Consider the following 230686-nt stretch of genomic DNA (forward strand, 5'->3'; position numbering starts at 1 on the left):
TAAAAAAGCTTATTCACTATATGGAAGAACTATATGTTACAAAGGGTTCTGTTAAATTAGAAGATTTAGAGAGACTGTCAAATGAGGAAATTAAGGAAAAGTATATAGATATAGCACAAGATATATACTCACGTAAAGAAGAAGAATTTGGCGAAGAACAAATGAGGGAAATAGAAAGAGTTATTCTTCTAAGAGTAGTAGATACAAAATGGATGGATCATATAGATGATATGGAACATTTAAAGAGAGGAATAGGACTTAGAGCATACAGACAACAAGATCCAGCTCAAGCTTATCAGTTTGAGGGAAGTGAAATGTTTGAAGAAATGATATATAACATTAAGGTAGATACTATTAAGTATTTATTACATGTTGAAATACAAAAGGCTCCAGAAAGAGAGAGAGTAGTTAAAGAAATTCGTACAAATCAAGCAGAAGATGATTCAATAAAGAAGCAGCCGGTTAAAAAAGAAAAAACAGTTGGAAGAAATGACCCATGTCCATGTGGTAGTGGTAAGAAATATAAAAACTGTTGTGGAAGATTTGAGTAGTGTAGATTGTATTCTAGAAAAACTTTTTGCAAACGCAAAAAGTTTTTCTTATATTTATATAAAAGGAAGTGTGATTAAGTGGTAATTCAATTAGAAGAAGTATTAAGTTCTTTGAATAATTTAAATGAAATCATAAAAGAAATTAGGGATTCACTTTGACATAGAGAGCACTAAAAATAAAATAGAAGAATTACAAAGAAAAATGCAGGAACCTAACTTTTGGAATGATACAGATAAAGCACAAGAAATAACAAGTGAAGAAAGATTCCTTAAATCTAGATTAGATAAGTATAAAGAACTTGAAACTAAAATTCAGGATGCTGAATTTTTAACTAAGCTTGCAATAGAGGAAAATGACCTTTCTTCATCAAAGGATATAATAAGAGAAGTAGAAGAGATTGACAATGAAACAGAAAGATTTAGGATTGAAATATTACTTTCTGGAGAATATGATAAGAATAATGCTATAATGGATATTCATGTAGGTGTTGGAGGCACTGATGCTCAGGATTGGACAGAAATGCTTCTCAGAATGTATACAAGATGGGCAGAGAAGAAAGGGTTTAAAATAGAAACTGTAGATATTTTACCAGCAGAGGATGCAGGAATTAAAAGTGCCACTTTGAGAATAATTGGAGAATTTGCCTATGGATATTTAAAGGCAGAAAAGGGAATTCATAGATTGGTTAGAATATCACCTTTTAATGCTAATGGAAAAAGACAGACTTCATTTGCATCTATCGAAGTATTGCCAGAGTTAACTAATAATCAAGATATAGATATAAAGCCGGATGATATAAAAGTTGACACTTATAGGTCTAGTGGCGCAGGAGGACAACATGTAAATAAGACAGAATCAGCCATTAGAATAACTCATATTCCTACAGGAATTGTAGTACAGTGCCAAAATCAAAGAAGTCAGCATCATAATAGAGAAGAAGCAATGAGAATGTTAAAAGCTAAGCTTGCAGAGCTTAAAGAAAGGGCTCATAAAGAAAAAATAGAAGATTTAACTGGAGAACTTAAAGACATGGGATGGGGAAGTCAAATAAGATCCTATGTATTCCAACCTTATACTATGGTAAAAGATCATAGAACATCTGTAGAATGCGGAAATATTAATGCAGTAATGGATGGAGATATAGATCAATTTATAAATGAATATTTAAAACAATATAATTAAAGTGTTTGAACATCATAAGCATATTTATGATGTACTTATGACATGACTTATGAAAACTCATAAACTTGTTTTATTTGCACATGCAAGAGAAACAAAGTTATGGGTTTTTATTATTTGATTTATTGGCTACGATTACATTGCTTGACAAATATAAATGATTAACATATTATTAGTATAACAATTATTTTTATAACAAATATTAGCGTGCCATATAAAGGAGGAGAAAATGATTACATCTCTAGATAAATCCATTGGAATGTCCATAAATTATGTCAATAAAAAAATACAAAGATATTTATCTATAAACCTTGAAAAATATGATATTACTACAGAACAATGGGCAGTATTATTAAAATTAGTTGAGAAAGAAGGAATTAATCAGAAATTATTATCTAAGGAAGTAGAAAAAGATCAGGCAACATTAACAAGAATATTAGATATTTTAGAAAGAAAAAGTTTGATTATAAGAAAAAAGTCGCCTGAAGATAGAAGAGCTTTTTTAATTTACACTACTGATAAAGGTAAAGAAGTTAAGGAAGAAGTGTATCCTTTTATTGAAAAATTATTTAAAAATATGATATGTGGTATTCCAAAAGATGAATTGGATCTGTTTGTAGGTGTTCTTAGTAAAATTAATGAAAATATGTGTACTGAGGAACAAAAAATAAAACAATGTAATAAAAAGTAATTGAAAAATATTTTAATAGGAGATCGATATAATGGAAGAAAGAATAGAGAAAATTGAATATGAACAAAAAGTTTTTAAAGTAGTGCCAATTAGTATAGCACTAATAACTGCTGGATTTCTTTGCATGTTAAATGAAACAGTATTAAACATGGCATTAAAAAACCTAATGGTGCAGTTTAGTGTAACTGCAAATACTGTTCAGTGGTTAAGCACAGGGTATATGCTTATTATGGGTATTTCTATACCTATTTCAGCTTTTCTTACTCAGAAATTTACGACAAGGCAATTATTTTTAGCTTCTGTAGTTATATTTATACTTGGAACAATTATATGTGGAGTTTCTACTGCTTTTTCAATTTTGTTAGTAGGACGATTAATTCAAGCTGTAGGAACAGGTGTTTTAATACCTAATATAATAAATACCTTAATAATTATTAATCCTATAGAAAAACGTGGAAAGGCACTTGGAATATTTAATCTTGTTATGTTTTGTGCGCCTGCTATTGGTCCAACTCTTTCGGGATTAATCATACAATCTCTTAATTGGAGATGGTTATTTTTTGCCATAGCACCTTTCTCTGTTATTGCACTTATACTTGGGTATATTTATATAGAGAATGTAACAGAGTTATCAAATCCAACTCTTGATGTTGTATCGGTTGTATTATCAACTATTGGCTTTGGTGGATTTATATATGGAGTTAGTAACATAGGAGGAGCATCTAATACTACAATGGTTGTTCCTATGATTGTTGGATGTATTGCACTAGCAATATTTGTATTACGTCAATTGCATATGAAACAACCTATGTTAGATATGCGTACATTCAAGTATCCAATGTTCACCTTGGGAACTATACTTATTATAATTATGCATATGGTTAACTTTGCAACTATGCTTCTTTTGCCAATGTTTCTTGAAGGAGCGTTGGGATTAGCAGCTTTTACAGCAGGGCTTGTCATGTTACCAGGTGGACTTATTAATGGAATTGTATCACCTATTTCAGGACATCTTTATGATAAGTTTGGTCCTAAAGTATTGATTCTTCCAGGATATATTATTTCAACTATTGTATTTTTTATATTTTCTAGAAGTTTGTCACTTAGCATAACTATTCCAACAATAATTATTTTGCATTGTCTTTCATTAGTAGCTGTTGGATTGATAAATACGCCAACTCAAACTAATAGTTTAAATCAGTTACCACCAGAATATTATCCTCATGGTACTGCTATAATGAACACATTACAACAAATAGCAGGGGCATTTGGAACATCTTTATTCGTTGCTATTATGTCTGCTTATCAAAGAAATTATTTAATGACTGCAAGTAATCCTAATGATTCTAAGCAGCAAGCTTTAGCATTAGTTTTAGGAGTACGACATACTTTTGCAATTGAAGTAGGAGTACTTATTGTTGCTGTAATAATATGTTTATTTATTAAAAATAATAAAAAGGCAGTAACACAGTAGATTTAAGAAACTACTAGAGTTTAATATTATTTGAAGTTGTTAACTTATATTAATTTGCCAAATACCATGTTGGTGGTGTAATATATTATTAGTTATTTTTAAAATAAAATGAAAATTGCTACTTATAGTAGCTTAATGTTTGTAGTAAGCACCCTTATTTATTACTGTTTTAGGGTGCTTAAATTAAGATAATAAGGTTGGAGGCAAGTATAAGTAATATGAAAAATATAGTAGATAGATTGGTAGAAGAACTTAATTTAAATAAGAAAGATGTTGAAAGTGTAATAGATCTTTTGGATGGAGGAAATACTGTACCATTTATAGCTAGATATAGAAAAGAAGCAACTGGTAATATGGATGATGTAACTCTTAGAAATCTATTTGAAAGACTTACATATTTGAGAAACTTAGAGAGTAGAAAAGAAGATGTTATAAGGCTTATAGATGAACAGGGTAAGCTTACAGATGAATTAAAAACAGTTATAATGAAATGCGATACCTTAACCGAAATAGAGGATATATATAGACCATATAAACCTAAAAAAAGAACAAGAGCCATAATAGCAGCAGAAAAGGGTTTAAAACCATTAGCAGAAGCTATATGGAATGGTGAGTTTAAAGATGACATAAAAGAATATGCCAGTGAATTTATAAATGAAGAAAAGGAAGTAAAATCAGAAGAGGAAGCACTGCAAGGTGCAATGGATATAATAAGTGAAATTATATCTGATACTGCTGAATATAGAAAATGGATTAGAAACTTAGTTAAAAATGAGGGACTTATAGAAACAACTGGAGAAAATAAGGAAAATGAAACTACTCCTTATGAAATGTATTATGATTATAAGGAAGCTGTAAAAAGTATTCCAGCTCATAGAATACTTGCGATAAACAGAGGAGAAAAGGAAAAGATACTTTCAGTTAAAGTAACTGCAGACATGGAAAAAATAATTGTCTATTTAAAATCTCAGTGCTTGAAAGGAAATAATAATACAGATATTTATATAGAAGAAAGTATAAAGGACTCGTTAAAAAGACTTATATATCCATCTATTGAAAGGGAAATAAGAACTGAACTTACGGATATAGGAGAAGAAGGAGCTATAAAGATATTTAAGGCTAATTTAAAAGCATTATTAATGCAGGCTCCTATTAAAGGAAAAGCAGTATTGGGCTATGACCCTGGATTTAGAACAGGATGTAAAATAGCTGTACTAGATGATACAGGTAAACTGCTGGATACATCTACAGTATATGCTACAGTGCCTAAAAATGATGTAGAAGGAGCTATAAAGACACTTAAAGAATTGGTTTATAAATATGATGTAGGTGTTGTATCTTTGGGAAATGGTACTGCTAGTAGAGAGTCTGAGGAAGTTATTGTAAGATTAATAAAAGAAGTTAAAGAAGAAAAAAACAAAGAGCTTTATTATGTTATTGTGTCAGAAGCTGGAGCTTCAGTATATTCAGCATCTGAGTTGGCAGCTAAAGAGTATCCAGATATAAATGTATCCTTGAGAGGAGCTATATCCATAGGAAGAAGACTTCAAGACCCACTAGCTGAACTTGTAAAAATAGATACTAAATCTATAGGTGTAGGACAATATCAACATGATGTTGCACCTAAAAAATTAGATGAATCTTTGAAAGGTATTGTAGAGGATTGTGTAAATAGTGTAGGAGTAGACTTAAATATAGCGACTCCATCACTTTTAAGTTATATTTCAGGAGTAAATGCAACAATAGCACAGAATATTGTAAGCTATAGAGAAGAAAATGGTAAGTTCAAAGGTAGAAAGGAACTTTTAAAGGTTAAAAGATTAGGAGCTAAGGCTTTTGAGCAATGCGCAGGATTTTTAAGAGTTATGGAAAGCAAAGAACCTTTAGACAATACATCAGTTCATCCTGAATCATATGAAGCTGCTAAGGCTTTATTAACTACATTAGGATATACAATAGAAGATTTGAAAAATGTAAAATTATCAGATATAGATCAAAGAGTAGATAATATAGGTATTGAAGGATTAGCAAAAAAATTGGAAATAGGTGTTCCTACGCTTAAAGATATAATAAAGGAAATGAAAAAACCAGGAAGAGATCCGAGAGAAGAAATGCCAAAGCCTGTATTGAAAACTGGGATTATAGATATGGCTCAATTGAAACCAGGTATGCAGCTTACAGGAACAGTAAGAAATGTAGCGGATTTTGGAGCTTTTGTTGATATAGGTGTGCATCAAGATGGACTTGTACACATAAGTCAGTTATCGGATAAATTTGTAAAGCATCCTTTAGATGTAGTTCAAGTTGGAGATATAGTTGAAGTAACTGTGATTGAAGTGGATGAAAAAAGGAAAAGAATAGCTTTAACTATGAAAAAGTAATTATTAGTAAATAATGAATTTAGATTATTTTAGTATATTACTTGAATTTTAAAAAAACTTGTACTATAATATAAACATAAAAGTTAATAAAATTAGTCTTCAGGGCGGGGTGAAATTCCCCACCGGCGGTTATAGCCCGCGAGCCTTAAATAGGTATGATTCGGTGTAATTCCGAAGCCGACAGTAAAGTCTGGATGGAAGAAGATAAAGTATAATGTTTATTCGCCCTGGTATTTTATATCAGGGTTTTATTTATGCCATTATACATCTAAAAATCAAATCCCAAAGAAGATGAATTTATTTTAAGTTTTTAAATTTAATTGGAGGATGGTAAAAATGAAAAACGAAAAATTAAACAGATTGGTTAAGGTGTCTTTACTTGGGGTAATCGGATTTATACTTATGTTTATAGAGGTAGCTACACCATTATTTCCAAGTTTTTTGAAAATCGATATAAGTGATTTACCAGCTTTAGTAGGAGCTTTTGCATTAGGACCTGTAGCAGGTATATCTATAGAATTTTTGAAGAATTTGCTTCATGGTTTATTTGTTGGAGGAACAGCTTTTATAGGAGAATTAGCAAACTTTGCAGTAGGATCAATTTTGGTAGTAGTAGCTGGATATATTTATAATAAAAATAAAAGTAGAAGAACAGCTATATTTGGTTTAGCTGTAGGAACAGTTGCAATGTCATTGGCAGCTAGTGTTTTAAATTACTTTATATTATTGCCTTTATATGAAACGGTGCTTCATTTCCCTATAAGTGCTATAGTAGCAATGGGAAATAAGATAAATCCAAATATAAAAGACCTAAATAGTTTTGTAGTTTTAGCAATTATGCCTTTTAACTTGATTAAAGGAATAATATTATCTTGTTTAACATTTGTTATGTATAAAAGTGTATCGCCAATTCTTCATGAAGAAAAAAGAAGTAAAACACAACTTGCAAAGAATAATTAATATAAAAAATCCAGGTAACTCTGGATTTTTTTTTACTTACATACGATAATAAAAAAGAGGTGAATACTATGGCAGGTATATGGAATATAAATAGTACCTATAATGTTAATACCAAGAGAATGTTTAGCAAATTATCCTTTGAAGTTGGACAGAATTTTGCAGCTAGAATTATGAATTTAGATAAATTAACAGGAGAAGTTTTGTTAAAGCTTTTAGATGGATGGCAATTTTCAGCAAAGCTTCAAAGTGGTGTAGATATATTACCACAAGGATTGATGAGATTTCAAGTAGAAGGTTTTGAAGATGGAAAGCTTCAATTAAAAATACTAAATACTGATAATAAAAAAAGCAACACAGAAGAGGATTCTATAGATTTTTTATTGAAAAGTAAAAGTATTAATGTAGATAAAGAAGACTATCCTCTTTTAAATAAAATGATAAAGCATGAGATGCCTTTAACAAAAGAAAATATATCAAATATGAAAACTATAGTAGATTTTATGGGTAAGATAAAGCAGAATCCAGAAGAGGAAAATGCATTTATAGGTAAGTATATGCAGAGCAAAAATGTACTTCCAGATAGTCCTAAAGGCCAAGAAATTAAAGATACATTAAAAAGTTTTTTTAATGAATTAAAGAATCTTTCAGAAGAGGATATACTTATTTTTGCAGAGAATAACATTGATTTAACAGAAGATAACATTAAAAGTTTTAATGATATGTTTAAGGGAAAAGGAAATTTATATAAGGAAATTAAAAATATAGAACAGCAGGTTTTAAAGGATAATATGCAAAAGCAGCCTGATGGAAATGTAAAAAGTGAAAAAATTTATATTAATGCTGAACAAGAAAAACAAGTAGTAGGGGATAACGCTGAAAACATAAAATACAAAGAAGGTAATAATTATACAAATACAATTGAAAATCAAGGCGGAAACGTAAATAGTGAAAAAAGTATAAGTGATAATAAAAATATAGCTAATAGTAATGCAAAAAATGAAATGAAGAACTTAGAGAACAGTAATGCTGCAGTTAAAATAGAAAATAAAGTTAAAGAACAAAGTAAAAATGAAATTAAGGAGACTATAACAAACAAAGAAATAGAGACAGGTGAAACCATTGAAAAGGAAATTAAGAATTATGTAAGTAAAAATAATATTATTGATAAAGAAAAAATTGTGGATAATATTGCAAAAGCTATAAAAGATCAAATAAGCGAAAAAACTCAGGAAATGAAAAATATAATACAAAAAGTGTTAGAAAAGAATGGTGATACAAAACCTGAAACATTTAGTAATATTGCACAAGTTTTAGATAAGAATATGAATGATTTTAAAGTTTTTAATACTATATCAAATTCATATTATTACATGGATTTACCTTTAAATGTAGATAATTCTGAGTATCAGTGCAAGCTTATGATAAAAGATGAAAGAAAAAAAGGTAAGAAAATAGACTCTACTAATGTAAAAATAGCAGCATCTGTTAACACCAATAATATGGGTGTGGTGGATGCCTATATAAAGGTAAATAATTATAATATGGATATAAATATAAAGTGCGATAGTCCTTGGATTAAGATATTGGATAATGGAAAAGATCGTGTTTTTAATGGATTAATGGATATAGGGTATAATTTAAATATATATGTAAATGAAAGAAAACAAGAAGTTAATATTGTAAATTGCAGAGAATTTTTTGAAGATGATAATTTAGGGTTGATAGATAAGAGAGTTTAAGCTTAAAGTATTAAGTTAATTTACAATGTAGGTTTAACACTTTATAATATATAGTATAATATTTCAAATCCCCTTATTAATTGAGAGGTGGTTATTATGGATAAAAGGAAAAAAGCGGCAGCCTTAAGATATGAACAGGGGTATGAAGCGCCTGTTGTAACTGCAGCAGGGATGGGATATGTTGCAGATAAGATAATAGAAAATGCAGAAAAGGCTAATGTACCAATAGTATATGATAAAGAGCTGACAGATCTTTTAAGCAGTGTAGATGTAGGAGATTCCATTCCTTTTGAGTTATATGATGCAGTGGCGAAAGTAATAGCTTATGTAATGGATGTAGATAAAAATATAGAAAAATAGAAGGTGGTTGGGTGGCATTATTTGCAATATCTGATTTGCATTTAGATTTGAATGGTGATAAGCCAATGGACATATTTGGTGAAAATTGGTTTCAACATGATGAGAAAATTAAAACTAATTGGATTGAAAAGATAAAGGAAGAAGATGTAGTACTTATATCAGGTGATATATCTTGGTCTATGAAAATAGAAAATGGAATACAAGATTTAGAATGGATTCATAAATTGCCAGGTACGAAAGTTATGGTAAAAGGCAATCATGATTATTGGTGGGTAAGTATTACAAAATTAAATGAAATGTATGAAGATATGAAGTTTATACAAAATAATTTTTTTGTATATGGAGATTATGCTATATGCGGTACTAGAGGATGGGTATGCCCAGGAGGAGATAATTTTTCAGATCATGATGAGAAAATATATAAAAGAGAGCTTGGACGATTAAAGCTATCTTTGGACAGCGCTTCAAAAGCTGGATTTAGTAATTTTATTGTTATGCTTCATTATCCTCCTGTATATGATAAAAACATGGACTCTGGATTTGTTAGTATATTTAAGGAATATAATGTAAAGTTTGTTGTATATGGACATTTGCATGGAGCATCTTTATCAAAAGCTGTAAGAGGAGAAGTTGATGGAATTCAATATGTTGTTACATCAGCAGATTACTTAAATTTTAATCCCATAAGAATTTTGCAAGAGAAAGTGTTATAGCTTTGTATAAATTTATTTATGTTTTTATGAAATGAAATATTAGCTCTAATAGTTCTTTTGAGGATATGTTAGAGCTAATATTTTTTAGTAAATCTATTAACCAAAAAATTTCGAAAAAAATCCTTTTTTTGGTTTTGATTCTTCTTTTACAGGAGTTTCATCATTATTTAACTTATCAGCACTTTTTTCCAAATCTTCGGCTTCTTTTATTAAGTCTCTTTGGTCTCTGCTTCGGTCTTTAAGCTTTGAAGGAGCGCCTTGAGCAGTTATTATTTGACTGAACCACTTTAAACTTTCATCATTATTTCCTAATCGCCTATTTAATTCTCCTATGATGTACATGGAAGTAAACTTATCCATATTATATAAAGGAAAGCCTTCGTTAAAATAGGCAGAATTAAAGCCTTCTAAAGCCTGTTTTAAAAATAAAGTTTCATTTCCCGAATCTTCTAACAATCTGTACATCCAGGCTATTTTTAAGCAGTTCATGGCCTTTTTGCTAGCTTTTGCATCTATTACATAATAATTCAGTAAAGAAAGTTTAAATCTTTCTATAGCTACGTTTACATCATATACATCTGGATAAGCTTTAGGATGCCATTTGGGTTTGATTTTTTCTTTTACTAGTTCAATTTCAGAATTTCTGATTTTATTAAAGTCTCTTTTCATTGCAGCATATCCGCATTTGTTACAAATCCATACATCATAAAAATAAGGATTTATAACATCAAATATAATGAATGAATCAGAATCCTTTCTTAAAATTCTAGCAGCGGAGGTTTTAACTGCTTTAGTTTTAAACTCATTACCACAGACGGGACATGTAACTTCACGATTATATAACAAATTTTTTTGCTTTTCTTCATCAGTTAAATGAAGTATTTCTTCATTTTTTGCTTCTTCTTTTTTAGTATGGTATAAATCTATTTCATCTATATCATCAAACCCTAAATCTTCCAAACCGGAAAATATATTTTCTGACATTAGAACATCTCCTTCATTATTTAAAAGATTTTATATAGATTATTATATCAAAAAAACTAATTAAATTATATTATTTTAGTTATAAATAACGAAAGTAGTAGTATAATATAAGAAATGATTACATCAAATCTACTGTATAGGGGTGAGCGCATATGGCTATAGGGGAATGGAAGGCATTTTTAATACCTTATGAGCAAGCAGTTGAAGAGCTAAAAGTTAAATTTAGGAGTATAAGAAAGGAATATAGAAGGAAGAATGAGTATTCGCCTATAGAATTTGTTACGGGAAGGGTAAAGGAAATATCCAGTATATTGGAAAAAGCTAATAAGTTTAATATACCTTTAGATAGAATCGATTATGAAATAGAAGACATAGCAGGCATAAGGGTTATGTGCCAATTTGTTGATGACATTGAGAAGGTTGTTGAAATAATAAGAGGAAGAAAGGATATGCAAATATTATATGAAAAGGACTATATAACCAATGTAAAAGAAAGTGGTTATAGAAGTTATCATGTTATTATAAAATATCCTGTAAATATGGCAGATGGTGAAAAAGATATTTTAGCAGAATTTCAAATAAGAACCTTAGCAATGAATTTTTGGGCAACTATAGAACATTCTCTTAATTATAAATATAAGCACGAAATACCGGATAATATAAAATTAAAATTAAAAAATGCAGGGGATGCTGCCTTTCAATTAGATGGACAAATGCTTGAAATAAAAGATGAAATAAAGGATGCTCAAAAGTTGTTCGAAGTAAAGTCAAGCCTTGTTTCAGATATAATGAATAATATATTGACACTATCGTCTATGGGTAAATTTTCCGAAGCTAAAAGATATCAAGCTCAATTAAATAAGCTCATAGAGGAAGGGGAAGTATTTGAACTTACTAATTTACTAAGAAATATAGAAAAGGTTCTTGAAATGTACAAATAGAGGGCTATAAGCCCTCTATTACAGGCTGTTGATAAACATATTTTGTCAGCAGCCTTTTAAATTTTTAGCCCGATAGGGCTTTTTTTAAATTCAAAAAGGATTTTAAGATTTTGTGTAGAATTAATATAATATCAGATTTTTTAAGGAGTTAACTATTATGATTAAAGAAAATAATTCTGCACAGCAACAATTAGAGTTAGTATATATAGAAAATTTAGTTCCCAAAGATCATATCTTAAGGAAAATTGATAAATATATAGATTTTTCATTTATAAGAGATTTAACTAAGGACTTCTATTGTCCTGATAATGGACGACCAGCAATTCAGCCAGTAGTTTTATTCAAAATGTTATTTATAGGTTACTTATTTGCAATAAGATCAGAGCGACAGCTCGTGAAAGAAATTGAAGTAAATGTAGCTTATCGCTGGTTTTTAGGATTTTCATTAACAGATAAAATCCCAAGTCATTCTACTATAAGCCAAAATAGAATAACAAGATTTAAGGATACAAATATATACCAAGAAATCTTCGATAATATTGTATTTCAAGCAATAAATAAAAAATTGGTAGATGGTAAAATTCTATATACAGATTCTACACATTTGAAAGCTAACGCTAATAAAAACAAGTTTACAAAAGAACAAATTACACAATCAACCAAAGACTATTTTAATGAGTTAGAAGAAGACATTAATAAGGATAGAGTAGCTCATGGAAAACAACCTCTAAAAAAAAAGATAAAATAGAAAAAACTAAAGAAATTAAGACCAGTACTACAGACCCTGATAGTGGCTATATGCATAGGGATGGAAAACCAAAAGGATTTTTTTATTTAGATCATAGAACTGTAGATGGAAAGTATAACATAATAACAGATGTTTATGTAACGCCTGGTAACATAAATGATGTAGATCCTTATATAGAAAGACTAGATGTTCAAATTAAAAAGTTTAATTTGCAAACTAAATATGTTGGAGCCGATGCTGGTTATTCTACTAATAATATTTGTAAACAAATATTTGAACGAGAACTAAAAGCAGTTATGGGCTATAGACGTAGTCCTCATGTAAAAGGTAAATTTACTAAATTTAGATTCCAATATGTTAAAGAACAAGATGTATATTATTGTCCAGATTTAAGAGCATTAGAATATAGAACTACTAACCGTGATGGTTATAGAGAATATGTATGTAAAATCGAGTACTGCAGCCAATGCAATAAAAAAGAAAATTGCTTATCAGATAAAAGCAAAAGAAAAGTTGTTTATCGCCATGTCTGGGAAGATTACAAGGATGAAGTAATCAAATTTACTAAGACTGATAAAGGAAAATGGCTATATAAAAGAAGAAAAGAAACTATCGAGCGTAGCTTTGCAGATTCAAAAAATCTCCATGGTCTGCGCTATTGTCGCATGCGTGGAATTAAAAAAGTTTCTGAACAATGTTTGTTAACAGCAGCAGTTCAGAATATGAAAAAGATAGCCAGGGTGCTATCGCACCTATTTTTGCAATTTTTAAAGAATTCACTAACCAATTTATGGATAACATTCTCTTTTTATATGCTACCGCATAAATATTTAAGACAAAATTAAACCCAGCACTTTAAAAATGCTGGGTTTATGAACAATCTGAAATAGAGGGCTATAAGCCCTCTATTATTATTTTGCAACTATGTTTACAAGTCTACCTTTAACAACTATAATCTTTTTTAATTCCTTATCTTTAATCAAGGATTTGACTTCATCGTCATTAAGCACAATTTCTTTTATTTCATCATCAGATAGTCCTGTAGCTATATTTATTTTAGCTCTTACTTTTCCGTTAACTTGAATTGCAATTTCTACTTCATCTTTTATTAATGCATTAGAATCAAACTCAGGCCATTTTTCATTAAATATAGAAAAATTCATACCTGTAAGATTCCATTGTTCTTCTGCAAAATGAGGAGCAAAAGGTGCAAGAAGTTTTATAAAATCAACTATAACATCCTTTAAGAAAGCAGCATTTTTTACATCCTCTGATAAATATTTAGAAAGAGCATTTGTATATTCCATAAGTCTTGCTATAGAAGTATTAAACTGGAATTTACTAGCATCTTCTGATATAGATTTTATAGAAAAATGTCTTACATAGTTTAATGCTTTTTCTGCTTTATCTAATGAAGTTTTATCATTTTCAGAGTTATTAATTACCTCTCTACAAGAAGTCAGGATTCTTTCGATTCTATCTACAAATCTTCCTATGGATTTTATGCCATCATCACTCCATGCTCCACCTTCTGAATAGTCAAATCCAAACATAAGATACATTCTAAATACATCTGAACCAAATTCTTTAATGTAATCATCTGGTGATATAGTATTTCCCTTTGATTTACTCATTTTTAATCCATCTGGTCCAAGGATTAATCCTTGATGTCTTAATGATAGGAAAGGTTCATCAAAGTTTAAATATCCCATATCCCTTAATGCTTTAGTTATAAATCTAGCATATAAAAGGTGCATACATGCATGTTCTGGTCCGCCTACATACATATCTACAGGAAGAAGTCTATTTATTTTTTCAGTATCAAAAGCTTTTTCTGAATTTTTGTTATCAGGATATCTTAAGTAATACCATGAAGAACATACAAAAGTATCTAAAGTATCAGCTTCTCTTTTAGCAGGTCCACCGCACTTAGGGCAAGTTGTATTTACAAATTCAGGTGATTTTGATAAAGGAGATTTTCCATCAGGTGAAAATTCAACATCATATGGAAGTTCAACTGGTAGATTTTCTTCAGGTACAGCTACTGTTCCACATTTTTCGCAATATACTATAGGAATAGGAGCTCCCCAATATCTTTGTCTTGAAACTAACCAATCTCTTAATCTGTAGTTAACTTTCCATCCGCCAAGATTTATGCTTTGAAGCTTTTTTACTACAGCTTCTTTACCCTCGTTGGTAGAAAGACCGTTAAATTCTGAGCTGTTAATCATTTTGCCATGTTCAATATATGGAAGAGAATCTCCTCCTTCAATAACTCGTTCTATTGGAAGGTTGTATTTTGTAGCAAATGCAAAATCCCTTTCATCATGAGCAGGAACTGCCATAACTGCTCCTGTACCGTATGTGTTTAAAACATAATCAGCAACCCAAATAGGAACCTTTCTTCCATTTATAGGGTTAATGGCATAAGAGCCTGTAAATACTCCAGTTTTTTCTCTTGTGATAGACTGTCTTTCTATATCTGATTGTTTTTTAGCATCATCTTTATATTTAGCTACTGCCTCTTTATATTCATCAGTTGTAAGTCCATCAACTAGATCATTTTCAGGAGCTAAAACTACATAAGTGACACCAAATAGAGTATCTACTCTAGTTGTAAATACTTTAAATTCAATAGAAGATTTATCTACTTTAAAAATAGCTTCAGCACCTTTTGATTTACCAATCCAATGTCTTTGCATAGCCTTAGTTTTTTCAGGCCAATCTAATTTATCTAAATCTTGAAGTAATTCGTCAGCATAATCTGTGATTTTAAGGAACCATTGAGTTAAATTTTTCTTTATAACTTCAGTACTGCATCTTTCACAAGTACCATCAACTACCTGTTCGTTAGCAAGAACTGTATTACAACTAGGACACCAATTTACAGGCGCTTCACTTCTATAAGCTAAGCCTTTTTCATAAAGTTTTAAAAATACCCATTGGGTCCATTTGTAGTAATCTGGTAAACATGTAATTACTTCATTTTCCCAATTAAACATGGCTCCCATGGCTCTTAATTGTTTTTCCATAGTTTCAATGTTTTTTAAAGTAGAATCTTTTGGATGTATTCCTGTTTTTATTGCATAGTTCTCAGCAGGAAGTCCAAAGGCATCAAAACCCATAGGTTGGAATACGTTAAATCCTTGCATTCTCTTCATTCTAGCCCAAGAATCTACAGGTCCATAGTTAAACCAATGTCCTGCATGAAGTTTACTTCCTGATGGGTAAGAGAACATTTCAAGAGTATAAAGTTTTTCACCTGGATTATTTTCATCGAATTTATAAATTCCGGACTCTTCCCAATTTTTTTGCCATTTTTCATCAATGTTAGTACCATAGTTCCCCATGTTATCGCTCCTTTTCATACTTTTATCTGTTAGCTTTACTAATTCATAGTATTATTCTTGACAATATTTAAATAAAATAAAAGGCCTTCGTCTATTTTTAAGAGACGAAAGGCCAAAATTCCGCGGTACCACTCTAATTAAACCTTATAAAGGTTTCACTCAAAAATATAACGGTTTTAACCGTATCTATCTTTTCAATAGATAAGCTCTAAGGTGAGTTCATATTTTATCAACGCTGCTTTACACCGATTTAACAGCTCTCTTCTGAAGATATAAATATTACTAGTCCTCTTCAAAGCTTTATAATTAACTTATTGTAAATTTTATAATAATAGAAACATTTTGTCAAGGATTATTATTTAAAATCATAAATAAAGAAGAATCCTTAAAATTAAGGATTCTTTAATGGCTGCCCATGCTGGATTCGAACCAACACAATGCCTGCTCCAGAGGCAGGTGCCTTACCATTTGGCTAATGGGCAATATTTTTATCAACATTAAATATTATATCAGATATGATAAATATGTCAACAACATTGAAAAAGTTTTTTAAAAATTAAACTTTTTGTTTATTACATCTATAAATAGCGTTAAGACATAATCATATATTAAAAATGCAAATTGAGCACCTATGATTATAAAATATATAGATATATTTAATTTTAGTATATTAGGAAAGAAAAGCTTATAAATAATAAACATAGAGAACATAACAATATTAAAGAAAACTAATTTTAATAAAAGTTCCAGATACATTTTTCTTATTTTTTCAACGTAATACTTTATAGTACCATATAAGCCAAAGAATATTATATAAAGTATAACTGGAATTTTAAAACCACATATAAGCAGTGAAAGAGCTGAAGTGGCAGCGTATATAATTAGTGCATTTTTAATATTCGTTGTAATTACGGACAGTGGGATAATACAAGAAGCTATTGCTAGTAAATAAAGTTTATTTACAGGTAATAATGTACTTAAATATATACAAATAACTCCAAAGGCTGTAAAAAGGCCTCCTTTAGATATATAAGAAGCTTTAGTATTTTTACTATCCATACAAATACACTCCTAACTTTAGCAGCAGCTTATAAGATCTCCACCACTACATTCACAGCAGCAGTCAAGGCAATACAAGGTAGCACATATATCACACAAACCTGTATCTTTTCTTCTATTATTATAATAAGGTTCCCTATAAGAATTATTCATATTATTTAATCTATTAAAAGCTTCTCTATACTTCATATTTCCAGGATTTAAATTACAGGCCATGCTTAAATTATTGTAAGCATCATTATACCAGCCTCTTTGAAGGTTAAGTAAACCCATTAAATAATTCCATTCAGCATCTCTTGTAGTAATACCATTCAGTTTTCGTTCTGCTGAAGAAAAATTACCATTTCTAATGTCCATTTCAATTGATTGATATGAAGGATTATTATTATAACCTCCTTGGTTATTGTTAGAATAAGAAGCATCAGGAGTATTTTTCATTAAATAATCATAAGCTTCATTTAATTCTCTCATTTTGTCTTCAGCCAAATCTTTTAAAGGATTATTACCATATTGATCAGGATGATATTTTTTGGCTAATTCTCTATAAGCTTTTTTTATTTCATCTTTTGTGGCAGTTTCCTTTACTCCTAACACTTCATAGGGATTTCTCATTTTTATCAGCACTCCTTTTAAACACTTTATCCATTTTTTCTAAAAGTCCATATTGCAAAATATTATATAACAAGTCTTCATTTTTTTTTAGCTTCAGCTTATTTAGAAAAGAAATACATTGAGAAGCACAGGTGCCTAAAATGAAGTCTATTCTTTGTTCCACTTGTTTAGAAAACTCATTAAATGAAAGATTATCATTATTAAAACAAGCATTTATAGCATTAAACTTGTTTTTACTCATGTCAGCTTCTAAATCGTCAAAGGCATCTATAATATAAATCCATTTTCCAAGGTTATAGCCTAACCAATATAATGTATCTTTATTATCATCATTTTTATAAGAACTTAAAATAAATCCTGTAAGTTCTGCAAAATGGTGTGCCAAAGAATCTATTGAGGCATTCTTAGCATTAGATTCATAATTATATAACTCAGTTAATATATTCTCTATATATTTAATATGATCCTCTAAAATTACAGGAGTTTTTTTTAAATACCTTTTGAAGAGAATTGAAAAAATCTTTCCTTTAATAGAGTTATCATCGTTTACGTTATCTAAAAATTTATAATAACTCAAAATTGTATTACAAAAAGCAGCATAATGTAAACAAGGGTTGTTTTTAATAACAGCTTTACCTTTAAAGGCATGAACACTGCACTTTTCTTTTACATAAATAGGAGTTGTATCATTTAATGAATCTAAAAGTATAGCTAAGAAAGTCATATCATAATTAAGTGCCATTCTTGGAATATTACCTATATTATTTTTTATCGATTTACACAAACCACAATAATAAGCCTTAAACTTTTCATAGTCTTTAATTTTAAGCTCCATTTTACATGGAGTAACGTAACCAAACATATTAAAAATTCTCCAATTCTAAGATTGATATTAAAGTCCTCTTTCTTCTAATATTTTAAATATAGTTTTTGAGGTAGTATCTTTCATAGTATAACCAAGTAATATAACTACTTCTTCTAATTCTTTATCATCAGATGTTTCTATTTCTATATAAGGAAAAGGACAGAAACTTTTGTCGTTTATATCAATTTCTACTAGAGTATTTTTATATTTATAACTTTCTCTATATTTTTTTATTGATTGAATAAGTTCTAAACCTAGTGACTTAAATATTTTTTCACCAGAATCAGCATATAGTATTTCAGTTTCATTTTCTTCCATTATTTTATATGTTCCTTGGCTTAATAACTTTTTTGTAGTCATGTAATAATGATTTGAGTTATCAAGCAAATTGTGAACTATTCTTATTCTTGCATATCCCTTGTTATTTATCAATATTTTATCATGAAAATCATATATGTTATTTATTTGATTTTCTTCTTTTACTTTAACAGCATTCATATTTTGAAGTTTTTCTCTTATATTTTCAACATCTATATCAATTATTCTTGTTTCAAATTCGTTCATATAAAAACTCCTTGTAAAATAATACTTTTAATTTGAATTATAACATAAAACTATATTATGTGTATAAAGGTATTTATATAAATGTTTAAATTATCAAAAATTTAAATATTTATATATTATTGAGGAATAATAGTAGAGTCTTGTGAAATCTATCCGCTGCTACATTTAATTAGTGAAAATTATATACATTTATTATTTCTATTTGGAGGTGCTTTTAATGAGTAAAGAAGTAAATATTGATTGGGCAAGCTTGGGGTTTAATTATATTAAAACAGATTTACGATATATATCAAGATGGAAGGATGGAAAATGGGATGAAGGACAGTTAGTTCAAGATAATATGCTTAGTATAAATGAATCTTCTACAGCTATTCACTATGGACAGCAATGTTTTGAAGGATTAAAGGCTTATCGTACAAAAAATGGGAAAATACAATTATTTAGACCAGATAGGAATGCGAAACGTATGCAAGATAGTTGTAGACGTATTTTAATGCCAGAGGTATCTATAGAAAAATTTATAGATGCATGTATTAAAGTTGTTAAAGCAAATGAACAGTATGTACCACCATATGAAACTGGTGCAACTCTTTATCTCAGACCTTTTGTAATAGGGGTAGGAGATAATATTGGAGTTAAACCAGCACCAGAATTTATATTCTCTGTATTTTGTATACCTGTAGGGCCTTATTTTAAAGGAGGAATGGTTCCTGTAAACTTTAATGTATCAGAATATGATAGAGCTGCACCATATGGTACAGGTGCAGCAAAGGTTGGAGGAAACTATGCAGGGAGTCTCTATCCACATGAATTAGCAGTGAAAGAAGGTTTTGCAGACTGTATTTATCTTGATCCAGCAACTCATACTAAGATAGAAGAAGTTGGAGCAGCTAATTTTTTTGGAATAACGAAGGATAATAAGTTTGTTACTCCAAAATCTCCATCAATTCTTCCAAGTATAACTAAGTATTCATTATTGCATATTGCAAAAGAATATTTAAATATGGAAGTAGAAGAAAGGGATGTTTTAATTGATAACTTAGATGAATTTAAAGAAGCTGGTGCCTGTGGAACTGCTGCAGTAATAACTCCAATTGGTGGAATAGAGTATAAAGGAAATTTGCATGTATTTCATAGTGAAAAAGAAGTAGGACCTGTAACTAAAAAACTTTATGATACGCTTTATGAAATTCAATTTGGGGATATAGAGGCTCCAGAAGGTTGGATTGTAGAAGTTAAATAATATTGCAAATATTGCTTAAGCCATTCTTTGATGATACTTTAATCTTTTAGAAAAAGATATTATATATCAAAGCGATGGCTTAATATACTGTAAAAATCAATCTTTATTTGATATTCCTGTATTAGAAGATAAAAAATTAGAACTAATGTTATTTTGTAAAATCTTTTTTAGTATTTTTTCAGTTATGGAATTAATACTGTTTTTAAAATCATTTTCTATAATAATATCAGCATTATGTATTACTTCACTTGCAGACTTCTTTATAATATTGTTTTGTGAGTTTTTCATCATTATAAAGATTCCAGGGTTAACAACGGTACGCAGGCTATTGGATTCACAAATTATTAAGGTATTCTTAGGCACTTGTGACATAAATTCTTCAATAGCAGGTTTAATGTGTGTTTTTAAACATTTAAGCCAATAGACTTTTTCAGCGCCTGACGATAATAAGAGAGAAGTATCTTTGTTAGCACTTATGTTAGTTTCTTCTAACAGTTCAAAGTTTCCTTTCATATTAGAACAAGTTCCGCAACCTTCCCCACCTCTAGGACATTTGCTGTTTTTTTGTTGTATGGTGGTTATCTTTAATCCGATAATGGGAGATCTATTTTTTAATTGTTTAATTAGTTCAGTCGCAATAGCAGTTTTACCACTGTTGCGACTTGATGATCCAATTAAAATCATTTGTGGTATGTTTAATAATTTTATATCCATTTTAACTCACTCCCTAAAATATATGGTGTAGTTCAGATATTTAAGTAAACTTATTATACAATAGTTATTGATAATTTATCAAATATCATCGAATAAATAAAGTTATATATTATTGAGAAAAGTTTTGGAGGCCAGTGTAATTAAATACCTTAGCAGAATAAATTGTGATACAATAATAACAGGGAATTATTATGTAATGGTCAGGGGAGGAGAATAAATGAATAATTATAAGCAATTAGTTACTACTTATAAAACAGTTCAATATAAATCCTTATCATCAGTTACATTTGTAGGACTTATATTAGCATTAATTATGGTTGTAACATATCAGATGATTCCAGCAGTGGTGTTAGTAGTAGTATCCTTTGGAACTGCATATTTTAAAAGGTATTTATATGTTGAATATGAATATGAATTTAATAAAGAAGAAATAAGTATACATAAAATAATCGGCAGGGTTAAGAGAAAAAAATGCATAAATTTTAATGTAAAAGATATAGAAATTTTAGCAGCACAAAATAGCAAGTCTTTAAAGGCTATTAATAATTTACCTAAAAAGAAGATGAAGCTTTATCCTTCTACTTCTAGAGAATTAATTTATTCAGCAATATTGAAATACAATGAGGAAAGAATTCAAGTAAGATTTGTGCCAGATAATAAGTTCATAGATCTATGCTATAAGCACAATCCTAATTGTGTTAAAAAGAATTAGCAAGTTTTGGTAATATAAAAATTCCTTAAAGAAGGGTTTAATCCTTCTTTAAGGAATTTTTAAATATTATTTTAAAGAATCACTTGAACCAAGCACATCTTCAATTTTGCCTTCAACAACTTTTTGAATGTAATCTCTTCCGGCTCCACAATATTTTCTTGGATCGAATTCCTTTGGATTATCTCCAAAAGTTTTTCTTATAGCAGCAGTCATTGCTAATCTTAAGTCAGTGTCCATATTAATTTTACATACGGCCATAGAAGATGCTTTTCTAAGCATGTCTACAGGAATACCTTTAGCACCAGCTATATTTCCACCATATTTATTACAAGTTGCAACAGCTTCTGGATCAACAGCTGAAGCTCCATGAAGAACTATTGGGAAATTTGGTAATTTTTCTTGTATTTTTTCTAATATATCAAATCTTAGTTTAGGTTTAAAATCTAGTGGGAATTTGAAAGCACCATGTGAAGTTCCAATAGCTATAGCTAAAGAATCAACACCTGTTCTGTTAACAAAATCTACAGCTTGATCTGGATCAGTATATATATGTTCAGCAGCAACAACATCATCTTCTACTCCTGCTAAAACTCCAAGTTCAGCTTCTACAACAACACCTTTAGAATGTGCGTAGTCAACAACTTCTTTTGTTTTTGCTACATTTTCTTCATATTCATAGTGTGAACCATCAAACATAACTGAAGTAAATCCAGCATCAATAACTTCTTTTACAGTTTTAAAATCTGGACCATGATCTAGATGTAAAGCAATATCGATTCCAGTTTCTTCTATAGCAGCATCTACCATAGCTTTTAAACATCTTGCACCAGCGTATTTTATTGCTCCTGCAGAGCATTGAAGAATAACAGCTGAGTTTTTAGCCTTTGCACCTCTAACAACACCTTGGATTATTTCCATATTGTTAATGTTGAAAGCACCTATTGCGTATTTGCCTTCATAAGCTTTTTTGAACATCTCCTTAGTAGTAACTAATGCCATTTTGTATTCCACCTTCCAAACTTTTAATATTTTAATGATATATGAATGAAAAAACATTCATATTCTTTAATAGCTAAATCTTGAAAAAATAGGGACGATTTGAGACCCAGTGGGACTCGATTGTTATGTATACATTATAATCGATTGAGTTTATATTTTCCATAGTTTAATTATAAATTATTTTGCGAGATTTTTAAAATATATTTTGTATATTTACTTTTTCCATGTTAAGTATATGTTTAAGCAAAAATTTTATTACGTGGTTAGAAGCTAAAGCTTCGTCTTTTGTATGGCATTTAGTATATTGGGTAAGTTTCCATATTTCATTATTAATATTGTCTATTTCAGCATGGTTTACAAAAATAGAAATTTTACGAGTACAATTATCCCAGTTATCTAAGAGCTTTAAGGATTTATTATAAGCTTCATCCCAAGAGTTAGATTCTATAGATTTTTCTATTTGGATGTTAAGAGTATCTAATTTACCACAAGTTTGACTTAAATAATTTATGGAGAATACTAAGGATAAAAACATAGCAATAAAAATTATCAAAGCAGCAAATAAATTTCGCATTTAACCACATCCCTTTTATACCTTTTTTTGATAATAAAAACTACCTTGAGAATCTATAAGAGCTATAAAAACTTCTTTAGGAGAATCTATATTAAATCTCTTTAGTTTCTCATTAAGCCAATTTTCATCTTTATTTAGTATTTTTAAATTGTCATGATTTATGCTTCCATCTAAAATTAAAGTAACAGGAATTGTATCTTGTTTAAATGGTACTTTTAAATCACCTTTGGTAGCGGGAGCAAGGTTAGTTTTAGGTATAATAGATAGTTGGCCGCTGGTTTCAAGAATGGCGAAGTGTATATCATCCAAATTAAAATGACCTTGAAGTCTAAGTTCTTCCATTAGATCATTTATATTAAATTGTTGACGTCTTAACTCCTTAATATCTATTTTTCCGTTATTTATTAAAATACTTGGCTTACCATTCAGAAGAAGCCTAACTTTTTCGCTTTTAAGTTCAAGTACAGATAAAATTGTTTGAATTAGTAATAATGTAATAATCGCTATAACTCCATGTATAATTGGGATTCTAGTATCTTGCATAGGAAAAGAAGCTAATTCGGAAATCATTATAGTAATAGCAAGTTCAAAAGGCTGCAATTCTCCTATTTGCTTTTTACCCATTAAACGCATAGATATAATAACCAAAAAATACAATATAGCTGTTCTGATAAGTACAGTAAACATTTAAATACCTCCGTTAGAGTTAGATTTTGTTTAATTTTAAAGTTAAAATTAAAATTTTTCAGCTCATAATATATTTTCTGTATAATATAAAAAAATATAACTGAATTTGAACATTTTTAGTAAAATGACGTATAATAATAGTACACAAAAAAATGGGGGGGCATGTAATATGTCTAAGTTAAAAGTTAAAATAAATAACAAAGAATTATTTATAGAAAAAGGAACAACTTTATATGATGTGATTAAAAAAAGTAGTTGTGAACAAAATATTCCTATAGTGCTTGGAAAAATAAATGGAGAATATTGTGAGCTTACATCAACCATAGAAGAAAATTCGGAAATAGAAGCTGTGAATATTACTGACAAGTTGGGAAGCAAAACTTTTATAAGGACTTTGCAGTTTATTCTTATTAAATCTGTTTTCGATTTATTTCCTGAAGCTCAAATAACTATAGAACATTCTTTGAGTAAAGGTTTATTTGGAGAAATTCATAAAAATACCCCATTGACTGAAGAGGATATTCAGAAAATAAAGATAAGAATGAATGAAACAATACAAAAAAATATTCAGATAAAAAAGGTAAGTATGGATAGAAAAAAAGCTATAGAAATATTTTCTACGTACAGAATGGAAGATAAGGTAAGATTACTTAATCATGTAAATACAGCTACGGTTAAACTTTATGAACTAGATGGGAGATATGACTACTTTTATGGGTCTATGGCTTACTCTACAGGTATAATAAATGTATTTGATTTAAAATATTATGAGCCAGGTTTTTTGCTTAAGTATCCAATAGAGACAGATCCTTTTAATATACCTAAATCAGCTGTATATAAAAAATTAAGTAAAATATTTCGTGAAACAGAACAATGGGGAAATATATTAGGTGTAGGTGATGTTGGATCTTTAAATGACAAAGTTGAAGACAATGAAATTATAGACATAATAAGGGTAGCAGAAGCACTTCATGAAAAAAAGATAGCTTATATAGCAGACATGATAAGTGAGAGAAAAAATGTAAAAATAGTATTAATAGCAGGTCCATCTTCTTCTGGTAAAACTACATTTGCTAGAAGGCTTGGAATACAACTTAGAGTTAATGGGCTTATACCGATTCCTATATCACTAGATGATTATTTTGTGGATAGAGAACATACTCCTAAAGATGAAAATGGAGAGTATGATTTTGAATCTATATATGCCTTAGATTTAGAATTATTTAATAAAAATCTAGAGCAGTTGCTTAATTATGAAGAAATAGAGATACCTTCTTTTAATTTTAAAACAGGAAGTAGAGAATGGACAAATCAGAAAATTAAACTTCCTAGCAATGGAGTGTTAATAATAGAAGGAATACATGGTTTAAATGAAATGCTTACTAGTGTTATACCTAAAGAAAACAAATTTAAAATATATATAAGTGCACTTACACAATTAAATGTAGATAATCACAATAGAATAGCAACTACAGATGTGAGAATTATAAGAAGAATAGTAAGAGATTACCTTTCAAGAGGATATGGTGGAGAAGATACTTTAAAAATGTGGCCTTCAATAAAGCGTGGAGAAGAAAAAAATATATTTGTATTTCAGGAGAATGCAGATGTTATGTTTAATTCTACTTTAGTGTATGAACTATGTGTGTTGAAGCAATATGCGTTAAAGGAATTGGAAAAAATAAGTGATAAGAGTCCTGTTTATTATGAAGCTTTAAGATTAAAAAGTTTCCTTCACTTTTTCAAGAGTGTGGATGTGGAATTGGTTCCAGATAACTCCATACTAAGAGAGTTTATAGGGGGAAGTTGTTTTTATAAATATTAGTGTGAGAGTTTAATAACTAATAATTAATATATTTAAATTGCTATTAAAACAATTTTTATTGTTTTAGTGTATGAAGAGAGAACTTTAAAAGAGTTCTCTTTTTGTGTACAGCGAATCTTAAAATTTATATAAGAATGGAAAAAATAGAATAATTTCATTCAATGATTAACTTTTAACAAAGCAGTAAAGAACTTTTTTATTTAAATTTTATTAATTTATACAAAAAACTTTCAAAATATATATAAAAAAAATCAAAGTTATTGTATAATTAAGTTGTGATAAATTTATTATCGCTGTGATAAATTTATTATTACTGTGATAAATTTACTATTGATGTGATAAATTTATTATTATAGTTAGTTTTATGATTTTATAGAAATAATTAAATGGAAGGTTGTGCTATAAAATGAGAGAATACAGTGCTTTTGATATTTTAGGACCTATAATGATAGGACCATCAAGTTCCCATACTGCAGGAGCAGCAAGATTAGGAAAGGTTGCAAAGACTATAGCTGATGGTAAGATTAAGAAAGTTAAATTTTTCCTGCATGGATCTTTTGCAAGCACATATAAAGGACATGGTACTGATAAAGCTTTAGTAGCAGGAATATTAGGAATGAATCCATGGGATGAAGGATTAAAAACTTCTATGGATAAAGCAAAAGAAAAAGGTATAGAAATAGAATTCATACCAACAGACCTTGGAGATGTACATCCTAATACAGTTAAATTTGAAATAACAAGAACCGATGGTAAGGTAGTAGAGGTAATAGGTTCATCAATAGGTGGAGGAAATATAATAATAACAGGAATAGATGGAGAAAATATAGAGTTCACAGGAGCTTACCCTACTATATTAATAAATCATGTAGATTTACCAGGAATGGTGGCTAGAGTAAGTGCCGTATTATATTATTACAGAATAAATATTGCTTTTATGAGAGTTTACAGAAGTGGTAAAGGATCAGCTGCAGCAATGGTATTTGAAGTAGATGATATTATATCTCAAGAGCTAATAGATGAAATAAGAAAAATACCTAATATAAAAAATGCAAGAGCTATAAATCCTGTGAAGGAGGATAAATAAGGTTATGGTTAATTATGGATATGAACTTGTAGAAGTATGTAAAGAAAAAAAATTAAGTATATGGGAATACACTGCTCAAGAAGAAGCAAAAGCTACAAATCTTACTGTTGAAGAAGTTTTTGAAAAAATGAGAAAAAATTTGGTTGTAATGCAGCATTCAGCGGAATATGGATTAAAAAATGAAGTAAAATCAGTAAGTGGTCTTATAGGTGGAGATGCCTGTAAATTAGATAAGTATTCGAAATCTGGGAAAACGTTAACAGGGGATTTTATGGTTAAGGCAATGGCAAGAGCTCTTTCTTGTTCAGAAGTAAATGCGGCTATGGGAAAAATAGTAGCAGCACCTACAGCAGGTTCTTGTGGAATAATGCCAGCAGTTATAATAAGTGCTGGAGAAAAGTTAAATAAGACTGAAGATGAATTAGTTAAAGCATTATTTACAGCTACAGGAGTTGGCATAATAATAGCTAAAAATGCTACTATGGCAGGCGCAGAAGGTGGATGTCAAGCAGAATGTGGATCAGCAGCGGCTATGGCTTCAGCAGCAGTAGTAGAAATGATGGGTGGAACTCCAGAACAGGCATTAAATGCATCAGCTATAGTAATAAAAAATATATTAGGATTAGTATGTGACCCTATAGCTGGACTAGTAGAAGTACCTTGTGCAAAAAGAAATGCTTCAGGTACAGTTAGTGCATTGACTACAGCAGATATGGTTATGGGAGGAGTTTCTAGTAAAATACCTTTTGATGATACAGTATCAGCTATGTATAAGGTGGGAAAACAGCTTCCTTGTGAATTAAGAGAAACAGCACTTGGAGGATTAGCAGTTACAGAAACAGGCTTAAAGTTGAAAAAACAAGTGCTTGGGGAATAACATTAAATTGGTTTAATTTTAAGAGAATTAGATTTTAAGTCTAATTCTCTTTTTAATTTTGTATTTTATAGATATTAAGTTTTAATAGTTTGAATTAATTTAAGAAAAGTGCAATATATTAATATTGGTATCAAATTTTACGTGGTGGAGTATTTATGACGTGTAGAAAAATTATGGAAGATTATTATAACGATATAAATAACTTATCTGATTTTTTGGCCAAATTAGTTAATTCATACAGACTTATAGTAGGAGGAGCGGGAGAACTAAATGGCATAGCACTAGCACATAAGAAGGATGTAAAAAAGGCTATAAAAACATCCAATGATCTTCTAAAAGTAATAAATGAAGTTATATGTATGTTAGAAAAGACAAGTTGTGGATATATAGATTATTGTCAATTAAGAGCACAAATAGTGGAATCTAGAATGCAGGCTCAGTATATACAAACAGAAATTGATAATGAATTAAAATTGCAAAATTCTCAAGGTGATACTCCAAATAGTGAAAAAGATACTATCATTAATGAAAGAGATCTTTCTCATGATGAGAAAGATGATTCTAATAATGAAAAGGAGGATAGTAATAAAGAAAAAGATATACAAGATAGTAAAAAAGATATTGATAATAACGAAGAAGATTCTAGTAATAATGAAAATAATGATAATGGAAAAGAGGTGTGAAAATCACACCTCTTAAAATTTCTTAAATCTGTGTTTACATACCATAAGGTAAGATAAAGCTATCATCAATATAATTGTAACTCCAACTGGTGCCATATAATTCATTGTAATTAAACAATAAATAGCCATAAACATACCTGCAAAAGTTATAGGTATACCGAAAAATTGTCCATCAAAATCAGTAACGTTAAATCTAGCAAGTCTATAAGCACCAGCTATAGGCAATAGTAATACTAAAGAATATCCTAAAAGTCCAAAGTTAGTTAAACCATAAAGGTTAAATGCAAGGATAGAAGGTGCTACTCCAAAAGAAACTAAGTCTGCAAGAGAATCTAGTTCTTTTCCCAAGGTGCTAGATACATTTAGAAATCTTGCTACTCTTCCGTCATATCTATCAGCTAGACATGCAAGTAGTACAAAAATACCAGCCCACTTGAAATTTTCTTGGAAAGTCATCATTAAGGACATTACACCGCAACCTAAGTTAGCAAATGTAAAAATGTTAGGTAACGCACTTTTAGCTATTTTAGCCATTATAATCACTCCTAATAATATAATAATATTAAATTGAATATAAAATCAAATTACATATTAGAACTATTATAACTCATTTTTCTAAAATATTTAAGTGCATATTTAAGATTTTTGGTGGAAAAATTATAAATTTTTTGTTAAAATAGACTTACAAAAGAATTAAAAGTAGAGAGTTGAGGATCTTAATGAAAGAAAATAAAAAAAAGATATTGCAGTATTTCATTGGAGCACTATTAATTATTGTATTTGTGTATTTTATGATGAAGTATGGAAAAAGATTGACTCACTTAAGGATAAAACATGTTAGACATTATATTTTAAGCTATGGTAAATTTGCTTCTATAGCTTTTGTAATACTATATTCCTTAAAACCTGTAGCTTTAATTGTTCCAGTCTCACTTTTATCCATTGTAGCAGGAAATGTTTTTGGGCCTTACAAAGCACTTTTACTCAGCATGGTAGGTTGTTTTACATCAGGTACTTTAGCTTTTTTCCTAGCAAGGTTTTTAGGTAGATCTTTTGTAGATAAACTTTTAAAAGGTAAAGCCATGAAATTAGATTCAAGTATTGAAAAACATGGAACTGCAATAATGTGCATAATGAGATTATCATTCATATTTCCATATGATCCATTAAGTTATGCAGCAGGACTTACTAAAATGAAATATAGAAGTTTTATTATAGGAACTATGATAGGTGTTTTTCCGGAAATGGTTTCTTATTCATTTATAGGGAAGAGTTTGGAACAGCCTTTTTCAATTAAGTTTTTTATTCCGATAATATTCATAGTAGTTGTGGCAGTAACTGCATTAGGCATATATAAGTCGTCAAAAAAGACAAAAAGTTTATAAAAGCATTTTTTCTATAAATTTACGCTTATATTCAAGGAAATATAGGGACACAATAGTTTTACAGTGTAAATTTTGAAGAGAGGTGTTTTTGATGAAAGTTCAAGACATTATGACTAAATGTGTTGTTAGCTTAAATGCCGAAGATAATGTTGAAAGAGCGGCACAACTTATGAGAAAACATAATATAGGCGCAATTCCTGTATGTAATGGAGACAAAGTTATAGGAATAGTTACAGACAGGGATATAGCTATAAGGTCTGCAGCTGAAGGACAGAATTCTCAAAAGCAAACAGTTAGGGAAATCATGTCGTCAAATCCAGTTGTAGGTGATCCTAGTATGGATATTGAAGATGCATCTAGAATTATGAGTGAAAGACAAATAAGAAGATTGCCTATAATAGAATCTAATAATCTAGTTGGAGTAGTATCCTTAGGAGATATAGCTGTTCAGCCTAATCTTCAAGAAGAAGCAGAAGAAGCACTTAGTAATATTTCTGAACATACTTCACCAGAAATTTAAAATTTAATAATTTATGAATAAATCCACAAGATTCTTTCATAATCTTGTGGATTTATTATATAAGGTGTTATAATGTAGTAGATAATCATAAAATTAGGATTTTTTAATGAATATATTACATTTTATAATTTAAATATTAGTTTAAGTAATAAGGCTTATTAAAAATAGGAGAGTTTTTGTATGAAGAAAGTAAAGTTTATATATAATCCGTATTCAGGAGAAAATACTATAGTAAGTGGTATTGACAAGGTTATAAAAGTGCATCAAAAATATGGATATGAGGTTGTACCTTTCAGAATTAGTTTTGAATATAGTATAAGCGAAGCTTTTAAAGGTATAAATAAAACTTATAAATATATTTTAATAGCTGGTGGAGATGGAACCATTGATGAAGCTGTAAATGTGATGAAAAAGCTAGACTTGAATATTCCTATAGCAATACTTCCAGTGGGTACTGCTAATGATTTTGCAAAATTCATTGGGGCTCCTGAGGATATAGAAGCAGCTTGTGAACAAATATTGAACAGTAAACCTAAAAAGTTGGATTTAGGAAAGATAAATGACAAATATTTTTTGAATGTGGCAAGCACGGGACTTTTTACAGATGTATCGCAAAGAACAGACGTGAATTTAAAAAACACAATAGGCAAACTTGCTTATTATATTAAGGCATTAGAGCAATTACCTAGTCTTAGAAAACTTAAAATAAAAGTATCCTCTGAAAATGATGTGTTTGATGATTATATGTATTTGATGTTAATATTTAACGGACAGACTGCTGGAAATTTAAAGTTTGCATATAAAGCAGAAGTGGACGATGGAATGTTAGATGTAATAATAATAAAAGCAGGAATGATAAAGGATATGATATCGCTTTTTATAAAAATGTTTAAGGGTGAACATTTAGAAGGTACAGAAGGACTTGTGTATTTTAAATCTAATAGAATAGAGATAGAATGTTATGAAGATATAGTAACGGATATAGATGGAGAAAGAGGACCAGACTTTCCATTAGTTATAGAATGTATAAAAGGTGGAATAGAAGTTTTAGGGACAAATATACCTGAGAAAATGCTTTTAAGTTAAATATATGGAATCATATATTTTGCTTAAAAGCATTTTTTTAGTAATATAAATTTAAATTTTATAATAAATATAAGATAGTAGTAATGTATCAGGAGGTAGTATGTTAAAATTCTATATCTATATTTCTTTGCTACTTATTATAATAATACTTTTATTTAAATGCTTTTATTTAGATTTATATTCACCTAAAAAGGTTAAAACAATAGCATTAATCACCATATTGGTTATGGGTTTAAGATATGCTGCACTTTTAATATTATTTTTGGTTAGTAACATAAAATATCTTTATTTACTAAAACCTTTATTTTTTATGAATCTAATTGGTGTGCCCTTAATAATTTTGATTGTACTGTATATATTCATGAAGGGACATATTATAAATTTTTCTTATATTTTTATAACAGCAGGAGTGATAATAGCATTGTATATTTCTATGATGCTAAAATGTACATGCTTTCTTCAAAATTCAAGTAATGTTGGGTATACTATGGTATTTGCGCAAGATACTTATATATATTGGGTATATATTGGAATAAACACTATAGCATTATTTTTGTCTATAAGTTTTATTAATAAAACTTATACAAACAGAATAGGGATTAGTATAGTAATTTTAGCCTCAATTGCAACTATAATAGAATATATAGTATGGATAGCTGGAATTATTTTGATTGCGGAGAATGTTATAGGAGATACGCTATGGATAATAGCGTTAATGTATGCTTTAAATAGGATAAAAAAGAAAGCTTAAAAATAATATGGAGTATTATTTTTAGAGGACAATTGTCATCTGTCCTCTAAAAAAGGTTGGTGAAAACTAAAATAACATCAGTTTATTTTTTTAACTTATTTTTAAATGATTTTTTAGATGCTTTATTTAAATTTCCAATTTTACTTTTATGCTTATGAGAACTTTCATTTTTTGATTTAACCGCAGTGGATGAATTATTATGAAAAGTTCTCTTTTTAGGTGCTGTTTCGTGAATAAGGCAGTTGGAACCATTTCCAATTAAATCTTCACGATGGGCTTTAATTAAAGCTTCTTTCACAAGATTATAGTTTTCAGGAACAGAAAATTGGAGTAAGGCTCGCTGCATATTTTTTTCCTTTTGTTCCTTAGGAACATAAACTTTTTCGTTGGTTAAAGGATTAATACCTGTATAATACATTGTAGTTGATAGACTTCCTGGTGTAGGATAAAAATCTTGAACTTGTTCAGGAATATATCCCATATTTTTAATATATAAAGCCAATTCTATAGCAGCATTTAAATCACTACCAGGATGACTAGACATAAGATAAGGTACTAAATATTGTTTTTTATTTAATTTTTTATTTATTTCAAAATATTTTTTAGAAAATCTATCATATACTTTACTGCTAGGTTTCCCCATTTGTTTAAGAACTTTATCGCTTATATGTTCTGGTGCTACCTTAAGCTGACCACTTATATGATGTTTGCAAAGTTCTTCAAAAAAAGAGGTGTTCTTATCATAAATAAGGTAATCATATCTTATTCCAGAACGTATAAAAACTTTTTTAATTCCAGGAATTTCCCTCATTTGTTTTAAAAGATTTAAATATTCCCTATGATCGACTATTAGATTTTTACAAGGAGTAGGTGAAAGACATAATCTGTTTTTACAAACTCCTCGAGTTTCTTGAACTTTACATGCTTTATGTCTAAAGTTTGCAGTAGGTCCACCTACATCATGTATATAGCCTTTAAAATCATCTAATGTAGTTAAAAGTTTTGCTTCATCTAAAACAGAGGTTTGGCTTCTAGCTTGAATAGTCCTTCCTTGATGGAAAGTAAGAGCACAGAAGGAACAAGCTCCAAAACAACCTCTATGGCTAGTAATAGAAAACTTAACTTCCTTTATAGCAGGGATACCACCTTCAGACTCATATATAGGGTGATATGTTCTAGTATAAGGAAGGTTATATACTATATCCATTTCCTCTTCAGTTAAAGTGAATTGAGGAGGATTTTGAACAATATAGTGATCCCCATGCTTTTGAACTAAGGTTTTTCCGCTTATAGCATCTTGTTCATAGTATTCTGTTTTATAAGCTTCTGCATAGCTTTTTTTATCATTAGATACTTCTTCAAAAGAAGGAAGCTCTATAAAATCATTTAAATTATCTATTTCTTTGCATGAATATAATGTACCTCTTACATTTGTTAGCTTGTTAATTTCCATACCATATTTAAGAAGATTAGCTATTTGAACTACGGTTTTTTCACCCATTCCGTACATTAAAAGATCTGCTTTAGAATCAACTAATATACTTCTTCTTACTTTATTATCCCAGTAATCATAGTGAGCAAATCTTCTTAAACTTGCCTCGATGCCGCCAATCATAATTGGTACATTTTTATAAGCTTCTCTAGCTTTGTTACAATATACAATAAGAGATCTATCAGGTCTGTGACCACTTTTCCCACCTGGAGAATATAAGTCATCATGACGTTTTTTCTTTGAGGCGGTATAATGATTTACCATTGAGTCTATATTACCGGAGTTTACAATAAAGGCCAGCTTAGGTTTTCCAAGACGTCTAAAAGCCTCAACATTGTTCCAATCAGGTTGAGCTATGATTCCAACAGTGAAACCCTCACTTTCTAAAACTCTAGATATTATAGCAGTACCAAAAGAAGGGTGATCTACATAAGCATCACCTGTAATTATTATAAAATCTAGTTGGTCTATATTACGCTTTTTCATATCTTCTTTACTAATAGGTAAAAATTCTTTATTTATTATCATTTAAATGCTCCATTCAGTTACAATTTTCTAAATCCTATATTAGCATAACCAGAATAAAATATGAATATGAAATTAAAAATACTTCTATTGATTTTTATACAAATGAATGTTTTTACGGATTAATGTTTCAATAATTTGTTTATGAAAAATATTAATTTTACATAAAATTTACTTTAACTTAAGGGCAACTTAATGCATATAATATAATGTAATGATATATTATGTATATTTATGAACCGATAATTCTTTAGAAAATAGTAAAAATTCTTTAAAAAACATAGAAAAACGAATTAACAGAGAACTAAAATAATTAAACACTTAAATTTAAATAAATTCACTGTTTAATGGTTGCATTTTTATAAATTTGTACTATAATTAATAATGTAAAATGAAATTATAAGTTTACTTATGTTAGGTGAGGCTCCTATATAGATATACGCTACTGCCCGGAAACATCGAGAGATGCCAATGGGTCAACAGGTATTACCGAATCAAGGTTTTACTTAATGTAGCTGGACTTAATAAAAGTCTAAAGCTATATAGTGCTAAAACTCGTACGAAGAAGTTTTAGTTTATTGGAGGAGTCTTTCTAGACTCCTTTATTTTATTTTAAGGTGGTGCGATACATGGAAAGTGGCCCTTATGGTGGTCGGTCAAACTTGAAAGTAAAACTAAATATAGTTATGTATAGAGGGACATTTATATTAAAATCATAATAAAATTAGATTTTTTTCATTTCTAAAATTCTTATGACTTTTCCATAAATATCTTTCTATATAAGTAAGGAGGAATATTTATGAAAAAGTTATCTGCATTCTTTCTAAGTAAGGTTCTTCATAAAAAAATTTATGATGAATTTAACGATTCAATAGGAAAACTTTGTGACATTTATGTAACTACAGAAGATGGACTTCCAAGAGCAATAGGTTACAAAATAAAAAAAGATGGAGAAGTTCTAAACTGCGAATTCAAGAATATTACATTTTATGAGGATGATGATAGGATAATAATAAAAGGTGAAGGTGTAAGAGAAATAATATTGCAGAAGTACTCATACCTTCTATCTAAACATTTATTGGATAGACAAATTGTAGATATTAATGGAAAAAAGCTTGTAAGAGTTAATGATTTAAGAATTGCTGAGATAGCAGGAGAACTTAGAGTAGTAGCTGTAGATACCGGAGTTTTAGCTTTAGGCAGAAGACTTGGAATGGAAGATATGGTTAAAGGCTGTTATAAGTTATTTAATAAAAAACCAGCAGATAGTCTTATTATTTGGGATAATGTTGAGTCGTTAGAGATGGTCAATAACAATTTAAAGTTATCTGTTACCTATAAAAAATTATCAAAACTCCATCCTGCAGATTTAGCGGATATTTTTGAGGATATGGATATAAATTATAGAAAAAAGGTTTTTGAGAGCTTGGATCAAAATCTTGCAGCGGATATTTTAGAGGAAATTGAACCAGATGTTCAAGCAGATATTATTGAAAACCTAAGTCAATCTAAGAGAGATGAAGTATTAGATAATATGCCAAATGATGAAATTGCAGATATATTAGATGAAGTTGATGAGGAGACTGCTGAAAAGATTCTTTTATCTATGGAGAAAGAAGATGCTGATGAAGTAAGAACACTTATGCAGTATGAAGATGAAACTGTAGGAAGCATAATGAATAAGGATTTCATAGACTTTAATATAAATATAACCGTTGAAGAAACTATAGAACTTTTAAGAGAAACAAATCCAGAGGATGAAGTGTCACATTATATATATATTACAGATCAGCAAGAAAGACTTCAAGGAGTAGTATCATTAAAAGCACTTATAATGTCAGATCCTAAAAATAAACTCAGAGAAATAATGTTAACTAATATAGTAAAAATAAATGATAATGAAAATATAGATGAAGCTATAGAAATGTGTTCAAAATATGATCTTCTCTCTTTACCTGTAGTAGACAGTAATGAAAAGTTATGTGGTGTAGTTATAATGAGTGATATAGTAGAAGATATACTAATCCCAACATGGAGAAAGAGATTTAAAAAGGTAGGATAGGGAGAAGGTGTTTAAATTTGAAAAATAGAAATAAATTTTTAATGATATTAGGAATAATAGGGCCAGGGCTTATTACAGCAAATGCAGGAAATGATGCAGGTGGAGTAGCCACTTACTCTGTAGTAGGAGCTCACTATGGTTACTCCATGCTTTGGGGAATGTTTGTAATAGCTATAGGTCTTGCAGTAATCCAAGAAATGAATGCAAGAATGGCTGTAGTTACAGGAAAAGGACTTTCGGATTTAATAAGAGAAAGATTTGGAGTGAAATGGGCTTTTTTTGCTATGATTGTACTTATAATTGCAAATTTAGGTGTATGTATAGGTGATTTTGCTGGAATTGCTGCTAGTTTAGAGTTGTTTAATATAAGTAAGTATATAACAATTCCAATACTTGCAGTAGTTATGTGGTTTATGTTAACTAAAGGAAGTTATTCAAAAGCTGAGAAGGTATTTTTACTTCTTACACTTACGTTTTTAGGATATGTTGTAACTGCATTTTTAGTGAAACCTGACTGGGGGCATGTTGTAACAAGTATTGTAAAACCACATGCTAAGCTTGATAAAGGGTATTTTTTAGTGCTTATAGGAATGATAGGAACTACTATAACACCTTATATGCAATTTTATTTACAATCATCCATAGTAGATAAAGGGATATCCTTAAAAGAGTATAAATATGAGAAAATGGATGTTTATGTTGGAACCATTTGGGCAATATTAACGGCACTTTTTATAACTGTATGTACTGCGGAAACTTTATTCAAAGTAGGTATAAGTATAGATAGCGCGCAGGATGCAGCATCAGCATTAAGACCATTAGCAGGAAATTATTCATTTATGCTATTTGCCATTGGACTTTTTGGTGCATCATTTTTAGCATGTTGCGTTATACCTTTATGTACAGCTTATGCTGTATGTGAGGCATTTGGATTTGAAAGTGGTATTGACAACAAAATAAAAGAAGCACCTGTATTTTTTGGTTTGTTTTTATTTATGATTATCGTAAGTGCAGTAATAGTTTTACTTCCTAATATTTCTTTGATTAATATAATATTAGTAACTCAGCAGTTGGCAGGAGTATTATGCCCTGTGGTACTTATATTTATGATAAAACTTGTAAATGATACTGAAGTAATGGGTAAGTATGTGAACAGTACAATACAAAACTTTATTGCAAAAGCTACAGTAATACTTATAATAGTACTTACAATACTAGCTTTTGGTGGAAACTTTATATAGATATGTTTTTACATAAATTAAGCATAATGCGAAGCAAAGCTTCGCATTATTTTTAAATATTATGCAAATTTAACTCCTAAAAAGTTGAGTGTATTTTTTATGGTTTAGTGAGCAAACTAAATTTATAAAACCATAAATTGTAGATTTATACTGAATCAAGGAGTGAGTTGGTATGACGAAAAAGATTTTAAAGGTTAGGCGAGAAGCAATTTGTGCACTTATGATTATAATTACATATGTTTCCACTACATTATATGTATCTCCTTATAACAATGCTGTAAATGCTGTAGCTTATTATTATGGATCTAAAGGTGGGGTAGTTTCGCAAATACAAAGCAAGCTTAAGGCATGGTATTATTATAGTGGTAGTGTTGATGGTGTATATGGTTACGGAACTTTTACAGCCGTTAAAAAGTTTCAAGCTAAAAATGGATTGAAAGTAGATGGTGTTGTAGGAGATTCTACGCTTCAAGCATTAGGCATATATAGTGCTAAAGCTTCATCAACGGGAAACAGTAATAGTTCAAGTAATCAGGATGTAACATTACTTTCTAGGTTGATAAATGGAGAAGCTAGAGGAGAACCTTATGAAGGCCAAGTGGCAGTAGGTGCAGTAATTTTGAATAGAACAAGAGATCCAAGATTTCCTTCTACAATAGCAGGAGTTATTTACCAGCCAGGTGCTTTTACAGCTATAGTAGATGGTCAAATACATGCCAATATGGAGCAAAATTCTATAAGGGCAGCTAGGGATGCTTTAAATGGATGGGATCCTTCAGGTGGAGCAATATATTATTTTAATCCATCTACGGCAACTAGTGCTTGGATATGGTCCAGACCATTAATTAAAGTTATAGGAAGTCATAGATTTTGTAAGTAGAAAAAAATTATATAATTTAACTAAAAAATATATTGACAAAATTTAAAATAATAATATAATAGAAATATAGAAATCATAGTAAAACACTCAGAAATACTTTGAAAAAGGAAAGTAACTTAAATGAAGTTTTAAAGAGAGGAAACCACAGCTGAAAGGTTTCTAAAGGAATTTTAAGTGAAGTGCCCTTTGGAGTAGTGCACCGAATTAAGTAGGCTGCACCGGGTTTGCCCGTTATAGTAATAGAGCATAGCGCTGTGCTTGAAAAAGGTGAGATTTTTGTTAATCTAATTAGAGTGGAACCGCGGAGTTAAACTTCGTCTCTTTTATATAGAGATGGAGTTTTTTTAATACTCAAAATAGGATTTAAACTTAAATTGTGAGACAGTGTATTACTTTAATGTAAATTTAGAACAGATAAGTAAAAAAATAAAAATAAAATTAGTGGGGGTAAAAAAATGATTTATAATAATGCAATAGAAATGATAGGTGGAACACCTTTATTTAAACTTAATAATATAATTGACGAAAATGCAGCAGAGGTATATGTAAAGCTTGAAAAATTCAATCCAGGAGCAAGCATTAAGGACAGAGCAGCATTAGGTATGATAGAAAAAGCAGAGAAAGAAGGGCTTATAAAAAAAGGGGACACTATAGTTGAACCTACCAGTGGAAATATGGGAATTGGACTTGCAATGATAGGTAAATTAAAAGGTTATAAGGTTATAATTGTAATGCCTGAAACTATGAGCGTAGAAAGAAGAAATACTATAAAGGCTTATGGGGCAGAGCTTGTTCTTACAGAAGGAGCTAAGGGAATGAAAGGTGCTATAGAAAAAGCATCAGAAATAGTTGAGGGAAAAGAAGGATATTATATACCTCAACAATTTATGAATGAAGCAAATCCATTAAAGCATTATGAAACTACTGCAGATGAAATAATTAAGGATTTAAATAGTGTAGATGTATTCACTGCTGGTGTAGGCACAGGTGGAACTTTAATAGGGGTAGGAAAAAGATTAAAGGAAATAGATAAAGCTATAAAAATAATTGCAGTAGAGCCTGAAAAATCACCTGTAATATCAGGAGGTCAAGCATCTCCACACAAGATACAAGGAATAGGAGCTGGCTTTGTTCCAGATATTTATAAAAAAGAATTTGTAGATGAGGTTATGACTATATCTGATGAGGAAGCCTTTGAATATGCAAGGCTTATGGCAAGAGAAGAGGGAATTTTAGTAGGTATATCTTCAGGAGCAAATATAGCAGCAGCTATAAAGCTTGCTAAGAAGTTAGGAAAAGGTAAGAAAGTAGTTACTGTTGCACCAGATGGAGGAGAAAAATATCTATCCATGGGGCTTTATTAAAAAAGGAGTGTGTTAAAAGTGAATCCATTTAAATCGCTAAAATATGATTTAGAAAGTGCCATGAAGAATGATCCGGCAGCAAGAAATCCAGTAGAAGTATTTATACTTTATCCATGTATTCATGCTTTTATACACCATAGGATGGCTCACTTTTTATATAAGAGGAAGTTTTTCTTCATGGCTAGACTAATATCACAGTTATCTAGGTTTTTTACTGGGATAGAAATACACCCTGGAGCTCAAATCGGAAAAGGAATGTTTATAGATCATGGAATGGGTGTAGTTATAGGAGAAACTGCTGAGGTAGGTGATAATGTTACCCTTTACCACGGAGTAACCTTAGGGGGAACAGGCAAAGATAAAGGGAAAAGACATCCTACAGTAGGAAGTAATGTTACAATAGGAGCAGGAGCTAAGATTTTGGGACCTATAACTATTGGAGATAATGTAAAAATAGGAGCTAACTCAGTGGTGCTAAAAAATGTTCCTTCAAATACAACAGCAGTTGGAATACCAGCTAGAGTCATATATAATAAGGTTAATCCTATAATAGAAATAAAAGACTACCAAGGACAAAGAAAAAAGATATATAATGAAATGGTAATATAATAATAGAGTACAGATTTATCTGTACTCTATTATATTGAGCAAAAAGGATGTGTTAATATTTGAATTATAAAAGCATGATTATAAACTATTGTAAGGATATAGGATTAGATACAGTAGGATTTACAAAATGTAGAGTTTTTGAAGAGCTAAAGCATTATTTTGAATATAGAGAAAGTATGTCATTAATTAATGAATTTGAAGAGAAAGATATAAATAAAAAGATTAATCCATTTATGTATATGGAAGATGGAAAAGCTATAATTTCTATTGCATTTCCATATCTTTTTAATGATAATTTTCAACAGGAAGTCAATTTCTCTAAATATACTCAGGGAAGGGATTACCATGTAGTAGTATCTGAGTATTTGAAAAAGATATGCAGCTTCATAGAAAGGGAAATGTCAGGTAAGGCTGTTTATTTTGTGGATAGCAATTCCTTACCAGAAAGGTATATAGCTAAACTTTGCGGTATAGGATTTGTAGGAAAAAATAATATGATTATTACAGAGAAATATGGGTCTTATGTATTTTTGGGAGAAATAATAACAAATATACCAATAGAAGAAGATAAACCTATGGAGTGCAAATGTGAAGGCTGTGATTTATGCCAAAAGTCATGTCCTACAGGAGCTATAAGAGAAGAAAATAATTGTAATATATGTCTTTCATATATTAGCCAGAAAAAAGAAATAGATGATCAGTGGTTTGATAAATTAAAAGGAAGAATTTTTGGATGTGATACTTGCCAGAGAATATGTCCTTTTAATAAAAAAGCTAGCTTTTCTAATATAGAAGAATTTAGACCCTATGATTTTATGGAGGTAATAAATTTAGAAGAATTGGCAAATATAGATAAAAGAATCTTTTTAAACAAGTATTCAAAAAGTTCCTGTGGATGGAGAGGGAAAAATGTACTGCAAAGGAATGCATTAATTAATATAATAGGTATGAAGAAGAATATAAATATAGAAGAAATTAATTCTCCTTATGTAAAGAATTATTATAATAGACTTTTATACCATTTCAAACTATAATTTATAGTATATAGATAATATGAAAGGTGGACTTTATTATGATTTCTCCTGGAATGGCTAAAATTATAAGCTATCTTCCTAAAGGACTTTTAGAATGTTTATGTAAAAAGCTGATATATGGCTATGTTGAAAAATATGCAAATGTTCAAATTAACGGCATGGAAAATTTGAAAGATGTAAAAAGACCTATATTATTTATATGTAATCATTTGAGTAATTCGGATGCACTAGTTATAAACAAATTCCTTAAAGAAGAGGATATAACTTTTGTAGCAGGCATAAAGCTTTCAAAAAATCCTTTAACGAATTTAGGAATGAGCATGACTAAAACTATACCTATAAAGCCTAATACAGCAGATAAAGATTCTATATCTAAAATCGTAAAGACTTTAAAAGCAGGTAATAATGTACTTATATTTCCTGAGGGAACCAGAAGCAGAACTTCTACTCTGATAGAAGCTAAGAGGGGTGTTTTTTTAGTACAAAAACTAAGTAAGGCATCTATAATACCTTTAGGAATCCACGGAACAGAAAAATTATTACCTATACAAAAAGATATGGGATCAGAGAAATTTAACTATGCTAAAGTTACATTAAATATAGGAAAAAAAATAGAAGTTCCAGAAAAGATGGAAAACGAAGATAAACATGCTTATGAAGAAAGATCTGTAAGTTTTATGATGAAGAAAATTGCAGAACTCCTTCCTGAGTCTTATAGGGGCGTCTATCGTTAAGATGAATAATCTATATCTTTAAGTTATTAAAGACATAGATTATTTTTTCACAAAATTCACTAAGTGTAGGTGATAGAGATGAATAAAAAAAATGTAAATAAAATTTTAGAAATATTAAGTAAAACATATCCTGATGCAAAGTGTGCACTTAATTTTAAATCACCATATGAATTACTTATTTCTACCATATTATCAGCACAATGTACTGATGTAAGAGTAAACATGGTAACAGAAAAATTATATGAAAAATATAATACTCCTGAAACAATGATAACTTTAACAGAAGAAGAATTATCAGAGAAAATTAGAAGCTGTGGTTTTTATAAGAATAAAAGTAAGAACATATTAGGTGCTACTAAAGCTATTTTAGAAAATGGGGGAAAAGTACCAGATACCATGGAAGAACTCTTAAAGCTTCCAGGAGTGGGGAGAAAAACTGCTAATGTAGTTTTATCTAATGCATTTGGAGTACCAGCCATAGCTGTAGATACTCATGTGTTTAGGGTATCTAACAGACTTGGAATTGCAAAGGGAGATACTCCAGAACAAGTAGAAAAGGGACTTATGAAAAATGTTCCAAGAGATATGTGGAGTGATACTCACCATTATCTGATATGGCACGGAAGACTTATTTGCAAATCTAGAAAACCAGATTGTGAAAAATGTCCGTTGGCACCTTACTGTGAGTATTTTAGTGGAGGAGACACAAGTGCTTAAGGGCAATAAAGCTATTTTTATAAATTTTAAATCTGAGAGGAGTAACATAAAATGAACATTAAAGAAAAAGCATTGGAAATGCACAAAGCAAACAGAGGAAAATTAGAAGTAAAGAGCAAGGTTCAGTTAAAAACTAAGGAGGATTTATCAATAGCATATACCCCAGGTGTTGCAGAACCTTGTCTTAAAATAGCTGAAAATGAAGATGCTGCCTATGATTATACTATGAAAGTTAATACTGTAGCTGTAGTAACTAATGGAAGTGCGGTGCTTGGTTTAGGTAACATAGGTGCAGCAGCAGGACTGCCTGTCATGGAAGGAAAGGCTTTATTATTTAAAGAATTCGGTGGTATAGATGCATTCCCTATATGCTTAGATAGTAAAGATCCAGATGAAATAGTGAATATTGTAAAAGCAATGGCACCTACTTTTGGAGGAATAAATCTTGAGGACATAAAAGCACCAGAGTGCTTTTACATAGAAGAAAAGTTGAAAAAAGAACTTGATATACCCGTTTTTCATGATGATCAACATGGAACTGCTATAATAGTTCTTGCAGGACTTTATAATGCCTTAAAACTTGTAGGAAAAAAGCTTGAAGAAGTTCAAATAGTAATAAATGGAGCAGGCTCAGCAGGTATTGCTATATGTAAGCTTCTTTTAAAAGCAGGAGCTCAAAATATAACTATGTGTGATAAAAATGGAGCATTAGTGGAAGGAAATTCTGAATTAAATCCAGCACAGCAAGCTATAGCTAAAGTTACAAATAGAAATAAGGAACAAGGTATTCTTGCAGAAGTAATAAAAGGAAAAGATGTATTTGTAGGTGTATCAGCAGCAGGAGCACTTACGATGGAAATGGCTCAATCAATGAATAAAGATGGTATAGTTTTTGCAATGGCTAATCCAACACCAGAAATAATGCCAGATGTTGCAAAAGAAGCTGGAATAAGAGTAATTGCTACAGGACGTTCAGATTTTCCAAATCAAATAAACAATGTTTTGGTATTCCCTGGAATATTTAAGGGAGCCTTAGAAGTAAGATCAAAGATTATAAATGATGAAATGAAACTAGCAGCAGCAAGAGGAATAGCTAATTTAATAAAAGATGAGGAATTAAGAGAAGATTATATAATTCCAGATGCTTTTGATAAGAGAGTATGTAAATCCGTAGCAGAAGAAGTAAAAAGAATAGCTAGAGAAATGAAAGTAGCAAGAATCTAATATAGTTAATTTGAATAAAGCTAGAAGGTAAATAAAAATACCTTCTAGCTTTATTTTTTATTGCTATAGCTTTATTAGTGTATCAATAGTTCTCTTCTTAGTAAATCTAGGGCTGTTATGGTAGCTTGTGTTCTAACCGTTTGCCTATCTCCATCACATAGGAGTTTTTTTACCTTAATTTTTCCATTTATATAAATTCCTATATAAACTAATCCCACAGGCTTTTCTTTTGTTCCACCTCCAGGACCTGCAATGCCCGTAGTAGACAATCCTATATTGGTGCCAGAAGTTTTTGCAATACCTTCTGCCATTTCCGCAGCTGTTTCTTTACTTACTGCACCAAATTTATCTAAAGTTTCTTTACTTACATTTATTCTATTCATTTTAGCTTCATTACTATAAGTTACTGCACCTTCCATAAATACGGAGGAGATGCCAGGATAGTTTACTAATTTAGAAGCTATTAGCCCTCCAGTACAAGATTCAGCAGTAGATACCGTAAGGTTTTTATCTATAAGTAATTTCCCAATTACATCTTCAAGATTGACTTCGCCTTCACTACATATGTTATCTCCAAGTTTTTTATGTATTTCATTTTCCATTTTTAAACCTCCAAACATGTATTTATTTTACGTTTTTATTCAGAAAGTCATAAACCTTTTGTGTATATTCTTTCTTATTATATAGGTATGATTGAGCATGTCCACTATAAGGCGCTATGTATATAGCCTTTTTCCCAGGTTTTATATAATACATATCATTACCCATTGAAAAAGGAATAAAGCTATCACTATCTCCATGTACAAACATTATGGGGGTTTTTACATCCTTAATGGAGTTTATAGGAGATACCTCAGAAAATGTAAATCCAGAACGTACATAAGCAATTATATTTGTATATGTAACAATTATTGATTCAAGATATTTGTTTTTTATTCCATAATCCTCTTTAAGTCTAAACATTAAAAGATTTCCTAGGTCAGAATAGGCACAATCAGATATATAGAAACTAACCAACTTGCTTTGTTCATTAAGTTTTGAATGAAGTAGTGCAGTTGCGCCACCCATAGATTCACCATGAACACCTATTATACCATTAGGATTTTTATTATGGACCCACTTTATCCATTCATTTAAATCATATTTTTCATAAAAACCAAAGCTTATGTCGCTTCCGCCACTTTCACCACTAAATCTAGAATCATAAACAACGGCATTAAATCCTTTGTTTAAATAAATATCAGCATATTTCAATGATTCCCATCGGCTGCCTCTTATACCATGTACAATTACTACTGTATTTTCTGTTTTTACAGGATTGTGTATATAAGTACCACTTAGTTTATATCCATATTTAGAATTTATAATTACCTCTTCCTTGGAAAGCTTCAAAAACCTATTGTCATCAAAGGTATTTTTATATATTTCATGTAAATTAGCTACACCTTTACTAGTTTGCTCACGACAGGCTTTAGTATAAATCAAGTTACCTATAAATAGGCCAGCTGAGTTAAATATAATAAAAGTAATAGATAATAAGATTATAGATATCATTTTTATTCTATTTGATTTAACTTTGATTTTAGTTTCATTTTGTATACTAGAAACTTCATGCATTTTTCAAAGGTTTCCTCCATTAAGATATAATTATTCAAATTTTAGAGTACTAAAATCATTACAAATATAAGATGATTAAGTAAAAAGAGTTAATAATTTATTATTAAATTATAACACTTTAATTTTATTATGTTAAATTGGAATTTTTGGTGGACTTATAAAAGTGAATAGTAAATTTTTTTATTATTTTAGCAATGTATTATCAATATTAAAAAATTTTGCTTTAATAATGAATTTATAAAAATACAAAAAGTAATAATTCTATAGTATAATAACAATGGGAAGTTGTGTGGGGGAGGATAACCGTGAGAAGAAATAGGAGAGGTAGAAAAAAAGCTAAGAAAAATAAACTTGTAGTGCCGTTTATGATATTTGCAATACTTTTATTATCTGCTGCTTGTGGATATGTAACCTATAATTACAATTACATTAAATATTGGAATGGTTTAATATATCCTGGAGTAACAGTAGGTGGAGTAAATCTTTCAGAAAAAACTAAGGATGAGGCCAAAGAGATACTAAAGCATGATTTTTCAGAGCAAATAGTGAAAAAGAATATAAACATAAATGTAGAAGGTAAAGTTTATACTTTAAATTATTCAAAAATATCTCCCAAGTATAGCATTGATGATGCGGTAAATACTGCATTTAATTATGGAAAAAGTTCAAATATATTTGCACAATTTATAATGTTGAAAATGAATAAAGATGAAAATTTTGATTTGAAATTTTCTTATGATGAAAAACCAGTAAAAGAGTTAGTTAGTAATATTCAATCAGAAGTTAATAAAGATCCTGTTAATGCATCATTAGGAATAGATAATGGCAATTTAAATGTAATTCCTGAAGTGAATGGAAAAAAGTTAGAAAAAGAAAAGTTAGAAAAAGAAACTTTAAGTAAAATAAGTGGAAGCATAGGGCAGAATGTTAATGTTAATGCACTTGTTAAACAAATACCTGCGAATATAAAAGGAGATTCCTTAAAAAGTATAAATTCGTTAATAGGGACATACTCTACTAATTTTGCATCATCTTCATCACAAAGAGCTAATAATATAGCATTAGCTACTAAGAGCATAAATGGAAAAATACTTATGCCAGGTGAAGTATTTAGCTTTAATGATACGGTTGGTGAAAGAACAGGAGAAAGAGGGTATGAACCAGCGCCTGTAATTATAGGAAATAAGCTAGAATCGGGATTAGGTGGAGGAATATGTCAGGTATCTACTACGTTATACAATGCGGTAAGTAGAGCTGGAATGACATCTATAGAAAGAGAACATCATACTATGCCGGTACACTATGTGCCACAGGGCATGGATGCTACAGTTGATTATGGAAATATAGATTATAAGTTTAAGAATATATATCAATATCCTGTATACATTCAAGCATACATATCCAATGGAAATATAATATTTAATTTATATTCTAATTCTTCTATGAAAAACTAATTTAAATTAAGTATTTTTTATAGTATAATTAAAATATGTGTGAATAAAACTTACTTAAGATAGGAAAGACTTCCGTAATATGGATTCTACCTTAAGATTAGTTAAAATTATTTAAAAGCTTAACTTACATTATTTTGATAAAATATTAGGGTAAGTTATATATCAGATTAAGAGGTGATTCCATGGTAAAAAGCAATGATGATATGAAAAAAAATAACATATTATCAAAAATGCTAATTGGTGCAGCAGTAGTGGTAGGGGTGATAGTATTTATAATATATCAGTATAATACTGCAAAGGCTTGGAGTGGTAGAATATATCCAGGAGTAAAAATTGAAAATCAGGATTTGTCAGGTAAAACAAAAGATGAGGCTAAGAACATTATAGAAAAAAAATATAAAGTTGGAGTTATAAAAAAGAAATTAAATATTAAGGCTGATGCCAGGACTTATACATTAGATTTTTCAAAGATAAATCCTAAATATGATATTGATGGTGCTGTAAATCAAGCTTTTAGTTATGGTAAGGATAGAAATTTATTAAAGAAATATCAACTTATAAAAATTTCATCTACTAAACAGTTTAATTTAAAGCTTGTATATGATGATAAACCTGTAAATGAATTTATAGATGGTATTGAAAAAGAAGTGAATAAAGCACCTATAGATGCAACTTTGAATACTAGTCAAGGAAATATTAAAGTAGTTCCAGATAAAAAGGGTGAAACACTTCAGAAGGATAAACTAAAAAAAGAACTTGCATCTAAAATAAATGGAGAAATTGATCATGATATTGATATAAAGGCTCCTATGCAAGCAGTAAATGCAAAAATAACAGCAGATAAAATTTCTAGTATAAACTACAAAATAGGCGAATTTAGTACAGAATATGGGAGTATATCTTCACCTGAAAGGGAAAATAACATAGTTTTAGCCACAAAAAGTATAAATGGAAAAATACTTATGCCAGGTGATACTTTTAGCTTTAATGACATAGTAGGAGAGAGAACTGCAGAAAGAGGGTATCAAGCTGCACCTGTAATCATAGGAGATAAGGTGGATTCGGGTCTTGGCGGAGGAATATGCCAAGTTTCCAGTACTTTATATAATGCGGTGATTAGAGCAAATATAAAATCAGTAGAGAGAACTCATCACTCATTACCATCTCATTATGTAAAATTAGGTATGGATGCTACAGTAGATTATGGCAGTCTAGATTATAAGTTTAAAAATACATTGAAATATCCTATATACATAGAAGGAGATTCTTCAGGAGGAGTTGTTGCATTTAACGTATATTCCAATAATTCTTTAGCAGGTATAGTAACAGAGATAACTTCAGATGTTTATCAAACAGTAGAACCAAATATCAAATATCAAGATGATTCTACTCTACCAGAAGGAAAAACGGAAGTGGAAAAACCTTCTTCAACAGGTTATAAGGTTAAAGTAACAAAAACTACAACACAAAATGGAAAATTAATTAGCCAAGAAACAATTGCAGATGATTATTATGAGCCAGTAGAAGGAATAATAAAAAGAGGAACTAAAAAACCAGAAACTCCACCAGCTGGTCAACCAGTAGTACCAGCACCAGCAACACCAGCTGCTGCTCAGCCAAGTACTGCACCAAGTGCTCCTAAAAATTAAAGGGTGTCACAAAATTATTTATGTAGCTATAAATAATTTTGTGGCATTTTTAATTTATGACATTTTGATAAGTGAAATACTTTTAACCTAGTAAATGTTTTTAAATTGACATAAAATATTCATATATGGTAAAATGAGGTTGTTATGTTAAACATGTGAGCGGGTATGGCGAAATGGCAGACGCGCTAGATTCAGGTTCTAGTGAGAAATCATGCAGGTTCGAATCCTGTTACCCGCACCATGAAACATGTGAAATTAATGGATGATTACATATTAAATATATATTTAAAAAATATAATAAAGGAATTTAGTGAAAAAAGATTATATTGGATTAATTATATGTCAAGTCTTACAGTAGCTACTAGCGACGTTAGTAAAATTAATAATGCTTCAGGAAACTATTTTGTTATATTCAGAAATGCTCAATAACTAAAGAAGTATATTTGAACTTTTATACATGACATGAAATTTTACTTTACAAAGCTGTGAAATTTAAGAATAATATCTTAATTTCACAGCTTTTTAATATAAATTTAAAATTCAATAAAACATTGGCAGAGTTTTGCTATGTAAAGTGTAACGTAAGAGGTGATTATAAAGGGTTTAAAAATTGCAAAAGATAACTGATATAGTATATATAAACAAGTAATTTATATGTTGGGGAGGATAATGAACAATGAAAATTAAAAAAATAGCGGTTTTAGGCACAGGAACTATGGGACATGGTATAGCATTACTTTCAGCAAGAGTAGGATTAAATGTAGTTATGTATGGTAGGTCTGATGCAAGTTTAGAAAGAGGATTTAATCACATAAAAGATAGTTTAAACCTTTTAAAGGCTGAAGTAAAAATGTCAAATGAAAAATATGAGGAAATTTTAAGTAAAATAAAAGGTGTTAAGACTATTCAAGAAGCTGTTAAAGATGTTGATTTTGTAATAGAATCTTTAGCTGAAAATCTAGAGCTAAAGCAGGATATATTTAGACAATTAGATGAAATTTGTCCCAAAGAGGTAGTTTTAGCTACTAATACTTCAGGACTTAGTCCAACAGCTATAGCTAAAAATACAAAATACCCTGAAAGAGTAGTAGTTGCTCACTTTTGGAATCCACCACAGTTAATTCCCTTAGTAGAAGTAGTACCTGGGGAAAAAACATCACAAGATACAATGAAAATGGCCATGGAATGGGTTGAATTTATAGGCAAAAAAGCTGTTCGTATGGAAAAGGAATGTTTAGGATTTATAGGAAACAGACTTCAGCTTGCACTTCTTAGAGAGGCTTTATATATAGTAGAACAGGGATGGGCAAAACCAGAAGAAGTAGATAAAGCTATGGAATATGGACATGGAAGAAGGTTGCCGGTTACAGGTCCATTGTGCAGCGCAGATTTAGGAGGCTTAGATATATTCCATAACGTATCTACATATTTATTTGAAGATTTATGTAATTATACAAAGCCTTCCAAATTAATGCAGCAAAAGATTGAAGCTGGAGACTTAGGAAGTAAGAGTGGACAAGGATTTTATAATTGGACACCAGACTTTTTGGAAAAGAAACAAAGAGAACGTACAGAAGTGCTTTTAAAGTTTTTAGAAAGAGATTCAAAACATAAATAATTTAAATGATGGTTTTTCATTACTATTTTAGGCTGCTGACAAAAGTATTTTGCCAGCAGTTTTTTAGAAAAATTTATAAGTAATAAGTTATTTTTATCCAATGCATAAATTTATTACTAAATTAATGGAATAATTTAACAATAGATGCTATAATATAAATACTTGATACCTAATTTATAATTATGAATTAAAAAGTATAAGGAGATTAAAACATGAGAATTGCAAATAGAAAAAGGTTCACATTTTCTTGTATTTTTTTTACTTTATTAATGTTATTATTTGGTAAAACTGTAATAAATGTGAATAAGGGCAAATTAGCACAAGTTCAACCTGTAGTAATGGCTGTAGACAAAGGTGAAACAAAAAAATCAACTGATACTAAGGTGAATCAGAATATAAGCAAAGATGTAATAGTGTTAGATGCAGGGCATGGTGGAATTGATAATGGTACAAGCTATAAAAATTTGTATGAAAAAAACTTAACTTTAAAAATGGTTAAATATGCAGAAGCATATTTGAAAAGCAAAGGATATACAGTAGTTCTTACAAGAAATAAGGATGAACTTATACCTTTAAAGGAAATTGGAAGAAGAGTAAATGCATCATCTGGAACTGTATTTGTATCTATCCATGTAAATTCCATTAGTGATGCAAATTTTAAAGGAATAACTACCTTGTATTATGATGTGCAAGGTTATGAAAAGGATGAAAGAATAAAATTGGCAAATACTTTAGAGAAAGAAGCTGTAAAAAGTGATAACTGGGAAAGCAAGGGTATAAAAAAGCAGAATGTTGCAATATTGAGATATAGTAAAATACCTTGTGCTTTAGTAGAATGTGGCTTTATAACTAACAATGAAGATAGGGACAAGCTATCTAAAGATGAGGTTTTAAAAAGGTTATCTGAAAACATATCTAACGGTATAATAAAATATTTAAAGCAAAGTTCAGATTCATAAAAAGCTTTTAGAAAATGTTAACATAAAATGAAGTATTATATTTACACCTTTTTGTTCTTGTGTTATTATGAGATAATATATTTATGTAATTTATAATTGTATAAGGCTATTAAGCTTTAATTATTTAAATAAATTATAAAGTAATTCGTAATTAATATTGGATAGTAGAGAAATTAATAAGTCTAGGATGACTTTTCTAACTATCCACTATTTGTTTTCAACTAAAAAATGTTATAACTTTAAAAGTGAAAGGTAGGTGTAAGCCCAATTTGCAGCTTAGAGTAAATGTAACTTAAATCATGCTGTATAAAGTTGGGTGATGTTTTGAATTTAAATATAGTACTATTTCAACCAGAAATACCACAAAATACAGGTAATATAGCAAGAACTTGTGTACTTACAAACTGTAAACTTCATTTAATAAAACCTTTAGGTTTTAGTTTAGATGAAAAACATTTAAAAAGAGCAGGATTGGATTATTGGAAATACCTAGATCTTGAAGTTTATGAATCATATGAAGAATTAAGAGAAAAATATAAGGATTCAACTTTCTATTTTTCTACTACACATGGTGATAATTTTTATCATGAAGTAGAATTTAAAGAAGGCGATTTTATTGTATTTGGCAGAGAATCTTGTGGGCTTCCAGATAGTGTAAGAGAAAGTGATCCTAAAAGATGTATAAGAGTACCTATGATAAATACTACAACTCGATCATTAAATTTATCTAATACAGTAGCTATTGTTGCATATGAGGCATTAAGACAAATGGATTTTCCAACCATGAAGTAGGAGGAAGTTAAGGTATGGAAAAAATAAAGATAATAACGGATAGTACATCAGATCTGCCATTAAATATAGTAGAAAAATATGATATTGAAGTACTTCCACTCCTTGTTAGTTTTGGTGAAGAAACTTATCAAGATGGTGTAGGCATAAATTTACATACACTGTTATCCAAAATGGATGGAAATAAAGATTTTCCAACAACAGCACAGGTAAATCCACAAAGATTTATGGAATGTTATAAAAAGTATCTTGATCAAGGATATAAGATAGTATCCATACATATCTCATCAAAGTTAAGTGGTACGTATCAATCAGCTTGTATAGCTAAAGATACATTAGAAACAGAAGATATAGTAGTAATAGATAGTTTTAATGTTACATCAGGTCTTGGAATTTTAGTTATGAAGTCAGCCGAATTAAAAGAAAAAGGTTTAGGAATATATGATATAGAAACAGAAATTAAAAATTTAATTCCCCATGTAAAAAGTGTATTGGCATTTGGGACAATGGACAATCTTATTAAAGGTGGTAGAATATCTAAAACTGCAGGGACCATAGCAAATATTTTAGGAATAAAACCCATAATTTCTATAGAAAATGGAGAATTAATTGTAATAGATAAAGTAAGAGGAAGTAAAAAAGCTATAAGATTTATACTAGATTATTTAGATAAAAAAGGTATAAAGCAGGGGGAAACCTCTGTACTTTTGCATGTAGAAAATAAAGATATTTTAGATAACCTAAGAGAAGATTTGAAAGAAAAAAATAATAAGTTTATTGAATGTGAAGTAGGATGTGTAGTTGGAGTATATGCAGGAGCAGGTGCTTGTGGTGTATTTTTCATAGAAGATTTTTAATTAAAAAACTAAACTTCAAATTTATAACAAATAAGTTAAAAGCTATTGAAAAAAGTACAGGTGTATAATATAATGTAATAGAAGTTATAAATTTTACTTATAATTAAATAAAGACAGATGAAAGTATAAAGAGATATCCTTAAGTGGGTAGCCGTCGGGGAAATATAAAAAAGAAGTATTTTTATAAAAACTCTCAGGCAAAGGGATTTATACTGGATGGAACTCTGAATAGTGAGTATATATTTTCCTAAGATTGTATTACATAACTAACAGTGTTAAACAGAGACATGATGATAGAAGTATCATTATGTCTTTTTTTATATATAATTCAAGGAGGGATTAATTATGGGGGATTTGAAAAAAACACCATTGTTTGATGTCTATCCAAGGTATGGAGGCAAAATTATAGATTTTGCAGGATGGGCACTTCCAGTTCAGTATCAAGGTATAATTGCTGAACATGAAGCAGTACGAAGTGCAGCAGGTATTTTTGATGTATCACACATGGGAGAAGTAGAAGTTAAGGGTAAAGATGCTTTAAAATTTGTACAAAACATAATCACTAATGATGCTTCTACATTGGAGAATAATCAGGCACTTTATAGTCCAATGTGTTATGAAAATGGGGGAACAGTAGATGACATACTTGTGTATAAATATGCTGATGATTATTTTTATTTAGTTATTAATGCAGGGAATATAGATAAAGATTTTAAATGGATGATGGATCATAAAGATAATTTAGATGTAGATATCATAAACATATCTCCAGATATTTGTGAATTTGCTATTCAAGGTCCAAAAGCGCAGATGATATTACAGAAGGTTGTAAATATAGATTTAGAAAATATAAAGTTTTTTTACTGTGAAAGAAATGTAAAAGTTAATAATGTTGATTGTATGATATCAAGAACAGGTTACACAGGTGAAGATGGTTTCGAAATATTTTGCAATGCTAAAGATGGGGAAAGCATATGGGTTAAACTTCTAGAGGTTGGAAAAGATGATGGTCTCATACCTGTAGGGCTTGGTTGTAGGGATACTTTAAGGTTTGAAGCATGTTTACCCTTGTATGGCAATGAGCTTACTGAAGATATAAGTCCTTTGGAAGCAGGAATTGGTTTTTTTGTAAAGTTAAATGAGGATGAATTTATAGGCAAGGAAGCATTGATGAAACAGAAATCCCAGGGTTTGAAAAGGAAAATTGCGGGATTTGAAATGAAGGATAGAGGAATTCCAAGGCATGGGTATAAGGTTCAAGTGAATGGTGAAGAAATTGGTTTTGTTACTACAGGATATAAATCGCCTTCTTTAAATAAAAATATAGGTCTTGCTCTTATAAAATCAGATTATGCAGCTTTGGGAAAAGAAATAGAAATTATTATTAGAAACAAAGGAGCTAAGGCTGAAATAATAGATAAAAAGTTTTATAAAAAAAATTATAAAAAATAGTTTAAAATATAAAATTTTTTTATATTTATTTAAATTAAGTAGGAAAATTTATGCTTTATCAAATAAAAAATAAAATTTTTATGAGGGGGAATAAAAATGAAATTGTTAGAGAACTTAAAGTACACTAAGGATCATGAGTGGGTAAAGGTTGAAGGAGATAAGGCTTATATAGGTATTACAGATTTTGCACAACATTCTTTAGGAGATATTGTATTTGTTGAACTTCCAGAGGTGGATTCTGAATTTAATGCAGAAGAAGCTTTTGGAGTAGTTGAATCTGTAAAGGCAGCATCAGACATATATATGCCTATAAGTGGAAAAATAGTTAAAGTAAATGAAGACTTGGTTGATTCACCTGAATTAGTAAATGAAGACCCTTATGAGAACTGGATAATAATGATTAGCATTTCAGATACAGCACAGCTAAATGATTTATTGGACAGCAAGACTTATGAAGATTTGTGTGGTAAGGAGGAATAATATGTTTCCATATATACCTGTAACTCCTGAAGATGAAAAGAAAATGTTAGATAGTATTGGCTTAAATTCATTAGATGACCTTTTTTCAGATATTCCAGAAAGTATAAAACTTAAAAGATCTTTAAATTTACCAGAGGGATTATCAGAATTAGAACTTTCAAAATATTTGGATACTTTAGCTAATAAAAACTTAAGCACAAGTGAACTTACCTGCTTTTTAGGTGCAGGTGCTTATGATCATTATATTCCAGCTTTAATTAAACATATAGTTTCCAAATCAGAATTTTATACTGCATATACACCTTATCAGGCAGAAATAAGCCAAGGAACATTACAATGTATATTTGAATATCAAAGTATGATTTGTGAACTTACAGGACTTGATGCTGCTAATGCTTCTATGTATGATGGAGCAACTGCTTGTACAGAGGCAGCTTTAATGGCAGTTGATAGCACAAGAAAGAGGAAAATATTAGTATCTAAGACTGTTCATCCAGAAACTAGAAAGGTATTAGAAACTTATACGAAATTTAAAGATATAGAATTAGTGGAAATAGGTATAGCAGATGGAGTTACTGATTTAGAAAAATTAACATCAGCTATTGACAATAAAACAGCAGGAGTTATATTACAAAATCCTAATTTCTTTGGAATAATAGAGGATGTTAAGGAAGTAGAAAAAGTTACTCACGACAATAAGGCATTACTTATTATGAGTGTGGACCCTATATCCCTTGGTATATTAAAATCTCCAGGAGAATTAGGTGCAGATATAGCAGTTGGTGAAGGACAAAGTTTAGGAAACAATATGAGTTTTGGAGGTCCGTATGTTGGCTTTATGGCAACTAAAGCAAAGCTTATGCGTAAAATGCCAGGAAGAATAGTAGGACAGACTCAGGACTTGGATGGAAAAAGAGGTTTTGTTTTAACACTACAAGCAAGGGAACAGCATATAAGAAGGGAAAAAGCAACTTCTAATATATGTTCAAATGAAGCTTTAAATGCCTTGACTGCGGCAATATATCTTACTACCATGGGTAAAAAAGGAATTAAGGAAGTAGCTTATCAAAGCACACAAAAAGCTCATTATGCTTTTAATAAAATCACTAAATCAGGAAAGTTTAAACCTTTATTTAATAAACCTTTCTTTAAGGAATTTGCAGTAGTAAGTGAAAAGGAACCAGCAATTATAAATGATGAATTATTAAAAAATAAAATACTTGGAGGTTATCCTTTAGGTAAAAATTATGCTCCCTATAAAAATGCACTGCTTTTCTGTGTAACAGAAAAAAGGACAGCTCAGGAGATTGATAAATTAGTAAGTGTAATGGAGGGAGTATAAATGAAAGAATATAATAAATTGATTTTTGAAGTTTCAAAGCCAGGAAGAGTGGCTTATACACTTCCTAAATGTGATGTAGAATGTGAAGCTGTTGAAAATTTAATTCCTAAAGATATGCTAAAGACTAGTGATGTGGAACTTCCAGAGGTTAGTGAACCAGATGTAATAAGACATTTTACACTTCTTGCAAATAAGAATTATGGAGTAGATAATGGTTTTTATCCTTTAGGCTCTTGTACCATGAAATACAATCCTAAAATAAATGAAGATATAGCTTCTAACCCACAGTATTTAAACATTCATCCATATCAAAGTGAAGATACTGTACAAGGAGCACTTGAAATAATGTATGATTTGAGCAGTAAACTTTCAGAAATATCTGGTATGGATTATGTTACACTTCAGCCAGCAGCAGGTGCTCATGGAGAACTTACAGGACTTATGATAATTAAATCTTATCATAGAAAAAGAGGAGATTTGAAAAGAACAAAAATCATAGTTCCTGATTCTGCACATGGAACAAATCCTGCCAGTGCCAATGTAGCTGGTTTCACTATAGTTGAAGTAAAATCTGATAAAAAAGGACTTGTAGATATAGAATCCTTAAAATCTGTATTAAATGATGAGATAGCAGGATTAATGTTAACAAATCCAAATACATTAGGTCTTTTTGATTCAAATATTAAATTAATATCAGATATGCTGCATGAAGCTGGAGGCCTTGTTTACTACGATGGTGCAAATTTAAATGCTATTATGGGAGAAGCAAGACCTGGAGATATGGGATTTGATGTAGTTCATATGAATCTTCATAAAACATTTTCAACACCCCATGGAGGTGGAGGTCCAGGAAGTGGCCCTGTAGGAGTAAAAGAGAGGTTAGCTGAATTTTTGCCTGTACCTGTTATAGAAAAGAAAGAGGAAAAATATACTTTGAATTATGAAAGGCCTTATTCTATTGGAAAAGTTAAAAGTTTTTATGGTAATTTTAATGTTATAGTAAAAGCTTATTCCTATGTACTTACAATGGGAGCAGAAGGACTTAAAAAAGCTAGTGACATAGCTGTATTAAATGCCAATTATATAAAAAGTAAATTAAAGGATTATTATAATCAGCCTATAGATAGTATATGTAAACATGAATTTGTAATGGCAGGTTTAAAGGATGCACCTGAAGGTGTTAGTACTCTTGATGTAGCTAAAAGGTTATTAGATTATGGATATCATCCACCAACAATATATTTTCCTTTAATTATCGATAGCGCATTGATGATAGAGCCTACAGAAACGGAAAGTAAGGAAACTTTGGATGGATTCATAGATTCCATGATAAAAATAGCTGAAGAAGCTAGAGAAAATCCTGAAATATTAATAAATGCACCACATAACACACCAGTTAAAAGATTGGATGAAGTAAAAGCTGCTAGAAATCCTGTGGTGAAATATAGTAAGAAAGATTAGATAATTTATTATAAATAATCTACATTAAAAAAGTTATAATACAAAATTGTTAAAAAAATAATTACTGTTAATACTTGATAACCCATAAATAACATTTATTTGTAAATAGTGTTGCAAATAAATGTTGTTTTTATATGTGATAAAATATATCAATTTATATAAAACTATGAAGTTACTTATTCATATATCTGAAAATAGATAAAATAATAGTCAGCAACTATAAAGAATTGCATAATATATGGATTAAAATGGATATTATGTATCCGAAAACAAAATGAATGCTATAAAAAAATACAATAGAAAATGTTTTCAAAAATTGTAGAAAAAAATATATCTATAATATATAATGATAATTGAAAAGAGAAGTATAGAAAAACTTAATATATTTAGGATGATGTTTTCGGGAGATTAAGTAGAAAACTTAACAAAGTTTTACTTTAAGAGTTTACTTAGCTATATATTTTAAATATATAGTATCCTTTAATGGATAGCCGAAGGAGTAAGTATTATTTTACCGTAATAATTATGAACCTCTCAGGCAAAAGGACCGAAAACGGACAAATCTCTGGGAAGCGTAAGCACCGAAGGAGTAAATCTCTCAGGTTAAAGGACAGAGGTATAAAACGGAAGTTTTATACCCCTGTTTTTATTTTTGTAAAGAAAGCTTTGCTTATATCCAATTATGGCAAAAGGAGAGTAAAAAGTGATGGAAGAGGTAATAATTATTACAAATAATCCTATGAGTAGAGATAAATTAAGTAATAAACACAAAGTAGATTTTATAGAAGGTGCTGCTATGGAGGTTTATACAAAAGTTAGAGATTACATTCATAAAGGGCATAAATTGTTAACTCATCCTTTAATGAGCAGTATAAAACCCAATGAAACTCCATATAGAACAATAGTTATATCTAAGGATAATGACAGCACAGTTGATATAAAATCTTTGGGTTATATAGAGGAAGCTGTACATACTACTGAAAAGTTTTTAAAAAATTATGGATTGCCCAATTGGTCTAAGCAAGTATTAGAAGATTTTCAGCTTATAGATTATGATTTGATATATCATGCATTAACATAATTTAGTGGTTAGAACTATTTTTAAAATTGAGAATTTTCTGTATTAAACTTTTGAAAGGTAGGAGGTAATTTTATGGCACAAATTTATGACACTATAATAATAGGAGGAGGACCAGCAGGATTATCAGCAGGACTTTATGCAGCAAGGTCAAGAATGAATACTTTAATTATTGAAAGAGCAAAATATGGAGGTCAGGCAACAACTACAGATGAATTGGAAAACTATCCAGGTTCCATAGAGGAATGTACAGGAACAACTTTAAGTAAGAGAATGAAAAAACAGGCAGAAGATTTTGGAACAAAATTTACTAAAGATGAAATAGTAGAAGTAAATTTAGAAGGTAACATAAAAGTTGTAAAAGGTAAAAAGGAAACTTATGAAGCTAAAACTATAATAATAGCTACAGGAGCAAATCCTAAACTTTCAGGCTTTAAAAATGAAACTGAGCTTAGAGGAAAAGGAATTTCTTACTGTGCAACTTGTGATGCTGACTTTTTTACAGATTTAGATGTGGCTGTTATAGGAGGAGGAGACTCTGCAATAACAGAAGCAATATACCTTACAAAATTTGCAGAAAAGGTTACAGTAATTCATAGAAGGGATGCATTAAGAGCAGCAAAATCATTACAAGAAAAAGCTTTTGATAATCCTAAAATAGACTTTATTTGGAATTCAACTATAGAAGAAGCTGTAGGTGATGAAATATTAGAAAAACTTATATTAAAAAATAAATTAACTGGTGAAACTAGTGAATTAAAAGTAGATGGATGCTTTGTATTTGTAGGATATGATCCAATATCATCTCTATTTGAAGGAAAATTAGACATGGAAAAAGGTTATATTATAACAGATGAAGATATGCAAACTAGTGTAGCTGGAGTTTTTGCAGCAGGAGATGTAAGAAAAAAATCATTAAGGCAGGTAATAACTGCAGCAGCAGATGGTGCTATAGCAGCAACTATCGCTGAGCGTTATTTAGAAGAACATAAATAAAATATTTAGGAGGTCAAAAAATGATTGAATTAAACAAGGAGAATTTTGAAGGTGAAGTTTTAACTTACACTGAAAAACCAGTATTTGTTGATTTTTGGGGAGATAAATGTGAAATATGTAAAGAACTTATGCCAGGAGTACATGGCTTAGAAGAAAAGTATGGAGACAAAATAAAGTTCTCAAGCTTAAATATAAGTACTGCAAGAAGGCTTGCCATAGGACAAAAAGTTTTAGGGCTGCCAACAATGATAATTTATAAAAATGGAGAAAAAGTAAACACAATTACTGCTGATAAAATTACTTCATTAGAAGATGTGGAAAGTTTTATAAAAACATATTATGACACATTATAATAAAAAGAGACAAGATTTAGATGAAAATCATCATCACCTTGTCAAAAATTAAGTAACGTTCATTAAAATCCTAATATATATAAATAAAAAATACAAGTAAATTTTAATACTATTAAAAATTAAAATAGTTAACATTTGTAACAATCAGTATTATTGATAACAATAGGCAATTTTGTACCTATTGAAATAAATTTGGAGGTGAATACTTTGCGTTTAGAAGTTGGAAAAATTTATGTAAAGGACATTCAATTTGGAGCTGAAACAAAAGTTGAAAGTGGAATTCTTTATATAAACAAAGAAGAACTATTAAAAGAAGTAGGTGGAGATGAAAGACTTAAAAGCATTGAGTTTGATATTGCAAAACCAGGTGAAGAAACAAGAATAATACCTGTAAAAGATGTTATTGAGCCAAGAGTTAAGGTAGAAGGCAAAGGTGGAATATTCCCAGGATTTATAAGCAAAGTAGATATGGTTGGTTCAGGAAGAACTCATGTACTAAAGGGTGCAGCTGTAGTAACTACTGGAAAAATAGTTGGATTCCAGGAAGGTATTATAGATATGAGTGGAGAGGGAGCAAAATATACTCCATTTTCAAAGACAAATAATTTAGTAATAACTTGTGAACCAAAAGAAGGGGTTAAACAGCATGAGCATGAAGAAGCAGTAAGAATGGTTGGATTTAAAGCTGCTACTTATATTGGAAAAGCTGGAAAAGATATAAAACCAGATGAAATTAAAACTTATGAAACATTACCATTATTAGAACAGGTTAAACAATATCCTAATCTTCCAAAGGTAATATATGTTTATATGCTCCAAAGCCAAGGACTTTTACATGACACATATGTTTATGGAGTAGATGCAAAGAAGATAATACCAACATTCATATATCCAACAGAAATGTTTGATGGAGCTATTGTAAGTGGAAACTGTGTATCTGCTTGTGATAAGAATCCAAGTTATGTTCATATGAATCATCCAGTAATTGAAGACTTATATGAGCATCATGGAAAAGATTATAATTTCTTAGGTTGTATTATAACAAATGAGAATGTTTATCTTGCAGATAAGGAAAGATCCTCAAACTATACTGCTAAGTTAGTAGAATATTTAGGAGCTGATGCAGTAATTATATCAGAAGAAGGATTTGGTAATCCAGATGCAGATTTAGTTATGAATTGCAACAAGATAAGCGATTTGGGTGTGAAAACTGTATTAATTACAGATGAATATGCAGGACAAGATGGAAGTTCACAATCATTAGCTGATTCAACACCAAAAGGTGATGCAGTAGTTACTGGAGGAAATGCTAATGAAGTTGTTGTATTACCACCAATGAAAAAGTTAATAGGACATCCAGAAGCAGCAAATGTAATAGCTGGAGGACATGTAGGAAGTTTAAGAGAAGATGGTTCTATAGAAGCTGAAATTCAAGTTATAACTGGAGCTACCAGTGAAGTTGGATTTAATAAATTAACAGCTAAAGGATTCTAAATTTTAAAAATTATTAATTTTAGTTACAGGCTTTATTATAAAATTTTTGAAAGAAGGGTGATTATATATGTTACAAGGAAAAAAAGTTATAGCAGTAGGAGATAGAGATGGAATACCAGGACCAGCTATTGAAGCTTGTGTTAAATCAGCTGGAGCAGAGGTTATTTTTGCATCAACAGAATGCTTTGTTTGAACAGCCGCAGGTGCTATGGATCTGGAGATCCAACAAAGAGTAAAAGATTTAACTGAAAAACATGGTGCAGAAAATGTAGTTGTAGTAATCGGGGGAGCAGAAGCAGAAGCTTCAGGACTTTCAGCAGAAACAGTAAGTGCTGGAGACCCAACATTTGCAGGCCCACTTGCTGGAGTAGAATTAGGTTTGGCAGTTTACCATATGGTTGAACCAGAAATAAAAGATGAATGTGATGCTGCTGTTTATGATGAGCAGTGCGGAATGATGGAGATGGTTCTTGATGTAGATGCTATTATTGGAGAAGTTAAAACCATAAGAGAACAGTATTCAAAATTTTAATTAATAGAAATGATTCATTTTTAATAAAAAAATAGTTTAAATATGTGAAAGTCCTAAAAAGGAGGGGAATATTAGATGCTTAAAGTTGTTCATTATATAAATCAGTTTTATGGCGGCATAGGTGGAGAAGAAAAAGCAGATGTAAAGCCAGAAATTAGGGAAGGTTTTGTAGGTCCTGGAATGGGGCTTAATGGATTGTTAAAAAAAGGTGATGCTGAAATTGTCGCTACAGTAGTGTGCGGTGATTCTTATTATAACGAAAATGAAAAAGAGGCTAAGGCTGCAGTATTAGATATGATTAAAAAGTACAATCCAGATTTGTTTATAGCAGGACCTGCATTTAATGCTGGAAGATATGGTGTTGCTTGTGGTTCTATAGCTAAAGAAGTTTCAGAAAAGTTGAATATACCAGTAATTTCAGCTATGTATATTGAAAACCCAGGGGTGGATCTATATAAAAAAGACATATATATAGTAGAAACTAAAAATAGTGCTGCTGGTATGAGAGATGCTCTTCCTAAAATAGTAAACTTGGCATTAAAACTTGCTAAAGGTGAAGAAATAGGATCACCTGAAGAAGAACATTTTATAGAAAGAGGAATAAGAAAAAATTATTTCCATGAAGAAAGAGGCTCAAAAAGAGCTGTTGATATGCTTATAAAGAAAATAAGTGGAGAAAAATTTGTTACAGAATTTAAAATGCCTGTATTTGATAGAGTAGATCCTGTTGCTCCAGTAGCAGATGTTGCAAAGGCAAAGATAGCTATAGTAACATCTGGTGGTATAGTTCCAAAAGGAAACCCAGATCATATCGAATCATCAAGTGCTTCAAAGTTTGGAAAGTATGACATAGAGGGAATTGAAAACTTAACAGATGAAACTAATGAAACAGCACATGGAGGATATGATCCAACTTATGCTAATGCTGATTCAGATAGAGTTCTACCAGTGGATGTTTTAAGAAAGATGGAGAAGGAAGGAAAAATAGGCTCTCTTCATAGATATTATTATTCCACCGTTGGAAATGGAACAGCTGTTGCTTCTGCCAAAAAGTTTGGGGAGAACATAGCTAAAGAATTAATAGCTGACGGAGTTGATGCAGTTATATTAACGTCTACTTGAGGAACTTGTACACGTTGCGGTGCAACAATGGTAAAAGAAATTGAGCGTGCTGGACTTCCAATAGTTCACATGTGTACAGTAGTTCCAATATCTTTAACAGTAGGAGCAAATAGAATAGTTCCTACAATAGCAATACCTCATCCACTTGGAAATCCATCATTAGATGCTAAGGATGAGTTTGAATTAAGATATCATTTGGTAGAGAGAGCATTAAAAGCTCTAGAAACACCAGTAGACAAACAAACAGTCTTTGAAAAATAAAAAAATTAAGAACTAATAATGAAGAGTTAATAGTGAAAGATGATTTTTAGCTGTCGCAAAAATACATATTAACTATTAACTCTTCATTCTTAACTATTAATTTTTTATATTCATAGGCTAATTTTATAGATTTCAATTAGAAATAAGGAGGGGTTTATAAATGAGTTTTCCAGTTGTAAAAAAGGCTTCTTATATTTTGGTAAATACACCAGATATGGTAATACACAATGGTACTACTCAAACATTAGAAAGGGAAACAAACCCAAATTCAGATTATTTGAAGGGATTAAAAAATCATTTAAGATCTTTTGAAGATGCAGTAGGTTATGCACCAAATCAAACATACATAGGAAATTTAACTCCAGAACAATTAAGTGAATTAAAAAGACCATGGCACACTAGTAATGTTGAGGATGCATCAAGGTTTGGAAAATTTGGTGAAATAATGCCTCAAGATGAGTTCTATGGACTTTTAAAGGTTTCAGATGTATTTGATTTAGTAATTCTTGAAAAGTCTTTTACTGAAATGGTTAAGGAAAAGTTTAAAGCACATCCGATTTTAAATGCAAAGGCAGAAGAATTAAAATCAGGAGAAGATGAAGCTGTTATAGAAAAGTTGGTAAATGACAAAGTAGCAGAGGGACTATATGAGAATGGTAAAGTTGTAGGATGTATTAAGAGAGCACATGAATTTGATACCAACCTTTCATCTCACGTAATGCTTGAAAATCTTGTAGTTAAGGCATCAGGAGTTTTAGCATTACTACATCTTGTAAAAAGTTCTGGAGTAGATGTAAATGAAGTAGGATACTTAATAGAATGTTCAGAAGAAGCTATTGGTGATATGAATCAAAGAGGCGGCGGAAATATAGCCAAAGCTTGTGGAGAAATAGCAGGAATAAAAGGTGCTACAGGAGTGGACATGAGAGGATTTTGTGCAGGCCCAACTCATGCTTTAATAACAGCCTCTGCTCTTGTAAAATCAGGAATATATAAAAATGTAATAATATTTGCAGGAGGATGTACTGCAAAACTTGGTATGAATGGTAAGGATCATATAAAGAAAGAAATACCAGTCCTTGAAGATTGTATAGGTGGATTTGCAGTACTTGTGTCAGAAAATGATGGTGTAAGTCCAGTACTTAGAACCGATATAATAGGAAGACATACTATAGGTCATGGTGCAGCACCTCAAGCTGTAATAGAAGCTTTAGTTTTAAATCCTTTAACAAGTAATGGAATGAAGATTACAGATGTAGATAAATATGCTCCAGAAATGCAAACACCTGATATAACTGAGCCAACAGGCGCAGGTGATGTTCCAACACAAAATTACAAAATGATAGGAGCTTTGGCAGTTAAGAGTGGACAGTTAGATAGAAAAGAATTGCCTAATTTTGTAAAACAACATGGATATCCAGGTTTTGCGCCTACTCAAGGACATATTCCATCTGGAGTTCCAATAATAGGCCATGGTATAGAGCATATAATGAATGGAACCTTAAAGAATTTCATGGTTATAGGAAAAGGAAGTCTTTTCTTAGGAAGAATGACAAATTTATTTGATGGAGTTTCAATACTTGTAGAAAAAAATACAGGATTAGTAGAAGAGAGTAGTAGTGCTTCTAAGGAAGAAATCAAAAAAATGATAGCAGAAGAAATGAAAAAATTTGCAGAACAGCTTATGAAATAAAAAGGGGGTGAGTACCTTGGATAGCACAAAAAAAATAATAGCTGAAGTCTTTAATGAAATAGCAGAAGGTATTGAAAGCGGAACTTTTTCAAAAAAAGTTAAAATAGGACTTACAACTTTTGGATCAGAACATGGCGTAGAGGAAATGGTGAAAGCAGCTGAAATGGCTAAGAGTAAGTACGGAGATTTTGATGTAGTGCTTATAGGGCCTAAAGTTGATTGTGACTTAGAAGTAGTAGAAGCTGAAGATGCAGAAGATGGACATAAAAAAATGGTAGAACTTTTAGAAAAAAAACAATTGGATGGTTGTGTAACTCAACATTTTGATTTTCCAATAGGAGTTTCTACGGTTGGAAAATTAGTGACGCCAGCTTTAGGAAAAGACCTTATTCTTGCAACAACTACAGGAACTACGTCTACTAATAGAGTAGAAGGTATGATAAAGAACGCTATATCCGGAATTGCAGTAGCAAAGTCGGTAGGTATAAAAGAGCCTACTGTAGGAATACTTAATGTGGATGGAGCAAGAACTGTTGAAAGATCCTTAAAAGAACTTCAGGAAAGTGGATATGATATTAAGTTTGCAGAATCTTTAAGAGCAGATGGTGGAGCAGTAATGAGAGGGAATGACATTTTAGCAGGAACACCAGATGTTATGGTATGTGATTCTTTAACAGGAAACCTTATGATTAAGATATTTTCATCATTTACAACAGGCGGAAATTATGAGACTTTAGGTTATGGATATGGACCAGGCATAGGTGAAAATTATGATAAACTTATAAATATAGTTTCTCGTGCTTCAGGAGCACCACTTATATGTGAAGCATTAAGATATTGTGCAACTTGTGCTAAGAACGATGTGCTTATAAAAGCATCAACTGAGTTTAAATTAGCAAATACATCAGGTTTAAAGGATATTATAGATAAATTATTAGCAAAGGATAAACAGGTAGTATCAGAAAAGGTGCAAATTCCACCTAAAAAGGTAGTTACCTTTGCTATACCTGGAATAGATATACTAGATCTTGATGATGCATGTAAGGCATTATGGAGAGAAGATATATATTCAGAAAGCGGCATGGGATGCACAGGACCTGTGATATTGGTAAATGAACAGGATGGAGATAAGTCTATAGAAGTATTGAAGAAAACAGGATATAAATAATTTGCAATTTTAAGGCTTTGTAGTAATAAAATTTCTATGAAGCCTTATTATTTAGGTTGTAAATTGGTATAATATACATGTGTGATTTATGGATTTTAGTATAAGCTATGCTAAATACTCATAAGATACTAATGTGTGCTATTATATTTATAAATAGTTACTTAAATTGCAAGGGTTGGATTTCGTTTTCCATTAATGTAATTTATTTGTTAAAAATTATATTATTAAAAAGCAGGGAAAGTTTAACCTTTTGTAGAATATTTTATCACATATAAAACAAATATATCTTAATTTAGGAGGAGTTTTTAAATGAATAAGAAAAAGTTAACAGCATTATGTGTAAGTGCTATAATGGCAGTTTCACTATTTGCAGGCTGCGGTTCAAGTCAACAACAAGGGGGATCATCATCAACAGCAAAAACAGTTAAAATAGGTCTTGCAACTGATGAAGGTGGATTAAATGATAAATCATTTAACCAAGCAGCTGATGAAGGAATAAAGAAGGCTAAAGATGAACTAAAAACTATAGACTATAAAGCTATTGAATCAAAGAAGAAGGATGAATACCAACCTAATCTTCAAGCTTTAGTAGATAATAAGTCTGATATAATATTTGGAGTTGGATATCAAATGGGGGATGCTATGACTGACATAGCTAAAAAATATCCAGATAAGAAGTTTGCTATAATAGATTCAGAAGTTAAGTTAAAAAATGTTGCTTCACTTACTTTTAAAGAAGAGGAAGGTTCTTTTTTAGTAGGTCTTATAGCTGGTAAAACAACAAAGGCAAATAAGATAGGATTTATTGGTGGAAAAGATTTTGAATTAATCAATAAATTTGCAGCTGGATATATGGCTGGAGCTAAAACTGTAAATCCAAATGTACAATTTGATATAAGATATGCAAATGATTATGCTAATCCAACTAAAGGAGAAGAACTTGCAACTAGCATGTACAATGGTGGATGCGACGTAATTTACCATGCAGCAGGTGGTACTGGTCTTGGATTATTTAAAGCTACTAAGAGCATGACTAAGCCAGATAAGAAACTTTGGGCTATAGGTGTTGACCAGGATCAAGCTGTTAAAGTACCAGAATATGCAGATGTTATACTTAGTAGTATGATGAAGAGAGTTGATACAGCAACTTATGATACAGTTAAGAGTCTTGCTAAAGATTCAAAATTTGCTGGTGGAACAACTAAAGTATATGGTTTAAAAGAAAATGGTGTTGATATAGCTCCAAGTTCAAACAAAAATGTACCAAAAGATATATTAGATTTAGTTCAAAAATATAAAACAGCTATAATAGATGGAAAAGTAAAAGTACCAACAACTAAAGATGAAGCAGCAAAATTTGTAGCACCAACAATATAGTAATGTAAACATAAATTTTTATTTAAATATTTGTAATATAAGGAGGGCTAAGTTGTATTGCTTAGCTCTTTTTGTATGTACATTATTTTTAATATTTAAAGTTATTTTTAACATTTAAACTTATTTTTATATCTTAATTTTTTCATGGTATAATAAGATTGACAAACTTAAAACATAAAAGAAATGGGGTGGATATATGAATATGGATTTCAGCTTGAATTTAACTCAGGAACAAAAATTAATAATGACTCAGGAAATGCAGTTATCAGTTAAATTACTTCAAATGTCTAGTTTTGAACTCCAAGAATATGTTGAAAAAGAAGTTCAGGAAAATCCGGTATTGGATGCTAAAGTTAGTACATCAAGCAATGAAGAACATAAAGAAATTGATTATAAACAATTGATTAAATATTTTGAATTTGATAACTACAGCCACCATAACTATGAAAAAAATGATGAAGAAGAAGTTTCTCCATTTAATTTTATATCGGAAAAAAAATCTCTTAAAGAATATTTGCAGGAACAGATAAGAGATTTAAATGAAAAGGATTACGTGAAAGCCGTTTGTTTGTATATAGTTGAGAATATAGATGCAAGAGGATATTTAGATATTTCAGATAAAGAAATAATAGAAGAACTTAAAATATCAAAGAAGCTTACAGATTATTGCATAAAAGCAATACAATCATTAGAGCCTGATGGTATAGGTGCAAAAGATTTAAAGGAATGTTTAAAGATACAAATAAATAAAAAGGGATTAGAAGATGAGAACATATATAAAATAGTTGATGAATATTTGGAACTTTTAGCAGAAAATAAATATAATGTTATAGCAAAACATTTAAATATAGATGTGAAAAAAGCACAAGAGTATGGTGATATAATAAAATCTTTAAGGCCAAGACCTTCTAGCGGTTTTTATACTGGAGAAGATGTAAAATACATAGTACCAGATGCTCAAATAAGAAAAATAGATAATGAATATTATATAATTATGAATGAAGATGCTGCACCTAAGCTTAGTATAAATTCAATGTATAAAGAAATTATTCAAAATGAAAATGATAAAAATGCAGTGGATTATGTGAAAGAAAAATTAAATAGTGCTATTTTTTTAATAAAAAGTATACAGCATAGAAAAAGCACTATATATAGAGTTTTGGAAAAAATATTAGAACTTCAAAAGGACTACTTTGAATATGGAAATAAATATTTAAAACCTATGACATTAAAAGAAATTTCAGAAAGCTTAGAGATGCATGAATCAACTGTTAGTAGAGCAATAAGGGATAAATATATATATACCAATAATGGTACTATAAAAATTAAAGATCTATTTACTACTGGATTATCTAAGTCTAGTACAGGTGAAGATGTATCTACAAAAATAATAAAAGATGCTATAAAAGATTTGATAGATAAAGAAAATAAGGAAAAACCTTTATCAGATCAAGCCATATGCGATATATTAACCGATAAAGGTATGAATATTTCAAGGAGAACTGTAGCAAAATATAGAGAGGAAATTGGAATAAAGTCATCGAAAGGGAGAAAAAGATTCTAAATTCTCCCTATTATTCACAAAATGTTCACACTTTTTTTGAAAATACTATTTAAAAAGTTATTTATTTATTTTATAATATTAGTGGGACATAAATCAAAGCACTGGGACGTAAGATGACCAGAGGGGTGTTTACATGGAACAATTATTAAAATTACAGCAAAAGATAGTACCAGAACTTATAGAATTACTTGAGAAAAGATATAACATACTTAGAACTATATATTATAATCAGCCTATTGGAAGAAGAGTATTAGCTAACAATTTAGGAATAGGAGAAAGAATAGTAAGGACAGAAATAAATTTCCTAAAAAATCAAGATTTTATTGAAATAAATACTCCAGGTATGAGCATAACAAAAAATGGTGAAGAAATAATTGATAAGCTTAAGGATTTCATTCATGAAATAAAAGGTTTATCAGATATCGAAAATGCTATAAAAGAAAGCTTAAAATTGAAGGATGTTGTAATTGTTCCAGGAGATGTGTATGAAGACAAAACTGTAATGAATGAACTTGGAAGGACAGCAGCTTTATATTTAAAAAATGCTATAAAGTCTGATAGCATAATTGGTGTTACTGGTGGGTGTACTATTAAAGAAGTAATAGATAATATGCCTAAAATGACACATGTAAAAAATGTAATGGTAGTTCCTGCTAGAGGGGGACTTGGAAGAAATGTGGAAATCCAAGCTAATACATTAGCAGCAAAACTTGCAGATAAGGTGGAAGGAAGTTATAAATTACTTCATGTTCCTGAGAATTTAAGCGATAAGGCTATGAATACTATGATGGAAGAAGAAGATATAAAAGATATACTTAATATTATACACAATGCCAATATGTTGATATATGGAATTGGAAGAGCTGATCAAATGGCTCGCAGAAGAGGACTATCTAGTGAAGAGATACAAAAAATAGAACAAGTTGGAGCTGTGGGAGAAGCTTTTGGATATTACTTTAATAAACAAGGTGATATTGTTTATGCTACTTCAAGTATAGGAGCTAGAATTGATGATATTTCCAATATTGAAAGTCGTATAGCTGTATCTGGTGGAAAAAACAAAGCGGAAGCTATAATTTCTACAGAAATAAACAATAATAATAGTGTACTCATCACTGATGAAGGCGCTGCAAGAGAAATATTAAGTATTATAAAATAGTCAACAAATTTTAACTTAATTATATATATAAAATAATTTATAAATTTAGGAGGAATTATTAATGATTAAAGTAGCTATTAATGGTTTTGGAAGAATAGGAAGACTAGCATTCAGACAAATGTTCGGTGCAGAAGGATATGATGTTGTTGCAATCAACGATTTAACAGATCCTAAAATGCTAGCACACTTATTAAAATATGATTCATCTCAAGGTAGATATCAAGGAACAGTAGAAGCTAAAGAATCTTCTATTGTTGTTAATGAAAAAGAAATCAAAATATATGCAGAAGCTGATGCTTCAAAACTTCCATGGGGAGAACTTGGAGTAGACGTAGTACTTGAATGTACTGGTTTCTATGTATCTAAAGCAAAATCTCAAGCACACATCAATGCAGGTGCTAAGAAAGTTGTTATTTCAGCTCCAGCTGGTAACGATCTTCCAACAGTTGTATACAATGTAAATCATGATATAGTAACTGCTGAAGATCACATAATTTCAGCTGCATCATGTACAACTAACTGTTTAGCTCCAATGGCTAAAGCACTTAATGATTATGCACCAATTCAATCTGGTATAATGTCAACAATTCATGCTTATACTGGAGACCAAATGGTATTAGACGGACCACATAGAAAAGGTGACTTTAGACGTGCTAGAGCAGCAGCTGTAAATATAGTTCCAAACTCAACAGGAGCTGCAAAAGCTATCGCATTAGTTATTCCAGAATTAAAAGGAAAATTAATCGGTTCTGCACAAAGAGTTCCAGTTCCAACTGGTTCAACAACAATCTTAGTTTCAGTTGTTAAAGGAAAAGACGTTACAGTTGAAGGAATCAACGCTGCTATGAAAGCTGCTTCAAATGAATCTTTCGGTTATACTGAAGAAGAATTAGTATCTTCTGATATTGTTGGAATCACTTATGGTTCTTTATTTGACGCAACTCAAACAATGGTTTCTAAAATAGGAGAAGATTTATACCAAGTTCAAACAGTTGCATGGTATGACAACGAAAATTCATACACTAGCCAAATGGTTAGAACTATAAAGCATTTTGCTAATTTCTTAAAGTAATCTAAGTATTTGAATGGTATAAACTTAATTTAGATTGAACTTTCATAGTCTAAATTTAGATAAATAGGTCTGGTTTTGTAGTTTGGGCTATAAGGCCAGATCTATTTTAATTAATAATGAAAAATTTATGTTTGACAGTTAAATAGATATTGTGAGAAAATTAAATGTTTATTATGTATACAAATCAAAAGAAAGAGGTGTATTAAATGGCTTTTAATAAAAAGACAATTGAAGATGTAGAAGTAAAGGGAAAAAGAGTATTAGCGAGATGTGACTTCAATGTACCACTAAAAGATGGAGTTATAACTGATGAAAATAGATTGGTTGGAGCAATGCCAACTATAAAGTATTTAGTAGAAAAAGGAGCTAAAGTTATACTTTGCTCACACCTTGGAAAAGCTAAAGGACCAGATCCAAAATTGACATTAGCTCCAGTAGCTAAGAGATTATCAGAAATGCTTGGAAAAGAAGTAGTTTTTGCTGCTGATGATACAGTTGTTGGTGAAAATGCTAAAAAAGCAGTAGCTGCAATGAAAGATGGAGATGTAGTTTTACTAGAAAATACAAGATTTAGAAAAGAAGAAGGAAAAAATGAAGAAGCATTTTCAAAAGATTTAGCTTCTCTTGCTGATATATATGTAAATGATGCTTTCGGTTCAGCTCATAGAGCACACTGTTCAGTAGTTGGAGTTACTCAATTTGTTGATACTGCTGTATGTGGATATTTAATTCAAAAAGAATTAAAGTTCTTAGGAGAAGCTGTAAATACCCCAGAAAGACCATTTGTTGCAATACTTGGTGGAGCTAAGGTATCAGATAAAATTAATGTTATAAACAATTTACTTGATAAAGTAAATACATTGATAATTGGTGGAGGAATGGCTTATACATTCTTAAAAGCTCAAGGATATACTATTGGAACTTCACTTCTTGAAGCAGATAAAGTAGATTATGCTAAAGAAATGATGGAAAAGGCTAAAGCTAAGGGAGTTAAATTATTACTTCCAATAGATAATGTAGTTGGAGAAAAGTTTGCAGCAGATACAACTCCAGTTACAACAGAAGATGCTAACATTCCTGAAGGATACATGGGATTAGATATTGGACCAAAAACTTCAAAAATTTATGCAGATGCTGTTAAAGATGCTAAAACAGTAGTTTGGAATGGACCAATGGGAGTTTTCGAATTTGAAAACTTTGCAAAAGGAACTATTGCAGTTGCTAAAGCTATGGCTGATGCAGATGCTACAACTGTTATAGGTGGGGGAGATAGTGCTGCAGCTGTAAATATATTAGGATTCGGAGACAAAATGACTCATATTTCAACTGGTGGTGGAGCTTCACTTGAATTCTTAGAAGGAAAAGCTTTACCAGGAATAGAAGCACTTAATGATAAATAATAAAATAAAAAAGGATAGGGGTAATTTGTAATGAGAAAAGCAATAATAGCAGGAAATTGGAAAATGAACAATACTGTAGAAGAAGGCTTAAAATTAGTTGAAGAATTGAAAGGTCTTGTAAAAGATGCGAAATGTGATGTAGTTGTATGTCCTAGTTTTGTATGCTTAGACGCAGTATTAAAAGCAGTTAAAGGAAGCAATATAAAAGTTGGAGCACAAAACATGTACTTTGAAGAAAAAGGAGCATTTACAGGAGAAGTATCACCTTCAATGCTTGAAAAAATGGGAGTAAATTATGTAATAATCGGACACAGCGAAAGAAGACAATACTTTAATGAAACAGATGAAACTGTAAATAAAAAAGTTAAAAAAGCATTTGAACACAATTTAATTCCAATAGTTTGCTGCGGAGAAACTTTAGAGGAAAGAGAAAAGAATGTAACTGAAGAAGTTTTAGGAAGACAAATAAAATTAGATTTAGAAGGACTTACAAATGATCAAGTTGAAACATTAGTTGTAGCTTATGAACCAATTTGGGCTATAGGAACTGGTAAAACAGCTACAGATGAGCAAGCTAATGAAACAATAGCTTATATCAGAAGTGTAATTGCTTCAATGTACGGAAAAGAATCAGCAGAAAAAACAAGAATTCAATACGGTGGATCAGTAAAACCAGCTACAATTAAAGCACAAATGGCAAAGTCTGATATAGATGGTGCTTTAGTTGGAGGAGCAAGCTTAAAAGCAGCAGACTTCGCAGCAATAGTAAACTATTAGAATTGAGAATTAATAATTAAGAACTCAACTTTTGCACATTGCGACAGAACCTTTTAGAGGACAGAGGACAATTGACAGAGTACAGTGAAGGTAAGTTTTCTTCCTTCCTCTGTCAGTTGTCCTCTCAAAAAAGTTCAGTTATTAATTTAATAAGTTTTGGAGGTAAATATGAATAAAAAACCAGTAATGTTAATGATACTTGATGGTTTTGGTCTTACAGATAGAGAAGATGGCAATGCTATTAAGGCAGCAAATAAACCAAATTTTGATAAATTATATAGCAATTATCCTCATACACAATTAGGAGCTAGTGGACTTAGTGTTGGACTTCCAGAAGGACAAATGGGAAACTCAGAAGTTGGACACCTAAATATAGGTGCAGGAAGAATAATATATCAAGCATTAACTAGAATAACTAAATCTATAAGTGATGGGGACTTTTTTGAAAATGAAGCATTAAATAAAGCTGTAGATAATGCACTAAAAAATAACTCAACTCTTCACTTAATGGGGCTTTTATCACCAGGTGGTGTTCATTCTCATACAGACCATTTAAAAGGAATTTTGCAACTTGCAAAGAAAAAAGGTGTACAAAAGGTATATCTTCATGCATTCCTTGATGGAAGAGATGTTCCTCCAGCTTCAGCAAAAGAGTATATAAAAGATATAGAAAATTACATGAAAGAACTTGGAGTAGGTAAAATAGCTACAATATCAGGAAGATATTATGCTATGGACAGGGATAAAAGATGGGAAAGAGTTCAACTTGCATATAATGCATTAGTGCTTGGTAAAGGTGAAGAAGCAGCTACTGCCTTGGAAGCTGTTGAAAAATCTTATAATGATAACAAGACAGATGAATTTGTACTTCCAACAGTTATTGAAAAGAGTTCAGAAGCTTCTATAAAGAATAAGGATTCAATAATATTCTTTAACTTTAGACCAGATAGAGCAAGAGAGATTACAAGAGCTATTAATGATAAAGTATTTGATGGATTTTCAAGAGAAACTTTAGATCTTACATTTGTAACTATGACTCAATATGATGTTACTTTAGAAGGTGTTGAAGTTGCTTTTTCAAATGAAACCTACAAAAACACTTTAGGTGAATATGTAAGCAATCTTGGTAAGAACCAGCTAAGAATAGCTGAAACTGAAAAATATGCTCATGTAACATTCTTCTTTAATGGAGGAGTGGAAGAAGAAAATAAGAATGAGGATAGGGCGCTTATACCATCACCAAAGGTTGCAACTTATGACTTACAGCCAGAAATGAGTGCATATAAAGTAACAGATGAGCTTTTAAATAGAATAGATGAAGATAAATATGATATGATAATATTAAACTTTGCAAATCCTGATATGGTAGGACATACAGGTATATTTGAAGCAGCTAAAAAAGCCGTAGAAGCTGTAGATGTATGTTTAGGAAAAGTTGTAGATAAAATATTAGAGAAGAATGGTACTGTATTTATAACTGCGGACCATGGCAATGCAGAGCAGATGATAGATTATTCTACAGGAAAACCTATGACAGCACATACAACTGATGCAGTTCCATTTTTATATGTAGCATCAGATGCTAAACCACTTAGAGATAGTGGCATATTAGCTGATATAGCACCAACTATGCTTCAAGTTATGGGCCTTGAAGTACCTAAAGAAATGACAGGGAAAAGTCTTATTAAATAATATATGTGAACAAAAGCTATGAATTAAGGGATTAAACCTATAGTTCATAGCTTTTTAAGTTATAAGTTCAATTTAAAAGTTGTGTCATATTATTTTTATGTTAAGTTAGAATTTCCTATATATAAAATGATATAATAAATATGTTATGTGGATATATTAATAAGGAAATATTATTAATTCTGGAGGTGTTTTTATGAAAAATTATATTGAAATTGTAGATGTAGTTGGAAGACAGATACTTGATTCTAGATGTATGCCTACAGTAGAGGTAGAGGTTGTGCTTGAAGATGGTATTATAGGGAGAGCAGCAGTACCATCAGGAGCTTCTACAGGCATGTTTGAAGCAGTAGAATTAAGAGATGAAGATAAGTCAAAATATCTTGGTAAAGGTGTTTTAAAAGCTGTAGATAATGTAAATACATATATAGCAGAAGAGCTTATAGGAATGAATGTATTTGATCAAGTACTAATAGATAAAGTTATGATAGAGTTGGATGGTACAAAGAATAAAAGTAAATTGGGAGCTAATGCAATGCTTGGAGTGTCTTTAGCTTGTGCCAGAGCTGCAGCTGAAAGCCTGGGATTAAATTTATATCAATATATTGGAGGAGTAAATGCAAAAGTTCTTCCAGTACCAATGATGAACATAATAAATGGAGGAAAGCATGCTGACAATAACGTAGACCTTCAAGAATTCATGGTAATGCCGGTAGGGGCACCTTCCTTTAGTGAAGCTTTGAGGATGAGTGCAGAAGTTTATCATTCTTTGAAATCTCTTTTAAAAGCTAAAGGTTATGATACTGGTGTAGGGGATGAAGGAGGATTTGCTCCAAATCTAAAGTCAAATGAAGAAGCAATACAGGTAATAGTAGAAGCCATACAAAAGGCAGGATATACTCCAGGAAAGGAAATGTTTATAGCATTGGACCCTGCATCTTCCGAAATATATGAAAATGGAAAGTATAACTTAGCAGGAGAAGGAAAGGTTTTATCACCAGCAGAAATGGTTGATTATTATGCTAACCTAGTTGAAAAGTACCCTATAATCTCAATAGAAGACGGTATGGCAGAAGAGGACTGGGAAGGTTGGAAGCTAATTACAGATAAGATTGGAAACAAAGTTCAATTAGTAGGCGATGATTTGTTTGTAACTAACACAGAGAGATTAAAAACTGGCATAGAGAAGAAGGTAGCAAATTCAATACTTATAAAATTAAATCAGATAGGAACATTAACAGAAACCTTAAATGCTATAGAAATGGCAGAAAGAGCAGGATATACTGCAGTAGTATCACATAGATCAGGTGAAACAGAAGATACAACTATAGCTGATTTAGTAGTAGCTGTAAATGCAGGACAGATAAAAACAGGAGCACCTGCAAGAAGTGAAAGAGTGGCAAAATACAATCAGCTTTTAAGAATAGAAGAAGAGCTGGGTGACGCTGGAGAGTTTAGAGGAATGAAAGCATTTTACAATATTAGAGGTTAAAAATGGAACATTGCCTCGAGAGCTTTTTCCTTGTAATAGATTAATTAGTATGTTAAAATATAGGATGTGTTAACATACCAGGAGGTGAAAAGCATGCGAAATGTTATAATGGTTTTACAGATTATAATAGCTATAGCGCTAATAGCTGTTGTTATGGTACAGCCTAGTAAAACTAATGGTTTAAGTGGATTGGTTGCAGGTGGAAGTTCTGCTGAATCGTTTTATTCAAAGAACAAAGGAAGAACATCAGAAGCAATGCTAATAAAAGTTACGTCTGTACTTGCTGCAATATTTGCAGGTTTATGCATTGCTCAGAATTTAGTTAAATAATATTAAAATTTATATATTTAGAGCAGGGTTAGTCTGCTCTATTTATTTTTTGAATAATCACCTCTTTTAATAAGATTAATAGTAGCTTTTATAGCTGATTCATCAGCTGAAATAGCACGACCTTTTAATGTATTTTCTGGTTGTCCTTCGCCTAATATTCTCCATACTGTGTTATGATCTGATACAATTTGAGAAAAGTCACAAGCTTTCCATCTATTAATAATGTTCATAAAATTTGTTTTCTCAGGTCCGTCTGGTAGGGTTTGGATTAGATTATATGTAGCATTTAATTGATCCATACTCATAGATTTAACTCCATTCTTTGCATTATCTTCTGCCACTATCAAACCATTGGCCATTAAATGCATACTTGCAGCTACCTCATATCGCGTATCTCCAACATTATTTCCGTTGGTTGCACAGCTAATTTTTACTTCATTTTTTGTATATGATTCTGGAGCAGTTAATAATCTTAGGCTAATCGTATAAGAACTTATTCCAACTAGCATTGTAATAGCCAAACCCCAAATTATATTTCTAACATTTTTTTTCATAATAAGTTCTCCTTTTAAAATCAAACTTTATACAATTATAACATAATATTACATTAAATGGAAGAAGCGTATCTACTTCAAAGCAATCATTGAATTTACGAGGGTAATGATATATATGATTATCTTTATCTATTGGATAAACAAATTTACCTCCAACTTGCTAAATATAAGGTTTAAATTTGTATATCATTGACTACTGGATAAGTTTACTATATTATAAAGCTACAAATATAAATATTACTATAATTGAATATTTTTAAGAATAAAGCAGAAATATAATTATATATGAAAAATTGATATGGCTATAATATATTATTAGATAGTCATAATAGAATGAGGTGAATTTATGAACATAAGGGAAACATTAATAAGTTTTATGACAGAACAAGCATATAAACCTATGAATATGAGAGAATTAGAAAGAGTATTTAGTATAAAAAAAAGTGAAAGGAAAGTCTTTGAAAAAGTACTTGAAGAAATGGAAAGTGATGGTGATGTAGTTAAAACTAGAACGGAATACTATGGTATTCCAGATAGAATGGGCTTGGTAGTGGGAAAGCTTCAAGGACATCCAAAAGGTTTTGGATTTGTAATTACTGATGATGACAGACCGGATATATTTATACCTTCCTCTTATATGAATGGAGCTATGAATGGAGATAAAGTAGTAGCAAAGATAACTAGAGAGGAAAACAGGGGCAAAAAGTGTGAAGGTGAAATAATAAGAATTCTTCAAAGATCAAATAAAACGGTTATAGGAGTATATGAAGATAGTAGAAATTTTGGGTTTGTAGTGCCAGAAGAAAAAAGAATATATCAGGACGTTTTTATTCCAAAGGGAAGTAGAAATGGAGCTAAAACAGGGGATATAGTTATAGCAGATATAACAAGCTGGCCGGATAAAAGAAGAAACCCTGAAGGTACAGTAGTAGAGATACTTGGTAAAAAGGGAGAAAAGGGAATAGATATTTTAACTATAATAAAGAAGAATAACTTACCAGAAGAATTTCCAGTAAAAGTACAAGGCTATGCAGAAGGTATACCAGATGAAATACCAGAAGAAGAGTATGAAAGAAGAAAAGATTTAAGAGATTTGACTATAGTAACTATAGATGGTGAAGATGCAAAGGATTTAGATGATGCAGTATCTCTTGAAAAACTTCCAAATGGTAACTATCATTTAGGAGTTCACATAGCAGATGTATCTAATTATGTAAAGGACAAAAATCCTTTAGATAAAGAAGCTTTAAAAAGAGCAACTTCAGTATATCTTATAGATAGGGTTATTCCAATGCTTCCAAAGAAGTTATCCAATGGAATATGCAGTTTGAATCCTAAGGTAGATAGATTAACTTTAAGTTGTTTTATGGAAATTGATAAAACAGGTAAAGTAGTAGATCATAATATTACAGAAAGTATAATAAAGACTAATGAGAGAATGACATATACAGATGTAACTAAAATACTTAGAGATACTGATGAAGATGTTATAAAGAGATATGATTATTTAGTAGATACTTTTAAACTTATGGAAGAGCTTTGTGGTATACTTTACAAAAAAAGAATTCAAAGAGGAGCTATAGACTTTGACTTTGAAGAGTGTAAGATAATTCTCAATGAATTGGGAAAACCAATAGAAATAAAACCTTATGAAAGAGCTATTGCTAATAGAATAATAGAAGAATTTATGCTAGTTTGTAATGAAACTATAGCTGAGCATATGTTCTGGGCTAATATGCCTTTTGTATATAGAATACATGAGGAACCAGATGAAGAAAAGCTTATGCATTTTAACGAATTTGTTCATAATTTAGGTTATGTAGTTAGAATGGGACAGGAAGTTCATCCAAAAGCCTTACAAGATATAGTAGAAAAAGTGAAAGGTAAAAAAGAAGAAACAGTAGTAAGTACGCTTTTACTTCGTTCCATGATGAAAGCTAGGTATGCTCCAGAATGTACAGGTCACTTTGGCCTGGCAGCGAGGTATTACTGTCATTTTACATCTCCTATAAGAAGATATCCTGATTTGATTATACACAGGATAATAAAAGAATTTATAAATGGACAGATAGATGATAAGAGAAACAAAATATTAACAGCAGATGTTGAATATGCATCAAAGCAGTCATCTGAAATGGAAAGAGTAGCTCAAGATGCTGAAAGAGAAGTAGAAGATCTTAAAAAGGCTGAATACATGAGTGAAAGAATAGGCCAGGAATTTGAAGGAATAATATCTTCTGTAACTAATTTTGGAATGTTTGTAGAGTTACCAAATACTATAGAAGGTCTTGTACACATCAGCAGTCTTGATGATGACTATTATGTATATGATGAAAAGCATTTAAGTCTTATAGGTGAAAGAACTAAAAACATATATAAACTAGGAGATGAAGCAAAGATAAAAGTCTCGAAAGTAGATATGTTTGCTCACGAAATTTATTTTGAACTAGTTAAGCCAGAAAAGGATGAAGAAGAACTTGAAGTTTCAAATGAAATAGCTAACAATGTTGATTAATCATCTGTGTTGGTTGTGGATAAACCTTAAAATAATAATAAGAACATTGCGAAGCAATGTTCTTATTATTATTTTCCTAATTGTTTTATTAAAGCATAAGTTCTCATATTTGATTTTAGTTTAGCTATGAATATATCCTCTTGAATAGGTTTTCTTATATAATCATTTGCCCCGGCATTTAACATACTGGCTACAGTTTTAGTATTAGTTAAGGATGAAGTCATTATAATTGAAGAGTTTATATTATCACGCCTAAGTCTTATAATAATGTTTTTTCCAAATTCATTTTCCAGTACAATATCCACAAGATATAAATCATAATGTTTTTGGCTTTCCATTAAGTCTTTTCCAGATGAATAGAAATCTACATTTTGTATGTCATTTTTAGCTAGAATATCTTTCATTATGGTGCAGTCAAAATGACTATCATCTACACAAGCTATTTCAGCTTCCTTTAGACAATTTAAAAGTTCATCTTCTTTAATTATGTATTTTACATGTTTAAGAAGTTCTTCACCTAGGTTATTTTTGGTGATATAATCAGAAACCCCTAAATTTAAAATTCTTTTTTGGGTATTTTCCAATTCATTACCAGTCACAACAAATACAGGTATACTTTTGTTTAAATTGTTGTTGTTAATAGTTTTCATGAATTCCTCAATGCTAGTATCTTCTAATAATAAAGAGGTTATTATTAGGTCAACCTTGCCGTTAAGGTTTTTCAAAGTTTCATAAGCTTCTTCTGCAGTATCCACAGAAACACAGTTAAAACCATTTTCAATTAAGATATTTTTTACTAGCTTTTTTATAAAACTACTTTGTTCAAGATGTAGTATAGTGTACATAATTTCCACATCCAATCTTTTTTATAATTTAAAAGTTTCAAAATGTTATCAAAATTTGTATTTTAAAAGAATTATATAACATTTTACTAATTTTGAAAAGTAGACAATAATGTAGAATTGCGTCCACATTTAACCTATTGTGTTGAAATGTACTAAAAAGTATGGTTAATGATAATTAATATTTTGGAGAAATTAATACAAAAAAGATTGAGATTAACCATTATAAGTTTATGAATAGCTATATATTGCATAATAGAGTATATTGATATAGACTTATATGTATAATATAATAAATAAAAACTATAAGGTAGGTGATTTTAATGGCTAAAAAAACATCAACAAATAAAACTCTTGCAGAAAATAGAAAAGCATGGCATGATTACTTTATAGAAGAAAGTATGGAAGCTGGTATAGAGTTAGTTGGAACAGAAGTGAAATCTATAAGAGCAGGTAGAGCAAATTTGAAAGACAGTTATGCAGAAATAAGAAATGGTGAAATATTTATTTGTAATGTTCATATAAGTCCTTATGAAAAAGGGAATATATTTAATAGAGATCCATTAAGAGCTAGAAAACTGCTACTTCATAAAAGTGAAATATCAAGATTGTTAGGATTTACTACTCAGCAGGGATACACCTTAGTACCATTATCTTTATATCTTAAAAATGGTAGAGTAAAAGTAAATATAGCAGTGGCAAAAGGTAAGAAGGATTACGATAAGAGAGATGCTATGCTTGAAAAAGCAGCGAAGAGGGATATAGATAGAGATATGAAAGAAAGAATAAAATACTAATCTAAAGGTATGAAACATTTTCTTTCTTTGGATTATAAAAAATGTGTAGATAAAAATTACTATTGATTAATAGATAAATTTGATGTAATATAATAGTTGCAAGTTGGAGATATTAATCACTAACTTATTGAAAATTAAATATTAAAACAATGGTTTGCGTAACAATATAAAACCTTAGAATTAGGTAAAACCCAATTATACATGGGGGCGTACTTGGTTTCGACGGGGGTATGTTGTATTTAGGAAGCGAGTCGAGGGAACCTGTGGGCCCGCGTTAAAAAACTATGGGATTAAATGTAAACGCAAACGATAATTTTGCATTAGCAGCTTAGTCTGCTACGTTCTACCTTTGAGTACCGCGGCTTAGGATAGAGCGTCGACAGCGGTGAAACGAGCCTGTGTAAGCTTTGCCACAGGAACGGAATTTATGAAGCTACTGAAGCTGAAAGCCTGTCCATGGGCGTTCAGTGGAGGGAATGTTAAAATGTGGACTGCACTCGGAGATGCCTAAGTATTACGACTTTCGGACATGGGTTCGACACCCATCGCCTCCACCATGAAACCCACGATACATAATGACCGTACTGGAATCCAGTACGGTTTTTTATATACAAGTTTATTGAATAAAGTAATTAGTGAGGAATAGTTTAAAAGCTATTCCTTTACTTATGAGGGAAGATGCACTGTAGAAAAATGACGGTTACCTATTATTGACACTTAGATAAATCTATGATATATTACATACATACCAACCGTATGTATGTAAGGAGGGATTCTGTGGCGCGTAACAAATATCCTGAAGAAACAGTAAAACAAATATTAGATGTTTCTTTAAAACTTTTTATGGAAAAGGGCTATGAGAAAACGACCATTCAAGATATTGTTAATAATTTAGGAATGTCTAAGGGTGCGATTTATCATCATTTTAAGTCCAAAGAAGAAATTATGGATACAATAAGTAAGAGGAGTTTTGAAGAAAATACTTATTTAAATAAAATATGTAGAAACCCTAATTTAAATGGTCTTGAAAAGATTCAAAAAATTCTTATTTATAATATATCAGATGCAAATAAGCAGATTAATGATAAGTTATCACTTCCTCTTACTAAAAATCATCGAATGATTGCTAAGCATCTTGAAGATACTATGCAATATGCAGCTCCTATGCTTGCCAAATTAATTGAAGAAGGTATAAATGATAAGTCAATAACTGCTGTTAATCCCAAAGCTACATCAGAAGTTATTATGCTATTATTTAATTTTTGGTTAAGTCCTGCTATATTTAGAATTTCAAAGAAAGAGTTTTTAGATAAATTAGATTTTCTAAAGAATTTAATTGATTTCATGGGAATTTCATTAATTAGTGATGAATTTATATATAACTGTACACAATACTATGAGAACATTTTTGAGAAAGAAGTGTAACACGGAAAAATAATCTACCCACATAAGGTAGTTTATTTTTTAGATATATACATACCGACGGTTTGTATTAAAAGTAAAAAACAATAAATTTAAATTGGAGGATACTTATATATGAGTGATAAATGGATTGTAGAAACTGATAAATTAAGAAAAGTTTTTGATGGGGTAGAAGTAATTAAAGACTGCTCTATGCATATAAAACAGGGTACAATTTATGGTTTTTTAGGTATGAATGGTGCTGGAAAAACTACTGTATTTAAGATGCTGTCAAGTTTACTCTCACCTACATCAGGAACAGCAAAAGTGTTAGGGATAGATATCACTTCTCATAGCAGTGAAGTTTTAAGAAATATAGGTAGTATTATAGAAGTACCTATTTTTTATGAACATTTATCTGCCGCTGAAAATTTACAAGTGCATCTTGGATATATGAATAAGAAAAATATAGATATAGATAAAACTCTAGAAACAGTTGGACTTCCTTCTAGAGATATGAAACCTGTATCAACCTTTTCTTTAGGAATGAGACAACGGCTAGGTATTGCACGGACAATTATTCATCAGCCAAAGCTCCTTATACTAGATGAACCTCTAAATGGACTTGACCCAATGGGCATCCTAGAAATGAGAGATTTATTTCTTAATCTTGTAAGAAATGAAGGTATGACTATTCTTATATCTAGTCATATTCTTAATGATATAGAACACATTGCAGATAGCATAGGTATCATTGCAAATGGCAAAATTATTGATGAAGTAGGTATGGCAAAAATTAAATCTAAAACTTTAAATTCCAGTCTTGAAGAATATTTTTTTGAAAAAATAAAGGAGAAATTAGAATATGATTAAGCTTATATCTTTAGAAATGCATAAGTTTAAAATTAAAACTTATGTATTAGCAAGTGTCGTTTCATGTATAGTTCTTTTAGGATTTACCTATCTTATTTCTGTAATTTCTAGAGTTGAAAAGGATCCTTTGTTTCAAAGTTACTCCAATATCTTTAAATTTATAGGTATTATGAGCATGATTATTTTCACTGTACTTTCTGCTGTTATGTATTCTAGACTTGTAATAGAAGACTATGTAGGAAAGAAACTAGTGCTATTATTCTCCTATCCTGTAAGTCGCAGCAAAATTTTTCTTGCTAAAGTATGTGTTGTTACCTTATTTACGGTTATAGCGCTTATGTTTAGTAATGTGGCTTGCTTATTTATTTTTAGTATAACTGAATTAATATGTCCAATTGTTAGGGACATGTTAACTCCATTTTGCTTCTTAGGTACTTTACAAAGCATTTTATTAATTGCTTTAACCGTTGGTGCTCTAGGTATTCTTTCTATGACAGTGGGTTTTATAAAAAAATCAATGCCTACTACAATTATTACATCATTTGCGTTGGCTGCCACTGTAGGAAATACGATCATGAATGGTAGTTTTAAAATAGGTTTAATTTTATTAGGAATTCTTATTGTATTAGATATTCTGGCAGTGAGGGAGACAATAAAAAAAATTAATCAAATGGATGCTGTATAAAAGGAGGAAGCAAGATGTTAATTGGTATTATTCTAGGGAGTATACTAGGAATAATTTTATTATTAATAGGCTTTGTTGGAATTATTGTTAATAAACAAAAAAGAAGGTCAAGCCACTGGCCGGATTGGGTCGTAATTGCTGGAGGATACGCCATTTTAACTGCAATCTTTAATATTATGAGATTACATTAGTTTTTTATTAAAACTAATACGCTATTTTAAAATGAAGAAATTGTTTAAATTAGTTGATTCTGGAAGTAGAGATTTGCCACTACCATTAAAACCCATGATACATATGACCGTACTGGAGAAATCCAGTATGTTTTTTTTATTTTATTAATTATCAGCATTATAAATTAAGTAGTTTTAGAGTAATAAGATTGGCCTAGAGGAAGGACATTTCTTATATGTAAAAACTAATAGCAACGTTTGGTTGACAAATTTTCAGCACTTTTTGGTAGACTGCAACCTTTCGTTTTCTATATAATGGAAGAAGATAGGGGGCGATTTAATGGGTATATCTGAAAGATTACAAAAATTAAGAAAAGATGAAAGATATTCTCAAGAACAGTTAGCAGAAAAATTAGGAGTAACAAGACAAGCAATATCAAAATGGGAAAGTAACCAAGGCAATCCAGATATCAATAATATTATTAAATTAAGTGAAATTTATAATGTTAGTACGGACTATTTATTAAAAGGTGAGGAGCAGATAAGTAAGCCAATAGAAATTGATTCTAAAGAAAATAAGGAGAATACTAAATCCAGAAAAATGTTTAGTATACTTTTATTTATTGCGGGTATTTCTGCTATTGCAATGCTGTTCCTTTTTACCTTTACTTTTTTAATAAAAACATTTTTAGGAGGTCATTAAAATGAAAAAAATTTTTTCTCTTTTAGTACTTGTTTTTGTATTTACAATTTCACTATCCGCTTGTGGAAATTTATCAGATGAGGGCAATAAAACGACTAGATTGTCATCAAAAACCTCTCCTAAACAAACTATACAAATTGCTTTTGAAGCATTAAAGAATGGGGATTTCAAGAAATTCAATCAGTTTATTCAATATAAAGAGCGACGGGAAGGTGTTCTCATATATAAGGATAATAAGCTTTTTGGCAATAATTTAAATGGCAAAGGGAAAGAGCTTATAGAGAGTGTTTTTTCCAATTTTTCTTATGATATAGGAGAAGTGAATGAAAATGGAAATGTTACAACAGTTCAAGTGAAAATCACTAACCGTGATTTATCAAATGTAGATAATGATATAGTACGTTATGCAGACGCAGATAATCCACTCATTGAAGCAATCAAAAATTCTGATAATAAAATGATTACAACTAACCTAAAAATCACTCTTAACAAAATAGATGGGATATGGAAAATTCAAATGGATGAGGCCTTGACTGATGCTCTCTGTGGAGGACTATTGCCTAAGTAGTAATAATAAAAACACCGTTTTTAAATTTTCATAGCAGGAACAACTTTATTACAGAATCATTTATGAACTAGATAAGTAATTAGAGATGAGGTTATAATTTGCTTATAACTTAATTAAAATCAAATAGAGGTATAAGCATATGAATACAAATTTTCATGCTATTGACATGGATACATGGCCAAGAGCACACACATACAATTACTTTACAAAAACAGTATCAACACTTATTTATTCTATTAGTGTTACAGTGGATGTTACAATTCTTAGAAATACATTAAAAAGCAAAGGCTTAAAATTCTTTCCTACATATCTTTATTTAGTAACTAGAGCTATTGGAAAACAGCAGGAATTTCTTATGGCAATTCGAGATGATGTGTTAGGATATTGGGATTATCGGACTCCTTTTTATCCAGTATTTCATGAAGATAATAAAACAATAACATTTCTTTGGACAGAATATGATGAGGATTTTGAGGTGTTTTATAAAAGCTATATTTCAGATATGAAACAGTATGGAAAGAGTCATAATATTATGTTATCAAAGGAAACGCCACCTTCTAACAACTATATCATATCTTGTGTTCCATGGTTTAGTTTTAATGGTTTATCAATGCAATTGCAAAATGCAAAAAATTATTATGCACCAATTTTTGAAGCTGGTGGATTTACTGAAACGAAGGGTAGAATTATAATGCCTTTATCTATTACGGTTAATCATGCTGTAGTAGATGGTTATCACATAAAGGTGCTTTTACAGGAATTACAATGGGAAATGAATCATCCAGAAGAGTGGATTAAAGTTACAGAATTGTAAAATTAAAAAATATAAATAACACCTATGTTACTTCATTGGTATAATATGTAATTCGAAAGAATTGTGCAAATATATTGACATTATAATCAATAAATGAAATAATAAAAATATAAGGAATAGTTATTATTAAATAATAAGACGTATTACAAAAATACTTTAATTATTTTTTAAATTAATAGAAGCAAAGTTATGAAAAAATTATTTAAATGTTCAGTTTGAAGATTAGTAAAATATTAGTAAAAGGGTGTGAAAAAATGATTTCTTCATTATTTATATGCCACGGTGCACCGACATTAGTATCAGAAAAAAACGAGTATACGGATTTTCTTAAAGACTTGGGAAGTAGACAGAAACCAAAAGCAATAGTGATATTTACAGCACATTGGGAAAGTGAAATTACAACCATTTCTTCTATGGATGATACATATAGTATGATTTATGATTTTTATGGTTTCCCAAAAGAACTGTATTCTATAAAATATCCAGCTAAAGGATCTGTAGAGGTAGCTTCAAAGCTGCAATCTATGTTAAGAAATCATGGTATTGAAAGTAAGCTTGATAAAAATAGAGGACTGGATCATGGTGCTTGGGATATCTTATATTTAATGTATCCAAAAGCAGATATACCTATTATTCAAGTATCAGTAAATCCATTTTTAGCTATGGAAAGGCAATATGAAATAGGAAGAGCCATCAGGGAATTAGGAAAAGAGGATATATTAGTAATTGGAAGTGGTTCAACTGTTCATAATCTTGCTACAGTTGACTGGAATTCAGAAAAAGTAGAAGAATGGGCATTAGAGTTTGATGATTGGTTTATTGAAAAGGTGGAAGATAATGATAAGGATACTCTGTTTAACTACAGAAAGTTAGCACCTTATGCAAAACATGCAGTACCACGTGAAGAGCACATAGTTCCTATGTTTATAGCAATGGGAAGCGGTAATAGAGATAAGCCGAAGCTTTTACACCAAAGCTATGCATATGGAACTCTAAGTTATATATGTTTTGAATTTTAAAATAAGAAAAGAAAGGAGAATAATATGGATACATTGAGAAAAGTAATTAAGATCACAAAAGGTCAACCAGCTGTTGACGGTGCAGGTGTAAAGTTAGTTCGAGTAATTGGGTATAATGACACTAAAGATTATGATCCATTTTTAATGTTAGATGCTTTTGATTCAGACAAATCTGAAGATTATATAAAGGGTTTTCCTTGGCACCCTCATAGAGGAATTGAAACAATAACTTATTTGATAAATGGAAACATCGAGCATGGGGATAGTCTTGGTAATAGCGGAAGTATTCTTGATGGAGAGTGCCAGTGGATGACAGCTGGTTCTGGTATTATCCATCAGGAAATGCCTAAGGCAAGTAGACGTATGCTAGGTGCTCAATTGTGGTTGAACTTGCCTGCCAAAGACAAAATGACTGAACCAAGTTATGGAGATATAAAGGCTGAAAATATACCAGTAATCAATGAAAATGGAACAAAGGTTCACATAATTGCTGGAGATTATCAAGGTCATAAAGGTGCTTTTGAAGGTAAATACATTAAAGCCACTTATTTGGATGTTGAATTACCTGCTAATCAGGAATGGAATTTCATAAATGATGCTGAAAACACTTTGTTTGTCTATATCTTTACTGGAAAAGCAATTTTTGATCCTGATAAAAGCATTGAGAATCCTAAAGATTTAGTTGATGAAAAACAAGCTGTATTGTTTAGTCATGATGATAAGTTTTGGATAAAGGCAGCAAATCAGGGTGTGCGCTTTATACTTTTATCTGCTAAACCATTGAAAGAATCAATTGCCTGGGGTGGTCCTATAGTTATGAATACAAAGGAAGAACTGAATTCAGCATTCTTGGAGCTGGATAATAATACTTTTATAAAAAAGAATAGTATAGAAAAATTATAAAAGTACGAGAATAATGGTATTTAAAATAATAAGGATTGTTGTTTTACAAGTTATTAGACAATGAAAATTATGATATATTATGACCGTATTAGAGATACTCTGATACGGTCATAATACATATTTTTGACTTGTTAAAAATATAGAAACAAAGTATAATTGTTGATAATATCAATTAACTTTGGAGGTGGCTATGAATAAGGAAGAAATAATTAGAAAAGAAATAAGATTAATTGTGAGAGAATTAGGTTTGCTTAATCACAATTGCTTAAATTCTGACTTGACACTTGCGCAGGCTCATATATTAAATTATCTAAAACAAAATGGAAAAACTCCTTTTAATGAATTGCTGATAAATTTAGGCATTGATAAGGCTTCACTAAGTAGAATAGTTAATAATTTACAATCTAAAAATTATTTAGAATTGAAGAAGTCTGAAATTGATAAAAGAATGAAGGATATTTGTATTCTTCCATCAGGTATGGAAGCTATAAATGATGGAGATTGTAAAGCAAACAAGTTTATTAGTGAAATTTTAAATTTGGGAGATAACGAAGATACAGAAAATATGGTAAAAGCATTTAGAACATTTCGCATCCTTGCATTAAAAAGTAATCTTAAAAAGAATGATTCCAGAATATTAATAGAAAGAATTTCAGAAAATTATATGGAGGAAGCAATTAAATTAGCAACAGATATATTTAGTGATGAGCAAAGTATTCCAGCAGAATTGATTCCAGTGAAGGATGATTTAAAGCCAATTTGGTGGTGTGCAAGAGTAGGAGAAGATATTATTGGAGTAGCAGCAGCATGGAAAGAAAAAGATAAATGGCATTGGGGCAGATTTGCTGTTGATAAAAGATTAAGAGGAATAGGAATTGGTCAGAAGATTGCTGTATTTTCATTAAAAGAAACTTTTAATTCCTATACTGAAGAAGTATATATTGAAGCAAGAGATATAACTGTAAATATATTAAAGAAATTTGGATGTGAAGTCATTGGAGAAGCAGAAGATTTTTATGGTGAACCTGTAACTCCGATAACATTAAGCAAGAGTAATTTTATGGAAAAGTGCAGCTAAAGAGGTTAAAAACAAATAAGTCCCATTTTGAATGGAACTTATTTGTTATTTTACAAAATTAAAATTCATATTATCACTTGTTTATTTAGCTTGATACAAATTAGTCTCCATCTTCCCCACCAGGGCCATCGCGTCTTGGACGTGAGGATTCTGGAAGAGGTTCAACATTTTTATATTTATTGGAGATGGAGGATTTATTGTCATGTACAGCATTTAGGGAACTATTTTGATTCTTAGGGTTTGAACAATTACACTGTTGATTAAAATTTGAATTGTTATTTTGGTTAGTCATTTTATGATCACCACCTTCTAAACTATTTTTTACAGATAATAAGTTTTTATGTTAGAAGTTTTTTGAAACAATTAACATTATCATAAAAATTAGTGAAGGTTGGAAAAACTATTCCTTATAACTAGGTATACATAACTTTATACTGCTGCCTTGTTCCCAATTCTCAAAATAAAACTTTCCACCATGGGCTGTAATTATTTGTTTCACAATATAAAGGCCAAGACCATGCGATTTGTTAGTAGGAAACTCAGTTGAGAAATTTAAAGTTTGTAAAATATCATCTTTAAAGCCGCTTCCAGTATCTTTGATTTCAATTACACAATTGCCTTCCTTTTGATCTAGTTCAATATAAATATTACAACCATCTTTATTATGTTTCATACTATTTCCTATAATATTATTAAGAGCACGCTCAAATAATCTCATGTCACCATTTATCATACAACTTTGGGCCTCAGAAGAAATGGAAAGCTCTAAGTTATATCTATTGTTAGATAAGTTGTTTAAATGATCTACAACTACTTTCCTTGCAAGTTCTGCAGCATAAAAAGGTTTTATATTTAAAGGTTGCATTTCATATTCCAGTTTTATTGTTAAATTTAAATCGTTAACTAATTGTTTTATCTTTTCACTTTGTAATCTTATGATGCTAAGTTTCTTTCTGTCATCTTCAGAAAAGTTTTCATTATCTTCTAAATCGCTGGAATAACCCATAATCATAGATAAAGGAGTCCTAATATCATGAGACACTCCAGTAATCCAGTTGTTTCTAGCAGTATCTCTCTTTTCTATTAAGGCTTGCTGTCTTAAGAGTTCCTTAGAAGTAATATTTATATTGTGGGCCAATTCCTCAAAAGCCCCTTTAGTGCCAAGGAAAACTTGCTTTTTCTTAGCCATATCTTCAACGCCTTCTATAATTTTACGCAGAGATAGGAAGAAACGAATTCCAAATAAAAAAGCTAAAAGCATAGCAACTATGAAATTCATAAGTAATCCAAGTGACAACCATTTTATACTATTACGTACAATGTTTTCTGGGATTTCAAGCTGGGATTTCCAAGTGCTATTTTTGATACCACCAACTACAAACAATCCATCTTTATGCTTCCAGGTATAAACTGGATACTCCTTTAAATACCACCTGGTAAAAGAAGCTATATCAGAAGAAGTATAACTTAATGGAATATCCTTTGGTAGATTCTTACTCCATACAACTTTTCCGGTATCATTTATGAGCATTGCCCATTGAAATTCCTTAGTAATTATAGAGGAAGCTTTGTTTGATAATACGAAGTTGTTATCTTCTTTTTTCAATCCTTTACTAATTTCAGATATTCTATGTGAAGTAGTAGGAGAATTGTTAGATGATAAGCATAAAGCAAATACAATAATATTAGTTATGAGTAATATTATTATAATTCCACCAGCTGAAAGGACATAACGCATAATTATTTTTGACATTCTTTTCATAGTTATGCCTCCAATACAAGCTTATATCCAAGCCCTCTTACTGTTAAGAGATATTTTGGATGGGAAGGATCTGGTTCTATCTTTGCTCTAAGTCGTCTAATATGAACCATTAGTGTATTTTCATATCGAAATAAGTCATCACCCCAGGCAGCTTTACATAAAGCATCAATAGTTACAATGTTTCCTTTATTGGTATATAGTTTATCTAGTAAGACGTATTCTTTAGCGGTTAAGGTTAATTCCTCACTTTGTGTTTTTACAGTGCCACTATTCATGTCCACGATTGTATTTCCTAAAGAAAAAGTTGGCTTTTTATTAGCTTGCCCTACTAATGGAAAATAAGTTCTTTTAAGTATAATACTCAGTCTCAGAATTAATTCTCTGGGTAGAAATGGTTTGGTAATATAGTCATCAGCACCAAGACCTAGTCCCAAAAGTCTGTCTTCATCTTGATCCTTAGCTGATAAGAAAAGTATAGGAACCATAGAGGTTTCACGAAATTTTTGCATAAGAGAAAACCCATCTCCATCAGGTAGCATTATGTCTAAAATTACTATATGAGGAGTTAGTTTTTTAAATTGAGTTATGGCTTCGTGACAGCTAGAAGCTGTAAAGATTTCATGAAATCCTTCTTTTAACATAATATCTTTAACCATTTCTGATAGAGAAAGTTCGTCATCTACAATTAATATTTTGCAATCTTTAATATCATTCATACTAAATATCTTATTCCTCCAGTCTTATGTAATAACTAAAAATATTATACATTAAATATTTTGTAAGGTAAATGTAAGGTAGATTTCATGGATATGTAAGGTAAATATTTTATATTTAAATAGTCGAAAGCAGTTGATGAAAATTTGGAGGAAAGTAACTATGAATATAATAGAAACTAAAAATTTAACTAAAGAATATAATGGAACGCTGTCAGTTAATAACTTAAATATATCAATCGAAGAAGGTCAAATTTATGGATTCCTTGGACCAAATGGAGCAGGAAAAACTACTTCAATACGAATGATTTTAGGTTTAATAAAACCTACAAAAGGAAGTGTTAGTGTATTTGGATATGATCAAAATAAGAAAAATAGAACTGACATATTGAAAAATGTTGGTGCACTTATTGAAAATGCAGCCAGTTATCCACATCTTACAGCATATGAAAATCTTAAGATAATGAGTACTTTAACTAATTCATCTAAAAGTGATATTGACGAAGTATTAAAAATTGTTAGATTAAATGATGTTAAAAATAAGATGGTTAAAGAATTTTCACTTGGTATGAGACAAAGACTAGGAATTGCGATGGCTATTCTTAGAAAACCTAAGCTTCTTATTCTAGATGAGCCTACTAATGGATTAGATCCTTCTGGAATTCATGAAATAAGAGAATTGATAAAAGAGATTCCTAAGCTGTATGGCAGCACAGTTTTAATTTCAAGCCACCTTTTATCGGAAATTGATCAAATTGCAACCCATGTAGGTATTATTACTAAAGGAAGTCTTGTATATCAAGGTACTATTGAAGAACTGAGAAGTAAAGGTCATGAAAAAATAAAAATACGCACAGATAACATGAATGGCACTATAAACATATTAAATCAAAAGGAGATTTTTCATAATGTACAGGATGGATATATTGAGATAGGTGGACTAAATGATGGGAAAATGGGACAAGTAATCGAGGATATAGTTTTTAAAGGTATAAAGGTATATAGAATAGAAGAAGAAAAAACTTCATTAGAAGATATTTTTCTTAACCTTACTGGAAAGGAGAATAGTTTATAAATGAAAGATATTGTTTGTGCAGAATTTATAAAAATGAAAAGAAAAAGGCTGTTTTTACTAGCTTTAATTGGTGAATTATTATCATTTTTAGTTGCTTATGTTTTTGAAAGCAGACCTGGATCAAAAAGTTGGATGAATTTATTATATAATTTTAGCGGATTTAATTTTATGATTATGATAATAGTATTTACAATTATTATTTCTAAAATAGTGGATATTGAACATAAATCGGATATGTGGAAAATTGAATTTATTTCTATAGAGGATAAGAAGTTGCTTTATATAGCCAAATTTATTTGCGTATTAATAATAATGTTTTTTTCTTCTTGTATAACCTTTAGTGGCTTAATCTTATTAGGAAATAGTATAGGAATAAAAGGTACTGCTTACGGTTTAATATTAAAGCAGAGTTTATGTCCTTTAATTGGCTACTTACCATTTATAGTTTTACAGCTTTCAATTTCTATAATGGTAAAGAATCAAGGTGTGTCAATAGCTTGTGGAGTAATAGGATGTTTTTTGGGAGTACTTGGTTTTGCACTTCCTTTTGGAAAGATTCTCATATGGATGTATCCATTTTTTACTGCACCTATGATTTCTGCGTCAAATATGAGCACAGTTATGAATGAAAGCAGTGTAATGTTTAGTTTTATAAGTATTATTGTAGCAGGGGGTATGGCTTTCATATCACTACGTTTGTACGATAAAAAGGAAGATCTTTAAGAAGGAGTGAGATATTTTGTATAGATTAATTAAGTGTGAATTACTAAAATTAAAAAGACAAAGAGCGTTTATAATTTCAATAATAATTACATTTATACCAATTATATTAGGATTATTTACTTTTAAGGCTAATTATAGTGTATTTAAGGAGCAAAATGTAAATGATTGGTTAAAAGGATGGGGACAGGTTGCGATGTTTTATTCACCTATTATATTTCCTATAATAGCAAGCATATATTGTGCAATGATCTTTAGAGTGGAATACATGAATAAAAATATGAAAATCATACTATCAACTCCCGTTTCTAGGAAGTCATTATATATATCAAAATACATAACAGCAGTTTTAATGGTTTTACTTTTACAAGTTGTGTTTGGACTTGCATACTTCATTGTTGGAAAATTGTATGGAATTACAGATCCTTTTCCAATTGGCAGGATAATTAATATTTTATTCTTTGGATGGATGGGGGCTTTACCACTAATTTCTGTACAGATGTATTTATCTTTAAAGTATGAGGAATTTACAAAATCGATTATGATAGCATCATGTTGTTCACTGCTTGGATTTTTTATATCAGCTGTAAAAGGTCTAAAATACATATGGCCCTGGGCAATTCAAAAAGTATCTATGGATATTTCGGCAGCTGCAGGTATACATGGAATAATGCCGCAATTATCATTTGTAATATATTGTTTAGTATTTATGGTAATAGTCAATGTAATAGGTATTAAAAAATTTGACGATGGAGAGTTTGTTTGATAAATGTTTTAAATAGTTTATAATCAAGGTAGAAAATTAAATAACTAAAGGAATGATAATATGAATTATATATTAAGTACTAGCTTAATAACCTTGATAAATACTGCATGGCTTTTTTCAATTATTATATTACTTATAAGTAGTTATATAATAGTGTTATTTCCTATTAAAGACTTTAGTATGTATAAATATTTATCAACCTTATTAAGAACTTTTATTGAATCTTTAATGATTCCTATAGTATATTTAAAATTTAGAAGTAACTATAAAGAATTACTAAGATGTATAACTAATAGAGTGATTAATATAATATCCTTTTACAGTATTATAATATTTATATTTTTAGCTAATTACTATGAATTCAATGCTAATAAGCTTATTAAATTTTATGGTATTTTTAATAGTTTGATGTTTGTAATTATAATTACTTTATCATATGCAATAATTTTTATTGCTATTTGGTCTGTAAATAAAAATGTAGAATTGGAATATAAATTAAAAAATATAGATACTCAAATAGAATTACAGAAACAAAATTATAAAACCTTAAATAAATCTATTGAAAATTATTATGCCTTTAAACATGACATACGACATCATCTTTTGGCTATGAAGTCAATGATAGACACTAAAAAGTACATAGCAGCATCAGAATATTTTACTAAGTTTAGTGAAACAGAAATATGTGAAAATATAGATATGTTGTGTAAAAATTTCACTGTAGATTTAATATTAAAACATTATATTAATATTGCTAAGGATAGTAATATTGAATTTAAGACGAAGCTGAATATACCAGAAGATATTAATATAGATGTCCTTGATTTATCAATTGTTATAGGTAATTGTGTTGAAAATGCTATTGAAGCATGCAATAAAGAAATTTTAACTACTTATTAAAATATACATAAAAATACAAAACATGCATGATAAAAGTATCATGTATGTTTTTTTTAGGAATTTTTACATTTTAAGCTTTGTTTTTTACATCAGCAGCATATATGTTGTAACTTATGATATATTATAGAAACAACAAAGAGATGATAGATATATGGACAACTTTGTAAGACTAACTTATCATGAGAAAAGGGGTGAAGTTTTATGATTAACAAAATTATTAGTGGTTTATCTGTGGAAAAAGTGGTTTCCATTTACAAATTTTTAAAAGTAGGTTTCAAATTTCATAATGGACAAGGAACTCCATTTATAGAAATTTAATATAATGTTATTCTTGCTTTTTGAATAAATAGATTCCTACAAAATTCATAGTTTCAAAATCAAAAATAAAGAGATATAGCAGGTATACATGGAATAATTTTCTCATTATTAGTTACATCATATTGTTTGGCATTTATGGTAATAGTTATTGTATGGGTATTAGAAAATTTTATAATAAAAATTTAAGTTGATAAATGCTATAAAAATTTGCATTTAACTTGAATTGAGCAAGTAGTTTAAAAATTAAAAAACTACTTGCTTTTTATGTTTAATAGAAACAATTTATTAAAAATAATATTACTTATTTTGCCCTTAGAAAAAGTCTTTTAAATAGATGCTATAAGCGGTTGTATTTTTCGCAAAAAGGTGGTATCTTTTTTATTGTATACTGTAAATAATATTTATAAATATACTTTTTATTTAAGATAAGTAGTTAGAATATAAAGTGCTAAATTAACTATATGAGTAATTTAATATCCGTTCTTTTAGTTCCTTTATTCTATTATTTTTGTAAAATAATAATTGTTTTAAGTATGAGTTTTATTACATAAAATACAATGTAGGTTTTATGTACATAAAATTGATTAATATTAAAATCATAAAGCATTAATTTTAAATTTTTATTGTAATCAAAAAGGGGATGGGTATTTTGGAAAAGGAAACAGAAAAGGATGCAGAAAAGGATGTAGAAAAGAGTAAAGAAAGTAGGAGACGCAGCAGTAAAAAAAATAATAAAAAATATAATAAAGTTATCATAAGCACTGCAAGTTCTTTTTGTGTTTTGCTTGCTGTATATTTAGGTGCATCAGCATATTTTAACAATCATTTTTATTTCGGATCTGAAATTAACTGCATCAATGTTTCTGGAAAAACTGTTGAAGAAGTGGACAAACAAATGGCATCTGAAATAAAATCGTATAAATTGAATTTAAAAGAACGTGAGGGTAAAAGTGAACAAATTAAAGCGGAGGATATTAAATTAAAATATAATTCAGATGATGAATTTAAAAAGCTTAAGAATAAGCAGGGTAGTTATAAATGGGCTTTAGCGTTTTTAAATACAAGTGATTCTAAAATGAAGGCTCAAGTTTCCTATGATAAAGATTTATTAGAACAGAAGATGAACAACCTTTCTTGCCTTGATAGTAAAAAGGTAGTTGAACCTAAAAATCCTAGTTTTAAATATACAGATAAGGGTTATGAAGTTGTAAGTGAGGTAAATGGAAATAAGATTAATAAAAATTCTTTAAAGGACAATGTGGTAAAGGCAATAGCTAATGGTGAAACTACCATAGATTTAGAAGCGCTTAATTGTTATGTAAAACCAAAGTACACTGTAAAATCTAAAGAAACTACTGAAAATAAAAATACGCTTAATAAATATGTATCTTCTAAAATTACTTATACTTTTGGTGACAAACAGGAAACTATAGATGGTTCTAAAATAAATAATTGGCTTACAGTTAATGATGACTTTAAAGCTGAAGTTGATGAAAAAAAAGTAAAAGAATATATGAATGAACTTGCTGGTACTTATGACACAATTGGCAAAACAAGAAGCTTTACTGCATCCTCAGGATCAACAATAAAAGTTGGTGGCGGTGATTATGGATGGTATACTGATGCTTCAAAAGAAACACAAAACTTAATTGCTGCAATTAAAGAAGGAAAGTCTATAAAAAAGGAACCAACATACACCCAAACTGCAGCATCTCACAGCAGTAATGATATTGGCAATACCTATGTAGAAGTAGATATGGGAAGACAACACTTATGGTATTATAAAAATGGTTCTTTAGTAGTGCAAGGTGACGTTGTTACAGGTAATGTAAGTCAGGGACATGCAACACCAGAAGGTATTTATAGTTTAAAATACAAAGAAAGACATGCTACTTTGAAAGGACAGGGATATGCTTCTCCTGTTGATTATTGGATGCCGTTTAATGGTGGTATTGGAATTCATGATGCACCATGGAGACCAGCATTTGGAGGTAGTATATATATGGGAGACGGTTCGCATGGTTGTGTAAACTCACCACATTATCTAGCACAGACAATATATGAAAATATTGAAGCAGGAACTCCAATTGTTTGTTATTATTAATAATTTTAGTAAGTGAAAAGTCTATAAAATAAATTATAAAAATATATGTTTATTTTTATATGAATTTTGATATAATATAATTAAGAAAAGCTTAGTGCGTTAACACTAAGCAATCCTTAGAACATTTATTTTGTTTTAGGGCTATTGGATTAGATTTATGTTATAAAATATGAATCTTAGAAAAAGTGCTAATCTTGTGAGGATGGGGCACTTTTTTCTTTGCTTTTAACTTCTATATCAAGACCAAGAAATTTAATCTTAATTTTTAAGTGATATATAAAAAGATTATGTTTTAAAACTAAGTTAACTACATAAACAATTGATACACACTTTATAAAAGTATCTAACATATCCAATACCACCTCCTTAGCTACAGCGAAATAATTCACCAATAGCCCAAAGGAGGATAAAATGTTCAAAACCTCCACAGCCATCCTTCTGTGGTTAACATGTTTTACTTGGATATTGTACCATAATTATGAATAGGTATATAGGGGTATTTATTGGAAGATAACATAGTAGAAAGGCATAGATATTATGAAAAAATAGAGTTAATATCACAAGGTATGGGTAATTATGTATGAGAAACGAGAAGATATGTGATAAAATTGTTTTATAAGTTAATAAGACTTGGTTTATTAATTATGGACTAAAATAGATTGGGGGATTATGTATGGCATATACAGTAAAAAATGCCAGTGTTCAAGGCTCCGTGCAAAGACTACATGAAAATATAGGACAATGTCTTGTTCGGAGCCGAATTTAAGTTAATTTTGGCTAAAATATTTTTGTGTGGACTTTGCTTCGTTATTTGCAAATTTAAAGCAGATAGGAGCGTAAGTATTATGAAATATGAAAAAGCACAAAATATATTGCCGCAGCATGTTATTGAATTAATTCAACAGTATGTAGATGGTGGCTATTTATATATACCTAGAAAGTTAAGCAGTAAAAAAGCTTGGGGGGAAAATAGTGGTATAAAAAGTAGCTTGAGAAAAAGAAATAGAGAAATTTTTAATAACTATAAAAAAGGTGTATCTGTTAAAGAACTTTCTAAGCAATTTTTTCTTACTGAAGATAGTATTAGAAGAATAATTAGAGAAGAAAAACAATTAATATAGCTGAAAAGGATATTTTTATATTATGTAGCTTATATGATATAAAAATATCCTTTTTAATTTGTTGATGGAAAATCAGGCAAGTTTATTACAGAATTATTTATGAGCTAGATAAAGTAAAAGAAATGAAGTTATAATTTTATTATAAGCTTTAGTTGAGAATGCTTAAGCAAAGGAGTCGAAAAGTATGAAACAAGAACCTAATCCTAATAAGATTTATCCTAGAACTAATGATTTTACTACTGTTTACTTAAAAAATGTAATAACTAATTCAAATATAATTGTTGATGATTTTACAATGTATAATGATTTTTATAATGATCCAAAAGATTTTGAAAAGAAAAATGTTTTGTATCATTATCCTATTAATAAAGACAAACTTATCATAGAAAAATTTTGTTCCATTGCTTGTGGAGCAAAGTTCATTTTTAACAGTGCCAATCATACACAAAAATCGCTGTCCACATACCCATTTCCCATTTTCTATGAAGAGTGGGATAATACCATGAAGGTTTGTGAAGCTTGGGATAACAAAGGTAATATTGTAATTGGAAATGACGTTTGGATTGGATTTGAAGCTGTAATTATGTCTGGAGTGCATATTGGTGATGGAGCTATTATTGGAACGAGAGCTTTAGTAACGAAAGATGTACCACCATATACTATAGTTGGTGGGATGCCAGCAAGGATTATAAGAAAGCGGTTTGAAGATTCAGTTATAGAAGACTTACTTAAAGTTCAGTGGTGGAATTGGAGTACTCAAAAGATATTTGAGAAGTTAGCTGCTATTAGAAATGGAGATATAAGAGCATTAAAAAGATAGTGAATATTTTTGAGAGGACATAGGACAATTGACAGAGGACAGTGAAGGAGGATTTTTCTCCATTGCATTACGAAAAATCTTTAATTAAATTTTCAATTACTCGTTTCACTAAAGTGAAACATTGCTAATTTATATAAATTTAAAGATTATTTTGCGTTAGCAAAAAATCAACCTTCACTGTCCTCTGTACTCTGTCAATTGTCCTCTAAAAATGAGTGGTATATGGAGGAAGAATTGTAATGATAAAACAAAGTTTAAAAATAGAAAATATACCTGCAATTTTGTGGGGGAATAAGTCAGATAAACTATTTATAGCCGTACATGGCAATATGTCAAATAAGTCAGATGATGTTATTGTTGCATTTGTAGAAGAAGCAGTAGCAAAAGGTTACCAGGTGCTAAGTTTCGATTTGCCTGAACATGGTGATCGTAAAAGTGAAAACTATGCTTGTAAAGTTCAAAATTGTGTTCATGATCTTAATATTATTATGCGTTATGCAAAATCGCTATCAAATAGCATAAGTTTGTTTGCCTGCAGTATGGGAGCATATTTTAGCTTACTTTCATATAAGAAGGATTCATTAAAACAGTGTTTGTTCCTATCACCTGTGGTAAATATGGAACGTATCATAAATAATATGATGACATGGTTTAATGTAAGTGAAAATAGATTGAAAGAAGAAAAAGAAATTTCTACACCTATTGGACAAAAACTTTACTGGGATTACTATTGTTATGTAAAAGAGCATCCTATTGTTAATTGGAATAAAGAAACATCAATTTTATATGGTTCAGAGGATGATATATGTGAGTTTGATGTGGTGTCTGATTTTGCTAAGGCTTTTCACTGTGATCTTCAGGTAATGGAACAGGGGGAACATTATTTTCACACCGAAGAGCAATTGCAGTATTTTAGACAGTGGGCGAAAAAATATATCTATGTATAGTTGATAAAAAGAAGAACCTAAAATAATCTTAATGGTTCTTCTTTATTTATTTTTTGTAAAAATATGAAAAAGTTCTTTTGATTCACTTGACAATGACAATTAACATATTGTATATTAAGGTTACGATATGTAACTTAAATATACAATGCGTTGACAAAATTATATAATGTTATTTTTATTGTTTATGAATAGAAAGTAGGCCATGATAGGTGTTTTTAGTTAAAGATGGGAGGAAATGAGGGAATGAAAAAAAATATTAAAATTGTTGGGGTGATAAGCAGTTCGAAAGTTAATGGTAATACTGCTGCACTTGTTAGAGAAGCACTTAAAGGTGCGGAAGAAGAGGGGGCGTCAATAAAAGAAATTTTTTTGGCTAAGCATAATCTTGGTTTTTGCACAGGATGTTTAGCATGTACAGCTAAGGGAAAATGCCCACTACCAGATGATTTTGAGGAAATTAGAAAGGTTATCTATGAAGCAGATGGAATTATTTTAGGTTCTCCAACCTACGCTGCAGAGTATAATGCAATAATGAAGTGCTTTATTGAGAGATTGGGACCATATACCCTGTATGCTTCTTTAATGGGAGACAAATATGGAGCAGGAATATCTACGGCTTATGGTGAGGGAATGGCAAAGAAGGTTGCTAAAAAGCTTACTGGTATGTTTCAATTTGGAATATTTAGAAGAAGTTATGTATCTGGATTTTTAGGGGTGGGTACTATGTTTAAGGGTACTGAGAAGAAGACTTTTGAAAATCAAGATGCAATGAGAAAGGCACATACTTTGGGAAGAAAAATAACAAGTGATATAAAAAATGATAATAAATATCCTTTTCAAAATTTAATTATGAGGTTAATTATATGGCTGTATTTAAAACCTGTATTCAAAAAGAAAATTTTAAAATGTAAAGATGGAGAAGAGTATGCTACATATAACAGTCTTTCAAAAAGGGGGTTAATTTAAATAAAAATTATTTAATAGGAGAAGTTTATAAAAAAATTTAGGAAGTGTAAATAAATGAAAATAACTGATAATGTGTATGCACTAGAATCTACAAAAGGATCTTATGCATATATAATACTTGGTAAGGAAACAATCCTTGTTGACACAGGACAGATGTGGCAAGGAAAAGGAATTTTAAAAGAACTTTCAGCTATGAATATAAAATTACAGGATATAAAACATATAGTATTAACTCATCATGATTTGGATCATGTGGGAAATGCTCATATGCTTCAAAAGGTGACTAATGCTAAGCTGTGGGCAGCTAAAGAAGATATTCCATATATTAAAGGATATAAAAATAGACCTGGAATAAAAAGAATTTTTTCATTTTTATTCAGGGTAAGAAAACCAGAAAATGTATATGCTTATAACAAGGATATAAGAATTGGAGATATAGAAATTATAGCAACTCCAGGTCATACACCTGGACATGTTTGTATACTTTATAAAGATGTATTATTTGCAGGAGATTTAGTAGATTCTAGAAAAGGACAATTAAGGCCATATCCTAATATGAACTGGAACAAAGATGAACTTATGAAATCCATTAAAAGCATATCTAACATTTCATTTAAATGGGTATGTCCAGCACATGGAATACCTATAAAAAGGGAACTACTATATTAAATTCTTAGTATAGTAGTTCTCATTTTATATTTTATGAATTTTTGCTACGAAAAGCATCACATAGTAAATTGATATTAAATTGTATAAATTGTTCTTCATTAAGTGAAAAGTGGTTTAGGAAGGTTTTTCCTGATACGGAAAGCATGTGAAAAAAACCAGTTATTGAAAATTCAGCGGAATAGGTTCCACTCATTGTATCAATATCTTTACGTATACTTCCATCTTCCTTACCTTCATTAATTATTTTTGCAATTTTTTGTGCTACTAATTCAGTAATTTTATTAAATTCTTCATGCTTAGGTGTAGGTTCTTTCTTGGATTTTATATACCCAACATAGTTCATCAATTCTAAAGTTTTGGGAAAATCTTTATAAAATTTATAATAAGCATATGATAAGTTTTTAAGCTTTTCAAAACCTGTTTTACCATTTTGGGTTTCTTCTTCAAAATAACATAGAAGCTTTTGAAAGCCTCTAATTATTACTGCAAAATACAAATCTTCTTTATCAGCAAAATATTGATATATAGTTTTCCTTGTGAATTGTGCATGTTTGGCTATTTCCTCCATTGAGGCTCCACTATAGCCTGTAGTACTAAATACTTGTTCTGCTGCATCTATTATATCGTCTTCTCTCATGCGTCGTTCTTTTTCTCTTCTAGATATTGTGGTATCCATTAAAATATTTCCTCCTATTTGATAATTATAATCTACAAGGTGTATATTTGGTTACAGTATGTAATCTTAGGATACAATATGTGCAAAATGAGTATATAATATAATTTTTTGCCTGTCAAGAAATGGAGCAATTAAATTGTTTTTATCCAAATTATTGAAAGTTATCTCTTTATCATTTAAACTTAAATTGTATATTAGGATGCAGAATTGGAGAAAAATCAATATGAAATATAAAATATATATTGTAGAAGATGATATTTCAATAAGTGCTGTGTTAAAAGAGTGCATTGATAAGTATGGTTTTCAAGTAGAAACAGTAGAAAACTTTGGAAAGGTAATGGAGGGCTTTAATGAATATAATCCAGATTTAGTATTATTGGATGTTAATTTACCTAAATTTGATGGATTTTACTGGTGCAGAAAGATAAGACAACAATCAAAGGTACCTATAATATTTATATCTGCAAGAGACAGTGGAATGGATCAGGTTATGGCTTTAGAAAGTGGGGCTGATGATTATATAACTAAACCTTTTTATTACGATTTGGTTATTGCAAAAATAAAAAGCCACTTAAGAAGAGCTTTTGGAGATTATGCACCTAAAATAGAAGAAAGAATAGTTGAAGTTGATGGCCTTAGATTTTATCCAGAAAGATTGGAATTAGAATTTAAGGAACAAAGGTTAATTATAACTAAAAGAGAAGGGATATTGATAGAATATCTTATGAAAAAATATCCTAAGGTAGTTAGTAGAGATTTTCTTTTAGAAAAAATATGGGATGACATTGAATTTGTAGAGGAAAACACTCTAAGCGTAAATATCAGCAGGATAAGAAAAAGACTTCAGAATTTAGGCATAGATGGAGGGATAGAGACTATAAGGGGAGCAGGTTATAGGTTAAATAAAACCTGGTAGATATGATATGAATTTATTTTTTAAACATAATAAAGGTTATATTTTTATATATTTAATGAGTTTAATTCTTACAATAATGTATTGCAATGTTATGGGATTTATAAAAGTTGGTGAGATTATTTATATATTCATGTTCAATACATTTATTTTGGTCTGTTTTTTAGTCTTTAAATATTATCAAAATAGACGGTTATATAAACTATTGAAGAATGGAATTACATCCTTAAATGGTGCTTTTGTAGAACTAGGCAGCTCAGAATTAGGTGAAAATATTTCCAATATATTAAAACAACAGCATAATTTATATGATGCTGAAATAAGGAAATCAAACAAGATTCACAATGAGCATTTAACTTTTATCAATCAATGGGTTCATCAAATGAAAACACCTTTGTCCGTAATACAACTTCAGCTTAAAGAATATGAAGGAGAAGAAGTAGCTTTAAGTATTGAAGAAGAGGTTAATAAATTAAATAAAGGTTTAAATATGGCAATGTATTATGCAAGAATAGATTCTTTTAAAAAGGATTTTTTAGTAGAGAAGGTTGATTTGAAGAGTTTAGTTCTTGACATAGTAAATGAAGAAAAAAGAATTTTTATAAAGAATAAAATAATTCCTAGATTGGAAATTGATAAAGATATTAGAGTTTATAGTGATAAAAAGTGGTTGAAGTTTATATTAGACCAGTTGATTATTAATGGTATTAAGTATTCAAAGGATAAAGGAAAAGAATTAATTATAAAATCCTGCGAATATGAAAAGAAAATTAAATTGAGCGTCATTGATAGTGGAATAGGAATTCCAAGTAAGGATATTAAAAAAGTATTTGATGCATTTTTTACTGGAGAAAATGGACGTAGGTTTGGAGAATCTACAGGTATGGGATTATATATAGTAAAAGAAGTATGCAAAAATTTGGGACATGAGGTGGAGATAAAGTCTAATATTAATGAAGGAACAAAAGTTACAATAATATTTGCATGTTTTCCATCACAATAGTCAAGTTTTATGCATTAATATTAAAATATAGATTGAAATCATAATGAAGAAGAATCTAAAATAATCTTAAGATTCTTCTTTATTTATTTTTTGAAAATAGTTGTATAAACAAAGCTTACATACATGTCACATTCACGTAAGCTTTGTAGATAGCACCTTACACATTATTATTATAGACTATATACAAGTAATGAATAGTTTGTAAGGAGTGTGTGTAGGCATGGATATAATATTTATATTAAAAGCAATTATAATAGCCATAGTAGAAGGAGTAACTGAGTTTATTCCAGTATCTTCTACAGGACATATGATATTAGTTGGATGGGCAATTGGATTCAAAGGAGAATTCACAAAGATGTTTGAAGTTGTAATTCAGCTTGGGGCAATAATGGCAGTAGTTGTTTTGTACTGGAAAAAAATCAAAGAAAGTATAGTAGAATTTTTAAAATTTATATTTACTAAAGGAAGAGAAGGAAAGACAGGTTTTAAATTTGGAATAAATGTTATTGCATCATCTATACCAATGGGAATTGCAGGAGTGTTGTTTTATAGTAAAATAAAATCAAGGTTTATACCAGAAGCTGTAATAATAGGATTTGTAGTTGGGGGATTATTGTTATTAATAGTTGAAAATAAGTTTAGAAATAGAAAGCATAAAATTGAAAGTATAGATAACATAACTCCTAAGCAAGCATTTAAAGTTGGTTTATTTCAGTTACTTTGTATGTGGCCTGGAATGTCCAGAAGTGCATCTACAATAATGGGTGGCTGGATTGCAGGATTATCCACCCCAATAGCAGCAGAATTTTCATTTTTTATGGCAATCCCAGCTATGATAGGATCTACAGGAAAAGATTTATTTGAATTTGATTATTCGATAATGACACCAACATTCTGGATTTCACTAATATTAGGATTTGTTGTAGCATTTATAGTAGCTTTGATTGTTATGAGAAAATTTATAGACTTTTTGAAAAAGAAACCAATGAAGGTATTTGCAATTTATAGAATTATAGCAGGTAGTTTGCTTGGAATATTAGTATTAACAAAGGTTATTACTTTAGCAGTATAGAAAGGGGTGGTGTAAATGAAGATTTTAGAAGTTATGAATTTGAGCAAGGTATATGGCAGAAAAGTGGTATTTAATGCATTAGATAATATAAGTTTTGATATAGAAAAAGGAGAATTTGTAGGGATAATGGGGCCCTCAGGTAGTGGAAAGACAACACTATTAAATATGATTTCAACAGTGGATAAACCCAGTTCAGGAGAAATAAAAATAAATGATAAAAATCCGTTAAACCTTAAAGGTGATGATTTGGCTTTGTTTAGAAGGAGAGAATTAGGATTTGTATTTCAAGATTTTAATTTGTTGGATACTTTAACTGTTGGGGAAAATATAGTACTTCCACTTACACTAGATGGAGTATCAGTTAAGAAACAGGATTGTGAGCTGAAAAGAATATCAAATATTCTGGGTATACACAACTTAATTAATAAGAGGACCTTTGAAATATCAGGAGGTCAGTCTCAAAGAACAGCTATTGCAAGAGCTTTAATACATAAACCTACTTTGCTGCTAGCAGATGAGCCTACTGGTAATTTGGATTCAAAGGCTGCTAAAACTGTAATGGAGTTATTTGAAAAAATCAATAGAGAAGAACAGGTAACTACAATGATGGTAACTCATGATCCATTATCAGCAAGTTATTGTAGTAGGATTCTATTTATAAAAGATGGAACTATATATAATGAAATTTATAAAGGAGATAGTAGACAACAATTTTATCAAGAAATTATTGATGTGCTTGCATTACTTGGAGGTGAAAATTAATGAATTTTATGGAGTTTGCCACTAGGAATGTGTATAGGAATGCAAAAGCATATTTTGCATACTTTTTAAGCAGCAGCATGTCAGCAGCCTTACTATTTTCCTTTACAATGATCATATTTCATCCTAAGTTTATAGTACTTAAGCTGCCTGATCATATGAGGAATGCACTCCACATCACAACGATTATTGCATACTTATTTTTATGCTTCTTTGTATTTTATTCAGTTAGTACTTTTTTAAAAGGAAGATATAAGGAGTTTGGAATACTCTATATTATAGGTTTATCAAAAAAGCAAATACAAAAAATGATAAGCATTGAAAATATAATTATTACTTCAGTATCAGGAATAGTAGGAATAGTACTTGGAATGGTTTTCTCAAAAATACTTTTAGCTGTGAGTGGAAAATTATTAGGATTTAATGCATTAGGATTTTATATTCCAGTTAAGGCTATGATTATTACTTTTGTTGGATTTTTAATCATGGGAATGTTGATTTCAATATTTTGTTCATTTGTCATAAAAGAAGATATGGTTTTAAAGCTGCTAAAAGGAACTAAAAAACCTAAAGCTGAACCAAAGTCATCTATTATTCTTGCCATTGTCTGTGTAATATTGCTTACAGCGGGATATTATATGTCACTTACATGCAGTGAAAAAACAATAGCATATAGGATAATACCTGTAACAATAATGGTAATTGTAGCAACTTATCTTTTATTTTCACAGCTAAGCACTTTTATAATTAAAGTTATGAAAAAGAATAGAAGTTTTTATATGAAAAAAACCACAGTATTATGGATATCAAATTTATTGTATAAGATAAAGGATAACACAAGGATGTTTTTCTTAATTACAATAACTACAACAATTGCACTTTGTGCAGTAGGGTCAGTATATGCTTACTGGCAGGATAAAGAGGCTCAAATAGATAGAAATTTTCCACAGGCATTTTTCTATTCAGATACTTATGAAAATAAAAGTAAAGTTAATCTAAAGGGTGATTTTATAGAAAGTTCACTTAAAAATAAAGCTGTGGATTATACTAAAGATAATGGTGAAATGAAGTTTATCTCTTCCAGAGGGGAGAAGGATAAGGTATTTGCAATTAGGGAAGAAAATTATAAAAAATTAGCATCAACAATAAACTTAAATATTGATTCTTTTAATAAAAATGAGACGATAATGTTAAGTTATTCAATAAACTATAAAAAAGAAAATGTTATCCTAGATAATATAAAATTGAAAATTGCTAAAAAAGATAATAAAGGAATAATGCCAGCATTTTATGGTGATATATATGTAGTTAAGGATGACGTTTATCAAAGAATAAATGGTACTAGAGTTTATTTTTCTGCAATTAATGTAAAAAATTACAAGGATACATCGGATATATGTAACAATTATATTAATAGATTTGGAAAGGACACAGGAGATAAAGTTTTTAAAAACTTTCTTAAAGCTAATATATTAGAAGTGACAAAAATAGCTTATGGTATAATTTTGTTTACTGCAATATTTATAGGACTTATTTTCTTTGTAACTACTGCAAGTTTTTTGTATAACAAATGTTATATGGATATTATACAAGATAAAGTTAAGTATAAGCAGTTAAATAAAATAGGATTAACCTATACTGAAATAAAAAAGGTGTTAAACATTGAAATAGGAGTGCTATTTTTATTACCATATATAATAGCTGTAATACATTTTATTTTTGCTATGAATGCATTAAATGCTTTTGAAATTAAAATAATTGTACCAGCACTTCAGCTAATAGTAGCTATGATGATTATTCAAATCATATATTTCTTAGTTATAAGGAAAAGTTATTTATTAGAAATTAAAAAAGGCTTGTTATAAAGTATAAATAAAAAAACAAGGGAAATTATGCGTTTTGAAGCAGTCCCTTGTTTTTTATCAAATTAGATTAAAGTTTTTCTTCATTAAGTAGGATTAGTGAAAGAATTAATATAACCACAGAACCCCATACTGCTTTAGATCCGATAGATAATGTCAAAAGTCCGCCTAAAAAAGCACCAAATAAAAATGAAAATATTACAATAAAGTAACGAGTGGCTTTTATAGCAGAATCTCTGTCCTTAGTTGTAAAAGCTATATAAGCTGCTTGTGAAGCAGAACGTAAATTACCAGTACACATAGTTGTAGCATATGGAGAATCAACCAATTTTCTAAAGGAAGAAGTTTGAATAGATGCTACAAAGGAAATTGTAACAGTTACAAAAACATTATAAACATTATTAGGTATAAATCCTATAATAAAAAGCAAAGCTATTTCAATGATTAATATAGCACGCTCTGAATTTTTTATAAAAGTAGCAGACGGATTCTTTTTAATGGTTTCGGCAACTACTACTCCTAATATAAAGGCTAAAATAGGTAGGGCTTGTACTAAAGTTTGCATCCAATTTTTATTTAAAGCAGCTATGCCTACAAGGACAATATTTCCTGTTTGAGCATTAGCAAAAACACCATCTCTTCCTATGAAGGTATAAGCATCTAAGAATCCACCAACTATTGCTAGAAGTATTCCTAAATGTAGTGATTCACAAGTTACATTAAATATAGAATTTTTTATTTTGTTCTTTCCTATTATATTTACATCTTTAGTAAGCAAGGTATAAGGACCCCTTTCAACGAAATGATAACTAATATTTATTATACTATTAATTTAAGCTGTATGCATAACACTTTCACAGCGTAATAGACGATATTTTTCAGTGTAATGCTATTCAATTGATTTTTCTTTAATAATTGTAACTTATATTTAATGTAGGATATAAGGATTGTAAAATGATATATAATATAGATAAAGATGATTTAGGTTATTTAGAATTAACTAATAACATTATAGAAATCCTGAGTTTAGGAGGAATATATATGAATTTAAATAAAAAGATAATAGCCTTATTAATAGTAGTTGGTATCATAGCACTTATTACATTAATTTTAATCATAATGTATTTTTTTGGATATAGAATGATCTAAATACATAATAAAGAATAGGAGTGAAACTTGTGGATAGTGAAAAACAACAATTAAGTGTTGAAGTAGCAAGGCTTTACTATCAGTCAGATTACAGTCAGCAGCAAATTGCAACACAGCTTGGTATATCAAGACCTACCATATCAAGACTTCTTCATTATGCTAAAGAAAAGGGATATGTTAAAATCGATATTATTGATCCATTTGCTGATTTGGATAAGTTGGCTTATCAATTAAAAGAAAAGTATCAATTAAATGATGTTCATGTTGTTTTTTCACCAAAGGATGATTATATTTCAATTAGGGAATATATTAGTAAGGAAGCAGCAGAATATTTAGAGAAAATCGTAAAAAATGGGGATATTATTGGAGTAAGCTGGGGAACAACAATGTATGAGGTTGCCAAAAGGCTTACCAAGAAAAACGTTAAAGGTGTAGAAATTGTCCAGTTGAAGGGGGGAATTAGTCATTCAAAAGTAAATACATATGCATCGGAAACAATTACCCTTTTTGCTGAGGCTTTTGAAACAGTGCCTAGGTATCTTCCACTTCCAGTAATTTTTGATAATGCAGTTGTAAAGCAAATGGTAGAAGAAGATCGTCATATTAGAAGTACTATGGAGATGGGGAGAAATGCTAATATAGCTATTTTTACAGTTGGTACTGTTCGAGATGAAGCGTTACTTTTCCATCTAGGTTATTTAAATGAAGCAGAAAAAAGCATATTAAAGAAAAAAAGTGTAGGTGACATTTGCTCTCGCTTTTTTGATGAAAATGGTGAGATTTGTGATGAACAAATTAATAATCGTACTATAGGAATATCCTTAGAAGATCTTAAGCAAAAGGAAAAGTCCATTCTAGTTGCAGGAGGTACACATAAAGTAAAAGCAATTAAGGGAGCATTAAAAGGCAGAAATGCTAATGTTTTGATTACAGATCAATACACAGCAAAAAAAATTTTAGACTAGTTTTAGAACAAAATTTCACTACTTTATTTACAAGTGTTCAAAGAAGTTTTATTATAAAACTATAATAGGAATGAAAAGGAGAATTAAAATGGATTATAAGATGTTAGTTTCTAAAGCTTTAGAAGGAAGAAAAAATGCTTATGCTCCTTATTCTAAATTTAAAGTTGGAGCAGCAGTGCTTACTGAAGATGGAAAAGTATATACAGGATGTAATATAGAAAATGCGTCTTATGGTGCAACTAATTGTGCAGAAAGAACTGCCATATTCAAAGCAGTATCAGAAGGATATACAACTATTAAAGCTATTGCAATAGTTGGAATAGAAAATGAATACACATATCCTTGTGGTATTTGCAGACAGGTAATAGCCGAATTTGGATCAGAGGACATTGAAATAATCTTAGGAAAAAATGAAAACGAGTATATAGTTAAAACATTAGATGAAATTTTACCAGGAGCATTTACTAAAAGAGATCTTATAAAGTAAAAACAATTATAAAATAATAACAGAAAGTGAAGGGGATTTACAATGAATATTTCTAAAATGATAGATCATACAGCCTTAAAACCAAATACAACAAAGGAACAGATTTTAAAATTAATAGATGAAGCAAAGGAAAACAAATTTGCATCTGTTTGTGTTAATCCAACATGGGTTAAGTTAGCAAGTGAAAAGTTAAAGGGTACTGAAGTTAAAGTATGTACTGTTATAGGATTCCCTCTTGGAGCTAACACAACAGAAACAAAAGCCTTCGAAGCTAGTGATGCCATTAAAAATGGAGCAACAGAAGTAGATATGGTTATTAATGTTGGAGAGCTAAAAGATAAAAATGATGTTTATGTAGAAAAAGACATAAAAGCTGTTGTTGAAGCAGCAAAGGGAAAAGCCTTGGTAAAGGTAATTATTGAGACTTGTCTTCTAACACAAGAAGAAAAAGTTAGAGCTTGTGAGTTATCTAAAAAAGCAGGTGCGGATTTTGTGAAAACATCAACTGGTTTTTCTACTGGAGGAGCCACAGCAGAGGATATTCAATTAATGCGTAAAACAGTAGGCAAAGATATGGGAGTTAAAGCTTCTGGTGGTATACATACTAGGGAAGAGGCTTTAAAAATGATTGAAGCTGGAGCAACTCGTATTGGAGCAAGTGCAAGTATAGCTATTATCTCTGAATAGTGAAGATACTTGTTTGGAAGTTGCTCAGATTTTGTATATGGAAAAGTTGACTTAATATAAAAATAATGATGCAACGGAACTTTTTTAGAGGACAGAGGACAATTGACAGAGGACAGTGAAGGAGGATTTTTCTCCGCTTTGCTACGAAAAATCTTTAATTAAATTTTGATGACTTGTTTCGCTAAAGCGAAACATTGCTGATTTGTATAAATTTAAAGCTTCTTTTGCATTAGCAAAAAAGCTTTAAAATAAATTAGTTTTCTGACGTAAGGAGGAAAACTTACCTTCACTGTCCTCTGTCCTCTGTCAATTGTCCTCTAAAAAATGCTTCGCATTTTTTTAAACAGGAAGGAGAAAAAATCATGAAACCATTTAAAAGAATACATATAATCGTTATGGATTCAGTTGGTATAGGAGAAGCACCAGATTCAAAAGAGTTTAATGATTTTGGAGTAAATACATTAGCGCATATTGCTGAGAAGAAAAATGGTTTAAAAATGCCTAATATGTCATCTCTAGGATTGTCCAATATTTATGAAATTAAAGGGGTAAGAAAAGCATTTCATCCCAAAGCTTACTTTGGAAAAATGCAGGAAGCTTCTCGTGGAAAGGATACAATGACAGGACATTGGGAAATGATGGGCTTGTATATTGATAAACCATTTCGTGTATTTCCAGAAGGTTTTCCAGATGAATTAATTAAGAAAATTGAAGATTTTTCTGGCAGAAAGGTTATTGCAAATAAACCTGCCAGTGGAACAGAAATTATAAAGGAACTTGGTGAAAGACAGCTTAAAACAGGAGAATTAATAGTATATACATCGGCAGATTCTGTACTTCAAATTGCTGCAAATGAAGAAATTATATCATTAGATGAATTATATAAAATTTGTAAGTACTGTCGTGAAATAACATTAGATGAGCCATATACTTTAGGAAGAATTATTGCCAGACCGTTTGTTGGTAAAACTGCGGATACATTTAAAAGAACGTCTAATCGTCATGATTATGCGTTAAAACCATTTGGTGAGACAGTAATGAACTATTTACAACAAACAAACTTAGAGTCTATTGCCATTGGAAAAATTTCAGATATATTTGATGGAGAAGGAGTTACTAGAGCAATCAGAACTGTATCTAATATGGATGGTATGGATAAGTTAATTTCATTACTAGATGAAGAGTTTCATGGCATTAGCTTCATTAATTTAGTGGATTTTGATGCTGCCTATGGACATCGTCGTAATCCAATTGGTTATGGTGATGCTCTAGAAGAATTTGATAAAAGATTGCCAGAAGTATTTGAGAAATTAAAAGAAGATGATTTATTATTGATTACAGCAGATCATGGAACTGATCCAACTTATATTGGAACAGATCATACAAGGGAATATGTTCCGCTAATTGCGTATTCCAAACGCTTCAAAGAAGGAAATGATTTAGGAATACGTAAAACCTATGCTGATTTAGGTGCCACAGTTGCTGAAAATTTTAATGTAAAAATGCCTAAGTATGGCGAAAGCTTTTTACAAAAATTAAAGTAAAAAAGGAGGGTAACTAAAATGAGAATGGTAGATATAATTTCAAAAAAGCGTGATGGAGAAGAATTGTCAACAGAAGAAATCAACTTTTTTGTAGAGGGTTATACTAAAGGAACAATTCCTGATTACCAAGCAAGTTCTTTAGCAATGGCTATTTATTTTCGGGATATGAACGATCGTGAAAGATCAGATTTGACTATGGCAATGGTTAATTCAGGAGAAACTATTGATTTATCAGCCATTGAGGGTATAAAAGTGGATAAACACTCAACTGGGGGTGTGGGTGATACAACAACGCTTGTATTAGCTCCTCTTGTTGCTGCATTAGGAGTACCAGTTGCCAAAATGTCTGGACGTGGGCTTGGACATACGGGAGGAACTATTGATAAATTAGAATCAATTAAAGGCTTCCATGTGGAGATTACAAAAGATCAATTTATTCAACTAGTTAACCGTGATAAAGTTGCTGTTATTGGTCAAACAGGTAATTTAACTCCAGCAGATAAAAAGTTGTATGCACTTCGTGATGTAACTGGAACTGTTAACTCAATTCCTCTAATTGCTAGTTCAATTATGAGTAAGAAAATTGCAGCAGGAGCAGATGCAATAGTACTAGATGTTAAAACAGGTGCAGGTGCTTTTATGAAAACAGATAAGGATGCAGAAAATTTAGCACATGCAATGGTTAAAATAGGTAATAGCGTAGGTAGAAATACTATGGCTATAATTTCTGATATGTCACAACCGCTAGGCTTTGCTATTGGTAATGCACTTGAAGTAAAGGAAGCTATTGATACTCTAAAGGGAGAAGGACCAGAAGATTTGACAGAACTTGTGTTAACTCTTGGAAGTCAAATGGTTGTTTTAGCTAAAAAAGCAAATACTTTAGAAGAAGCAAGAAAAAAACTTATTGAAGTAATAAAAAATGGTAAGGCATTAGATAAATTTAAACTATTCCTTAAAAATCAAGGTGGAGATTCATCAGTGGTGGATAACCCAGAAAAGTTACCACAAGCAAAATATAAAATTGACGTTCCTGCTAAAGAAAGTGGTTTTGTATCTAATATTGTAGCTGATGAAATAGGTATAGCAGCAATGCTTTTAGGCGCAGGTAGAGCTACAAAAGAGGATACAATAGATTTAGCTGTAGGTTTGATGCTTCATAAAAAAGTTGGTGATAAAGTAGAAAAGGGAGAAGCTCTTTTGACTATTTATTCAAATTGTGAAGATGTAGAGAATGTAAAAGCTAAAATTTATGAAAATATCTCAATTGCTAGTCATGCAGAAAAACCAATACTAATTCATAAAGTAATTACAGAATAAATTTGTGATTACTGGATTAGTTATATTTTGAGAGGACAGTGAAGGATGATTTTTCTCCGCTTTGCTACGAAAAATCTTTAATTAAGTTTTTTGATGATTTGTTTCGCTAAAGCGAAACATTGCTGACTAATATAACTCTAAAGATTATTTTGCTTTAGCAAAACAATCTTTAAAAATAAATTAGTTTTCTGACGTAAGGAAGAAAACTCACCTTCATTGTCTTCTGTCCTCTGTCAATTGTCCTCTCAAAAAAGGTTGCTTTGCATTTTTTATTATGTAAAATATAAGTGAAATATAGGTCACCCTCTGGACAACAGTGTTATAATAAAATTGAATGTTTAAATCACTAACGTTACCGCATAAGTAGAGAACACGTTTTAATTTAGTGCGAACCACTTACTCTTTCAATAAGAAAGAGGAGCTCAAAAACTCCTACGGATGCTAGCGATTGGATAAAATTAAGGATGGCTTAATATAGGCCAGAGGAGTGATTTATTTTGGAACAAATTATTTTAAATGCAGAGAAAAGAACAAAAGAGACTAAAAAATTTAGAGAAGAGGGATTTATACCAGCAGTAATTTATGGTGACTGTGTTGCTAAATCAGAACCAGTAAAATTTGAAAAGATGCCATTGATGAAAATTCTTGCTAAACATGGTTCAAACGTAAAGTTGTGGATTAAGCGTGGAGATGATAAGAAATTTGGATTTATAAAAGAAATTCAAAGACATCCAGTTTCAAATAAGATTATACACTTAGATGTACAACTTGTATCTAAAGATCATGAAGTAAAAGTACAAGTTCCAATTACATTTAATGGAGAAGAAGCTTTAGCCAAAAATCAATTACAACTTCAAATTCAAAAACCAGAAGTTGATGTTTTAGGAAAGATAGATTTAATACCAGAAGTGATACATATAAATGTATCAGGAAAAAATGCAGGAGACTCTATTACTTTAAAAGACTTAAATTTGGACAAGCAACTAAAGATACATGATAAAGAAAATGAAATATATGCAACTATAACTAAAATGCAAGATAAACCTGTGGAAGATAGCGATGAAGAAGCAGGAACAGAAGCTTAATATAATTTAATAATTAATGTTTGAGAATATAACTATTAATATAAAAAACGTATTAGGGTTGTGAAGAGATAATATCACAGCTTTAATGCGTTTTTTTTATAAAGCATGTAAACTCAGATATAATTTACAATTTAAGCATGATGCGACACGACCTTTTCAGAGGACAGTGATGGTTGCTTTTCCTCCGTTACACTACGGAAAACCTTTAATTATTTTTCATAATTAGGCGACTTTGTCGCAAGCCGTTAGGCTGTGTCAATTATTAATCCTATATGATTTTTAAATTTTTCCTTGTGGTTTTAACAATAGAATTTAAGATTTTATTTAGTTCTTTACATTTAGTAATCAATTTCTCTGATGCGTTAGCATCAATATATTTAGTCGCAATTAAAAGTTCTAACCAATACTCTGTTTCAGATGCTTCTTTAAGAGCTATATTCATCTTATTTAAAAAATCTCTCCTACTTTGACCTTCTAGCCCTTCTTTTACGTTTGCTCCTATACTTATTCCTGATCTAAGAATCTGTTTTGAAATAATATATTCCTTTTTTTCTTCAACTAAATATTTATATAAGTTAACAAATTCTTTTGCAAAAACAAAGGCTTTTTTATAAGTTAAGTTTTCTTTCAATCTTTAACCTCCTAAATTTATTAATTCATCTAAAATATTAGACTTATTCATATAAATTTATTCAGTTTTAAAAAAATGTGAAATTTAGATTTATAAATTAAAGATTTTTCGTAGTGCAGCGGAGAAAAATCATCCTTTAATGTCCTCTGTCCTCTGTCAATTGTCCTCTAAAAATAATACTTCGTATTATTTTTAAAGTTTGACATGGTTTATGCTGTAGAATATACTGAAATCAAAACGAAGGTTAATTTAATGATGAGTAAATTGTAAAAAAATGTTTAAAATTCACTTTTGTGTAAAAAGAGTGAGTACATTTGAAGAACAATAATTATAAACCGAATGAATTTGCAGAGTTAATAAATGTATCAGTTAGAACATTACAAAGATGGGATAATGAAGGAACATTAAAAGCATTCAGGACACCAACGAATAGAAGATATTACACTTATGAGCAATATAAAGAATTTAAAGGGATAAAATCTTCTTCAAAAAGAACAATTATATATACAAGGGTTTCAACTTCTAATGAAAAAGATGATTTAAAAAATTAAGTTGAGTTTCTTAAACAATATGTGAGTGTAAAAGGAATTATTGTAGATGAAATTATAGAGGATTATGGAAGTGGTTTAAATTATAATCGCAAGAAATGGAATAAACTTATAGACCAGTGTATGACTTCTGACATAAGCAATATAATAGTAACCCATAAAGATAGATTTATACGTTTTGGATTTGAATGGTTTGAAAGAGTTTTAGAGAAATTTAATTTAAAAATAATAGTAGTAAATAATGAAAGTCTATCACCGCCAGAAGAATTGGTTCAAGATATAATTTCTATACTTCATATTTTTAGTTGTAGAATTTATGGTTTAAGAAAATACAAGAAAAAGATAAAGGAAGATGAAGAAGTTGAAAAAAGCATACAAAATAGAAATTAAACCAACGGAAGAACAGATAACTAAAATTCATCAAACTATTGGTGTAAGTAGGTTTACATATAATTTTTATATTGCTCATAATAAAGAAGTTTATGAAAAAGAGAAAAAATTTATTAGTGGTATGGATTTTTCTAAATGGCTCAATAATGAATATATCCCTAATAATGAAAATAAATTATGGATTAAAGAGGTATCTTCTAAAGCAACCAAACAAGCTATTATGAATGGAGAAAAAGCATTCAAGAGGTTCTTCAAAGGAGAAACAGGATTTCCTAAATTTAAGAAAAAGAAGGACCAAGATGTTAAAGCTTACTTTCCAAAGAATAATAAAACAGATTGGACCATTGAAAGACATAGAGTTAAAGTGCCAACTTTAGGTTGGATTAAATTAAAAGAATTTGGATATATTCCAGTTAACTCTGTAGTTAAAAGTGGTACAGTAAGTCAAAAATCAAATAGATATTTTGTTTCAATTTTAGTTGAAGAGGATATTAAAGTAGACAAAAAAACTTATTCAGAAGGAATAGGTGTAGACCTTGGACTAAAGAATTTTGTAATCTGTAATAATGGCTTAACTAAAAAGAATATTAACAAAACTAAAAGAGTTAAAAAAGAAGAAAAGAAACTAAAACGTGAGCAAAGAAAGCTTTCAAGAAAATATGAAAGTTTAAAATTAAGAAATAAAAACGAGAAAGGAGAAGCTACTCGTCAAAATATCCAAAAACAAATAGTCAAGGTACAAAAACTTCATCAAAGACTTACAAATATTAGAACAGATTATATAAATAAAACAGTAAATGAGTTGGTAAAGCAAAAACCAAGCTTTATAACCATTGAAGATTTAAATGTAAAAGGAATGATGAAGAATAAACATCTGGCAAAGGCAGTTGCACAGCAAAAATTCTATGAGTTTAGAATTAAACTTATTTCAAAAGCTAAACAAAATGGCATTGAAATAAGAATAGCTGATAGATTTTATCCAAGTAGTAAAATGTGCAGCTCATGTGGAGCATATAAGAAAGATTTAAAATTAGCAGATAGAGTTTATAAATGCTCTTGTGGATTAAGTATGAACAGAGATTTAAATGCTTCAATAAATTTAGCCAATGCTAAGAAATATAAGATAGCTTAATTAAGAAAGCGCTTATATATGTACCCAAGGCTATTTGGGGAATTAACGACTGTGGAGTGCTAAGCAAACTGTAGTAGCTTCGGCAAGGCAGAGTACGTTGAAACAGTAACAATCTCAATATGGATACATTTGACCATATTTTGAGTAGCAGATGAAATTGATGAGTGTTAAGGTCAAAACTTTACTAATTTATTTCATAAATTTTTTATTTATTATAATTTTTACCTCTATCGCATTTAGATTCATCATTTTTAGATACATTAATAGAGTTGAGACTCAAAATTTAAATAATAATTTTAGAGCAGTGACAGCTATACTTGATAGGGAACAAATAGATATGCAAAGAACATGTCTTGATTGGGCTGTATGGGATGATACTTACAATTTTTTATTAGGGAAAAATAAGGAACTCTACATAAAAAACAATATTCAAGATAATACATTAAGTCAACTAAATTTGAATTTTATGTTTTTTGTAGATAAAAAAGGAAGCTTAGTTTTTAGTAAAACGGAAAGTCTAGAAGATAGAACAGAACGTATATTAATAGATGATATATTTAATAAAAAAAATAAGTTTACTCAGGAAATAGTTTTTAAGAATGATAGTGATAAACACTCTGGTGTTTTAATGGTTAACGGAAAGCTATTTATTATAAGTTATGCACCTGTTACAACAAGTGGTGAAAAGGTATCTAGTGATGGAGGCTTAATAATTGGAAGATATGTGGATGATTCCTTGTTAAATTACATAAATTCAATAATGGAATGTAAAGTTAGATTTATAGAAAATACATATACAGACAAAGAAAACAATGTAATGAGAAAAAGTGATTCTATTATGGCTTACAGGCAGATAAGGGATATAAATCAAAACGAATCCATAACTGTTTCCATATCTATGCTGCGTAATGAGTACAATTTGGGTAAATTTTATTTTAAACTTTATGTTGGTATTTTTTTAGTAGTATTGATTTTGGTTATATTTACATTTGTCAGTGTTTTTAATAAAGTTATATTGAAGCGTCTTAAACTTGTTAATGATTTTATTGACACTGTATCAAAAACAAAAGATACAAAGGCACGGTTAAGTATTTCTGGTAATGATGAAATAACCAATATTGCTAATTCAACTAACAAAATGCTATCCAAATTAGATTATGCTAATGATGAAATTTTGGCTTTAAGCTATTCTGATAAATTGACGGGCTTAAAAAACAGAGTATATATGGAAAAAAAGTTTTTCAAGCTAGACAATGAGGATGGTACAAAGTATTCTATAATAATGGGAGATTTGAATGGATTAAAGCTTACAAATGATACTTTCGGACATAAAATAGGTGACAGATTAATTTGTAAAATAGGAGATATATTGAAAAGTATATGTTCGCAGGATGATATTATTGCTAGATGGGGTGGAGATGAGTTTATAATACTTGTTATAAACAAGGAAGATATACATGTATCAAATTTAATTGAAAGTATTAAAAAAGAATGTGAAAAAATTACTGAATTTGGTTTTAAGATAAGCATAGCTCTAGGAAGTGCAAAAAAAGATGAGGCTCAAAGTACTGAGGCAGTAATGAATTTAGCTGAAGAAAGAATGTATAGAAGTAAGCTTACTGAAAGTAAGAGTTCTAGAAATGCAACTATAATGTCCTTGGAAAGAACTTTGTATGAAAAAAATAGTGAAACAGAAGAGCATACTCAAAGAGTTAAAGAGCTTAGTATGAAATTAGGTAAAAAAGTTAATTTGTCAAAAGATGAGCTGGAAGAATTAGAACTATTAAGTTTGCTGCATGATATAGGAAAGATGGGAATACCTGATAATATATTAATGAAACCAGGGAAGTTAACAAATGAAGAATGGGAAATAATGAAGAGGCACACTGAAATAGGATATAGAATAGCTAAAGCTACACCAGGTTTATCTCATGTTGCAAATGAAATACTTTGTCATCATGAAAAGTTTGATGGAACAGGATATCCTCAAGGTCTTAAAGGAGAATCAATACCAATTTTATCGAGAATAATTAACATAGTTGATTCTTTTGATGTAATGACACATAAAAGAGTATATAAGGATGCTTCTAATATTGAACATGCTGTTGAAGAATTAAAACGTTGTTCAGGAACTCAGTTTGATCCAGTTATAGTAAATGAATTTTTAAAACTCTTAGAAGAAGGAAGTATTTAAAGATAATAAACTGAACTTTCGCATATACAATTTTCAGGTAATATAAACATAATGCGACACAACTTTTTCAGAGGACAGAGGACAATTGACAGAGGACAGTGAAGGATGATTTTTCTCAGCTGCGCTGTGAAAAATCTTTAATTAAGTTTTTGATGGCTCGTTTCGCTAAAGCGAAACATTGCTGACTTATATAAATTCGAAGTTTGTTTTGCATTAGCAAAATAAGCTTAAAAATAAATTAGTTTTCTGACGTAAGGAGGAAAACTCACCTTCAATGTCATCTGTCCTCTGTCAATTGTCCTCTAAAAAATGCTTCGCATTTTTTTAAGCTGTGAAATTAAGATAGTAATCTTGTATTTCATAGCTTTTTTAGTTTAATAAATGAAATTAAAAAAATATTACGTTTACATCATACAAATAATTGAATAAATGGAAGTGTTGATTATTGAAAATATAAATCAATTGATATATAATGTTAGCAGACGAACAGTATATATAAGAATAATTCGTGCAAGGAGTGTTAAAATGAAAAAGATTACTTTACTTTGTTTGGTTTTGGCAGTAGTGTTAAGTGGATGCGGGTCTAGCGGCACAAACACAAGCAAAAGTATACAAAATACAAAAACAATTCAGCAATCATCTAGTAATCAATTTATAATGGCTGGGAAAATTCAAGCAAATGACGAAGCAAATATAACTTCAAAAATTTCAGCAAAAGTTACTCAAATATCAGTAGACGTAGGTTCGAAAGTAAATCAAGGAGACGTTATTATTAAGCTGGATGCTCAGGATTTACAAGCTCAAGTTGATAAAGCACAAGCAACGGTTAATACTGCTAGAGCAAATTTAGCAAATGCTTCAAGTGGGTCACGTCCTGAACAAATAGAACAAGAACAAGCTATTGTGGATGGTGCAGCTCAAGGTTATGAAACTGCTAAGAAAACTTATGATAGAATACAAGCTTTAGTTAGTTCAGGATCAGAAGCTCAGCAGCAGCTTGATTTAGCAAAGCAGCAGCTTGCCAGTGCAGAAGGACAATATAAAAGTGCACAGGCACAATTGGAGTTGTTAAAGAATGGACCTACAAGTTCAAGTATAGATGTTTTTAAAGCTCAGGTAAATGAAGCTGAAGCAGGACTAAAAATAGCACAAACTTCCTTAAACAATGCTACAATTACAGCACCTATATCAGGAACAGTAAATGCTAAAAATATAAATGTAGGAGAAACAGCATCCCCAGGAACAACTCTTGTTTCCATATCCAATTCTGGAGCTTTATGTGTAAATGCATATGCGCCTGTTGAAATTGTAAATGGATTAAAAGAAGGACAGGATGTAATGATTAAGGTATCAGAAATACCAGATAAAGAATTTCAAGGAAAAATAACGGTTATAAACTCAAAGCTAAGTTCTGAAAGCAGAAATATTTTGGTTAAAGTAAGTGTAGTAGATCCTAATTCACTATTAAAGCCTGGTATGTTTGCAGAAGTTGGATTGAAGAAATAAGCAAGGGGTGATATTAGTATGGAAAAGCGTAAAAAATTAATTTTTATAATATTAGCAGTGATTGTTATTGCCATAGGGAGTGTAGGAGCTTATTATTGGTATCAAAATACTTACTTTGTTTCTACTGATGATGCTAGAGTTAGTGCAGATTTGGTAAGTGTAACTCCACAAATTCAAGGAAAATTGTTGGAGTTAAATGTTGAAGAAGGAGACTCAGTTTCAAAAAATCAAATATTAGCTCGTCAAGATATGAATAATATTGCAGATTCAAATGTAGAACAAGCTTTAGTTAGAGCGCCTATTTCTGGAATAGTAGTAAAAAAACAAGGAACCATAGGAGAAATTTGGTCACAAGGTCAGACTTTATATACATTAATAGATCCAAATAAACTTTATGTAACAGCAGATGTAGAGGAAACAAAGCTTGGAAAAGTAAGAGTAGGTCAAAATGTTGATATTACAATAGATCAGTTTTCATCACAAAAATTTACCGGAAAAATTAAATCTGTAGGAGAAGCAGCAAATTCTGCATTATCCATATTGCCAACATCAACTAGTGGTACATTTACAAAAGTAGTTCAGAGAATACCTGTAAAAATTGAACTCAATAAGTTTAATGCCAAAATACTTCCAGGAACTAATGCTGTTGTTAAGATTCACATTAAATAACGAGGTGAGGTATAATGGAAGAGAAGGATAAGGTATCATTAAATAGTTGGTTATCATTAGGCGTAGTTGTAATTGGTACATTTATGTCAATACTGGATAGTACTATAGTTAATATTGCTCTTCCTAAGATGATGACTGTTTTTGGAATGCCCATGGATGATGCAAAATGGATACTTACAGCGTATTCATTGGCGCTTGGAGCAATTATACCACTTACAGGATATGTACAAGATATATTCGGATCTAAAAGGGTATATATGTTTGCTCTTACAATGTTTACCTTTGGATCGCTGCTCTGTGGATTTGCATGGAACAGTGCATCCATGATAGCATTCCGTGTAATTCAAGCTATTGGTGGCGGTATGATAATGCCAATAGGAATGAGCATAATATATGAGATATTTCCTAGAAAAAAAATAGGTTTAGCCTTAGGCGTTTGGGGAATAGCAGCAATGGCAGCACCTGCAATAGGACCAACCTTAGGTGGATATATTATTGAAAAGTTAGATTGGAGACTTATTTTTAATGTTAATGTTCCTATAGGAATAATAGGAGTAGTACTCGCAGGTATCCTATTAAAAGGAACAAAAATGCAAAAATTTAAACCCTTTGACATAGTAGGATTTTTATCTTCTACCATTGGTTTGGTAAGTGTATTGTATGTTTTTGGAGAAGGTTCTTCAATTGACTGGACTCAAATTCATAATCCTATTCTCATGACTTTGGGGTGTTTAAGTTTAGTATTATTTGTAGTAAATGAGCTTACTCATCCAGATCCTTTATTGGACTTGAGAGTGTTTAAATTATTTGATTTTAGTCTAAGCTTAATTATAACTAGTGTTTTATCTCTGGCAATGATGGGAGGAATGTATGTATTACCATTATTCCTTCAAAATATAAGGGGATATACAGCTATGGAAACGGGTATAATTATGTTCCCATCAGCCATTGTAGTTGGTATTTTGATGCCCATAAGTGGTAATTTGTTTGACAAATTTGGAGCAAAACCAATTGTTATACCTGGACTTGTAATATTGGCAATAAGTTCTATTGAGCTTTCAACTGCAATAAATATGAATTCAAGCAGGGAACATATAATACTCATTACTTGCTTAAGATCAGTAGGAATGGGGCTTGCAATGATGCCCATTAGTACAGCAGGAATGAATGTGATACCAACAAAATTAGTGGGAAGAGCATCGGCACTTAATAATACCATAAGGCAGGTGGCAAGTGCTCTTAGTATAACTATAATGTCAACCTTAATACAGAGCAAAACAAATTATAACTATCTAAAATTAGCTGAGCAAGTAAATAATTATAATCAAACAGCTATTAGTACCATAAGCACACTTACAAAATCATATATGCATGCAGGTTTATCACAAGGAGCAGCGAAAGTTTCTGCAGTAGCTTATTTAAGTAAAATGCTGCAGGGTCAGGCGACCTTAGATGCTATGGGATATGCTGTTGCTGTAACTGCTTTTGCGGTATTAGCAGCAATAACTTTAACTTTACTTATGAGAAGTAAGGATTCAAGTAAAAAACAAGATAAGGAAGGTGAACGTAATGATGCAAAAGGAGGAGCTGTCATGTCCGAATAATGAATTAGCATCAGAACAGTCTGATAAAATAATTGAAATAATTAGGAGCGTTCAAAAAACACTTAGATGTAAGTTTAATGAATGTGCAAAGAAATATGGATTTACAGCACCACAGCTTGCGGTTATAGTACATTTATACAAAATGCCAGGTATAACTCTTCATGAATTAAGTAATCATTTAATGCTTACTAAAAGCACAGTTTCAGGTATTGTAGATCGCTTATCAAAGCAAGGCGTAGTAGTTAGAGAAATACCTAAAGATAACCGTAGAACTGTGAAATTATCTATTGATGAAAACTTTAAAAACAATAATGATATAGAGAGCATGAAGAAAGAATTTATTTCACATATAATATCTGATGCAGTAAAAAATATGGATGCAGAAAAGGTAGATAAAATTATATATGGATTACAGGAGTTTAGTTTGCTATTAGAAAATAGTAAATGTGAATAATTTATTTTTTACCATTGATAATTATTAATTAGTGTGGTATATTAAATAAGTAGTGTCGATTAAGACAATTACAAAAACAAGATTTAATACGGTTAACAACATTTCCTCTTTTAAGGAACATAGTTTAGATCAGTTTTTAAATCTTAATATTAAAATTAAAAGGAGAGATGTTGAAATGGCAGATAAGACAATAGTTTGTAAAGATTGCGGAAAAGACTTCATATTCACTGAAGGAGAACAAGAATTCTACAAAGAAAAAGGATTCGAAAATGAACCACAAAGATGTCCTGATTGTAGAAGAGCAAGAAAACAACAAAGAGGATTCAGAAAGTAGTATAAAATTGTACTATACACCCTATAAGAATTAATTCTTATAGGGTTTTTGATTTTTCTAAAAAAATTTATACACTGCCAATAGGAATTATGTATGGTTTACCTGTTACAGGGTTTTTTATCATACACATGTTTATATCGTAAACTTTTTTAATATTTTCTTCTATAAGCACTTCTTCTGGAGTTCCTTGAAAAGCAATTGAACCCTTATTTACTAAAATTAAATAGTCACTATATTGTGCTGCTAGATTTAAATCATGAAGTACAGCTATAATGGTTACTTTTTTGCTTAAAGATTTAATAGTATCTAGGATTTCAATTTGATGGTGTATATCCAGATGAGATATAGGCTCATCTAATAGTATAATATCAGTATCCTGTGCTAGAGCTCTTGCAATAACAACTCTTTGCTGTTCTCCTCCACTCAACTGATTTATATATTTATCACGAAAGTGCCAAGTATTGGTTATTTTCATTGCATTTTCAACAATATCATAGTCTTCCTTTGATTCTTGTTGAAATCTAGAAATATGTGGAGATCTTCCCATAAGTACAATATCTAAAGCAGAAAAATCAAAATCTAAAATAGTATTTTGAGGTACTACAGCAAGCTTTTTGGCTAGAGCTTTATTTTTAAAGTCTATAACGTCCTTATTTTCTATAAAAATGGTTTTTTTCTCAGATTCTAAAGTTTTTCCAAGCTTTTTCAACAATGTTGTTTTTCCAGAGCCATTTGGTCCTAAAATACTATAAAATTTATTTTTTTCAAAATTTATGTTAATATTATGAAGCACTTCATTGCTTTCAAAACTGCAGCTTAAATTATGAACTTTAACTTCAGGAAAGTCTATGGCTTCCATTACATCACCTTCTTTTTTGATTTAATTAAAAGATATATAAAATAAGGAGCTCCAAATAAAGCAGTTATGGCACCTACAGGTATTTCAGCTGGAGCTGCTATTGTTCTTGCTAAAGTATCCGAAATCACCATAAAGGCAGCTCCAAAAACCAATGAAAAGGGAAGTAGAATTTTATTGTCTGGTCCCAAAAGTATTCTCACTACATGAGGTATAATAAGGCCAACAAAACCTATTATTCCACTTACAGATACACAAGCAGCAACAATCATAGAAGAAACAACTAATATTACTTTTTTTACTTTATCAACTTCTACACCTAAGCTTTTAGCAGTATCATCGCCTGTGAGTATTATATTCAAATCTTTTGAAAGAGCTATTATTATAAGAATGCCAACACACAAAAAACATAGCAGCAAAATGATTTCATTATAGTTTGCAGCAGAAACGCTTCCCATTGTCCAAAAAACAATTTTTTCAACTTCATTTCTGTTAAATACCATAATAACAGAAATAAGAGAGGATAAAAGAAAGCTTACAGATATACCGGCTAGAAGAAGGGTATTAGTAGGTATTTTGTTTCTTACTTTGGCAATGGTATATACAACTACAGTAGTTAAAATTGAGCCTATAAATGCTGTTATTGTAATTGAAGCTGATCCTAAAAAGGAGCTTTCCAATTTAAATACAAATCCAAGGGCAGCTCCAAGAGCTGCACCAGAGGATATACCAAGAATATAAGGATCTGCCATTGGATTTTTAAATATTGCTTGAAAAGAAGCACCAACTATGGAAAGTCCCATACCAATAAGGGCTGAAAGAAATATTCTAGGAAGTCTAATTTTTGATATTATTAGTATATGATTTTTAGGTATTTCAGATATTGAAATAAAATTATTTAAAAATGGTATTTTACTTAAAATTACACTTAAGGTTTCAGTAAAAGCTATATTTGCTGTTCCAAAAGTACTGGACAATAGCATTATACAAAATAACAAAATTATGCTTACTGGAAACATAAATCTTATCATTTTTTTCTTATCATCTAAATTCATAACTAAATCCCTTCTGTAAATATACTATTTAAAAGCATCAGGATGGATTATCTTGGCTAAAGCTTCTAAACCATCAGCTAATCTAGGACCTTGCCTATTAATAATATCCTCATCAATTTCAAAAAGTTTATCCTTTTTCACAGCATCTAGGTCCTTATATCCTTCTTGTACCTTAATTTCATTTTTTGAATTAAACTTATTTGAACATATAATTATATCTGGATTTTTTTCAATAAGTTTTTCTAAGCTATATTTCCATCCAGTTACATCAGAAGCAGCATTTTTTCCGCCAGCTGTAGTAATCATTGTGTCTACAAAAGTATCTTTACCGGCAGTGAAATCGCCACTTTTACCAAAGCTTACTATATAGTAAGTAGTTGGAGTACCTTTGCCTTTAACCTTTTCTTTTACATAATCTACTTTTTTTATCATATTAGAAACTATAGAATTAGCTTTATCATTAGCGTTAAGAATTTTACCAACATTTCTTATAATGTCATAGGTACTTTCAAAACTTTCAGGACCAGAAAGCACTATAACCTTTATGTTAAGCTCTTCTAATTTTTTTAAATCCTGTTCCCTGAAATGATTGGAAGCTATGACTATATCAGGTTTTAAATTAGTTATTTTTTCAATATTAGGATTTGTAAGTCCTCCGATAGATTGAATCTTACTAGCTTCCTTAGGATATGTACAAAAATCAGTTCTTCCTATCAAGGTATCTTCCTTGTTAAGAGCATAAATAGTTTCTGTAACATTAGGCGCTATAGATATAACCTTTTTAGGTTCCTTTTCTATAGTTACTTCTCTATTAAGCGAGTCTTTTATTTTAAGTGGATAAGTAGTGTTTTTTACTGATTCAACTTGCTTTTTATCTTCCTTTGAAGAAGTGGAGCTGTTTTGGGTACATCCAATTATTGAAAAAGAAAATAGGAAAATAATAAGTAAAATAAAAGATGCTTTTTTCAATTTATACATTTTTTCATTCCCCCTAATTTAATTTTTTTGTATATAAAATTTTGACTTAATATAAGCATATTATAAAAGTAAAGCAATTAAAAAAGCCATTATCCTAACAGATAATGGTTAAAAGCAAAAATATGCTAATATCCCCCATATCCGCGTAAGGTGAATCAGTATCTATAATTTTAGGCAGGTCTCCTGGCTAAGATTCATCATATATTAAGGCCTTCCCCATTACTGAGTGGCATAATGTTAATATACTCATCCTTACAGTGGCGGGACCGCATAGGCTTTTAACCTATTTCCCTTTTAAACTCATAAGTTGTTAAACTTAATAAGTACCTAAAACTTTTATTAAATTAATTATAACACTATTTTGATGTTATCGCTCTATTTAAATTGTATAATTTATATTATAAGAATAATGTGTTTAGTAAAAGAAGTTATATAAAAAACTATTGCATTTTACGAAAATATAGAGTAAAATTTTTTTGTAATAAGAACTTTTTTAAGAGAATATTGTTTAATGTTCACTTGTATAAATCTAGCAATATGGGCTGGATGTCTCTACCGAGCTACCTTAAATAGTTGTAGGCTATAAGTGCATATGCTTATTGAGGCTACAACTTTCATGCTTTTCTATATTAAATTTTCCTTCAAATAAATGTGTGAAAGATGTAAAATTAAAGATGATCCATTTGAAAAAAATATACATTGTTCGTTATGGTACGAACTAAATTGTTGACGAAAATATAATAATATTTTCTTTATTAAGGGAAAAATAATTAATGATTTTGTAATGGAGATGATTATTGTGAAGTATGATGTAATAATAGTAGGAGCTGGTCCATCAGGAATATTTACTGCATTGGAGCTAGTTAGACAAAAATCTAATAAGAAAGTTTTAATGGTTGAACAAGGAAGAAGTATAGATAAGAGATATTGTCCTAAAGAAAAAACAAAAAAATGCGTTTCATGCAAACCTTACTGTCATATAACAACTGGTTTTTCAGGAGCAGGTGCATTTTCAGATGGAAAGCTATCATTAAGCTATGAAGTTGGAGGAGATCTGCCAAGTTTAATAGGAACTGACAAAGCTCAAGAACTCATAGAATATACAGATAAAATTTATCTTGAATTTGGTGCAGACACAAAGGTAGAAGGACTAGAAAATACTGAAGCAGTTAAAGCAATTAGAATAAAAGCTATAGAAGCAGGACTTAAATTAGTAGATTGTCCTATAAGACATTTGGGAACAGAAAAGGCGCAGGAAATATATTTAAAAATACAAAAATATCTTTTAGATTCTGGAATAGAAATTAAGTTTGATACTGTAGTTGAAGATTTGATTATTGAAGATAGAATAGCAAAAGGTATAAAAATATCTGATTCACAAACTAAAACTAAAAAAGAAGACTTGTATGCTGATAAAGTAATAGTAGCAACAGGAAGAAAAGGAGCAGATTGGCTTAAAGATATGTGTATAAAACATGAAATAAATCATTCTGCTGGTACTGTAGATATAGGTGTTCGTGTTGAAATTAGAAATGAAGTTATGGAAAAGGTAAACAATGTTTTATATGAATCAAAGCTTATAGGATATCCAGCACCTTTTAAAAATAAAGTTAGAACCTTTTGCCAAAATCCTGGAGGCTTTGTAAGTCAGGAGAATTATGATAATAACTTGGCAATAGTCAATGGACATTCATATAAAGAAAGAAAATCTGATAACACTAATTTAGCTATATTGAGCTCACATAATTTTTCAGAGCCTTTTAATCAACCTATAGAGTATGGAAAAAAGGTAGCTGAGTTAGTTAATATGTTAGGCAATGGCAGAATACTAGTTCAAAGATATGGAGATATACTGGATGGAAAGAGAACCTGGCAGAAAGAATTAGACCAAACAAATATAAAGCATACTTTACCAGATGCTGTAGCTGGAGATTTAACTTCTGCTATTCCATACAGACCTATGATTAATATTTTAAACTTTATTAAAGCTATGAATATAGTTGTACCAGGTTTTGCAAGTGTTGAAACTTTATTATATGGTCCAGAAATAAAATTTTATAGCAACAAGATAAACTTAAATGACAAATTTGATACTAATATAAAAGGACTTCACTGCTTAGGAGACTCTAGTGGCTGGACTAGAGGATTAATGATGGCATCTATTATGGGAGTGCTTATGGGAAAAATGTTAGAGAGTTAATAAAGCAGCTTTTATGTATGTGAAATTTTGACTTAGTATAGGCACAATGCGATGCAACTTTTTTAGAGGACAGAGGACAGAGGACAATTGACAGAGGACAGTGAAGGATGATTTTTCTCCGCTTTGCTGCGAAAAATCTTTAATTAAGTTTTTGATGACTCGTTTTGCTAAAGCAAAACATTGCTGACTTATATAAATTTAAAGCTTGTTTTGATTTAGTAAAACAAGTTTTAAAATAAATTAGTTTTCCGACGTAAGGAGGAAAACTTACCTTCACTGTCCTCTGTCCTCTGTCAATTGTCCTCTGAAAAGTTTAATATATTTCTTCACAAATTCTATAAACTTTTCATATTATAGCAATGTACTAACTTATAGGAGGGTGCATTGCTATGCATTTGATATATACGATTTTTATTGCACTAGTAAACAACCTAGACAATATAAGTGTTAGAATTGCTTACAGTATTCGTGGAATAAAAATAACAACTCCAAAAAATTTATGGATTTCTGTGATTACTTTTTTTATATCTTCCATTGCTGCTTTTTCAGGAAATGCTGTGTCACAGGCATTTAATAATAAAGTGTCTTCTATATTAAGTATGACGATGCTTGTAATCATTGGTTTATGGATTATATTAGAACCTTACTTTAAAAAAGAAAATAAAGTTAAAGATAAAGAGAGTTCTATTCAAAATAGCAATATATATAATATTTTAAAAGAGCCGGAAACTGCAGATGCAGATAACTCTAAAGATATTGATTTTAAAGAAGCTACATTTCTTGGTATTGCACTATCCATTAATAATGTGGGTGGAAGCTTGAGTGCAGGTATGATTGGACTAAACTCCTTTTTCATAGGCTTTTTTTCTGCTGTAATAAGTTTTTTGGCATTGTGGGCTGGAAACTATATTACTGAGTTTTTTAATAAATGGAATTTAACTAAAAAGGCAAATATAATATCAGGAGTTATATTAATTTTGATAGGGATAAAACAGATATTGTAAGTAGAATTAGTAGAAGATAGAGGACAAAAGAGAGAGGACAGAGGACAATTGACAGAGGACAGTGAAGGAGGATTTTTCTCCGCTTTGCTGCGAAAAATCTTTAATTAAATTTTTAATGGCTTATTTCGCTAAAGCGAAATATTGCTGACTTATATAAATTCAAAGCCTGTTTTGCGTTAGCAAAACAGGCTTTAAAATAAATTAGTTTTCTGACGTAAGGAGGAAAACTCACCTTCATTGTCCTCTGTCCTCTGTCAATTGTCCTCTGAAAATATTAGCTTCTATTCTTCTTCAATTATATATGGCACAGTAACTATGGCTATATTTCTTTCCTTTAAAAGCATTCCTTTTATAAAAAGTGAAGTTTGATTGTGAAGTATATTACCCCACCATTTTGAAACAACAAATTGAGGTATAACTACAGTAACTGTATCATTAGGACCAGCAGCGTATTCTTCAGATTCGATAAATTTAACAAGTGGATGTATAACAGCTCTATAAGGGGACTCCCTAATAACAAGAGGTATACCTATATTATATTCCTCCCATTTTTTTATAAGTTTTTCTGTTGCTTCTTTATTTACGGATATGTGAAAAACTATAATATTATTAGAAATAGTTCTTGCATAATTTAGTGCTTTGAGAAAAGATTTATTTAGGGTATCAATAGGCACTATAGCATATCTTTTCTGTTCTTCAAAATTAATTACCTTTGGTCTTTGATTGATGTCCAATTTAAGCTGAGTTGCTACAGCAGTATAATGTTTCTTTATTCTTGTCATAATAAATACGAGAAAAGGAATCAAAATAAATATAATCCAGGCTCCAAGATGAAATTTAGTTATGCCTATTATTAGAACAGTTGCAAAAGTTACTAGAGCACCTAAACCATTAATAAAAGCCTTATGTCTCCAGTAAGGAGATTTTTGCTTTATCCATCTACAAAACATTCCTGTTTGAGAAAGAGTAAAGGAAATAAAAACTCCTACAGCATACAGTGGAATCAATAAGTGAGTTTCAGCGTGAAAAACTATGACAAGAATGCATGCCATTGAGCATAAGAATATTATTCCATTAGAAAAACTTAATCTATGTCCCCTTTTTGAAAATTGTCTTGGAGCAAAACCATCCTTTGATATTAAGGCTAATAAAAGTGGAAAACCTGCAAAAGCTGTATTTGCAGCCATAATTAATATTATTGCTGTAGTACATTGAATAATATAATACATAAAGCTGTGACCGAAAATTTGAGTGGCAATTTGTGATATAAGAGTATTTGATGAATTAGGTACTGCATGATAAAGTGTAGTCAAATAAGAAAGTCCTCCGAATATAAACAATACAACAATGCCTAAAAGCATTAAAACTATTTTTGCATTTTTTTGAGAAGGCTCCTTAAAACTAGGTATCCCATTACTAACAGCTTCTATACCTGTTAGTGCAGTACAGCCTGATGCAAAAGCTCTTAAAAACAGAATAATGGATATATCGGAAGTAGCCTTTGGTATTGGATATAGAGCTTGAGAAGAAGCGCCAAAAAAGTGAACCTTCACTATTCCTGTAACTATCATAAATCCTACGGAGAGAATAAATAAGTAAGTTGGAATTCCGAATAATCTTGAAGATTCCTTTACACCTCTTAAATTGCCTAAGGTCATGAAAATAATCAAAGCTACCGTTATAGGAACCTTGTATTTTAAAAGAGAAGGTACAGCAGATGTTATTGCAGCAGTTCCAGCACAAGTGCTTACTGCTACAGTTAAGGTATAATCTATAGAAAGTGCTGAGCCAGCAATGAGACCAGGAATAGTTCCTAAATTATCCTTTGCTACAATATATGAACCGCCGCCATTAGGATAGGTATCTATGGTTTGTCTATAAGAAAAGACCAGTAAAAACATTAAAAAGACAATACATAAGGCAGCATAAAACATATACTTGTAAGAAGCTAGTCCTACAACACCTATTAAAATCCACAGGATTTCTTCTCCTGCATAAGCTACAGAAGATATTGCATCACTAGAAAGTATGGGAAGTCCCCAAAAGATGTTATACTTTTCATTCTTTAAATCATCACTTTTTAAATTGCGACCAAGTATGAAGTTTACAAATTTAGATTCCATATCTTTTACCTCCCAAATATTTCACCATATACCAATGATGAAATGATTATACATCAACTAACAATTTATGTATAACCTTAATTATGTTGTTATAGAACTGAATTTAACTTAATTTTCAAAATTTTTAGGGAAAAATTTTGGTTTTTGCACGTTTAATTGAGGTAGGACACGCATGATTTCTGATCAAAGCTTAAGTTAGTGGTATAGGCATAATGCAAAGCATTTTTTGAGAGGACAGAGGACAATTGACAGAGGACAGTGAAGGAGGATTTTTCTCCGCTTTGCTACGAAAAATCTTTAATTAAATTCTTGATGACTCGTTTCGCTAAAAGCGAAACATTGCTGATTTATATAATTTAAAGATTCTTTTGCGTTAGCAAAAAATCAACATTCATTGTCCTCTGTCCTCTGTCAATTGTCCTCTGAAAAAATATTGCTTTGCAATATTTTTTCGTGGTTTACAATTTGCATTAAATGTGTAAAATTAAATATAGTAATTCAAAACGGAGGAAATGAAATGCTAAAAATATGGGGTAAGATTATAAAAAATAATAAAATTGTAATAGATGATGTAGTAACATCGGATATTGAGGGAAGCTATCAAGAAAATTTAAAGGTATGCATTACAGAATTATGTAATAAATTCGATATTTCCAAGCCTTATTGGCTGCCTGTAAATTTGGAGCAATATAATAAGATGAGTAAAACAAGCTTTAATCAAGATAACTTTATAGAAGAAATAGATTTTGATAAATTTATGATAGTTGAATTAGAAGATGAGGATAAACAAACATAGTCATTTAGATACCAAATGACTATGTTTATTGTAATTTAATATAGTCATAATGTAATAAACATATTCATTTAGATACTAAATGAATATGTTTATTTGATTTTGGGTATGTTTATGATAATATTAATTATAGGCACAACTTTTCAGAGGACAGAGGACAATTGACAGAGGACAGTGAAGGAGGATTTTTCTCCGCTTTGCTGCAAAAAATCTTTAATTAAATTTTGATGACTCGTTTCGCTAAGGCGAAACATTGCTGACTAATATAAATCTAAAGATTATTTTGCTTTAGCAAAACAATCTTTAAAAATAAATTAGTTTTCTGACATAAGGAGGAAAACTTACCTTCATTGTCCTCTGTCCTTTGTCAAATGTCCTCTCAAAAAAAGGTTGCTTCGCAATATTTTTAAACTGCGAAAGTTAGAATATAGGTAATTTATTTGCTATAAAAACATTTAGGTGGTGTATATATAAAATGATGTTTTTTGAAAATAATAGATTATATGATATAGCAGTACCTATGAAAATAGTTAGGCTTTTATCAGTTATAAATGAATATAAAGGAAAACAAGATTTGTATAAACAGCAATCTCCTCAGATATTAGAAACGTTAAATGAAGTTTCCATTATACAAAGTGCAGAATCTTCTAATAGGATTGAAGGAATATACACATCAGAGAAAAGATTAAAAGAAATATTACACAACAAAGTTACCCCTAAGAATAGAAGTGAAGGTGAGATTGCAGGTTATAGAGATGTTTTGGATACTATTCATAGTTCATGGGAAGGAGTACCTGTAAGCAGCAATGTCATTTTGCAGCTACATAGAGATTTATATAAATTTTCTCCAGGTAAAGGAGGAGTTTTTAAAAGTCAAGATAATGTCATTGAAGAAGTATTGCCTGATGGAAGAAGATTTATAAGATTTAATCCTGTAAAGGCATTTTATACTCCTAATTATGTAGAAAATTTATGTAGATATTATAATGAGGAGATAAAGAAAGAAGAAATAGAACCCTTAATATTAATAGGAGCTTTTATATTGGATTTTCTGTGTATACATCCATTTAATGATGGGAATGGAAGGATGGCTAGATTATTAACTTTATTATTGCTTTATAAAAGTGGTTTTGAAGTTGGAAAGTTTGTAAGTTTGGAGAAAATAATAGAAGATAGTAAAGAGTCTTATTATGAAACTTTAAATAAATCATCAATGTTGTGGCATGAAGGAAAGCATGATTTGTTTATATGGGTTGAATATTTATTGGGTACTTTATTAGCTGCTTATAGAGAATTTGAAAATAGAGTAGGAATTGTTAGTAATAAAAGAGGAAACAAAAGCGAAAGAATTGAAAAATCTATAGAAAAATTTTTAGGTAATTTTACTAAGGAAGATATAAGAAATGCCTGTCCAGAAGTAGGAGAATCAACTATAAATAGAGTATTAGAAAAACTTAAGCAAGAAGGTAAAATCCAGTCCATAGGTAAGGGGAGAAATGCTAAATGGAAAAGGCTTAAATAGTATAGATTTACTTGTGTATGGCTCAACCGTTCGCATATACAAAATTTTAACTTAATATAATAAGCACAATACAATGCGACACAACTTTTTCAGAGGACAGAGGACAATTGTCCTCTGAAAAGTTACTTGGGAATATTTTTAAACTGCGAAATTTGACTTATATGATAAGTAAAAAACACAAGGCCTCAAAAAAGTGTTATAATGTTTTGGTGAAAAAAGTGAGGTGCATATAATGAGTGATATAGCAGGAAGTGGCTGTGATATATTGGTTCCTTTTAATGAAAGGAAACCTTTAGAAGAAATAGAACGTAGTATTACTAAAACATATAAGAAGAAGATATGGTCAAAATTTGTAAAGGCAATAAAGAATTATAAATTAGTAGAAGAAGGAGATAAGATTGCAGTAGCTATCTCTGGAGGCAAGGACAGTATGTTAATGGCAAAACTGTTTCAAGAACTACACCGTCATAGACAGATGAATTTTCAGTTGGAATTTATTGCTATGGACCCAGGGTATCATAAGGATATTAAAAAGCTTCTAATTGATAACTGTGAATATTTAAATATACCAGTCCAAATTTTTGAATCAGGGATTTTTGAAGTAGCAGATAAAATAGCTCAAAAATACCCTTGTTATATGTGTGCGAGAATGCGTAGGGGTGCACTATACACAAAGGCTAAGGAATTAGGCTGTAATAAGCTTGCACTTGGTCATCATTTTAATGATGTTATAGAGACAACACTGCTTAATGTGTTGTATTCAGGAAACTTTAAGACCATGCTGCCAAAGCTTAAATCAACTAATTTTGAAGGAATAGAATTAATAAGACCTCTTTATTATATAGAAGAAGAAAATATTCAACGTTTCATTCAGAAAAGTGGAATCTGGCCTTTAAATTGTGCTTGTATGGTTTCAGCAGGAAAAATAGGTAATAAGCGATATGAAATTAAGGACTTGATTAAAGAATTAAAGAAAAACTTTCCTCAAGTTGATAAATCTATTTTCAAGTCAGCAGAAAATGTAAATATGGATTCTATTTTAGGATGGCAGAAAAATGGAGAAGACCACTCCTATTTGGAATTTTATAATGAGGAAGAGTAATTAATAGTTTTGGACTTGATATAAGCATAATGCGAAGCACTTTTTAGAGGACAATTGACAGAGGACAAAGGACATTGAAGGAGGATTTTTCTCCGCTGCGCTGCGAAAAATCTTTAATTTATAAATATAGAGTTCACATTTTTTAAAAACTGAATAAATTTATATGAATAAGTCTAATATCTTAGATAAGTTGATAAATTTAGGAGGTTAAAGATTGAAAGAAAACTTAACTTATAAAAAAGCCTTTGTTTTTGCAAAAGAAATTGTTAACTTATATAAATATTTAGCTGAAGAAAAGAAAGAATACATTATTTCAAAACAGGTTCTTAGATCAGGAATAAGTATAGGAGCTAACGTAAAAGAAGGAGTAGAAGCTCAAAGTAAAAGAGATTTTTTAAATAAGATGAATATAGCTCTTAAAGAAGCATCTGAAACAGAGTATTGGTTAGAACTTTTAATTGATACTAAATATATTGATGCTAACGCATCAGAGAAATTGATTATAAAATGTAAAGAACTAAATAAGATATTAAATTCTATTGTTAAAACCACAAAGAAAAATTTAAAAATCATAGAGGATTGACAATTGACACAGCCTAACGGCTTGCGACAAAGTCGCCTAGTTATGAAAAATAATTAAAGCTTTTCCGTAGTGTAACGGAGGAAAAGCAACCATCACTGTCCTCTGTCAATTGTCCTCTGTCCTCTAAAAAAATGCTTTGCATTATACTTAAATTGCAAAAATTGAGGTATTAACTCTCAATTAATACCTATTTGAGCGTACCCGACACTTGGTTGCATTCGTTTTTAAGCTGCTGAACTTCATTGTCAGGAGCGTCTTTTGTAGGATACCATCCCTTCTGTCTCATAGCATCAAAAACTTTATATTGAACTTCCTGAGCATTTTTAAAATTATCCACTAGAGTATTTCTAAGATTCATACAAGAAGATTCTGTTATTCCAGTGCTATAAGCTGATATAACTTGCTTTTCAGTAGCAAGAAGATCTTGAGCCATTTCTTTATCATTCATAAAATAATTCCTCCTATGTTTTTATTGATGAGAATCTAAATAACATTTTAGACTATCAAAATTTCTTTTATGGACTTGACTGGCGTCAGTGCACAAAGTTTTTAGTGACTGATCTGTACACTGTCCAGAGTATTCGTTAAATTTTTTGTTCATTAAAGCTTCATATCCAATCTGATCTTTAAGAACTTTTAAGTTGTTAGCTTCAATTTGTTTGTTACCACTAGTATTCATAAAGTCTTACCTCCTAAAAATTAAAAGTTTAAATCTTTTACAAATTATAGTATTAACTTATAATTTTAAAATATATGTGGAAAATTAAGGCTGAAAGTAAGTATTTAATAAGAGTACCCCTCCAAAATATAGATGACTTACGTAAATATATATAAAAAGTGTTATTGTACAAGGTAAAAGAACACTTAATTCCAATTTATTTCATAAAAATTGACAAAATGCCTGTCAAATTTATGTATAGTATTATATAATAAAAAATAGGTATAAATTTTATGAAGCAATGTACGATTATCATTAACAGTAGGAGGAATGATTTAATGATTAGAGGAAAAAAGTTTTTAAGTTCTATGCTTACAGCATTAGTTATAACAGTAACTTTAAGTGCAGTAAGTGTACAAGCTGCTGCAACAGTAAGTAGAACTGATGGTGGTTCAGGTGGAAGAATAGGAACAGCTAATAAAGTTGCTGCAGACTTATTTGGTAAAGCCAAAAATGTAATATTGGTAAATGGATATGGTTATCCAGATGCAGTAAGTGCTACACCACTTGCAAAGCTTTTAGGCGCTCCTATACTTTTAACAGCAGGAGGAGATACTTTAGAATCAGAAGTAGCTGCAACTATACAGAATCTTGGAGCTACTAACATATATATAGTAGGTGGAAAGGGTGTAGTATCAACCTCTATAGAAAAGACATTGAAAAATAAGTATACAGTAGAGCGTATAGCTGGAGTTAATGATACAACAAGAATGGGAACTAATGCAGAGGTTGCAAAAAAAGTTTTAAGTTTAAGTGGACAAAAATCGGCAGTTCTTGTTAATGGACAAGATGGTTATGCAGATGCATTATCTGTAGCTTCTATTGCAGCGCAAAAAGGGTATCCAGTATTATTTGGTACTTCTCAAATGATATATTCTACAGTCAAAGATGTAATAACTTCTAATGGATTAAGCATTCTTGCTGTAGGAGGAGAAGGAGTATTACCTCAATCAGTAGTAGATACAGTATCAGGTAAAAAAATAACTAATAATGCAACTGATAGATTTGCTACAAATTTAGCTGTTTTAGATTACTTTAAAAATAATGGCGGATTGGACTTTGGCACAGTTTATATAGCAGCAGGCGGTGCAACTAATGATCAATTTGCAGATGCTTTAGTTGCTTCAGCAGCAGCATCAAAAACTGGTTCGCCACTAGTACTTACTGGTGTAGGTGCAAGTGAAACACAGGCACAAGCAGCTCAAAATTATATAAACGTAAATGCAACTGATAGCTCAAAACTTATAATAATAGGAGGAACAGCTTCAGTTTCACAAGAAATTCAATCAAGCTTATCTACTGGAGATGCTCTTAAAATAATAGAAATTGAATAGATAGGGTTTTTTAACTTAATTTGTGTAAAAAGGCTGTTTTGCAGTTTTTTTACACAAATTAAGAAGGAGAATAAACTTTTATGTAGAATATGTACTAAGGCGTGTTTATGGCTCAATAGACAATACCAGAAGATGTATTGCTAAATGTAGTTAAAGATGTTAATTAAAAAAAATTAAAAAAATTTGAAACACTTTTTATTGTAACTGCGTCTAATATTATGTTCTATGAATATAACATCTAAATGTGAAAAAAGTTAAATAATTACATTCAAAATACATTTATTTGCCAACATTAAAACTGTAGAAAAATTTAAAAAATTAATGTATAATTAAGCCATAGTTAATTTTCCTATAAAATAAATTATTTACTCTACAATGATAAAAATTAAAGAAAATGCATTATGTAGAAATGTAAGAAAAAATATGATATAATGAAGAGTGAATTTTGGAAGATGTAACTAATACATAATATAAAATGAATAAATGATTAAATTAATCAAAAACACTGGAATATACAGGATTAATATGGTATAATAGTTTCTGTTTTAAAATGCTATCAAATTTTCCAATATAAAATAAGAAAGTTTGAAGCTTTAAAAAAGTATATATTTAAAAATATATATATATATTAAAGAATTTTAATTAAAATTCACTTAAATCGAGGAGGGTATTACAATATGAGTAAAAAAAGTACAAAGGCACTTGCAAGTGCTACACTTATGTCCTTAGTTTTGACTACAGCTCTATCAGCTGGTCCAGTTCAAGCTGCACAAGGAAAGGTAACAAGAACAAGTGGAACTGACAGATATGCAACAGCAGCTTCAGTTGCTAAAGAAAATTGGAAAGATGGAAGCCAAGATGTAGTATTAGTATCTGGTGAAGGCTATGCAGATGCAGTAAGTGCTTCAGCATTAGCTAAAAAATTAAATGCACCTATACTTTTAACATCAAAGGATGCATTAAGTTCTGATACTCAAGATGCATTGAATCAATTAAAACCTAAGAATGTGTATGTAGTAGGTGGAGAAGGTTCAATTTCAACTGCAGTAAGAGATGAATTAAAGAAAAATAATTATAGCCTTGTAGAATTAGGCGGATCTAACAGATACGAAACTAATGCAAAGGTTGCTCAAAAATTAGTTGACTTAGGTGTAAAAGCTGATGAAGTTATCATGGTAGGTGGAGAAGGTTTCTCAGATGCACTATCAGTAGCTCCAGTAGCAGCAGCTAAAGGACAAATTCTTTTATTAGGATTAAACAATGCTGATTACATGAAATCAGTTGTAGATTTTGTTAAAAACAATAACTCAAAAGTTACAGTAGTTGGAACTGAAAATGTTATAAATAGTTCTATCTACAATCAAGTTAACGCTACTAGCAGAGTAAATGGTGGATCTGACAGATTTGATACTAACTTAAAAGTATTATCTTCATTCAAAGATACACTTAAAATGGACAAATTATATGTTGCATCAGCTCAAGAAAACTCAAGAGATGATGGATATGCAGACGCTTTAGTTGCTTCAGCATTAGCTGGAAAAGTAGCAGCACCATTAGTATTAACTGACAAAGATGGTTCAACTGCAACAAGCAATGCTATAAAATATATCAAAGACAATGCTACAACTAAAACTGACTTAAATGTTATTGGTGGAACAGGCGTTGTTTCTCAAAACGTTGAAGATCAAATAAACAAAGCTGTTAGCCCTGATAATCCTGTTACTGATGCAACAGTTAAATCAGTAGAAGTAGTAAGCTTAAATCAAATCAAAGTTAGCTTCAATACAAAAATTGATACAGATTCAGCTGAAGATGTAACAAACTACAAAATAGACGGAACTCAATTAACACAAACTAAAGCTGATGGATCAGATCCTTCAGTAGCAGTAGATGAAAACAGTGCAGTAGCTAAATCAACAGATGATGATACAGCTGTATTGATAACACTTGCTAAACCAAGAAAACAATCAGACAGTGTAACATTTACAGTTAAGAAAGCTGTTTTAGATGCAGATAAGAATAATACAGTAGCTTCAACAGATCAACCATTAACATTCAAAGATACTGAAAATCCTACATTAAAGAATGTAAATGTAGAAGGAAATAGCCAATTAACAGTTGAATTCTCAGAAGCTGTTAACATGAAGACTTTAGACTCATTAAAAGATAAGTTTAAAATAGATGGTAAGAGCATAAGCAATTACGGAATAAATTCAACATATTCTGAATTAAAAGACCACATAACAGTATCAAGCTCAATAGCAACACCTGCAACTTGGGCAAACAAAGTTATGTTCTACTTTGATTCACAACTTGAACCAGGAAACCATACATTAACTATTTCAACTGGAGATGGTAATACTACTGGTAATGTTGGAACATTAAGTGATGCTGGTGGATTTAGTTTCCAAGAACAAGACAAGGCATTTACTGTAGATACTATGAGTACAGCACCAGTACCTACAAAAGTAGAAGAAACTAAGAGTGGTGAAATTCACATCACATTTGATAGATCAATGGATGTACAAACAGTTAAAAATACAGGAAACTATAAAGTAAATGGTAAATCTTTAGCTGATATTAATGGTGCATACATCAAAACTGATAATGATGACAAATTAATAAAATTAAAACATGTTAGTGATGGAACAATAAAAACTGGAGCAAACACACTTGATATAAGTGATGATGTTAAGGATGCTTTTGGAAATACTGTTCCTAAGGATACTAGAAAGAGCTTCGACGATGTTAAGGATGAAACTAAACCTACAGTTAGCAAAATTGAAGTAATAGATAGTGAAACTGTCCGTGTAAAATTCAGCAAAGATGTTGATTATCAATATGCTCACAACTTATCAAACTACACATTAAAAGATGATAAGGGAATAGATATAACTAGCCATATCAAAGGTGTATACAGTACTGTAGGAGAATCCGATACTGGAAATACAGATACTTATAACATTAAATTGTGGAAATTCAAAGCTACAATGGAACAAGCTAAAGGAATTGCAGTACAACCTGGAGATGAAAGCGAAGATTGGAGATTAACATCCAATAAATATAACTTAACAATAAAGAACATCAGAGATACAGCATCTACTCCAAATGTAATGGAAGACTATGCTTATACTATAAATGATGCAGCAGATACTATAGCTCCTAAGGGAACTGGAATCTATGCTAAGATGAGAGGAACTGGAGACAAGGATAAAGTAGTTGTTTACTTCAGTGAATCTATGGATGCATCAACTCTTACAAACAAAGATAACTATCAGTTTATAAATGGAGAAGGAGATAGCAAATCATTACCAGCAGATACTAATATCACAACTGGTGGAGATAACAAATCTGCTATACTTGAATTCCCATCAAGCTACCATGTAAAGACAGGTGGTAAGATAACTACTGGAACTACAAACGATGTATCAGCAGTTACTGTATTTAATGTTAAGGATACATCAGGAAATAAATTAGACGGAACAGCATACAACAACGATAACAGAATCGATGAAGCAAAAGCAGGTGCTACAGTTAAGGATAATACAATAAGAACATTCTATGATACAGACGATGCTGGTGACTTAAAGATCGCTGTTCAATTTACAAGAGCAATAAGCTCAATTACTGATTCAGATGTTACATTTGGTGGAGTAGTACCAAGCAGTCACTCTTTAAGTGGTGATACAGTAACATTTAAATTTGATAAGAACCAAAAAGCTACTGCTGCTGATTTAGCTAAAGCTGCTGCAGCAAATCCAGGTTCAAGCATAGTTAAAGCTGATGGTATACACTATGCTAATGGCTTAGTAAATAAAACTCCAACTAAGATTGAGCTTGTAAAAGCACAAGGAAATGGCTTGAAATTTGATGTAACTGCTACTTCTACTAATACATCAGATGAAACAGGAGCTAAATTGTGCGTAGGCGAAGATGGAGCTAAATTAACACTTACTGATAGCCAAGCTAAAGTATACAACAACGATGCTCGTCCAAGAACTACTTGCTACGATGACGATACAGCAGATTTCTGGACAGCAACAAAAGATAATAATGGTGGAAAAGTATATGTTACATTTGATACTCCACTTGACAATAGTAATACTGATGCAGACAGCTTTGTATTCATGGGACTTAACGGAACACAAATTAAAGCTGACAGTGCAACAATCAGCGGAAACACTGTTATATTCAACTTCAAGAATGATAAAAACTACGCAACAGCATTTAGTGGTAGCTTAGATATACATGCTCAATCTACAGCAGGATTTATGGCTCAAAGAGATGTTAATGGCGAAAAATCTGTATACAAAGCATCTTCTGATGATACAGATACTAAGACTATCAGCGTAACTGACAATACTACTACACAACAAGCAACAATTGAACAAGCTGGAACAGCAATAGTTGGAAAAACAGTAGTAGTTGCATCATTAGCAACAGGATTAGATCCTGCTCAATATGATATAACAGTAAATGGAACAAAATTAACTTATAGTGCTACATCAGGAAAATACACTGCAACAATTGACGGAACTTTCACTGTAGCAGATTTACAAGCTAAAACTGTAGTAACTAAAATAGAAACACCAACTCCAGGTACAATGCCAGCAGCAACAGTTGAACAAGCTGGAACAGCAATAGTTGGAAAAACAGTAGCAGTTGTATCATTACCAGCAGGTACTGATTGCACTAAATACGTTGTAACAGTAAACGGAACAGCATTAACTTATAATGCTACATCAGGAAAGTTCACTGGAACAGTTGATGGAACTTTCACTATAGCAGATTTACAAGCTAAAACTGTAGTATCAGCAAAATAGTTTGTTAAAATTAAATAGATAAGGGGTATCTTCCCTTATCTATTTTATAAAAATACAGTTAGTGTATACGTCAGAATAATACTTAAATAATTGTTCTGAAAGGAATTATGTGAATATGAGTAAAAGAAAATGTTTTGCTTTAATGTCAAGCTTAGCTATGTCATTGATAATATCTGCTGCAACATTTACTAATGTTCATGCAGCTGTTAAATCATATATTGCTAGTGATGCATCTGGAAGAATTATTAGTTTTAATTTGGATGATTTATTAGCAGATTATACTAATAGTTTAATAGAACAGCCATCACCTATGTTTGACGAATATAAAAAAGATTCATCTAATCTTATAGCTTTTGAAGATAGTATAAAAGGTTATGTTTCATATGATTTTGTTATGGATGCATATGCCAATGCATTAGTTGCAGGTACTCCATTTAATATGGATGCTGTTACTGAAAATGCAACTTCTTCAGATATTAAAAATGTTTTAGTAGGCTATAAATGGGAAAACGGATCAATAGTTCCAACAGTAAAAGCAACAGTTGAAAAAGCAGGAACGGATATAGCGGGAAAGACAGCAGTAGTTGCCTCTTTACCAGCAAATGTTGATGCAACTAAGTATAAGTTGACCATAGATGGACAAACATTAACCTATGATGCTTCAACAAACAAGTTTACTGTAACACTTGATGGTACTTTTACTATACAGGATTTACAGAGCAAAATAATGATTAATTCAAATGATGAAAGCAGTTCAGATAGTTTTGGACTGGACAACGTTTATTAAAATAATAACATTTTGAAAGGAATGGTATAAGAATGAATAAAAATAAAAAATACTTTTCAGTTTTATCAAGTGCAGCACTAGGAGTATTAATAGCTTCTGCAGTAAGCAGCACTGCTTCAGCAAAAGTTACAGATTATGTTGCTAAAGATGCATCAGGTAGAACTATTAGTTTTAATTTAGATGCTTTATTAAAAGATTACGAAAATAAATTCTCAACTGGAACATCACCTATGTTTGATGAATATATGAAAGATGCTGCTAATCTAGTAGCTTTCAAAGATGATAAAACAGGTTTAGTTTCAGCTAAGACAGTTCTTGATGCATATACAGATGCTGTTATAAAAGATGGCGGAAAAACATTTGTTTTAGATACTGTAACTGAAGCTGCAAAAGATGCAGATCTTGCAAAGGATGTTACTATAGGATATGAATGTAAAGCAGACGGAACAGTTGATGCAGTTACTCCAGTAGATCCTTCTAAAGTTGTAAAATCTGTAAGTGCTATTACTGCTACAACTAATGCAGGAACAGTAGCTACATTACCATCAACTGTAAGTGTAACTTTAGGTGACGGAACAACTAAGGATGTAGCAATAACTTGGAGTGCAGCAGCAACAACTGCTTCAACATATGCTACAACTGGAACAGTAACTGTAAGTGGAACACTTGCTGATTATAATAACTATGCAGTAAGTGCTACAGTAACTGTTAATGGAGTTTTAGGGGTTCAGTCAGTTACTCCTATTAATGCTAGTCAGTTAGTAGTAACATTTAATCAAGCTGTAGATAAAACAACTGCTGAAAACCCTGGAAGTTATACTATTAATGGAGTAGCAGGTGATGCTGCTGCTAGTGCTAATACATTAATTCCTACTGCTGGTCTTATTGGTGGTGCTAAACTTCAAGCTGATGAAAAGACAGTTATACTTACATTAAATCAAACAAATGTTGTATATGCTAAGAATAAAGCATTAGCTGTTGTTGTAAATGGAGTTCAAGGAAAGAATGACTCTAGCAAAGTTGTAAGCAATTATGCTTCATCTGTTATATTAAATGATACAGTTGCTCCAACAATTGCATCTGTAACATCTAAAGCTATAACAACAACTACAGTTGTTAAAGTTAAATTCTCAGAGCCAGTAAAATTAGATGCTAGTGCTGTTTATAAGATAAATGGTGAAGCAGCAACTCCAGCAGCAGATACAGACGATTTATATACTGTAGACTTAACTACTACTACACCTTTAATAGCAGGACAAAGTTATACATTAGATATATATAACATTCCTGATACAGCTGATACAATACTTTCTGTAGCAAAATCAAATAAAGTAACTGCTACTCAATCATTTACTGTAGCAAAACAAGATTCAACAAAAGGATTACAGTCAGCAACTGTTTCAGATGACAATAAAATTGTTCTAATGTTTGCTGATGATATGGATAAAACTTCAGTTGAAGCTGTTGGTAATATAAAATTACTTGATGAAAAAGGAACTGCTTTGACTGCAGGAACTGATTTTGCAGTAGCACAAGATTCTAAAGATAAAAAGAAAGCTACATTAACAATAGATAATAGTAGTGCTGATTTATATAAAGATGTTAATACTCGTAAGTTAACTCTTATAGTTACAGATGCTGTTAAAGATTCATTAGGAAATAAGGCTCCAGTTGTAAATCAAGCAGTAACCTTAACAAAGGATACTGTTGCTCCAAAAGCAACTAGTGCTCGTGTACTTAAGAATGCTGCTGGGGATGTTACTGGATTTGAAGTAACATATGATGCAAATTTAAAAGTATCAACACCTATAACAACAGCAATTCGTGCAATTAATGCAAGTGGTAAAGAAATTACAACAGGATTAGGATTAGGAACTTCTACAGGTGCTGTTGTTGCTACTGATCAGAATAAACTAACAGTTTCATTCACTGCAGTAACAATGACTAGTGATATAAGTGGACAAATTAAGCTTATACTTCCAGAAATAGCTACTTTAGTTGATGATTCAACTCAAGCTAATAAAGCTGTAGCAACTACACTTAATGTTGATCTTGGTGCAAGTGATTCAACTGGACTAAAAGCAGCAATAGCAAATGGTGTTGGAGATAACAAATATACAGTTACTTTCAACAAAGCTGTTGATGCAAGTAGTGCAATAAACACACAAAATTACAAATTGAATGGTGTTGTTATTCCAACAACTTCAGTTGTAACATATGATCCTTCAACTAAAATAGCAACAATAGAAGTACCTGCTTCATTTGCTACAAAAGATGATACTAGTGCAATGTTAACAGTATCAAGTGTTAAATCATATGATGGAACAGAAGCATTAGCTGCAACAGCTGGAAAAGTAACTTTAGTAGATAAAGTTGCACCAGTGTTAAGTTCAGCGGTTCTTAATGCTGATAATACTTTAACTATAACATTTGATGAAAAACTAGGAACTGCACCAGTAATTGGCGATTTAGATATTAAGGTTAATGGTACAACAATTACTGTAGCAGGAACACCAGCTATAGCAGTAACTGCAGGCGTAGGTTCAGATGCTGGTAAGTATACAATAAATCTTAATGGTTTAATAAAATACGATGGAACTTCAAAGACTTACCTTGATCTTAATGCTGATGGTACAGTTGATCCTACTGAACCAGTATTTGCTACATCAGATATTACTACTAAAGCAGATAACTTATTAAAGAATAATGCTTTAGTTACTAGCATTACTGTAGGAACAAAAGCAACAGGTGCATTAACAGCTGCTGATGCTGCTTCAACTCCTAATAAGGCTAAAAATGGTGTCGTTATTACAGTTAAATAATAAGCTCAACCTTTCAGGTCTCGTAAAGACCCCAGGGGTGTAAAATTTTCCAGTGACAAGCTGTGAAAATAAGAAGGTGTAAATAAAACCAAAAGAGAGGAGGAAGGGAAGTACAACCTTCCTTCTCCCATTTAAATAGATGAACGGATAAAATTGTACTAACATATCTAAAGATATCTTTAAGTCATGAGAATAGTCAGGTCATATTCTGATTGAAAAACTAAATAATCAAATCAAAATTCAGAGTATCTTTAGGGATACTCTTCTATTCTTTTTTGGGTAAATAGTAAGTTTACTACGTTTCACACAGGCTGCTGGGGATTTTGGTCTCGCAAAGACCCCAGGGGTGTAAAATTTTCCAGTAGCAAGCTCAACCTTTCAGGTCTTGCAAAGACCCCAGAGGTGTAAAATTTTCCAGTGACAAGCTGAGAAAAGAGAACAGATAAATAAAACCCAAAGAGTAGCAAGCTTAACCTTTCAGGTCTCGCAAAGACCCCAGGGGTGTAAAATTTTCCAGTGACAAGCTGTGAAAATAAGAAGGTCTAAATAAAATCAAAAGAGAGGAGGAAGGGAAGTACAACCTTCCTTCTCCCATTTAAATAAAAGAAGGTCTAAATTGTACTAACATATCTAAAAATATCTTTAAGTCATAAAAAGAGTTATGTCATATTCTGATTGAAAAACTAAATAATCAAATCAAAATTGAGAGTATCTTTAGGGATACTCTTCTATTCTTTTTTGATGAATAAATCTCTATTTAGCGAAATTATTGAAGTTTACAACAACTAATGTTAAAATGAATCTATCAAGATATTGATAAAAAATCTTATTAAAAGAATGAATAGAGTTATAATTGATAAGATTGTGTTTAGAGAGGATTTAATATGCCAACGATATGTATGTTTAGAGGAATAAAAATTTACATTAATTATAAAGATCATCTTCCACCACATTTTCATGCCGAATATGGAGAATATGATTGTTGCATTACTATTGAGGATATAGAATTACTTACTGGATCTATGCCTAATAAACAGCTTAAAATGTTATTTGGATGGGCTGCTTTACATCAAGAAGAGTTAAAAGAAGAGTGGTATCTTGCTCAATTACAGAAAGAGTTGTTTGCAATAGAACCTTTGAAATAGAATTTTGGAGGTGAATGATTTGGAATCAAATTTAATTCCTGATAAAGTTAAGGAATACTTTATCAAAGGGCCTAGGAAGATTAAAAATATAATCCCAAATGATGATTATACTCTAACGATAGTATTTGATAATGAAGAAATAAGGCTATACGATATGTCTAATAGCTTATTTGGAGTATTTGAAGTACTAAAGGATATAGATAGATTTAAACAAGTATTTATAGATGAGTCAGGAAATATTGCTTGGGATATAGATAAAAATGTTGATTCAACTATTGTATGGAATAATAGAATTGACATATGCAGGGATTCGGCATATATGGATTCTGTACAAAAGACCCCAGGGGTGTAAAATTTTCCAGTGACAAGCTGTAAAAAATGAGAAGGTCTAAATAAAATCAAAAGAGAGGAGGAAGGGAAGTACAACCTTCCTTCTCCCATTTAAATAAATGAAGGTCTAAAATTGTACTAACATATCTAAAAATATCTTTAAGTCATGAAAATAGTCAGGTCACATTCTGATTGAAAAACTAGATAATCAAATCAAAACTAAGAGTATATTTAGGGGTACTCTTCTATTCTTTTTTGGTAAATAAATGGTCATTTAGCGAAGTTAGAAATGTACTTGAAATAGAATTAAATTGATGTTAATAGCAAGCTCAACCTTTTAGGTCTCGCAAAGACCCCAGGGGTGCAAAATTTTCCAGTGACAAGCTGTGAAAAATGAGAACGGATAAATAAAACCAAAAGAGAGGAGGAAGGGAAGTACAACCTTCCTTCTCCCATTTAAATAAAAGAAGGTCTAATTGTACTAACATATCTAAAAATATCTTTAAGTCATAAAAATAGTCAGGGTTACATACTGATTGAAAAACTAAATAATCAGATCAAAACTGAGATTATCTTTAGGGATACGCTTCTATTCTTTTTTTATAAATAAATAGTTAATTATCGACGTTGCATTTTAAAGTTGAAACTAGAATAGGGAAATGTTAAAATATAAATGAAATATAGATATGATAAAACAAATAGATGACAGGGAGTTGTTATTCTTGGAAAATAAAATATTAGAATTACTTAATCAATTAGTAGATGGTCAAGATAAAACAAACGATAAATTAGATAGAATAGAAAAAAAGATAGATTCTGTAATCGAACAAACAGCTGATTTAACAGAATTTAGAACTGAAACCAAAGATAAACTAGAAAGTATTGACAGTGAAATTAAATCTATAAGAAAAGATTTAAATGCTGTAGAGATAGTAACATCTAAGAATTGGAATGACATAGCAACACTAAAAGCTGTAAAATAGTAAAGAATCGTCGGATGTGGCGGTTCTTTTTTAGCAAGATCAACCTTTCAGGTCTCGCAAAGACCCCAGGGATGTAAAATTTTCCAGTGACAAGCTGAGAAAATAGAAGGTCAAAATAAAACCAAAAGAGAGGAGGAAGGGAAGTACAACCTTCCTCCTCCCATTTAAATAAAAGAAGGTCTAAATTGTACTAACATATCTAAAAATATCTTTAAGTCATAAAAATAGTCAGGTCACATACTGATTGAAAAACTAAATAATAAAATCAAAACAGAGAGTATCTTTAGGGGTACTATTCTATTCCTTTTCGGGTGAATAAATGTCCATTTAGCGAAATTAGATAATAATAATAAATAGAAAATCATTAGTGAAATTAATTATGAAATTGGATATAATATAGTCAAAAGGAAGGTGAAAAATTAATGGCAATATTATCAATGTTTTATGGAATAATTATTTCTATGTATTATATGGACAACAAACAACATCATGTACCACATATTCATGTAACATATCAAGGACAAGATGCTGTTATTTCAATACCAGAAGGGGAATTACTTGAAGGTGATATTAAATCTAATAAGATGAAACTTATACAAGCTTGGATAGAGATTCATAATGATGAACTTATGGCAAACTGGGAATTAGCTCTTAAAGGTGAGAACATTTATAAGATAGATCCATTAAAGTAGGAGGTGTAGTTATGAATCCTAGAGTAAAAAGTGTAGTTCCAAATAAGGATTTTACACTTACAGTAACATTTACAAATGGAGAAATAGGTGTATTAGATATGAAACCTTATCTTGAAATAGGTATATTTAAAGAATTGAAGAATTGGAGTTTATTTAGTACAGTTAAACCTTTTATGGGTACGGTTCAATGGATACATGATCAAGACTTATGTCCTGATACAGTATATTTGGAAAGTAGCAAGCTCAACCTTTCAGGTCTCGCAAAGACCCCAGGGGTGTAAAATTTTCCAGTGGCAAGCTGAGATAGATAATTGAAATGAAAAAAGAGTATGTATTAAAGTGAAAAATCACTTTTTAGTACATACTCTTTTTAATTTTATATGAAAGTTGATTATGTTAAATTGGTTATTATTTTCCGTAAAATTGACTTGATGTGTGTAAAATTCTTGTAATTGGCAATAGTTTTAAATAAATAATAAAGAGGAGGTTTTACTTTGTCAACACCAAAAGTTCCCTGGTTCCCCGGAGCTAGCTGTCATATAACTGCAAGAGGGAATCATAGGAATGATATATTTAAGGACGGAGAAGATTTTCAATATTACTTAACATTAATTGAAGAAGCATTAAAGTATTTTGAATATGATGAATATGAAATAATTTGCTATTGTTTAATGGATAACCATGTACATATACTGGTGAAAACTAAAGATAAAGCACCAGGACAATTTATAGGTAGAGTAAATGCCATGTATGCAAAGTATTTTAATAAAAAATATAATTATATAGGACACTTATTTCAAGATAGATATCATCCAGAGTTTATAAAATCAGATGAACAAATGCTTGAAGCTAGTAGATACATTCATCTCAATCCAATAAGAGCAAATATGGTTGAAAGACCTGAGGAGTATCAGTGGAGTAGCTATGGCATGTACATAGGAAAAAAGAAAGAAAAACTAATAACAACAAAAGAAGTACTTTCGTATTTTCAAAAAATAAATAAAAGAGAATTATATAAAAATTTTGTTGAAAGTGCTATAAGGAACAAAGCATCCTTATAATAAATTCCAAAAGATTATAAAAAAGGAGATGAAATCTTTGGCTTCAATAATAAATAGTTTTGCTATCAGTGGAATAGATGCATATATGGTTAAAATAGAAACGGATACTATTTACGGTCAGCCATCTGTTTCTATTGTAGGACTTGGAGATACTGCAATAAAAGAAGCAAGAGAAAGGCTTGAAGCAGCTATTGTTCATTCAAAATATGAATTTCCAAAAATGAAAATAGTAATAAATCTTTCACCCTGTGATATGAAAAAGAGAGGATCACATTTTGATTTAGGTATGGCAGTAGGACTTCTTATACAGTCAAAACAAATAAATGTAGATGAGTTATCTACATTTGGTTTCATAGGGGAGTTATCCTTAAATGCGGATTTAAGGCCTTGCACTGGAGTATTGCCCATGGTTATTGAGGCAAAAAAGAAAGGAATTAATAATCTAATAGTCCCTAGAGAAAATTTAAGAGAAGCATCCCTTGTTAATGATATAAATATATTTGGATTTGAAACTTTAAAAGAAGTAGTAGGTTTTCTTGAGGGAACTACTGATTATAGCAATGTAGAAGATTTTAAAGATGAACAGGTGATAAGACGAAATTTTCTTGTGGATTTTCAGGATGTACAGGGGCAGAATAAAGCTATAGAATTTATAATGATAGCAGCTGCTGGTGCACATAATATACTACTATCTGGTTCTCCGGGATGTGGTAAGTCAATGATTGCGAAAAGGATTCCAACAATACTTCCAGATATGACTGAGCAGGAAGCATTGGAAGTTACTAAAATATACAGTGTAGCTGGTTTATTAAAAAATAAAGGAAGACTTATTACAGAAAGACCTTTTAGAGCACCTCACCATAATGCATCAACTAATTCACTTATAGGTGGAGGAAATAATGCACTTCCAGGAGAAATATCTCTTGCACATAATGGGGTACTTTTCTTAGATGAAATAGCTGAATTTAATAAAAGAACATTGGATGCATTGAGGCAGCCTTTAGAAGACAATAAGGTAACTATTTCTAGAGTTAAATTCACAAATACCTATCCAGCTAATTTTATGTTAGTAGCAGCTATGAATCCCTGTCCTTGCGGATATTATGGAGAAGATAGATGCCATTGTACTGATTATGAAGTTTTAAAATATAGGCAAAAAATTTCAGGACCTATATTAGATAGAATAGACATACAAAAGAATGTACAGCCAGTTGAATTTATGAAACTTTCAAGTTATGAGAGAGGAACATCTTCTGAAGAAATAAGAGAAAAGGTTGAAAGAGCAAGAAAAGTACAAATCAATAGATTTCAAAATTTAGAAGGAGTGAATTGTAACGCTCAGATGACACCATCTATGATTAGAGAATTTTGTAAATTGGATAAAGAAAGTAGTAGCTTACTAGAAAAAGCTTATGATAGATTTAGATATAGCGCACGAAGTTTTCATAAATTTTTAAAAGTAGCTAGAACCTTTGCAGATATGGATGAATCAGAAAATATATCAAAGAAGCACGTAGCAAAAGCACTTATGTGTAGAGAATTAGATAAAGAACAAGCAAACATGATAGTAGTATAAAGGAGAAATTGAATGGACATTTATTGGATATGGCTAAGTGAAACACCGAATATTGGAGATGTAATAGGAAAGAAGCTTTTAGAAGAATTTAAAACCCCTAAAAACATATTTGATGCTGATAAAGAAGAATTAATGAATGTGGAGGGCATAGGAGAAAAAACGGCTAATTTAATATTCAACTCTAAATATGAGGTAATGAATAGATCAGAAACTATAATGAAGAAATGTGAAAAAAATAATATAAAATTACTAAATATAAATGATTCTTCATATCCTCCAAAAGTTAAAAACATCCAAGATTCACCTATACTTCTATATTATTTAGGTACAATCACTAAGGACTGTATGGGAGTAGGAATAGTAGGTTCTAGAAGATGTACTAGTTATGGTAAAAAAATAGCTAAAGAAGCAGCAGAGTTTTTGGCAGAAAATAATATTTCTGTTATAAGTGGTATGGCCAAAGGTATAGATGGCTATTCTCATACAGCTTGTATAAATTCAGGAGGATATACTATTGCTTTTCTAGGTGGTGGTGTTGATAAAGTTTACCCTAAAGAGCATATAAAACTTATGGAAGAAATTATTGCAAAGGGTGCAGTAATTTCAGAATATCCACCAGGAACAAAGCCATATCCGAAGAACTTTCCTAAAAGGAATAGATTAATTTCAGCTTTCAGTAATAAACTTTTAGTGGTAGAAGCTGGTGAAGATAGTGGTTCACTTATAACAGCACAATTTGCTAAAAAGTATAATAGAGAAGTTTTTGCAGTGCCTAATAATATTTTTTCAAAAGAAAGCAGAGGATGTAATAAGCTGATATTGAATGGAGCAACCTTGTATATATTTCAGCAACAATTACTAGATTCATATTCCAATATTACAAGTAAAAATAAGTATTGTATAAGTAATGTACAAGTTAAAAACAATTTAAAAGTAGACTATATAGAAAAAATAATTTTAAATGCTATAAATAAAGAACCTAAAACAATAGAGCAGCTACAAGTTATTGTAAATGATGATAAAGTAGATGTTTTAGAAAAGTTGTCTTTAATGGAGTTGGATGGAAAAATAAAAGCTTTTCAGGGGAAGTTTTATTCATTGGCATAAATGATGATATCAAAGATAAGACTATAGAAAACTTTTACCTATAAACATTATTGTAATCTAAGTATATTATTTTAATTAAAGATGGTAAAATTAAATAAAATAGAGGGTTAAAGAGGGAGTTGGTAATATGAAGAGAATACCTTATGGAATTTCTAATTTCCAAGTTTTAAGAGAAGAAGATTATCTTTATGTAGATAAAACATTCTATATAGAACTATTAGATAGATATGCACCTTATCAGTTTTTTATAAGACCTCGAAGGTTTGGAAAAAGTTTATTTATATCTATGCTGGAGAACTATTATGCTATAAATAAAAAGGACAAATTTGAAGAATTATTTGGAGATCTATATATAGGTGAAAAACCTACAAAGAATAAAAATAAATTTCTTGTTTGGAAGATAAGTTTTGCTGGAGTAGATGCAGGACATGGTGAGGAGGAGCTTAGAAAAAGTTTTAATACAAAGGTAACTTTTTCTGTAAAAAATTTTATTGATAAATACTCCAATTTCTTCACTGGTGAGAAAATAGAAGAAGATTCTATGAAAGCAGAAGCAGCTGTTGAGTATATATCACATCTTGCTGGAAAAGTAAAAATACCTGTATTTGTTCTAATAGATGAATATGATAACTTTGCAAATGAACTAATTACTGGAGGAAAACAAAATACCTATAATAGTATATTGCACGGTGAAGGTTTTGTAAAAGTTTTTTACAAAGCGTTAAAGGATGCTACTATGGACAATTTTACGAGAATATTTATGGCTGGAGTAAGTCCTATAATGCTGGATGATTTAACTAGTGGGTTTAATATAACAAGAAACTACACTTTAGATGAAAAACTAAATGCTATGCTTGGCTTTACAGGAAAAGAACTTTCATGGATTATGGATCAAGTTGATTTAAATGATGAAGAACTTAGAAAAAAGATATGCAAAGATATGACTGAGTACTATAACGGATATAAGTTTAACGAAAATTGTGAATCTGTTTTCAATCCAGATATGGCTATGTATTTTCTTGATGGTTATTTAGCATACAATCGCTACCCTAAAGAAATGATAGATAATAATGTAAAAACGGATTATGGTAAAGTTAATCAGCTGGCATATAACTTTAATGATAGAGAATCTTTAGAAGAGATAATGACCACAGGGGAAACTTCCACTATTTTAGTGGATAGATTTAATATCCATACTATGTATAGTGAAAAAGAGAATTTTAAGTCTTTACTATTTTATCTTGGAATGCTTACTATAAAAGGGCAAGGGCCCAGCGGCACAGTTCTTAAAATACCTAATTACGTTATAAAGACAATTTATTGGGAACAATATTTTCAAAAAGTAAGCAGTGACTATAATATTCCAATGAAAAGAGTTAGAGATGCAGTAACTCAAATGAGAATGTATGGGAATATTGAAGCTTTAATAGAACTTATAAAAGATATATTAGAAAATTTATCTAACAGAGATCTTATACAAATGGATGAAAAAAATGTAAAGATGATGTTTCTTACTCTGCTGGGTGTAGATAGTACTTATTTTATAAAAAGCGAAGATGAAAACAATAAAGGCTATGTAGATCTAATGCTTAAAAGAAAAATTCAGTTTAAAGATATAACCAAATTTCAGTGGATTATAGAATTAAAGTATGTAAAGGAAAGTGAGAGACATACTTTAGAAAAAGTAAAAGGGCAGGGGTTAAAACAACTTCAGTTGTATGAAGAAAGTAAAATGGTTCAAGAAGAGTTGGAAAAAGAAGAATTAAAGAAAGTATTAATTATTGTGGTAGGAAAAAAGGACATTTATGCTGTTAGCAAGCTCAATCTTTCAGGTCTCGCAAAGACCCCAGGGGTGTAAAATTTTCCAGTGGCAAGCTGAGATAGATAATTGAAATGAAAAAAGAGTATGTATTAAAGTGAGAAATAATCACTTTCAGTACATACTCTTTTTAATTTTATATAAAGAAGGTGGGGGTATTAGCAATGTAGAAGAATACATAAATTAATTAACTTATTAGTAAAAACTATACAATTGACTGTTAATATTAAATGTGATAAAGTTAAGTTTGGAAATTAGGTAACATTTAATATTGGGGAGGTTATAATAACAATGAATAAAAAAATCATAGCTGGAATTGTAGCAGTAATATGTATAATTTCTGCAGGATATTTTGCTCTTAATAAGAATAATACGAAAAAAGCTTCTGATAAGGTGACACAGCAAACTGTTAAAACTGATTTTAAAATAAAGTCTGCTTTTGCGGATATAGATCAAGATATGATTATACAGGACAAAGATCCTAAAGATGATTATACTTCTGCAGATTTCATATTTTTAAGTGTTACATCTGATGTAGTGGATAATAAAAAGGATGATGATTCTAACCCATTCAATGTAAAGTCATATAAATTAGATGGAAATGCACTACCTAAAAATTCAAAGGTAACTGCAAAGAGTTCTAAGGAAATTATTATAATATTGCCAGATGGAGCACTTAAAGGTATAAATTCACCACACTCTTTGGAGGTATCTAAAAATTTATTAGATAAAAATGGTAAAAAGATACAGGGAGATTTAAGTTTAAAATTACCTTTTAGCAATTCTGACTCAAGTAGTACCGATGGAAATAATAATACTACAGGAGGAGGAAGTACTGTTGGCAATAGCAAAAATGAAGGAAACACTAGCAAGGATGCTAAAAATAAAACAGAAAGTTCTACTGGTCAATCAAATGCCAATATGCCTAAGTATACTGTAGAATTAGGAAAAGCTATTCCTCAGGCTACTGTTGTTTTAGTAAGATTAGATACTAAGGAACCTCAAAATTATAAGGTAACATTAGAAGGAAATCAATTAGAACATAAGAAAAATGCCAAGGGTGAAGATATTTTTATAAAAGGTATAAAGAAAGAATATGAAATAGATCAAGTTAAAAAGCTTATTAAAATTGAAAAAATAAAATAATAAAAGCCAGACTTAAGTCTGGCTTTTATTATTTTGCTGATACTACTACTTTTGCTTGTAAATCTGCTACAGTGAAAGTTCCATCAAGTGCTATAGTAAATTTCTTTGCTGAAGTATTATATGATAAAGCTTTTCCATCTATAGTTACATTATATTTAGTAGCATCTACATCTGAAGGTAATGATACAAGCACTACAGTTTTTCCAAGTATTGCTGTTCCAGCTTGTTCAACTGTTGCTTTTGGTAATGTAGTAGTTGGAGTTGTTGTTTTTTCTGTTACTGTAGTTTTAGCTTGTAAATCTGCTGCAGTGAAAGTTCCATCAAGTGTTACAGTAAATTTACCTGTTGATGCATTATATGTTAATTTAGTTCCATTTACAGTTATATCATATTTAGTAGCATCTACTCCTGAAGGTAATGAAGCAACTACTACAGTTTTTCCAAGTATTGCTGTTCCAGCTTGTTCAATTGTTGCAGTTGGAAGTGTTGTGTTAGCAGGTACAACTGCATTTATTTTAGATATTACATTATTTGAAACAACTCCTGATCCTCCTATAACTTGAAGGTCTGTAGTTGCTTTTATATTTGATTTTAAGTAATCAATTGCATTTGCTGTAGCACTAGAAGTTTCTTGATCTACAAGTACAAGTGGTGCTGAAGCCTTACCAGCTAAAGAAGAAGCGACCAAAGCATCTGCATATCCTTCTCCACTAGCATTTGCTATATATGCCTTGTCCATTTTAACTGTATCCTTAAATGCATCTAAAACTTTTAAGTTTGTATTAAATCTATCTGATCCACCATTTACTCTGGTAGAAGCATTAACCTTACTATAAATAGAATTGTTTATAACATTTTCAGTTCCAACTACTGTAACCTTTGACTTATTAGTATTAATAAAATCTATAACTGGTTTCATGTAGTTTGCATCATTTAGACCTAATAAAAGAATTTGTCCTTTAGCAGCTGCCACTGGAGCTACTGAAAGAGCATCTGAGAAGCCTTCTCCGCCAACCATGATAACTTCATCAGCTTTTACTCCTAAGTCAAGTAACTTTTGAGCAACCTTTGCATTAGTTTCATATCTGTTTGATCCACCAAGTTCTGTAAGATTATAGCTACTGCTCTTTAATTTATCTCTTACTGCTTGTGAAATAGATCCAGTTCCGCCTACTATATAAATATTTTTAGCACTTAATGCAGTTAATGCACCTTGGGCATCAGTACTTAGTGAATCTTTTGATGTTAAAAGTATTGGCGCATCTAATTTTTTAGCTAAAGCTGATGCACTTACAGCATCTGCATAACCTTCACCTGATACTAATACTACATTATCACTAGTTGTCCAATTTGCTTTGGCAACTGAAGCAGCTGTTGCATATCTGTCAATTCCGCTTGTTCTTGTTACCTGTCCTGATGCTGCAGAAACAGTTCCAGCGCTAATAGCTGTTGTAAGAACCAATGCACATAAAGCAGAGCTTGCTAATGCAGCTATTCTATTTTTTGAGTTTAATTTCATAATCTATAATCCTCCTAAAATTCATATTATAGTACTTATTATACAATAGAGTTCATTCATTTTCTATAAAATATGTATACTAAAAGTGGAATTATGTATTTAAAAATACAAATAAATTCAAAAATAAGCATAATATCAAAAAAAGTTAACTTTATTTTGCAGTGACTTCTGGGGGGATAACCTTGTGGGTAATAGTGAATTTTATGGTTTGTTTTAGGTAGGCTAATGTATGTTATTTTGAATATTGTGAAGAACATGGAATTAAGTTTTCATGTTTTTTTAGGTTTTAGTTTAATATTGAATAATTGCTATAAATTAATGAATTGAACATATGATATTGGAACATTAAAATGAAATTACTACATATTTTCAGAGGACAGTGAAGGAGGATTTTTCTCCACTACACTACGAAAAATCTTTAATTTAAAAGAAACTCACCTTTATTGTCCTCTGAAAAGCTAAGGTATTAATCTATTTATATAAGGAGGTACTAAATTTGAATATAAAAGGTAGAAAACTATTTGCAAGCAGTGCATTGATGTCATTAATTTTAACTACAGCTTTACCATCTACTTTAGTTAAGGCATCACCAGGAAATGTTACAAGAATAGGTGAAGCTGATAGATATGCTACTGCAGCTAAAGTAGCTGCAACTAATTGGACAACTAGCGATAATGTAATATTGGTTACAGGGGAAGGTTATGCAGATGCAGTAAGTGCTTCAGCTCTTGCTAAGAGGCTTGATGCACCTATACTTTTAACTACTCCTAAAGTTTTAAATCAATACACTGAAAGTGCATTAAGTACTTTGAAGGTTAAAAATATATATATAATTGGCGGACAGGCTTCTGTTTCACAGCAGATAAGGGAGAAATTAAAAGAAAATTATACATTAGTAGAACTTGGTGGGGCCAATAGATATGAAACTAATGCTGCAGTAGCTAATAAACTTGTAGAACTAGGAGTTGATCCAGGTAATGTTATGATGGTAGGAGGAGAAGGCTTTTCAGATGCTCTTTCAGTAGCTCCAATTGCAGCTGCTAAGGGACAAATCCTTTTACTTGGAATGAATGATAATAATTATATGAAATCAGTGTTGAATTTTGTAAATGCTAATGAATCAAAGGTTACTGTAGTTGGAACAAAAAATGTTATAAGTGACAGCATTTTAAATTCCTTTAATGGGACTAGAATAGATGGAGGACAGGATAGATTTGATACTAATTTAAAAGTTTTAGATGCCTTTAAGGATAGTATTAATTTAGATAAGTTATATGTAGCTTCTGCAAGCTTCAATGCTAATGATGATGGATATGCAGATGCTTTAGTGGCCTCTGCATTAGCTGGCAAAACAGCCTCACCGCTAGTGCTTGTAGATAAGGATAATTCATCAGCTACAGTTAATGCCCTAAATTACATAGGAAAAAATGCTAATAGTACAACAGATCTTAATATTATAGGGGGAATAGGTGTAGTTTCAAAAAATGTAGAAGCAGCTATAAATGCATCTGTGGGACAAAATTCAAATGATCAGGCAACAGTGAAATCTATAGAAGCAGTAAATCTTAATCAGTTTAAGGTTTATTTTAATGCGGATATTGATAAGGATTCTGCAGAGGATGTAACAAATTATAAGATAGATGGAAATACGCTTACAGCTGCAGACACTAATGGAAAAGCAGTAGATGAAAATGGAGCAGTAGCTAAGGCTATTGATAATAGAACGGTTTTAATAACTTTAGCTAAGCCGCAAAAACAATATCAAAATGTGACAGTTTCAGTGAAAAAGGCCATTTTAACTTTAGACAAAAATAATACTATAGCTTCCTCTGATAAATCTGTAGTATTTTCAGATACTTCAATTCCTACATTAAAATCAATAACTGTTGAAGGAAATAGTAAGTTAATTGTGGAGTTTTCTGAAGCTGTTGATATGAAGAATATTACCCCTTTAGAAAATAAAATTAAAATTGATGGAGAGAGCTTAAGTAATTATGGAATAAGTAATGATGAAACATTGACTAAAATAAAAGATTCCATTATGTTGAATAATAGTAATTGGTCAAATAAGATTGAGTTATATTTTGATTCACCAATAGCATCAGGAACTCATGTTTTGAAAGTTTTAAATGGAGAACAAAATGGAATATTAAGCGATGCAGGTGGATTTATTTTTAGAGAAGGAAGCTTTAATTTTACAGTAGATACCAACATCACTAAACCAGTTATTAGCTCTATAAAGGAAAGTACAAATGGAGAAGTTCTCATTAATTTTGATAGATCAATGGATAAGAAAACATCTCTTGATCTTAGAAATTACGAATTAAATAATATAAATTTAAAAAGTATACTAGGAGTAAGTCTGGATAGTGATAATAATGATTGTACGATTAAGATAAAAGGTTTAACGGGTATTAAAACAGGGCTGAATATTTTTTATGTTAGCAATAGCGTTAAGGATGCTTATGGTAATGAGGTTGCTGATGATACTAGAGTGAGCTTTAATCATGCCAAGGATGAAATAAAGCCGTCAGTGACCAGTGTTAATGTAATTGACAGTGAAACTATTCGTGTTAAATTTACTAAAAATGTTAGCTATTCTTATGCTGCTAATATATTAAACTACAAATTTGAAGATGCTAAAGGTATAAATATAACAGACCATATTAGAGGAATATATAGCACTGGTGGAGTAAATGATAGAAGCAATACAGATACTTATGATATTAAGATAATAAAAGTGAATCCTCAAAATCCTAATGATGATTGGAGATTGACTGCAGCTAAGTATAATTTAACAATTAAAAATATAATAGACATAGCTACTCCATCTAATGTAATGGATGATTATACCACCAGCTTTGTAGGTGTTGATGATGTACCTCCAAAGGTTACAGGAATATATTATAAACAAAATAATGCTTCAGGAAAAGATCAGGTTGTTATCTATTTTACAGAACCTATGGATATAAATGCTCTTAAGAATATAGATAACTATAAATTTATAAATGGACAAGGAGAAAGTAAGCAACTGCCGCTTGGAACAAATGTTTCAACAGGTGGTGACAACAAAAGTGTTATAATTGAATTTCCAGCTAACTATCATGTTAAATTAGCTGATGCAGCAGGGAATCTTCCTAACACAGGTATAGCCAATGATGTGTTTAAAATAACAGTTTCTGGTGTTAAGGATATAGCAGGAAATTTATTATATGGTGTGGCATATACAAATGTTATATCAGTTAATTCTGCTGGAGCTAAAATAAAGGCCAATACAATTAAGGTTTATTATGATGCAGATGACTTGAAGGTTGATGTTCAATTTGATAGAGCTATAGATAATTTAAATACCAGTGACTTTACTTTAGGGAAAATAACGCCTACAGGTGGAAAGGTTCAAGGAGATAAAGTAACTCTTATCTTTAAGAAGGGAGATTTAGCTGCTTCTACTGAAAAAGCAGCAATACCAGTAGTAACCTTTGCCAATGGAAAGATAAATAATGATGAAAATACCACTAAAATAGATCTTTTAAAGGCTCAAGGTCAAAATGCATACCTTGGAATAAAGGTAGGTGCTAAAACTACAGATGAAACAGGAGCTTTTATAGAGACTTTATCTGATGCACCAAGAAATATTCAAAATGCAATATATGATTATGAAGCTTCTCCTAAAACTACTTCAGATTATTGGAGTGCTGCAGGGGATGAAAATGGTGGGCGAGTTTATATAACTTTTGATACAGTAATCAATAGTAATAGTGGTGTAAAAACTGATGATTTTATATTTACATCTAGTAATGGAACTCAAATAAAAGCTGATTCAGTAGCTATAAGTGGGAATACTGTTATATTCATTTTTAATAAAAACAACAATAATATATCAGCATTTAATAATGAAATAAATGTAAGAGCAAATAGCACAGTAAGCATAAGGACTGAAAGAGATGGCAGTGAAAATTATTGCAACTATGCACCATCTAGTGATGACTTAAAGGATAGAAAAATAATAATTCAATAGTAGTGTTGAAATTTACAAACCTTGCACTTTTTATTTTTTAAGTGCAGGGTTTATTTTTTTACTGTAATTGATAATTTAAATTGCTATAAAAAATGGATTTTATCATGAAATAATTTCCAGTATTGTTGCCAAAAAATATGCATTAAACATGTGGAAATAATTTTACCTGTATGGTAAAATTATTACATGATTGAAATATTTAATTATGAAAGGAAATAGTATGGGTAAGGAGAAAATTTATGAAATAATAAAAGAAGTCGAATCTATTTCCAAATTAATGAACAAAAAAGTAAATAGTAAAGAATCACATAAAAGATTTACTATTTCTGAACTTATGGTAATGAGTCAGCTAAGATTAGGGGAAGCAAAGACTTTGAGTGAAATAAGTCAAATCTTAGGAATACCTAATAGTACTACTTCCGTGGTAGTAGACAGGCTTGTGAAAATGGGCATGATAAAAAGAGAAAGAGATAAAGAAGACAGAAGGAAAGTACTGGTATGCATTAAGGGTGAAGGAATAGAGCAGCAAAGACAAATTTTTAAATATCATATGGATCAGTTTGGAAGGTTATTTGAAAATGCCACTGAAGAAGAAATAGACTATATTTTGAATGGGTTAAAAACGCTAGAAAGTGTAATTATGAGAGACTAAGAAATATAGTAACCATTGTTTGTAATTAGGAGGGTTATATATGAAGAAAATTAAATTACTTTGTATAAGTGCAGTAGTAGGTGCTACACTATTTTCATCAACAGTTTTTGCTGCAGATGCTAGTCAACCTGCGCAAAATATATTGCAGGTGGATAATGCAATAAACATGGCTATATCAAATTCGTATCAACTTAAAAAATTAGATGTAGGAATACAACAAGCAAAAAATAGTTATAATGATTCTACTAGAAATGCTGCAAAATACACTAAAATGTTGCCTTATGCTTTTCAACAGGATGAAAGATTAAACCTTATTAAGGGAATAGATTTTCCACAGTTAGAATATAAGAGTTCTATAGCTCAATATACTAATATAAAAGAAGTGGCACAAAATCAGTTGAAATTAGGAGTATATCAATTATACTTGGGATTAATTAGTGCAAAAGAAGGGTTGGATGTAGAACAACAAAATTTCAATACTGTGGAACAGCAGTATAAAAAAGCACAATTACAATTGCAGCTTGGCTTAGTAGCACCTGTAGATGTGAAAACTAGCGAAGCAGCCTATAATACTGAAAAGGCAAAGTTAAATCAGGTTCAAAGACAATACGATTCTCTTACCCAACAACTTAATCAACTTATAGGTGTAGATATAAATACTAAATATACTGGATTTGCCAATGATAATTTACAAACTCAAGCAGAGCAAAAGACTTATCAGGAATATTTAAATGATGCTCTTAAAAATAGAGTGGAAATAAAAAATGATATTGAAAATATAAATCTTAAAAATACAGAGTTTTCTTCTGTTAAAGGCGTTTATTCATATAATACTCAACCACAGTATAAAATAGCGGAGTATTCAGTAGAAAATGCTAAAAATAAGTTGGATACAGATAAGATAAATATCTCTATAGACATAAATAAATTGTATAATGATTTACAGCTTCAAGTAGGAAAACTTCAGCCTGAACAGAAAAAATATGATTCAGCAAAGAGGACTTATGATAAGGCATTGCAAAGCTATAATTTAGGAATGTTAAGTAAAATTGATTTTGATAGGGCAGCAGTAGGACTTAAAGCTGAAGAAATTTCTTTAAAATCTATTCAAAGAAATGTATGGTTAGCACAGACAAAACTTCAATATGCATCAAGTGTTGGTGCGGATGCATCAAGTCTTATGAGTAATAGTGGTAATTAACGCAGTATATATAATTTACTGTAAAATGGAGGTAAAATTATGAGAAAGAAATTAAGCTTATTAATTGCTTTAGCTATTTGTTTAAGTTCAGCTACAACTACTTTTGCCGCATCAGGAAGCGCTAATGTAAGCACTACTACTAGCAGCAGTAGTGTACAAGCAAATGCTGGTACTTTGAACTTAACTATGGATGAAGCAGTGTCTAATATAGAAAAGAGTAATACGGAAATAAAGCTTATGAAAGATAAAATTGATACTTTGAATAAGCAGTATTATTTAGATCATAGTGTGGCAATGCAAACAGAAACAGATGGAGCTGGTGTAGATAAACTTCAAGCTAGGAAACTTCAGCTTATTACGCCATTAACTGATGAACAAAATATTAAAAATCAACAATATTCTATAGATGTAAGGCTTAACAATATAAAATTTGATATGGAAAGACAGTATTTAAATATTTTAACTTGTAGTGATCAAATAGATAATATAAATAAAACCTTGACTAATATAGATGAACAAATAAATAAATTGCAGCAGCAGATAAATTTGGGACTTGCAACTTCAGATTCACTTAATCCATTAAACGTACAAAAAAGTCAGCTTATGGCTCAAATAGATTCTATTAATGCAGAAATGGATAATTCGGATCTTATTATAAAACAATATTTAAATTTAGATTTAAATACAAAGTTAATGTTAGCTGATGCCAAAAAAGATATGGTTAAATTTGATGATACAAATATAGCAGATACAATTAAGAAAGCTTTGGATAAGGACTATGGTATAAGTGAAGCACAAAATTCCATATACATTGCAGAAAAAGAAAGAGATATATGCAAACAAGTAGATAATGACAGCAGTGGAAATCTCAGCACTGCTGAATCAAATTTATTAAGTGTACAAGGCCAATTGGTTACTACTAGAAATGCTGCAGAGGCAAATTTGTGGAATAAATATTATACTTTAAAGAGTGATGAAAATGCATTGGAAACTCAAATTTTAAGCAAAAAGGCAGCTCAGGATGATTATGATAAAGCTAAGAGTAACTATGATAATGGAATGATAGACAAATTAGCTTTGGATACTGCGGCTTTAGCTCTTGATAAGCAGAAAAATTTATATCAAAGAGCAGCAAATGAATATATGATTATACAGGAAGAATTTAAATATATGCTAGATGGTCATGCTTCTGCACAACCTTCTACTAAATCTATAGGAATTTCAGGCATAGACTATTAAGAGGGGGTAGTAATATGAGAAAAAAATTAAGTTTATTGATTGCTTTAGCTGTTTCTTTAAGTGTAACAACTACTTCTTTTGCAGCTGCAGTTGATAACACTGCAGCAAGTGACACAACTAATGTTACAGGCATTAATATATCAGATTTGACCTTAGAACAAGCATTAAACACAGTAGAGGATAGAAGTTTAGATTTAAAATCTATGGATATAAAAATAGATGCAATGAAAAAACAATTGAGTAACGATAAAAATAAGGCAACAGCTGTAGATGCAAGTGGAAAATCACAGTCTCAGTATCAAAATGGAACTTATGCTCAGACTATGATAACCAGAGATGTTACACCAATTAAAGATCAACAGAATCTTGATGATCAAAACAATGCTAGAGATGAAAAACTTAATAGTATAAAGTTTGATTTAGAAAAGCAGTATACAAATGCTATAACAGCAAAGGAGCAAATAGATAATATAAATAAAAATATAACTGATTTAGATGAACAAATTAAACAAACGCAAGCTAAGATAGATTTAGGGCAAGTAACTAAAGATACTATGAATACGCTTTTGGTGCAAAAAAGTAAACTTTTATCTAGCATAACTACTCCATATGCTCAACAGCAGCAGGCTATATCTAATATAAAAAAATATTTAAATATAGATTCTAAGAGTAATGCTTTAAATTTAGCTTCTGCTAAAAGTAGTTTTGTAAAATTTGATGATACAAATATAGAAGGTAAAATCAATGATGCTGTAAAAAATGATAAGAGCTTAAATAGTATACAAAAAAATATTGATATTCAAAGAAAACAAGTAGACATACAAACTAAGTATGCTTATGATTCACTTACTGAGCCTCAAAACTCTCAACTTACCTTGCAGGACTTGGAAAACCAATATTGGAATAACAATAGCAGTTTAAATGTTAGTTTATGGAAGGCTTATTATGCTTTGAAAAACAAAGAAAATACAGTAGAAGCTCAGTTAATCAATGAAGAAAGTGCTAAAATGAGTTACTATAAAGCTCAAGAAAGCTTTAATAATGGGCTCATAAATAAAGTGGATTTAGATTCTGCGGAATTAGCATATAATAATCAAAAGGTGACAACTGAGCAGAACATAAATGACTATATGATTACACAAAAGCAATTTAAATATGCTTTAGATGGGCATGCATCTACAGCATCTTCTATACAGTAGAGTTTTTAAGCTTAAAATATAGGTATATAAAGGATATAGGGTTGAAAGTTTTTATAATGCTTTTATCGTATATCCTTTTTATATATGATTATATAGTAAGAATGCCCATTGATACATAAATGAGAGTTTATGGTATAATATTGGTATAATTACTTCTAAGGAAAATTTGAAAGTAAATTGGAAAGGGGATACACAATGAACAGAAATTCCATACAGGCAATTATTATGTCTCTAATTTTGACTGCAGCTTTGCCAGCGCCATTTGTAAAAGCTGCAGGAGGAAATGTTGTAAGAATTGGTGAGGCTGATAGGTATGCAACGGCAGCTAAGGTTGCCACTACTAATTGGAGTAATCCTAAGGATTTGATTTTAGTGTGCGGGGAAGGGTATGCAGATGCAGTAAGCGCATCTGTGCTTTCAAAAAAATTAGATGCTCCAATAATTATGACCAATTCTAATTCACTTAATGAAAATGCTAAAAGTGCTTTAAGTACACTAAAACCACAAAATGTATATGTTATAGGTGGATATGCATCTGTATCAAAAAGCATTAGAAATTATTTAAACAATGGAGGCTACAACGTAATAGAGCTATCTGGAAAAAACAGATATGAGACTAATGCAGCTGTTGCTAATGAATTAGTAAAACTGGGAATGAAAGCTGATAAAGTCATGCTTGTTAGCGGTGAAGGTTTTTCAGATGCATTATCAGTAGCTCCTATAGCAGCAGCTAAAGGAGAAATATTATTGTTGGGTACTAACAATAGTAATGAAATGAAATCAGTATTCGATTTTGTAAAAAATAATAATTCTCAGGTAACTGTTGTTGGTACAAGCAATTCTATAAATGACAGCATATATAATAAATTAGGTGCTGTTGATAGAGTAAATGGTGGTGCTAATAGATTTGAAACTAATTTAAATGTACTTAGAAAATTTAAGGGCGATTTAAAGAATGACAAAATATTTGTAGCTAATGCAACTAGTGAAGATGGATATGCAGATGCATTAGTAGCTTCTTCCTTAGCCGGGAAATATTCTTCAAATTTAGTATTGGTAGATGGGGAAAATGATTCTGCTACTGAAGATGCTATAGGATACATTAAAGAAAATATTGGTGATAGTACTGATTTAAATGTAATTGGAGGCACAGGAGTAGTTTCAGATACATTAGTGGATAAAATAAAGTCAAATAGTAATAAACCTACTCCAGCAGATACACCTACAGTACAATCTGTAACTACTAATGGTCTTAACCAGATTAAAGTTACATTTAACATAGATTTGGACAAGGATACTGCTGAGATGTTATCCAATTATGAAGTTGATGGAACTAAATTAAGTTCAAGTTATCAATCTAAGACGGTGGCAAATATTCAAGATGATAAGAGAACTATATTAATTACATTTTCACAACCTTTTGCTCAAGGTAAGAATGTAGATTTTAAAGTTAGAAATGGTATATTGGATCAGAGCACTACTAAGATTATAAATGAATATACTCAGCAAAAATTAACCTTTAAGGATACTACTAAACCGGAAGTAACTGTAAAGGCTGTTGGTGGAAACAAATTAGTAGTAAGATTTTCAAAACCTGTTAGAATGACCGATACTGATTTAAATGTATTAAAGATTAATAAGAAGAATGTACAAAATTATTCACTTAATAAGAGCCAAACAAAGTTGGTTGGTAAGGATGAAGATTGGGTGGATGGAGTTGATCTTTATTTTGATTCAACACTTCCAGAAGGAAACAATATAATGGTTTTTCCAGCAGGTAATGTAGGTCAAAATTTTGATACTGCAGCTGGAATACCTTTAGATGCTACCACTTTAAGCTTTAATGTTGCCTCAGTAGATGGTTTCCCAAAGGTTAAAAGTGCAGTAAGCAATAATGGTGAAACACTTTATGTAACTTATGACAGACCTATGGATAAGGTTACAGCTTTAAATAATCTTAATTATACTATAAATAGTAAGGACGTTACTGTAAATTCATCAGATATATATTTTGATTCAGGATCTAATGATACTGTTGTTAAGATAGAAAAGGTGGATGATTTAATTACAAAGGGAGATAATAAATTAGTTGTAAAGGATAAAGTAACAGATACTTATGGAAATGCAATCAGAGAGAGTACAGTTCCATTTACTGTAAGTGACAGTAACATTTTACCTCAGGTAACAGGTGCTAGTATAGTTGATAATAAAACTATACGTGTAAAATTTAATAAAACAGTTAGTGATTATTCTGCAACTAATAAATCAAATTACAAATTAGTGGATAATTCTACTTCAGAGGATATTACTTATAAAGTTGCAAGTATAAGTGGAGTTAATGATGAAAGTGGAGATAGTTTAGATACTTTTGATATGAAACTTCAAAATATAGATGATTTAAAAGCTTCAAGTTATACTCTAAGCATAAAGAATATATTTGATACAAGCTCACCTGCCAATGTTATGGGAAGTTATAGTACAATCCTAGAAGGTAATGGTGGTAAGGTAAAAGTAACATCAATAGTAAAGAAATCTGATTCCAGCAGAGATGTAGTTGTGTTCTTCAATAAAGCTATGGATTCAACTACAATTAATAATTCTGAAAATTATTTCTTTGTTGATGGTACAGGAGAAACAAGATCACTGCCAACAAATGCAGTAATTTTACAATCAGATGACTGTAAAAGTGTAACTATTACTTTTCCATCAGGCTATACTATATCAGAAGGTTCAACTGATAGGTATGTAGTAAAATTTGGTGTAGGTAATGTTAAGGATCAGAGTGGAACTATGTTGGATTCTGTTGCTTATAGCAGTAAAATAAGCACAGATTACAATCAGGGTCCATCTATAATAGAAGAGACAGGAAAACTTGTTTATAGTGGAAATGATGCCATAGTAACAGTTTCTGTAAGTGATAATTTAGAAGTACTTAACATAAGTGATTTTAGAATTAATGGTCAAACTCCAGATGCTGCAGATATGAATGGTAAAAACTTAATATTTACTTTTAGAGGATCAAGTTCAGATAATAAGAAAATAGAATCACTTAGGTCAGCAGGTAATTCTACATCAATTAATGTATCTTCTTCAACTACAGCAGATGCAGCAGGACGTACTATAAGATCAGGTTCTTATACACTGCTTCTTCCACCAGTAACAGATTCAAGTGACTGGACAGCTAAGAGTTCAAATAGCTCTATAACCATGAAGTTTAATCAAAATATTGATGGATATATTGCATCTTCTTATAATGATGACTTTATATTCAAAAATGAAAATACTGGAAAGAAATTAAATGTTGTAGCGGTTAGAGTTGACGATAATCACAATATTATTTACAGCTTTGAGGATGGTTCTATGAAAGCTGGAGACGTAATTGACGTACGTGCTAATGACAATACTAATAATATTAATATAAGAGGAAAAGAATATGGTAATGGCTACTATGCAGTATTTAGCCCATCAAATGAAGATTTAAATGCTAGAACTGTAGTTGTACATTAAATAAGTAAGCACTGTGCATTCTTGCACAGTGCTTATTGCTTAGTTGTTTTTTACTGAAAAATTCATTTCTGTTACAGATGGTTCTAGAGAAGTTCTAGATTTAGATAGAAAATCATTAAGTATTGTAATTTTATAGTTTTCTCCAGGTTTGTAGCCTAAAGTTGGTGGATTTATTATTACTGAATCAGGAGCTACAAATTTAAAAGATACATTTATATATTTGTTAGAACTATCTGTTACCCTAATATTATTTAACATGGTTTTGTCTATGCTAGTTATTATAGTGTTATCAGCGTCATTTTTTTTATTAGTATCATCTAGCGGCATACTAAATTTTATCTTCCATGTTTTAAAAGTATCTACATCTTTTTTATCATTTATATATTTTACATCAGTATTTTTTATTACACTGCAGTTATTATCTTTTTTTACTACAGCAGCGTTATTTTGAAAAATAGTTACATTATTAAAATCTCGTTGAATTACAGGAGTTCCTGCTCTGGTTATAAATCCCCATTTATGATATTTTTTATATGAAGGATCATTTAATGAATTATTAGGTCCATCATTTTTCATTACATAAGCTAAGCCTTCATTAAAATCGGAAGCATCATCAAAGTTAACATCAATAACAATGTTACCTAGATTATCTATAAAACCATATTTATTTCCTTTTTTTACTCTTGCAAGACCTTCATGAAAAGAATATATGGTGTCAAACTGTGACAATAGTTTTAATTTTCCCGACATATCTATAAAACCATATGTTCCATTTTGGTCAACAATAGCTTTTCCTTCTTGTACTTCATATATCCAGCTAAATGCAGGAGAAGAAATAATATGACCTTTTATATCTGCAAGACCATATAAGCTGTTCCTTTGTAACAATAAATGGTCATCACCTAATAGACTAATAGAATTATATTGAATATCTAATATTCTTCCGCCTTTAGTATCTATGATACCATATAAATTTTGTTTATTGGCTTTTATAAGACCTTTAGAAATAAATTGTAAATTGTCATATTCAGGTTTTAAAACTATTTCTCCTTTTTCATTAGAAAGACCCCACTCATCATCTACTTTTACAGGTGCAACACCATCTTGAAAAGATTGCATGTCTTTAAAACCAAGTGGAGTAAAGTTACCTTTGGTATCTAATATACCCCAGGAATTATTTTGTTTTACTGGAGCAAGTCCATCTTGAAAATCTCTTTCATCATAAAAATCAACAGGTATGACTAATTTTCCAGTTGTGTCTATAAAACCATATTTGTTTCCTTTTCTTACTTTTGCATATCCATTTTGAAAATCATAAATACTATCAAATTCAGCTTTAGTAATAATGGTACCTTCTTTATTCATAAGTCCCCATTTGTTTCTATCATTTATTTTGGCTATACCATCTTTTGAAAAATCTGATATTTCCTTAAACTGAGGTTGTACAATGATTTTTCCACTTTGGTCTACCAAGCCGCATTCATTACCTCTTTTTATTACAGCTAAACCTTCTTTGAAGGAAGCAATAGAAGTAAATTTAGCTTCCAAGACTAAAGAGCCATTTTCATCAATTAGACCAAATAGACCAGAGCTGTTTTGAACCTTAGCAACACTGCCATCGAAAGGGAAGATGTTATCGAAAGAATAGGAAGTATCCTTCACAGTGAAATTGCTTTTAGCCTTTGCTGGCAAGGAACAGCTGACTATAATAAATATAAAAGAAAAAATTAAAACTAAATTGTGCTTTAATTTTTTGTTCAAAGTTTTCACCTCCAATAATATAAGGTATTCATATTTAGGATAATTATAACATTTATTATGTAAAATTAAAACTGGAAACATTTCTTCAAAATTGTGTTACTAATTGAGGGTATTTTAAACTGTGAAGCTAAATGTTGTAAATAAAAATGTATTATGATAATATTTATTCTATAGTGTACTTTTTTATGTGGATAGATTTGAAAATTAGTTTTATTAGTAAGTCATATAAGTTTTATAAGGGGGATAAGCATGTTTAATAAAAAATTGTTAACAATAATTTTAGCTTTAGGTATAGCGTCCTTTTCAATAACAAGTGTTAGTGCTGAAGCACAAACTAAAAGATTATGGGGGAGTGACAGGTACGGAACATGTGCGGATATTGTAAAAGATGGCTGGCAGACAACTTCTTATTATGCAGTTATTGTTAATGGAGAAAATTTCCCAGATGCATTAAGTGCAGCACCTTTAGCACAAAAATATAAAGCACCCATATTATTAACTGAAAATGATACACTTAATTCGAATACTGCTGATCAGCTAAAAAGGCTTAATGTTAAAAAAGTATTTATAGTAGGTGGACAAGGGGTAGTAAGTGCTGGTGTAGAAAAAGCTATAAATAATTTAGGAATAGAAACTGTTAGGTATAAAGGTGAAGATAGAGGAGAGACTTCTATAAAGGTAGCTTCACAAGTAGGAACTAAAAATGGAGTGATTGTGGCAATAGATGATGATTATACAGATGCATTATCTGCAGCACCTATAGCAGCTAATCTTCAAATGCCTATAATTTTAGTTTCTAAGGATACATTTTCAAGCAGTTTATCAAATTTTATACTTATGAATAATATTCCAAAAACTTATGTTTTAGGAGATTCAAATATAATAAGTGATAGAGTAGCTAATATGTTTCCAAATGTTAAGAGAATTACAGGTAGCAACAAGTATGAAAGAAACATAAATATTATAAAGGAATTTGAAAGCAATGTAAATTTTGGTAATGTATGCATTGCCTATTCTGAACAATTTGCAGATGCATTATCTGGAGCAGCTTTTGCAGCTAATAATAGCAATCCAATAATTTTAGTTGGAAATAACGTTGAAAATTGTACAAATAGTCTTATAAAAGATAAATTAAGTTCTATTAAAAATGTTACTGTTTTAGGAGGAAGTGCAGGAGTCAAGGATAGTTTAGTTACTAATTTATTAAGTGGAGGTTCTGATTCTTCTGATGATAATGGAGTAGTATTAACAGATAGTGAGGGCAATACTTCAGGGAATTTGAGAAATGGCGGATTTGTTGTTGAAAAGAATGGATGGATCTATTATATTAAAGATGGTAACAAAATCTGTAGAGCAAAGACTGATGGAACTCAGGAAATGAAGTTAATGGATGTAAAGAATGCTAGATCTTTAAATGTAGTAGATGGATATCTTTATTATGTAGCACGTACAGGTGATTTTAAGAGTACGGATCCACAATCAGATCAAGTTACAGTTTATAGAGAGTCCATAAGTGGCGGACGTCCTGACAGCATAACTGGTCAGCATGAAAAGAGTTTTGGAAAGGGTTTTCCTTATATGCTGATGGATGGTCATTGGCTGCTCTATTCTCCAGAGTACACATTTATATCCAAGGAAAATGCAAATTATTATAATAATTTTTATAAAATGGATACAGAAACTCTTGAAAATAAAAAGTCCTATGGAGGATATTTGGGGTCTTTAGCAGTAGAAAATGGATATGTTTATTTTACAACTTTAGATGATAATCGAATACGCAGAATGCCTACATCAGGAAATAAAGATGATGATGGCGAACTCAATAATAAAGAAATTGATCTTGGACTTAGAGGAACTGTTTTAGATGTAGTTGATAATTATATATATTATAAGGATGAGGATGGAAATACTTATAGGATAAAAGAAGATAAAACAGAAAGAACTAAGATAGTAGATCTTCCTGAAAAGTTTATTATAAATGGAGATTATTTATATTATGTTGCTTCAGGAAAGGATAAACTAGGTCAATTGCATAAAATGAACCTTGATGGTACACAGGATGTTGGATTAAATGCATATACAGTTAATAATTTTGCTATAAATGGAGATTGGATATACTATCGTAGTAATGGAAATGGAAACATATATAGAATTAGATTAGATGGTAGTTCTAGAGAGGAATTCCCAGACAAAATAGCTATAAAAAATATAAAGGATATAAATGTACAGGTAAAACAGGGTGATTCCTATGAGCTTCCAACAGCAGTTTGGACTGCTATGGAGGATGGTTCTTATGAATATTATAGTGTCACTTGGGATAAGAACAGTATAGATACAAATACAGTTGGAACCTATAAAGCACTAGGTACTGTAGAAGGTTATAGTAGTAAGGTAAATCTTACTGTAGAGGTTAAATAAAAGAGTTACTAATTTTTTAAAATGTAAGTGAATTTAATTTGCTTACATTTTATTTTTTATAGATAAAATAATTATAGTAATGGTCAATTGTTTATAATAGAAATTCAAATGTATTGACAATAATATTAGTATGTGTATAATTATTATATAAATAGTAAATATGTTTACTATATGTATAAGTTACCTAAGTGCTTGGCATAAATTTACAATAAATTAGTAAATAATTATGTTTTCATATAAAATATAATTACAATATGATAAGGAGGTTTTTCCATGAAAAAAAGAGGTTTAATTTTCACATCATTAATTATAATAACATGTTTTTTTACAGGATGCAGCAACAATGCAGCAGCACTTACAGGAGATAATTTAACAAAAAAAAGCAATTCTAATTTAGTTGTTCAGGGAAATATAGAAACCAAGGAAGTGAATATAAACTCTAAAGTTGCAGGAAAGATAACGGCTATAAAGGTGGCTGAAGGTGACAGCATAAAAAATGGACAGGTTTTAATAACTATAGATAATAGTACATTGGTTGCAAAAGATGCTCAATCAAAAGCTCAAATTGAGGCAGCTACTGGCCAAATGAAAGCAGCACAATCAGCAAAAGCAGCAGCACAAGCAGCACTTTCAAAAGCTCAAAATGGAGCAAGACCAGAAGAAATAGATGAGGCTAAGGCTCAATATGATTTAGCCCTATCTACATATAATAGAGTAAAGGGATTGTTCGATAAAAATTATGCAGCTCAAGCAGATTTAGATAAAGCCAAGGCTAGTTTGGATGTAGCATCAAGTCAATATAATCTGGCTAAAGATGGAGCAAGAAAAGAAGATATAGCAGCATTACAAGCACAGGTAAATCAAGCAGATGCAACAATACAGGGATATCAAGCACAGATTAAGCAGGCTGAAGGTGGACAAAGTGAAGTGCAAAGTTATATAGCTGATACCACAATTACAGCACCAGCAGATGGAATTGTAAACCAGCTAAATGTGGAGGTTGGTGAACTTGTATCTACAGGTATGCCTCTTCTTGTAATAACAAATACAACTAAACCATGGATTGAGTGTAATGTAAAAGAAACAGATCTTTCAAAGGCAAAATTAAATGGAACTGTTTCAGTAAAACTTCCAAGTTATCCTAAGGAGAAGTTTACAGGTAAGATAGTAAGAATAAATGAAAAACCAGATTTTGCTGTTAAAAGAGCCACAAATGATAATGGAGATTTTGATGTGCTATCCTATGGTGTTAAGGTTGAATTACAGGATACAACTAAACAACTTCACCAAGGTATGACAGCTCTTGTTGACTTTGGAAAGTGAAGTGATTAATCTATTATGAAGGATAAAATGCTGAACTTTATAAGAATAGGTTTGAAATTAAAAGGAATTTTAACTTTTATATTCTTTATATTTTTTATTCCCATCGCCTGTAGTTTTATTTTAGGAAGTGAAATGCGTGAGGGTGAAATTAAAAATATTCCAACTGTAATTGTAGATCATGATAATTCTTCTTATAGCCAAATGCTTGTTAAAGAAATAAAAAATAATGAAATATTTAATATAACTAATTATAGTGATAATGATTCAGATGTTAAAAATTTAATAGAAAATAATAAGGCAAGAGTTGGAGTTATTATTCCACAATCTTTTGCAAAGGATTTAACAGAAGGAAATGCTCCTAAGGTTCTTATATTTTATGATGGTTCACAGATGTCAATTACCAGTGCAGCCAAGTCAAGAATGGATGAAATACTTTTATCCATAAAGACTGGGTATATACAACAGATTATGCAGGGAAAGCTTGGAGTAATGCCAGAGGTATCTAGAAACTATATGCTTCCTATGTATTTCAATTATAGAATTTTAAACAATCCTGCTAGAAATTATAGCAACTTTTTAAACATAGGAATGCTAATTTCTGTTGCTCAAGTATGCTTTGTAATGCTAGGGGCAGACATGGTAAAAAAGGAAAAACATTATTTATTTATATGGGTAAAGACCATTTTGGGAGGTTTAGCAGGAGCTCTTTCTACTTTGATAACTTTGGCAATACAAGTTAAATACTATGGAGTGCCTTTTAGGGGGACAACCAAGGAAACAGTTTTACTCACTATACTATTTTGTATTGCAATAGTAAGTTATGGAGTTTTGATAAGGCTTATTGTGAATCAAAAAATACTTTCCATACAAATTAGTGCGGTAACAGTTTTACCTACAAGTATACTTGGAGGATATACTTTTCCCATTCTTGCAATGCCAGAGTTTTTTCAAAGTTTATCAACAATTCTTCCCTTTGTACATTATGCAGGACCTATGAGAAGAATATTTCTTGTTGGTATAGGAGCAGAGTATATTAACCCGGAAATAAGCTGGTTTATTAAGTTTATAATTTGGATGTGGATACTTTCAATAGGAATATTCTATGCAAAGAAAGCAGTTAAGAAGGGATATAATCATATTAAGGATAAAAAGAATAGTGTAAAGAATACTGGAGAGGCGGTGGAAGTATGAATAAACAGGAACTCATTAAAATTACTTTTGCAAAAGTAAAAAATGTTGGAATTCTTGTGCTTTTACCTATTTTCTTCACCTTGATTTTTTCTTTAGTATTCAGCAAGGTATTTGTTGAACAAATACCTTTTGGTGTTTTGGATTTGGATAATTCCTCTACATCCAGGACTATTGTAAGACAATTTGAAGATCATCCAGGCTTTAAGGTTACATATCATGCAGGGTCTTATGATGATATCAATGAAAAAATAAAATCAGAAAAAATTCAAGCTGCTATTATTATACCAAAGAATTTTGGCAAAGATGTATCGGAAATGAAGGCTCCAAAGACTATACTTTTGGTAAATGAAACAAATATAGTTATAGGGAATAATGCATTATCTTATGGAAGCACTATATTAAATACTTTAAATGCTAAAATTCAACTTAATGTATTAGAAGGAAATAATATGATGCCTTATTTGGCACAACAATCAGTTAGTTCTCTATCTTTTACTGAACGTATATTATATGATCCTCAATTATGCTATGGTAAGTATTTAATTTATGGTCTTATAGCTATTTTAATTCAGCAAACTTATTTAGCAGTAGTAATCCCTATTTTAATTACTGAAAAATCTAATTTGGTTAAAATTAAGCTTAGATCAAAAAAGGGAATTAAAAAGATGGCTGTTGTATGCTTGAGAATATTATTATCCATAGTATTTGCATATATAGGTTTTATTCTCTGCCTATATTGTGCAGGAAAGTATTTTAATATGCCTCTTAGGGGAACTTTAATAAATTACTTTAGAATAATGACCATGTTTATTATGGATCTTACTGGAGTAGCCTTTGTATTATCTTTTATTTTCAATAAGGTTCCAGATTTTAATAGATTCTCCATGTGTTTGTCTGTACCAACGTTTCTTACTGCAGGTTATTCATGGCCTGGATACATGATGCCAGGTGGTTTTAGTCGTATTGTTGAAACACTATGGCCTGTTATATATGCAGCAGATCCTTTAAGGGTTATAAGCTTAAAGGGTTCAAATATGGACTTTTTACGTCCATATATACAACAGGGAATTCATTATGCTTTAGTATGGATACCCATAGGTATATTATTGTACCTTATTAAGATTGTAGTACTTAAGTATATGTATAAAAAGTTTTTAAACACACAAAAAGAAGCAGCGTAAAAGATACTAGGATGGAAGAAGGCAACTATTACCTTCTTCCATTTTCTTATGTAAATGGTGAAAATTTATTAATATATGGTATACTTAAATCATATTGAATAAAGTGGAGGTATAGTATGTCACAAGAAAAACAAAAAGTAGAAGTTGAATTGTCATTAACAGAAAGATTTGATGCTGTAGTATCAGATGTACAAAAAGATATCATGAATGAAGAAATTTCGGGGCTTGAGCCTATAAAGAAAAATGATATAAATATATCTACAATATATACTTTTGATTATGGTGATGAAATAGAAGCTAAAGTATATTTTAGAAATGGATTCACTAAAAAGGTTAATTTTGAGTATGTACCTTTAATTATGGTGAATTCAAAAGGAGATATTGTTGCTTCTAAAATGTTTGATTTAAGAGAAATGGGCGATATTCCAACAGGTGGAGCAAGACCATGGAAGCTTTACTTTGAAAAATCCTGTGTGGATATTGAGAAGTTTTCACCTGAAGATTGTAAAATACTTTTTAATAAAAATATAAAAGCTGTGAACTATGCTAAGTTTGAATTTGAAGATTTTCCAGAAGAATTTAATAATTTTAGAAGTGAATTTGAAAGATTTTTAGAAAATGCTCCTAATATAGAAAAAGGACAGTTTAGTGTATCAACTTTTAGTATAGTCGTACAACAAAATGGTAATTTAGTAATAACTCTTGTTGCCAGAAATTCAGTAGAAAAAACAGTAAAAATAGAAGAGATGCCAATAACAGTTAAAGATGAAAATGATAATGTAATAGTTAATGGTAAGTTTCAATTAAAGGATTTTACAGTAAGTCCAATGAAAGCAAAAGTATGTGTTTTAGTTTTTAATACTGATCTTAATGCTGAGTCAGGTGTGGATACTAGTAAGTGGAAGGTTGTATTTCAATAGAATTTGAAATTATTGTGTAAAAATTAGTACATAAAATGAGCAAAATGCGGCACAACTTTTTCAGAGGACAGAGGACAATTGACAGAGGACAGTGAAGGATGATTTTTCTCTGCTTTGCTACGAAAAATCTTTAATTAAATTTTTGAGAGCTCGTTTCACTAAAGTGAAACATTGCTGACTTATATAAATTTTAAGCTTGTTTTGCGCTAGCAAAATAAGCTTAAAAATAAATTAGTTTTCTGACGTAAGGAGGAAAACTTACATTCATTGTCCTCTGTCCTCTGTCAATTGTCCTCTAAAAAATGCTTCGCATTTTTTTAAAACTGTGAAATTTAAGTTTTGAGAAAGGAAAGTTTAATTACTATGGAAAAAGTAAGGGGTGACAGTAAAAAAAGCTTTTGGGCTGATATGTCACTATTTTTAACGGCTCTATTATGGGGAGGAGGCTTTGTTGCAGTAAAAGATGCTGTGAGCAATGTAACTCCTTTTTATATGCTGGCTATTAGATTTTTAGCTGCATCAATATGCTTATCTGCAATATTTTATAAAAAATTCAAAGGTATAAGAAAACAGGATATTGTATCAGGTTCTATTGTTGGTGTTTTCTTATTTTTATCCATGGCAGCACAAACCATAGGAATTCAATACACCACGGCAGGTAAACAAGCTTTTATAACTACTGTATATGTAGTTATAATTCCTTTTTTTGTTTGGGCAATAGATAAAAAGAAACCAGATGCATATTCTATAATATCAGTACTATTTACATTTATAGGTATAAGTTTTTTAAGTATTAATAATGAATTTAAATTAAGTATGAATTTAGGTGATTGGATTACACTATTTTCAGCTTTTTTATTTGCTGCTCATATAGTTTCTATAGCTCATTTCACAAAAGATACAAATCCTATTGTACTTTCAGTGCTTCAAATGAGTTTTGCAGGAATTATGTCACTTGTTTTTGCATTGATATTTGAAGGTAAATTTACAGGCATAAATAATAATGCTTTATTTTCAATGTCTTATATTATAATTTTTAGTACAACCATACCTTTTTTAATTCAAAACGTGGCTCAAAAATATACACATCCAAACCATGCAGGTATAATACTTAGTTTTGAATCTGTATTTGGAGCAATTTTATCTGTAATATTTTTAAAGGATGTTTTTACAATAAATATGATTGTAGGGTGTATTATTATATTTATTGCTGTAATTATATGTGAAACTAAGTTAAGTTTTTTAAAGAATAGTAAAAAAAATGATTTATAAAGTATGTACAGTTATGATATAATAATGCAGTGTTTTGACGATTTTAGTTAACATTGACATAGATTTAAAATAGGATATACATTTTATAATTGGAGGAATTTAATAAATATGATAAGTACAAATAATGTTAGTTTAAGGTATGGTGCACGTAAATTATTTGAAGACGTTAATGTAAAGTTTACACCAGGAAATTGTTATGGGCTTATAGGTGCTAATGGAGCTGGAAAATCAACATTTTTAAAGATACTTTCGGGTGAGATTGAGGCTAATACAGGAGATGTAATAATAACTCCTGGAGAGAGAATGGCAGTTTTAAAACAAAATCACTTTGAATTTGATGAGCACAATGTTTTAGAGACAGTTATAATGGGACATGAAAGACTATACAATATTATGAAGGAAAAGGAAGCTATATATGCTAAAGAAGATTTTACTGATGAAGATGGAATAAAAGCTTCAGAGCTTGAAGGTGAATTTGCAGAGCTTAATGGCTGGGAAGCAGAGGCAGAAGCTGCATCACTGCTTATGGGGCTTGGGATAGCTATAGAACTTCATGATAAGCTTATGAAGGATTTAGATGGTGCTGAAAAGGTAAGAGTTCTTTTAGCTCAAGCTTTATTTGGCAAACCTGATATATTACTATTAGACGAACCTACAAACCATTTAGATATAAAATCTATTAAATGGCTAGAAAATTTTCTTATGGATTTTGAAAATACTGTAATTGTAGTATCTCATGATAGATATTTTTTAAATAAAGTATGTACTCATATGGCTGATTTGGATTTTGGAAAGATTCAAATGTATGTTGGAAACTATGATTTCTGGTATGAATCAAGTCAGTTAGCTCTTCAAATGGCTAAGGACCAAAATAAAAAGAAAGAAGAGAAGATTAAGGAATTGGAAGCCTTTGTTGCAAGATTTAGTGCTAATGCATCTAAATCAAAACAAGCTACTTCTCGTAAAAAGCAGCTGGATAAAATAACTTTAGATGATATAAAACCTTCTTCTCGTAAGTATCCTTTTGTTGGATTTAAGGCTGATAGAGAAGCTGGTAATGATCTTTTACTAGTAGATGGTTTAACTAAAACTATAGATGGAGTAAAAGTTTTAGATAATTTAAGCTTCATAGTGAATAAAGGAGATAAAATAGCTTTTGCAGGAACAAATGAGTTGGCAAAAACTACTTTATTCCAAATATTAACTGGTGAAATGGAGCCAGATGCTGGCGAATATAAATGGGGAATAACTACTTCTCAATCATATTTTCCTAAAGATAATACTGAATACTTTGAAGGGGTAGATTTAAGTTTAGTAGATTGGCTTCGTCAGTTTTCAGAAGAAAAATCAGAAAGCTTTATAAGAGGTTTCCTTGGTAGAATGCTTTTCTCAGGGGAAGAGGCCTTGAAAAATGCAAGTGTGCTTTCAGGAGGAGAAAAGGTTCGTTGTATGCTTTCAAGAATGATGCTTAGTGGTTCTAATGTTTTAATATTGGATGAACCAACAAACCATCTTGATCTTGAATCCATTACAGCAGTAAATAATGGGTTAATTAATTTTGATGGAACAATACTTTTTACATCTCATGACCATCAATTTGTGCAAACTGTCGCTAATAGAATTATGGAAATTACACCTAAAGGCTTAATGGATAGACAAATGACTTATGATGAATATTTGGAAAATGAAGATATTCAAAAGCAGTTGGAAGATATGTATAAATAATAGTTTGGGGATTATTATATAAACTTAAGAAATTATTTACAAAATATTGAACATTTCTCAATATTAATTATGTCAGTGTGATGATATAATTGATATTGAGTTATTCACTTATAGCTTATTTTTTAAGTCTGTAAGTATGAACTAAAATTTTTAGTAGCTTATATAAATTAAGAGGGGATGTTTAATTCATGAAGAGTTTTTTAAAAAAGCTAACATTGATTATGGTATGCGTATCAATGTTTGTGTCTTTGACGGGTTGTTATACAGCCGTTAAACCTGATAAAGATCCTAAAAAGTTGGTTCAAGATGTAAAAAGAACGAGCCAGATAAAAAAGGAAAAAGATTTAATAGATGGGCAAGTATATATGAAAAACGATGTACTAACTGCTACTATGGTATTTAAGGACAATGTAAGTGAAAAGGATGCTAAAGAATTAGTAAATAAGTATGCAGAAGCATTGAAAAAGGAATATAAAGGTACGAAGATAAATATACAAGCGGTACAAAAAAATAAAAATATAGCAAATGTAGTTATACCGAAATAAAAACAAAAAAATTAGTTTTGGTTGTTGTAGTATTTAACATATAATTAAGTTTGATTTTGAAGATTTAGTATGTTATATTAAATTAGAAAAATAAATTGATTGTAAGTGGATTTAGGTAATATGCGATGTAAATGATTTTCATAAATATAAGAATTACAATAATGAATAACGTTAGTAAGTAAAACTTGGAGGTTTACAATGGTAAAAAAGATGAAAAAAAATGAAACTAATAAAATAGAAGATAAAAATATTGAAACATTAGAAGTACCTACAGTTCTTTCGCTTTTAGAAAATGATGACAATGTAATGTCAGATGTTCAAAAAGACATATTAGAAGAGGAAATAGAAGAACTTCCTCCAATAAGAGAAGGACAATTGAATGTTTCTGGTATATATATTTATGATGAAGGTGAAAAATTAGAAGTTAAAGTTTATATAAGAAATGGTCTTTCAGAGGAAGTAGCTTTAGAAAACATACCTTTAGCTATACTGAATTCTAAGGGTGAGGTTTTAGCTCATCAAATTTTTAACTTAAGAAGCTTAGGTAAAATACCACCTCAAGGTGCAAGACCTTTAAAGCTGTATTTTGAAAAGAAAAATGTTTATGTAGAAAATATTCCTATGGATGATTGGACTATAGGTTTTGATTCAAATGTCAGAGGTGCAAAGAATATAAAGGTAACATATGAGAAATTACCTAAAAGCATGGATGTAGAGGATAAGCTTGTATTTGATAGATTTTTGAAAAGTCTTCCAGAATTAAGAGAAGAACAGTTTAGTATTTCTACTTTTAGTGTTGGAATTCAAAAAGATGGAAATATAATAGTTACAGTAATAATGAGAAACGGATATACCAATCCAATAGGTTTAAGTGAAGTTCCTGTAACAGTAATAGATGCTGACGGAAATGTTGTAAAATCAAATTTATTTAAGCTTGAAAACTTCGAGGTTGGAGGTCTTAAGGCTAGAATATTTAATTTTGCATTCCCAACAAATTTCAAATTGGAAAATGATGTTGCCTTAGATGATTGGAAGGTTGAATTTAACTTACAAGAGGTAGCTAAACAACCTTTAAATTAAGAATAGAATATAGAAAAACAATTTATAAATAAACACAAAAAAGCATTTTAAAAAGATATTTTTTTAAAGTGCTTTTTTGTATAGGTGTTTCCTTTAATGGGTAATTTTACATTGATAATTTTAACAAATTATTTATTTCAATAAATTCCAAAATGATGTATAATTTCTATAATACATAATATAAGAATTTTCAGGAGGATGAAAATAATGAACAATAAAACAAAGTTCATTGAAGAGAAAAAACAATGCAGCACAAATAGGAGTATACGATTATCAAGTATATTAGCTACATTTGCTTTTGTGATGTTTTTTATTACAAGCATGACATTTAATGTACAAGCTGCTAGTTCCTCTTTATTGGAAGAAGCTAGAGAAACTATTAAAAATAAGTATGTTAGTGAAGTACCAGATAGTGTGCTTAATGCACCTACCATAGAAGAGATGGTAAAAAGGCTCAATGATCCTTATTCAGAGTATTTCTCTAAGCAAGAACAACAAGATTTTGTAAATGTTATAGACAATAAAATGTATGGAATTGGAATATATATGGATATTGTTCCAGAAGGAGTTAAGGTAAAAAGTGTTATAGATAATTCTCCAGCATTAGAGGCTGGAATTAAAGCTGGAGATATAATAACTTCTGCTAATGGTACATCTTTAGCAGGGATGACATCAAAACAAGCGCCTTCTTATATAAAAGGAGAAGAGGGTACTAGCGTTAACTTAGTAATAAAAAGAGGAGATTCGCAATTAAATTTTACTGTAACAAGAAGAGAAATAAGCATACCAACAGTAGAAGGAAAGATGTTGAATGACAATGCGGCCTATATAGAGGTATCTTCTTTTGGAAGTGATACATCGGAATTATTTACTCAAAAGCTTCAGGAACTCAGAATAAAAAATCCACAGTTTTACATAATTGACTTGAGAAATAATGGCGGTGGATATATGAGTACTGCTTTGGATATGGCAGGAAACTTTATAGGAGAGAATCGTGCAATAATTATAGAAAATAACCAAGGGCAAGAGACAGGGTATTTAGCCAGCGATAAAGGAAAGATTATAGACAAGCCTGTATTCTTTCTTGTAAATGAAAATACTGCCAGTGCTTCAGAAATTTTGTCAGCTGCAGTAAAAGATTATAATAAAGCATTTTTCATAGGTACTACAACATATGGTAAGGGAGTAGCTCAGCAAATGTTTCCACTATCTGATGGAAGCTATTTGAAGCTTACAGTAGAAAAGTTTTACTCACCTAAGGGAAATGTTATACAGAAAACTGGCATATCTCCAGATTTTAAGGTGGAAAATGTAGATTCTTTAGCAGTTGCAGACTTATTTTCCGGGAAATGTAGAAATGACGTGGATAAAACAGGTTATGTAAAGGTAACTACAGGTGGAAAGGATTTTGAGATAAGCTTAAGTACGGCCAAAGATGAAGCTCATTGGGCTGCATTTAAGTATATAGTAAGTACAGTGTCAAAGGATAATGTATATATAGGAACTAAAGATGGATGGACTAAAGCACCAGAAGATTATTTTAATAATGTATATAAGTTTTTCTATGGTAATCTTAAAACTTTAGATTCTGTAAGCAATGTATCAAAAAATAAAACATTTAATGTAACTTTTAATAAAAATGTAGATATTGATACTGTTAAAGATAATGCAGATATTGAAATTATAGATGCTGACACGGGAGAACGTGCTGCTTTTGATGTAAAAAAAGTTGATGATAAAAAAGTAAGTTTAGTACCTAAGAAAGAATTAAATTCTGGGGACACTTATTATGTGAAAGTAAAAGATACAATTAAATCTTATACTGTAAAGTAGGGATAAAATATGAAAAATAGTCATAAGTTATCCACATTTAATTATAAGATTTTTAGAAAAAAAAGAAAAACCATTGGGATTAAAATAACTAATAAGGGAGAGGTTGTAGTTACTTCTCCCTTTGGTATTAGTGACGAAACTATAGAAAATATAGTTAAGAAAAAGTCTTCATGGATATTAAGTAAGCTTAATATCATTAAGGATGAAAAGTTAGAGGAAAAAACATCTTTAAAGAATGGTTATAAACTTTTATATTTAGGAATACAATTAAAACTGGAGTTATTTTATAAAAAAACAGATAATTGTGATTTATTTATTGATAATGGAAGCTTTAAGGTTTATTTTGATGGTAATATAGGATTAGGTGAGGATGCTATTAAAAACCATATAATCGATATATATAAAAATCAAGCAAAAAAGGTATTAATAGAAAGAACTAAAATTTACAGCAAGTTGATTGGTGTAAATCCATTAAAAGTTACTATAAAAAGCCAGAAAACCCTTTGGGGAAGTTGCTCATCTAAAAGGAATATAAATTATAACTATAAAATAATAATGGCACCTATGGAAGTGGTAGACTATATAGTAGTGCATGAACTATGCCATTTAATACACATGAATCATTCTAAACAGTATTGGAATACAGTACAGAGTATATTGCCTGATTATAAAATTAGAAGACGATGGCTTAAAGATAATGGATTTAAGCTAATGAGATTTTTTGAATAGTAATTAAAAGTTGGGATATTAGGGGTAATTTTTGTGTTTTAAGGATAATGCGAAGCAACTTTTTCAGAGGACAGAGGACAATTGACAGAGGACAGTGAAGGATGATTTTTCTCCGCTTTGCTACGAAAAACCTTTAATTAAATATTTGATGACTCGTTTCACTAAAGTGAAACATTGCTGACTAATATAAATCTAAAGATTATTTTGCTTTAGCAAAAAAATCTTTAAAAATAAATTAGTTTTCTGACGTAAGGAGGAAAACTCACCTTCATTGTCCTCTGTCCTCTGTCAATTGTCCTCTGAAAATAATGCTTCGTATTATTTTTAAACTGACAAAGTTCGGTAATTATGAATATTTTCTATAATTCACAAATATAAGTATGTATCTGGACATTGTAATAGATATAAAGTAAAATTATATTGTTATAGTACAATGGCAAATAATAATAAGGAGAATGGTTATGGTTTTTCATTCGTTATTTATAATTGCAATGGCTCTTTCGCTAGATGCGTTTGGAGTAGCCTTATGCATAGGATTAAATAATAATGTAAAAACAAATGATAGGATCTTGTTCGCAAGTTCTTTTGGATTTTTTCAATTTTTATTTTCTATTTTAGGGGCATATACGGGATTCTTATTTAACAGATACATAGCTTCAGTTCCTAGCATTATAGGAGGTGCACTAATAGCTATAGTTGGAATAATGATGTTAAAAGAAGGGTTTGAAAACAAGGAGGAATGTCCCGCAATAAAGCCAGGCATGGCTATAATTTTAGGAATATCAGTAAGTATAGATGCTATGGTTATAGGATTTACTACTCTCCATAGTGCAGGAAATAAGTTTGTCATTTTTAGCAATACTATATTTATAGGTGTAGTTACATTAATAGTAGTTTCAATAGCATTTTTTATTGCAAAGTATCTAAAACGTATAGAAATAATAAGTAAATATGCAGATTACATAGGTGGAATTATATTGGTTATTTTTGGCATAAAAATGATGTTTTTCTAGTAAATTGACATTTCATTGGTTTGGGATATGGAAAAATTGGGGTGATGGTATGGAAATAGAGCATTATTTGAGGCAGCATGGCATAAAGGTAACAAAGGCAAGAATAAATATACTAGATATCTTATGTAAAAATGATAGTGCGTTAAGTGCAGAGTTTATATTTGATGAATTTAAACATAGGAAAATAAATATTGACTTGTCAACAGTTTATAGATCATTAGAACTGTTTGAAAAAAAGAATATTGTAAGAAAGTTTGACTTAGGCTGCGGAAAATATAATTATATCATAAAACAAGAAGATCATAAGCACATAATACAGTGTAAATTATGTCACAAAAAAGTAGAGATAGACTGTCCTATGCAGCAAATTAGAGAAATAATAAAGAATACTACTGGGTTTACCTCTGTAAATGAAGAGTTAAATATTAATCTTGAAGGAATTTGTGATGAATGTAAAAAGAAAGAACACAAAAAAAGTAAAGAATAGAGATTCTATTCTTTTATTGTTCTAAATTTAAATTAGGTTTTGAAACATATACATTTTTTACTTTCCATATACCTTTATTATTTTTTTCTAAAAATACATTATAAGCTACTTTCTTATGAGGAGATTTATCTTCCATTCCATCCACATTTATTACCGCTATACTACCATTAGAAAAACTTAAATTTATTTTGGATATACTACACATTTTATGAGCATTAAAAATTCCAGTAGTAAAGTATTTTTGAACTACATAATCTATGTCTGTACATTTATTATAAGTATATTTGTATTTTATTAAGCCGCATATAAGGGCAATAGATAATAAAATTATTAAAAGCTTTTTCATAAGCTACCTCCTAAAAAATGGAATACAACATAATGATAACCAAAAAATGGAAATAAGTAAATACTTATTTGTTATATACAGAAATAATTACAGTTTTGTAAAGGATGGTGTTAATATTGAATTTTTCTTCTTTAGTATTAATGGAAAAGGATAAGGAAACCAATCTTATAGTAAAAGAATTAGGCAGTTATGAAGTTAGTGATGGCGCAGAATACATTACAAAGATGTTTTATGATGGTGATAAAGTAAATGTGTACTTTGATACAAATTCAGATGTAGAAGAATGGCAATATTCTGCAATATTTGATTTGTTTGATGTTGAAGCTTTTTCAAAAAGTGAATATGTTATAGAAGATGTGGATGATGAATATAATCCAACTTGGCTTGTTAAATTTGATTACGTTGAAAATCATGAAGATATGAATGAAAGAATAAACAATTTATGTGTTTTAATAAAAGATTCCATGGTGAAGGTTTTTGATGATATAGAAGGTAAAAAAGAAGAATACGAATAAGGATATTTAATATGTTTAAGTCCATTAAATTTTATTGAGGTGGAAAAATGAGGTTAGAATTTATAAACAGGGTAAAACCAGGTGATGTAATTAGTAAAAGTATTTTAAGCAATGAAGGACGTGTATTATTAAGGTCAGGTGTGAAATTAAGTGGTAGTTATATAAAAAAGTTAACAGAACTAGGTGTGTTTTATGTTTATGTGCAGGATGATAGATTAGATGATGTAAATGTGGAAGATGAAAGATTGACAGAATTAAAACAGATTACTATACAGAGTATGTCTGGAATTATGAAAAGTGTTAATAATGTTAATAGTAGAGAACTTAAAGAATCTTTAAGTAGAGTAGAAGAAATGATAAGCTATGTATTAGAACTAGGTGATGTTAATAAAAGTCTTTATGACATAAAAACTTTTGACAATTATACATATATACATTCTTTGGACACTTGCATAATGACTGCTTTTTTGGGGATGACAGGAAGATATAACCAATGGGATTTGAAGGAAATGGTTATTGGTGCAATTCTCCATGATATAGGAAAAACAAAGATATCTACTGATATATTAAACAAAGGTGGACACTTAACAAAGGAAGAGTTTGAAGAAGTGAAAAAGCATACCATATATGGTGCTGAAATACTAAGAAAAAATATTACAATGCCAGAGTCCATAATTAAGATTGTTGAACAGCATCATGAAAGAGTTGATGGAAAAGGATATCCTTATGGTTTAACTGGTAACCAGATATCAAGATTTGCTAAGATTGTGTGTGTATGTGATGTATATGATGCAGTGAGCAATGATAGATGTTATAGAGATAAGTTTACCCTTAATGATTCTTATGAGCTCATTCTTTCAGGAGCTGGAACCAGTTTTGATAGTGAAGTAGTTGCAAGGTTTAAAGATACATTTTCTATTTATCCCTTAGGATGCTGCGTAAGACTTTCAAATGGTGATGAAGGATATGTAATAAATCAAAACAAGGGATTTCCTGACAGACCTATAATAAGAATTCTATATGATTTCAGGACAAAAAAGCCAGTGCCTTTTTATGAAATAGATCTTCTTAAAAATCCTAGTATTGTAATAGAAGGCGTTGTATAATTGAGTATTAAATCAATTTTTGTACATATAAAATTTTGGATTAATATAAGCACAATGCGACATAACTTTTTTAGAGGACAGAGGACTTTTCAGAGGACAGAGGACAATTGACAGAGGACAGTGAAGGAGGATTTTTCTCCGCTGTGCTACGAAAAATCTTTAATTAAATTTTTGATGCCTCGTTTCGCTAAAGCGAAACATTGCTGACTAATATAAATATAAAGATTATTTTGCTTTAGCAGAACAATCTTTAAAAATAAATTAGTTTTCTGACGTAAGGAAGAAAACTCACATTCATTGTCCTCTGTCCTCTGTCAATTGTCCTCTTAAAAATATTGTGTCGCAATATTTTTAAACTAAATAGCCAATGCAAACCCTCTGTATTAAGATTTAGGGGGGCTTTTTTAATATAAGCATAAATACTTTTGAGAAAAATGAGGAGAGTAGTATGGATAAGTATATAAAAAATCTAATAAATAGGTTGTGTGAAATTTACGGATACAACATTATAGAGTTTCAGGGAACTATGCCTGGGTTCGAAAGTACTTGGGGAGCTGTGAAAAAGTATGAAAATGCTGCAGAAGTAATATTTTTTTCAAATGTAAATGATTATAACTCTTTAAATAAAGAAAGTTTTCTAAATTCATTAAAAAATACTTTGCAATGCGACAATATAAGATTAATACAAATTGTAGTAGGCAATAATGTAAATGAAAGAATTTATCCACAGTGTGAATATATTTTTATAAACATTGTGGATAATAAAATACTTTATTATAGTACTGGATTAGAAAATAAAGTCGAGGAGTTATTAAATTGTATGAGGAGAGCATCATCAAACTATGAAAAAACGGAAGTATCAATTATAACATACATTTTAATTACTGTAAATGTACTTGCATATATTGTAACTGCCTATTTATCAGGAAATTTTGTAGATAGCAATATTAATGTATTAGTGTTTCTAGGAGCTAAAGTAAATTATCTTATAGCCAGAGGAGAGTACTACAGATTAATTACTTGTATGTTTTTGCACGGGGGCATTATGCATTTGCTTTTAAATATGTTTGCGCTTTATTCACTAGGACCTTTTATTGAAAAAATTTATGGAAAAACTAGATATTTAATTATATACTTTTTATCAGGTATAGTCTCATCAATTTTCAGCTATATGTTTTCAACTGCAGTTTCCATAGGAGCTTCTGGAGCAATATTTGGACTCCTTGGAGCAGCACTAATATTTGCAATGAAAATGAAGGACAGAATAGGGAGAGGCTTTATAACTAATATTGTGTCAGTAATATTTATAAACTTATTTATGGGATTTTCCATGAGTAATGTGGATAACTTTGGACATTTAGGAGGACTTATAGGAGGAAGCGCAATAACGCTTTTGTTAGGAATAGGAAAAAGGTACTAATAAGCGGAACTTGTTTACAAAATAAGCATATTGCGACACAACTTTTTCAGAGGACAGAGGACTTTTCAGAGGACAGAGGACAATTGACAGAGGACATTGAAGGATGATTTTTCTCCGCTTTGCTACGAAAAATCTTTAATTAAGTTTTTTGATGGCTCGTTTCGCTAAAGCGAAACATTGCTGATTTATATAAATTTAAAGCTTGTCTTGCGTTAGCAAAACAAGCTTTAAAATAAATTAGTTTTCTGACGTAAGGAGGAAAACTCACCTTCATTGTCCTCTGTCCTCTGTCAAATGTCCTCTGATTTTGTCCTCTAAAACAAGGTCTTCTTTGTATAAGGTTTCTTTTTCTAAAAGCAAGTTAGTTATCTTCTCTAAATTATGCTTTTCATTTAAAAGTAAAGTCTTAACTTCTTCATATACAGAATCTATAGACTCTTTACATTCTTTAATTATCTGATCTGGATTTAAGTTTAAATTTAAAAGTTCTTCCATGTTTAAAAGACCTAAAGTTTCACCCATACCATATTGAGTTACCATATTAAAAGATATGCTTGTACTACGTTTTAAGTCATTGTGAGCACCTGTAGTTATATAGTCAGCTCCGAATATAATTTCTTCAGCAGCTCTTCCTCCAAGCAGTACCATTATTCTATTTTTTAGATAGTTTTTATTCTGATATAAGTTGTCTTCAGGTATGCTTAAAGTATAGCCTCCAGCACCTTTAGTACTTGGTATAATGGTTATTTTTGATACTGTTTCATTAGGTAGAACCTTTAAGGATACAAGAGCATGTCCAGCTTCATGATAAGCAGTAATCTTTCTATCAATATCCTTTATATAATCTCTATTTTTCTTTTCGTGGCCTGCTAAAACTATAGAAAATGCTTTATCTAGATGTAAATCATTTATGTTTTTGCTATTTTCTTTACAAGCCAATATTGCAGCTTCATTTACTAAATTTTCAATTTTAGCTCCAGAAAAATAAGAGGTTTTTTGTGCCCATTCTTTTATATTTATATTTCCAATAGGTTTATTTTTCAAATGTAAATCAAGTATTTTTTCTCTGGCACTTATATCTGGAAGCATTATTTCTATATGTCTGTCAAATCTGCCAGGTCTCAGTAATGCAGGGTCAAGCATATCCAATCTATTGGTAGCAGCCATTATTATAATACCTTCTTTTTCATTAAATCCAGACATTTCAGTAAGAAGGGCATTTAAAGTTTGATCTCTTTCATCAGATCCACCACTGCTTTTCCCAGAATCTCTTTTTTTACCTATAGCATCAATTTCATCAATAAATATAACTGCTTTTCCAGTGCTATTATTCCTAGCTTTTTTAAATAACTGTCTTATACGACTGGCACCTACTCCAACATACACTTGAATAAAATCAGAACCGGAAACAGCATAAAATGGAACTCCAGCTTCTCCTGCTACAGCCTTTGCAAGAAGAGTTTTTCCCGTACCAGGTTCCCCGTAGAGTATAACGCCCTTTGGCATTCGTGCACCATAAGAAGTATATTTATCAGGTCTTTTTAAGAAATCTACTAAATCCTTTACACTCTCTTTAGCTTCTTCATTACCAGCAATACTCTCAAAGTTATGATCTGTGTTTCCAACTTCTACTGTATCTAAGGCATCTACTGCTAAGATACCCTTAGAAGCAATGTTAGAGGATTTTAACCACATAACAGCAATAGCAATAATAGATATAACTAAACCAATTGTAGAAAATAGACCTCTATTATCATAAGGAGTGTCTTCAGAAACAGAGATGTTGCTTTTTAGTAAAACTTCCTTAAAATCAGTTGTTCTAGGATTATCTGTTTCGTATACAGTTCCACTTTTTAATTTTACAGCTATCTTAGGAGAATTAGTTATATAAACAGTAGAAATATTTTTATTAGATATATCCTTTAAAAATAACACATAAGATTTATAATCTTTAGGTTTAAGTGTATAATTAAAAAATATAGAAGAGCCTAGGAAAACCAAAGCGGTAAACATAGGAATTAATATAAATTTGTTTTTAATCTTATTCATAAATACCTCGCCTTTCTAAATTTTAATGTTTTCACACTATTCAAATACCTTGATTATGATATTATAATATTTTTGATTTTTAGTCTAACGAAAATCATAAAATTTGCTAAAGTAATTTATGGAACTTATCTATACAAAAGATTTATTGCAGAAATCATAATTTATTGTATACTTTATGTATAAAGTGATTATTATAGTGTTTAAATGCTTAGTTTTGGCAAATATGAAATTTTCATTTAAAATAAGCAAATTGCGACACAACTTTTTCAGAGGACAGAGGACAATTGACAGAGGACAGTGAAGGATGATTTTTCTCCGCTTTGCTGCGAAAAATCTTTAATTAAATTTTGATGACTCGTTTCGCTAAAGCGAAACATTGCTGACTTATATAAATTTAAATCTTCTTTTGCGTTAGCAAAACAAGCTTAAAAATAAATTAGTTTTCTGACGTAAGGAGGAAAACTTACCTTCATTGTCCTTTGTCCTCTGTCAATTGTCCTCTGAAAAGTTGCATCGCAATATTTTAAACTGGGAAAGTTAAATATAAGGTAGTTTGTGATGGATATTATATAAATAGTTGTTAAAAGAGAGGTTAGATATGGGAAAAAAAGTATATGCAATAAAAGAGGGATTTAATTTTGAAACTAATGAAAAAGTGGAAAATAAAATAGTTAGCACTTGGGCGGAGTGTTTGAAGTATGTTAAAGGGGTTAAAGGAGCTAAGTATAAGAGTTTTGCAGATGTTGAGAGTGCAAGCGAATATTTAAGCGAGGATACAAAATTATTAAAAAAAGAAGATAACAATTATCCAAAGGATTGTTTACATGTTTATGTTGATGGAAGTTACAATATTAGTACAGAAGAATATTCTTATGGATTGGTAGCTGTTAGGAATAATGTGGTTGAATACATTAATAGTGCCTCAGCAAAAGACAGCTCTAAAAAAAATATAAGGCAGATAGCAGGAGAATTAGAAGCTGCAGTTAAAGCTGTAGAATATGCACTTGAAAAAGGAGATAAACGTGTAGTTATATTTCATGATTATGAAGGCATATGTCATCATGCTACAGGTTTTTGGGAAAGAAAGGAGCAATCTTCAGCTGAATATTATAAAAAGATGAATGAATTAATGAGTCAAGGTATTCAGGTTATTTTTGTTAAAGTGGATAGCCATACTGGTGATTTTTTTAATGAACTTGTAGATGAAAAATGTAAGGAAAAGTTATTGATTCCATCAGATAAAGTGGTAGAAAAATGGCTGCTTACAAATTCCATAAGTGTATCTAATGAAGAAGTAAAGAAGGAAATTATAAAGATAGCTCCTAATGGCGAAAAAAATATAGTTATAGTTAATTTCGATGAAGAAAAAGTCGAAAATAAGACAGAAAAAAACAAATTTAGCAACGTTATTGCAGAATATAGTAAAGATCCTGAACATGCTAAGGAGTTAATATGTAATTTAAGTAATGAAGAAAAAACTAATTTTATTACTTATTTATTAGAGAAAAATAATTAGTATAATTTTCTTTGTTTAATATATACAAAAATGCATATTCTATATATGAAGCTAAAAAATATTTAACTACATAATTAAAAAAGGAGTGGATAGAATATGCGTGGTAAATTTGTAACAGGTGCTTTAGTAGGAGCTGCTTTGGGAATGATGCTAGTTCCAGGAATGGATAGAGGAACAAAAAGAAGAATAAAAAGAACTGCAAAATACATGAGAAATATGGCAGAAGATGCTTATGATGGCATGAAAGGTAGAATGGGACAGTAAAGTGTTATACTTAAAAAAATAATAGATTGTCTACAATGAATTTAGTCTATTATTATTTCAATAAATTGGATGATATTAACAAACTATAAATTGTGTACTATGAGTTTATATAAGTAACATAGTACGCAATTTTTTTGCATAAATTTAAAATGTTGAGGATAAATTTGGATACAATGTAATTAAAGTTAAAAAAATGTACTTTATATTAAAAATTTTTATATTATTATTAAAAAATATGTTATAATAATATGTGTAATTCAAAAAAGTTTAATACAGTTAAATTTATCTTACAGTCGAATAATTGGAAATTTTATAAAGTATTATTATAAAATTTTTCAAAGTCTGATTATACTTTTAGTTAAATAGTAAATGTTCAAAAAATCTAAAGACTTATTTGCTTATCTAGATATACTAAATAAATTAATTATTGTAGACAAACTAAATTAAAAATAGTTTTAGTTTTTGAATAAATACTTGGGCTAAAATATATGTTTGAATTTTTCCCGAATATTTATGTATGCATCAATATGTATGTAATAAAGGAAGAGTGAATTTATGGAGATACTATCTTTAGGAGAAAAAATTAAAAGAAGAAGAAAAGATCTTAATATGACCCTTAAAGATTTAGCAGGAGATAGAATTACTCCTGGACAAATAAGCCTTGTTGAGTCAGGAAAATCAAATCCTAGCATGGACTTGCTAGAATACCTTGCTAATGCACTAAATACTTCTATAGAATACCTTATGGAATCTGAAGAAACACAAGCAGAAAAGATTTGCACTTATTTTGAAAATATAGCTGAATCTTACATAATAAATGAAGATTTAAATCAGGGTGAAGAGTACATAGAAAAAGCTTTATATTATGCAGAAAGGTATAATCTTGAATATTGCAAGGCAAAAAATTTGTATCTTAGAGGGATTATATATATGTCTAAAGAGGAATATGCCTTGGCTCAACAGTTTTTCCTATCGTCTAATGTAATATTTATAAAGAATAACAGTTATGAAGAAACTATTAAAACCTTTGTAAATTTAGGAGAAATTACAATGAAGCTAAAAGCTTATCATTCTTCTTGTAGTTATTTTCAACAAGCAGAAAGTGTGTACACTGAGAATGATATAGGTAATGATTTTTTACTTGGACAAATATATTATAATATAGCTTGTGTATATTTTAAGTTGGAAAACTCGGAAAAAGCTATGAACTATTCTTATTTGGCAAAGGAAAAGTTTAGGCAAATGGATAATAAAAAAGAATATGCTAAGACATTATTATTATTATCAGAACAGTATAATAAAAAAGGTGATGTAGATAATGCCATAAAATATTCCAAGAAGACATTAAATGTTTATAAAGAAATTGAAGATGTTACACACATTGCTAAAATAGAAAATAGTCTTGGTAAATTATTTTATGAGTTTGATAACTTAGAAGAGTCATTTATACATTTGAACAAAGCTAGGGAGCTAAAGACGAAAATTAAGGATGCTAGTATAGTGGAAACCTTGGTGAATATATGTGAAAACTATATAAAACTTAAAGATATAGAAAACTCTAAGTTAATACTTAAAAATATAATTGATAGTATTGAGGATGGCAGTGATAGAACTTTGATACAATATTATTTACTTAAGTATAGAATAGATATGTTAGAGTCCAATTTGAAGGAGGCAGAGAATACTTTAATCATGGTATTAAACTTTGTCAGAAATATGGACTATACAAAGGAAATTGCCGAAATATGTATTATGATTGGAAAGTTCTATATAGACAATAATAGAGAAGAAGAAGCTGCTAAGTATTTAAATGAAGGTGTGGAAACTTTTAAAAAGCTTGGAATATTAAAAGACTGTTAGTGTGGATAGGTGAAAAATATGGAGATACTTTCTACAGGTGAAAAGATTAAAAGGGCTAGAACATATAAGGGATGCACTTTAAAAGATTTGTGTGGGGATAAAATATCAGTATCAAAAATGAGTTGTATTGAAAATGATAAAATCAAACCTGAAGATTGGATACTGGAATTTGTAGCAGAAAAACTTCAGATTGATGAATCATACTTGAAACAAGATATTAAATCCCAAGTAATAAGGAATATTAAGGATATAGAAAAAAGCGAGTATTCAGATGAATATGAGAGTAAATTAGAATATAATTTAAAGTATGCAGAAGAATATTCATATTTTGATATATCTTTTAATATAATGCACTTGTTGTTTAATTATTATTTAGATAAAAATAAGATTGAAAAAATACAGCTTATAATATCTAAGTACTATGATTATTGGAAAAAGTGCTTCACAGAAGAAAATGGTGTAGTATACTACATGGATATAGCTAGATTTTTTTATAACACTAAAGAATTTTCTCAAGCGGCTAATTATTACAGCAATGTAAGGGATGTTTCTAAAAAAAGTAAAAATTATGCTTTATTGGCAAGAGCAACTTACAATGAGGCAGCTTGTTATGTAATGTTAGAAAACTATGAAGCGGCTTATGAAATAGCTGTAAAGCTTACAGATTTAATTGATTATATAGAAAATGATATTAAAAAAGCAGAAGCTTATCATATGCTTGCAATACTATGCCTTAGAAGAAACCATGTGGAAAATTTCGATGAATATGAACAGAAATCTTTTAAATTATATGAAAATAATTTAGCACATAAAGCTCAAGCTATATACAATTATGCTGTAGTTATGTTTAGCTTGAATATGAAGGATAAGGCTATAAGTTATATAAATAAAGCATTAGAGTGTTATCCTAAGGATAATAAGGAAACTTTAGTTAAATTTATGCTAATGAATATAAATAAACTAATTGAAAATAATGTACTTGATAAAGCTCAGAAAGTTTGTGATATGGCTTTGAATTATGCTATAACTTTAAATAATATAAATTTTATAGAAAGAGCATATTATTATAAATCATTGATTTTGGAAAGAGAAGGCGATCTTTCATCAGCAGAAATGTATATAAACTTATCCTTAGATGCATTGTTGAAATTTGCTAATAATAATGAAATATATAGAAGATATATGGAAATGGGCAATATGTACTATAGAATAGGAAATGTAAGAGAATCAATAAAGTATTTTAATTTTGCAATTAATTTAGAAAAGAAAATGTAATATGATATATTATTTATTTGAAAAAAATCATCTCTAATTACAATAAGGATGATTTTTTTCTTGCGTGTATTTTAAAATTAATAGTTTCTTAATAATAATTATTGCGATAGGTGTTGAACCAGTAGTGAGATTGGGTATAATAGTAATTAAAAGCATAATGCGACACAACTTTTTAGAGGACAGAGGACAGAGGACAGAGGACAGTGAAGGAGGATTTTTCTCCGCTGCACTACGAAAAATCTTTAATTTATAAATCTAGATTTCACATTTTTTTAAACTGAATAAATTTATATGAATAAGTCTAATATTTTAGATGAATTAATAAATTTAGGAGGTTAAAAATTGAAAGAAAACTTAACTTACAAAAAGGCTTTTATTTTTGCAAAAGAAATTGTTAACTTATATAAATATTTAGTAGAAGAAAAGAAAGAATACATTATTTCAAAACAGATTCTTAGATCAGGAATAAGTATAGGAGCAAACGTAAAAGAAGGACTAGAAGCTCAAAGTAGGAAAGATTTTTTAAATAAGATGAATATAGCTCTTAAAGAAGCATCTGAAACAGAGTATTGGCTAGAACTTTTAATTGCTACTAAATATATTGATGCTAACGCATCAGAGAAATTGATTATCAAATGTAAAGAACTAAATAAAATCTTAAATTCTATTGTGAAAACTACAAGGAAAAATTTAAAAATCATATAGGATCGACAATTGACACAGCCTAACGGCTTGCGACAAAGTCGCTTAGTTATGAAAAATAATTAAAGATTTTCCGTAGTGTAACGGAGGAAAAGCAACAATCATTGTCCTCTGTCAATTGTCCTCTGTCCTCTAAAAATGCTTCGCAATTTTTTAGATTGTGATTGTTAATTCCTAAGGAGGTTTTTTTATGGATGTAGAAAAATTAACTATAAAAGTTCAAAAAGCTTTAAATGAAGCACAGTTAGTAGCTGTTAGATATAATCATCAGCAGATAGATACTATTCATCTTTTTTCAGCTTTAGTATCTCAAGAGGATGGTCTTATTCCTAATATATTTAGTAAAATGGGAGTAGATATAAGGGCGTTAAAAGAAGAAACAAGTAAGACTTTAGATAAAATGCCAAAGGTTCTTGGAGAGGGAGCTCAAAATGCATCTCTTTATGCAACTAGAAGATTTGAAGATGTTTTTGTAAAAGCAGAAAAGGAAGCTAAAAAGTTTAAAGATTCTTATATAAGTGTAGAACATGTAATGCTGGGTCTTATGGAGGTTAATTCTAAAGAAGTACAAGACATTTTAACAAAATTTAATATTACAAAAAATGACTTTTTAAGTGCACTATCTAAGGTTAGAGGAAATCAAAGGGTAGAAACTCAAGATCCAGAAGGAACTTATGAAGCGTTAGTTAAGTATGGCAGGAACTTAGTTGAGGAAGCTAAAAAACATAAATTGGATCCTGTTATAGGAAGAGATGAGGAAATTAGAAGAGTTGTAAGAATACTTTCAAGAAGAACAAAGAATAATCCTGTACTTATAGGGGAACCTGGAGTTGGTAAAACTGCTATAGTAGAAGGATTAGCAGAAAGAATAGTAAAAGGTGATATACCAGAAGGTCTTAAAAACAAAATAATATTTTCCTTAGACATGGGGGCTCTTATTGCTGGAGCTAAGTTTAGGGGAGAATTTGAAGAAAGACTAAAGGCAGTATTGAAGGAAGTGGAAAATAGCGAAGGAAGAATAATTCTTTTCATAGATGAAATTCATACTATAGTTGGAGCTGGAAAAACAGAAGGTTCTATGGATGCTGGAAATCTTATAAAACCAATGTTAGCTAGAGGAGAACTTCATTGTATAGGTGCTACAACCTTTGACGAGTATAGGAAGTATATAGAAAAGGACAAAGCTTTAGAGAGAAGATTTCAGCCAGTAGTAGTAGCTGAACCTACAGTTGAAGATTCTATATCTATACTTAGAGGACTCAAGGAAAGATTTGAAATATATCATGGTATAAGAATTCATGATTCAGCTATTGTTGCATCAGCAAAGCTTTCCGACAGATATATAACAGATAGGTATTTGCCAGATAAGGCCATAGACCTTATAGATGAAGCTTGTGCAATGATACGAACTGAAATAGACAGCATGCCTGCGGATATGGATATGGTAAAACGTAAAATATTTCAATTAGAGATTGAAAAAGAAGCATTATCCAAGGAAAAAGACAATGCTTCTAGAGAAAGACTTAAATTTTTAGAAAAAGAGTTAAGTAATTTAAAAGACAAAGATAATGAAATGACTGCAAAATATGAAAAAGAAAAGTCTAAAATAATCGAAATTAGGAATTTAAAGGAACAGCTTGATAATGCTAGAGGTGATATTGAAAAAGCTGAAAGAGAGTATGATTTAAATAAAGTAGCAGAGCTTAGATATGGATTAATTCCTAAGCTTGAAACTGCAATAAAAGAAAAAGAGAAATTGATTAAAGAAAATAATGAAGATGCAATGTTAAAAGAAGAGGTAACAGAACAAGAAATTTCACAGATAATTTCAAATTGGACTGGCATACCTGTAGCCAAGTTAGTGGAAGGAGAACGAAAAAAACTTTTAAGACTAGAAAGTGAACTTTCACAAAGGGTAATTGGGCAAAAAGAAGCTATAACTGCTGTATCTAATGCAGTTATTAGAGCAAGAGCTGGAATGAAAGACCCTAAGAGACCTATAGGTTCTTTTATATTTCTTGGACCTACAGGAGTTGGAAAAACAGAATTGGCTAAAACTTTAGCTAGAACTTTGTTTGATAGTGAAGAAAATATAGTAAGAATAGACATGTCTGAATATATGGAAAAATACTCTGTGTCTAGACTTATAGGTGCGCCTCCAGGATATGTAGGTTATGAAGAAGGAGGACAACTTACAGAAGCTGTAAGACGAAACCCTTATAGTGTAATATTATTTGATGAAATAGAAAAGGCTCACGATGATGTATTTAATATATTTCTTCAAATATTAGATGATGGAAGACTTACTGACAATCAAGGAAAGGTGATAGATTTTAAAAATTGTATAATAATCATGACTTCGAATATTGGAAGTAGTTACTTACTTGAGAATAAGGAGATTTCAGGAGTAGAACAACATATTCGTGATAGAGTTATGAGTGAAATGAAGTCAAGATTTAAGCCGGAATTTTTAAATAGACTAGATGATATTATATTATTTAAACCTCTATCTACAGAAGAAATAAAGGATATAATATCGATATTTATTGAGGATATAAGGAAGAGACTTAAAGAAAAGAATATATCATTAAAAATAACAGAAGCTGCTAAAAAACTTATGGCAGAAGAAGGATATGATCCTGTATATGGTGCAAGGCCTTTAAAAAGGTATATTGAAAATGTATTAGAAACATCTATTGCAAAAAAGATTATTAAAGGGGATGTATATGAAGGATGTACCATAGGAGTTGATGTTAGAAATGATGAAATTGTTATAGAAAATGTAACTGTCAATATACAATAGATAAGGCATTTGAAAGAAAATAGTTATAAGGCTGTCAATTATGATATCTTTATGACTATTTTTTTCTAATTTTGTCAGTTGATTGAATTGTAAAATTATAACTTAATATTTAGTTTAATAATATAAAATGTAAAATTTTACAGGTAGTAATTTGTAAAAAAGTATGTATTGATGCAATATTACAACTTGATTTTGAAACAAAACTGACTAGTATACAGCTATAAATCCTTATATTTCATAATAATTTGTTTTGATGCAAATATGCAACACGTTTCCTTGTTGCAACATAAAAATGTCTGAAAATAAACATATTTTAGAACTTAATTTGGCTTTCAAAAGTTAAATTATTAACGAAGTCGATGTTAATAATTTAACTATCGCAATAGTTCCCCAACTTTTAGTAAAAGTATGTTTACTAAATTAATTATTGTTTGGCACAGGTTTTGCTAAATAAATATGGCATAAGGGGTGATTATTTTGGAATATAAAAATATTAAAGTGGAAAAGGAAAATCATATTTCTATATTAACTATTAGTAGACCTAAGGCACTAAATGCATTGAATGCTGAGTTATTAAATGAGATTAATGAATGCATAGATGAAGTTAAAAATGATGAAAGTACATATGTGCTTATAATTACAGGGGAAGGTAAGTCATTTGTAGCTGGAGCAGATATAGCAGAAATGAAAGATAAAACTCCAGAACAGGCAAGAAAGTTTGCTGAATTAGGATTAGCTATATTCAGGAAAATAGAGCTTATGGAGAAACCAGTTATTGCAGCAATTAATGGATTTGCATTAGGTGGCGGTTGTGAATTATCCATGAGTTGTGATATAAGAATAGCTTCACAAAAAGCTAAATTTGGACAACCAGAAGTTGGTTTAGGAATTATACCTGGATTTGCAGGAACTCAAAGGCTTTCAAGATTAGTAGGACCAGGAAAAGCAAAGGAATTAATATATACAGCAGATATGATTAAAGCTGAAGAAGCTGAAAAAATAGGATTAGTTAATAAGGTAGTTGCACCTGAAGAATTAATGAATGAAGCAAAAGCAATGGCAGAAAAGATTGCTTCAAAAGCACAAGCTGCTATAAGATATTCAAAAATATCAATTAATAAAGGATTTGAAACTGACATTGACACAGGAATGACAATTGAAAATAATTTATTTGGCCTATGTTTTGCAACAGAAGACCAAAAAGAAGGAATGGGAGCTTTCTTAGAAAAAAGAAGTCCAAATTTTAAATTAAAATAGTTTAAAAAGTAATTATTAATTATTATTATTATTATAAATTAAAAGTTTAAAAGTTTATTGGAGGGAAAGGACTATGAAGATATTTGTATTAGGAGCAGGAACAATGGGATCAGGAATTGTTCAAACATTTGCTCAATCAGGTTATGAAGTAGTAATGAGAGATATTGAAGAAAAATTTGTTGAAAGAGGAATGTCAAACATTACTAAAAATCTTGATAGAAGTGTTAAAAAAGGAAAAATGACTGAAGATGCTAAAAATGAAATTCTTGGTAGAATAAAACCTACTACAGATATGGGGTTAGCAAAGGATGTAGATCTTGTAGTAGAAGCTGCTATAGAAAATATGGAACTTAAAAAGAAAATCTTTGCTGAGTTAGATGGAATTTGCAAACCAGAAGCTATACTTGCTTCAAACACATCATCTTTATCAATAACTGAAGTAGCAAGTGCTACAAATAGACCAGATAAAGTTATAGGAATGCATTTCTTTAATCCAGTACCAGTAATGAAATTAGTAGAAGTTATAAAGGGAATTTGTACTTCAGAAGAAACTAAAAATACAATAGTTGAAACAGCTAAAAAATTAGGAAAAGAACCAGTAGAAGTAGAGGAAGCACCAGGATTTGTAGTTAATAGAATACTTGTTCCTATGATAAATGAAGCAGCTGGTATCTTAGCTGATGGTATCGCTAAAGCAGAAGATATTGATTTAGCAATGAAGCTAGGTGCTAACCACCCAATAGGACCTCTAGCTTTAGCAGATTTAATTGGTATAGATGTATGCTTAGCTGTTATGGATGTTTTATATACAGAATTTGGTGATTCAAAATACAGACCTCATCCATTATTAAGAAAAATGGTAAGAGGAAAATTATTAGGAAGAAAGACTGGAAAAGGATTCTATGATTATACAAAATAATATGATTATTTGTAGATAGATTTCGTAATTACACAAAATAAGAATTTAAGAATTTTAGGAGGAATTAACATGAGAGATGTAGTTATAGTTAGCGCAGTTAGAACTGCTATAGGTAAATTCGGAGGAGCATTAAAAGATGTAACAACTGTTGATTTAGGAGCTACTGTTATTAAAGAAGCTGTAAAAAGAGCAGGAATAAAACCAGAACAAGTTGGAGAAGTATTGATGGGCTGTGTATATCAAGCAGGACTTGGACAAAATGCAGCTAGACAAGCATCAGTTAATGCTGGTATTCCAGTAGAAGTTCCAGCTATGACATTAAACATACTTTGCGGTTCAGGACTTAGAAGTATAAGTTTAGCAGCACAAATAATAAAAGCAGGCGATGAAGATATTATAGTTGCAGGTGGAATGGACAACATGTCAAGAACTCCATATGTACTTCAATCAGGAAGATGGGGACAAAGAATGGGAGCATCAGAGTTACAAGATTCTATGCTTCATGATGGTTTACATTGTGCATTTAATCATTACCATATGGGAGTTACTGCAGAAAATATAGCTGAACAATGGAAATTAACTAGAGAAGAACAGGATGCTTTTTCAGTAGAATCACAAAATAAAGCAGAAGCAGCAATAAAAGCAGGAAAATTTAAAGATGAAATAGTTCCTGTAGTTATAAAAACTAGAAAAGGTGATGTAATATTCGATACAGATGAAGGTCCAAGACCTGGAACTACTATGGAAGCATTAGCTAAATTAAAACCAGCTTTCAAAAAAGGTGGAACAGTTACAGCAGGAAATTCTTCAGGAATAAATGATGCAGCAGCAGCTTTAGTAATCATGAGTGCAGATAAAGCAAAAGAATTAGGATTAAAGCCAATGGCTAAAATAGTTTCTTATGGAACAAAAGGTTTAGATCCATCAATAATGGGATATGGTCCATTCTATTCTACTAAACTTGCTTTAGAAAGAGCTGGTATGACAGTAGATGATTTAGATTTAATAGAAGCAAATGAAGCTTTTGCAGCTCAAAGTTTAGCAGTAGCAAGAGACTTAAAATTTGATATGAGCAAAGTAAATGTAAATGGAGGAGCTGTAGCATTAGGTCATCCAGTAGGATGCTCTGGAGCTAGAATTTTAACTACTCTTTTATATGAAATGCAAAAAAGAGGTTCTAAGAAAGGCCTAGCAACTTTGTGTATAGGCGGAGGAATGGGAACATCTGTAATAGTTGAAAGATGTTAAGTAAAAAAATTAAATAGTAAGAGCTTGAGACCTTTCCTGGCTTGAGACTTTAAGCTTATTTAATTTTAAAATATTACAATATGCAGCTGAAGTTATTATTAACTTAAGCTGCATATAAAAATTTTATATGTTAGTTGATTAAATAAAATGTATTTGGGAGGACTTTTTATGGATCTTACATTGACAAAGGAACAAGAATTTGTAAAACAAATGGTAAGTGAATTTGCTGAAAATGAAGTTAAACCCCTAGCAGCAGAAATAGACGAGACAGAAAGATATCCACTTGAAACTGTAAAGAAAATGGCTAAGTATGGCATGATGGGTATGCCTATTGCTAAAGAATATGGTGGAGCTGGTGGAGATACACTTTCGTATATATTAGCAGTAGAAGAATTAGCAAAAGTATGCGCAACAACATCAACTATACTTTCAGCACATACTTCTCTTTGTGCATGTGTAATACAACAATTTGGTACAGAAGAGCAGAAACAAAAGTATTTAGTACCTCTTGCAAAAGGAGAAAAAATAGGAGCATTTGGATTAACTGAACCAAACGCAGGTACAGATTCATCAGCTCAACAAAGCCAGGCTATTCTTGAAGGAGATCATTATATATTAAATGGTCAAAAAATATTCATAACAAATGGTGCTTATGCAGATGTATTTGTAGTATTTGCAATGACAGATAGAAGCAAAGGAAACAAAGGAATATCAGCATTTATATTAGAAAAAGGAATGCCAGGTTTTTCATTTGGAAAAGTTGAAAACAAATTAGGAATAAGAGCATCATCAACAACAGAACTTGTATTTGAAGATGTTAAAGTACCAGTAGAAAACTTAATAGGAAAAGAAGGAAAAGGATTCGCTGTAGCAATGAAAACTCTTGATGGAGGAAGAATTGGTATAGCAGCACAAGCATTAGGACTTGCTGAAGGAGCTTTAGATGAAGCTATAAAATATATGAAGGAAAGAAAACAATTTGGAAAAACACTTAGCAGATTCCAGGGCTTAGCTTGGATGGTAGCTGAAATGGACGTAAAAATTGAAGCTGCAAGAAACTTAGTATATAAGGCAGCAATGAGAAAGGAAAATGGACTTCCTTTTACAATAGATGCTGCAAGAGCAAAATTATTTGCTGCAGAGACTGCTATGGAAGTAACTACTAAGGCAGTACAGTTATTTGGTGGATATGGATATACTAAGGATTATCCAGTTGAAAGAATGATGAGAGATGCTAAGATAACAGAAATATATGAAGGAACATCACAGGTTCAGAAAATGGTTATATCAGGAAGCAGATTAAAATAGGAGGTTTTTTAAATGAATATAGTTGTTTGCTTAAAACAAGTACCAGATACAACAGAAGTAAAGATAGATCCAAAGACAGGAACATTAATAAGAGAAGGTGTTCCATCAATAATAAATCCAGATGACAAGAATGCTTTAGAAGAAGCATTAGTGTTAAAGGAAAATTCAGGTGCTAAGGTTACAGTAATAAGTATGGGACCTCCACAGGCAGAAACAGCTTTAAGAGAAGCTTTAGCTATGGGAGCAGATGAAGCTATACTAATAACAGATAGAGCCTTTGCAGGAGCAGATACATTAGCAACATCACATGCACTAGCAGGAGCATTAAAAAAATTAGATTATGATATAGTATTTGCAGGAAGACAGGCAATAGATGGAGATACAGCACAAGTAGGACCAGAAATAGCAGAACATTTAGGAATACCTCAGATTACATATGTTGAAAAAGTTGATATAGATGGAGATAAAATAAAGGTAAGAAAAGCATGGGAAGATGGATATGAAGATTTAACAGTAAAAGCACCAGTGCTTTTAACAGCAATAAAAGAGTTAAATGTGCCAAGATACATGCATATAAATAATATATTTAATGTATTCAAACAAGAAGTAAAAGTATGGACTGCAAATGATATTGGCGTAGATAAATCTCTTTTAGGATTGTCAGGATCACCAACAAAGGTAAAGAAATCTTCAACAAAGGAAGCAAAGGGTACAGGAGAGATTGTAAACAAGCCATTTAAAGAAGCAGCAGCTTATGCAGTTTCAAAATTAAAAGAAAAACACTATGTATAAATTAGGAGGTTTTTTAGCATGAATATAGCAGATTATAAAGGCGTATGGGTATTTGCTGAACAGAGAGATGGAAAGCTACAAAAAGTAGCATTAGAGCTAATAGGAAAAGGCAAAGAGTTAGCAGATAAATTAGGAACAGAAGTAACAGCATTACTACTTGGAAGTGAAGCTGATGATATAGCAAAAGAATTAGCAGCGTATGGAGCAGATAAAGTAATATATGCAGATAGTCCATTATTAAAACACTATACAACAGATGGATATGCAAAAGTTATATGTGATCTTGTACAAGCAAGAAAACCAGAAGCAATACTTGTAGGAGCAACATATATAGGAAGAGATTTAGGACCAAGAGTATCAGCAAGATTGTCAACAGGACTTACAGCAGACTGTACAGGATTAGATATAGATCCAGAAACAAAACATCTTCAAATGACAAGACCAGCATTTGGTGGAAATTTAATGGCAACAATAGAATGTGCAGCAAACAGACCACAAATGTCAACAGTAAGACCTGGAGTATTTGAAAAATTACAAAAGGATGCATCAAGAAAAGGTGAAATAGAAAAAATAAGTGCAGACATAAAAGCATCAGATATAAGAGTAAAAGTAGATGAAGTAGTTAAAATAGCAAAAGATATTATGGATATAGGAGAAGCTCAGTTCATAGTATCAGGAGGAAGAGGAATAGGAAGCAAAGAAGGTTTTGCACCATTAAAAGAATTAGCAGATTTACTAGGAGGAACAGTGGCAGGCTCAAGAGCAGCAGTAGAAAATGGCTGGGTAGACAAGGCATGCCAAGTAGGACAGACAGGACAAACAGTAAAGCCTATAGTATATATAGCATGTGGAATATCAGGAGCAATTCAGCATTTAGCAGGAATGCAGGATAGTGACTATATAATAGCAATAAACAAAGATGAAGGTGCTGCAATAATGAAAGCAGCAGATTTAGCTATAGTAGGAGATTACAAAAAGGTAATTCCTGAAATGGTAGCTGAAATAAAAGCTTTAAATAATTAACGTCCATTAATAATCACTTAAAATATATAGACAAAAAATTTCGTATATAAGCGTGTAAAAACGCATATACGAAGTTTTTTGTTTTTTGAATTAAATATAATTATATAGTATAATTGATAGAAAATATAATTAATAGTATTTAATACAATTATTTATATTTTTTATCAATATATGAGGGGTAGGAGGTTGCACTACTTTATGGGGATTCAACAATTAATAAATGATACTTTTTCTGATTCATGTAATTTAGAAATGAAATTAGAGTTCGTCAAATTCAAATTGAAGGAATTACAGGATGTAATTGAAGGATTCAATGATGGTGTTTATGTTACAGATAAATGTGGCAATACTATATTAGTAAATAAGTACTGGGAAAAAATTACTGGTATAAAAAGAGAAGAAGTATTGGAAAAAAATATGTCATCTTTGGAAAAAGAGGGATATATATCGAAATCAGCAACTCTCATAGTTTTAAAAGATAAAAAAAGTGTAACCATTGAACAAAAATTAAGAACAGGGAAAAAGGTATTGGTTTCTAGTAACCCTATATTTGATAGAGAAGGAAATGTAACTATGGTAGTTACAAGTGTAAGAGATGTTATAGAATTATATGAATTAGAGGAAGAGCTTGAAAAAAAAGAGGAGATACTTAATAGTCAGCATTCTTCCAATACAGATAGTTTAAAAAATCAACTTTTAAATTTTTCAGACATTATAGTAGAAGATGAGAACATGATTAATGTTTTACAAATGGCTAAGAGAGTAGCAAAAGTAGATGCTACTGTGCTTTTGCTTGGAGAAACAGGTGCTGGTAAGGAAGAAGTTGCTAAATATATACATAAAAATAGTAAAAGATGCAATAACAATTTTATAAAAATAAATTGTGGAGCAATTCCAGAGCATCTCATGGAATCAGAATTTTTTGGTTATGAAAAAGGAGCTTTTACTGGTGCTAATAGAGAAGGTAAAGTTGGATTATTTGAAATGTGCAACAATGGAAATTTATTTTTAGACGAAGTAGGAGAATTGCCATTGGACATGCAAGTTAAACTTCTTAGAGTGCTTCAAGAAGGTGAAATTACCAGAGTAGGTGGTACTAAGACCATTAAAATAGATGTAAGAATTATAGCAGCAACTAATAGAGATTTGAAGAAGATGGTAGACAAAAAACTTTTTAGAGAAGACTTATATTATCGTTTGAATGTAATACCTATTACAGTATTACCTTTAAGAAAAAGAAGAAAAGATATTAAGCCTTTAGCAATGCATTTTTTAGATAAATTTAATAAGAAATATGGCTTTAATAAGTCTCTAACTTGTGCAGCAGTGGATTATTTATATAAATATGATTGGCCTGGAAATGTAAGAGAACTTAGAAATATAATAGAAAGAACTGTAATTATGAGTAAAGGTGATAAGATACTTAGAGACGATTTAACTGTTAGAATGCTTGGAGATTACAGTTTGGTAGATACTAATGATAAAGATAAGCATTTTACTTTGAAAGAAGCTGTTGAAAATTTAGAAGAGGTGCTCATAGAAACCACTTTTAAAAAGTATGGAAATGTTAGAGCAGCAGCCAAGGAGTTAGGCATAGATGCATCAACCCTTGTAAGAAAAAGAAAAAAATATAGAAGTAAAAGCGATTGTAAAAATAGTGATACTTAATTGTACAAGCAATAATTTTGTATAAAGAATAATTGCAATGTTGGCTTTGATTTACATGAATTTTAGATAAGATTAAGATATATTGTGAAAAATGTTGCATACCTTCGAAATTTTAAATTTGTTTCATAATTCACCAAGTAGAAGGGATTCAGTGTAAAAAATTGTGATGTAAAAAAAGTAATATTGTATTATAATATTTAGAGTTAGGGGTAAGGTTTAGAATATAATTTAAGTTGATTTTTTTTAAAAATGTTAACCAAATAACAAGGGTGGTGTGAAAAATTAAAATTAAATCTTTTTTTAGTATTATAATTTCTAAAATGATAATAAGCTTATCAAAGGCTTTATTTAAAGGAGGAAGTAACTTTCCAGGCAGAATTGCCTTAAAATTAGATGAGAGTATTTTAAAAACTGTATGTGAAGATTATAAGATTATACTTATAACAGGTACTAATGGTAAAACTACTACTACAAGTATGATATATAATATGTTAAAAGATAGTGAAAAATATGTAATTACAAATAATACAGGTGCTAATATGCTCCCAGGAATAGTTTCTTGTTTTGTGGAGCATTTTTCTTTTTCAAGCTGTTCGGCTACAAAGTATGCAGTTATTGAGTGTGATGAAGCTAATGTAAAGCTGGTTACAGAATATGTTACTCCAGAAGTTATAACTGTAACTAATTTATTTAGAGACCAACTAGATAGATATGGTGAAGTATACACTACGCTTAAAAAAATACTTGAAGGAATTGAAAAAGTTCCGCTAGCTAATTTAGTGTTAAATGGAGATGAATCCTTGCTAGGAGATTTAGAGCTTCCTAATAGGACTATATATTATGGATTTAAGGATTCTTTAAATAAGAACAACATAATAGATATAAATGCAGATGCTAAGTTCTGCAAAAAGTGTAAAAGTCCTTATAAATATAATTATCTTACTTATAATCATTTAGGCGATTTTTATTGTGAGAATTGTGGATATAAAAGACCTGAATTGGATTATTCTGTAGATAAAATAAAAGAACAAAATCCAGAAGGATCCTTGGTAATAATAAATGGAAATGAATATTATATAAATCAACCAGGTACATATAACATATATAATGCTTTATGTGCGTATTCAGTCGGAAAAGTATGTGGAATTGCAGATTCTGTAATTTTTAATTCCCTGAAAAGTCAAAAAAGCAGCTTTGGTAGACAAGAAAGTATAAATATAGATGGAAAAGATATAAAGATAATTTTAGTTAAAAATCCAGCTGGATATAATGAAGCAATAAACACTATAAGTTTAGATAAAAGAAAATTTTCTTTGGCAGTACTCTTAAATGATAATTATGCAGATGGTAGAGATGTGTCTTGGATATGGGATGTTAATTTTGAAACATTGTCTTTATTGGATATTGATAAAACAATAGTTTCTGGTATAAGACTATATGATATGGCTATAAGGCTTAAGGTAGCAGGACTTTCACAGGATAGGTTTGCCATATGTGAAAATTATGAAAAGATCTTGCAAGAAATAAAAGAATGTAGTAATAACACTGTTTATATACTTGCTACTTATACTGCTATGATTAATTTTAGAAAGTTTCTTAACAATAAAGGATTTATTAAAAATCTTTGGTAAAGTTTCCATGATAATAATAAAGATAAGGAGTTGTAAATATAATGGAACTTAATATATGTCATTTGTATCCTGATTTGTTAAATGTATATGGAGATTTAGGCAATATTCTTATATTAAAATATAGAGCTGAACAAAGAGGAATAAAGGTAAATGTGTTTAACGTATCTATAGGAGATCCTTTTGAAGCTTTAAAATATGATATAGCTTTTTTTGGTGGTGGACAGGATTACGAACAGTCCATAGTCTCAGATGATTTAAACCAAACTAAGAAAGAGGATATAACAGAATATATAGAAAGTGGAAAAGTATTTCTTGCTATTTGCGGTGGGTATCAGCTGCTTGGTAAATATTATACTACCCCTGATGGAGAAAAACTTGATGGACTTGGCATCATAGATGTATATACAGAAGGTGGAAGTGTGAGATTTATAGGAAATACAGTTATACACAATGAAGAATTTGATGAAACTTATGTAGGCTTTGAAAATCATTCAGGAAGAACTTATATAGGTAAAGAATTAAAGCCTCTTGGAAAAACAGTTGCAGGGTACGGAAATAATGGTGAAGATGGATATGAAGGCTGTATATATAAAAATTGCTACTGTACATATTTTCATGGTTCTCTTCTTTCAAAAAACCCTGAGTTAGCAGATAGACTTATTGAAACAGCTTTATCTAATAGATACGGAGAGGAAATAAAATTAGATCCACTAGATAACAGCATGGAGCTTAAAGCTAAGGAGTTTATTGTAAATAGGGAAACTAAGAAAAGCTAGAATTTAATACTTCAATTGTAACGTAATAAGCATATTGCGAAGCAAAGCTTCGCAATATTTTTAAACTGAGAAATTAGATTAGCCATTTACTTGTTCATTATTTTTAATTTTATCATTTCGTCTTCTTCAGCAGGAGATATATCATCGAAGGTTTTAAATACATAACCTTCATTTTTTAAGTATTTTATAATATCAGGTAACGCTTCTACAGTAAAGTATTTGTAGTAGGTATCATGCATTAGAATTACTGCGAAATTTTTATCTTTACATTGAGTCATAACGTTATTTTTAATCTTGTCTACAGCTACCACATGGCTTTCAGCATCTCCAGAACATACATTCCAATCTACATATCTTATACCTTTTTCATGTAAAGCTTCTTTTATGGAATTTATATTAGCTTTGCTTGTAACTAAATTAGTAGAGCCACCGGGAAGTCTTATGTATGGAGAAGGAGTTTTTCCGGTTAATTTTTTTATAACATTATAACAAGCATCATAATCATCAAGGTAAGTATTTAAATTCCTGTATATTTTTTTATAATCATGAGAATATGTATGTACACCAACACACATACCACTATCAGATATTTCTTTTAATATTTGAGGATTTTCATTTGCTTTTATACCAACTATAAAAAAAGAAGCTTTTACATTATTATCCTTTAATATACTTAATATTTTTCTTGTATTGTTTATACAAGGACCATCATCAAAAGTTAAAAAAACTTCTTTAGGGTTTAAAGATGGATCATTTGAGTTTAAGTAACTAGAGCTTGAAACTTTATTATCTGTAGAATTATAGGATGAATTGTATAAAAAATTTTCAGATACATTTGAATGTACAGTTAAACATAGGAAAATTACTGTAAAAACATAAATACTTTTTTTCATATAATCACCTGCTTTGTTTTCTTTACTATATATGTTAACCTGTATTTTAAAAATAATATAAGAAATAAAATACATTTATAGAGCTTTATAGAAGGGATGTAGATTTGGATATAATAAGCAAATTGCGGTGTAACTTTTTCAGAGGACAGTGAAGGATCAGTTATTTATATTAAACTATAAGATTTATGGTTAGTTTAGGAAGTGATTATTTGAAAAAAGGATATGGTTACTCTATAATTTCAGCTATATTGTTTGGTACTGCTGGAATATTTGTTAAATTGTCATTAAAAATAGGATTAGATTCTATAAGTTTGCTTACAGTACAGTATATTATTGCAGTTTTTCTTATGTTTACCACAGCATTTATAACGGGAAAAGAAAAGTTAAATATAACAAAGATACAATTAATTAGATTGTCTATTTTAGGTGTAGTAGGAAATACTTTCATGACTATATTTTATTATAAAGCATTTGAGTATTTACCTGTTGCTATGGTTACTATGCTTTTATTTACATATCCAATAATGGTTTTGATATACTCTATTATTTTTCACAAACAAAATTTAGATAAGAGGAAGATATTAGTGATATTTATGGCTTTTCTAGGATGCTTATTGACCCTAAATATTTTAGTAGGAAACTTTAAATATTCAATAAAAGGAGTAATATTTGGACTCTTAAGTGCATTATTTTATGCTTTTATGAACTTATATACTGAAAAGAAACTATTTGAACTAGATTCTTTATCTATTAATGCTTATTCAACATTATTTTCGCTAATATCACTATTAATATACAGATGGCCAACTTTTTTATTTAAGGAAAATATTCAAATCAATGCTTTGATTTATGTAGCTATTTTAGCAATAGTTTGTGAAGTAATTCCGTTGACATTATTGTATGGTTCTATAAAATACATAGGAGCATTAAAGGTTTCTATAATTAGCAATTTAGAAATACCAACTGCTATGATAGTATCCTCTTTTATTTTGAAAGAACAAGTAACTTATACTCAAGTTATTGGAGCGTTATTTATAGTTTATGCAGTATATTTGATTAGAAAAGAAAATTAGTAGGATAAATACTGTAATTGAAAATTGATAGTAAGAATTATTCCAACTGCATCTTGCAGAGTTTTTTTATTGTAATAGCTATTTATGCAGCAGAATTACAGTTTATTACAGAGCATAATATGTATACAACAATATTTAGTTGAAATTAAAAGTGAAAAGTATAGGAGAAATTTAAAATACTAATTATCATCTTAATAGATAATAATTAGTATTTTAATTAATGTATTAAAAAAATTGCAACAGTAATTTATTGTTTCGTAAGTAAAATAATTCTATTTATTTTATGCAAGTTAAAAATTAAAAACTTGCATAAATAGTATAGCACATTTGAAATAGTATATCATTTATCCGCAAAATCAACACAAGTATGCTAGATTTTTGCAAGGTAAATTGAAAAAATCTAGCAAAAAATAAAAAATATAATTTTTTTCTTGCATTTTTCTGTTAGAGGTGTAATAATTATTATATAGTGTTGAGGGGGGATAACATGGAATTAAAGTTAGAATATATAAATATTAAAAGTTGCAAAAGCGTTTATAGGAACTTAACAGTATCCGAATTAACAGAATTTGCAATTAAACGTGAGGAAGGAATTTTATCAAATAAAGGAGCATTAGTTGTAAATACAGGAAAATATACTGGAAGATCACCTAAAGATAGATTCATTGTAAAACAAAACAGCATAGAAAATAAGGTGAATTGGGGAGAGACAAATTTACCTATAGATGAAATCGTATTTGACAAATTTTATGACGAAGTTACAGAATATTTAGAAAACAAGGATGTATTTGTATTTGATGGATTTGTAGGTGCTATGAAAGAATATAATCTTCCTATTAGAGTGATATGTGAGAATGCTTCTCAAGCATTATTTTCCAACCAACTATTTAGAAGACCTAACTTAGAAGATTTGACAAATTTTCATCCACAATTTCATGTTGTTTCTGCTCCGGGGTTTAAAGCTAAAGGAAAAGAAGATGGAATAAATTCTGAAGCTTTTATAATTATAAACTTTGATAAAAAGATAATATTAATAGGTGGAACACAATACTCAGGAGAGATAAAAAAGGCTATTTTTTCGGTAATGAACTTTTTATTACCTGAAAAAGGAGTTCTTCCAATGCATTGTTCTGCAAATATCGGTGAAGATAAAAAAACAGCTGTATTCTTTGGATTATCAGGTACGGGGAAAACCACTTTATCAGCTGATCCTGAGAGAAAGCTCATAGGTGATGATGAACATGCTTGGTGTAATGATGGTATATTTAATTTTGAAGGTGGATGTTATGCTAAGACTATAAAACTTGATAAAGAAAAGGAACATGAAATATATAATGCTATAAAATTTGGAACAATGCTTGAAAATGTGGTTTTGGATGAAAATGGGCAACCAGATTATAACAGTAACAAATATACTGAAAATACAAGAGCAGCATATCCATTAGAGTATGTAGATAATATTGAAAAAAGTGGAATGGGTGGAAGTCCTGAAACAATTATCTTTTTAACGGCAGATGCATTTGGTGTAATGCCACCTATATCAAAACTTTCAAAGGAAGCTGCAATGTATCATTTTATGTCCGGATATACAAGTAAAGTAGCAGGTACTGAAAGAGGTATAAACGAACCAAAGGCTACATTTTCAGCTTGCTTTGGAGAACCTTTTATGTTGATGAATCCTTCAGTTTATGCTGAACTTCTTGGAGAAAAAATAGATAAATACAATACAGAAGTATATCTTGTAAATACAGGATGGCTAAATGGAGGATATGGAAGAGGAAATAGAATAAAGCTTTCTTATACACGAGCTATGGTAAAGGCTGCACTGGAAGGAAGATTAAAGGACGTTGAGTATTTAGAGCATCCTATATTTAAGGTCTTAATGCCTTTAGAATGTCCAGGAGTACCTTCTGAAATATTGAATCCTAAAAACACCTGGGAAGATAAAGAAGAATATGATTATAAAGCTGTAGCCTTAGCAGAGAAATTTAAAGAAAACTTTAAGAAGTTTAAAAATGTACCCAAAGAGATAATTGAAGCTGGTCCGGAAATAAAAATAGTTCAATATGCATAAATAATGTAATAAAAACTTTGTTTTTACTTAATAAAGGTGGTGAAAACAAAGTTTTTATTATTTCATGATATATTTAGTGAAAAATAATAATCAATAATTTAATGTTAATTTTTATAATATTACATAGCATTTTATAGATAGTAAGTTATTTTTATATTTAGGTTCATGGAAAATGGATATAGAATTATGTACTATGAATGGTACTTGATAAATAATATAATTAAACTTTTTAAGGGTAGGTGCTTTTATGAAATTTAGAAAAATAGGTATGAGAAATATAAAAACAGCAATATCTGTTTCTATATGTGTAGCTTTGGCTCACGTATTTTATAGGGAGTATATATTTTATGCTGCAATAGCATCAGTTATAGCTATGCAAAGTTCGGTTGCAGATTCTTTTAAAGCTGGGAAAAATAGAATATTAGGAACTATTGTAGGAGCAGTTATAGGATTTGTGTGTGCATTTATATCGCCAAATAATATAATTCTCTGTGGTGTTGGTATTATAATTTTAATATTTATATGTAATTCATTGGGATGGAATAAATCTATAACTATATCCTGTATTGTTTTTCTTGCTATAATGTTAAATTTAAATGGAAGAAGTCCATTTATGTATAGCATTAATAGAATAATTGATACTTTTATAGGAATAACTGTAGCTGTACTTGTAAATTATTTTATACTTCCACCCAAACATTGGGATAAGTTATATGATCAATATATACTTGCTATAGATAGAGTATTTATTATTGTAGAAGAAAAATTGTGTAATCATAAAAAAGTGAATTTGGATAAACTAGAAAATGAAATATTAAAGTTAGAAAGCAATTTGAATACATATACTTCAGAACTTAGAATAAGACAGCAGGAAAATGTGTATATAGACAAAATTAAAAGAATTATTAATGTATGTAATGAAATATATATACATTTAAAAATAATTGAATCAATAGAAAAGGTATGTGGACTTAATGAAAGTAATTATGCTAAGGTTGCAGATATGTTTAGTAAGGAGCCAATAAAAGAAAAGGAAAAGGATGAAATTAGTACAGTGTTCAATTACCATGTGGAAAAGATACTTAATTTACTGGATAAGCTTGAAGTTATCAAATATTTCAATAAAAACTAAGTTTTAAAATAAAGCTAATATTTAATGTTTACAAAAATTTATTAGTTGAGAACTATCTACTAAAAATAGTATAATAAAAATTGTTATTGTAATTTTTCAGCATAAAAATTTCTATTGATATATTAATGAAAAGAAAGAGAGTGTGAATATATGGACATAGTACTTATATTAAAAGCTGTTGTAATAGGAATAGTAGAAGGACTCACTGAATTTTTACCTGTGTCATCTACAGGTCATATGATCATAGTTGGAAATTTAATAAACTTTAAAGCACCAGCTTATCCTAAGGCATATGTGGACATGTTTGAAGTAGTTATACAATTAGGTGCTATATTAGCTGTTGTTGTATTATATTGGGGTAAAATAAAGGAAACCTTATTAAACTTTCTACCAAGTGACAGAGTTTCAGCTAAAGAATCAGGATTGAGATTTTGGATTATTGTACTTATAGCGTGCATACCTGCTATAATAATAGGTTTTCCATTAAAAGATAAAATAGAGGATAAGCTATTTTATCCAATACCTGTTGCTGTAGCATTAGTTGTAGGAGCAGTTTGGATGATCTATGCCGAGAATAAATACAGAAGTAATAATAGAAATATTACAATTTCTAATATAAATGCTAGACAAGCACTTATTATAGGGGCATTTCAATGTTTGGCATTGTGGCCAGGAATGTCTCGTTCAGCATCTACTATTATTGGTGCTTGGATAGCAGGTCTTTCTACTGTAGTTGGAGCAGAATTTTCATTTTTTCTTGCTATACCTATGATGGTCGGAGCATCTGGTTTATCATTAATTAAACATAATGTTCTTTCTACATGTAATTCAGCACAAATAATAGCTTTAATAGTAGGCTTTGTTATTTCATTTATAGTAGCTTTAGTTGTAATAGATGGATTTATTAAATTTTTGAAGAAACGTCCTATGAGAGTTTTTGCAGTGTATAGAATATTTGTTGGAGTAATAATACTTGTACTAGCTCTTACACATAAATTATAATTATTAGATCTAATAAAAAGTCTTTACTTAGGTTCATACGGATTGAACTGAAGTAAGGGCTTTTTTATTTTGCATAATGAGCAAAATGTGAATCAAATTTTTTAGAGGACAATTGACAGAGGACAGAGGACAATGAAGGTGAGTTTTCTTCCTTACGTCAGAAAACTAATTTATTTTTGCGCTTGTTTTGCCAAAGCAAAACATCGCCCAAGTAGGCAGCTAAAATCTGTGATTTTTAGATGATTGATTACTCAGAGAGTATCCATGAGAAACAAAAGAATATGAGTTTATTTTTAATTAAAGATTTTTCGTAGTGTAATGGAGAAAAATCCTCCTTCACTGTCCTTTGTCAATTGTCCTCTGTCCTCTTAAAAATAAATTAAAAACTTATAAGTAGAATTTTTAATGGTAATAATAATATAAGTATAATGATGTTAAAGAAGACTTGGAATTAGAAAGGTGGAATAGTATGTTAGTTAGTAATATGTATATGGCAGTAGGGGAAAGGTGTCCAGCTTATAGTTCTTTATATGAATCTAAAAATAGTAGAGCTGAGTTTGTGAGTTGCATAACATGTGAAAATTTTAAGAGTGGAGTATGTTCTTTAAATTACTATGATATTGTGGCTATGAATATAAAGAAATAAAAAAGCGAGGTTAAAAACCTCGCTTGGTGCTGAAGACCGGAATCGAACCGGTACGGGTTTTAAAGCCCGCAGGATTTTAAGTCCTGTGCGTCTGCCAGTTCCGCCACTCCAGCAAATTACTTTCGACACGAATTATTATAATAAATATTATATTAGTTGTCAATAACTATCATTAAAAAAGTTTGAAAGTTAAATAATTTAACTTTCGCACATACAAAATTTTCACTTAATATAGAAAGCATAATGTGAAGCGATGCTTCACAAATTAAGAATTAATAATGAAGAGTTAATAGTGAAGGAGGATTTTTAGCTATCGCAAAAAATCTTCAAATTATATAAGTCAGCAATGTTTCGCTTTAGCGAAATGAGCCTTCAAAAACTTAATCAAAGATTTTCGTAGTGTAACGGAAAAAAATCTACATTAACTATTAATTCTTCATTATTAAATATTTTTAAACTGCGAAAATTGAGTGAATAGTGCTTAAGTCACATGTAATATAATAATTACTAAAAGTAAACTTTCCCTGGAGTGTCAATATAAATATATTTAAGAAAAACGTAGATATATTGAAAAAAACTCATATAATTTCATTTGTTTACATGCATATTCAATAATAAGTGAAAAATTTGTGATAGAATAACTATTGTCGTCGAGAGATGATGCGGTTTAAAAAAAGTTGACAAACAATGTTGACAAAGTTTTTAAATCATGATAATATTAAAAAGCCATCAATAAGGATGGCACAAAAAAAGATAACACAAAGATCCTTGAAAATTAAACAGAGTGAAAGTAAGATATAAATCTTATTTTAAATAAGCCAGTATTAGTTAAACTAACAAGTTTAACGTCAATAATTTGAGTACAGATTAAACTTTTAAATTGAGAGTTTGATCCTGGCTCAGGACGAACGCTGGCGGCGTGCTTAACACATGCAAGTCGAGCGATGAAATCCCTTCGGGGATGGATTAGCGGCGGACGGGTGAGTAACACGTGGGCAACCTGCCTCAAAGTGGGGGATAGCCTTCCGAAAGGGAGATTAATACCGCATAACATTAGTTTTTCACATGAAATACTAATTAAAGGAGTAATCCGCTTTGAGATGGGCCCGCGGCGCATTAGCTAGTTGGTGAGGTAACGGCTCACCAAGGCCACGATGCGTAGCCGACCTGAGAGGGTGATCGGCCACATTGGAACTGAGACACGGTCCAGACTCCTACGGGAGGCAGCAGTGGGGAATATTGCACAATGGGCGAAAGCCTGATGCAGCAACGCCGCGTGAGTGATGAAGGCCTTCGGGTTGTAAAGCTCTGTCTTTGGGGACGATAATGACGGTACCCAAGGAGGAAGCCACGGCTAACTACGTGCCAGCAGCCGCGGTAATACGTAGGTGGCGAGCGTTGTCCGGATTTACTGGGCGTAAAGGATGCGTAGGCGGATGTTTAAGTCAGATGTGAAAATCCCGAGCTTAACTTGGGAACTGCATTTGAAACTGGATATCTAGAGTGCGGGAGAGGAGAATGGAATTCCTAGTGTAGCGGTGAAATGCGTAGAGATTAGGAAGAACACCAGTGGCGAAGGCGATTCTCTGGACCGTAACTGACGCTGAGGCATGAAAGCGTGGGTAGCAAACAGGATTAGATACCCTGGTAGTCCACGCCGTAAACGATGAATACTAGGTGTAGGAGGTATCGACTCCTTCTGTGCCGCAGCTAACGCAATAAGTATTCCGCCTGGGAAGTACGATCGCAAGATTAAAACTCAAAGGAATTGACGGGGGCCCGCACAAGCAGCGGAGCATGTGGTTTAATTCGAAGCAACGCGAAGAACCTTACCTAGACTTGACATCCCCTGAATTACCTGTAATGAGGGAAGCCCTTCGGGGCAGGGAGACAGGTGGTGCATGGTTGTCGTCAGCTCGTGTCGTGAGATGTTAGGTTAAGTCCTGCAACGAGCGCAACCCTTATCATTAGTTGCTACCATTAAGTTGAGCACTCTAGTGAGACTGCCCGGGTTAACCGGGAGGAAGGTGGGGATGACGTCAAATCATCATGCCCCTTATGTCTAGGGCTACACACGTGCTACAATGGTGAGTACAGAAAGATGCAAGACCGTGAGGTGGAGCAAAACTTTTAAAACTCATCTCAGTTCGGATTGTAGGCTGAAACTCGCCTACATGAAGCTGGAGTTGCTAGTAATCGCGAATCAGCATGTCGCGGTGAATACGTTCCCGGGCCTTGTACACACCGCCCGTCACACCATGAGAGCTGGCAACACCCGAAGTCCGTGAGGTAACCGTAAGGAGCCAGCGGCCGAAGGTGGGGTTAGTAATTGGGGTGAAGTCGTAACAAGGTAGCCGTAGGAGAACCTGCGGCTGGATCACCTCCTTTCTAAGGAGTCGACAAAGTAGGTAATTCTACTTTGAAGGTTTATTTAATAGCTCTGTTTAATTTTGAAAGATTTTATTCTTTCTTATTATGGGGGTATAGCTCAGTTGGGAGAGCATCTGCCTTGCACGCAGAGGGTCAAGAGTTCGAGTCTCTTTATCTCCACCATAAGGGCTTATAGCTCAGCTGGTTAGAGCGCACGCCTGATAAGCGTGAGGTCGATGGTTCGAGTCCATTTAAGCCCACCAACTATTTTTTGTTCTTTGAAAATTGCACAGTGAATATAACTTTTAAATTATTAAAAGTAAAGCTAAAGGTAAAACTACTTATTATATAAGTAAAAAAACCTTTGTAGATTTTAACTAAGAAAATTGTTGAGAGATAATTTTCACATGAATGGTCAAGCTACAAAGGGCGCATGGTGAATGCCTTGGCACCAGAAGCCGAAGAAGGACGTGATAAGCTGCGATAAGCTTTGGGTAGGCGCAAATAGCCTGAGATCCAGAGATTTCCGAATGGGGAAACCCACAATGCTAACGCATTGTACTGTAAACTGAATACATAGGTTTATGGAGGTAAACCCGGGGAACTGAAACATCTAAGTACCCGGAGGAAGAGAAAGAAAAATCGATTTTCTAAGTAGCGGCGAGCGAAAGGGAAAGAGCCCAAACCAGGAACTTGTTCCTGGGGTTGCGGATAGATCATAACTACAGGAATTAATTGAAGAGAGCTGGAAGGCTCCGCCGTAGAAGGTAACAGCCCTGTAAGTGAAAGGAAATAGCAGTCAGATCTACTCCAGAGTACCACGAGACACGTGAAACCTTGTGGGAAGCAGGGAGGACCACCTCCCAAGGCTAAATACTAACTGGTGACCGATAGTGAAGCAGTACCGTGAGGGAAAGGTGAAAAGAACCCCGGAAGGGGAGTGAAATAGAACCTGAAACCGTGTGTCCACAACCGGTCGAAGCACTTTTATGTGCGACGACGTGCTTTTTGTAGAACGAGCCAGCGAGTTACGGTATGTAGCAAGGTTAAGTACTTAAGGTACGGAGCCGAAGGGAAACCGAGTCTGAATAGGGCGAAAAGTTGCATGTCGTAGACCCGAAACCGGGTGACCTATCCATGGCCAGGATGAAGCGGAAGTAAAATTCCGTGGAGGTCCGAACCACGTTGGTGTTGAAAAACCATGGGATGAGCTGTGGATAGCGGAGAAATTCCAATCGAACTCGGAGATAGCTGGTTCTCCTCGAAATAGCTTTAGGGCTAGCGTTGAGATTGAGTAGTGGAGGTAGAGCACTGAATGGGCTAGGGGCTGACAACAGTTACTGAACCCTATCAAACTCCGAATGCCATATACTTGTATCTCAGCAGTCAGACTGCGAATGATAAGATCCGTAGTCAAAAGGGAAACAGCCCAGATCATCAGCTAAGGTCCCAAAGTGTAAGTTAAGTGGAAAAGGATGTGGGATTTCTAAGACAACTAGGATGTTGGCTTAGAAGCAGCCACTCATTTAAAGAGTGCGTAATAGCTCACTAGTCAAGAGATCCTGCGCCGAAGATGTCCGGGGCTAAAACTTACCACCGAAGCTATGGGCTCGAAAGAGCGGTAGAGGAGCTTCCTGTATGGAGTGAAGTCGTACCGAAAGGAGCGGTGGACTGTACAGGAGTGAGTATGCTGGCATAAGTAGCGAGAAATAAGTGAGAATCTTATTGGTCGAAAATCTAAGGTTTCCTGAGGAAGGCTCGTCCGCTCAGGGTTAGTCGGGACCTAAGCCGAGGCCGAAAGGCGTAGGTGATGGACAATCGGTTGATATTCCGATACCACCAACTGACGTTATTACAAATGGGATGACGCAGGAGGATAGGATGTGCACACTATTGGATGTGTGTCTAAGCACTTAGACAGATCAGACAGGCAAATCCGTCTGGTTAATGTTGAGGTGTGATGGGGAGTGGCTTTATGCCGCGAAGTATCTGATTCCACGCTGCCAAGAAAAGTCTCTATGGAGGATGTTGGTGCCCGTACCGCAAACCGACACAGGTAGATGAGGAGAGAATCCTAAGACCATCGGAAGAATTGTTGTCAAGGAACTCGGCAAATTGACCCCGTAACTTCGGGAGAAGGGGTGCCTATGAAAGTAGGTCGCAGAGAATAGGCCCAAGCAACTGTTTAGCAAAAACACAGGTCTCTGCTAAAGCGAAAGCTGAAGTATAGGGGCTGACGCCTGCCCGGTGCTGGAAGGTTAAGGGGAATACTTAGCGCAAGCGAAGGTATGAACTTAAGCCCCAGTAAACGGCGGCCGTAACTATAACGGTCCTAAGGTAGCGAAATTCCTTGTCGGGTAAGTTCCGACCCGCACGAATGGCGTAATGACTTGGGCACTGTCTCGACAACAAATCCGGCGAAATTGTAGTGCAAGTGAAGATGCTTGCTACCCGCGATTGGACGGAAAGACCCCGTAGAGCTTTACTGCAGCTTAGCATTGAGTTTCGATATTGTCTGTACAGGATAGGTGGGAGACTGCGAAACAGGGGCGTCAGCTTCTGTGGAGTCATCCTTGGGATACCACCCTGACAGTATTGGGATTCTAACCGGCGGCCATGAAACTGGTCACGGGACATTGTTAGGTGGGCAGTTTGACTGGGGCGGTCGCCTCCAAAAAAGTAACGGAGGCGCCCAAAGGTTCCCTCAGAACGGTTGGAAATCGTTCGAAGAGTGCAAAGGCAGAAGGGAGCCTGACTGCGACACATACAGGTGGAGCAGGGACGAAAGTCGGGCTTAGTGATCCGGTGGTTCCTCGTGGGAGGGCCATCGCTCAACGGATAAAAGCTACCTCGGGGATAACAGGCTGATCTCCCCCAAGAGTCCACATCGACGGGGAGGTTTGGCACCTCGATGTCGGCTCGTCGCATCCTGGGGCTGAAGTAGGTCCCAAGGGTTGGGCTGTTCGCCCATTAAAGCGGCACGCGAGCTGGGTTCAGAACGTCGTGAGACAGTTCGGTCCCTATCCGTCGCGGGCGTAGGAAATTTGAGAGGAGCTGTCCTTAGTACGAGAGGACCGGGATGGACTGACCTCTGGTGTACCAGTTGTTCCGCCAGGAGCATGGCTGGGTAGCTATGTCGGGACGGGATAAACGCTGAAAGCATCTAAGCGTGAAACCCACCTCAAGATTAGATTTCCCATAGCGTAAGCTAGTAAGACCCCTTGAAGAACACAAGGTTGATAGGTCAGAGGTGTAAGCATGGTAACATGTTCAGCTGACTGATACTAATAGGTCGAGGGCTTGACCAAATAAATTCACTGTGCAATTTTGAGATAACAAAATCTCTAAAACTAAATAAATCTGGTGATAATGACATAAAGGTAACACCCGTTCCCATTCCGAACACGATGGTTAAGCTTTATAGTGCCGATGGTACTGCAGGGGAGGCTCTGTGGAAGAGTAGGTCGTTGCCAGGTAAGATTTGGCTGGATAGCTCAGTCGGTAGAGCAGAGGACTGAAAATCCTCGTGTCCCTGGTTCGATTCCTGGTCCAGCCACCAAAAACCTTAAGTAAATACTTAAGGTTTTTTTGATTATAAAGAAATAATATACTTACTAACTTAAAAAAGTATGAATTTGTCAGTGGTAAATTCATAATATTTTGATAAAAAGATAAAGATGTGGTATAATTTTACTTAGGTGTTATATTGTGATTTGTAGTTTTTTTAACAATTTCAATTAACATTTTATTTTTAATGCGCATTAACTTATAAAAATAGTTATTAATATTTTTAATTCACAGTGAAAATGTTTTAAATAAACGTATTAGTGTATAGAAAGGATGATCTTTATGGATTGGAAAAAACTATATAAAAGTAAATTAGTAAGTGCAAAAGAAGCAGTTTCTAATATAAAGTCTAATAGTAGAGTTGTTGTAAGCATTGCAGTTGCAGAACCTACAGAGCTTATAGATGCGTTGGTAGCAAATAAAGAAAATTATGAAAATGTGGAAGTAGTGCATATGGTAGATATGGGAAAGAGCGAATATGCACAAGAAGGAATGGAAAAGTATTTTAAATATAATTCCATATTTGTGGGTGCTAGTACCAAGGATGCTGTTAATTCTGGAAGATCAGATTTTACTCCATGTTGTTTTTATGAATTACCTAGATTATTTGAAGAGGGATATTTACCTGTAGATGTGGTATTAATTCAAGTAAGTAAGCCTGATAAACATGGCTATTGTAGTTTTGGAGTATCTAATGATTATACTAAGCCAGCAGCAGACTGTGCTAAAATGGTAATTGCAGAGGTAAATGAAAATATGCCTAGAGTTTTAGGAGATTCATTTATACATATATCAGATATTGATTATATAGTAGAAACTTCACATCCTATAATGGAGTTAAAACAACCTAAGATAGGAAAGATTGAAGAAGCTATAGGGGAATATTGTGCTTCATTGATTGAGGATGGTTCTACACTTCAGCTTGGCATAGGTGCTATTCCAGACGCAGTATTGTTATTTTTAAAAGATAAAAAGGATTTAGGTATACATTCAGAAATGATATCTGATGGTGTAGTTGACTTGGTAGAATCAGGTGTAATTAACAATAAGGAAAAAACTTTGAATCCAGGAAAAATAGTGGTAACCTTCTTTATGGGTACAAAAAAGCTGTATGATTTTATAGATGATAATCCTATGGTAGAGTCTTACCCTGTAAGTTATGTAAATGATCCTACAGTTATTATGAAAAACTCTAAAATGATTTCAATAAATTCCTGTGTTGAGGTGGATTTAATGGGACAAGTATGTTCTGAAAGCATAGGAATGAACCAGATAAGTGGAATTGGAGGACAGGTTGATTTTATAAGAGGAGCTAATATGTGCAAGGATGGAAAAGCTATTATTGCTATACCATCCACTGCTGCTAAAGGAAAAGTTTCTAGAATAGTTCCTTTAATAGAAAAAGGTACACCTATTACAACTTCCAGAACAGATGTAGATTACATTATTACAGAATATGGTATTGCTAGACTTAAGAGTAAATCTTTAAAAGAAAGAGCTAGGGCTTTGATAAACATTGCTCATCCAGACTTTAGAGCATGGCTTATAGATGAATATGAAAAAAGGTTTAAAACTAAATTTTAAGTATAATGTGGCATAATATTAAAGTGGGGTAGTAAAATAAGCGTGACCAAAAGTCACGCTTATTTCATTTTTAAAATTTATTTTAAATCATTGTAATTGGCTTTATATGGACACAATGTAGATATTAACTGCCTTGTAAACTTCAAATTTAAATGTTATAATTTATGATAAATTGTGAATTATTTATCCAATATTAATGTTCATTGTGTCTATGTGTAGAAAGTTAAAAAACTGTTGACAATGGATTAATAATTTCAATTAGAGTTTTACATTTAATATACATTCATAAATTATGTAAGTAAAATTAATATTTAATTCAACCAAAATTTGTTCCATTAGAATTAATTATAAGAATAGGAGGATTATTGAATAAGTCCTTATATGGATAATTGTTCAGTGAAAAATTATGATAGATGAAAATAAAATTAAAACTGCAGTTAGAATGATTATTGAAGCAATAGGTGAAAATCCAGATAGAGAAGGGTTGCAGGAAACTCCTGATAGAATTGCAAGAATGTATTCTGAAATATTTGCAGGTTTGGAGCAAAGTCCTGAGAAGCATTTAAAGAAAATTTTTACTGTAAAAAGTAATGACATAGTATTGGAAAAAGATATACAGTTTTATTCTATGTGTGAGCATCATTTGGTTCCTTTTTATGGTAAAGCACATATAGCGTATATACCTGATGGAAAAGTTACAGGATTAAGTAAGTTGGCAAGAACTGTAGAGGTATTTGCAAAAAGACCTCAACTTCAAGAAAGGTTAACTGGGCAGGTTGCTGATGCTATTATGGAGTATTTAAATGCTAAGGGAGTTATGGTAGTAGTAGAAGCAGAGCATATGTGTATGACAATGAGAGGTGTAAAAAAACCTGGAAGTAGAACTGTAACAGTAGTTACTAGAGGAGAGTTCCACGAGAATCATTCTCTAAAAGATGAAGTGTATAAAATGATTAACCTTTAAAATAGGTTAATTAGTAGCAAGGAGTTGCAGCTATTGGATAAAATTAATTCTATTTTAAGTAATGAAAAGTTTAATGAATATGTTAAGAAAAATAAAAGATGCGAAAAAGATAGAAAATTTTGTAAACACAATCTACAACACTTTCTAGATGTAGCAAGAGTAGCATATATATTAGTGTTAGAAAATAGAATAAATATTAGTAAAGATATTGTGTACGGCACGGCCCTTCTTCATGATATAGGAAGATGGGTTGAATATAAGGAAAATGTGCATCATGAAGTTGCTAGTAGTAAATTAGCAAAGGAAATATTAATAGAATCTGGATATGAAGTTGAAGAGATGGAGATAATTTTAAATACAATTTTAAGTCATAGGGAAGAAAGCAATGAAAAGAACAGCTTTGCTAATATATTTTATTTAAGTGATAAACTTTCAAGAAACTGTTTTTGTTGTAAGGCTGTAGATGAATGTAAATGGTCTGATGAAAAGAAAAACTATACTATAAATTATTAAGGTTATAGTATAGTGAACTTTAGTATAATAAGCATAATGCGACACAACTTTTTCAGAGGACAGAGGACAATTGACAGAGGACAGTGAAGGATGATTTTTCTCCACTTTGCTACGAAAAATCCTTAATTAAATTTTTGAGAGCTCGTTTCACTAAAGTGAAACATTGCTGACTTATATAGATTAGAAGCTTGTTTTGCCTTAGCATAACAAGCTTTAAAATAAATTAGTTTTCTGACGTAAGGAAGAAAACTTACCTTCACTGTCCTCTGTCCTTTGTCAATTGTCCTCTAAAAGATGCTTCGCATTTTTTTAAAATTCTGAATAACTAATATATCTAGAATGAGGAGGAAAAAATGAAATGGATAAGATGTATATAGAGAACTTGCAAGTTTATGGATTTCATGGCGTGAACCAGCAAGAAAAAGATATGGGACAAAGATTTATTGTATCTGCAGAACTTTTTTTAGATTTAAAAGAAGCTGGAGATAGTGATAATTTAAATAAAACAGTAAATTATGCAGAATTGTGTTTTGAAATAGAGGAACAATTTACAAAACAAAAATATGATTTGATTGAAAGTGCAGCTGAAAAGCTTGCGGAATTTATTTTATTAAAATATGAAATGGTTCAAAGAATAAAATTAAAAATAAAAAAGCCATGGGCACCTATAGGTAAACCAGTAGAGTATGTAGCTGTAGAAGTTGATAGAAAGTGGCATAAAGCATATATTGCAATAGGATCTAATATGGGTAACAAAGAAAAAAATTTACTTTCAGCTATAGAACTAATAAATAAATCA

The 230686-nt window shown here is 30.5% G+C and carries 197 protein-coding genes, 6 tRNA genes, 3 rRNA genes, 1 other RNA gene, 2 pseudogenes, 6 riboswitches and 2 other annotated features (2 of these 217 cut by a window edge); of the genes and pseudogenes, 173 read left to right on the forward strand and 36 right to left on the reverse strand.

Features of this window, described 5'->3' with window-relative positions:
• The 9 genes from secA to Ccar_RS21890 all read left to right on the forward strand — a co-directional run.
• Positions 1 to 551, forward strand: the end of a protein-coding gene (gene secA, locus Ccar_RS21850) for a preprotein translocase subunit SecA (RefSeq protein ID WP_007063627.1). It extends 1960 nt beyond the left edge of the window; 551 of the gene's 2511 nt are visible here — the last part of the coding sequence; its start codon lies beyond the left edge, outside the window; its stop codon occupies positions 549 to 551.
• Positions 552 to 629: 78 nt separating this feature from the next.
• Positions 630 to 1734 (forward strand): peptide chain release factor 2 gene (gene prfB / locus Ccar_RS21855; protein WP_156184593.1). Its coding sequence is split into 2 segments (ribosomal slippage): positions 630 to 692 and positions 694 to 1734, totalling 1104 coding nucleotides; the frame shifts between segments, so codons are not numbered across the junction.
• Between the two features lie 226 nt (positions 1735 to 1960).
• Positions 1961 to 2422 (forward strand): MarR family winged helix-turn-helix transcriptional regulator, encoded by a 462-nt coding sequence (locus Ccar_RS21860; protein ID WP_007063864.1) that lies wholly within the window; start codon positions 1961 to 1963, stop codon positions 2420 to 2422.
• Between the two features lie 31 nt (positions 2423 to 2453).
• On the forward strand, positions 2454 to 3896 hold the full coding sequence (locus Ccar_RS21865) for an MDR family MFS transporter (RefSeq protein ID WP_007063863.1): 1443 nt from the start codon (positions 2454 to 2456) through the stop codon (positions 3894 to 3896).
• A 218-nt stretch (positions 3897 to 4114) separates the two neighbouring features.
• Entirely contained in the window at positions 4115 to 6277 is a 2163-nt protein-coding gene (locus tag Ccar_RS21870; protein WP_048030426.1) for a Tex family protein, read from the forward strand.
• Positions 6278 to 6368: 91 nt separating this feature from the next.
• A riboswitch (FMN riboswitch) is annotated at positions 6369 to 6487 on the forward strand.
• Between the two features lie 126 nt (positions 6488 to 6613).
• Positions 6614 to 7237: an ECF transporter S component gene (locus Ccar_RS21875; protein ID WP_007063861.1), complete on the forward strand. Its 624-nt coding sequence runs from the start codon at positions 6614 to 6616 to the stop codon at positions 7235 to 7237.
• Positions 7238 to 7305: 68 nt separating this feature from the next.
• Positions 7306 to 8976, forward strand: coding sequence for a ring-infected erythrocyte surface antigen domain-containing protein (locus tag Ccar_RS21880; RefSeq protein ID WP_048030428.1), 1671 nt, complete (start codon positions 7306 to 7308; stop codon positions 8974 to 8976).
• 96 nt (positions 8977 to 9072) lie between these two features.
• Positions 9073 to 9336 (forward strand): EscU/YscU/HrcU family type III secretion system export apparatus switch protein, encoded by a 264-nt coding sequence (locus Ccar_RS21885; RefSeq protein ID WP_007063858.1) that lies wholly within the window; start codon positions 9073 to 9075, stop codon positions 9334 to 9336.
• A gap of 11 nt (positions 9337 to 9347) precedes the next feature.
• Complete coding sequence (locus Ccar_RS21890) at positions 9348 to 10049, forward strand: metallophosphoesterase (protein WP_007063857.1); 702 nt, start codon at positions 9348 to 9350, stop codon at positions 10047 to 10049.
• 96 nt (positions 10050 to 10145) lie between these two features.
• Here the strand turns inward: Ccar_RS21890 and Ccar_RS21895 are convergent, their stop codons facing one another.
• Entirely contained in the window at positions 10146 to 11033 is an 888-nt protein-coding gene (locus tag Ccar_RS21895) for a DUF2225 domain-containing protein (protein ID WP_007063856.1), read from the reverse strand.
• A gap of 152 nt (positions 11034 to 11185) precedes the next feature.
• Between Ccar_RS21895 and yjbM the strand changes: the two genes are divergently transcribed.
• Both yjbM and Ccar_RS21905 read left to right on the forward strand, forming a co-directional pair.
• On the forward strand, positions 11186 to 11974 hold the full coding sequence (gene yjbM, locus Ccar_RS21900; RefSeq protein ID WP_048030430.1) for a GTP diphosphokinase: 789 nt from the start codon (positions 11186 to 11188) through the stop codon (positions 11972 to 11974).
• Positions 11975 to 12131: 157 nt separating this feature from the next.
• Positions 12132 to 13567 (forward strand): IS1182 family transposase gene (locus tag Ccar_RS21905; protein WP_416101003.1). Its coding sequence is split into 2 segments (ribosomal slippage): positions 12132 to 12714 and positions 12714 to 13567, totalling 1437 coding nucleotides; the frame shifts between segments, so codons are not numbered across the junction.
• A gap of 66 nt (positions 13568 to 13633) precedes the next feature.
• Here Ccar_RS21905 and leuS read toward each other — a convergent pair.
• The 6 genes from leuS to Ccar_RS21935 all read right to left on the reverse strand — a co-directional run bounded on the left by leuS (position 13634) and on the right by Ccar_RS21935 (position 19172).
• On the reverse strand, positions 13634 to 16072 hold the full coding sequence (leuS, locus tag Ccar_RS21910) for a leucine--tRNA ligase (protein WP_007064009.1): 2439 nt from the start codon (positions 16070 to 16072) through the stop codon (positions 13634 to 13636).
• Positions 16073 to 16169: 97 nt separating this feature from the next.
• Positions 16170 to 16377: a binding site (T-box leader), on the reverse strand.
• 101 nt (positions 16378 to 16478) lie between these two features.
• Positions 16479 to 16554, reverse strand: a tRNA-Gln gene (locus Ccar_RS21915).
• Positions 16555 to 16621: 67 nt separating this feature from the next.
• Positions 16622 to 17131 carry a hypothetical protein gene (locus tag Ccar_RS21920; protein WP_007064010.1) on the reverse strand — a complete coding sequence of 170 codons (510 nt, stop codon included), beginning with the start codon at positions 17129 to 17131 and terminating at the stop codon, positions 16622 to 16624.
• Positions 17132 to 17149: 18 nt separating this feature from the next.
• A complete protein-coding gene (locus tag Ccar_RS21925) occupies positions 17150 to 17743 on the reverse strand; it encodes a J domain-containing protein (protein ID WP_007064011.1) in 594 nt (197 codons plus the stop codon).
• Positions 17727 to 18605, reverse strand: coding sequence for a DUF5685 family protein (locus Ccar_RS21930; protein ID WP_048030432.1), 879 nt, complete (start codon positions 18603 to 18605; stop codon positions 17727 to 17729). The genes Ccar_RS21925 and Ccar_RS21930 overlap by 17 nt, the downstream gene beginning before the upstream one ends.
• Before the next feature lie 30 nt (positions 18606 to 18635).
• Positions 18636 to 19172 carry a class IV adenylate cyclase gene (locus Ccar_RS21935; protein ID WP_007064014.1) on the reverse strand — a complete coding sequence of 179 codons (537 nt, stop codon included), beginning with the start codon at positions 19170 to 19172 and terminating at the stop codon, positions 18636 to 18638.
• Positions 19173 to 19389: 217 nt separating this feature from the next.
• Between Ccar_RS21935 and Ccar_RS21940 the strand changes: the two genes are divergently transcribed.
• Positions 19390 to 20415, forward strand: coding sequence for a branched-chain amino acid aminotransferase (locus Ccar_RS21940; protein ID WP_007064015.1), 1026 nt, complete (start codon positions 19390 to 19392; stop codon positions 20413 to 20415).
• Positions 20416 to 20511: 96 nt separating this feature from the next.
• Here the strand turns inward: Ccar_RS21940 and Ccar_RS21945 are convergent, their stop codons facing one another.
• Positions 20512 to 21129, reverse strand: a complete 618-nt coding sequence (locus Ccar_RS21945; protein ID WP_007064016.1) for a hypothetical protein — start codon at positions 21127 to 21129, stop codon at positions 20512 to 20514.
• A 217-nt stretch (positions 21130 to 21346) separates the two neighbouring features.
• On the opposite strand from Ccar_RS21945, the gene Ccar_RS21950 reads away from it, so the two are divergent.
• Positions 21347 to 21841, forward strand: coding sequence for a hypothetical protein (locus Ccar_RS21950; protein WP_007064017.1), 495 nt, complete (start codon positions 21347 to 21349; stop codon positions 21839 to 21841).
• 66 nt (positions 21842 to 21907) lie between these two features.
• Here the strand turns inward: Ccar_RS21950 and fba are convergent, their stop codons facing one another.
• From fba to Ccar_RS21965, 3 genes are all read right to left on the reverse strand, one after another.
• A complete protein-coding gene (fba, locus tag Ccar_RS21955) occupies positions 21908 to 22840 on the reverse strand; it encodes a class II fructose-1,6-bisphosphate aldolase (protein WP_007063083.1) in 933 nt (310 codons plus the stop codon).
• A 193-nt stretch (positions 22841 to 23033) separates the two neighbouring features.
• Positions 23034 to 23414: a DUF4363 family protein gene (locus Ccar_RS21960; protein ID WP_007063082.1), complete on the reverse strand. Its 381-nt coding sequence runs from the start codon at positions 23412 to 23414 to the stop codon at positions 23034 to 23036.
• 15 nt (positions 23415 to 23429) lie between these two features.
• Complete coding sequence (locus Ccar_RS21965) at positions 23430 to 24101, reverse strand: DUF421 domain-containing protein (RefSeq protein WP_007063081.1); 672 nt, start codon at positions 24099 to 24101, stop codon at positions 23430 to 23432.
• Between the two features lie 169 nt (positions 24102 to 24270).
• On the opposite strand from Ccar_RS21965, the gene Ccar_RS21970 reads away from it, so the two are divergent.
• The 4 genes from Ccar_RS21970 to Ccar_RS21985 all read left to right on the forward strand — a co-directional run bounded on the left by Ccar_RS21970 (position 24271) and on the right by Ccar_RS21985 (position 28573).
• Positions 24271 to 25926: a nucleoside kinase gene (locus Ccar_RS21970; RefSeq protein ID WP_007064568.1), complete on the forward strand. Its 1656-nt coding sequence runs from the start codon at positions 24271 to 24273 to the stop codon at positions 25924 to 25926.
• 406 nt (positions 25927 to 26332) lie between these two features.
• Positions 26333 to 27013 (forward strand): L-serine ammonia-lyase, iron-sulfur-dependent subunit beta, encoded by a 681-nt coding sequence (gene sdaAB / locus Ccar_RS21975; protein ID WP_007063079.1) that lies wholly within the window; start codon positions 26333 to 26335, stop codon positions 27011 to 27013.
• 4 nt (positions 27014 to 27017) lie between these two features.
• Positions 27018 to 27890, forward strand: a complete 873-nt coding sequence (gene sdaAA, locus Ccar_RS21980; RefSeq protein ID WP_007063078.1) for an L-serine ammonia-lyase, iron-sulfur-dependent, subunit alpha — start codon at positions 27018 to 27020, stop codon at positions 27888 to 27890.
• A 155-nt stretch (positions 27891 to 28045) separates the two neighbouring features.
• The gene (locus Ccar_RS21985; protein ID WP_007063077.1) at positions 28046 to 28573 is read left to right on the forward strand and encodes a hypothetical protein; all 528 of its coding nucleotides are present in this window, start codon (positions 28046 to 28048) and stop codon (positions 28571 to 28573) included.
• Positions 28574 to 28585: 12 nt separating this feature from the next.
• Here the strand turns inward: Ccar_RS21985 and pssA are convergent, their stop codons facing one another.
• Positions 28586 to 29107 carry a CDP-diacylglycerol--serine O-phosphatidyltransferase gene (pssA, locus tag Ccar_RS21990; protein WP_007063076.1) on the reverse strand — a complete coding sequence of 174 codons (522 nt, stop codon included), beginning with the start codon at positions 29105 to 29107 and terminating at the stop codon, positions 28586 to 28588.
• Between the two features lie 185 nt (positions 29108 to 29292).
• Here pssA and Ccar_RS21995 point away from each other — a divergent pair, with 185 nt between their 5' ends.
• The 4 genes from Ccar_RS21995 (at position 29293) to Ccar_RS22010 (ending at position 32315) form a co-directional block, all read left to right on the forward strand.
• Positions 29293 to 29958, forward strand: coding sequence for a TVP38/TMEM64 family protein (locus Ccar_RS21995; protein ID WP_007063075.1), 666 nt, complete (start codon positions 29293 to 29295; stop codon positions 29956 to 29958).
• Between the two features lie 91 nt (positions 29959 to 30049).
• Entirely contained in the window at positions 30050 to 30478 is a 429-nt protein-coding gene (locus Ccar_RS22000; RefSeq protein WP_007063074.1) for a CBS domain-containing protein, read from the forward strand.
• Between the two features lie 180 nt (positions 30479 to 30658).
• The gene (locus Ccar_RS22005; protein ID WP_007063073.1) at positions 30659 to 31564 is read left to right on the forward strand and encodes a YegS/Rv2252/BmrU family lipid kinase; all 906 of its coding nucleotides are present in this window, start codon (positions 30659 to 30661) and stop codon (positions 31562 to 31564) included.
• A gap of 100 nt (positions 31565 to 31664) precedes the next feature.
• Entirely contained in the window at positions 31665 to 32315 is a 651-nt protein-coding gene (locus Ccar_RS22010) for a hypothetical protein (RefSeq protein WP_007063072.1), read from the forward strand.
• Positions 32316 to 32397: 82 nt separating this feature from the next.
• Here Ccar_RS22010 and Ccar_RS22015 read toward each other — a convergent pair whose 3' ends face one another.
• On the reverse strand, positions 32398 to 34332 hold the full coding sequence (locus Ccar_RS22015) for a YgiQ family radical SAM protein (protein WP_085952301.1): 1935 nt from the start codon (positions 34330 to 34332) through the stop codon (positions 32398 to 32400).
• Between the two features lie 403 nt (positions 34333 to 34735).
• Positions 34736 to 34905, forward strand: a riboswitch (M-box (ykoK) riboswitch).
• 226 nt (positions 34906 to 35131) lie between these two features.
• On the opposite strand from Ccar_RS22015, the gene Ccar_RS22020 reads away from it, so the two are divergent.
• The 9 genes from Ccar_RS22020 to Ccar_RS22060 all read left to right on the forward strand — a co-directional run bounded on the left by Ccar_RS22020 (position 35132) and on the right by Ccar_RS22060 (position 44197).
• On the forward strand, positions 35132 to 36394 hold the full coding sequence (locus tag Ccar_RS22020; RefSeq protein ID WP_007063070.1) for a magnesium transporter: 1263 nt from the start codon (positions 35132 to 35134) through the stop codon (positions 36392 to 36394).
• A 41-nt stretch (positions 36395 to 36435) separates the two neighbouring features.
• Positions 36436 to 37635, forward strand: coding sequence for an Nramp family divalent metal transporter (locus Ccar_RS22025; protein WP_048030631.1), 1200 nt, complete (start codon positions 36436 to 36438; stop codon positions 37633 to 37635).
• A gap of 172 nt (positions 37636 to 37807) precedes the next feature.
• Positions 37808 to 38515 (forward strand): spore cortex-lytic enzyme, encoded by a 708-nt coding sequence (gene sleB, locus Ccar_RS22030; RefSeq protein WP_007063067.1) that lies wholly within the window; start codon positions 37808 to 37810, stop codon positions 38513 to 38515.
• 89 nt (positions 38516 to 38604) lie between these two features.
• Positions 38605 to 38840: a binding site (T-box leader), on the forward strand.
• Positions 38841 to 38970: 130 nt separating this feature from the next.
• Positions 38971 to 39879, forward strand: a complete 909-nt coding sequence (gene cysK / locus Ccar_RS22035; RefSeq protein WP_007063066.1) for a cysteine synthase A — start codon at positions 38971 to 38973, stop codon at positions 39877 to 39879.
• A 60-nt stretch (positions 39880 to 39939) separates the two neighbouring features.
• The gene (epsC, locus tag Ccar_RS22040) at positions 39940 to 40488 is read left to right on the forward strand and encodes a serine O-acetyltransferase EpsC (RefSeq protein WP_048030633.1); all 549 of its coding nucleotides are present in this window, start codon (positions 39940 to 39942) and stop codon (positions 40486 to 40488) included.
• Between the two features lie 59 nt (positions 40489 to 40547).
• Complete coding sequence (gene queG / locus Ccar_RS22045; RefSeq protein ID WP_007063064.1) at positions 40548 to 41522, forward strand: tRNA epoxyqueuosine(34) reductase QueG; 975 nt, start codon at positions 40548 to 40550, stop codon at positions 41520 to 41522.
• Between the two features lie 38 nt (positions 41523 to 41560).
• Entirely contained in the window at positions 41561 to 42256 is a 696-nt protein-coding gene (locus Ccar_RS22050; RefSeq protein WP_007064566.1) for a lysophospholipid acyltransferase family protein, read from the forward strand.
• A 78-nt stretch (positions 42257 to 42334) separates the two neighbouring features.
• Positions 42335 to 42973 carry an endonuclease III gene (nth, locus tag Ccar_RS22055; RefSeq protein ID WP_007063760.1) on the forward strand — a complete coding sequence of 213 codons (639 nt, stop codon included), beginning with the start codon at positions 42335 to 42337 and terminating at the stop codon, positions 42971 to 42973.
• 51 nt (positions 42974 to 43024) lie between these two features.
• On the forward strand, positions 43025 to 44197 hold the full coding sequence (locus Ccar_RS22060; protein ID WP_007063759.1) for an NAD(P)-dependent malic enzyme: 1173 nt from the start codon (positions 43025 to 43027) through the stop codon (positions 44195 to 44197).
• Between the two features lie 74 nt (positions 44198 to 44271).
• Here the strand turns inward: Ccar_RS22060 and Ccar_RS22065 are convergent.
• Together Ccar_RS22065 and Ccar_RS22070 are read right to left on the reverse strand one after the other, a co-directional pair.
• Positions 44272 to 44781: pseudogene (locus Ccar_RS22065) on the reverse strand (nicotinamide-nucleotide amidohydrolase family protein); the annotation flags it as partial.
• A 40-nt stretch (positions 44782 to 44821) separates the two neighbouring features.
• Positions 44822 to 45814 carry an alpha/beta hydrolase gene (locus Ccar_RS22070; RefSeq protein WP_007063757.1) on the reverse strand — a complete coding sequence of 331 codons (993 nt, stop codon included), beginning with the start codon at positions 45812 to 45814 and terminating at the stop codon, positions 44822 to 44824.
• A gap of 305 nt (positions 45815 to 46119) precedes the next feature.
• Between Ccar_RS22070 and Ccar_RS22075 the strand changes: the two genes are divergently transcribed.
• The 29 genes from Ccar_RS22075 (at position 46120) to secG (ending at position 77432) form a co-directional block, all read left to right on the forward strand.
• On the forward strand, positions 46120 to 47268 hold the full coding sequence (locus Ccar_RS22075; protein WP_007063756.1) for a VanW family protein: 1149 nt from the start codon (positions 46120 to 46122) through the stop codon (positions 47266 to 47268).
• A 182-nt stretch (positions 47269 to 47450) separates the two neighbouring features.
• Entirely contained in the window at positions 47451 to 48917 is a 1467-nt protein-coding gene (locus Ccar_RS22080; protein WP_007063755.1) for a VanW family protein, read from the forward strand.
• Between the two features lie 159 nt (positions 48918 to 49076).
• Positions 49077 to 49158: transfer RNA gene (locus tag Ccar_RS22085), tRNA-Leu, on the forward strand.
• Positions 49159 to 49175: 17 nt separating this feature from the next.
• On the forward strand, positions 49176 to 49346 hold the full coding sequence (locus Ccar_RS26915) for a hypothetical protein (RefSeq protein ID WP_007064565.1): 171 nt from the start codon (positions 49176 to 49178) through the stop codon (positions 49344 to 49346).
• A gap of 247 nt (positions 49347 to 49593) precedes the next feature.
• Positions 49594 to 50535 carry a 3-hydroxyacyl-CoA dehydrogenase family protein gene (locus Ccar_RS22095; RefSeq protein WP_007063754.1) on the forward strand — a complete coding sequence of 314 codons (942 nt, stop codon included), beginning with the start codon at positions 49594 to 49596 and terminating at the stop codon, positions 50533 to 50535.
• Between the two features lie 212 nt (positions 50536 to 50747).
• The gene (locus tag Ccar_RS22100; RefSeq protein WP_007063753.1) at positions 50748 to 51494 is read left to right on the forward strand and encodes an N-acetylmuramoyl-L-alanine amidase family protein; all 747 of its coding nucleotides are present in this window, start codon (positions 50748 to 50750) and stop codon (positions 51492 to 51494) included.
• Positions 51495 to 51818: 324 nt separating this feature from the next.
• Complete coding sequence (locus Ccar_RS22105; protein ID WP_007064564.1) at positions 51819 to 52286, forward strand: tRNA (cytidine(34)-2'-O)-methyltransferase; 468 nt, start codon at positions 51819 to 51821, stop codon at positions 52284 to 52286.
• A 14-nt stretch (positions 52287 to 52300) separates the two neighbouring features.
• Positions 52301 to 53140 carry a DegV family protein gene (locus tag Ccar_RS22110; RefSeq protein ID WP_007063751.1) on the forward strand — a complete coding sequence of 280 codons (840 nt, stop codon included), beginning with the start codon at positions 52301 to 52303 and terminating at the stop codon, positions 53138 to 53140.
• Positions 53141 to 53257: 117 nt separating this feature from the next.
• Positions 53258 to 53359: riboswitch (glycine riboswitch) on the forward strand.
• Between the two features lie 126 nt (positions 53360 to 53485).
• Complete coding sequence (gcvT, locus tag Ccar_RS22115; protein ID WP_048030437.1) at positions 53486 to 54592, forward strand: glycine cleavage system aminomethyltransferase GcvT; 1107 nt, start codon at positions 53486 to 53488, stop codon at positions 54590 to 54592.
• Between the two features lie 96 nt (positions 54593 to 54688).
• Positions 54689 to 55072, forward strand: a complete 384-nt coding sequence (gene gcvH / locus Ccar_RS22120) for a glycine cleavage system protein GcvH (RefSeq protein ID WP_007060575.1) — start codon at positions 54689 to 54691, stop codon at positions 55070 to 55072.
• A gap of 1 nt (position 55073) precedes the next feature.
• Positions 55074 to 56414, forward strand: a complete 1341-nt coding sequence (gene gcvPA, locus Ccar_RS22125) for an aminomethyl-transferring glycine dehydrogenase subunit GcvPA (RefSeq protein WP_007060574.1) — start codon at positions 55074 to 55076, stop codon at positions 56412 to 56414.
• A complete protein-coding gene (gene gcvPB / locus Ccar_RS22130; protein ID WP_007060573.1) occupies positions 56415 to 57875 on the forward strand; it encodes an aminomethyl-transferring glycine dehydrogenase subunit GcvPB in 1461 nt (486 codons plus the stop codon).
• Between the two features lie 391 nt (positions 57876 to 58266).
• A riboswitch (glycine riboswitch) is annotated at positions 58267 to 58435 on the forward strand.
• Between the two features lie 143 nt (positions 58436 to 58578).
• Positions 58579 to 58956 carry a GrdX family protein gene (locus Ccar_RS22135; protein WP_179945228.1) on the forward strand — a complete coding sequence of 126 codons (378 nt, stop codon included), beginning with the start codon at positions 58579 to 58581 and terminating at the stop codon, positions 58954 to 58956.
• Positions 58957 to 59028: 72 nt separating this feature from the next.
• Positions 59029 to 59949 carry a thioredoxin-disulfide reductase gene (gene trxB, locus Ccar_RS22140; RefSeq protein ID WP_007060571.1) on the forward strand — a complete coding sequence of 307 codons (921 nt, stop codon included), beginning with the start codon at positions 59029 to 59031 and terminating at the stop codon, positions 59947 to 59949.
• A 20-nt stretch (positions 59950 to 59969) separates the two neighbouring features.
• Complete coding sequence (gene trxA / locus Ccar_RS22145) at positions 59970 to 60302, forward strand: thioredoxin TrxA (protein ID WP_007060570.1); 333 nt, start codon at positions 59970 to 59972, stop codon at positions 60300 to 60302.
• Between the two features lie 207 nt (positions 60303 to 60509).
• Positions 60510 to 61796 carry a glycine/sarcosine/betaine reductase component B subunit gene (locus Ccar_RS22150; RefSeq protein WP_007060569.1) on the forward strand — a complete coding sequence of 429 codons (1287 nt, stop codon included), beginning with the start codon at positions 60510 to 60512 and terminating at the stop codon, positions 61794 to 61796.
• A 67-nt stretch (positions 61797 to 61863) separates the two neighbouring features.
• Positions 61864 to 62328, forward strand: a complete 465-nt coding sequence (gene grdA / locus Ccar_RS22160; protein ID WP_081449292.1) for a glycine/sarcosine/betaine reductase complex selenoprotein A — start codon at positions 61864 to 61866, stop codon at positions 62326 to 62328.
• A 75-nt stretch (positions 62329 to 62403) separates the two neighbouring features.
• Positions 62404 to 63711, forward strand: a complete 1308-nt coding sequence (gene grdB / locus Ccar_RS22165; RefSeq protein ID WP_081449291.1) for a glycine reductase complex selenoprotein B — start codon at positions 62404 to 62406, stop codon at positions 63709 to 63711.
• Positions 63712 to 63871: 160 nt separating this feature from the next.
• Positions 63872 to 65404: a glycine/sarcosine/betaine reductase complex component C subunit beta gene (gene grdC / locus Ccar_RS22175; protein WP_007060564.1), complete on the forward strand. Its 1533-nt coding sequence runs from the start codon at positions 63872 to 63874 to the stop codon at positions 65402 to 65404.
• Positions 65405 to 65420: 16 nt separating this feature from the next.
• Positions 65421 to 66572, forward strand: coding sequence for a glycine/sarcosine/betaine reductase complex component C subunit alpha (gene grdD, locus Ccar_RS22180; RefSeq protein WP_007064562.1), 1152 nt, complete (start codon positions 65421 to 65423; stop codon positions 66570 to 66572).
• 309 nt (positions 66573 to 66881) lie between these two features.
• Positions 66882 to 67949 carry a BMP family lipoprotein gene (locus tag Ccar_RS22185; protein ID WP_007060561.1) on the forward strand — a complete coding sequence of 356 codons (1068 nt, stop codon included), beginning with the start codon at positions 66882 to 66884 and terminating at the stop codon, positions 67947 to 67949.
• A 202-nt stretch (positions 67950 to 68151) separates the two neighbouring features.
• Complete coding sequence (gene rpoN / locus Ccar_RS22190; RefSeq protein WP_007060560.1) at positions 68152 to 69513, forward strand: RNA polymerase factor sigma-54; 1362 nt, start codon at positions 68152 to 68154, stop codon at positions 69511 to 69513.
• Positions 69514 to 69646: 133 nt separating this feature from the next.
• The gene (locus Ccar_RS22195) at positions 69647 to 70672 is read left to right on the forward strand and encodes a sugar-binding transcriptional regulator (protein WP_007060559.1); all 1026 of its coding nucleotides are present in this window, start codon (positions 69647 to 69649) and stop codon (positions 70670 to 70672) included.
• A gap of 61 nt (positions 70673 to 70733) precedes the next feature.
• The gene (gap, locus tag Ccar_RS22200; protein WP_007060558.1) at positions 70734 to 71744 is read left to right on the forward strand and encodes a type I glyceraldehyde-3-phosphate dehydrogenase; all 1011 of its coding nucleotides are present in this window, start codon (positions 70734 to 70736) and stop codon (positions 71742 to 71744) included.
• A gap of 206 nt (positions 71745 to 71950) precedes the next feature.
• Entirely contained in the window at positions 71951 to 73144 is a 1194-nt protein-coding gene (locus tag Ccar_RS22205) for a phosphoglycerate kinase (RefSeq protein WP_007060557.1), read from the forward strand.
• Positions 73145 to 73174: 30 nt separating this feature from the next.
• Positions 73175 to 73921, forward strand: a complete 747-nt coding sequence (tpiA, locus tag Ccar_RS22210) for a triose-phosphate isomerase (protein ID WP_007060556.1) — start codon at positions 73175 to 73177, stop codon at positions 73919 to 73921.
• A gap of 168 nt (positions 73922 to 74089) precedes the next feature.
• Positions 74090 to 75613: a 2,3-bisphosphoglycerate-independent phosphoglycerate mutase gene (gene gpmI / locus Ccar_RS22215; RefSeq protein ID WP_007060555.1), complete on the forward strand. Its 1524-nt coding sequence runs from the start codon at positions 74090 to 74092 to the stop codon at positions 75611 to 75613.
• Between the two features lie 193 nt (positions 75614 to 75806).
• On the forward strand, positions 75807 to 77102 hold the full coding sequence (gene eno / locus Ccar_RS22220; RefSeq protein ID WP_007060554.1) for a phosphopyruvate hydratase: 1296 nt from the start codon (positions 75807 to 75809) through the stop codon (positions 77100 to 77102).
• 93 nt (positions 77103 to 77195) lie between these two features.
• Positions 77196 to 77432: a preprotein translocase subunit SecG gene (gene secG, locus Ccar_RS22225; RefSeq protein ID WP_007060553.1), complete on the forward strand. Its 237-nt coding sequence runs from the start codon at positions 77196 to 77198 to the stop codon at positions 77430 to 77432.
• A 38-nt stretch (positions 77433 to 77470) separates the two neighbouring features.
• On the opposite strand, the gene Ccar_RS22230 is transcribed toward secG, so the two are convergent.
• The gene (locus Ccar_RS22230) at positions 77471 to 77986 is read right to left on the reverse strand and encodes a DUF6241 domain-containing protein (RefSeq protein WP_007060552.1); all 516 of its coding nucleotides are present in this window, start codon (positions 77984 to 77986) and stop codon (positions 77471 to 77473) included.
• A 346-nt stretch (positions 77987 to 78332) separates the two neighbouring features.
• Between Ccar_RS22230 and rnr the strand changes: the two genes are divergently transcribed.
• Positions 78333 to 80501, forward strand: a complete 2169-nt coding sequence (rnr, locus tag Ccar_RS22235) for a ribonuclease R (RefSeq protein WP_007060551.1) — start codon at positions 78333 to 78335, stop codon at positions 80499 to 80501.
• A gap of 68 nt (positions 80502 to 80569) precedes the next feature.
• Here rnr and Ccar_RS22240 read toward each other — a convergent pair whose 3' ends face one another.
• Positions 80570 to 81346: a response regulator gene (locus Ccar_RS22240; protein WP_007060550.1), complete on the reverse strand. Its 777-nt coding sequence runs from the start codon at positions 81344 to 81346 to the stop codon at positions 80570 to 80572.
• 320 nt (positions 81347 to 81666) lie between these two features.
• Here Ccar_RS22240 and smpB point away from each other — a divergent pair, with 320 nt between their 5' ends.
• The 12 genes from smpB (at position 81667) to Ccar_RS22290 (ending at position 90354) form a co-directional block, all read left to right on the forward strand.
• A complete protein-coding gene (gene smpB, locus Ccar_RS22245; protein WP_007060549.1) occupies positions 81667 to 82140 on the forward strand; it encodes an SsrA-binding protein SmpB in 474 nt (157 codons plus the stop codon).
• 203 nt (positions 82141 to 82343) lie between these two features.
• Positions 82344 to 82697: a transfer-messenger RNA gene (ssrA, locus tag Ccar_RS26525) on the forward strand.
• Positions 82698 to 82917: 220 nt separating this feature from the next.
• Positions 82918 to 83565 carry a TetR/AcrR family transcriptional regulator gene (locus Ccar_RS22250; protein WP_007060548.1) on the forward strand — a complete coding sequence of 216 codons (648 nt, stop codon included), beginning with the start codon at positions 82918 to 82920 and terminating at the stop codon, positions 83563 to 83565.
• A 111-nt stretch (positions 83566 to 83676) separates the two neighbouring features.
• Positions 83677 to 84414 (forward strand): ABC transporter ATP-binding protein, encoded by a 738-nt coding sequence (locus Ccar_RS22255; protein WP_007060547.1) that lies wholly within the window; start codon positions 83677 to 83679, stop codon positions 84412 to 84414.
• Positions 84407 to 85099 carry an ABC transporter permease gene (locus Ccar_RS22260; RefSeq protein WP_007060546.1) on the forward strand — a complete coding sequence of 231 codons (693 nt, stop codon included), beginning with the start codon at positions 84407 to 84409 and terminating at the stop codon, positions 85097 to 85099. Before Ccar_RS22255 ends, Ccar_RS22260 begins: the two co-directional genes overlap by 8 nt.
• Positions 85100 to 85113: 14 nt before the next feature.
• Positions 85114 to 85290, forward strand: coding sequence for a hypothetical protein (locus tag Ccar_RS26920; RefSeq protein WP_007060545.1), 177 nt, complete (start codon positions 85114 to 85116; stop codon positions 85288 to 85290).
• A 319-nt stretch (positions 85291 to 85609) separates the two neighbouring features.
• Positions 85610 to 85972, forward strand: coding sequence for a helix-turn-helix domain-containing protein (locus Ccar_RS22265; protein WP_007060544.1), 363 nt, complete (start codon positions 85610 to 85612; stop codon positions 85970 to 85972).
• Between the two features lies 1 nt (position 85973).
• The gene (locus tag Ccar_RS22270; RefSeq protein WP_007060543.1) at positions 85974 to 86540 is read left to right on the forward strand and encodes a hypothetical protein; all 567 of its coding nucleotides are present in this window, start codon (positions 85974 to 85976) and stop codon (positions 86538 to 86540) included.
• A gap of 139 nt (positions 86541 to 86679) precedes the next feature.
• Positions 86680 to 87354, forward strand: coding sequence for a CatA-like O-acetyltransferase (locus Ccar_RS22275; protein WP_007060542.1), 675 nt, complete (start codon positions 86680 to 86682; stop codon positions 87352 to 87354).
• Between the two features lie 254 nt (positions 87355 to 87608).
• Complete coding sequence (locus Ccar_RS22280; protein WP_007064556.1) at positions 87609 to 88373, forward strand: DODA-type extradiol aromatic ring-opening family dioxygenase; 765 nt, start codon at positions 87609 to 87611, stop codon at positions 88371 to 88373.
• 24 nt (positions 88374 to 88397) lie between these two features.
• Positions 88398 to 89276, forward strand: a complete 879-nt coding sequence (locus tag Ccar_RS22285; protein ID WP_007060540.1) for a pirin family protein — start codon at positions 88398 to 88400, stop codon at positions 89274 to 89276.
• 190 nt (positions 89277 to 89466) lie between these two features.
• Complete coding sequence (locus Ccar_RS22290) at positions 89467 to 90354, forward strand: GNAT family N-acetyltransferase (protein ID WP_007060539.1); 888 nt, start codon at positions 89467 to 89469, stop codon at positions 90352 to 90354.
• A 100-nt stretch (positions 90355 to 90454) separates the two neighbouring features.
• Here Ccar_RS22290 and Ccar_RS22295 read toward each other — a convergent pair whose 3' ends face one another.
• The 3 genes from Ccar_RS22295 to Ccar_RS22305 all read right to left on the reverse strand — a co-directional run bounded on the left by Ccar_RS22295 (position 90455) and on the right by Ccar_RS22305 (position 92832).
• Entirely contained in the window at positions 90455 to 90646 is a 192-nt protein-coding gene (locus tag Ccar_RS22295; RefSeq protein ID WP_007060538.1) for a hypothetical protein, read from the reverse strand.
• 108 nt (positions 90647 to 90754) lie between these two features.
• Positions 90755 to 92116: a sensor histidine kinase gene (locus tag Ccar_RS22300; RefSeq protein WP_007060537.1), complete on the reverse strand. Its 1362-nt coding sequence runs from the start codon at positions 92114 to 92116 to the stop codon at positions 90755 to 90757.
• Positions 92117 to 92118: 2 nt separating this feature from the next.
• Entirely contained in the window at positions 92119 to 92832 is a 714-nt protein-coding gene (locus tag Ccar_RS22305; protein WP_007060536.1) for a response regulator transcription factor, read from the reverse strand.
• A 160-nt stretch (positions 92833 to 92992) separates the two neighbouring features.
• On the opposite strand from Ccar_RS22305, the gene Ccar_RS22310 reads away from it, so the two are divergent.
• The 5 genes from Ccar_RS22310 (at position 92993) to Ccar_RS22330 (ending at position 98712) form a co-directional block, all read left to right on the forward strand.
• Positions 92993 to 93904, forward strand: a complete 912-nt coding sequence (locus Ccar_RS22310; RefSeq protein ID WP_007060535.1) for an ABC transporter ATP-binding protein — start codon at positions 92993 to 92995, stop codon at positions 93902 to 93904.
• The gene (locus Ccar_RS22315; RefSeq protein ID WP_007060534.1) at positions 93905 to 94627 is read left to right on the forward strand and encodes an ABC transporter permease; all 723 of its coding nucleotides are present in this window, start codon (positions 93905 to 93907) and stop codon (positions 94625 to 94627) included.
• A 16-nt stretch (positions 94628 to 94643) separates the two neighbouring features.
• Positions 94644 to 95390, forward strand: coding sequence for an ABC transporter permease (locus tag Ccar_RS22320; protein WP_007060533.1), 747 nt, complete (start codon positions 94644 to 94646; stop codon positions 95388 to 95390).
• Between the two features lie 60 nt (positions 95391 to 95450).
• Entirely contained in the window at positions 95451 to 96290 is an 840-nt protein-coding gene (locus tag Ccar_RS22325) for an ATP-binding protein (RefSeq protein WP_007060532.1), read from the forward strand.
• A 1099-nt stretch (positions 96291 to 97389) separates the two neighbouring features.
• Complete coding sequence (locus Ccar_RS22330) at positions 97390 to 98712, forward strand: L,D-transpeptidase family protein (RefSeq protein ID WP_007060531.1); 1323 nt, start codon at positions 97390 to 97392, stop codon at positions 98710 to 98712.
• Positions 98713 to 98900: 188 nt separating this feature from the next.
• Here Ccar_RS22330 and Ccar_RS27160 read toward each other — a convergent pair whose 3' ends face one another.
• Complete coding sequence (locus tag Ccar_RS27160) at positions 98901 to 99062, reverse strand: hypothetical protein (protein WP_007064551.1); 162 nt, start codon at positions 99060 to 99062, stop codon at positions 98901 to 98903.
• Positions 99063 to 99557: 495 nt separating this feature from the next.
• Between Ccar_RS27160 and Ccar_RS22340 the strand changes: the two genes are divergently transcribed.
• The 5 genes from Ccar_RS22340 to Ccar_RS22360 all read left to right on the forward strand — a co-directional run bounded on the left by Ccar_RS22340 (position 99558) and on the right by Ccar_RS22360 (position 103235).
• Entirely contained in the window at positions 99558 to 99833 is a 276-nt protein-coding gene (locus Ccar_RS22340; protein ID WP_007064550.1) for a CD3324 family protein, read from the forward strand.
• Positions 99834 to 100017: 184 nt separating this feature from the next.
• On the forward strand, positions 100018 to 100653 hold the full coding sequence (locus tag Ccar_RS22345; protein WP_007060528.1) for a CatB-related O-acetyltransferase: 636 nt from the start codon (positions 100018 to 100020) through the stop codon (positions 100651 to 100653).
• Positions 100654 to 100892: 239 nt separating this feature from the next.
• Positions 100893 to 101600 carry an alpha/beta hydrolase gene (locus Ccar_RS22350; protein WP_007060527.1) on the forward strand — a complete coding sequence of 236 codons (708 nt, stop codon included), beginning with the start codon at positions 100893 to 100895 and terminating at the stop codon, positions 101598 to 101600.
• 243 nt (positions 101601 to 101843) lie between these two features.
• Positions 101844 to 102566 (forward strand): flavodoxin family protein, encoded by a 723-nt coding sequence (locus tag Ccar_RS22355; protein ID WP_007060526.1) that lies wholly within the window; start codon positions 101844 to 101846, stop codon positions 102564 to 102566.
• A 54-nt stretch (positions 102567 to 102620) separates the two neighbouring features.
• Positions 102621 to 103235, forward strand: a complete 615-nt coding sequence (locus Ccar_RS22360; RefSeq protein WP_007060525.1) for an MBL fold metallo-hydrolase — start codon at positions 102621 to 102623, stop codon at positions 103233 to 103235.
• 31 nt (positions 103236 to 103266) lie between these two features.
• Here the strand turns inward: Ccar_RS22360 and Ccar_RS22365 are convergent, their stop codons facing one another.
• Positions 103267 to 103911: a TetR/AcrR family transcriptional regulator gene (locus Ccar_RS22365; protein ID WP_007060524.1), complete on the reverse strand. Its 645-nt coding sequence runs from the start codon at positions 103909 to 103911 to the stop codon at positions 103267 to 103269.
• Positions 103912 to 104134: 223 nt separating this feature from the next.
• On the opposite strand from Ccar_RS22365, the gene Ccar_RS22370 reads away from it, so the two are divergent.
• From Ccar_RS22370 to Ccar_RS22390, 5 genes are all read left to right on the forward strand, one after another.
• Positions 104135 to 104827, forward strand: coding sequence for a response regulator transcription factor (locus Ccar_RS22370; protein WP_007060523.1), 693 nt, complete (start codon positions 104135 to 104137; stop codon positions 104825 to 104827).
• Positions 104828 to 104834: 7 nt separating this feature from the next.
• Positions 104835 to 105827, forward strand: coding sequence for a sensor histidine kinase (locus Ccar_RS22375; RefSeq protein WP_007060522.1), 993 nt, complete (start codon positions 104835 to 104837; stop codon positions 105825 to 105827).
• A gap of 220 nt (positions 105828 to 106047) precedes the next feature.
• Positions 106048 to 106899 (forward strand): undecaprenyl-diphosphate phosphatase, encoded by an 852-nt coding sequence (locus Ccar_RS22380; RefSeq protein WP_007060521.1) that lies wholly within the window; start codon positions 106048 to 106050, stop codon positions 106897 to 106899.
• 15 nt (positions 106900 to 106914) lie between these two features.
• Complete coding sequence (locus Ccar_RS22385; protein ID WP_007060520.1) at positions 106915 to 107661, forward strand: ABC transporter ATP-binding protein; 747 nt, start codon at positions 106915 to 106917, stop codon at positions 107659 to 107661.
• A complete protein-coding gene (locus Ccar_RS22390) occupies positions 107661 to 109523 on the forward strand; it encodes an FtsX-like permease family protein (RefSeq protein ID WP_007064548.1) in 1863 nt (620 codons plus the stop codon). The genes Ccar_RS22385 and Ccar_RS22390 overlap by 1 nt, the downstream gene beginning before the upstream one ends.
• A 67-nt stretch (positions 109524 to 109590) precedes the next feature.
• Here the strand turns inward: Ccar_RS22390 and Ccar_RS22395 are convergent, their stop codons facing one another.
• Positions 109591 to 110298 carry a YoaK family protein gene (locus Ccar_RS22395; RefSeq protein ID WP_007060517.1) on the reverse strand — a complete coding sequence of 236 codons (708 nt, stop codon included), beginning with the start codon at positions 110296 to 110298 and terminating at the stop codon, positions 109591 to 109593.
• A gap of 400 nt (positions 110299 to 110698) precedes the next feature.
• On the opposite strand from Ccar_RS22395, the gene Ccar_RS22405 reads away from it, so the two are divergent.
• The 6 genes from Ccar_RS22405 (at position 110699) to Ccar_RS22430 (ending at position 116757) form a co-directional block, all read left to right on the forward strand.
• Positions 110699 to 111634 carry a sugar-binding transcriptional regulator gene (locus tag Ccar_RS22405; RefSeq protein WP_007060515.1) on the forward strand — a complete coding sequence of 312 codons (936 nt, stop codon included), beginning with the start codon at positions 110699 to 110701 and terminating at the stop codon, positions 111632 to 111634.
• An 88-nt stretch (positions 111635 to 111722) separates the two neighbouring features.
• Positions 111723 to 112121 (forward strand): cytidine deaminase, encoded by a 399-nt coding sequence (locus tag Ccar_RS22410; RefSeq protein WP_007060514.1) that lies wholly within the window; start codon positions 111723 to 111725, stop codon positions 112119 to 112121.
• Between the two features lie 42 nt (positions 112122 to 112163).
• The gene (gene deoC, locus Ccar_RS22415; protein WP_007060513.1) at positions 112164 to 112808 is read left to right on the forward strand and encodes a deoxyribose-phosphate aldolase; all 645 of its coding nucleotides are present in this window, start codon (positions 112164 to 112166) and stop codon (positions 112806 to 112808) included.
• 362 nt (positions 112809 to 113170) lie between these two features.
• On the forward strand, positions 113171 to 114352 hold the full coding sequence (gene deoB / locus Ccar_RS22420) for a phosphopentomutase (RefSeq protein WP_007063138.1): 1182 nt from the start codon (positions 113171 to 113173) through the stop codon (positions 114350 to 114352).
• Positions 114353 to 114370: 18 nt separating this feature from the next.
• Positions 114371 to 115672, forward strand: coding sequence for a pyrimidine-nucleoside phosphorylase (locus Ccar_RS22425; protein ID WP_007063137.1), 1302 nt, complete (start codon positions 114371 to 114373; stop codon positions 115670 to 115672).
• Positions 115673 to 116169: 497 nt separating this feature from the next.
• On the forward strand, positions 116170 to 116757 hold the full coding sequence (locus tag Ccar_RS22430) for a 50S ribosomal protein L25 (protein ID WP_007063136.1): 588 nt from the start codon (positions 116170 to 116172) through the stop codon (positions 116755 to 116757).
• 268 nt (positions 116758 to 117025) lie between these two features.
• Here Ccar_RS22430 and Ccar_RS22435 read toward each other — a convergent pair whose 3' ends face one another.
• The gene (locus Ccar_RS22435) at positions 117026 to 117388 is read right to left on the reverse strand and encodes a four helix bundle protein (protein ID WP_007063135.1); all 363 of its coding nucleotides are present in this window, start codon (positions 117386 to 117388) and stop codon (positions 117026 to 117028) included.
• 314 nt (positions 117389 to 117702) lie between these two features.
• Between Ccar_RS22435 and Ccar_RS26530 the strand changes: the two are divergent.
• From Ccar_RS26530 to Ccar_RS22480, 8 genes and pseudogenes are all read left to right on the forward strand, one after another.
• Positions 117703 to 118326: pseudogene (locus tag Ccar_RS26530) on the forward strand (IS607 family transposase).
• Positions 118298 to 119458 carry an RNA-guided endonuclease InsQ/TnpB family protein gene (locus tag Ccar_RS22450; RefSeq protein WP_007063132.1) on the forward strand — a complete coding sequence of 387 codons (1161 nt, stop codon included), beginning with the start codon at positions 118298 to 118300 and terminating at the stop codon, positions 119456 to 119458. The pseudogene Ccar_RS26530 and the gene Ccar_RS22450 overlap by 29 nt, the downstream one beginning before the upstream one ends.
• Before the next feature lie 151 nt (positions 119459 to 119609).
• Positions 119610 to 121652 (forward strand): HD domain-containing phosphohydrolase, encoded by a 2043-nt coding sequence (locus tag Ccar_RS22455; RefSeq protein WP_007063131.1) that lies wholly within the window; start codon positions 119610 to 119612, stop codon positions 121650 to 121652.
• A 525-nt stretch (positions 121653 to 122177) separates the two neighbouring features.
• Complete coding sequence (locus Ccar_RS22460; protein ID WP_007064546.1) at positions 122178 to 123158, forward strand: HlyD family secretion protein; 981 nt, start codon at positions 122178 to 122180, stop codon at positions 123156 to 123158.
• A gap of 18 nt (positions 123159 to 123176) precedes the next feature.
• Positions 123177 to 123827, forward strand: coding sequence for an HlyD family secretion protein (locus tag Ccar_RS22465; protein WP_007063129.1), 651 nt, complete (start codon positions 123177 to 123179; stop codon positions 123825 to 123827).
• Positions 123828 to 123841: 14 nt separating this feature from the next.
• The gene (locus Ccar_RS22470; RefSeq protein ID WP_007063128.1) at positions 123842 to 125431 is read left to right on the forward strand and encodes a DHA2 family efflux MFS transporter permease subunit; all 1590 of its coding nucleotides are present in this window, start codon (positions 123842 to 123844) and stop codon (positions 125429 to 125431) included.
• Positions 125397 to 125885: a MarR family winged helix-turn-helix transcriptional regulator gene (locus tag Ccar_RS22475; RefSeq protein ID WP_007063127.1), complete on the forward strand. Its 489-nt coding sequence runs from the start codon at positions 125397 to 125399 to the stop codon at positions 125883 to 125885. Before Ccar_RS22470 ends, Ccar_RS22475 begins: the two co-directional genes overlap by 35 nt.
• A 175-nt stretch (positions 125886 to 126060) precedes the next feature.
• A complete protein-coding gene (locus tag Ccar_RS22480) occupies positions 126061 to 126219 on the forward strand; it encodes a zinc-ribbon domain-containing protein (RefSeq protein ID WP_007063126.1) in 159 nt (52 codons plus the stop codon).
• A gap of 67 nt (positions 126220 to 126286) precedes the next feature.
• Here the strand turns inward: Ccar_RS22480 and Ccar_RS22485 are convergent, their stop codons facing one another.
• Genes Ccar_RS22485 through Ccar_RS22495 form a run of 3 tightly spaced genes read right to left on the reverse strand, consistent with a single transcriptional unit; the run spans position 126287 to position 129108 of the window.
• A complete protein-coding gene (locus tag Ccar_RS22485) occupies positions 126287 to 127078 on the reverse strand; it encodes an ABC transporter ATP-binding protein (RefSeq protein WP_007064544.1) in 792 nt (263 codons plus the stop codon).
• Positions 127078 to 128130 (reverse strand): FecCD family ABC transporter permease, encoded by a 1053-nt coding sequence (locus tag Ccar_RS22490; RefSeq protein WP_007063123.1) that lies wholly within the window; start codon positions 128128 to 128130, stop codon positions 127078 to 127080. Before Ccar_RS22490 ends, Ccar_RS22485 begins: the two co-directional genes overlap by 1 nt.
• 24 nt (positions 128131 to 128154) lie before the next feature.
• On the reverse strand, positions 128155 to 129108 hold the full coding sequence (locus Ccar_RS22495) for an ABC transporter substrate-binding protein (RefSeq protein ID WP_007063122.1): 954 nt from the start codon (positions 129106 to 129108) through the stop codon (positions 128155 to 128157).
• Between the two features lie 156 nt (positions 129109 to 129264).
• Positions 129265 to 129454: riboswitch (cobalamin riboswitch) on the reverse strand.
• A gap of 153 nt (positions 129455 to 129607) precedes the next feature.
• Positions 129608 to 129711: riboswitch (purine riboswitch) on the forward strand.
• 196 nt (positions 129712 to 129907) lie between these two features.
• Here Ccar_RS22495 and Ccar_RS22500 point away from each other — a divergent pair.
• Positions 129908 to 131308 (forward strand): NAD(P)/FAD-dependent oxidoreductase, encoded by a 1401-nt coding sequence (locus Ccar_RS22500; RefSeq protein ID WP_007063121.1) that lies wholly within the window; start codon positions 129908 to 129910, stop codon positions 131306 to 131308.
• A gap of 389 nt (positions 131309 to 131697) precedes the next feature.
• The gene (gene ytaF / locus Ccar_RS22505; protein ID WP_007063120.1) at positions 131698 to 132312 is read left to right on the forward strand and encodes a sporulation membrane protein YtaF; all 615 of its coding nucleotides are present in this window, start codon (positions 131698 to 131700) and stop codon (positions 132310 to 132312) included.
• Positions 132313 to 132593: 281 nt separating this feature from the next.
• Here the strand turns inward: ytaF and Ccar_RS22510 are convergent, their stop codons facing one another.
• Entirely contained in the window at positions 132594 to 134435 is a 1842-nt protein-coding gene (locus Ccar_RS22510; protein WP_007062487.1) for an APC family permease, read from the reverse strand.
• A gap of 517 nt (positions 134436 to 134952) precedes the next feature.
• Between Ccar_RS22510 and Ccar_RS22515 the strand changes: the two genes are divergently transcribed.
• The 4 genes from Ccar_RS22515 to Ccar_RS22530 all read left to right on the forward strand — a co-directional run bounded on the left by Ccar_RS22515 (position 134953) and on the right by Ccar_RS22530 (position 138435).
• Positions 134953 to 135231: a hypothetical protein gene (locus tag Ccar_RS22515; RefSeq protein ID WP_007062486.1), complete on the forward strand. Its 279-nt coding sequence runs from the start codon at positions 134953 to 134955 to the stop codon at positions 135229 to 135231.
• 472 nt (positions 135232 to 135703) lie between these two features.
• Entirely contained in the window at positions 135704 to 136750 is a 1047-nt protein-coding gene (locus Ccar_RS22520) for a Fic family protein (RefSeq protein ID WP_007062485.1), read from the forward strand.
• Positions 136751 to 136982: 232 nt separating this feature from the next.
• Positions 136983 to 137852, forward strand: coding sequence for a tRNA 2-thiocytidine(32) synthetase TtcA (locus Ccar_RS22525; RefSeq protein WP_007062484.1), 870 nt, complete (start codon positions 136983 to 136985; stop codon positions 137850 to 137852).
• Positions 137853 to 138066: 214 nt separating this feature from the next.
• Positions 138067 to 138435, forward strand: a complete 369-nt coding sequence (locus Ccar_RS22530) for a four helix bundle protein (protein ID WP_007062483.1) — start codon at positions 138067 to 138069, stop codon at positions 138433 to 138435.
• Positions 138436 to 138622: 187 nt separating this feature from the next.
• Here Ccar_RS22530 and Ccar_RS22535 read toward each other — a convergent pair whose 3' ends face one another.
• Both Ccar_RS22535 and Ccar_RS22540 read right to left on the reverse strand, forming a co-directional pair.
• Positions 138623 to 138883 carry a spore coat protein gene (locus Ccar_RS22535; RefSeq protein WP_007062482.1) on the reverse strand — a complete coding sequence of 87 codons (261 nt, stop codon included), beginning with the start codon at positions 138881 to 138883 and terminating at the stop codon, positions 138623 to 138625.
• A 21-nt stretch (positions 138884 to 138904) separates the two neighbouring features.
• The gene (locus Ccar_RS22540) at positions 138905 to 139114 is read right to left on the reverse strand and encodes a hypothetical protein (protein WP_007062481.1); all 210 of its coding nucleotides are present in this window, start codon (positions 139112 to 139114) and stop codon (positions 138905 to 138907) included.
• Between the two features lie 317 nt (positions 139115 to 139431).
• Here Ccar_RS22540 and Ccar_RS22545 point away from each other — a divergent pair, with 317 nt between their 5' ends.
• The 14 genes from Ccar_RS22545 (at position 139432) to Ccar_RS22610 (ending at position 158778) form a co-directional block, all read left to right on the forward strand.
• Entirely contained in the window at positions 139432 to 140487 is a 1056-nt protein-coding gene (locus Ccar_RS22545; protein WP_007062480.1) for a cell wall-binding repeat-containing protein, read from the forward strand.
• A 677-nt stretch (positions 140488 to 141164) separates the two neighbouring features.
• The gene (locus Ccar_RS22550; protein WP_007062479.1) at positions 141165 to 145310 is read left to right on the forward strand and encodes a cell wall-binding repeat-containing protein; all 4146 of its coding nucleotides are present in this window, start codon (positions 141165 to 141167) and stop codon (positions 145308 to 145310) included.
• 115 nt (positions 145311 to 145425) lie between these two features.
• Complete coding sequence (locus Ccar_RS22555; RefSeq protein ID WP_007062478.1) at positions 145426 to 146097, forward strand: hypothetical protein; 672 nt, start codon at positions 145426 to 145428, stop codon at positions 146095 to 146097.
• Between the two features lie 32 nt (positions 146098 to 146129).
• A complete protein-coding gene (locus Ccar_RS22560) occupies positions 146130 to 148919 on the forward strand; it encodes an Ig-like domain-containing protein (protein WP_007062477.1) in 2790 nt (929 codons plus the stop codon).
• Positions 148920 to 149803: 884 nt separating this feature from the next.
• Positions 149804 to 150064, forward strand: a complete 261-nt coding sequence (locus Ccar_RS22565) for a DUF4160 domain-containing protein (protein ID WP_007062476.1) — start codon at positions 149804 to 149806, stop codon at positions 150062 to 150064.
• Between the two features lie 10 nt (positions 150065 to 150074).
• A complete protein-coding gene (locus tag Ccar_RS22570) occupies positions 150075 to 150416 on the forward strand; it encodes a DUF2442 domain-containing protein (RefSeq protein WP_237737380.1) in 342 nt (113 codons plus the stop codon).
• A gap of 700 nt (positions 150417 to 151116) precedes the next feature.
• Positions 151117 to 151377 carry a YgaB family protein gene (locus Ccar_RS22575; RefSeq protein ID WP_007062474.1) on the forward strand — a complete coding sequence of 87 codons (261 nt, stop codon included), beginning with the start codon at positions 151117 to 151119 and terminating at the stop codon, positions 151375 to 151377.
• Between the two features lie 422 nt (positions 151378 to 151799).
• Positions 151800 to 152069 carry a DUF4160 domain-containing protein gene (locus tag Ccar_RS22580; protein ID WP_007062473.1) on the forward strand — a complete coding sequence of 90 codons (270 nt, stop codon included), beginning with the start codon at positions 151800 to 151802 and terminating at the stop codon, positions 152067 to 152069.
• 11 nt (positions 152070 to 152080) lie between these two features.
• Positions 152081 to 152350 (forward strand): DUF2442 domain-containing protein, encoded by a 270-nt coding sequence (locus tag Ccar_RS22585; RefSeq protein WP_007062472.1) that lies wholly within the window; start codon positions 152081 to 152083, stop codon positions 152348 to 152350.
• Between the two features lie 213 nt (positions 152351 to 152563).
• Positions 152564 to 153130 carry a transposase gene (locus tag Ccar_RS22590; protein ID WP_007062471.1) on the forward strand — a complete coding sequence of 189 codons (567 nt, stop codon included), beginning with the start codon at positions 152564 to 152566 and terminating at the stop codon, positions 153128 to 153130.
• A gap of 28 nt (positions 153131 to 153158) precedes the next feature.
• On the forward strand, positions 153159 to 154706 hold the full coding sequence (locus Ccar_RS22595; RefSeq protein WP_479723268.1) for a YifB family Mg chelatase-like AAA ATPase: 1548 nt from the start codon (positions 153159 to 153161) through the stop codon (positions 154704 to 154706).
• 12 nt (positions 154707 to 154718) lie between these two features.
• Positions 154719 to 155813, forward strand: a complete 1095-nt coding sequence (gene dprA, locus Ccar_RS22600) for a DNA-processing protein DprA (RefSeq protein WP_007062469.1) — start codon at positions 154719 to 154721, stop codon at positions 155811 to 155813.
• Positions 155814 to 155940: 127 nt separating this feature from the next.
• Entirely contained in the window at positions 155941 to 157671 is a 1731-nt protein-coding gene (locus tag Ccar_RS22605) for an ATP-binding protein (RefSeq protein ID WP_007062468.1), read from the forward strand.
• 252 nt (positions 157672 to 157923) lie between these two features.
• Entirely contained in the window at positions 157924 to 158778 is an 855-nt protein-coding gene (locus Ccar_RS22610) for a hypothetical protein (protein ID WP_007062467.1), read from the forward strand.
• Between the two features lie 28 nt (positions 158779 to 158806).
• Here the strand turns inward: Ccar_RS22610 and Ccar_RS22615 are convergent, their stop codons facing one another.
• Complete coding sequence (locus Ccar_RS22615; RefSeq protein WP_007064319.1) at positions 158807 to 160297, reverse strand: cell wall-binding repeat-containing protein; 1491 nt, start codon at positions 160295 to 160297, stop codon at positions 158807 to 158809.
• 496 nt (positions 160298 to 160793) lie between these two features.
• Here Ccar_RS22615 and Ccar_RS22620 point away from each other — a divergent pair, with 496 nt between their 5' ends.
• The 6 genes from Ccar_RS22620 (at position 160794) to Ccar_RS22645 (ending at position 172113) form a co-directional block, all read left to right on the forward strand.
• Positions 160794 to 164315, forward strand: coding sequence for a cell wall-binding repeat-containing protein (locus Ccar_RS22620; protein WP_007062050.1), 3522 nt, complete (start codon positions 160794 to 160796; stop codon positions 164313 to 164315).
• Between the two features lie 220 nt (positions 164316 to 164535).
• Entirely contained in the window at positions 164536 to 164967 is a 432-nt protein-coding gene (locus Ccar_RS22625) for a MarR family winged helix-turn-helix transcriptional regulator (RefSeq protein ID WP_007062049.1), read from the forward strand.
• 40 nt (positions 164968 to 165007) lie between these two features.
• Positions 165008 to 166168, forward strand: coding sequence for a TolC family protein (locus Ccar_RS22630; RefSeq protein ID WP_007062048.1), 1161 nt, complete (start codon positions 165008 to 165010; stop codon positions 166166 to 166168).
• 39 nt (positions 166169 to 166207) lie between these two features.
• Positions 166208 to 167407 (forward strand): TolC family protein, encoded by a 1200-nt coding sequence (locus tag Ccar_RS22635; protein WP_007062047.1) that lies wholly within the window; start codon positions 166208 to 166210, stop codon positions 167405 to 167407.
• A gap of 14 nt (positions 167408 to 167421) precedes the next feature.
• Positions 167422 to 168606 (forward strand): TolC family protein, encoded by a 1185-nt coding sequence (locus Ccar_RS22640; RefSeq protein WP_007062046.1) that lies wholly within the window; start codon positions 167422 to 167424, stop codon positions 168604 to 168606.
• A gap of 195 nt (positions 168607 to 168801) precedes the next feature.
• The gene (locus Ccar_RS22645) at positions 168802 to 172113 is read left to right on the forward strand and encodes a cell wall-binding repeat-containing protein (RefSeq protein WP_007062045.1); all 3312 of its coding nucleotides are present in this window, start codon (positions 168802 to 168804) and stop codon (positions 172111 to 172113) included.
• A gap of 39 nt (positions 172114 to 172152) precedes the next feature.
• Here the strand turns inward: Ccar_RS22645 and Ccar_RS22650 are convergent, their stop codons facing one another.
• Positions 172153 to 173874, reverse strand: coding sequence for a WG repeat-containing protein (locus tag Ccar_RS22650; RefSeq protein WP_007064539.1), 1722 nt, complete (start codon positions 173872 to 173874; stop codon positions 172153 to 172155).
• Positions 173875 to 174123: 249 nt separating this feature from the next.
• Between Ccar_RS22650 and Ccar_RS22655 the strand changes: the two genes are divergently transcribed.
• The 13 genes from Ccar_RS22655 to Ccar_RS22715 all read left to right on the forward strand — a co-directional run bounded on the left by Ccar_RS22655 (position 174124) and on the right by Ccar_RS22715 (position 189591).
• Entirely contained in the window at positions 174124 to 176292 is a 2169-nt protein-coding gene (locus Ccar_RS22655) for a cell wall-binding repeat-containing protein (protein WP_007062042.1), read from the forward strand.
• Positions 176293 to 176565: 273 nt separating this feature from the next.
• Positions 176566 to 177615 (forward strand): HlyD family secretion protein, encoded by a 1050-nt coding sequence (locus tag Ccar_RS22660; RefSeq protein WP_007062041.1) that lies wholly within the window; start codon positions 176566 to 176568, stop codon positions 177613 to 177615.
• A 27-nt stretch (positions 177616 to 177642) separates the two neighbouring features.
• Complete coding sequence (locus Ccar_RS22665) at positions 177643 to 178806, forward strand: ABC transporter permease (protein ID WP_007062040.1); 1164 nt, start codon at positions 177643 to 177645, stop codon at positions 178804 to 178806.
• On the forward strand, positions 178803 to 179987 hold the full coding sequence (locus Ccar_RS22670) for an ABC transporter permease (RefSeq protein ID WP_034825883.1): 1185 nt from the start codon (positions 178803 to 178805) through the stop codon (positions 179985 to 179987). The genes Ccar_RS22665 and Ccar_RS22670 overlap by 4 nt, the downstream gene beginning before the upstream one ends.
• Positions 179988 to 180103: 116 nt before the next feature.
• Complete coding sequence (locus Ccar_RS22675) at positions 180104 to 180907, forward strand: SLAP domain-containing protein (RefSeq protein WP_007062038.1); 804 nt, start codon at positions 180104 to 180106, stop codon at positions 180905 to 180907.
• Positions 180908 to 181270: 363 nt separating this feature from the next.
• The gene (locus Ccar_RS22680; RefSeq protein ID WP_007062037.1) at positions 181271 to 182179 is read left to right on the forward strand and encodes a DMT family transporter; all 909 of its coding nucleotides are present in this window, start codon (positions 181271 to 181273) and stop codon (positions 182177 to 182179) included.
• Positions 182180 to 182287: 108 nt separating this feature from the next.
• Positions 182288 to 183904, forward strand: coding sequence for an ABC-F family ATP-binding cassette domain-containing protein (locus tag Ccar_RS22685; protein WP_007062036.1), 1617 nt, complete (start codon positions 182288 to 182290; stop codon positions 183902 to 183904).
• Positions 183905 to 184092: 188 nt separating this feature from the next.
• Positions 184093 to 184449, forward strand: a complete 357-nt coding sequence (locus Ccar_RS22690) for a hypothetical protein (protein WP_007062035.1) — start codon at positions 184093 to 184095, stop codon at positions 184447 to 184449.
• A gap of 198 nt (positions 184450 to 184647) precedes the next feature.
• Complete coding sequence (locus tag Ccar_RS22695; protein WP_007062034.1) at positions 184648 to 185529, forward strand: SLAP domain-containing protein; 882 nt, start codon at positions 184648 to 184650, stop codon at positions 185527 to 185529.
• 207 nt (positions 185530 to 185736) lie between these two features.
• Positions 185737 to 187362: a S41 family peptidase gene (locus Ccar_RS22700; RefSeq protein ID WP_007062033.1), complete on the forward strand. Its 1626-nt coding sequence runs from the start codon at positions 185737 to 185739 to the stop codon at positions 187360 to 187362.
• A 9-nt stretch (positions 187363 to 187371) separates the two neighbouring features.
• Entirely contained in the window at positions 187372 to 188091 is a 720-nt protein-coding gene (locus Ccar_RS22705; protein ID WP_007064538.1) for a M48 family metallopeptidase, read from the forward strand.
• A gap of 461 nt (positions 188092 to 188552) precedes the next feature.
• Positions 188553 to 189104, forward strand: a complete 552-nt coding sequence (locus Ccar_RS22710; protein ID WP_007062032.1) for a manganese efflux pump MntP — start codon at positions 188553 to 188555, stop codon at positions 189102 to 189104.
• Positions 189105 to 189153: 49 nt separating this feature from the next.
• A complete protein-coding gene (locus Ccar_RS22715) occupies positions 189154 to 189591 on the forward strand; it encodes a Fur family transcriptional regulator (RefSeq protein ID WP_007062031.1) in 438 nt (145 codons plus the stop codon).
• A 13-nt stretch (positions 189592 to 189604) separates the two neighbouring features.
• Here the strand turns inward: Ccar_RS22715 and Ccar_RS22720 are convergent, their stop codons facing one another.
• The gene (locus Ccar_RS22720; protein WP_007062030.1) at positions 189605 to 189937 is read right to left on the reverse strand and encodes a hypothetical protein; all 333 of its coding nucleotides are present in this window, start codon (positions 189935 to 189937) and stop codon (positions 189605 to 189607) included.
• Between the two features lie 116 nt (positions 189938 to 190053).
• Here Ccar_RS22720 and Ccar_RS22725 point away from each other — a divergent pair, with 116 nt between their 5' ends.
• The 3 genes from Ccar_RS22725 to Ccar_RS22735 all read left to right on the forward strand — a co-directional run bounded on the left by Ccar_RS22725 (position 190054) and on the right by Ccar_RS22735 (position 192978).
• Positions 190054 to 190452, forward strand: a complete 399-nt coding sequence (locus tag Ccar_RS22725; RefSeq protein ID WP_007062029.1) for a DUF6762 family protein — start codon at positions 190054 to 190056, stop codon at positions 190450 to 190452.
• 47 nt (positions 190453 to 190499) lie between these two features.
• Positions 190500 to 191558, forward strand: a complete 1059-nt coding sequence (locus Ccar_RS22730; protein ID WP_007062028.1) for an HD-GYP domain-containing protein — start codon at positions 190500 to 190502, stop codon at positions 191556 to 191558.
• 448 nt (positions 191559 to 192006) lie between these two features.
• Positions 192007 to 192978: a rhomboid family intramembrane serine protease gene (locus tag Ccar_RS22735; protein WP_007062027.1), complete on the forward strand. Its 972-nt coding sequence runs from the start codon at positions 192007 to 192009 to the stop codon at positions 192976 to 192978.
• Positions 192979 to 193248: 270 nt separating this feature from the next.
• Here Ccar_RS22735 and Ccar_RS22740 read toward each other — a convergent pair whose 3' ends face one another.
• The gene (locus tag Ccar_RS22740) at positions 193249 to 195027 is read right to left on the reverse strand and encodes an ATP-dependent metallopeptidase FtsH/Yme1/Tma family protein (protein ID WP_007062026.1); all 1779 of its coding nucleotides are present in this window, start codon (positions 195025 to 195027) and stop codon (positions 193249 to 193251) included.
• A 598-nt stretch (positions 195028 to 195625) separates the two neighbouring features.
• Here Ccar_RS22740 and Ccar_RS22745 point away from each other — a divergent pair.
• From Ccar_RS22745 to Ccar_RS22815, 15 genes are all read left to right on the forward strand, one after another.
• Complete coding sequence (locus Ccar_RS22745; protein WP_007062025.1) at positions 195626 to 196543, forward strand: ribonuclease H family protein; 918 nt, start codon at positions 195626 to 195628, stop codon at positions 196541 to 196543.
• Positions 196544 to 196639: 96 nt separating this feature from the next.
• Positions 196640 to 196807, forward strand: a complete 168-nt coding sequence (locus Ccar_RS26925) for a YtxH domain-containing protein (RefSeq protein ID WP_007062024.1) — start codon at positions 196640 to 196642, stop codon at positions 196805 to 196807.
• Positions 196808 to 197362: 555 nt separating this feature from the next.
• Entirely contained in the window at positions 197363 to 198667 is a 1305-nt protein-coding gene (locus Ccar_RS22750) for a helix-turn-helix transcriptional regulator (protein WP_007064041.1), read from the forward strand.
• A gap of 18 nt (positions 198668 to 198685) precedes the next feature.
• Positions 198686 to 199942 (forward strand): helix-turn-helix domain-containing protein, encoded by a 1257-nt coding sequence (locus Ccar_RS22755; RefSeq protein ID WP_007064040.1) that lies wholly within the window; start codon positions 198686 to 198688, stop codon positions 199940 to 199942.
• A 342-nt stretch (positions 199943 to 200284) separates the two neighbouring features.
• Positions 200285 to 200647, forward strand: a complete 363-nt coding sequence (locus tag Ccar_RS22765) for a four helix bundle protein (RefSeq protein WP_007064039.1) — start codon at positions 200285 to 200287, stop codon at positions 200645 to 200647.
• Positions 200648 to 200834: 187 nt separating this feature from the next.
• Positions 200835 to 203447 carry an ATP-dependent chaperone ClpB gene (clpB, locus tag Ccar_RS22770; RefSeq protein WP_007064038.1) on the forward strand — a complete coding sequence of 871 codons (2613 nt, stop codon included), beginning with the start codon at positions 200835 to 200837 and terminating at the stop codon, positions 203445 to 203447.
• 477 nt (positions 203448 to 203924) lie between these two features.
• The gene (locus Ccar_RS22775; protein ID WP_007064534.1) at positions 203925 to 204704 is read left to right on the forward strand and encodes a short-chain-enoyl-CoA hydratase; all 780 of its coding nucleotides are present in this window, start codon (positions 203925 to 203927) and stop codon (positions 204702 to 204704) included.
• Between the two features lie 73 nt (positions 204705 to 204777).
• Positions 204778 to 205623 carry a 3-hydroxybutyryl-CoA dehydrogenase gene (locus Ccar_RS22780; RefSeq protein ID WP_007063432.1) on the forward strand — a complete coding sequence of 282 codons (846 nt, stop codon included), beginning with the start codon at positions 204778 to 204780 and terminating at the stop codon, positions 205621 to 205623.
• A gap of 69 nt (positions 205624 to 205692) precedes the next feature.
• Positions 205693 to 206871 (forward strand): acetyl-CoA C-acetyltransferase, encoded by a 1179-nt coding sequence (locus Ccar_RS22785; protein ID WP_007063431.1) that lies wholly within the window; start codon positions 205693 to 205695, stop codon positions 206869 to 206871.
• Positions 206872 to 207039: 168 nt separating this feature from the next.
• The gene (locus Ccar_RS22790; RefSeq protein ID WP_007063430.1) at positions 207040 to 208179 is read left to right on the forward strand and encodes an acyl-CoA dehydrogenase; all 1140 of its coding nucleotides are present in this window, start codon (positions 207040 to 207042) and stop codon (positions 208177 to 208179) included.
• 12 nt (positions 208180 to 208191) lie between these two features.
• A complete protein-coding gene (locus Ccar_RS22795) occupies positions 208192 to 208971 on the forward strand; it encodes an electron transfer flavoprotein subunit beta/FixA family protein (protein WP_007063429.1) in 780 nt (259 codons plus the stop codon).
• 18 nt (positions 208972 to 208989) lie between these two features.
• On the forward strand, positions 208990 to 209994 hold the full coding sequence (locus Ccar_RS22800) for an electron transfer flavoprotein subunit alpha/FixB family protein (protein WP_007063428.1): 1005 nt from the start codon (positions 208990 to 208992) through the stop codon (positions 209992 to 209994).
• A 198-nt stretch (positions 209995 to 210192) separates the two neighbouring features.
• Positions 210193 to 211662, forward strand: coding sequence for a sigma-54 interaction domain-containing protein (locus Ccar_RS22805; RefSeq protein ID WP_007064533.1), 1470 nt, complete (start codon positions 210193 to 210195; stop codon positions 211660 to 211662).
• A gap of 320 nt (positions 211663 to 211982) precedes the next feature.
• Entirely contained in the window at positions 211983 to 213293 is a 1311-nt protein-coding gene (locus Ccar_RS22810; protein WP_007063425.1) for a Mur ligase family protein, read from the forward strand.
• 41 nt (positions 213294 to 213334) lie between these two features.
• On the forward strand, positions 213335 to 214069 hold the full coding sequence (locus tag Ccar_RS22815) for a type 1 glutamine amidotransferase (protein ID WP_007063424.1): 735 nt from the start codon (positions 213335 to 213337) through the stop codon (positions 214067 to 214069).
• A gap of 86 nt (positions 214070 to 214155) precedes the next feature.
• Here the strand turns inward: Ccar_RS22815 and Ccar_RS22820 are convergent, their stop codons facing one another.
• Complete coding sequence (locus Ccar_RS22820) at positions 214156 to 214962, reverse strand: polysaccharide deacetylase family protein (RefSeq protein WP_048030446.1); 807 nt, start codon at positions 214960 to 214962, stop codon at positions 214156 to 214158.
• Between the two features lie 209 nt (positions 214963 to 215171).
• Between Ccar_RS22820 and Ccar_RS22825 the strand changes: the two genes are divergently transcribed.
• From Ccar_RS22825 to Ccar_RS27165, 5 genes are all read left to right on the forward strand, one after another.
• Entirely contained in the window at positions 215172 to 216035 is an 864-nt protein-coding gene (locus tag Ccar_RS22825; RefSeq protein WP_007064530.1) for a DMT family transporter, read from the forward strand.
• Positions 216036 to 216522: 487 nt separating this feature from the next.
• Positions 216523 to 218109: a phosphoenolpyruvate carboxykinase (ATP) gene (pckA, locus tag Ccar_RS22830; RefSeq protein ID WP_007063420.1), complete on the forward strand. Its 1587-nt coding sequence runs from the start codon at positions 216523 to 216525 to the stop codon at positions 218107 to 218109.
• A gap of 247 nt (positions 218110 to 218356) precedes the next feature.
• Positions 218357 to 219241 (forward strand): FUSC family protein, encoded by an 885-nt coding sequence (locus Ccar_RS22835; RefSeq protein ID WP_007063419.1) that lies wholly within the window; start codon positions 218357 to 218359, stop codon positions 219239 to 219241.
• A gap of 150 nt (positions 219242 to 219391) precedes the next feature.
• A complete protein-coding gene (locus Ccar_RS22840; protein WP_007063418.1) occupies positions 219392 to 220243 on the forward strand; it encodes an undecaprenyl-diphosphate phosphatase in 852 nt (283 codons plus the stop codon).
• Positions 220244 to 220712: 469 nt separating this feature from the next.
• Positions 220713 to 220889, forward strand: coding sequence for a hypothetical protein (locus tag Ccar_RS27165; RefSeq protein ID WP_007064325.1), 177 nt, complete (start codon positions 220713 to 220715; stop codon positions 220887 to 220889).
• 24 nt (positions 220890 to 220913) lie between these two features.
• Here the strand turns inward: Ccar_RS27165 and Ccar_RS22845 are convergent.
• Positions 220914 to 221002 (reverse strand) — tRNA-Leu (locus Ccar_RS22845).
• A gap of 763 nt (positions 221003 to 221765) precedes the next feature.
• On the opposite strand from Ccar_RS22845, the gene Ccar_RS22850 reads away from it, so the two are divergent.
• From Ccar_RS22850 to folK, 10 genes are all read left to right on the forward strand, one after another.
• Positions 221766 to 223277 (forward strand): 16S ribosomal RNA (locus tag Ccar_RS22850).
• An 89-nt stretch (positions 223278 to 223366) separates the two neighbouring features.
• Positions 223367 to 223442: transfer RNA gene (locus Ccar_RS22855), tRNA-Ala, on the forward strand.
• Between the two features lie 3 nt (positions 223443 to 223445).
• Positions 223446 to 223522, forward strand: a tRNA-Ile gene (locus tag Ccar_RS22860).
• A 150-nt stretch (positions 223523 to 223672) separates the two neighbouring features.
• Positions 223673 to 226567 (forward strand): 23S ribosomal RNA (locus Ccar_RS22865).
• Positions 226568 to 226618: 51 nt separating this feature from the next.
• A 5S ribosomal RNA gene (gene rrf / locus Ccar_RS22870) occupies positions 226619 to 226735 on the forward strand.
• Together the 16S, 23S and 5S rRNA genes with 3 tRNA genes alongside form the textbook arrangement of a ribosomal RNA operon.
• 7 nt (positions 226736 to 226742) lie before the next feature.
• A tRNA-Phe gene (locus Ccar_RS22875) sits at positions 226743 to 226818 on the forward strand.
• 290 nt (positions 226819 to 227108) lie between these two features.
• Complete coding sequence (locus Ccar_RS22880; protein ID WP_007064187.1) at positions 227109 to 228410, forward strand: acetyl-CoA hydrolase/transferase family protein; 1302 nt, start codon at positions 227109 to 227111, stop codon at positions 228408 to 228410.
• A gap of 409 nt (positions 228411 to 228819) precedes the next feature.
• Entirely contained in the window at positions 228820 to 229374 is a 555-nt protein-coding gene (gene folE, locus Ccar_RS22885; RefSeq protein ID WP_179945264.1) for a GTP cyclohydrolase I FolE, read from the forward strand.
• Positions 229375 to 229407: 33 nt separating this feature from the next.
• Entirely contained in the window at positions 229408 to 229887 is a 480-nt protein-coding gene (locus Ccar_RS22890) for an HD domain-containing protein (RefSeq protein ID WP_007064185.1), read from the forward strand.
• A 358-nt stretch (positions 229888 to 230245) separates the two neighbouring features.
• A protein-coding gene (gene folK / locus Ccar_RS22895; RefSeq protein WP_007064184.1) for a 2-amino-4-hydroxy-6-hydroxymethyldihydropteridine diphosphokinase crosses the window boundary here: on the forward strand, positions 230246 to 230686 show its 5' portion. 384 nt of this gene lie beyond the right edge of the window; 441 of the gene's 825 nt are visible here — the first part of the coding sequence; the start codon lies at positions 230246 to 230248; its stop codon lies off the right edge, out of view.

Source organism: Clostridium carboxidivorans P7 (assembly GCF_001038625.1).
Lineage (GTDB): Bacteria > Bacillota > Clostridia > Clostridiales > Clostridiaceae > Clostridium_AM > Clostridium_AM carboxidivorans.

Coding starts and splice junctions, on each gene's coding strand:
- Ccar_RS22880 (WP_007064187.1), top strand. CDS start 227,109: ATGGATTGGAAAAAACTATATAAAAGTAAATTAGTAAGTGCAAAAGAA.
- Ccar_RS22345 (WP_007060528.1), top strand. CDS start 100,018: ATGAAACAAGAACCTAATCCTAATAAGATTTATCCTAGAACTAATGAT.
- Ccar_RS22110 (WP_007063751.1), top strand. CDS start 52,301: ATGGAAAAAATAAAGATAATAACGGATAGTACATCAGATCTGCCATTA.
- Ccar_RS22810 (WP_007063425.1), top strand. CDS start 211,983: ATGATAATAAGCTTATCAAAGGCTTTATTTAAAGGAGGAAGTAACTTT.
- Ccar_RS22625 (WP_007062049.1), top strand. CDS start 164,536: ATGGGTAAGGAGAAAATTTATGAAATAATAAAAGAAGTCGAATCTATT.
- Ccar_RS21970 (WP_007064568.1), top strand. CDS start 24,271: ATGTCTAAGTTAAAAGTTAAAATAAATAACAAAGAATTATTTATAGAA.
- Ccar_RS22700 (WP_007062033.1), top strand. CDS start 185,737: ATGAACAATAAAACAAAGTTCATTGAAGAGAAAAAACAATGCAGCACA.
- Ccar_RS22510 (WP_007062487.1), bottom strand. CDS start 134,435: ATGGAATCTAAATTTGTAAACTTCATACTTGGTCGCAATTTAAAAAGT.
- Ccar_RS22520 (WP_007062485.1), top strand. CDS start 135,704: ATGATGTTTTTTGAAAATAATAGATTATATGATATAGCAGTACCTATG.
- pssA (WP_007063076.1), bottom strand. CDS start 29,107: ATGGCTAAAATAGCTAAAAGTGCGTTACCTAACATTTTTACATTTGCT.
- Ccar_RS26925 (WP_007062024.1), top strand. CDS start 196,640: ATGCGTGGTAAATTTGTAACAGGTGCTTTAGTAGGAGCTGCTTTGGGA.
- Ccar_RS22635 (WP_007062047.1), top strand. CDS start 166,208: ATGAGAAAGAAATTAAGCTTATTAATTGCTTTAGCTATTTGTTTAAGT.
- Ccar_RS21880 (WP_048030428.1), top strand. CDS start 7,306: ATGGCAGGTATATGGAATATAAATAGTACCTATAATGTTAATACCAAG.
- Ccar_RS22655 (WP_007062042.1), top strand. CDS start 174,124: ATGTTTAATAAAAAATTGTTAACAATAATTTTAGCTTTAGGTATAGCG.
- smpB (WP_007060549.1), top strand. CDS start 81,667: ATGGCTAAAAAAACATCAACAAATAAAACTCTTGCAGAAAATAGAAAA.
- Ccar_RS22230 (WP_007060552.1), bottom strand. CDS start 77,986: ATGAAAAAAAATGTTAGAAATATAATTTGGGGTTTGGCTATTACAATG.
- Ccar_RS22485 (WP_007064544.1), bottom strand. CDS start 127,078: ATGGAAGCCATAGACTTTCCTGAAGTTAAAGTTCATAATTTAAGCTGC.
- Ccar_RS22295 (WP_007060538.1), bottom strand. CDS start 90,646: ATGACTAACCAAAATAACAATTCAAATTTTAATCAACAGTGTAATTGT.
- Ccar_RS22305 (WP_007060536.1), bottom strand. CDS start 92,832: ATGAATGATATTAAAGATTGCAAAATATTAATTGTAGATGACGAACTT.
- Ccar_RS22195 (WP_007060559.1), top strand. CDS start 69,647: ATGGAACAATTATTAAAATTACAGCAAAAGATAGTACCAGAACTTATA.
- Ccar_RS22795 (WP_007063429.1), top strand. CDS start 208,192: ATGAATATAGTTGTTTGCTTAAAACAAGTACCAGATACAACAGAAGTA.
- Ccar_RS22100 (WP_007063753.1), top strand. CDS start 50,748: ATGAGAATTGCAAATAGAAAAAGGTTCACATTTTCTTGTATTTTTTTT.
- sdaAB (WP_007063079.1), top strand. CDS start 26,333: ATGAGAGAATACAGTGCTTTTGATATTTTAGGACCTATAATGATAGGA.
- Ccar_RS22820 (WP_048030446.1), bottom strand. CDS start 214,962: ATGAAAAAAAGTATTTATGTTTTTACAGTAATTTTCCTATGTTTAACT.
- Ccar_RS22595 (WP_479723268.1), top strand. CDS start 153,159: ATGAAATCTTTGGCTTCAATAATAAATAGTTTTGCTATCAGTGGAATA.
- Ccar_RS27165 (WP_007064325.1), top strand. CDS start 220,713: ATGTTAGTTAGTAATATGTATATGGCAGTAGGGGAAAGGTGTCCAGCT.
- Ccar_RS22685 (WP_007062036.1), top strand. CDS start 182,288: ATGATAAGTACAAATAATGTTAGTTTAAGGTATGGTGCACGTAAATTA.
- Ccar_RS22550 (WP_007062479.1), top strand. CDS start 141,165: ATGAGTAAAAAAAGTACAAAGGCACTTGCAAGTGCTACACTTATGTCC.
- Ccar_RS22425 (WP_007063137.1), top strand. CDS start 114,371: ATGAGAATGGTAGATATAATTTCAAAAAAGCGTGATGGAGAAGAATTG.
- Ccar_RS22780 (WP_007063432.1), top strand. CDS start 204,778: ATGAAGATATTTGTATTAGGAGCAGGAACAATGGGATCAGGAATTGTT.
- Ccar_RS22350 (WP_007060527.1), top strand. CDS start 100,893: ATGATAAAACAAAGTTTAAAAATAGAAAATATACCTGCAATTTTGTGG.
- Ccar_RS21965 (WP_007063081.1), bottom strand. CDS start 24,101: ATGTTTACTGTACTTATCAGAACAGCTATATTGTATTTTTTGGTTATT.
- Ccar_RS22680 (WP_007062037.1), top strand. CDS start 181,271: ATGGAAAAAGTAAGGGGTGACAGTAAAAAAAGCTTTTGGGCTGATATG.
- Ccar_RS22730 (WP_007062028.1), top strand. CDS start 190,500: ATGAGGTTAGAATTTATAAACAGGGTAAAACCAGGTGATGTAATTAGT.
- yjbM (WP_048030430.1), top strand. CDS start 11,186: ATGGCTATAGGGGAATGGAAGGCATTTTTAATACCTTATGAGCAAGCA.
- epsC (WP_048030633.1), top strand. CDS start 39,940: ATGAAGAATGATCCGGCAGCAAGAAATCCAGTAGAAGTATTTATACTT.
- Ccar_RS21860 (WP_007063864.1), top strand. CDS start 1,961: ATGATTACATCTCTAGATAAATCCATTGGAATGTCCATAAATTATGTC.
- Ccar_RS21950 (WP_007064017.1), top strand. CDS start 21,347: ATGAATAATTATAAGCAATTAGTTACTACTTATAAAACAGTTCAATAT.
- Ccar_RS22470 (WP_007063128.1), top strand. CDS start 123,842: ATGGAAGAGAAGGATAAGGTATCATTAAATAGTTGGTTATCATTAGGC.
- Ccar_RS22060 (WP_007063759.1), top strand. CDS start 43,025: ATGAACATTAAAGAAAAAGCATTGGAAATGCACAAAGCAAACAGAGGA.
- Ccar_RS22555 (WP_007062478.1), top strand. CDS start 145,426: ATGAGTAAAAGAAAATGTTTTGCTTTAATGTCAAGCTTAGCTATGTCA.
- Ccar_RS26920 (WP_007060545.1), top strand. CDS start 85,114: ATGTTAATTGGTATTATTCTAGGGAGTATACTAGGAATAATTTTATTA.
- Ccar_RS22645 (WP_007062045.1), top strand. CDS start 168,802: ATGAACAGAAATTCCATACAGGCAATTATTATGTCTCTAATTTTGACT.
- gcvPA (WP_007060574.1), top strand. CDS start 55,074: ATGTTTCCATATATACCTGTAACTCCTGAAGATGAAAAGAAAATGTTA.
- Ccar_RS22535 (WP_007062482.1), bottom strand. CDS start 138,883: ATGAATGATAAAGAAATGGCTCAAGATCTTCTTGCTACTGAAAAGCAA.
- Ccar_RS22560 (WP_007062477.1), top strand. CDS start 146,130: ATGAATAAAAATAAAAAATACTTTTCAGTTTTATCAAGTGCAGCACTA.
- Ccar_RS21985 (WP_007063077.1), top strand. CDS start 28,046: ATGACGTGTAGAAAAATTATGGAAGATTATTATAACGATATAAATAAC.
- Ccar_RS26915 (WP_007064565.1), top strand. CDS start 49,176: ATGGATGATTACATATTAAATATATATTTAAAAAATATAATAAAGGAA.
- Ccar_RS22525 (WP_007062484.1), top strand. CDS start 136,983: ATGAGTGATATAGCAGGAAGTGGCTGTGATATATTGGTTCCTTTTAAT.
- fba (WP_007063083.1), bottom strand. CDS start 22,840: ATGGCATTAGTTACTACTAAGGAGATGTTCAAAAAAGCTTATGAAGGC.
- Ccar_RS22070 (WP_007063757.1), bottom strand. CDS start 45,814: ATGCATGAAGTTTCTAGTATACAAAATGAAACTAAAATCAAAGTTAAA.
- Ccar_RS22025 (WP_048030631.1), top strand. CDS start 36,436: ATGATATTAGGAATAATAGGGCCAGGGCTTATTACAGCAAATGCAGGA.
- Ccar_RS22690 (WP_007062035.1), top strand. CDS start 184,093: ATGAAGAGTTTTTTAAAAAAGCTAACATTGATTATGGTATGCGTATCA.
- Ccar_RS22630 (WP_007062048.1), top strand. CDS start 165,008: ATGAAGAAAATTAAATTACTTTGTATAAGTGCAGTAGTAGGTGCTACA.
- rnr (WP_007060551.1), top strand. CDS start 78,333: ATGAACATAAGGGAAACATTAATAAGTTTTATGACAGAACAAGCATAT.
- Ccar_RS22020 (WP_007063070.1), top strand. CDS start 35,132: ATGAAAAAGTTATCTGCATTCTTTCTAAGTAAGGTTCTTCATAAAAAA.
- eno (WP_007060554.1), top strand. CDS start 75,807: ATGAAAAATTATATTGAAATTGTAGATGTAGTTGGAAGACAGATACTT.
- Ccar_RS22660 (WP_007062041.1), top strand. CDS start 176,566: ATGAAAAAAAGAGGTTTAATTTTCACATCATTAATTATAATAACATGT.
- clpB (WP_007064038.1), top strand. CDS start 200,835: ATGGATGTAGAAAAATTAACTATAAAAGTTCAAAAAGCTTTAAATGAA.
- Ccar_RS22670 (WP_034825883.1), top strand. CDS start 178,803: ATGAATAAACAGGAACTCATTAAAATTACTTTTGCAAAAGTAAAAAAT.
- Ccar_RS22665 (WP_007062040.1), top strand. CDS start 177,643: ATGCTGAACTTTATAAGAATAGGTTTGAAATTAAAAGGAATTTTAACT.
- Ccar_RS22355 (WP_007060526.1), top strand. CDS start 101,844: ATGAAAAAAAATATTAAAATTGTTGGGGTGATAAGCAGTTCGAAAGTT.
- Ccar_RS22300 (WP_007060537.1), bottom strand. CDS start 92,116: ATGAAAAGAATGTCAAAAATAATTATGCGTTATGTCCTTTCAGCTGGT.
- Ccar_RS22290 (WP_007060539.1), top strand. CDS start 89,467: ATGAATAAGGAAGAAATAATTAGAAAAGAAATAAGATTAATTGTGAGA.
- Ccar_RS22390 (WP_007064548.1), top strand. CDS start 107,661: ATGAATTTTATGGAGTTTGCCACTAGGAATGTGTATAGGAATGCAAAA.
- Ccar_RS22310 (WP_007060535.1), top strand. CDS start 92,993: ATGAATATAATAGAAACTAAAAATTTAACTAAAGAATATAATGGAACG.
- Ccar_RS22455 (WP_007063131.1), top strand. CDS start 119,610: ATGAAATTGATGAGTGTTAAGGTCAAAACTTTACTAATTTATTTCATA.
- Ccar_RS21925 (WP_007064011.1), bottom strand. CDS start 17,743: ATGAGAAATCCCTATGAAGTGTTAGGAGTAAAGGAAACTGCCACAAAA.
- Ccar_RS22580 (WP_007062473.1), top strand. CDS start 151,800: ATGGCAATATTATCAATGTTTTATGGAATAATTATTTCTATGTATTAT.
- Ccar_RS22275 (WP_007060542.1), top strand. CDS start 86,680: ATGAATACAAATTTTCATGCTATTGACATGGATACATGGCCAAGAGCA.
- Ccar_RS22715 (WP_007062031.1), top strand. CDS start 189,154: ATGGAAATAGAGCATTATTTGAGGCAGCATGGCATAAAGGTAACAAAG.
- Ccar_RS22460 (WP_007064546.1), top strand. CDS start 122,178: ATGAAAAAGATTACTTTACTTTGTTTGGTTTTGGCAGTAGTGTTAAGT.
- gcvT (WP_048030437.1), top strand. CDS start 53,486: ATGGGGGATTTGAAAAAAACACCATTGTTTGATGTCTATCCAAGGTAT.
- deoB (WP_007063138.1), top strand. CDS start 113,171: ATGAAACCATTTAAAAGAATACATATAATCGTTATGGATTCAGTTGGT.
- trxA (WP_007060570.1), top strand. CDS start 59,970: ATGATTGAATTAAACAAGGAGAATTTTGAAGGTGAAGTTTTAACTTAC.
- Ccar_RS21875 (WP_007063861.1), top strand. CDS start 6,614: ATGAAAAACGAAAAATTAAACAGATTGGTTAAGGTGTCTTTACTTGGG.
- Ccar_RS22735 (WP_007062027.1), top strand. CDS start 192,007: ATGGATAAGTATATAAAAAATCTAATAAATAGGTTGTGTGAAATTTAC.
- Ccar_RS22720 (WP_007062030.1), bottom strand. CDS start 189,937: ATGAAAAAGCTTTTAATAATTTTATTATCTATTGCCCTTATATGCGGC.
- Ccar_RS22640 (WP_007062046.1), top strand. CDS start 167,422: ATGAGAAAAAAATTAAGTTTATTGATTGCTTTAGCTGTTTCTTTAAGT.
- Ccar_RS22835 (WP_007063419.1), top strand. CDS start 218,357: ATGAAATTTAGAAAAATAGGTATGAGAAATATAAAAACAGCAATATCT.
- Ccar_RS22840 (WP_007063418.1), top strand. CDS start 219,392: ATGGACATAGTACTTATATTAAAAGCTGTTGTAATAGGAATAGTAGAA.
- Ccar_RS22370 (WP_007060523.1), top strand. CDS start 104,135: ATGAAATATAAAATATATATTGTAGAAGATGATATTTCAATAAGTGCT.
- Ccar_RS22790 (WP_007063430.1), top strand. CDS start 207,040: ATGGATCTTACATTGACAAAGGAACAAGAATTTGTAAAACAAATGGTA.
- Ccar_RS22410 (WP_007060514.1), top strand. CDS start 111,723: ATGGATTATAAGATGTTAGTTTCTAAAGCTTTAGAAGGAAGAAAAAAT.
- Ccar_RS21920 (WP_007064010.1), bottom strand. CDS start 17,131: ATGGATAGTAAAAATACTAAAGCTTCTTATATATCTAAAGGAGGCCTT.
- Ccar_RS22515 (WP_007062486.1), top strand. CDS start 134,953: ATGCTAAAAATATGGGGTAAGATTATAAAAAATAATAAAATTGTAATA.
- Ccar_RS22000 (WP_007063074.1), top strand. CDS start 30,050: ATGAAAGTTCAAGACATTATGACTAAATGTGTTGTTAGCTTAAATGCC.
- Ccar_RS21865 (WP_007063863.1), top strand. CDS start 2,454: ATGGAAGAAAGAATAGAGAAAATTGAATATGAACAAAAAGTTTTTAAA.
- Ccar_RS22675 (WP_007062038.1), top strand. CDS start 180,104: ATGTCACAAGAAAAACAAAAAGTAGAAGTTGAATTGTCATTAACAGAA.
- Ccar_RS22010 (WP_007063072.1), top strand. CDS start 31,665: ATGTTAAAATTCTATATCTATATTTCTTTGCTACTTATTATAATAATA.
- Ccar_RS22385 (WP_007060520.1), top strand. CDS start 106,915: ATGAAGATTTTAGAAGTTATGAATTTGAGCAAGGTATATGGCAGAAAA.
- Ccar_RS22740 (WP_007062026.1), bottom strand. CDS start 195,027: ATGAATAAGATTAAAAACAAATTTATATTAATTCCTATGTTTACCGCT.
- Ccar_RS22615 (WP_007064319.1), bottom strand. CDS start 160,297: ATGAAATTAAACTCAAAAAATAGAATAGCTGCATTAGCAAGCTCTGCT.
- Ccar_RS22080 (WP_007063755.1), top strand. CDS start 47,451: ATGGTAAAAAGCAATGATGATATGAAAAAAAATAACATATTATCAAAA.
- Ccar_RS21885 (WP_007063858.1), top strand. CDS start 9,073: ATGGATAAAAGGAAAAAAGCGGCAGCCTTAAGATATGAACAGGGGTAT.
- Ccar_RS22610 (WP_007062467.1), top strand. CDS start 157,924: ATGAATAAAAAAATCATAGCTGGAATTGTAGCAGTAATATGTATAATT.
- sdaAA (WP_007063078.1), top strand. CDS start 27,018: ATGGTTAATTATGGATATGAACTTGTAGAAGTATGTAAAGAAAAAAAA.
- Ccar_RS22050 (WP_007064566.1), top strand. CDS start 41,561: ATGATTTCTCCTGGAATGGCTAAAATTATAAGCTATCTTCCTAAAGGA.
- grdC (WP_007060564.1), top strand. CDS start 63,872: ATGAGTTTTCCAGTTGTAAAAAAGGCTTCTTATATTTTGGTAAATACA.
- Ccar_RS22565 (WP_007062476.1), top strand. CDS start 149,804: ATGCCAACGATATGTATGTTTAGAGGAATAAAAATTTACATTAATTAT.
- Ccar_RS22805 (WP_007064533.1), top strand. CDS start 210,193: ATGGGGATTCAACAATTAATAAATGATACTTTTTCTGATTCATGTAAT.
- sleB (WP_007063067.1), top strand. CDS start 37,808: ATGACGAAAAAGATTTTAAAGGTTAGGCGAGAAGCAATTTGTGCACTT.
- Ccar_RS22710 (WP_007062032.1), top strand. CDS start 188,553: ATGGTTTTTCATTCGTTATTTATAATTGCAATGGCTCTTTCGCTAGAT.
- gcvH (WP_007060575.1), top strand. CDS start 54,689: ATGAAATTGTTAGAGAACTTAAAGTACACTAAGGATCATGAGTGGGTA.
- Ccar_RS22480 (WP_007063126.1), top strand. CDS start 126,061: ATGGCAGATAAGACAATAGTTTGTAAAGATTGCGGAAAAGACTTCATA.
- leuS (WP_007064009.1), bottom strand. CDS start 16,072: ATGGGGAACTATGGTACTAACATTGATGAAAAATGGCAAAAAAATTGG.
- Ccar_RS21960 (WP_007063082.1), bottom strand. CDS start 23,414: ATGCGAAATTTATTTGCTGCTTTGATAATTTTTATTGCTATGTTTTTA.
- Ccar_RS22315 (WP_007060534.1), top strand. CDS start 93,905: ATGAAAGATATTGTTTGTGCAGAATTTATAAAAATGAAAAGAAAAAGG.
- trxB (WP_007060571.1), top strand. CDS start 59,029: ATGGCACAAATTTATGACACTATAATAATAGGAGGAGGACCAGCAGGA.
- Ccar_RS22540 (WP_007062481.1), bottom strand. CDS start 139,114: ATGAATACTAGTGGTAACAAACAAATTGAAGCTAACAACTTAAAAGTT.
- Ccar_RS22605 (WP_007062468.1), top strand. CDS start 155,941: ATGAAGAGAATACCTTATGGAATTTCTAATTTCCAAGTTTTAAGAGAA.
- Ccar_RS22800 (WP_007063428.1), top strand. CDS start 208,990: ATGAATATAGCAGATTATAAAGGCGTATGGGTATTTGCTGAACAGAGA.
- Ccar_RS22465 (WP_007063129.1), top strand. CDS start 123,177: ATGGAAAAGCGTAAAAAATTAATTTTTATAATATTAGCAGTGATTGTT.
- Ccar_RS22785 (WP_007063431.1), top strand. CDS start 205,693: ATGAGAGATGTAGTTATAGTTAGCGCAGTTAGAACTGCTATAGGTAAA.
- Ccar_RS22475 (WP_007063127.1), top strand. CDS start 125,397: ATGATGCAAAAGGAGGAGCTGTCATGTCCGAATAATGAATTAGCATCA.
- deoC (WP_007060513.1), top strand. CDS start 112,164: ATGAATATTTCTAAAATGATAGATCATACAGCCTTAAAACCAAATACA.
- gcvPB (WP_007060573.1), top strand. CDS start 56,415: ATGAAAGAATATAATAAATTGATTTTTGAAGTTTCAAAGCCAGGAAGA.
- gpmI (WP_007060555.1), top strand. CDS start 74,090: ATGAATAAAAAACCAGTAATGTTAATGATACTTGATGGTTTTGGTCTT.
- Ccar_RS21930 (WP_048030432.1), bottom strand. CDS start 18,605: ATGTTTGGTTACGTTACTCCATGTAAAATGGAGCTTAAAATTAAAGAC.
- Ccar_RS21935 (WP_007064014.1), bottom strand. CDS start 19,172: ATGAACGAATTTGAAACAAGAATAATTGATATAGATGTTGAAAATATA.
- Ccar_RS22745 (WP_007062025.1), top strand. CDS start 195,626: ATGGGAAAAAAAGTATATGCAATAAAAGAGGGATTTAATTTTGAAACT.
- gap (WP_007060558.1), top strand. CDS start 70,734: ATGATTAAAGTAGCTATTAATGGTTTTGGAAGAATAGGAAGACTAGCA.
- Ccar_RS27160 (WP_007064551.1), bottom strand. CDS start 99,062: ATGTTAGATACTTTTATAAAGTGTGTATCAATTGTTTATGTAGTTAAC.
- Ccar_RS22755 (WP_007064040.1), top strand. CDS start 198,686: ATGGAGATACTTTCTACAGGTGAAAAGATTAAAAGGGCTAGAACATAT.
- Ccar_RS22265 (WP_007060544.1), top strand. CDS start 85,610: ATGGGTATATCTGAAAGATTACAAAAATTAAGAAAAGATGAAAGATAT.
- Ccar_RS22240 (WP_007060550.1), bottom strand. CDS start 81,346: ATGTACACTATACTACATCTTGAACAAAGTAGTTTTATAAAAAAGCTA.
- Ccar_RS21995 (WP_007063075.1), top strand. CDS start 29,293: ATGAAAGAAAATAAAAAAAAGATATTGCAGTATTTCATTGGAGCACTA.
- Ccar_RS22005 (WP_007063073.1), top strand. CDS start 30,659: ATGAAGAAAGTAAAGTTTATATATAATCCGTATTCAGGAGAAAATACT.
- pckA (WP_007063420.1), top strand. CDS start 216,523: ATGGAATTAAAGTTAGAATATATAAATATTAAAAGTTGCAAAAGCGTT.
- secG (WP_007060553.1), top strand. CDS start 77,196: ATGCGAAATGTTATAATGGTTTTACAGATTATAATAGCTATAGCGCTA.
- Ccar_RS22495 (WP_007063122.1), bottom strand. CDS start 129,108: ATGTATAAATTGAAAAAAGCATCTTTTATTTTACTTATTATTTTCCTA.
- Ccar_RS22255 (WP_007060547.1), top strand. CDS start 83,677: ATGAGTGATAAATGGATTGTAGAAACTGATAAATTAAGAAAAGTTTTT.
- nth (WP_007063760.1), top strand. CDS start 42,335: ATGAATAAAAAAAATGTAAATAAAATTTTAGAAATATTAAGTAAAACA.
- tpiA (WP_007060556.1), top strand. CDS start 73,175: ATGAGAAAAGCAATAATAGCAGGAAATTGGAAAATGAACAATACTGTA.
- Ccar_RS22260 (WP_007060546.1), top strand. CDS start 84,407: ATGATTAAGCTTATATCTTTAGAAATGCATAAGTTTAAAATTAAAACT.
- Ccar_RS21940 (WP_007064015.1), top strand. CDS start 19,390: ATGAGTAAAGAAGTAAATATTGATTGGGCAAGCTTGGGGTTTAATTAT.
- Ccar_RS22285 (WP_007060540.1), top strand. CDS start 88,398: ATGGATACATTGAGAAAAGTAATTAAGATCACAAAAGGTCAACCAGCT.
- Ccar_RS22325 (WP_007060532.1), top strand. CDS start 95,451: ATGAATTATATATTAAGTACTAGCTTAATAACCTTGATAAATACTGCA.
- Ccar_RS22340 (WP_007064550.1), top strand. CDS start 99,558: ATGAAATATGAAAAAGCACAAAATATATTGCCGCAGCATGTTATTGAA.
- Ccar_RS22270 (WP_007060543.1), top strand. CDS start 85,974: ATGAAAAAAATTTTTTCTCTTTTAGTACTTGTTTTTGTATTTACAATT.
- Ccar_RS22490 (WP_007063123.1), bottom strand. CDS start 128,130: ATGAATTTAGATGATAAGAAAAAAATGATAAGATTTATGTTTCCAGTA.
- Ccar_RS22750 (WP_007064041.1), top strand. CDS start 197,363: ATGGAGATACTATCTTTAGGAGAAAAAATTAAAAGAAGAAGAAAAGAT.
- ytaF (WP_007063120.1), top strand. CDS start 131,698: ATGCATTTGATATATACGATTTTTATTGCACTAGTAAACAACCTAGAC.
- Ccar_RS22095 (WP_007063754.1), top strand. CDS start 49,594: ATGAAAATTAAAAAAATAGCGGTTTTAGGCACAGGAACTATGGGACAT.
- Ccar_RS22375 (WP_007060522.1), top strand. CDS start 104,835: ATGAATTTATTTTTTAAACATAATAAAGGTTATATTTTTATATATTTA.
- Ccar_RS22380 (WP_007060521.1), top strand. CDS start 106,048: ATGGATATAATATTTATATTAAAAGCAATTATAATAGCCATAGTAGAA.
- Ccar_RS22705 (WP_007064538.1), top strand. CDS start 187,372: ATGAAAAATAGTCATAAGTTATCCACATTTAATTATAAGATTTTTAGA.
- Ccar_RS21945 (WP_007064016.1), bottom strand. CDS start 21,129: ATGGATATAAAATTATTAAACATACCACAAATGATTTTAATTGGATCA.
- Ccar_RS22280 (WP_007064556.1), top strand. CDS start 87,609: ATGATTTCTTCATTATTTATATGCCACGGTGCACCGACATTAGTATCA.
- cysK (WP_007063066.1), top strand. CDS start 38,971: ATGATTTATAATAATGCAATAGAAATGATAGGTGGAACACCTTTATTT.
- Ccar_RS22360 (WP_007060525.1), top strand. CDS start 102,621: ATGAAAATAACTGATAATGTGTATGCACTAGAATCTACAAAAGGATCT.
- rpoN (WP_007060560.1), top strand. CDS start 68,152: ATGGATTTCAGCTTGAATTTAACTCAGGAACAAAAATTAATAATGACT.
- Ccar_RS22365 (WP_007060524.1), bottom strand. CDS start 103,911: ATGGATACCACAATATCTAGAAGAGAAAAAGAACGACGCATGAGAGAA.
- Ccar_RS21895 (WP_007063856.1), bottom strand. CDS start 11,033: ATGTCAGAAAATATATTTTCCGGTTTGGAAGATTTAGGGTTTGATGAT.
- Ccar_RS22585 (WP_007062472.1), top strand. CDS start 152,081: ATGAATCCTAGAGTAAAAAGTGTAGTTCCAAATAAGGATTTTACACTT.
- Ccar_RS22545 (WP_007062480.1), top strand. CDS start 139,432: ATGATTAGAGGAAAAAAGTTTTTAAGTTCTATGCTTACAGCATTAGTT.
- Ccar_RS22205 (WP_007060557.1), top strand. CDS start 71,951: ATGGCTTTTAATAAAAAGACAATTGAAGATGTAGAAGTAAAGGGAAAA.
- Ccar_RS22815 (WP_007063424.1), top strand. CDS start 213,335: ATGGAACTTAATATATGTCATTTGTATCCTGATTTGTTAAATGTATAT.
- dprA (WP_007062469.1), top strand. CDS start 154,719: ATGGACATTTATTGGATATGGCTAAGTGAAACACCGAATATTGGAGAT.
- Ccar_RS21870 (WP_048030426.1), top strand. CDS start 4,115: ATGAAAAATATAGTAGATAGATTGGTAGAAGAACTTAATTTAAATAAG.
- Ccar_RS22695 (WP_007062034.1), top strand. CDS start 184,648: ATGGTAAAAAAGATGAAAAAAAATGAAACTAATAAAATAGAAGATAAA.
- Ccar_RS22185 (WP_007060561.1), top strand. CDS start 66,882: ATGAATAAGAAAAAGTTAACAGCATTATGTGTAAGTGCTATAATGGCA.